Raw genomic sequence first — 224,345 nt, forward strand, 5'->3', positions numbered from 1 at the left:
GTTGGTTGTTTGCTTCGTGGTGGTGGGGGGGGGGGGGGGCCCCCCCGCCCCCCCCCCCCCGGGGGGGGGCCCCCGGGGGGGGGGGGCCCCCCCCCCCCCCCCCCCCCCCCCCCCCGCTGAGGTTTCCTCCGCCGCTGCGCTATGCGAGGGGCAGGGACGGGGAGGTCTTCACGCTGCGGCGACAGCGCTGGAGGGCTGTGGACGCGCAGTGAGGCGGGCAGCCACAGCCCCGTGCGTGTCCACGTGGTTCCGCAGAAGGTGGCTATAGGTGCGTCGCAGCTCCTCGACGGAGTCGCCCACCCACGCGGCCACTGTGTGTTCAGGGATGTTGTTCTGGAGGCACGTGGAGATGAAGGTGTGCCGAAGGTCATGGAAGGTCGGAAGGCCCCCGTTTTCATCCTTGATGCCCAGCTTCCGCATTGTGGGGCGCCACAAGTAGTCGTTGAAGTAGTTCCCGGACATGAGGTTCTTGTATGGCGTCCAAAAGAGGGCACGAGCCGTGGTGCGCCTGCAGTCATCGACCTTCTTCCTGTGCTCCCACACGATGTTCTCCGTGAGGAGCGGCGGGAAGCGCTCCATGTGTTCCTCCAGGGCATCCTGGAGGAACGAGGGCATAGGTGCCTCTTTCGAGCTGAGACGGGGGCTCGTCTTGAGGCGTTCGACGAGGTGGGGCCTGTACTTGGTCTCCTTGACCTTCAGCACCTGCCGACGCACGGTCAGTAGCTTCCTGTCGGTGTCGATCACGTCGTCACACACGCCGAACGCCTCTGCCTGCCGGGTGCCGCAAGCAAAGCCGAGCATAGGGATGAGGCGGTAGCGGTGAGGGAACTCGTCATAGATCGCCCAGCACTCGTCGGGGGTGAAGACGTACCACTCCGACGCGCCTACGTAGGGCCCCTCGACCTCGTAGGTGGGGTTGGAGGTGATCTGCCCGTTCTGCAGGGCATCTTTGATCACCGATTTGAAGACCTTCCAGTGGTTCAAAGCAGTGGAGTTGGCGAGGTTCTCGTTGGCCTCCAACTCCTGGACCCAGGCTTCGACCTGGCGCTTCTCGATGGTCCGGAGGCGCTGTTTTCCCCAGCGTGGATGGAGGTGTAGGCGGATGGATATCTCGTACTTCTCGACAGTGGTCTCCGTCGCCCGGCGCCTGCCGAGCCAGTCAGCCGCCCACTGGCCGAAAGTGAGGTTTGCCTTGACGGGTTCCGGAGTTGCGCCGGGACCTATGCCGTCCAGGGCTGCTTGAGCCTGGGCTTCGGTCAGGCCAACTGAGTCAGGAAGCGTGGCGCGCGTGCGGTTACCGTCACTCTTTGTGCGGTTGTAGGACCAGCTGTGGCGGCATCCGCCTTTCTTGGGTCTGTTCTGGTCAGGGCAGTCGCACCGCTTGTAGACGGTGGGCATGCGTGACACGGGGAAGCCTTTCATGATCTTGATTGATTCTCAGATGACTCCCTGGCCAGGGGAGTTGGACTCTATGCAGGCCCAGCCGTGGCTGGTCAAGCTGGCGAGCGGGGGCGCGTCGGTGGGTGGTGCATCCCTGCATTTACGGCATTAACGCCCGTGCCGATGTGTGGAATTCACTCCGTACGCGCGTCGATCCATGCCTCGAAATCGCGCTCCCGGACGCGAAGGATGCGATCGCTGACGCGCACGACGGGGATATCCCAGGCCCTGTAGTTGTCGAGCACGGTGCGCTTTGGGACTTCCATCCGCTCGGCAATCGTTTCGAAACTCAGCAAGGTATTGGAGCCGCCGCGAGGCATGGTCGTCCTTGTTCACTCGTTGGTGTCCCCCGGCGGACCGTTCCAGCCGGACGGAGCCGGTTGCGTACAGTCCGGCACCCATAAGTACGTACGGCGGCCGAATCTGTTACACCGAGGGGGAGCTCCGCTCTGTTGCAGCGTCAGGAGGGTGTGCGGAGTCGGTGGAGCGATCAGGTGCACGTGGGTCTGACGGCGAATGGTGACGGTTGGGGTGGGCGCGGCTACTCGTGCTGTGCGTTCGTCGGGCGACGGCTCGGGCGGCGCGGGTCGGGGTAGACGCGCATGACTTGCTGGGCAGCCCCGTTGCCTCGCGTGCGCAGCACTCCGCGTCGCCGACCCACACGTACGACGCTTTTGGCGGCGTCGTTGTCGACCTTGGCGCGCTGGGCGACCGCGCCGATGGGGATCCACTTCTCGTACGGCAGTCGCATCAGGGCGGTGTCGGTGGCGTTCTCGTGAGAGGGCACGGGGTGGGCCTTTCGCTTTGGGTCCTGAGGCGCCGGGTTGCTCTCCCGGCGCGTGCCCGCACCATATAGCACAGTGGGCGTCGCTATGTACCGTTAGCCCCTCGGGTGATGTCGGTAAAAAGATGGTTATGCTGCCTCAGCGTCGCACCGGAACGTGATCATCCCGTTGTGGGGGAGCTGTGGGAGCAGCCTCGGGGCGGCGCTGTAGGGGATCAGCGAAGTATCGGCTCTAGGGGGACATCACGCCGTGACGGACATCGTGGAAGCCCTGGTCACGCGTGCTGCGGCAGGCGGAGAGGGCGGGGCCGACGCCATCGCGGCCTTGTACGACGAACTCAATGACACCGTGTACCACTGGGTGCGTTTCTACATCCGGGACGGGCACGTCGCGGAGGATCTGAGCCAGGAGGTGTGGCTGAAGGTCGCCCAGAACATCAGCAAGTACCGACCAGGTGCGAACTTCCTCGGCTGGCTGCGCACGATCACAAAGAACACAACGCTCGACTACTTGCGTTTGGCGCAGCGGCGCCCCTCGGAAGTGCTGTGCGCCGATCACCTCGAACTCGACCGGCCACGCGTCGGCCAGGGCCCAGAGGAGTACGCCGAGAGGCGTGCACTGGCGCAAGCTGTCGCAGATCACTTGCATAAACTGCGTCCCGAGCAACGGCAGGTCCTGATTCTGCGGTTCTTCGACGACGAGAGTCCGGGGCGCACCGCGCAGATCATGGGGAAGACGCACGGGGCTGTCCGCGCATTGACGGTACGGTCATTGCGCAAGCTCGCCGAGGTCATGCCGGCCGGGGAATCGTCTTCCCAGCTGGTCGAGGAGCTGCTGACGGCGGCAGTGGGCAGAGGCAGAGTTGTTGGCACACGGGTTGAGGCACGAGAGGCGAGGGCACATGTCGCGACGCGCTGACCAGAGCGAGCGCCTGGAACGGGCGCTGGACGGCGGGCCCATCCCTCATGACGAGGAGACCCGCGAGATGCTGGCCGCAGCTGGTGCGCTGCGGTCCGGCTACCGGCGCAGCCCGTCGAGGGTCCGTGCCACCAGGGACGCGATGCTCAGGGAGTACGCGCGCGCCCAGAATCCGCAGGAGACCCGCGAGGACGCCGGGACAGGCGATGGCCTGGACGAGCCGGAGATCCACCGTGAGGAGCTTGAGCTGCCTGGTGGAGGCCACCTGGTTCTCACGGATATCGAGGCCATCACGCCCGAGCGTGCCGAGAAGACGGCCGCCCGCATTGCGCGCATCCTGCGGAGCGCTGAGGAAAGAGATCGGCAGAGTTGAGTGCAATACCCGACGGTCTGCCGCGGCTGAAGATTCATGTCCTGGGGCCGGAGGAGGGCGAGGACGGTGTGCCGCTGACGGACGTGGGCGTAGTCAACGTCAACGGCGAGCGTCACCTGTTCCTGAGCCCGCAGTCCTTCGATTCGGCTGTGCGGCAGGTGAGCTTGGTCATGCCGGAGCTGCCGCTGGAACAAGTCGAGCGCTTGGTGCGCGAGCACTGCACCGAGTTCAAAGACTTCGACGAGTTGCTCGGCTCAGGCGAGTCGGCCCTGCCTGTTGACGCCCCACCGTCCCTCGCCGAGCCTCGCCAGCCCAGCTCAACTCCCCATGGCCGTGCCAGGAAGTGGGCCATCGCGGCCGCGCTGATCCCGGCCCTCGCCGGAAGCTGGGCTGTGGGTCACTTCACCGACATCGGCAAGGCCGGGATGGCGGCGAGCGCGCCGGACGGCAGTACAGGCGCCACGGATGTGTCCGACAAGCGGCGCAACGGCAAGAACGAGGTGGAGCCCTTTGTCGACCCGACGTTTCGATATTTCTCCGACGCCGGGAAGATCAACTGCAGCGCCATCGACAACCTGGAAGCGGAGTGCACCGACTCCGACGGGATGGTGATGGCGACCAAGGCCGCTACGGGCCCGGACTCGACGATCTTCATGTTCTCGTACGGCAAGGAACGCATCGGTCTGCGCATCTTCGGGGACGCCGACTATGCGGCAACGTGGTCGAAGCAGGAGGCGTCGCGACAGCTGTACCCGAACATGACCCGCTCGGGTCGGTATGTGCTGTGGGGCACGGACACGGGGCGGCTGAACGAGTACCTGAAGCTGCTGCATGCAGCACCAGCGACGTCGGTATCAACCGCGCACGCGATGGGCGGTGCTGATCCACTGCCACCACGGCTCGCCGCCCTCACGCTGGGCACACTCGGGCTCGATGTGGACGACGTGCGCACCATTTTGTCTGCTCAGCAGGACCCTCTGATCGACACCCCTGTGTTGATGGCGGCTCAGGCGGTGCTTGGTGTGAACGACAACACTCCCGCGCGCGAGGGTGGGGACGGGAGCGACATCGTGGCGCTCGCCGCCGGTATCGATGTGCCGCCTGTGGTGGTGGTCGACCCTGACCAGAACACTCAGGTGAAGCCGGGAGGGGTCGTCCAGGTAACCGATCCCACGCCCGTGGGTTCCACCCCGACGAGCGGTTCCGGAGCGCAGGACACTGAGACCGTGGTGCCCCGCCTCGATCCGGCTCCGGTCCCGAAGACAGACGAGGGCGAGCAGCCCAAGCCTGACGAGAAGAAGCCTGAGCCCACACCAACAGCGACTCCAGATCCGGTGATTGCGAAGCCGATTGAGCAGGTACAACCCAGGGTGCCCGCGCAGCCGACGGCACCGGAGCAGCCGACGGCCCCGGTGGACCCGGGTTCGCCGACCGTCGAGCAGCCGACCACGTCAGAGCAGCCGGACCCCAGCGTGCCGCAGCCGCCCGCGGAGGGTGAAGGCGCCGCAGTCGAGCTGCCAGTGACGGCCGGCAACCCAGACACCCTCGAAACAGGTGAACAGGACACTGACGGGGAGCTGCTGACGCTTCCCCAGGCGTGGATCGCTTCAGCCGCTTAGAAGCACGACGCGTTGCGCGGGGGAACGCCTTCCCCCGCGCAACGCGTGTCGATGCCGCCCTGGATCAGAAGGGTGGCTGAGGACCTGCCCACTGGTCGTCGGCCACCGGTCGGCCCGCAGGTGCGACCGTGCGATGTGTGCCGGTCTTGGTCACGTTCGCTGTTGCGTGCTTCAGGCTGACGCCGACGTCCTCGACGTCGAGTTCGTACACGGTGCGCTTGACGCCCTCGCGATCCTCGTACGAGCGCTGCTTGAGGCGGCCCTGCACGATGACGCGGGTACCGCGGGTCAGTGACTCTGCAACGTTCTCCGCCGCCTGGCGCCATACGGCACAGGTCAGGAACAGGCTCTCGCCGTCCTTCCACTCGTTGGTCTGCCGGTCGAAGGCGCGGGGAGTCGACGCGATCCGGAACTTAGCCACGGCTGCGCCGGACGGGGTGAAGCGAAGTTCGGGATCGTCGACCAGATTGCCGATCAGCGTGATGACGGTCTCGCCAGCCACAGGAGCGGGCCTTTCAAGGACAGGGATCGGCCCGCTCGCACGAACGGACCGATCCGAAGGGTCAGGTCAGGAGAACAGCAGGCGCCAGGTCGTCGGGCCGGGGATGCCATCGGGGTCGCCGCGCAGCTCCGAGCGGGAGCGCTGGAAGGCGGCGACGTTCTGGCGGTCTGCGTCAGACCACTTCGGGCCCGGTCCGGACGAGTAGTGCGTGCCGAAGCCCTTCTTCACGAGCTGTGTGCCGAGCAGTGTGATGTGCGCGTTGTTCTTGCCCGGCCCGAAGTAGGAGCTGCCGGGGAACGGCGGGATGCCCCCGCCGGGCAGGGAGCCGAGCAGCTTCTTGAGGGAATCCTCGCCCGGGACGCCGTCCGCGGCCTTGCCGCTATAGCCCAGGGACTTCTGGAAATCGGCGTAGTTCTCGGTGTCGGCATCGGTCCACGTCGGCCCGGGGCCGCTGGTGTAGTGCGTGCCGAAGCCGCGCTTGACCAGGGCCTCACCGACCTTGGTGACGTGGGAGCCCGTGGCGCCGTACCCGTACAGCAGACCATTGACGGTGACCTGGTAGCGGGCGACGGTGGTGCCCGAGCCGGTGGAGCCGCCCGGGTCGGGGGCAGGCTTGTAGTCCCCGGCGGGCATGCCGGCCTGCACCCACGCGTAGAGCTTGGTGCCGGGGCAGGCGGTCGCGAAGCCGTCCTTGTGTCCCTTCTTGGCGAGGATGCGGCCGGTCTTCCTGCACGCCTCCTCGTACAGGGCGCGGCATGCGGCCAGGGCCTTGGCGCTGGGTTCCTGGTCGCCGCCGACGGCGATCTGTACTCCGATGCCGGTCACGTTGTGGTTCGGGCAGTGCGCGCCTTGCAGCGTCCAGCCGCGGCCTTCGTAGATGTTTCCGGCCTGATCGACGACGAAGTTGTATCCGACGCCGGCCCAGCCCTGGCCGAGATGCTCGGCCTCGATCGCCCGCATGATGGCGTACCCGGTGTGGGTGATGGGGGTACCGCCGTCGTAGTGGACGAAGAACTCGGTGCGCTGCGACAGCGAGATGGTGGCGGGAGTGCCGTTCCAGGGCTTCGCGCCCCACGTGGCACGAGAGATGATCTGCATGGGTGGTGTGCCCTCCGGTGACTGTGATCAGGGAGGGAGCACTGTGGGGGGCGGGCGGAGTTAGTGTCGCGTGCTGCGTTGGCCAGCCTTAGCCGTCGATGACCTCGGCTTCTACGACGTTGCCGTCTTCCAGCGCAGGCGGGTCCGGGTATTGCACGGCGAACAGGCTCTGGTTCAGGCGCTCGGCGAGCGCGGTCAGGTCGACGCTTTCCTCTCGGGCCGGTTCGTCGCTCTCCAGGCCGGTGATCTCGATGGCGAGTGCGGCGTCCTTTCCGTAGTGGCTGCGGTGCTGCCGCTCCAGGTACCAGGCGTCCGCGCGCCAGTCCGGGGCTGTGCGGTCTTCGGTGATCTCCTCGACGATCTGGCCGGTCTCCGGGTCACGGAATTTGCGTGTGGTGATCTTGGTGGTGATCCCGCCGTCTGCGACGCGGCGGATATTGGCCATCGCGCGGGCGGCGGCCATCGCCCGTGCGGTGCGGACCTTCTCGAACAGCTCGACGTAGACGTCCTCGTCCCGGTTGGGGGTCTGACTGTCCTCGCGGGCGGTGACTTCGGCGCGGCCCCGGGCCATCCAACGGCGGTAGGTCGCACTGGAGATACCGGCAGCCTCGGCGGCGAGTTCTACGGCGATGCCCGAGCGTGACGCGGCGAGGATGCGAGCCTCCACCTCTTCGGACAGGAGGGTGGGGCGGCCCGCGTTGGAGCGGCGGGACTTGCGGCGTAGGGACATGGGAGGCGTACTCAGCGGCCGGGCGTGAACGCGTGGCCGCAGGCCGGGCAGGTGGCCAGATGGGCGCGACCCTCGTCGTCCGGGCTGAGACCGCCACTTTCCATGCCGTCCCCGCCAGCATCCGGCAGGTGCAGCACAGAGGCCTGGTCCTCGTTGATGGCCCCGGGTAGCGTCTCGGGGTCGACCTGGCGCAGCAGGCGCTCCAACTCCTCGTCGGGGATGGCGAGTGAGTCGAACAGCTCGGCGTCGGCAGTGACGATGTCTTCGAGGTACGCGGCGAGGGGCCGTGGCTGCCAACCACCGTCAGCCCCGATCTTGTTGAGCTTGATGTTCAGGGCTTTGGCCTCGGCGTCGGAGCGGGAGGCCCACCCGCGCTGGACGGGTACGAGCCAACCGCCGTCGTCGTCCAGGAGGAGCCCGGCGGGGAGTCGATCGCCGCGGGCCTGCATCTCGATCAGGGCTTCGCGGCGGCCGTGTCCGCCCAGGATGGTCTCGGTGCGCTCATCCGCGATGGGCTGGTCGACGAACCCGTGCGTGCGGATGCTCTCGATGATCCGCTCGACCTCGTGCTTCTTCGGGTTGCCGGGTGCGGGGGCGAGGTCGGTAAGCGGAACGTACGTGGTGTAGCGGGGGGCGTGCACGGGCGCGGTCACGGTGATCCTTCCGACAGTTCGGTGTGCCGGCGGTGGGCGTGGTCTGCGAGCCCGCGGACTTCAACCGCGGCGCCCCGCCTCGCAAGCGGGGCATGCCGTCATGGCCGGACCGCGCCCGCCGCCGGACCGGTGCCGTCCGCGTTCCGGATGGGGCGGCGCCGGAGCCCGCCCCGCCACTGGTGACGTCACCGAGCGGGGAGAGCTGTGCGGAAGGTACGAGATAGGGCTGGATTGTGTCGCGACGTCGGTCGGCGCTCAGGCGGTTAGAAGCCGAGATGGCTCAGGATGGGCTGTGCTCCGCAGAGTCATTTGACGCTGCGGGCGGTGCGGCAAGCCTGCGGTACCCGATGATCGCGAGCACGAGAATGGACACGCCGGCTACGCCAGCGAGGGCGGTCAGGCATCGAGCCCACCATGGAGCGTCATTGTTCGGGCCAAGGGCCCAGAGCACGGCCACGGGGCTACAGACGAGCAGCAGCAAGCCCCGGGGATTCCACCACTTCCATTCCCTGGTGCCGTCAAGGTTGATGGGGAAGATCCAGGGCGCCAAGAACTCTGTCCACACAAGCTGCGACAGCCAGCGGTGGCGCTTTGGCATAACAACCACGTTTCATTAGGAAGATCGATCAGTACAACCGTAACTGAACGCAGCAAATAGACATGTTCTACCCAAGCGCCGCTGCTGAGGGGATGGGCAGGACATGCTCTTGCAAGCCCTCGCGCTGCCTCGGGGGGACGGCAACTTCCAGTTGGGATGGGAGCATCGACACCGCCGTGGAGCAGGCACTCGCCCACCAATAGACCTGCGCCGAGGATCGGCAGTGTCAATGGGGATGGGGCAACCCCCGCTGCCGGGTCTGCGAGGTCGGGACACCCTCAGCACTCGGCAACGTGTGCTGTACTATTTGTTGTGGCTGGGAGAGCAACTCAGCTACCTGGGCCTAGGTGTCACAGATTTCGCCGGACGACGTACTTACTGGCGACGCCCTCTGCACCGCGCCCGGGACAGACCCGAAAAGCCCTGGGCCACGCCTGGGGTGAGAAAGGACACCATGTCGCACGACGATGCCGACCAGACGCCGGAGAGCCCCCTGCCCCTGGGGGACGCCGCACTGCTCTCGGTCTTCGCCACGCTGTTCAAGAAGCGCGTCGTTCCTGCGATCGACGAGAAGATCGCCGCAGTTAAGAGCCCGCTCCTCACTGCGTACGACGGACCGGCGGGGCAGGGCCGCGTGGATGCGAAGGTCAACGGCATCACGGTCGCCACCCACACAGTGGCCCTCTCCAAGGACAAGTACATCGTCGGCGACGAGGACGCGTTCAACGCCTTCGCCGAAGAGCACGACGAGATCGAGGTCATCATCCAGGCCCGGCCTGCCTTCCGGGACGGGATGCTCAAGCGCGCCAGGTACGACAAGGACAGCGGCGTCATCGTCGACAAGCTCACTGGCGAAGTGATCCCCGGCATCACGCGCATCCCCGGCGGCAAGCCCACCGGCACCGTGACCCTCTCCTGGAAGGACGGCGGAGAGGAGGCCGTGCTGGACGCGTACCACAAGGGACAGCTCGACGACTTGTTGCGTGGCGTGCCGATGCTCCCCGCCGTGCCCACCCGCGACGGCGAGCAGTAGGCCGCACCGCCGTACAACGGCCCGGCCGCTCACCTGCTTTCAGCGGCCGGGCCCCTGCTCGAAGGATCAACGTGTTGTCCACCCAGACCGACATTGCTCCGGTGCTTGCCGGAGGTATATCCGACCGCGCGTTCCGCCTGTACTGCTACCTCGTGCTGGAGAGCGACGGCGACTGGGTCACCGTCCAGGACGCGGCCGACGCCTGCAACCTGACCAACCACCAAGCACGCGAACCGCTGTCCGAACTCCGCGAAGCACGCATGGCCGAGTCGCGGCGCGTGTACGAGATGGGCACCCGCGGCCGCAAGACGTGGCACACCCACTTCCGGCTTCAGGAGACGGCGTGCGAGGCGGCAGCGTGAGCAATCGCAGCGCGGTGCGCACCAACCGGCGCACCTACTTCGTCCAGGTCGAGTCCGGGACCGCCCGAGACAACCGGCTCAGCTACCGTGCCCTCGGCCTGCTGACCTACTGCCTGGACCAGTCCGACAGCTGGAACGTGCGCTCCGAACAACTCGCCCGCGGTGAAGGCCGCGAAGGGCGCGACGCCGTCCGTAAAGCCCTCCATGAGCTGGCCGCGCACGGCTACTACCGTCTGGAGAAGCGCCGCTTCCTCGATGGCAAGACAGCCATGGGCGCGGCGATCAGTGAGTATCCCGTCGAGCAGTGGGCCGCCGACTACGTGGCCTTCGGCGGGAAGCTGGACATCCCCGTCGTGGAGCAGAAAGACGGCTCGTTCCGCGTTCGCTACCCCGATGCCTCCCTTGGCCCGGACGGCTTCACGGCAGGCCAAGAGCAGCCCACGCAAGGCGTCGAGCCCGCACAGCCCGCCCCGCAGCCGGATCCGGAACAGCAACCTCGTCCGACCTCTCCGCCTGCCCGCCCGGCTGTGAAGAAGAAGCCCCCGAACCGCACCGCCCCCGCACCCGATGCCGATGCGAAGCAGGCGAAGGGGGCGAAGGAGAAGACACCCGCCGACGAAGTCGCCACCTGGTACTACGAGCACGCGACAACACACCTCGGACCGTACGCGGGCAAGCAGAAGTCCGGTTGGTACTTCGGACTGCTCAAGCTGAGCCAGCAGGCGTTGCAAGCCCAATACACCAAGCGTCAGGTCGCCAAGGCCTTCCAGCGCTCCGGTGTGCACTTTCCTTCCGCCCACCAATTCCAGAGGGCGTTGAGCGACGAGTTGAACAACAAGCCCATGCCCACCCAGTTCGGCGGCCGACCCGCCCCCTACAGCGACGCCGCGACCTGGGGGCCGACTGCCGCCCCGGAAGAGCCCACCACGAGCACCACAGACCACCCTGACGATGACGGCGCCATGTTCGGCATCGTCCCCGCCTGACGAGGAAGGACCCGGCCAATGAGCACCCTGGCGGCCGAACGCATCGTTCCCGAGCGCGAGCCGCGGCGCCTGTTCGAGATCACCGACCACCTCGTGGAGGTACTGCGACGCGGCGGCGCCGACCTCTCCCAGCTCGGTGTTCCCGCACCTGCGGGCGAGGACGACGAGACGTTGTGGGAGGACGTCGCGGTGCCGCAAGCCCGCGCACGCAAGAACATCTGGAGGAACAGCATGCGCGAGGCCGCGCACGACGACTACTTGAAGTGGCGGTTCGCCGACCTTGATCCGGCGCAGCATCCCGCTGTGCTGCGCGACTGGCTCCGATCGCTCGTCGAGGCCAAGCGGCACAAGGCGCGGCCCAGCACCATGCACTTCATCGCACCGGGCAATATCGGCTCGGGCAAGACGACGGCGCTCGCCGCGCTGGGCAACGAGGCGAGTGACCAAGGCCTTGTCGTGCGGTTCATCAAGCACTCCACGTACCTGACGTGGCGCCGCCCGGACGGCGGTCCGGGCGACATGACGTCGTACATGGTGCGCAAGCGCCACGTCGAGGCGGATCTGCTGATCCTCGACGAGCTGTGCGGTGAAATGGACGGCGTGGCAACGGAGTTCGCGCGCCGGGAGACGATCGACCTGATCGACTCCCGACTCTCGGCGGGCAGGCCCACCGCGTTCTCCACGAACCTGCGACGTGACGGAATCGTGGCAGTCCTCGGCGAGCGACTGCTCTCCCGGATCGAGGCCCGTGCGTACCTGAAGAAGATCACGGGTCCTGACCGGCGCGCCCCGAAGAAGCCGCTCGACTGGTGAAAACTGCTGCCTGCACAGCCGGTTGACGGAGGATGGGTGAGGCGGACGCAGCGCGTTCGGCGGAGGGTCCTATATCGTTTGGGCGTCCTGGGGGCCGATGAGCATAGGTCCCTGGGAAGACCCGAACGAAAGGGACGTGTCTTGTCGAAGTTGCCTACTACCCGTGCCATAACACAGGGCGAGCGCGAGTTGCGGGACTGGCACCGCAACCTTCGCATCGGAGCAGCGGCCGCGGGCTTCGGCATGATGCTTGCTTCCCTCTACCAACTCCACTGGGCAGGGCGGCTCATTGGGTTCCCCACGTTCGCTGCCGCAGCGATGGCCGGGTCACTGGAACTGCTCCTGGCCTTCAACGCCGGCGCGGTGACCTCGATCCGGCGGCGCTCCGCCGAGGGCGCTGAGGGCGGCTACTACTGGTCGCTGTGGTTGATCTTCGCGTTTCTGCTGTGCATCTCGATCGCTGCGAACGTCGGCCACGCGATGGTCGCGTTGTCTGAATGGTTCAGTGCCGACGGTGCGCCGCCGGTGATGGTCGAGAACCGCGTGTACGTGTACGCGGTCGGCAGTGCCGTCGCCGCGATGGTGCCGCTTGGCGGCAGCTTCGGGCTGCACATCTCCGGGTTCGTCCGCGCTCGTGGCGCGGGCTCGGACTGGGTTGAGGAGAGCGGGACCGGCGCGTTGCGCGATGCTTCCGCGCCCACTTCCGTGCCGCCCCAGCAGCACGTTCCAGCGCCGCGCCCGATGGTGCAGGCCACGACCCCGCTGATCCAGACGACCGTACCCAAGCCGGTCGACCTCACCAAGAAGGTGCTGGACCCGAACGATGCCCAAGGCGACATAGCGAAGGAGCGGGCGCCGGAGATCAAGCCCGCAAATGTCGTCTCCGAAGAGGAGTTGTACGCGATCTACAAGGCCGCCAGGGACGCTGATGAGCGGCACCGGTTCATGCCACGAGGTGACCTGAACCCCTCGCAGCTCGGCCGCCGACTGGGACAGAGCCCGCAGAACGGCCGGAAGAACGTCGGACCGCGCTTCGACTCCCGATACCGGTCGGAGACGCAGGAGGAGCGGCGGCAGGGCGAGCACGGACGAACTCGCGGCCGGTGACAAGGCGGCTCAAGCCTCCTGACGTTACGAACCTGCACGCCACAGCGGCGGGCGCACCCATCCCGGGGCGCCCGCCGCTGGCACGTTCGTGCCCACCATGTCCCTGCCTGCCTTGATACCGGCCGTCGAAATCCGCATGTCCGTTCCGCTGCCAGCGGATTGATTCACCGCCCGAACACGCTAAAATGGTACAGCGGACGTCAGGGTGAGAAGTTAAGGCCCTGCGCACCGCACCATCCGGGAGAGCAACCCGGAGGACCCGAAGCGAAAGGCCCCGTCCCGTGGCTGGTATTACTGCGCCGCAGCGCACCCGCAAGAGCCGGAAGCCCACTGGCCGACCGAACCCGCCGATCGTGCTGATCACCGGTCAGGAGAAGACCGGCAAGAGCTGGGAGGCGGCGCGCGGCTCCGGCTCCGACCTCATCGGCAACACCTACTGGATCGAGATCGGCGGCACCGAGGGGACGGCGGACTACTACGGCCGCGTCCCCGGCGCCCGATACGAGATCGTCGAACACGACGGCTCCTATCAGGACATCCTCGACGCGATCCGCTGGAGCATCCAGCAACCCCGCGTCGACGGGAAGCTCAACATGCTCGTCATCGACTCCGTGACGTCGCTGTGGGACATGCTCAGCGACGAAATCGCGCTGTTCGCCCGGCGCCGCGCCGTCCGCAAGGCCCAGGAAAACCGCCGCCGCGCGCCCAGTACCGATGACCCCGTCGTTGTCGATGCCGACCTGTGGAACCGGGCCAAGGACCGGTGGGGGGAGGTCTTGTGGCTGCTGCGCCGCCACCCCGGCCCCGTTCTGCTCATCGCCCGCCAGGAAGTCGTCACCGCCTTCGAGAACGACAAGCCGACCCGGAATACCACCCGGAAGGTGAAGGCCGAGAAGAACTTGCCCGCAGCGGTCGACGCCATCGTGGAGCTCCACGCGGTCGGCGAGGCCTGGCTCACCGGAGTGCGCACCCTGCACATGTCGATCCAGCCCGGCGAGTCCCAGCGGTTCCCGGACTTCAGCGTGGACACGCTGCTGCGCCGCCTCGGCATCCAGGACGCTGTCGAGTCCCGGTCCGTATCCGAACTGCGCCCCGACGGCGATTTGCAGGAGCACGGTCAGCAGCCTGAGCCGACCACCGTGCGGGCGGACCCGCCCCGGCCGGCTCCGGCCCTGAGCAACGAGCAGGCCGCCCAGCTCATCCGCGACGCCCTCATGCACCCCATCGATCCGGAGGGCGCGCTGCGCGAGTTGCGGGAGGACTATGGCCGCCGTGTTCTCAAGGCCGTACAGACCAATACCGCGTGGGGTCAGATGAATGCCGACGAGCTGATCACCAAGTCACTCGACCACCTCAAGGCCAAGGCGGAGCAGGCCACGGCGGGCGAGCACAGCGATGACTCCAAGGAGCGCCAGGCCCCGCAGGAGCAGACGCATGACAGCGCCCCGACGGATACCCAAGCGCCCGAGCCGGACGGGCAGGGGTTCCCGCCGCCGGACCCCGAGGAGCAGCCGCCCGTGGATGAGCACCCCGAGGACGTCAGCGAAGCCGAGGAGCCCCAGGACCTTCCGCGTCCCCGGCCCGCTCAGATGAACAAGGCGAACAAGGCGATGGCGGTGCTGCTCACCGAAGCCGAAATCCAGGCCCGCCTCTTGGGGGTGCCCATGGAGGAACACCTCGCGCCCATCGCCAGGCCGGACGACGGGACGCCGCCGCCCATGACGAAGCTGCGGACCTACGTGATCGAGCACCGCGACACGGTGATCGCGCTCTTGGAGGAGCAGGGGCAGCGGGACATCGCCAACGCCTACCGTCTGGCGGGCAAGCCGGAGCTGAAGATCGCCGCGATGTTCTCGACGCTCTACGACGACCTGGTCACGGTCGGGTGAGGCGACATGACGTGATTGCTCCCCGAGCACGCCCCGCGTGCACGGGGAGCAGTGGATCGACCTGACACCTGACGTCCTTGGAGCCATCCCCACGTGCATGGGGAGCAATGTTTGGCACTCTTCACTACGGGGCCATCCCCGCACAGCGGGGATCCAACAAGCCAATTATGCCTCGTCCGCTTCCCCTTGCCAGGGGTTTCGAGCCAGCCGCTGACGACGTCTGGAACGCGACGCTCCTCGCTAAGCAAATCCCGCACGCGTAGCCGGGCGCGCCCCGCGCCACTTCACGTCATCGCGAAGGCGCGCCTCCAGGGCTACCACCTGGGGGCGCGCCTGACCCCCGACCCGGCGCTCCAGCGCAACAGTGGCGCTCCCCGCTCTTGCCACCGAGCGCGCCACCGTGATCATCGGTGAGGAGCGCGCCCTTACACGAGCGCCACCTCTGGGGCGCGCCCTCCCGGCCGGCGCACCGCACGAAGCGCGCCATCAACATCGCGGCGCGCCCCGTCGAGGGCGCCGTCCTCCTGCCCGTAGGCGCGCCCCTCCTGGTGGCGCGCCATGGCCTGACCTGCAAGTTTTCCGCGCGCGCCGCTGAGATGGCGCGCCCGGCACCCTGCACTGGCCGCCCCCTCGGCGCGGTCGCGCCACTCCAGCGGCGGGCGGACCCACACCCGGCGCGCCTCTGGGCTCACGGCGCGCCCAGGACACGAAGAAGGGCGCGCCCGAGCGGGCGCGCCCTGAGGGCGGTTGCGGCGTCAGTTCGCTGGGCGCGCCCGCCTGCGAAGTTCGAACCGTCGCTGCCGACGTACCTCCTCGCGCGCCTTCTTCGCGTCGGCGCGCACCGCGTTGAGCAACTGGGAGAAGTCCTCGGGGTGCTTTTCGGCAAGCAGCCGCATGGCTTGCAGGCGGTGATTCGGGGCAGACGGCATCCGCCCCCACCGTGCCTCCGAGTAGTTCAGCGTGTATTGCAGGAACCGCAGCTCGGCTTCCAGTCGCGACCGCAGTTGGGCGACACGCGCGTCGTGCGCCTTGCGTGTCTCGCCCGCCTCGGCGGGCAGGTACCCCTCCGGGGTGCGCATCATCTGCTCGGTCAGTGTCTTCGTGCGCAGCGCAACCTCCGGAGAGCGGAACGCCAGGCCCTGGACGTAGTTGTGCCCGGCCCGCGTACTCCCGGCTGCCTCCTGCACGAACGTTGACCATTCACTCGCGAAGTCCTCGTCGGCGAGCTGAGCCAGGTATTCCGCCTCGTCGTCGGCGAGGTCTTCGATCGTCTCGACGACGGGTTGCCGGGCCGCCTGGAGCTGTGCACGGAAGGCGTTCATGCGGGCCTGGTACTCACGCTTCGACTCCGCGTCGCCCCGGGGCAGCACGGTCTTGATCTCGCGTGCGGTGCGGTCGGCGGTGACGAGGGTGCGGGTAGCCAGGTCCGGCGAACGGAACGCGGCCCCCTGCACGTCCCGCGGGGCCCGGGGGTCGATTCCGCCCAATACGTACGTCGCCCATGCCTCGAAGAACGTCTGGTGCGACATTTCCTTGAGGCGTTTCACCTCTGCCGAGACCTGCTCGGCAGGTGGCTGCACGTCGGCCATCCCCGCGGCTCCTCCTGGTCGTAGCGGCTCCGGTACTGGCAAGCCGTTGTGCCGCCGCGCGTGGCGGCCGTAACGATGGCTGCCTCGCAACCGAACCCACTCCGTGTGCCGGGTCGTCGCAGGAGCAACCGCTCTCCGGCCCTGGGCGCTCTGCACGCGCGCAGTGTCTCGGCCCGTTGGTCTGCCAGTCGACCCAGGAGGAAAGGGATACCCAAACTCCCAGAACCGGCAGCGGTCCTCAACGTAGTGAGTTCGGCGGCGAAGCGGCCACCTAGGTGCGGATGATACCCGCCGGCAGTCGGCGGCCGATCCGCAGCGGACGTTATCCAGCCTCTCCCTGGCCCGTCGGGCTGGTCACAGACTCAATTGCGGGTGCGATCTTGCTCGGCTTCCACAGGAGGTCGTACGTGGTCTGCGAGGCGGCAAGCACCGCGGCGAGCGTGCCGAGCGTGGGCAGGCCGTGCTCGAACAGGTCCAGGCCGTCGACGCTGACGACCGTGATCACACCTCCGACAAGCGCCACCAGTGTGGCCACGACCTTCTTCGTGGCGGCCGACCATGCCGGACGCTGCACGATCGCGGTGAGCAGGGGGAGGAGGGAGCCGACCGCCGAGCCGGTGGCGATGGATTCAAGGGTGCTGGACATAGGGGTAGCCCTGTCTGTCGGGAACGAGTCGCCGAGACAGTGACCGGCTGCGGGTGCTTGTGTCGCGCGCTCGCCACTACGGGGCTGCGATGTCCTCGGCGATCTCGACAGGCGGCTCGGGTGGGGTACGGCCGAGCTTCCTGATGGCGTCGATCAGGGTGTGGATGTATTCGAGTGCCACGGCCTTCCAACGGCGGTCGCGGCGCTGTTCCTCCTGGAGGAGGCGGACTTCACGCTGTAGTTCGAGCTGCCCGGCTTCGAGATGGGTGACCCGCTCGACGGTCTGTGCGTGCATCGTGCGCTCCGCGTCGAGGAGCGTCTGCTGCTGGTCGAGCATGCCGCGCTGCTGGTCGAGGAGACTCGCGAACCCCGAGGTCACCGTCTTCATCGCCTCGACATAGGTCTGCCCTTCGCTGACCTGCGCCGAGGTCGCGGCCTGTACGGATGCGACGTGTTCGTCAGCATCCCCACGGCGCCGCACCTGGCGGTAGCTGAACCAGGCACCCCCGATGACACCGGCCATGCCGGTGAGGGAGGCGATGATCGGCGCCAGGGAGCTGAGCCAGTCCACGGCGTCTCCTTGAAATGGTGCGTGAGTGGGGCGCGCGGAAGCCGGAGCCGAGGGGCCCGCGGCTCCCTGCAGTCCGTACCGTGCGGGATCAGGCTGCTTGTGTCGCCTCCTGGAACGAGTCAGGGAGTTCGGCCGTTCGCCGGGGCCGGGCTGACGCCGGCGGTGATGTTCCAAGCGGCACGTACGGCGGTGAGGATCTGCTCGTCGGTAACCGCAGCCTGGGCGGTATCGGGCTGCCCTTCGGCATAGGCAGCGAGCGCCGCGGCGGAGACGGTGGCGTCGGTGGCAATGACCGCCGCCTGGCCGGGCCCGGTCAGGTCTGCGGGGCTAAGGACGGTACGGGCGAAAGCCACACGGAGCGGGTTGCCGTGAGTGTCCGGGCCCTCGGCCATCACCTCCCGGGCGATGCGTGCGAACGCCATCCGCACGCGGGAGCAGAACTGGGGGCTGCGCACAAGCAGGTCGTGCTCGGCCAGCAGCGGGGACAAGGACATGGTGGTCTCCTCGGGGATGGGTTACTTGGTGTAAGTGACGCGGAGTTGGGGGGCGTTGTCCTGGCCGTAGCCCCGCGCCCGGCCGTAGTACGACAAGGAGGAGTTGTTGGGGTCCAAGGCGATGCCGCGCCAGGAAGTGCTGTCGAAGATGCTGGTGATATCGACCCACTTCCCGACGTTCTTGCCCCAACCGACCGCCATGGACTGGGAGTCGCACGAGAAGCTGGAGGGCCGGGAGGCGTGGCCGTGCGCCTTGATGACCGCGGTGCCGCCGTCGTTGTAGTACCAGTGCTCGAAGTAGAGGTACAGCTCGGCCTTCTGGATCTTCGCTCCGGACAGGTCGCTGGTCAGCGAGCCGGGGAACCCCACGAGTGACGCCTGCGTGCCGTTGGAGGAGCTGTAGTAGCCCTGCAGCATCGCGTTTCCGAAGTAGGAGTTGTAGCCGCTGCGGTTGGCGTACGAGCCGGACCAGGCCGCCGGATAGGTCCGGGTGTACTGCTGGCGGGGCGGCGTGGTGGTTCCCCCGCCGTTGTTATAGACACCGGTCTCCGGGATGTGGGGCCCCAGGTCTTCGATGTACATCAGGCCGAGGCCTGTGTCGTGACCGCGCAAGGTGACGGTCTGCCCGCCGGGCCCGTTGACGTTACGGAACGTCGACAGGAGTCGGTGCAGGCCTGGGGTCAGGTCATCGCCGCGGAAGATGTGCTCGATGCGCACGCGCATCCAGTCGTCGCTGCGCATCGGCCACACCCCCCACTGCATCTGGGGTGAGGTGATGCGCGGGGTCGATGCGCCGCCGTCACGAAAGCGGATCTGTAGCTCCCCGCCGGCCACCGAGGGATCGCAGAAACAGTCAAGGACGATCCGGTAGGTGCGCCCGGGTTCGGAGTTGAAGGCCAATTCGACGTACCCCATCTCGGTGCCCGTCGAGGTGATGACGGATGCCTGATAGTCCAGCGCCAGCAAGCCGCGGGGCATCCGGTCCAGGAGCCGCTGCAGTGGATCGCCGCCGATAGTGAGGGCTCCGGCGACCGAGAGATCCTGGAAGCCTGCGCTGCCGCGTTGGTCGATGGTCGCCACGGGGGTGCCGTTGGTAGCGAGGGTCAGGTAGTTGGGCCTGCCGGAAACGAGTGCGACGGCCTCCTGGCCCTCGCCGTCGAACAACCGCAACCCCTGTGGCGAGAGTTCTGCGTGAGCCCCGGTCTGGCGGCCACCGATGACGGCACGAGCCTCCGCGTTGTCGAATCGCACCGTTCCGGCCGTTGACGCGAAGGTCTCCACGGCCACCAAGGCACGGGTGGCTTGCTCCGGGGCCTTGACTTGCCCAGATATGCGCTGCCAAGTGCCGTCGCGCACCGGGGGCTTCGCCTCGACAACGCCCCACGAGTCCATGGGTTTTCCGGAGCCATCCGCCCACTGGGCGTAGATCTTCACCGCCTCGCCGACCCAGTCCGCCGAGCACTGATAGTCCACGCTGAGATACAGGGCCTCGCCCGGCAGGACGGGCGCGCTGGCGAGCTGGAGCCCGCGGGTGGCCGGAGCGGGTGCGCTGGCCGCGACCTGGAGCGCCTTCGTCGAGTTGTTGCCTCCCGGCACTACCGCCCAAGAGCTACCCGCCCCAGCGACCCGTTGTGCCGTGACCTCGCCCTCGAACGACGGATCGGGGATGAAGTTGCCGGTGATGCCGAGGGCTAGCTTGTCGGCGGTGATCGCACCCGCCTTCAGGTGGGTGGCTTCGATCTGACCGGCCTGGATGTGAGTGGCCTGCACCGACTGCGCGGCCAACTCCCGAGCACGAACCGCCCCCGAATCGATCTTCCCGGCGACCACCGCGTTCGCGGCAAGCAGGTCGGCGCCGATCGTCTGCGCAATCAGCTTCGAGCCCGGTATCGAGCCGTCCTTGAGCCAGACCGCCAGATCGAGCAGCGCGGACAGGTCAGGGCCATCGACCTGCCTAGGTGTTCCTGCGACCGTGGCTGATGGCGGGCCTGGCTGTCCGGCGGTGTTGGCGGCGACCAGGCGGACGTGCACCGCGGCGTACGAGGCCGTGGCCACGGTGACAGTGCCGCCCCGCCCGCCGGTGATGGTCGCTGCGAGGGTGCCCGTATCCGGGGTGAAATTGGTGGCTGTGCCGAGATGGACCTGAACGTGGGAGAAGTCGGCCGGCGTGCTGTAGGAGTCGGTGAACGTGCCGTTCCAGCCGACGACGAGCCCGGCCAGGACAGGTTCGACGGTGGGGGTCGTCGGAGTCGGCGGCGGCGTTGAGTTGTGCGGGACCACGGCGACCGTTCCGTCGGGCTGGATGCCGACTGACCCGCGCAGCGTGCCGTCCTTGGCGTAGATGGGGAGGGCTCCGCCCTCGATGCTGGTGCGGGAGGCCTGCGTGGTGCGTTCGAGTGCCTGGAGGCGACGGTCGTAGTCGGCCAGCACCGTGGCCATACGTTTCGCGTCCGACTGGGCATCCAGGAAGTTCGCCATGACCGCGGATGCTGCGCTGGCGACACCCCTTGCGTCGCGCGCTGTGAGGGGCGGGGGGACCCGCTACTCGGCGGAAGGTAAAGCCCAGGTAAGGTTCAATTCGCGACGACCTGGGTGGATTTCTGATTCCGGGTTGTCCCATGTTCGAGGCAGGCAAGACGCATCAGGCGACGCGGGCCCGACCAAGCAACGACCACGACCCTGGAGAGTTCCGATGCGCCGTCCCCTCGCGCTGGCCGCCATAGCCGTCGTGCTGTGCGCTGCCTGCACCCGCGTTAACGACCCGGATGCGCAGGAAGCCGTACAGAAGGCAGTTGACGCCACTCGGCAGACAAGTGCTCACATCAGCACCATGCTCGACCTCGCGGACGGTCTCGGCAAGAAGGCGCAGATCGCCACGGACGGCAGTTTCGACATGGCTGCCGACAAGGGCCGTATTGATGTCCAGCTCGTCCAGGGCCAGAACCGCGGCGACCTGATCTTCGCCGACGGCAAGATCTACATGCGCAACGTCGAGCCCGAGGAAGTGGACCACAGCTGGCTGTGGTCCAACCGCGACACCGCACAGGCCCACTACCTGTTCCGCGCGCCGAACAACGACCCGGAGCACACACTGCTCCAAGTGTCCAAGATGCAGAGCGTGCACTCCAAGGGCAAGGAGACCGTCAACGGCATCGAGGCCACTCGCTATGCCGGTGACCTCGACTACGACACGATGGTCCTGCGCATGGCCGCGGACACGCGAAAGAAGCTCGACAACGCTGTCAGCGAGTACCACGGCAGCGGCCGCAAGATGCCCTTCACTGCGGAGGCGTGGATCGACGGCCAGGGGCACTTGGTACAAGCGCGCCTCGCGATGAAGGACGCGGCGACGACCTACGCCCAGCTGACGATGACTCTCTCCGACCTCGGCAAGCCGGTCGCCGTGACGCCGCCGCCGGCCGACCAGACGAAGGTCGCTGCCGACAACCCCAACATCCTGACCGGTTGATCCGCAGGCACCGACGTGTCCGCCACTTCAGTAGTGGAAGCTGTCGGAGCGCTTGAGGTTGAGGACGCAGGTGCCGTCCGCACTGATCTCGTCTCCGACGATGCGGTGCCACACGTCGACGTCCCCCACCCAGGGAACGTGGACCTGGATCCGGATGTCGTCGCCCAACACCCACGCCCCGAACTGGGCGTTGGGGTGGTCGATGACCTGGATTGCGGGAATCTGGAGCGCCTGAGTGCGCCCGGCGATTTCCTGCTCGCCGCGGATCCGCAATGCCGAGTCCGACGAGAGGGTCTTGTCGGCGACGGTGGCCACTCGACGCAGTCGGCCGTCGTAGCGGTACACCTGGGCGCGGGCCATCGCGCGCCCCTCGCCCTTGCCGAGCACCATCACTTCGTTGGCGAACTCATCGCCCAGCCCCTCGGGTTTGGCGATGGCGGAGATGTTCTCGCCGTCAGCGAATCGCAGGTCGTAGCGTCGGCGGCCGAGGCGGGGGGTGCCCAAGCGTATTCGGTGCTCGATCTGGTTGCCGCCGTACGGGGACCAGTCGTGCGTCTCGACCCAGTCGAACGGGACGGTCTTTGCCAGGGAGTCGAGGGCAACGCCGCAGTCGGGGTGGTCCCACCAGGACAGTTGCCACGGGTCGGAGCCGTCTGCGGCCCCCAGGAGTTCGCCGAGGTTGTGTGTGTCGACGGTGACGCCAACGTCGCCGTAGGGCCGGGACTGGACGTGTGCCCAGATGCGGCGGAACCCTTCGAACGCGTCGATGCGGGGGCCGGTGTACGGCGGCGGCGGGGGCGGCACCTGCCGTTTCGGTTTTGAACCGTCGATGTAGCCGTCGTGGTTCTTGTCCTTTCCCGCATTCGGATCGGGCGGGGTGATCAGCTCGCCGGAGATCACGTGGTCCTCGAACGGGATGCCGTGCGCGTAGGTGCTCAGCCCCTCGCACTCCAGGCTCAGCTTGGGCCCGTCGAACCCCATCTTCGTGACGATGCCGCCCCACCGCAGATGCCCATCGACCTCCAGGAACAGCTTGGTGCCCCACTCTTGGATGATCGGCTTGCCGTCCGGGCCGAGCATGCGGGCGTATTCGGGCTCGATGGTGCCGCTCAGTGAACCCGGCCCGGACAGGGTCCGCTTGGGATTGCCACTCGGCGCCAGCGGCACGTCCCAGTCGATCACGAACGTGTCCAGCGCTCGCGCGGCGATGTAGCGCCAGGCGGCCGTCACCGCGGTGTCACCTCGGGTGCTTGCGACCATTCGACGTCCGCGATTGCCGTGGTGGCGATATCGGCCTGGAGCCAGCCGCGGTTCCGTTCGTCGAGCTGGATCATGGCTTCCAGCCAGAAGGAGTTGCCGCGGAAGATCCACGGAACCTGGATTGTGTCTGCGGAGATCATGTTGATGCGTGCTGTGGATGACTCGAACACCACGGACTGCCCCGACATGGGGCCGATACGGAATCCGCAACTGCCCCACACCGAGCCGTCGATCACCTGGGCCCCGGCCAAGTTCATGATGACGCGGGCCTTGGTGGCCCACTGAGGGACGGTGACCTGCCAGCGGGCGACGGGCGGCCACTGTATCCACTCGTTTCGGTTGCCGCCCCAGTTCTGATCACTGGTCGGCGACGCGGTGTAGATGTCCCGCTGCTTGCGGGGCTGGACCAGGGAGCGGCAGTCCGTGATCACCGCCTGGGTGATCGTGGTGGTGTTCGCCGGTATGTCGATTCTGGCCAGAGTGATCGCCGAATCGCCGGGACGGATCTGCCGCACGTCGGTGGTCGTGTTCGGGACACCGGAGATCACACGCGTGAAGATGAACGGGCCCGCCTTCGGGTCGGCAGGGAGCGGCCAGGTCTCCCCGTAGGAGTAGGGGTTTTCGACCCTGGCGACGATCAGATCCGAGCGGGCCGCCTGGCCCGTCGCCGCGATCGGAACCTCGTGTGTGGCAGGCAATCGAGCGGCATAGGCCTGATACGAGGCACCCACGGCCCGATTCAAGAGTGCGCACGCCCCCGGGGCGATCTGCACCGCGGCCGCCGGGGCGATCAGGGAACGCACCTGCAAGTCCGCGGTCCCCACGATTCCTTGAGAGCCGCCGAACGCCGCGTACGACATGAGGCGTGTGACCTCCGAGCTGTGCTCGGCCCCGCCCTCGACGAACCACGGAACGCTGTCCCACATGTGCTTTCCCTCCTGCTGACGACAGGCGGGCACTGTCCACGGCGAAGGCGGCTTGCGTCGCGGCCTGCCAAGGGCCGTATCGGCGCGCGGTGTCACAGGTACGTGTAGGCGTCTCGCCAGGCGACCGTCATGAACGACGACCCGGTGGCGTCGACGCCGCGAAGGACCAGGTCGTGGCGGCCAAGCGGGAGCTGCATGTTCTGCATCCGAGGAGTGTCGCGGCTGAGCGCTCCGGCGACTGAGCCGCCATTGTTGAGCAGCACCGTGCGGGCCCACGGCCGCGGGTCGATCGTGATCCACTCCCCGTCACGCAGTTTCCTGTCGAGACTGACGCGCCACCCGCGCTGACCGCCATTCCACAACTGCTCGTCGTCACGGAGCACCACTTCGCACGAAGGCTGGCTGATCGGGCCGTAGATCGTGATGACTGGCCACGCCGGCTTCGTGCCCTCGACCACCGCGGCCACCGACGTCTTCGCCGTGCTCTCACCGGTCATCGTCAGCGGCGTCCGCAGCGGCCCCGCCAGCCCCCGGTGCGGCGGCGGGTTCAGGTCGACCCGGACACTCTTCTCGACATCGTCATAGGCCACCCCGTCCACACAAGCGAAAGTGGTGACGACCGGCGTGTAGCCCTGGCGGGTGAGCCGCGACCCGGCAGGTGCCCACTTGCGGGGGCGGCCGTAGAAGCGGCGGCACCGTCCGCCCTGCACCGTGCGGAGCACGGCTGGAACTCCGAAGCGACCCCGTACTGCCTCGGCGTCCCAGACCCGGCCCATATCCGACAGTGCAGCCAGGTTGTGCCCGTGCCGGCCGGGCTGATCGGAGGCACTGTCGACGCTGTCCACACCGATCTCGAACGTGAGCGTTGCGGCTGCGCGGTAGTCCCTGCCGAGCCGCACGCCATCGGCCTGCGGCAGCGGCGTGTCGCCGGTGTCCGTATCGCCGTAGGCAATTTCGTAGGGCTCCAGCAGGTAGTACCCGCTCGCCGTCGTGCCGAAGACGAAGTCCGCCCCCGGGTGGAGCCCACTGGGCCCGTAGACCAGATTCCACTCACCCTCAGACAGCATGTGCGCCTCCTCGGCGGATACGGCGCAGCTCGAATAGCGCGTCGTTCAGGGCCTCGCCCGGGGAGATGGGAGCGCCGGTCATCGTCAGGTTCAGATCTCCGCCGACCAGGGCGCCGCCGCCCTGCGAAGCCAGGGGGCGGGAGACGCTGCTGCGGACGCCGCTCTGGCCCAGGGACATCGCGCCGTTGGCGTACTGCCGCAGGGCGCGATCGGGATAGACGACCGTCCCGCCGAAGTACCGTGCGACCCACGCGAGGATCTCCTCGGACCGTCTCCTCTTCGAGCTGGCCAGCGGGATATACGCCTCGCCGTCGGTCTCGGGCTCGGCCCACAGCCGCATCTCGCCCGCCCGGGCAACCTGGGCGATGTGCTGTTCGGCGCCATTCGCGAAGGCCCGAACGCGGCCAGTCATACGGCGGATGCCTCCGTCGGCAAACTTCACGATCCCGCCGTCCGCGTGCTCGGACACGTACGGGGTGCCCAGCGTCGAGTACCGGATGACGACGTTCACTTCCTTGCCGGTCAGGCTGTTGATCTTGCTCTGGATGTCCTGGACCTGCTGCAGAGGGGTGCCGGTAGGGGCGGTGATCCGGACGGTCTTGCCGCCGCTGTCGACGTTCTGGATCTTGTATCCGAGGTCCTTCAGGGCGTCCTGCGCCGTCGCGGTGGGCGCGGTCACCGCGATTTCCTTGCCCTTCATCGCCGCGACCTGGTTCTGGATGGAAGACAGATCCCCGACGGCCTGGTTGATGATCGCGGTGACCGTGACGTCCTTCTTGTTCGGGGCGTTCGCAATATCCGCGGCGAGCGCCCCGATGTCAGCGCGGGCACCCCCAGTCGGCGCGGTGATCGAGACGTTCTTCCCGCCCGGCAGGGCCGTGACGGTGAATCCGAGCGCCTCGATCTGGGCGCGCGCGTCGGCGGTCGGAGCCGTGACAGTGATGCTCTGTCCTTTGCCGAGGCCTTCGAGCTGGCCCCGCAGACTCAGGAACCCCGCGGTCGCCTCTGGAATGCCCTGAGTCGTCATGAGCGTGGTGATCGTGGCCGGGATGAACCCCATCTGATCAGCCAACGCCTTGGCCTCGGTGGCGTTCAGCCCCATGCCCTGAGCGAGCGCGATCGCCTTGGCGCGGGCGTTCTCCATCGCGCCCTGACTCTTCTGCATCGCCTCCGACATCGGCATGAGGCCCTGCTCGGCAGCTTCCTGGGCGCGGGTCGCCACCCCCAGCATCGAGTTCCGCAGGTCGGTGAGCTGGGAGTTCAGGTTCTGACCGTTGCGGGTGGCGGTATTGACGAAGCCGTCGCTGTCCACGAGGGCCTTGCCCCAGCCCTGCGCCTTGTCGATGGAGCCGGCCAGGGTGTCGTCGATGGTCAGCATCTGCTGGTTGAGCCGGGCGGTGGCGTCGTGGAACGACTCGGTGTTGCCGGTCAGCGCGTCCATCGCCCGCTTCAGGGACTCGACGCGCTCGTCTGCGCTCTTGGTCTTGTCGCTGAAGCCCTGGACGGCGGCCTGGAGCCGGTCGTACGCGCCCGTGCCAGTGGACCCCGACTTGTTGACGGCGTCGGCCAACTCCTTCTGCTTAGCCTGACCTTTCTCCAGCTCGCCGCGCACAGTGGACAAGGCCTCCTTGGCGCGGATCGCGGCCAGGCCTTCGTCATCCCATACCTGTACTCCGTATGCGGTTTCTTTGGCTGAACGCCTGTGGCTGTCGGCGGTGGCCTGGAGCTGCTTCTCCAGGTCCTTCAACGTGACGCCCTGCCCGAGGTAGGCATTCGTCAGGGTGCCCAGCGTCACGCCCGCCGTGCGCATCCTGTCGACCAACTTGCCCTTGCCGTTGGCGAGTTCCGTCTCCTGAAGGATCTGCGCCGCCTGGGCGCGGACGTTGGCGTCGATCACGCCGCCGGACGCGGACAAGGCCTGGGAGAGGGAGTTGACCCGCTCCTTGTGTGCCTGCGTGGCGCGGGCGGCGGCTTCTTGGCGGGTGGCCAGGAAGCCAAGAGCGAGCGTGACCCCGGTGATGGCGATACCGAGGGGGCCGCCAAGCGCGGCGACCATGCCACCCGCCGCATTGGAGACGACCCTGTTCGCTGCGCCGATACCGCGCAGGGTGCCGGTCAGGCGGCCCCCGTCTGCTGCCGCTCCCCGGTACGCGGCCCCCATGCGCTGCCATGTCGTGATGTGCGGGCCCATCACTCCGGGTCCCAGCTCGCCCCGCATGGTGGTACCGAGGGAGTTGAAAGACGTTCTCGCCGTGGAGACGGAGGAGACCGCCGATGCGCCGAAGGTGCGCAGCATCCCGGTGACCATGGTGATCACCTTGAGCGCGAGCATCGTGCCGAGGAGCGTGGACAGAGCGGTGTTGGCGCCCGGCACCACTCTCATGAGCTGGTTGAAGCCGGAGAGCAGGCCATTGAAGACAGTGAGCAGGAAGCCAAGGCCCGTCCCGGCTCCGGCGAGGTTGGCGAAGGCGGTCGCCAGGTTCGAGACGACGGCGACGACCGCAGGGCCGATCGACTGGCCGATGGCGGTGAAGACCGAGCCGAGGGCCGGCATCAGCTGGGTGCGGATCTGCCGGATCAGATCGGTGATCCCACCGTCCTTGGCGGCGCGCCCGAGCCCGCGTACGAAGTCCCCGACGAGCGCGTTCAGTTCATGGAAGCTGCCGGACGCGTCGCTGAAGAACTGCTTCATCGCGTTCTGGCCAACCTTGCTGTTGGCCCAGCGATTGAAGCGGGTCATCGTGCCCTCGAACCCGTCGAGGAGCGCGTTGCCGGAGTCCTGGGCTGCGCGGCCGACGCCGCCCAGCCCCTTGACCAGGTCGCGGGTCGAGCGGCCTAGCTGCTTCGCCTTCGTGCCCGCGTGGTCGAGGAAGCGCGCGAGCGACCCAGTCTCCCGCCCGGCCGCCACGGAGGCCCGCGTCCACTGCGCGAACCGCTCGACTCCCTTGCCGACCCGTTCGGTGAACGGGCCGGAGGCCACCATGAAGTCGAGGGTGGCCCGGCCCAGACTCCCCATTGAGCGGGTGACACTGCCGAGGACCTTGGAGCTGGTACCGGCAACCGTCTGGAAGTCCCGGCGGAAGGGGCCGGTCTGCATGAACTCGGCGCCCCGCTTGACGAGGTTGCCCATCTGCCCGGCGGCATCGCCGAGGCTCGACGACAGGAGCGGGAACACCACCTTCGCGGCGGGCTTGACCTCCCCGACCAACTTGGAGAAGAAACGTTCCTGCACACCCTTGCGAACGCCCCGCCAGGCATCGCCGAGACCGACCACGTCCCGCGCGACCTTGCGGGCCGACGGGGACAACTCGTCGAGAGACTGCTTGAGCTGCGCCTGCTGGGACTTGGTGAGCTTGCCGCCGGCCGCAAGCGTCTGCTCCGCCTTGGCAGAGTTCTTCACCGCGTCCGTGAAGCCGCGGAACGCGAGGATCGTGCCGAACGCCGCGGTACCCGTGGCCGCGATCAGGCCGGGTATTGCGCCGAGCACGCCAACCGCTGGGGCCGCCGCGGACACCAGGGCGGTCAGCCCGGCGCCGTACTGGACGAGGGCGCCGACGGCAGGCTGGAGGACCGAGACGAGGGACCCGATGCCCAGCATGCGGATCACGCCGCGGCCCCGCCGGGGCATGCGCATCTGCACCGGCACGCTGACCGGGTTGCGGTCGGCTTCGTCCTGGGCCCCTCCGATCAGGCCACGCAGGCGGGACCGCAACCCGCCGCCACGGGCATTGTCGCCGTCCGGGCGTACCGGGATCCGGACGTCCGTGCTGGCGAGGCGGCGCGCCATCGCGTCAACCTCGGCGCGGAACCGGTCCTTGCCGTCGACCTTGACCTTGATCTTGGCACTGACGCCCTTGGACGCCTCCTTGACGGCCGCCTCAAGCTTGTTGCGGAGGTCCTTGGCGGAGACCTTGACCTTGACCTTGACGGCCAGCCCCGCGGCGGCATCCTCGACCTTGGTGCGGAGCTCGCGCACGAACCCGGCGAGGTCGGCGACGACCGGCACGTCAAGCCGGCCAGCCTGCAGGCCCTCAGCCACTGCGGACCATTCCTCTCTGCATCGCGGCCGCGAGCATCTGCCGGTGCCCCGTGGATGGTGGGGCGGGCTGCGGCTGCGAGCCGGGCCGCCGGGGTGCGGCAGTCGCGGCCGAGTTGTACGGGCGAGGGATGGACTTGGGGGCATCACGTCGCCGGTCGGCGGCCAGAATGCTGATCTCCTCGATCAGCTGCGCCAGGAGTTCCGTTTGTACGGTCCACCCGTCGACGGGGGCGGACTTGACTCGGGATTCCTCGGGGAGGCCGTCGATCAGGACGATCAGACGCCTCAGTCCGATGAAGCCGGGCTCTCCTGGCTCGCGCCAGATTCCTCGGGCGTCGAGCCCGTGGTGGAAGCGGCTGAGGTCGGACTCGACGTCTCCCCACTGTTCGCGGAGGAGCCGCCCAGTCCGAAGAGCTTTCCCAGGTCGACTCCGTAGACCTTGGCCAGGCCGATCGTGAGGCGGACGTAGTCCGGGAAGGAGGGGGCCAGGTCCGCGAACCGCTGGTACTCCTCGTCGCCGAGGAGGGAGCGGTGGATGTCGTAGATCGCGTCGACGAACTGGCGCGGCAGCTTGGGCCGCTTGAAGGCGAGTTCGATGACGGTGGCGGCCGTCGGGTTCTCGGTGGCGGCGAAGATGTCGCCGAGCAGGCCGATGAGGTCCAGGTCGTCGGAGAGCAGCGGGTCCAAGGATGCGGCCGGCAGCTCGGCGGGGAAGAGGAACTGTTCGCCGCGCAGCAGGACGGGAATCCCGTTGGGGTACTGGACTTCGCGGCGCTCGGCATCCAGGTCGATGACGAAGGACATGGCAGGCGGACCTCTCGTGTATGCGGGCTGAGTCGCGGGGTGCGGCAGCGCGCGGACACTGGCAGGCGCAGGCGCCTTGTGTCGCACGCTGCCGCGCGAGGGGTCAGCCGCCGGCCGGGGGTGCGGGCGGCGCGAACGCGTTGTCGTCGGTGATCACGTACCAGGCGTCGGTGTCGTCACCGCCCTGCACCGCGAGCCGCAACGGCAGCACGGCCTCCTTGGTCTTGGCGAGTTCGGTGTTCACGCCTTCCATCTGCATGCAGCGCGGCACCATGTACCGGTAGTGCTTGCCGCCGTCGACGACCTCAATGCACGCGGCGATCTCGGTGCGGCTACCGATCCTGGGCGGCACGAATTTGAAGTGCTTCTTGGTGTCGGCGGCGGTGACCGTGGTGATCTCTCCGCCGCCGTACACCGCCTGGAAGTTGGGCCCGGACCACTGCTGAAGATCGACCTCGATCGTCGACGCGTCCTGGGTTTGGAAGGTGCGGGTCGGGAACGAGGACTGGGCCGAGCGAACCTGCTCGAAGTTCGGCTCGTTGTTGAACTTGAGCGAGTCCTCGGTGGTCAGGCCCACGGATCGCCAGCCCGATGGCATGACGACGGTGGCGTCGGCCGGCGCGGTCGTGCCGACGGCGGCCAGCCACACGCGAGTGAGTGACGGAATGACAATTTCGTTGCTGTTGGCGCTCTCGCCTGCCATGGCGGCTTCTCCCTGGGGTCCAGTGATCGACTAGCTGAACCATGGGGAGAGCACGTCGTTAGCGTCGCGTCCTCACGGGTGAAGGGTCACCAGCAGGCCGAGGAGCCAGCGCGGTTGCCCGTCGACGAGCGGTGACCACACGAGCGTTCCGGATGGGCGGATGCCGCTGATGATGGGCTTCCCGGGAGCCGAGGGCGCCTCGACGATCTCCGTGGCCGCGGCCGCACACACCAGGAGGATGCGCCGCAGCTCGGCTTGGCCCGGCCAGCCGCCAGGATCGCCGTACACCTCCAGCGTCACCTCCGGCGTGGTGGCCCACGTGAGGTCACGGAGATCACCGCCGGGGCCGTGGGCGACGCGTAGGTGGGGCCACGGTGCTTCGGCGATGCCGGAGACCCGGCCGGGCCCGCCGAGGGCGTCGGCGGTCCTCGGATGTGTCCGGAGCCAAGCGAGGACCGCCGAGACCGGATCAGCGTCGGCGAGTTGATAAGGACCGGTCATCAGGAGCGGGCCACATAGCCCTGACGACGCAGTCGCCGCGCATAGTCGCTGGGGACGCGGACCTTCGAACCTGGCACAAAGTCGGCGCCCTCGATGCGCAGATGATGCGAGAGGACGATGGACTCCATCGGTTCGAGGATGTTGGCAGAGGGGACGTTCAAGATCTTCTCCTCGGCCGCTTCCTGGGCATCGGACGTCTTGGCGGTGGTGTTCTTCGTGGTCATGGCGCGCACTGTGCGGGCCTGCCCGGCTTATGTCGCGTCGTGCGCGAAGCCTTGAGCAGTTGACCCTCGCGTTGACCGGAAAGTTTGGCCACCTGGAGCTGCTCGCGCCGAATAGACGGCTAGGGCGCGGCTAGGGCCTGGCCGAGGGGTCTGGGTAGATCTGTTGCACGGGCCTTGGTTCGCATGTGCGAGGGCATGGCGACTCAGCCATGGGGGCGTGTTCGACGCGGGCTGTACGTCGCGGGGCGTTGAGTGGATCATGAGGCGTCATGTGCAGTCAGTTAGGGAGGTCAGGTATGGGTTCGGTCGGTAGTCTCGGGGCGCCATCAGACACTTTGGCGAAGATCAGGGACACGGGGTACATACAGATCGGGCATCGGGAAGGACTGTTCCCTCTCGGGTACTACGACCAGATGGGCCAGCCGGTCGGCTACGCGATCGACTTGGCGCTACGGGTGGTGGAGGCGGCGAAGGCCGAGCTGGGCATCCCTGAGCTGAAGGTCCGCTATGTCCCAGCGACCCCGCAGAATCGAGTACAGCTGGTACAAAAGGGCATGGTGGACCTTGAGGCGGGATTGACCGCTCACACCATCGAGCGGGCGCAGCACGTTGACTTCTCCACCACGGCCCTGCTCTCTGATGTGCGTCTTCTGACCCGAGTCGACTCCCCGGTCAGCGACTGGTCAGAACTCAAAGGCACGGCTGTCGTGACCACGGCCGGGACAATGGGCGAGAGTGAAGCCAGGAGCCTGAACGACAAGCAGGGCCTGGGCATGACGATCATCGCTGCAAAGGACGCCCCTGGTGCGTTCCAGATGCTGGAGGGCGGTCGCGTCGTTGCGTGCATTGGCCGCGACGCCGTTCTGGCCGGCATGGCCCTCCGCGCCCGGCAGCCCCAGTCCTGGCGCGTCGTCGGCACGCCTCGGGCACGCGGGGCCATGGCCCTGAGCATGCGCAAGCGTGACGACCAGTTCGGCATGCTGGTCAACCGCACTATCGCGGACCTCCAGCTCTCCGGCGAGGCCGAGAAGCTCTACAACAAGTGGTTCGCTTCGCCGTTGCCACCCAAGGGCCGCAGCCTCGACCTGCCCCTCAGTGACGAGATGCGGAAGCTGTACGCCGAACCCAACAGCACTCCACTCACCTGACCCCGACGTCCAAGCAGTTCCACCGCCTCAAGAACCGTCCGGCGGATATGAAACGATCCGCCGATGGGCCAACCGTTGCGACTCGTCCGGCACAGGCCCTAAGGCAGGCCCGGGCTCATCGGCGGGCGGCGACGATCGCAGTGGCCCTAGCCATGAAGTGGGCGCCGTCCACAGCGAGGTTGCCGGGATAGACGGTGCCGACTTCGGCTTCGACGACCATCGGCCCGCGGACGGTGACGGTCACGGTGACCTTCTTACCGGCGATGATCGGCTGTCCGGTGGTGATGTTTCGAGCGATGCCCTGGGGGTCGACCGTCGTCGTGCACCGGCAGTTTTTCAAGTTGGCGACGGCGCGGGATGACTGGTCGCGGGGCTGGAGCATGTACGTGCTCTGGCCCGCACCACGGTGCCGGCGGTCCCAGTCCATGGAGTTGACGGTGAACCGCAGGTTGCCCGGCACGATCTGCCCTTGTGCTGCGGCGTGGGTCGGGCGGACCTGCTCGTCGGCTACGGTGATCCACCGCTTGGTGGGCGGCGCGAGCCGCTTCGCCTCGACTTCCACCTGGTGGGCGATGCGCTGCACGTGCGGCGCGATCATTTGCAGGAGCAGCGACTCCAGGGCGGGGTTGGGGGTGAACTTCGCCAACTCAGGGGACTTCCACCGGGTTTCGGGTTGCGGTGACCTGTATGTAGTCGACTGCCGGGCAGTCGGGCACGCGGTGGATGCGGGCGGTAGTGACGGTCCAAGACGTGCCCGTTTCGTCGCTGACGGTGTCGCCGGGCTTCATCGGCCAGGCGGCCGGGTCGAGGCGTAGGGACCATGTGCCGTCGGGCTGCTCTTGAGCCGCGCCGGGCCAGGTACCGCGAGGCTCGGGGCGGCGGGTGGGATCCGGTGGGACAGGAACGCCGTTGTCGTCCCTGTCCCAAGGGTGTTCGAGGACGCAGAGCGTCAGGCGACGGTTCGGCAGAACGACGGCCATCGTTCAGCGCCAGCCTGCTCGGTTGGACGAGTACGGCCACGGGGCGCGGTGAGGGGCCACAACCCGCTGGAACGTCAGCCGACGCAGCCGCTTGAGGGAGTCGATTGTGGGCAGGGCCCCGGCCTGGCCGGTCTGTGGGGCCGTCTCGTAGGACACGGACTGGCCTTCGGCGCTCACCGAGGACACTCGTCGGCCTCCACCGTCGTGGTCCGGACGCTGCCGGATCGACTCGGCGGCGTGCGCGACGACGTAGCGGACGAGTGGTTCCTCCTGGGCGCCGTTCAGTCCGACGAGGAGGTCCACGTCGTACGTGCCATCGGCGTTGGCGCGGTAGGTGATGACCTCGGCGAGATCGTCGGGGCCGGCAGGCCAGGCGTCGATCTCGTCGAGTGGCTGCGCCCAGCGCGGGGTGACGGCCCGCAGGGTGGTCACGCGCGGGATCACGGGGCGGTTGAGGTAGGCGGCGACGTCGGCCTGGGCGTCGCGCAGAGCCTGTTCGTACGCGGCGCGCTGGGCAGAGGTGAGGGGGAGGGGGACGCCGAGTGCATCGGCAACGGATTCCGGCGACCCGATCAGGCCCTGCCCGAGTGGCAGGTCGAGGCGCACGGAGGTGTCCGTGACCGACTGCTCGCCCGCGCTGGGGGTGAAGGTGACCGTGCCCCAGTAGCGCCCCGGCGCGAGTGTGGGAAGGGTGAACCGGTATACGCCGGGGCGGAGCCGGACGGCGGGGGTGGCCGAGGTGACGACCGTTCCGTTGCGCTCGGGGGTTGCGTACAGGTCGAGTCGTGTCACCTCGCCTCCGGCCAGGGCGGGGTCGTAGTGCGCCCCGGCCCACGTGGGTTGGTGGTCGTAGACGGACACCCGTATGCCTCCTCTTACTGGTTGCTGTCGGCAGTGCGTGCGGCCTGGGCGGCGAGCCGTTCCGTGATGCGGGTGGCGATGTGCTCGGAGACCGAGGCGCCCTTGGGCTGAAGCAGGCGAACGACGGGGGTGCGGTGCGGGCCAAGGAAGGTTCGCTCCACCAGGCGGACGGTGCACTGGAGGGTGGAACCGTAGGGGGTGAGCGGCACGAATACGGCGTCGAGGTCGGCCGGCGGTTGCCCGGTGGAGTCGTCGAGGATGACGTCGGACAAGTGGTCCCCGTCCGGGATGACCTCGGTCGGCGTCACATACAGGCTGGGGGCGGGTGGTTCAGGTGCCTCGTCGACGCGCGGCGGCTCCAGTGGAGCGGCGTCGGGTGCGGCTGGGGTCTTGTCGGCATCGAGGGCGGGGACGGCCGCCTCTGTCTCGGGGGTGTCCTGAGCCTTGGTGGCTGTGGCCTTACGGGTGCGGGTGGCGGCCATGTGGTGGCTCCTTGAGCAGTGTGGGTCTGGTCGCGCGCACCCTGTACACGGGGCCGGGTTTGTGTCGTGCGATGCGCTCGGGTGGTGGGATGGGCGGGCTTGGGGGCGCCGTATTGCAGCTGAGGCGCCCCCGGCGCGGCGTACTAGACGTAGGTGAATCCGTTGGGCTTGGCGACTGAACCGCTGTCGTCGACGATGGTCACCGTCACGGGTCCGGCTGTGCCGGACGGGGTCTTCACGGTCAGTTCACCCGCCGACCGGATCTGCAACTCAGTGCCTGCAGTGCTGCCAAAGGTGATGGCGGAGATGCCGTCGAGGTTGTCGCCCTTGATGGTGATGGTCGTGTCACCGGCCGCAGGGCCATTGGCCGGGCTGATGCTGGTGACGGTGGCCGGGGCGAAGAGGCGGTCGATGACGGAACGCAGTGCGATGGTCCCGGCCGGGTACAGGAGGAACCGCTTGGATCCCTCTGGCTGTCCGTCGCCGCGGCCGTACGGCTCGGAGATGTAGATGTCCTGGGTGATGCGTACGGGTGGGTCGTCGAGTGCGGCGGCGGGCACCTCGGCCTTCGTGATGCGCGTGCCGTCCTGCCAGTAGAGGCCCATGAGTAGTCCTTCCTCGGGTGCGTTGATCGGGGAAGGGTGGGCGCTGCTGCGGGTTACGGTCGCGTCCTGGGTTTGCACGACAGGCCGTCCCGGCGTGCACCGGCAGCCGTTGGCTTCGCTGCGGCGGCGGTGGCGGGCCACTGTGTACGCAGTGATCGCATGGCCGTGCTGGCTGAGTACGGTGGCGATGGCCGTGGCCGGGACAGTCGGGGTGTCCAGGATGCGGCGGAGCGTCGCCGCGGTCTCCTGATCGGTCTCCGCCAAGAAGGCGCCGACACTGCAGGGCGGACCCTTGCGGGGGGCAGGCGCGTCGGTGAGCGCCTCCAACTTCGCGGTCATCCCAACGAATTGCTTCTCAATCACCGGCGTTCCTCCATGTCTCGACGTGCAGTAGTGGACGAGGGGAGGACAATTCCGTGATTCCGGGAACCTCCTCCCCTCGGGGGAAATCAGCCGGTGGGCTGAGTCCACGACCCGATAACGAAGGACTCCGGTCGGGGAATCTCCAGGGCAACCCGCTCATCGGCGCGGAACGTGATCAACCCCTTTTCGAAATTGTCCGCATTCTCGCTGGAGACGGTTACCGAAACATTCTCTCGGTCGTGAAGCTGGGCACCCAGTCCGAAGGCGCCGACGAGGAAGTCAGTGTCGGCCATCGCCGTGGTTTCGACCACGTTCAGGCGCCACACCTTCTTCTCTGCTCCAACTGCGATCTGCAGCGCCACGCGGAACGCTCCAGTCTTGTCTTCTTCGACCTCGACGTGCTCCCACATGCTCGGGCTCAGCACGATTCCGGTCGGCTCGTACTCGGCCAGAAGCGCCTTGGTGATGCTGCGCCTGATCTGCACGCTGTACTGGTCGCTGGGGAGCCCCTTGTACTGCTGAACTCCCGGAGTATTATAAATTCCGGTCAGAGACTGGCCGTCGCCAACCGAATGCAGAAGGTCCCAGTCTTCCTGATACTTGACGCCCTCAACCATGCGGGTGTTGATAAAGGTCTTGAGTCGCGGCTCGTCGCTCAGAATGTTTTTATGTGCGTCCAAAAGGTGCGCAATTTCGCTGACCGGATACATCACCGGGACGAGCGAGAGCTTCGAGCGCGGCGCCCGCCCCCACGTATCGGTCTCGGCTCCTGTAGCAGGACTGGTGCCGTCGGCGGCGTAACGTTCCTTCACCTGCCGGGCGTTATTGGTCCAGCCGGTCTCACGCGCGCCATAGAGCACGGCCTGCTTCGTGGAGGACTTGGGGAACAGGTCCCGGATGTGGAACTTGCGATAGGCCCGCTCGGCGATTCCCAGGTTCTGAGCCGAACCGAGAGTCTGGTGCGTCACCGTGCCGGCCGAGAGCGAGAAGATGCTCTTGCCTTCCATCTCGGCTCGCAGGTAAGGCCGGTCACGGAAGCCTGCCTGGGACGCGTTCTGGAAAGCGTCGGACTCGACGAACAGGTCGCCCAGCGACTTCTCCTCCATGGCGGCCTGCGGGGAGCGCCCGTAGTGCAGCCCCGCCGTAGGCGGGCTGTCGGGGGCATCGAGGTACTGCTTGATCTCGTGCCAGCCCTCGGCGTCGGCGATGAGCTGCTTGATTTCCATCGCGTCGGCGGACACCTTCTTGAAGGCGGTGGCCTGTTCGGTGGTGACGACGAAGCCGCCGTTGTCCTCGACCTTGAACGCCTGGCTGATCCGCTCGGCTTCGGCGGACTTCTCGGCGAGCTGGGTCTTGAGACTCTTGAGGAGGCTCTTGTTCTCAGCCATTGCGGGGCTGCTCTCCCTGGTGCTGGGTGCGGTTGACGTGCGTCGCTCGCCCGGCCAGCACCGGGACGACCCGACAACGCGGGTTATTTGAGAGAGCGGGAGTGCCTAATGTCGCGTGCTGCCGTTCCCCGGGAGGCGGGGAGCGGCAGCACATGGGCTCTGACCTGCTGTTTTGTTGTGTTCTGCGGGCGTGGTCGCCGATTAGGTGGGTGCGGCCGGCGCCAGGAGTGAGGCTGAGTCGCGGGCGTGAACTACCCCTGGATCGCGGCGAGCTGGGCTTTTACCTCGTCGGCATCCAGACACACCGTGTCCTCACCTCCGCCCTCGTCCACGTCCTCACCGCCCTCGTCGTCGTCCGGCTCGGGGAGTTCGGGCAACGCGTCATGCGGTTCGTCCCACAGGTCGATGCCGCCGCCCGGGGGCGGAACCGGGGAGGGCTGCCCGCTCTCGTCCTGGTCGTCGTCGAGCGGCATGTCGAGGCCCTTGGACGCGAGTGCGGAGAGGAGTTCCCCGACGGTGGTCCGTACGGGCTCCAACTGTTCGACGTCATCGGCGGCGTGGATGCGGACGGTGGCGTCGGCGAGAGCGCGGAGGGTCGGCTGTACAAGGCGGGTGTCCGTCGCCTCGTCGGTGGTGGCCTCGCGTGCCGGCCCCTGGTCGGGGATGACGACGGTGGTCAGCGCGACGGGCTGCGGGGTGCCGAGGGAAACTTCGGGCCCGGTCGTCTCGTACGGGACCGCATAGGTGACTGGCTCGGCACCGTGCTGGTGGACCGAGACGATTGTGCGGTCGGGATAGGTCGCCTCTACGCAGGCCCAGGTGTTGTCGTCGGCGGCGAGGAGGCGGCGTACGGCCTGCGTGACGCGCTCGCTGATCTGCTCGTAGGAGTCGGGGAGCGGCTGGATCTGCGGCACGGGGGCTCCGGTCGGGTCGGCGACGATGCGGGCTTTGGCTTCAAGGACGGCGGTGCGGGCACTCTTACTCTCGGCCGCGTGGGTGGCGGGATAGATCCCGAGAGCGTCGCGGTGCCTCAAGTTGCAGTAGCCCTTGGCGTTGTCGGGACTCATGTGGCGCCCTGCGACCGAGACGCACCGGTCGAAGTCCTCGGGGGTGCCCCAGGCGATATGCGTGGCGCCTTCGCCGCGGACGTACCAGTGGCGGAGCTGCTCGGCATCGCCGCGATTCTTGTCGAGGCCGCCTGCGGCCTTGGCTTCCAGAACGGCGGCTCGGGCCGACTTGGCTTCCGGGCTCGCTCGCATTCCAAGATCATTTTTGTCCCATTGCGTGAGCCTGGTGCTGGGCGCGGCGGGTGGGCCGGTGAGACGGATAGGGGTGGCGTCTGGGCCGCGTACCACGTGCACCGTGTCGAAGGCGACTGGGGTCGCGGGCACGGGCGGCACGTCGTCGGGCAGGTCGTAGCCGAGGGTGACGTGCGGGCTGAAGCCGTGGCTGGTGCTCACCGCGCCGGACAGGGGCGAGGTGGCCAGTGACTGTGTGATGCGGTCGCGCAGTTCGTTCAGGCCCGGTATGTCGACGGGCACGAACACGGGCTCGCCGGCGCCCGAGTCGGGGAAGCGGCCGATGCCGCCGATCGTCCCGGAGAGCGGCTGAGCGTCCTGGAGCACGTTGGCGACGATGCTGCTCAGGTCGTCGGGATGGCCAGGGAGTTGGTCTGCGTCGCCGAGGTAGGCGAGGGTGATGTGCAGGTCCCGGGCAGCCGTGCCATCAGGGTGGACGATCCGCTGGGCGGCGTCCGGTGGCAGATAGAGGGCGACCATGACGCCTCGGCCCACCTGGACTTCGGCCGACTTGACGTCGAGGTACCCGCCGGACGCCGTCGTCTTGTGTTCCAGCTCGATGGCGCCGGGGTCGGACTTGACCTCCAGGCTCCGGGTCATTGGGTGGGCGCCGTGCAGCACCGGGGAGATCTCGTACAGGTCGAGCTTGTGGATCACACGGACGCCGTCGGAGCGCTTCGTCGCCCCGGAGGGCGGGACACGGTAGCCGATGGAGAACTGGGCCTCACCGTGCTCGTGCCACTGGCGGACCTGCTCGTACACGTCCCGGCCACGCTGCGTACGCAAGTTGAACTGGATGGTCGCGACGAGCGCTCCGGCGGCGGCGGGCCAGTTCGGAATCTCGGCGAACCGGGCGTCGCCGGGCTGCCATTCCTCGATGTCCAGGACGACACCGATCGGCTTCTGCCACTCGTGGTGCCAGACCGTTTTCACGGGCCGGGTCGCCAGAGTATGGGCGAACGCACCGGGGACGATCAGGTCCGCGACCTCATCGACGACGCCAGTGACGGCGAAGATGGCCCGGCAGATGCCCTTGCGGGACACCGGGGATCGGGACGTGGGGGCAGTCGGCACGGCGGGGAACCTCCGGCGGATGGACAGTAGGCCGCCGGGACCGTGCCGTGCCCGCCGGGCTACTGTCCTGTGCTCGCCTGCCCCGGCCCGGGAGCCGCCGCCTCGGCCGCGGTGCGGGCCTCCACCCATCCCCTGGTCCAGTAGCGCGCGCCGAACTGCTGCTCGGGGTCGGGGCTGTATTGGTCGTAGGGGCACGCGTCGGAGGGGTCCCCGGCGGCATGCGCGACCTTGCCCTCGTTGAGGAGCGCCAGATAGGTCTGGCGGTTCAGGTCCACCGGTACGGCTCCTAACTCTGCCTCTGCTGGGGCGGGAACAACGGGTCCTGCCCGCCACGTTCGGCCGCCTGTTCTCCGCTGTCGCCCTGGGCGCGGCTGTGGGTGCGGGTCATCTGAGCATCGTCGACGTCGATGGCCCACACGTCCGGGTCGCTGTAGCGCCAGACCTGGCCGGTGGCATCCCGGACCCACCCGGTCAGTGTGCCGTCCGGCGCCTGATCGAGCCACGCCTCCTCCCCGTCGGCCCCCGTGTAGGCAGCGAACGCGTTTGCCGGGTCGGTCTCGTCGCCCTCGTCGTACATGTCGCCGGACCACGGGCGGGCATCGTCCTCTTCAGGGGGCGGCGCCTGCCCGCTGTCGTCGGCCGCTGGGTCGCTGCCGCTCTCTGGAGAGGCTGGCTCGGCATCCTGCGGGGCGCTCGGATCACCGGAGTTGGTCTCGGTGCCGTCGCTGTTGTCCTGAGCAGCGGGGCCCTGCTCTGCTTCGCCGCCGGTGCCGGGTGCTCCCGGCGGGGCGTCGGCCTCGATGTCCTCTGCCGAGCCCGCGTCCACTGTGTCCTCGGGCTTGGTGTCCTCGTCTTCATCGTCCACGAACGGCTTGCCGCCCTTGGGGAGTGCCTTGATGGCGAATCCGTATCTGGTCACGTGCCGCAGGGTGGGGTGGCCGTGGGCTTAATGTCCTGTGCCAACTGCGGTCACAAGATCATCAATCCAATGGTGCAAGCCGGGCTGGGCCCTCCGTCCTCTCGCCCGACTCGACGACGTTGCTGTAACGACGAAGGACGGCGAGAACCGACTTCTCGTCATCGCCAATCACGGTGCGCAGGGGGCCTGCCGGCGTCAGCAGGATCGACTCGCCCGCGTGCAGCTCGACGAGGGCCGCCGCGCGGGCAGAGCCGATGACCGGCCGGTCCGGTTCCCCGGTGACCTGCACCTGGTAGGCGGACCCGTCGTCGAACCGGCCGGTGACGGTGAGCGTCATCGTCGTCTCCTTCATCGCGTGGCGAGCAGGCCGAGGAGGAACGCTCTCAAGTCGTCGTCCTCGTACCAGTCGCCGGTGAACATGGCCTGCAGAGATCGAGCGAGGCTGTCACCCGTGTCCGTCTGCGTCAGCTGCCGGTGCTGATGCAGGAGGCGCCCCAGGGCACTGTCGTCGAGCGTGCGGGCGCCGGGCCGCCCGGTGTGCGTACGGGTGAACCAGAACACTCGCTGTGCGGCGTCCAGGTCCGGGAGGTGACCGGCGAGGTGCTGCCCGAGGACGTATCCGGCCGTGCCCAGCCCCTCGTCATCGAGGTCGGCGATCGTGGCGCGGCGGGCGTCGGGCTCGTAGCGGGCTTCGTCGCCGTCCACGGCGGTGAGCCTGCGCCCGTCAGGCGTGGCGAGCCAGTCCCGGGGGATGAGGCGCTGCGCACCGGGTACGGCGCGCTCGGCGTCGGGGGTGGTGTCCGGGCTGAACACGATGCCCGCGTTGCCCTGGGGGCCGAGATCGCGGATGCCGGCCAGGGCCGCTGCGACGGCGTCGGGCACCGCGGCGGCATAGCGGGAGCGCAGCTCCTCCCACTCACGGCGGGCGGCCGAGGCCTCCATGCGGGCAGCCGCTATCTCCACCTCGACGTCCGGGTCCTGGATGGTGCTCGTCGTGCGCGCGGCCTGGAGGTTGAGCAGACGCCGCTCCGTTGCGGCCATGTAGTCGTCCGCGTGCTGGAGCGTGCCGTGCGGGTCGTGGCCGAAGTCGTCGCCGAGCGTGTCGGCCAGACGCCGGGTCACCTCCCGGTCGACATCTGCGCCGACCGACCGCAACGCGGCCATGTGCCGCAGCGCGGTGAGGCCAGGCCCGCCGTCGGCGGCGCGGTCAGGTATCCACCGGGTCTCGCTGGAGCGGCCGGGGAGCCTGCCCGCGGCGAGCTGCGTCCATGTCGTGGGCCTCCACCAGGAGACGCGACGAGACGCCTGCCCGAAACGGCCGCGTTCGGGCAGCAGGCCCGCCCACTGCGACACCCTCGCGGCCAGCGACTCGCCTTCGACGTCCGGAAGGTCGAGCGCGGCGTTCAGGCGCGCCAGACGGCGGGACTCCGGCCAGTCGCGGACCCGGCGCACCAAGCGGCGCAAGAACGCCTTCAGGCGGGAGATCCGGTCACGGCTGTTGTGCCACAGCTCGGCGATCTTCCGACCGACCGCCTTCACCAGCTCGATGAGGCGACGCCCGATGCTCCCCAACAGGGCGATTGCCTGGGCGAGGAAGCCGGGCTGCGGCCCGTTCCCCGGGGCTGTGGCGGCGGCGCGGCGGACGATGCGCTGAGCGGTGGCCTGGCGGGTGCCGTTGAGCTGCGCCGCCAGGAGCCGGGTCAGCGCGGCGGTGTCGGCCGGGTCCGTCCCGGTCTCGCCGAGCTGCCGCAGGAGCGAGGTCACCGCGTTGTTGACGTGGGTGGTGGCGTCGTCGGACCCATGGATGTCCGGCGCGCTACGACGACGCGACGACGAGGAGGGATCGGCCTGGTCCGGGATGAGCCGCAGCAGGTCTGCCGCGCGCTGGGCCAGGTCCTCGTTGGACTCGCCGGGGAGGGGTTCGAGGTCGTTGACGGTGCGCAGTGCGGCTCGGACGGTTCGCTCGTGCGCCTTCTCTCGGGCCCGGCGGAGGGCCTGTTGCACAGAGGCGCGGTCGCGGCCGGTGATGCCCGCGGCGGTCAGCGCGGCGTTCCCTTCCTGGCGGGCCGCGTTGCGGGCGTCGTGCAGGGCCTCGGGGGTCAGGCGCTGGGCGATCTGGTCGCGCAGCGCATGAATCTCGCCGGGCGGTTCGGTCCCGGCCACGGCCTCGTCGATGATGCGCACGGCCACCGTACGGCTGTGATTCGAGACGATCTGGCGCCGCACTGACGCAATCGGCGAGTTGGGGTCACGCGGGGCCGGAGCGGGCGCCGAGTCCGGGACGGTGCTGTCGGTGCTGACGGGAGCGGGCTCGGGGAGCTGCCACACGGGCATGGCCGCGTGGACGAGGCGACGCTTCCACTGCCGGTTCTCGTCCTCCAGGAGGAGCCTGCGCACCCCGCCGGGGCCCTCCTCCACATCGAGGACTCGGTAGACGTGGACCTCGTCGCCACGGCGTTCGTCGGGCATGGCGATGACGTCGCCTTCGCTGATCTGCGCGGCGTTGGAGGGGCGTGGGCGGTCGAGGCCCTCTGGCGCGGTGCGGCCGGCGGCGAGGTCGAGGTGGTCGGCGGCGCGTAGGGCAGCCCGCCCCTGGGGGGTGGACGGGTCCGCGTTCGCCCGGAGCTGCGCGGCGAGGGCAGCGGCCTGGTCCGGGGTGACAGGGAGGTCGGCGCCGAGCCGGGCGGCGGCCTGCTGCGCCTCGGGGGTGTCTTCGGGGGTGGTGCCGTTGTCGGCGATGGCGTCGCGGTCGGCCGGAGTGAGGTCCGGGTCGACCGTGGGGCCGGTGACGGGGTCGAGGGCAGGCAGCGGCTGGTGGACCGTGAGGTCGTCGGCGGCGCTGGGGGCGTCGTCCGGGCCAAGGTCGGGGGCTTCGCCGTTCGGCCCTTCGGCCTTGTGGACGACGGCCGTTGCGTCCATGTCGATGGTGCCGAGCTCGCCCGTCGTGGTGTCGGCGTAGTCGAAAGTGATGCGGTCGCTGTCGCGGTTGGTGTCCCGGATCTCCACTGTGGCCGGGGTGCCGTCGAGGTCGAGCACGATGATGTCGCCCGTGGTGACCTCGTCGGCGGTCGGCTGGCTGATACCGGTGATGGGCGCGGTCGCGGGGGTGTCGTCGCGGACTTCGCCGACGACGCGGAGGTCCGCAGCGCTGCGGGTCACGGTCCCGTCAGCGGTGGTCACCGTGATGCGGTCGCCGTCGGTCTCGTCGACTGGGCCAAGGAGTGCACCACGGTCGTCGGCGACGACGTGGCCGGGCCGGATCCGCTGGCCCGTCGTGGTCCAGCCCTCGGGCCGGGCGCCCGTCGATTCGCTGATGTTCAGGGAGGACGGGGCGACGTTGTTGTCCGTGTCGCCGTCGGCCCACCGTACGGACACGGTGGCGTCGGTGACCCCGGTGACGGTGCCTGCACGGTCGCCGTTCCCGGTCACCGCGGTGCCGGGGAAGAGACCGCGGCCGCGGGCGTCGGTGGCGATGGTGTCGGGCAGGGCACCGCTGGCCACAGCGCCTTGGGCACCGCTTGCCGGGGCGCCCGGGGCGGGGGCCTTCGGTGCTTCGGCGCGGGCTGCGCTGGCGTGGAGCGGGGTATAGACGACGCCCCGAGCGCCACTCTGGCCGTCGGGGTTCTCACCGATCGTCGTACGCCACATGTCCCCGGTGCGGCCCCGGCGGGTCACCGTGACCCGCTGTGGGGAGTCGAGGACGTATCCGGCGCGGGTCACGGCGCGGCCGCGCTGGTTGGTTCCGTCGATGCGTGCCATGTCGCCGGGCTGGAGCTGGTCGACGCTGGCCCAGTGAGCAGGCTGTCCGCCGATCGGCTCCGGCTCGGCGGCCGGCCGTTGGCGCCTTAGCGCGTCCTGGTCCGGCGCGGCTTCCCCTGCCGGCCGGACCGTCGTGGCATCCGAAGGAGCCGGTGCCTGCGGGGCGTTGGAGTCGGGGCGGCCCCCGGAGCGGGCGTTCTGGTCATTGTCCCGGCTGTTGCCGCTGTGCTCGCCGGGACGCGGCTTGCGTCGTACGACGCCCAGCTCCAGGCGCGCGTCATGCGGGCTGTCGGTCTGCCCGTCCGGACCGGTCCAGGTGATGTCGGCCGGGTAGCGGTAGTAGTCACGTGAGGCGAGCGCCTGCATGCCGGTGGGGCTCCAGACCCGTGACTGGTCGTCAGTGATGGTGCCCCGTGCGGTGCCGAGCGGGTGCGCGCCGCCGCGCAGGGAGTGGGCGGGGTCGACGGCCAGCGGGAAGCTGACTTCGTCCCCTGCCTGCAGCTCGGCGGGATTGGCGAGCACGGTGTAGCCGTCGGCCTCCTGCTGCTGGTGCCAGGCGTCTGCCTCCTGCCGCCATGTCCGATGCTCGTCGGCGCGGGCCGCGTCGAACCGCCACTGGCCCTCGCGGCTCGGGTTCTGGGCCAGGACGCGGGCCATGGTCTCGGCGAGGCTTTCGCCGTCCGGGCCGCGGAACGTCCGGGCGCGCTCCATAGCGTCGGGAGCGTCCCACGGGAACGGGTTGCCGTCGGCGTCCCGAACCTCGGCTTCGAGGGTGTTCGCTGCGTGGAGCGCGTCCTTGAGCGTGCCGAGCCCGTCCCCGTGCGCCTGGAGCAGCGGCAGCAGACCGCCGGGGGTGGCCACGGTGAAGCGGCGGTTGTTCTCCTCGCCGTGCCGGGCCGAGCGGTTGCCGTGCACCAGGAGCCGACCACCACGCGAGAGCCGGGTGTGCTTGTCGTCGGCGATCTCACGCTGCTCGGCGGGGCTCGGCGGGCGGGTTCGGCTGCCTTCGTCGAGCGAGGAGGGGTCGAGCTGGCCGTTGCGCAGGTGCTCACGTACGGCGTTGAGGTTGGCGAACCGGGGGGTGGCCGGGTCGTACGCGGCAGGGGCAGGGGCAGGGGCAGGGGCAGGGGCAAGCTCCGGCGCAGGTCCAGGGCTAACGCTGTTGCCCGGCTCGGGATCGGCGACGGTGTCCGGCGCGGGCGCGCCCTCACCCGCGACCATGTCCGAGGCACCCGCGTTCTGCCGCTGTGCCTCCTCATGCCGGTCGCGCTCGACACGCTCATCAGCGCGGCGCTGCTGCTTGAACTGGTTATAGGTGAGGCGCCCCCCGTTGTCGTCGAACCATTCGAGCAACTCCTCGCTGGCGTAGTCGCGCCACCGGCCGAACCGGGACAGGCTGCCGCCGGAGAACAGGTCACGCTCGCCGACGGGAGGGAGCCGCCTGCTGTTGCGGCTGAAGAAGTAGCCGTTGGTCGCATCAAGGGCAGCCGCGTACCGGGCCTCGTCGGCCTCCTGGAACTCGCGCTGCAGACGCTCCTCGCGCGACAGCGGTCGCCGGGTGACGTCCGTGTCGCCGAAGCCGAGAGCGGCATCCATTGCCTCGCCGCGCTGGCGGACTTCCTCGGCGCTGGTCGGAGCCGTGGCCGGGATGGCGTCGCGGACACGCTGATCAGCGTTGTCCCGGCGGTCCATCTCCGCCATGACCCTCATCTGGTCGCCTTCCGACAGGCCCTGCCCCCACGCTGCGGCAAGGTCGTGGTCGGACATGGCAGTCAGGTCGTCCGGCAGCGCGGTGAGCTTGGGCGCGGCCTCGGGGGTATCGGTGGATTCGGGGGCGGGTGCAGGGCTTTCGTGGTCTTGCTGGAAGGCGTCGCGGGCCGCGTGCAGGGCCTGTGGCAGGGGCCGCCCGTTGCGGTCGCGCCATCGGGCGATGGTGTCGGGGCTGAGCGGTTGGTGCCAGTCGAGTGGCTGCCCGTCGGCGTCAGTGATCTGCTCGAACCGGTCGGCGAGTTCGCGTGCCTCGTCGGCATCGCGGGCCGCGAAGGTGATCTTGCCGAGGCGGCCGCCGTTGCGGGACTGCGCGAAGCGCCACTGGTCGGGGGCGTCGGGATCGCTCCAGGTGACCAGCCCGCCGCCGGAGGACAGGGTCACGGTCGGGTTGTCCGCGAGCTGGGCAAGGAACTCCCGCCGCTCAGCGGTGTTCTCCTCCGTGGTCAGTCCGGCACCACGGCGCCAGACGTCACGCAGCTCCTCGACGGTACGGGGATGCTCAGGCCGCGCTGCACCATCTGGTGCTCCGCGGTCTGCCGCGTCATCGTTTCCGGTGCGGTTGGACAGGTCCGGCAGATTCGGCAGGCCGCCCGTGGGCAGACCGGAGCCGCCCAGGCCGCCCGGCCCCGCGCCGTTGCCGCGGCCTCCACGCCGACGGCGACGGCGGCGGTCATTCTCGTCATCCCGGCTGTCGGTGCCGGCGTCTCCGGGGCGGGGCTCAGCCGGACCCTCGGGGGTGCCCGGGGACTGCGCGCCGTCCGGCCCCGTGCCCGGTGTGCCGTCCGGGCCCGCGCCGTTGGTGTCCTGGTCGCGGCGGCGCCGTTCGTCGCGGGGCTGCTCCTCGTCCGGTTCGCTGCGGGCGGGCCGCTCTGACTCCGGGGCGTCTTCGGGGGCAGCTGTCTCGCCATCCGGAGACGTGGTGCGGTCGCCGTCCTGCCTGCTCGGCTCACCCTCGTCGACGGGCGCGGAAGCGTCCGGCACCGGGGCCGTGGCATCGTCCACCGGGTCGGTGCGGTCGCGTGCCTGCTCGCCGTCACCAGACTGCTCGTTGTCGACGATCTCCTCGTCCGGATAGCGCAGGCGCAGCTCGGCGTCTCGGTTGTAGTAGCGCTCCTGGCCATCGTCGGTGACGATGCGGACCCGCCCGCGGCCGGTGAGCCGGGGCGGTTCGGCGATCGTGCGCGTACGGCCGTCCGCGTCGGTGTACCGGTCTCCCGCTTCCAGGTCGGCAGGGTTACGCATCTGGACGGGGCGCAGGTCGCTGGTGTCGCGTCCCTCGTGGTCCGCGAACATGTCCGGGGTGCCGAACACGTCGTCGGGCCGGTCGAGCGGGTTGTCCGGATCGGCAATCTGGGGCGTGGGGGCCTGCGGCTCGTCGACGTCGAAGAGACCACCCTCGGGCGCGGCAGGCTCCGGCTTGGGCGCAGGCTTCGGGGTACGCCCGGCCCGGCGGTCCTTCTCGGCCTCCAGAACCGTCATGCGGGTGCGGTCGAGGCCGGTCAGCTCGCCGTCGGCCATCTCTCGTTCGACCAGGGCGACAATCTCGTCGGCGATCTCCTGGTCCGTCATAGCCGACGGCGCGCGGGTGCCTTCGGGGCGTATGGCATCGAGCTGTTGGGCGACCTCGTCGCGGTCGAGGGTGACCGTGCCGTCGTCCGCCGCCGTGCTGTCCGTGTCGGGCGAGTTCGGCTCCTGGCTCGGGGTGCGCCGCTGCTCGGCAGGCGTGTCCTCGCCGTCGTCACCGGGCGGGGTAGAAATGGGCGGCAGATCCTGGCCGCCGTCATTGCCGCCGTCACCCGCCGCTGTGTTCCGAGCGAACGGCGTCTCATCAGCGGGGGCGTCGTCCGTGCGAAGCCCATCGAGCGTCCGGGAGACCTCACCGGCCGGCAGACGGTCCCGGTCTGCTTCCGACTGCTCGGGGTGCTCCGGGCGCTCGGGCTCGGGATGCTCGCGGTCGAAGTCCTCAAGCGTGAGCACTGAGTTGTCGACGGCTCCCTGGAGCGGTACCCGAGCGGCGCGGCGCTTCTCGACGATCTCCTTGCGCTGCGCCTTGGTCAGCTTCTTGTCGAGGTCGTCCTCATCGATCTCGGGCAGCTTGTCGAGCTCGGCGACCCTGCCGACCACATCGTCCAGCAGGTTCGCGCGGGCCCGCGCGTGCTCGATCTGCGGGGTGAGGTCAGCTGCGGCCTGCGAGGACTGCAACAGGGCTATTTGCTCGTCGAGTTCGGGCAGGCGTGCCCGGTCAGCCTGCTGGAGTGCATCGGCCTTCTCCAGGGCGTTGGCCAGGCGGGTGATCAGGCTCGAACCGGCGCCCTTCTTCCGCAGGTCGTCCGGGCCTCGCTCGAAGTCGGAGCGCGCGAGGTCAGGGAAGCCGACGTGCGCGACGAGCGCGCCGTCCGGGCGGCGTTCGGTGCGCACCCCGATGTCGAGGCCGCCGAACTGCCCCAGGATCTTCCACGGGCCGATGCCGTCGCGGTCGTGCTCCAGAAGCTGGGTGGTGACCTGCCGGTGCAGCGCCGCGGCGGCATCCGAGCGCTCGTTGTACGACAGGCTCCCAAGGCTCATGGCGAAGGTGTCGCGGACGTTGCGGATGCGGGGCAGGGCCTGGTCGCGGCGTGTGATGCCGTCGTGGGTGTCGGTGAGTTCCTGTTGCAGGTCGGCCAGGGCCTCGGTGCGGCGGACGCGTTCGGCGGCCTCGTTGTGCTGGTCGATCTCCAGGTCGCGCAGGGTCCGGCGGGCCTTCATGAGCTGGCTCATGTAGGGGTTGCCGCCGATCTCGGCTTCCATCGTCTCGTAGTCGGGGTAGTCGACGTCGAGTTCGGTGACGGTGTCGCGGGTGTCGCTGTCGGCCATCTCCGGGCGCTGGATGTCGATCAGGCCCTCCGCCTTGGAGGCGACGAATCCGGCTTTCCAGCCGTCGAGGCTGCCCTTGGTGGCGAAGATGTCGATCTCGACCTCGGGGTTCTGGTTGCCGTACCGCAGGATGCGGCCGTTGCGCTGTTCCATCTGCGCGGCGCCCCAGTCGAGATCCACGTGCGTCAGCGACACCATGCGGTTCTGGGCGTTCATGCCGGTGCCGGCGATGCTGCTGGAGCCGATGAGGACGGCTATGTCACCGTCGCGGGCACGGCGGAACAACTCGGCCAGTTCCTCGGGCTTGCCCGACTTCTTGTGGTCCTGGACGAAGGCGATCTTCTCGGCGGGAATGCCGCCCTGGACCATGAGGTCGCGCAGCTCCGCGTAGGCGTCGAAGCTGCCCCTGTTGTCACCGCCCGGCACACCCTCGTTCAGGAAGATCATCTGGAGGGCGCCGGTGACGGGATGGTCCTCGTCGCTGCCGTAGTACGTCTTGTAGACGCGGTCCTTGTGGCGGTGGTATCGCTCGACGTGCTTGGCCGCGACCGCGCCCAGCTTGTTGCCCGCCGAGGCCTTCGGGTCGACGAGCCGGGGGTCCAGGGCGACGGAGGTGCCCTCGTTGGACACCGTGAGCATGTTGTCGTCGACCAGGTTGCCCTTGCGGTTCCGGATCTGCTGGGGCTCGCCGATGTGAATGGCGCGGCCGCGGCCGACGAGGGTCTTCAGCCGCTTGGCCTGGTCCTTGGTCGAGTCGACCAGGATCAGGTTGGGGCCGCCGTCCTTGACCCTGGGCCGGGGGATGCCGACGTCGTCGGCCCGCTTGGTATCGGCGACCAGGCCCCACATGGTCTTCATCGCGCGGCGGTTGTGGAACTCGGCGAACCGCTCCACGACCCGCAGACCGGACCCGTCAGGTGCGTTCTCGATGCGCAGCGTCTTGCGGCCGAATGTCGCCGCCCACAGGTCCGGCGCCCCCGCCTTGTAGGAGTCGAGGACCCACGGCGCTGCCAGGGCGAGCATCGTGTACTGCTCGGTGATCGAGTTGGACAGCGGCGTACCGGTGGCCAGAGTGACGGTCGCGCGGCCGGCACGGCGACGGTGCAGGTCCGTCAGCTTCTGGTGCAGGTCGATGCCGCGGAGGGTCGCCGGGTCGCCGCCGCCTTCCTTCGAGCGGAAGCCGACTCTCTTGTACCGGTGAGCCTCGTCGACGACGGCGTAGTCGAACCCGAGGTCGTCCCAGTACGACTGTCCGGGCGTGCGCATCGGCGCCGCGTTCTTGCTGAGCCGGTTCTGCAGCGTCGCGATGCGCTGCTCGATCTTGGCGACGATGAACGGGTGATTGGGGTTGTCCGCGTCCTCGTACTGCCGGTCGAGCTGCTCGCGCAGGTCCTCCAGAACGCGGAACTCGTAATCGTCCTGCGCCTCCGGGCTCATCTTGATCGACCCGAAGGCGGGCTCGGTGAAGATCACCAAGTCCGACTTGTTGGCCCGCAGCCACTCCAGCGTGCTGTCGCGACGCCCGTCGGCGAGGTCCGCCGACGTGATCAAGTGGATGTCGGCGTTCGGGTACAGGAACCGGGCCTCGTCGTACCACTGCTGCGCGAGGTGATCGGGGACGACGGCGAACGGCTTCTCGATCTGCCCCGACGCCTTGAGCGCCTGGGTGCCCATGACCAGCGTGGACGTCTTGCCCAGGCCCACCTCGTGGGCGAGGACCACCGACCGCTCGAACTGCATGCGCGCGGCGCCAGAGAGCTGCCAGGCGTGCGGGGTGCGTTCGGGGGTGATGCCGTCCAGGGACGGGCTCATGCCGTCGTACGAGCGGACGACATGCCCGTTCATGACCTGGTTGTAGGAGTCGGTCAGCCGCGTGAGGCGTTCGGCATTGGCCGTCGCGTACTTCGCGAACTCCGACCGCATCTGGTCGGCCTTCTGCCGGACCAGGCGGGACGTTTCCTCATCGACGTGCTTGCGCTTGTCGTCGTGGTGGATCGTCAGCGAACCGTGGCCGAGGATCGCGCGAGCGATCTCAACGGCCGACTTGCCCCGGGTGCCCTTGGCCTCGTCGGCCGCGACGCCGTACAGGACGTTGTTGGCCTGCGGGACCTTGCCCGTGTAGAGCATCCAGCCGTAGCGGTCGTCATGAGCGACGCGCAGGGTGCGGTCGCCCAGGTACTCGCGCAGGAAGTTTTGGAGCAGCTCGGGCGGCGTCCAGTGCGCGCCCATTTCTGGGGTGAACTCGCCGATGGTGCGCTCGGTCGGCTGGACCGCTTCGAGCGCGGCAACGTTGACGGCGAACGCCGGGTCCTGCTCGGCGGCGCGGCGCGCGGCGGCGAGCTTGTCGCGGACGGGCCCGGACAGATAGGCGCCGGCCAGCTCCAGGCGTCCGGTAGACGGATCGGTGAAGACCTCTGTCCCCAGCGCCCGGACAGCGTCCTGCGGGTCCATGTCGAGCAGGCGGGAGATCTCGCCGAGGTCGACCTCCCCGGTTGCGGCGACGACCGCGGCCAGAGCCGTCTTCGGGTCTTCGGTCCGGGAGAGTGGCTGGCGGCGGGCTGCGGCACGTTCGGTGAAGACGCGGGACAGGACTGGCTCGCCCTTGTCCGCGTCCCACCGCTCCAGTGCGAGGACGGAGCCGGCGTCCGGGTCGGAGCGGAAAGCGCCGTAGGCGGTCGGGGTGCGTTCCTCCGTTCCGTCCGGCCGGGTGCCGGTCTTCATGGAGCGGAACTGGCCCGGCTTGGACAGAGGCCCGTAGGTGTTGACGTACGCGGTGTGGAGATCGCGGAGTTGGGCGCGCAGCTTCTCGGCGCGCTCGTCCTCGTCGTTCTTGCGGTCCAGCGCGCGCAGCTCGGCCGCGACGTCACGGAGCTGCATCAGGGAGCGGAGCTGTTCGGTGCGGCCGTCGGAAGGCTCGACCAGTACCGGGTTGCCGCCGTTGACGTGCTGGTAGAGCTTGCCGTCGTCGCCTTCGTAGAGGCGGCCGGTCCAGTCGGTGGCGTGCTTCTCCCGCGCGGTCTGCAGGAGCACCGGCGCCCGGTTGTCGCCGTCGGGATGCGGCTCGTAGCCGTTGCCGTCGGCCACCGACTGGGCGGCGATCTCGTGTAGTGCGTCGCGGAGTTGGTCCGCTGCGTTGGCCGGATTGCCCCTGACGGTCAGGCGCGGGCCGTACGGGGACGACTCAGTGGTCAGATCCCCGAGGATGTGCTCAGGGTGCTCCGTGAAGTAGGCGTTGACGTGCTCGCGGACGTCGCCGATCTTCCGCTCGGGGGCGTTGAGCCATTTCGTGTCGCCGGGCTCTTCGCCGTCGGCACGGCGCCGCAGCACCAGCACGTCGGTGACGACGCTGGTGCCGGCGTCGTTGAAGACCCCGCTCGGCAGGCGCACGGCGCCGATCAGGTCGCCGTACTTTGCGATCTGCTTGCGGGCCTTGTCGCCCTTGGAGTCCAGGGTGTGCCGGGAGGTGATCAGCAGGGTGATGCCGCCCGGCCGGGTCAGCGCCAGTTCCTTGGTGATGAATCCGTTGTGCAGGGACTCGGCCGGATACCGCTTGTCGCCGAACGGCACTGAAGCGAAAGGGACGTTGCCGATGCTCGCGTCGAACGTGCCCGGGTGCGCGTCGGTCTCGGCGAAGTTCTCGTTGAGGACGTTGGCGTCCGGGTAGATCGCGCGGGCGATCCGTGCGCTGGTCGGATCGAGTTCCACGCCGGTCAGGCGGGCGCCGTCGGGGGCGGCGCCGAAGAACGTGCCGCTACCGGACCCGGCCTCCAGGACGTCACCGTGCTCGAAGCCCAGCTCGCGAAGGCCGTCCCACATCGCTTCGGCGATGGGCTGCGGCGTGTAGTGCATGGACAGGGTGCCGCGGGACGCCTGCCGCCACTCCAGCGGTGTGAGCTCGTCGGAGAGCATGGTGCGCAGGTCGCGGTACTCCGCCCAACGGGCATGGTCCTGCGTGAACTTGCCGTACCGGGCGCCGCCCTGCTGGTAGCGCGGCTCTTTCTCATTCGGCTCGGCCGCGAACATGATCGGGACCGAGCCCCAGCCCGTCCAGCGGGCCAGGGTGCGCTTCTCCTGGTCAGTAGCCGGGCGGTTGTCCCGCTCCAGCCGCTTGAGGACCCGGATCGCCTCAACGTTTGCGGAAGCCCGCAGGATCGGGCCCTTGGTCGCGGCATCCGCCAGGTCGGGCCTGAAGCGCGCTACATGTCGTACACCGCGTCCTTCATCGCCTGCAGATCCCGCATCTCCGGACTGAGCGTCTGCGTCTGCTCGGTCTGCGGCTCCGGTTCGGGCAGCAGATCCCGCAGCACCATCGCGGTCGCGTCCGCCCTGATCTGCTTGATCTGGCCCGCCCTCGACTCGTACTCCGCCGCGGTCGGCACCGTCTGCTCCAGCGCTTCCTCGGCCACCAGGATCGCCGTCTCGATCTCCCTGCCCTTGTTCAGGAAGAACGCCTCCGGGTCGGTCATCTCCGCCAGCTCCAGCGGCCGGTACTTCGTCCAGTGGTCCCTGGCCACCTGGCTGTAGATGCTCACCATCAGCCCCTTCGTCTGTTCCGAGAGCCGCACGCAGGGCTGCCTGCTGCGCCTCTATCTCCTGGCGGGAGATGACCTTGCGGTCGTCGTCCCCGCCATCCTTTCGTACTGCCGTGCGCTGCGCGTCGATCGTGTGCAGCGCAGCGTTGATGGAGGCCAGGCGCGCCTTGGCCCACGACCGGTCCGACGAGTCCAGGTCGCGGTCGCTGGACCGGAGCATCATCTCGCGGGACAGATCCTCGGTGACCCGCTGGAACTCGGCGAGCAGCCCCTCGGGTACCTCCAGGTTGGCGCCCTTGCCGATCTTCCCGGTAATAGGGTTCGTGCCGTCCGACCAGCCGTAAGAGTGGCCCTTGAACAGGTCGTAGAGGGCACGGCGTTCCGGCGTCGCCGAGTTGAAGCTGTCCGCACGGCGCGAGGACTTGTACAGCTCGACGAACATCTTCGGCACCCACACCCGGCGCACGGAGCCGTAGTGGCGCACCGACTCCGTTGCGGGATCGGAGTCGTAGCTGTCGACGATCGCGGCCAAGGCCTCGGTCATGCTCGGGAAGGCACCCAGGATCCCGCCGAATCTCTGACGCTGCGCGTTCCAACCCGCTTTTTCGCCGCCCCCGTACGGAGAGTCGTGGGTGCGGTAGCTGACCTTTCCGTAGTCGTTGCCATCGACCTTGATGGAAGAGCCGTAGCCGCTGCGGAGCGGGTCTTCAGGAGCGTCCGCCCGGCCGACCTTCTGCTCCCTGCCCTCGGCGCCGCGCCGGTTCTGCTCGTCGAACAAGGCCTTCAGCCGCTCATCCAACGCCTCACGTTCGCGGCCGCGAGCCTGGTGCTGGTTCTTGAACAGATCGCGGAACTCGTCCGTCAGCGCCTCGTCGCTCAGCCCGTCTGTCTCGGGCCGGTTGCGGTAGACGCTCGCCTTGCGGTCCTCACGCTCCTCGTAGACCGCACTGCGGCGAGCGGACAGGATCTCGTTCTGTTCCTTACCCAGTTGACGCAGCTTGACGGGCAAACGGAGAAACTCCGACTCCAGAGCCTCGTCGTCCAGCTCCTGGACCGCCGGCCGCTGCTCGATGTCACGGAGCTGCCGGATCTCCTGCTCGGCCTTCACGTCCTCCAGCCGCTCGGCCAGCTGGCCGGCCAGAGCCCGCTCAGGGTTGTCGTCCCCGCTCTCCGGCAGATGATTGGCCGACACCTGGTGCCCTTGGCGTCGGTCCTCCAACTCCTTTGCCAGCGCAGTGAGTTCGGCGTCGCCCAGATCTGATGGCGTGCGGGATCGGTCGATGCGTTCGTTCGTGCGGCGCCGCCGGTCTTCGTACAGGGCCTGCTCATCGTCGGTGAGGAGATCACCCTGCCGAGACCCGTAAGTGCCCCGCTCCCGCTGGGACTCAACGATCGCGCCGTGCAACTCAGCGTCACTCAACGCGGCGGCACGCTCGGCCGGACTCGACTCGGAGTCCTGCCCCCCGTCCCCGGCATCGTCGCTCCGGCTTGCGATACGGCGCCGGTCGAGTTCAGCCTCGACCTTTTGGAGCGAGGCGCGCGCCTTCTGCCTTCGTGCAGGGGTCGTGGCCACCTGAGCATGGATCTTGAGGTTGTCGCGGTGCTCACGCAGGTCCGCGTCCGACATGGCCCGGAGTGTCTTGGCGTCCTCGTCGAGCTGCTCCCGCCGGGGGGTGCTGGTGCTGGAGTCCTCGTCGGTGAAGCGGACGTTGCGGCCCTGCCGGACGAATGCGGCGACGATGTCAGCGGCCTTGCGGTCGCGGGTCTCCGGCTTCCACTGGGTGCCGGTGACCCGGGCCTTCAGGATGGGAGACCAGGCCAGTCTTCCAGCGGCACTCACGGCCCGGTCGTCTCGTGCGTCGTTCTTGATCGTGCCGCGTACCGCGATGATGCGCTTGCCCTTGTGGGTGGTCCAGGCAAGGTGCACATGGTCGGCCTGTGCCGGGTCGGCAGTGGCCAGGTGATGCCGGGCAATGATCTGGTCGGCGATGTTCAGGTTGTTGCCGATGGTGATGTGGACGCCGTCGACCGTGGCGTGCCGGTCGTTGTAGCCGCCGACGACGCTGGCGATGCGGGTGCTGTCCGGGCCGTACACGGTGACGGGCCCGGGATTCCAGGAGGTCGCCCAGTAGCCGTCTACGCCGTCAACCGGCTCGGCGTCTTCGGGCACGCCTGCCGGCCGCCCGTCAGGAGCGGGCGCGGGTGCCTCGTCCGGCTGGCCACCATCGTCTTCGGGCGCACCGTCCGGGACTGCACTGTCGCTGGGTGTGCTGCTGTCGGTCGAGGGAGCCGGATGCTCTGCCGTGTCCGTCTGCGGAGAGGTGGCCTCGTCATCCCCGAAGGGGCGGCGGCGCAGCGTCTCGGCAAGCCGGGCGGTGGCAATGCTGTGCTTCGGCGGGTGCTCCTGGTCCCACAAGGCACGCGCGGCGGTCCACTCCTGGTGGTAGTCGCGCCCCTCCGCGGACCGCCAACTGGCCCGCCCCTCAGCGAACTTGGGGTCGGAGAAGTCGAGGGCGTTGCCGTCCTTGTCCTTGAGGGTGCCGACAATGTGCTCCGCGAAGGCCTTGGCGTCTGCCTGCCGGTCGAACCACCACGGCATCCGCTGGCCGCTGCCCGTGGCGTACAAGTACCAGTCGCCCTCGACCTTGCGAGCGACGAACTGGCCCTCGCCGACGAGCTTGAGGCGCGAGTCTTTGACCAGGGAGTCAAGGTCGCGGGCGGTGCGCCGGTCCGGCTCGTTGGAGGAGCCACGAAGGCCGTCGGCCCGCTGCGTCCAGTTGTCGCGAGCCTGCTGGAGAGTGGTGAACCGGCCGCGCGGCTGGGGACGCTGGGGCGTGGGAGCCGCCGGAGCGCTCGTGTCAGCATCGGCACGGAAGTCCCGGACGGCCCGCCGGATCGCCTGCTCGGGGCCCTCGCCCTTGATGGAGCGCCACGTCGGCGCCCACTTCGCCATGTCCGGGTCGGAGAAGTCGAAGGGCTCGTTGAATTCGCCCGGCATGATGTGCCCGTTGCGGACGTTGTCCTGAACGTACTCGCCCACGGCCGCGGCCTCGGCACGGGTGGCGAAGTCGCCGACGCCGAGATAGCCGCCCGTTCCCGTCGAGGTGAGGTACCAGCGGCCGTTGGAGTCGTCCCGTGTGGTGACCAGGCCGCCCGTTGGCGTGATCTGCAGATCCTCATCTCCGGCCAGGCGCCGCAGCGCCGGAGCGTTTACGCCGGGCTGCTGGGCCAGGCTGAGGAAGTGGCGGCGTACCGCTGCGGTGTCCTCGAACCGGGCCCCGCTCTTGGCCTTGTGGTTCGGGAGCGCCCCGGTGGCGACCTCGTGGTGCCCGTCTTCGGGCTCGTCCTGGTCGTCGCTGTTGTCCGGGCCGTTCCCGTCGTCGGCGCCGATGTCGGTGCCTTCGTCGTCGACGGTGTGCGGCTTGTCGGGGGTGGCGGGGTCACCGTGGTCGTCGCGGGACAGGCCGAGGCCACGCCGATCGTCCGTGCCACGGCGGGCGTCCTCGGCCTCCACCTTGCTCTGGTTCTTTGTGGGGGCGCTGCCGTCAGGGCGCGCCACCATGGTGATCCACCGGGCATTGGTGCTGTGGCGGCGTCCCGTGAACGTGCCGTCGGACGCCTGGTCCTGAACGAGTACGCGGTCTCGCGGGAGCGCGCGCACGACCCGGGCGAGCTTGCCCGACCACAACCTCGCAACTCCACCGGTCTCAATGAACCGGCCCTTGCTGTCCCTCGGGTGCAGGGCAGGATTCCACGGCTGTCGTACGGACTTGGTCTCAAGCGCGCGACTCAGGCTCAGGCCGACCGGGGAGGCGGTGCGATTCAGCATGGCGCGGACCATGCAGGCCGCACGTGGTTAAGGTCGCGCGCTGAAGTCCTGGACCATCCCGGCCGAGATCATTCTTGCTGAACCGTGCAGGCCGTTCGGTTCGTCAGCTACATCGTCTCGGCCGTCTCCTTGGCGACGGGGCCGGTGCGGTAGTGCAGGCGGCAGCGGCAGTTGATGGTGAGAGCGAGGGGGGCGAACGGGTCGCCGGGGTAACGCAGAGTGGCACCGTCAGCGGTGAAGGGGCTACCGACAGGCAGGGTGGTGCCATTCATGGCGCGGTGGGCGGCCCGTACGCGGTCGTCGCCGCGGGTGATCCAGGTGCGCAGCACCCCATGGCCTGAGTGTTCGGCAGCGGCGTCGGTTGCCCCGTTGACGGTGGCCACGGCGCAGGACTCGGCGAGGCCTGCCACCAGACCGGGTGTGGTGGCACGGTAGAACTCGGCGACTGCGGTGGCGAGTTCGTCGATGGTGGCTTCCTCGTGCTGGGCGTCGTCGAGGGCCTGAGCAAGGTCAGTGAGCAGCGCGCTGATCGATTGCCCGGCCATGGCTGCGGCTGCCGCCGCGGCGCCGGCCGCAACTGGGGGGACAGTGCGCTGTCCAGTCAGCGCCGCACTGGCGGTGGAGGCGGTGGTGGCCGAGGTGTGCTGAAGGATCGGGATCAGAGTGCTGGTGGCTTCCTCGGCCCAACGCGAGGCCCCAACCACGCGTTGAACGTCAATCAGGGCGTCCCCGCGGCGCAGGTCCTGCTCCCCGTCCGGTTCCCAGTAGCGGGTGTGCTTACGGGTCTTGGGGGCATGAAGACGGGCGATGACGACTCCTTCCTGCCGGGCCAGGAGCGCGGTGAGCGCGGCAGTGACCGCGACGGTCGCTGTATCAAAGTCGCTGTCGGTGACCTCGTAGCCGCCGGAATCCTCGGGGCCGGGAAGAGCCTTGTGTTCAGGGGAGCGCGCCGACTCCACGTCGGCGGCGGCATCACCCGGCCTTGTCTGCGCCGCCGTGGTGCTCGCGCGGGCGGCGGTCACGTCATCAGCGGCATCGCCGGGCAGGGCCAGCGGAATGCCGTCCCGTGCCTGCGCAACGACAGCGGCGGCCGAGCCGCCCTCGGTACCCAAGTCGTCTCGGGCTTCGGCGACATCGGCGACCGCACTGCCGGTGGCGGGGCTCTCGTGGGCCGCTGCGACTGTCTCGGCCGCCGTACCCTCGTTCGTTGTGGTTGCAGCAGCGAGGGCAGCTGGCTGTCCGCCAGGCATTCCGGGCAGCGCGCCCGCAGCCGGGTCCTGGGCAACACCGAGCGCGGCCGCGTCCTGCTCGTTCGCGGGGACGGGAGCCTTCTGGGGGCTGATCCACAGGGCGCGGGTGTGGGGGACGTTGAAAGGCCGCCGCCCGGCAATCTCGCGGTACTCGTCCACGGTGATCAGCCCGGCGTTCCACTCGGCGCGGGCTTCCTCGCGCCGCTGACGGCGCGGATACTCCAGAGCCTCAACGGGGGAGGTGTTGAAGCGCACCGTCCAGCCGTCGTCCAAGTCCAGGTCGAACCCGGAGGCGATCAACGCCAAGTGCGGCAGTTCGGTGTGCTGCCAGAAATTCCATTCCTCGCGGTCGGCATTCGCGTACGTCCGCTCGCTGGCGTTCCCGATGATGGATTCCGCAACGCCGAAAGCAGCGAGGATCTCGTCCTTGGCGGTCTTCGACGTCGTCTCGTAGGCCATGTCGCGCGGCCGCGTACTGGTGTCGACATAGTTGAGGCCGCCCGGACCGCTGCCGATCACAACGGTTTCACCGGCATGCTGCGCGCCGGGTGCAAACCGCTGCTGAATACGGTCTATCTCGCGCTGGTCGAGACCGTCGACGTCGATGCCAACGAGGCCGGACGGGCGCGCATCGTTGTCGATGAACGAAATGTTGTACAGGCGCGACTTCACATCCAGATCGACGGACAGGCCCGCGGCCTCAAGCGGGGTGACCCCACTGAACGGATCGGTCGGGTGCGGGTCGCGCAGCCACACGACGCGGCTCGGCTCCAGTTCACGAACCCGGCCGTCGTAGGTGGTGAACTCGAAGTGGCTGAGATAGTCGCCGTGCGGATCAGGAACCGGATTGACCCGATTGGGCGGCAGCAGGTCGAGGCGGGTGATCGTGCCCGCGCGGCTGCGAGTGATCTCGACGAACACGCCCTTTTTGGAGAGCAGGAGTTGAGCACTGAGCCGCTTCTTGAACACCGCCGCGGTCTCCAGCGGGTTCGCCCTCACATTCAGCACCCGCAGTAGCGGATGGTCGGTGAGGGTCTCCGCGAACTGCCGCTCATCACCGCCCCGTCCGATCTCGACCCGGAGCGCCCCCGGGTGCTTGGAGATCGCCTCCACGCTCTTGAACGTCCAGATGCTGCGCTCGTAGCCCTCGCTGATGACCCGGTCGAGGTCCCAGTTCTCGGCGCGACCCTCAGTGCCCCATGCCGTGGTGGTCTCCGCGAACGTCATGGAAACGTAGGAGTTGCCGGGCAGCCCGGCGGATTTGGTCTCGGGGGGAGGCGCGGTCGTCCGGGACTGGAGGAGGGTGCGGAGGCTGGGCAGGAACTGGCGCGGCATCAGGCCCTGCCCTCACTGGTCAGCCATGCCCCGGCCGCGATCAGCGCGGAGGCGCAGGCGAGGTTCCCCAGCGGGTGCCAGAAGAGGAAGGCGCAGACGGTTAGAGATACGTATCCGCCGATAGCGACAGTGGCTCCGACCCTGCGTTGAAGCTGTGTCGTCGAGGTGCCGGCGATGAGCCCTCCGGTGACGGCCACCCCCGCCACGGCCGCCATCAGCGCGAGGACGAGGTGGACGACGCTCAGCTCAGCCAGCGTGAACAGCACGGCGAACGCGCCGACGGGGAGGAGCAGCAGGCCGACGAGTTCACGGGCTATCGCCCACTTGGAGGGCGGAGGCTGAGTAGTCACCGAAGCACCGTGAACGGCACCTGGGGTTTGTGTCCCGTCCTCAGCGGGGTCGCGAAACCCCGGACACGTAAGCCGCGATGCCGCGGCGCTGGATCGTGCCGCCCCGGATGATCTTCGCCCCGGGCCCCGGTGCAGGAACCCGCCGCTTCGCCCTGACGGACTGGTCTCCGCCGATGAGATGCCTGTTGTCGACCTTCTCAGCGCAGTCCCGGCCCTTGACCTCGTCATACGGGCGCCGGCAGCCCTTGCAGTACACCTCCAGAGCATCAACGCGCTGTCCGGCCGTGGCCTTGAAGCTGCCGCGGAAGTCAGCGATGCCAGCGACCCGTTGCGCTACCTGGATCTCCGCGGCGACGACCCAGGTGTGTGAGAGGTCCTTGGGCGGCACGCCGGACTGAGCGGGCGGCAACGGCGGCGCTGTCTTCGTCTCCACCTTCCCCACCGGGGCTTGTGACGCCGGAGCGGGCGTCGACGGGAACAACGATTCCTGCCAGAAAGCTCGTCCCGCTCCCGGTGAAAGGGGAGCAGTAGCAGTTGTCACCCATGCCTCCGCGCCATGTCCCTGGTGGGGTTGACACAAAGGCCAACCCCTTTCACAGAGCATTACGTCGAGCAGCCGGGATCTGTTACACCCAGCCGACGGCCGACGGGGGATTTCCGGAGGCGAGTTCTACAGCGCACCCAGCTCGGTTTGAATCAAGGTGCGTGCCTCGTCTCCGTACACAGCACCACGAGCCAGCAGCTCGAAGGCCCGTTGGTAGGCGGTGACCTGCTGACGGTCGGTGTGGGTGGGGTTGTCGCCTAAGTTCTCAAGTTCGACTCGTTTGCCGTCGAAGATGCTGAACGAGTTGCCGGGATAGATGTCGAGTTGGGTGCGGTCGGGGATCACGCCCATCTTGAGTCCTGGCAAGTCGAACGAGTCGCGCAGCCGCTCCAGTTGGGGCCGGTCACCCACTGTGAGGGTCGCGGGTTCCGGGAGGGGAACGCCCGCCTACTGCTGGGGGCTGCCCGGAGCGATCACTTCAACCTGCCCACCCCGCTCACCGATCCACGCCTCGAGTTCCGTGCCGGCCAGCTCTCGGGAGGATTCGCCACTGAAGAACGTGATCGGCCCGAAAACGGTGCCTGTCAGGCCACGCACCACCGTAGCGTCGTCGACTTTGACCCTGAAGCTGTTGTGGAACAAGACCGCGTCGGTCAGGTCCGCTCCCCTCAGATCGACGCGGAAGAGCGAAGCCCCCATGACCCTTGTTCCTCTGAAGCTCGCTCCCGACGCATCGACGCCGTGCAGCGAGGCCTTGACCATGTCGGCGCCGTCGAGCCGCGCCGAACGGAGCACGGCCTCGTCAAGATTCGCCCTGACGAGGTCGGCGCCGGTGAGATCCGCACCGGTGAGATCCGCTGACTGAAGGTCGGCGCGGTAGAAACTCGCTCCCGCTAGCCGCACACCCGCCAAGACCGCCTGGGTGAACCACGAGCTCGTGAAGTCTCCGCCCGACAGGTCCGCACCTCGGAAGTCGTGCTCGATGCCGAAAAGGCTGGAACCCTCCTCGGCCATCCATTCCTGCAACTGGCGCGTCGCCTCAGGGTCAGTAGGGAGCGTCTTCGGCTCCCATTTCTTACGGGTACCAGATGACATGATCTCCCCAACCGTGGATTTCAATAATGCCCTTGATGCTGTCGATCGCCGCTTGATCCGCGTTCCGGACGTCAACAATGACTACGCGATGCAAATCGTCAATCTGCTCGGTAAAAGTTTCCACCCAGGTCTGGGCATGCCTTGCCGGGTTGTACGCGCCCGGGAACGGGCGGGCGAGAAGCGCCGGATTGCGCACATTGTTGAATGGAGGCCAGAAGGAATGGATACCCTTGATGTCATAGTACTTACCAGTGGTCTCGGAATAGAACTCACCCTTATCGGCTACCTCTGGGCGGCGGATGTCCGCCGGGAGGCGCCCCTGCTCCCGCAGGTCGAGGCCGACCCGGGCCTCGTCCATCGAATCCTCAGTGATCTTGCTTCTGTGATCCGGGTCGTGCTTGAGGTGGTCGAATAGTTCTGGAGCCCGCTTCTCTACCTCTTCCAGGTGACCCCAGTGCCCGGCCCGCTCCTCAACCGTCAACTCCGGAATCGGCTCGTTCGCACGCTCGCCGGACGTGTGCTTCTCCGCCTGGCCGTGGCCACCGTTACCGGATCCGTGATCGGCGGAATCGGAGGCATGATGGTCGCCGCCCGCGTTACTGCCGTGGGCCCCGTCGCCGCCATGGGCGCTCTCCGAGTGGCTACCGGCACCCGTACCCGGGGTGTCGCCATGACCACCGCCACCGGAAGGCGTGTGTGAACCGCCTCCACCAGACGGCGTGTGCGAACCCGCACCGCTGCCCAAGCCGCCACCGGTCGGGTGGCCCGCGTCGGTGCCGTGGCCGATCGCGCTAGTGCCGGAGTTATGGCCACTGGGCGGCTCATGACCAGCAGACGGCCCATGTCCCAGGTCATGGGCCGTCCCCCCAATTGCACGCGAACTCCCGTGTCCGAGGCCGTCGGCTATGTGCCCCGCCCCTGCCAGGGCAGGATTCTTGGGCTCGGTGAGGACCGGGTCCGAAGTGGTGGAGTGGCGCAGTCGTGCCAGGTCGTCTGCGGACATTTCCGCGTGGGCCGTGACCTTGGTGCCGTTGGGGCGTGTGACGGTGTACTCGCCGTCCTTGAAGGAGAGCTTGGTGCCGTCGGACCATTCGGCGTAGGTGTCGGTGACGTGGGGGACGTTGGGGTCGTGGGTGAGGTGGGCGGCGTCCGCGAGCGGGCCGATGGACAGGCCCTTGAGGCCCTTGAACACATCGGCGACCTTGACGACGCCGAACTTGCCTGCCGTGAAGACGTACGTCATGGGGTCGACGACGCGTCCTACCTTGCCCAGGACGGAGACGGTCTTGGCGACCGCGCCGCCCTTGGCCGCCGCGCCGGCACCGTCGGTGAAGACAGTTGTCAGCACGTTGAAGGCGACCCCGCCCGCCGCGCGGGCCGGGTTCTTGCCCCACTCGTCGTAGGCGATCAGGGCCTTGCCGGTCTCCTTGAGCGCGGTGCGGGAATCGCGGAACCACTTGGGCATCATGCTGTCAGGGGTGCTCAAGAAGAGTTCGCGGGCGCCTGGAGTCATGACGATGGCCAGGCCCGTGGCGACCTTGGCCAGGCCCTTCCAGGCCTCGCCGGCCGCGTCCCACCCATCGCAGCCGAGCAGGATGTCGATGCCCTTGACGGTGCCCCAGACCCCGTCGACGATGAAGCCGTCCCATACGAAGCTCTTGCCCTGGTGCCAAAGCCAGCTGAGGCCGGTGTATTCGGGCTCCGCGTAGTTGCCCCAGGGGGCGTTGTCCAGGTGGTTGAGGTCGTCGGCACTGGCCCCGTACGCGCTGGTGCCCTTGGGCAACATCTGCCCGCCGCTGAGTTTGCCCAGGACCAGGGTGCTGCCGCCCACCAAAGCGGTGATCTTGTTGTGGCAGGCGATCTCGGCTTCGTAGAACGCCTGCAAGGTGGCCTGGACCTCGTCTTTGAGGCCGTCGTTGCGGTCCCGCTTCGTCTCGTTGCGCCGCCAGTGGTCGTCGCCCTCGATGCTCGCGGTGAACGCGAACGCCTGTCGTTGCAGGTCTTCGAGCTTCTTCGCCAGCGGCCGTACTTCCTGGCTGTAGGCGCTCAGCGCACCGGACACCTTCTCCAAGTTGTCCGCGAAGGCGGCGGTCTTCGCGGCCACCGGCGCGGTCGTGGCGAACAACTGGTCCGCCTCCGGCGCCTTGTAGAACGCCGCCACACCCTGGAAGTTGGAGTGGATGCCCGCTCCGGCATCGCGAAATGCCCCGGCCTCCGTACTCAGGAGCAGCGTGTCGATGTCCAGGCTGTCCAGGTCGCCGGTGAACTGGGGGATACCCGAGGGCACGATCGCTTCGGGGTCACTCACTGCCGGCCCGCTTCCCCGAGAACCCCGGCGGAGCAGGTGTCGGCTCCTCCGCAGCAGTGTGCTGTGCCTGCGCAGCCATCTCCAGATCGCCCTTGACGTACTCGTTGGTCGCCTCGGCCGCCCCGGTCAAGGACTTGCCCGTGCGCTCCACGACGTACCGAAGGTCCTTCTGCCAGTGCTGCATGAACTCACCCAGTGCCGCCGCGACCGGACCGGTCGCCAGCGCCGGACCGGTATACCCGGCCGCAACCGTGCCCGCAGCGGTCGCCGTACGCGGCAACGTGTCACTCAGATTCGTCCCCGCCGTCGACAAACCCTCCGCCGACACCGCCGTCTTCTTCAGCGCACCCTGAACACCAGACGGACTCACATCCCACCCCGTCACCGCAAACTCCCCGCTCCCCCATCCCCGCCCACCGGGCGTCAGCCGGTGGGGTCCCGCAGCCCAAGTCTCCGTGGGCAAGATTCAAGTTCTACCCAATGGGAGTTGCACACGCAACGCGGTTCCGGGCTGATGAGGCACAGATTCGGCCACCCCGGCGGCCATACAAGCTTGTTCACCGTTTAGCTGCAGCGTTCTGCTCTCCAGCGCCGCGCGCAGGACTCGACGGGTGTAGTCCTCCGGCGCGACGTTGGAGGCAGCCGCACCACGGAGGAGAGCTGCGTGGTCATCCTTATCCAGCGTGATGCGCATGGGGTGCCCGCGTACGAGGCCAAGGCTGGTCGGCGTAAACACGGTGTGTAAGTGCTCGTTGAGGAGGTTCGCCAGGACCCGCGGAACAGGGTGACGCGGACACTCTCCGCGGCGAATCCAACGCCCGACACGGGTGCGGTCGACGGCGACGCCATGGTGTCCGTGATCCCGGCGTCGGGCACGGCGACCACGTCGGTGAGCAGCCGCCTGTTGATTTCGAACGGTATGCGGGCGGGCTCGCTGTGACCGAGGCCGTCCGCGATTTTCAAAGGAGTGGTGAGGGTGATGATCCGCGGCGGGTGTCATCGGCACCAGCGGGTTCTACCCCGATGACCCGAAGGCGCGGGTTGTGGGCGGTGGCGGCAAGCGCCGACCCGGCTGCGAGTCCTCCGCCGCCCACCGGAACGATGATCGCGGCGAGGCGGGGGGCTTCCTGGAGCATCTCCCGGGCTGCGGTGCCGGCCCGGCAGTGGGTGTCCAGGGCGTCGATGCGCTGCTCGGAAGGAGCCGCGGAAGTCGGCGATTCGGGCCACGGAGTCGTTGACGACGATCTCGGTAGCGACCACCCAGGTGTGGGGGTGCTGGACGCGGTTGAGGGAACGGACGGTGGGCTCTACGGTCACGTGCTGACCTCTCCCATGAAGAACCGAAGCCCGCTCCAAGGGCCTGTTTACTGTGGGAGACGCGCCAGCCCTCGTCTTCGTTACGTCAAACGGGGCGGGTGAGGCGGGTGCCTTGCTCACCCGTTGATCAACTACACGAGGGGCTGCGCTGGCCTTGCTCCTATCCTGGCCTCTGCGACAGCACCAGCGCTGTCGTAGAGGCCAGGATAGGAACGATGACAGCGGGCGATGCCCAGCGCAGGAGCGATGCCCTGGCACAGGACATCATCGACCGCTACCTCGAAGGTGAGACCGCCTCGAAGATCGGTCTGGAGCTGGGCGTCGGTGAACGGGCAGTCTTCCGGGTGCTGAAGCGCCACGAGGTGCCCGTACGCGGGCCGCGCAAGAAGCTGCCTCTGAGCAATGCAGAGATCTGCCAGCTCTATCTGGACGAGCGGCAGGAGATCCAGATGATCGCCAAGAGTCTGGGGGTCAGCCGCCACACGATCGCCCTGCGGCTCACGGAGTCGGGAGTGCGGCGGCCGGTGGGGCATCGTCGGATGGACTTGCCTGACGCGGAAATCGTGGCTCGGTACGACGCCGGCGAGTCGATCCAGTCGCTGGCGAACGCGTTCGGGGTGTCCCGCGCCACGGTCAAGAAGAGGATCAAGGAGCGCTGATCAGCGGTGTGAGGCCTGGCAGCGCCAGGCTTGGGGCGGCGTGAATCATGCCCCCGGTGGCTACCTAGGGAGTGCCACTGACAACTTTGGGTGATAGTGCGAGGCCATCGGGAAGCCGGGCCGATGATCATGTTCCGGGGGTCGGAACGAGGCCCGTCACGGGTGGGGCGGGAGATAGGGTGGAGGCTTCCCACGACCCGCCTCGGAGGTGCCTGCCCGGTGTCCGACAGCTTTGTTCACCTGCACAATCACACCGAATATTCGATGCTTGACGGCGCCCAGCGGCTCAAGCCGATGTTCACCGAAGTCGCGCGTCAGGGCATGCCCGCCATCGCCATGAGTGATCACGGCAACATGTTCGGTGCCTATGAGTTCCAGCAGGTGGCCAAGGGATTCGACGGCGTCAAGCCGATCATCGGGATTGAGGCGTACGTCGCACCGTCCGGGCGACGCAACCGCAAGCAGGAGTTCTGGGGCCCCGGCGGTCAGCGGGCCATGTCCGACGACGGCGAAGGCTCCAAAGACGTGTCCGGCGGCGGCCGCTTCACCCACATGACGATGTGGGCCCGCAACGTCGAGGGCCTGCGGAACCTGATGCTGCTCTCCACCGAGGCGTCGTACACGGGCCAGTTCCCAGCAGGCAAGCCGCGCATGGACATGGAGCTGATCTCCGAGCACGCCGGAGGGATCATCGGGACGACCGGCTGCCCCTCAGGTGCGATCCAGACCCGGCTGCGGCTGAACCAGTACGACGAGGCGCGCGAGGTCGCGGCCGCCTACCAGGACATTCTCGGCAAGGAGAACTACTTCCTGGAGCTGATGGACCACGGCCTGGACCTGGAACGCAATGTCCGCGGCGACCTGCTGCGCTTGGCCAAAGACTTGAATATCCCGCTGCTGGCCACGAACGACGCGCACTACGTCCTCGAAGAGCACGCGGACGCGCACGACAACCTGCTGTGCATCGGCGTGGGCAAGAACAAGGCCGACCCGAACCGGTTCCGGTTCAGCGGCACCGGCTACTACCTGAAGACCGCAGCGCAGATGCGGGAGCTGTTCTCCGAGATTCCCGAGGCCTGCGACAACACCCTGCTGATCGCCGAGCGCATCGAGTCCTACGACGAGGTCTTCGACCACAAGGACGAGATGCCGGACTTCCCGGATGTCCCCGAGGGCGAGACCCAGGAGTCGTGGCTGCGCAAGGAGACCCTCAAGGGCCTGGAGATGCGCTACGGCTCGCCCATCCCGGACCAGGTCCTGGAGCGGTTCGAGACGGAGATGACCGTCATCGGCCCCATGGGCTTCTCCTCGTACTTCCTCGTCGTCGCGGACATCTGCAAGTACGCCCGTGACAACAAGGTGCCGGTCGGACCGGGCCGTGGCTCGGCGACCGGATCCATCGTCGCCTACGCGACCCGCATCACCGAGCTGTGCCCTCTGGAACACGGGCTGCTGTTCGAGCGGTTCCTGAACCCCGAGCGCATCAACCCCCCGGATGTCGACCTCGACTTCGACGACCGCCAGCGCGACCGCATGGTGCGCTACGTCGTGGAGAAGTACGGCGACGAGTACACCGCCATGGTGAACACCTTCGGCAAGCTCAAGGCCAAGAACGCGATCAAGGACACGAGCCGTATCCTCGCCTACCCCTTCGCCCACGGCGAGCGGATCACCAAGGCGCTGCCGCCGGACGTGATGGGCAAGTCGATCTCGATCGACGGGATCTTCGACCCGAGCGACAAGCGGTACGGGGAGGCCGGCGAGATCCGCGCCCTGTACGAGAATGAGCCGGACGTCAAGAAGGTCGTGGATGGAGCCAAGGGCGTCGAGGGCCTGATCCGCGGCACCGGCGTCCACGCGGCCGCAGTCATTCTGTCCAAGACCAAGCTCACCGACCGTATCCCGCTCCACATGCGGGCCAAGGACGGCGTCAAGATCACCGGCTTCGACTACCCCAGTTGCGAGAACATGGGGCTGGTCAAGATGGACTTCCTCGGGCTGCGGAACCTGGGCGTGATCGACCAGGCCATCGAGAACGTGCGAGAGAACCGCGGGATCAACCTGTCCACCGAGACGATCCCGCTGGACGACAAGAGAACGTACGAGCTGCTGGCCAGCGGCGAGACGTACGGCATCTTCCAGCTCGACGGCGCGGGAATGCGCACACTGCTCAAGCTGATGGAGCCCACCCGCTTCGAAGACATCGCCGCAGCCCTCGCGCTCTACCGGCCGGGCCCGATGGCGGCGAACGCGCACACCAACTACGCGCACCGCAAGAACGGCCGCCAGGAGATCGCACCGATCCACCCCGAGCTCCGCGACCCGCTGGAGCCCATCCTCGGTACCACCTTCCACCTGCTCGTTTACCAAGAGCAGATCATGGCCGTGGCCCGGCAGCTCGCCGGTTACACGCTCGGTGGCGCCGACCTGCTGCGCCGCGCCATGGGTAAGAAGAAGCCCGAGGTGCTGGCTGCTGAGTGGGACAAGTTCTCGTCCGGCATGATCGGCAAGAACGGCTACTCGGAGGAAGCCACCAAGGCGCTCTGGGACGTCATGCTGCCGTTCTCCGGCTACGCGTTCAACAAGTCACACACCGCCGGATACGGCCTGGTGTCGTTCTGGACGGCCTACCTCAAGGCGAACTTCCCCGCCGAGTACATGGCCGCGCTGCTCACGTCGGTGGGCGACGACAAGGACAAGGCCGGGCTGTATCTCGCCGATGCCCGCAAGGCCGGCGTGAACGTGCTCCAGCCCGACGTGAACGAGTCCGTGGCCGAGTTCACCGCCGTCGGCGACGACGTCCGGTTCGGCCTGAAATCGGTCCGCAACGTCGGCGAGGGCGTCATCGAGTCCCTGGTCACCACACGCAAGTCGAAGGGGAAATACACCTCCTTCCCCGACTTCCTCGACAAGGCCGAAATCGCCGCCCTGAACAAACGAGCCGTCGAATCTTTGATCAAGGCCGGCGCGTTCGACTCCCTCGGGCACACCCGCAAGGGCCTGTCTGCCGCCCACGAGCCCGCGATCGACGCGGTCATCCCGGTGAAGAAGGCCGAGGCCTACGGGCAGGATGACCTCTTCGCCGGACTCGGCGGCAGCGACAGCGACACCCCCGCGTTCGGGCTGGACTTCCCGATCGACGAGACCGAGTGGCCCCGCAAAATCCTGCTCGCCACCGAGCGGGAGATGCTCGGCCTGTACGTCTCCGCCCACCCGCTGGACGGCACCGAACACGTTCTGTCCCGCAACCGAGACACCACCATCAACGACATCATCGAGTCCGGCCAGGAACGCCAGGTCAAACTCGCCGGCCTGATCACCAACGTCGAGCGGAAAGTGACCAAGCAGGGCAATAACTGGGCCCTGATCCAGCTCGCCGACCGTGACGGACAGATCGAGGTCTGCTTCTTCCCGGCCACCTACCAGCTCGTGGGACACGCCCTGATCGCGGACACCGTGGTGTCCGTCACCGGCCGCTCCCAGGACCGGGACGGCACGATGAACATCATCGGCCAGGAACTCCAGGAACTCGACGTGTCCTCCGCCGAGAACGGCGGCCGCCCCCCGGTCCAGTTGTTCTTGCGCGCCCACCAGGTCAACCCGCCCACCGTCCAAAAGCTCAAGGGAATCCTCTCCGCGCACCGGGGAGAGAGCCCCGTCCGTCTCCAGGTCCGCACCCCCGACAAGACCGTCGTCTACGAACTCGGCTACCTGGTCGACCCGACGTCGGTGGCCTCCGACGTGAAGGGCACGTTCGGGCCCGACGCCTGGATCGGCGTGGCGTGACCGAGCCAGACGAGGAGACAGAGCTCCGTCTGGCCGACCTACCGCCGTGCCCGCGCTGCGGCGGTACCACGCTGCTCGCCGTCCGCTACCCGCACAGCTGGCGCAACGCCCGGGGAAAGGATGTGACCGGCTTGCGGGAAGCGGTGCTCTGTCCGGACTGCGACCACGGGCAGGAGACGGCCGATGCGCTGCTCGCCCTGTTCACGGTGGACGGGCAGCTGGACTTCGCCAACATGGAGGTGTTCGGCGAACTCGCTGGGGCCTGGGTGAAGTCGGTGCGGGCCCGGACGGTTGATCCGGCGATGCTTGATGATGAGTACGAACGGTGGCAGCGCGGCGAGCTGTGAACCGCCACGAGCAAGGGCCATGTCCGTGGAGTCAGGCGCCCTGTCTGCTCCACGGGCACGGGGAGAAAGCGGCGCGACGGCGCCTGCGCTAGATGAGCGCCTGGTGCAGCCGCAGAACGTGCACGACCTTGGCGTCCGTGTCCCGCATACGCTGTGCCTCGATCCGTTCTGCGGCAGCAGCGAGTTCGTCAGCGTTCAGGTAGCCCACCTCCAGCAGCGGTGACCCTTCGGACAGAAGCCGATGCAGTCCTTGCGGAGCGAAGCGGTGCAGCGCCTCGTGCAGTACGTCCTGGAAGTTCTCCCGAAGCAGCGGGTGCGCGACCTCCGGCGGGAAGCCGAGCCGCTGAAGGCGGGCTCGTGCCAGGCGCTTGTTCCGGCGCCAGGAGAAGGGCAGCCACTGCCCGAATCTCCACAGCGTCACATCGGCCAGCGGGTACAGCGGCCACAGTCCCGCCCGCAGGTACATGGGTGCGCCGCAGGCCATGGCGCGGAGCGTGGAGTCGGAGATCGGCGGTGCGGGCGGCACCCCGGCCTCCTGGTCCTGCAATGCCTCGAACGCGGCGTCGGTGAGCCATGGCGGGAGGCTGGACTTGGCCAGTGGTGATCGCGGCTCCGGCGGCAGACTCAACATCTCGTCACCGCCGACTCCGGTGGCCGACCACAGCATGCCGTCCGCATGCCACTTGGCGAGCAGCGTGCTGTGCCCGGCGATGTAGATCTCCTCGTGCGGGCCGAGCGGGGACGAGGAAGCGTGGCGGGGGTCCATCGGCAGGTAGTCCGCGGCCCGCAGAAGCGTGTCGCGGAACCCGGCATAGCGGATCATTGCCTCCCGTCGCCGTTGCTGTTGTGCCCCGGCGGCGCCTTCCTGCAGGAGCGCGCCGCTGACCAGGGCCGCCCCATGGCGGCGGGCCAGGGACATGGCGACGTTGCTGCTGTCCATGCCGCCGGAGAGTTCGATGGCGGTCCGCTCGGGCAGATAATGCAGGTCGGCCAGCACGGCGTCGAGGAGTGTCTCGTATCCGTCAAGGACCCGTGAGGTGGGGGCGAGTTCACGAGCCTGGTCGTGGCGGGAGGCCTCGGGCAGATCGACAGTCAGCTCACCGTCGTGGAAGCAGGCGGTGGACTGTTCGGTGAGCAGCCGGATGCCGGCCCAGGCGGTCCGGGTGCTGTAATGGCCGGTCAATGCCAAAAGCCGGGCAGTCCCGATGGGATCGAGGTTCTGATCGGTCGTTGAGTCGCGTAACTGCGTGATGTCCCAGTGTGCGTGGAGGGCCGCCTGCCGCACGGCCAGATAGACGGGGGCGGGGCAACGGGCGCCGGTGCGGAGGGTGATGCCCTGCGGGGATATTTCGATGAGATGGTGGGCCCCGGCCCAGGCGGTGGCTTCGGCGAGCGCCTGATCGTAGGCCCGCTTGCTCACCGGCCGCGGACCTCCCGGGGCGTGGGCCTGCTGACCGGGCAGCCTTTCGCGGACCTGGAAGATGGTGCGCTGGCTGTCATGGACGGACCAGGTATCCAGAGCAGGGTGGTCATAGGGGGCGATCCAGGACCGGCCGCTGCACCAGCGCCCGTTGTGCCACTCCCAGGACGTGTGGGGCAATGTGTCGATCCGCATGCTCAGCATCGGTGGCTCCTTGTGGTGGACGGGGACGGGCCCCTCCCGGTGCAGGAGGGGCCCGAATGGACGGCGATCAGTCCTCGGTAGTGCGCTGGTCACCCTCACCCGACGGCTTGCGGTTCCGGGCCTCGGCGGTCGGCTCAACAGTCTGGGCCGAGGTGGTGAACATGTCCTCCAGCTCGCGGAGTGCGGCTTCGGCGTTCATTGGTTCCCTCTCTTCGCGTATCTCGTAGGAGCAGGGCGTCGGTTGACGTCCTGGGCGCGGTTCTGGGCCAGTCAGGCGCCCGGGGGCCGCGGCCAGGCGGGGTGCCAGACGGCGCCTATCGGAAGGTGGTCCTTGCCCATGTGTTGAGTCCTCTTCTTCGATGCAAGCGGCCGGCCGTAGCGCTCCCCGTGGTCGGCAGGTCTTCAGGCTGCATGTGGTGGGGCCGGGGTGTCGGGTGCGTCAAGTTCGCCGGTCTCGGTGTACCGGTGGCAAGGCGGGTTCAGGCCGTCTCAGGTGGAGTTGGAGGTTTTGCATATCGGTCATCCGGTCCTCCCTGTACGGGGGTGTCGATAGCGGACGGTGCTGGCGTGGGGCGTAATCGAGATGAGGTGCCCGGCGGCCAGTTCGATGAGAGCGTCGTGAGCGTCGTACTCCTCCGCCCGGTATGTAGCCGCGAGCTCGTCACTCCTCGGCAGCGCCGCCCCATGGGGTGGGACACCGTCTTCCGTCCGGGCCTCATCACGGGCATCGGGCCCCGGCAACCGGTCCGGAAGACGGAAGTCTCTATTCGAAGTGCTGAAGCAGGATGGCCGTGATCGACCCGTCGAAGGCAACGTTGTAGCGGCTCACGTGCTTCCAGCCCGCGCCCAGCATCTCGATCTGCCGCTCGGTCAGGCCGCGGTGCTTCTCGGTGGGCTTAAGCCGCTCGTGCACAGGCGTGACGATGTGTACGACACCGTCAGGCTTGACCCAGCGGGCAGTATCGACCAGGAACCGTTGCCGGTCGAGGAAGGCCAACACCAGGCGGCATGTGACGATGTCGACGCTTCGCGGGGCCAGGTGCTGAGGGATCGAGTCGCCGTTCATGTCCCACTCGGCGAACCGCAGGTTCTCGTGAAGGCCGCTGCTCCGGCTGCTCGCCTCGGCCTCGGCCACGCCCGAGATGTCGTATCCAGTGACGGACAGTCCCATGGAGGCCAGCGCCCGTGACCAACTGCCTGTTCCGCAGCCGATATCGGCTGCGACCATGCCCGGCTCGGCCTTCACATAGGCCTGGAACAGCTCGACCTCCAGATGCGTCACGGCCCGGTACGTCCGGCCCTTCTTGTAGGCGCGGTTCCAGTACTCGGCCGTCGAGTGCTCGTTGATGATCATGCTGCTCTCTCGGTTTGTCGGATACGGGTGTGCTTGGTCGCAGGGGTGGGGCCGGCCGCTGCTCTCCCACCGGAGGGCGGCCGGGGCGCCCGCACGCACGGCCGGTGGGGTGGCCTCGGCGCGGGCGCCGCGCCCCTCCGCGGCAGATCCCGCCGCCGCGGCCGCAGCGATGGATCGCGCAGGACGGTCGTGGCTCCTGGCGGAGGGGTCCTGCTGGAAGGTCATCTCCCCGGCGTGCCATCGGGGGTGGTCCAGCAACGCCGGGGAGATGACCGGTCTATGGAAGAGGTGGGATCAAGGGACGCAGCCGAGCCAGATCAGCGTCAAAGCGATCAGCTCCAGCCAGACCAAGGGGAAGAACGCGCAGTTCTTGAGGTAGTGGTGCCAGAATGCGACCGGGCTTCGCGGAGTGGGCGGTGTTGCGGCGGTGCGCGCACCGCACCGCGTACACGAGCTGGACCCCGTGGCCCGGCGGTACGCCGTAGGCTCAGAGCGAATAGAGCATGGTGGTTCCGAAGGGCTTGGTGGAGCGAGACGGGGAGCGTCATGGCGCGTCGCCTTCCGCCGGTTCGGCGTCGGCGAGGCAGACCAGGCGTATGCCCCAGCTTGCCAGCCATTCGGTGATCCCGTCGCTGCCCCACTGCGGATGACCGGTGCAGCACCGCGGTACCAGCTCGTCGACGGATGCCACCGCCAAGAGCGCGACCCATCGCTGTTGAATCAGTCGCTGGATGTGCCGCCACTCGGGACGCTCCGCCAACGGCCAGTCAAAAAGCCCCCGATCGCAGCGGCGCCAGTGCACCGAGCCGATGTGCGACCCGACAGCGGCGTAGAGCTTCCCGTCCACAGCGCGCCGGTCGTCAGCTTCGCCCGCGCAGTAGTAGATCGCAGCTGGTAGACGTACGGCTTCCAGACCGTCCAGCACATCCAACAAGATCTTCACGTACCGCATGCTTGGCTGATGCACTCGGGCAGGCCTGATCTTCAGGAACTGCTGTGCCATCGCGAGCTTTTTCGCGTCCACGGCCGAGTGGGAGGGGAAGAAGCTCAGATACCGAACCAGGTCCCGAATCCGGGCACTGGCCACAGCGACAAGGCTGGCCCGCAGATAGTCGCCGAGCCCAGCATGGAGACTGCCACGAAACCTGGCCAGGACTTCCACATCGGCCGCGGCCGCCCCGGACGACTGATCGAGCAGCTTCCGGGCCGCGTCTAAAGCAAGATCGACCTTCACCTTGGCCTCCCCGGGCAAGCAGGAGTAGCCGAGGAATCCACGCGCGCTTCGTCGTTGGCCTTGATGTCGAATTCGCACCACACGGTCTTGCCGCGACCGTGCAGCTCGGTACCCCACCGATCGGCCAGAGCGGCGAGGAGGAGCATCCCGCGGCCGTGCTCATCCGCTGGATCGGCCTGTTGTGGATGGGGGAGCACAGACGATCCATCGGTCACCTCGATCCGGACCCGCCGATGCGGCGTGAACACGATCGTGAACTCCACGCTGTCGCTGGCGTCGCTGTCGGTGTCGCCGTGCGCGAGGGCATTAGTCAGCAGCTCGTCCACGACGACGGAGATCGCGTCGTTCAGTTCGCGAAGCCCCCAGTACGTGACCTTCGCAGACACACCGTGGCGCAGTTCCCTCACTCGGCAGGCGGCTTGCACGTCAAGTCCCCGCTGCCCACCGGAATTTCGGCGTGCGATGGAGGCCAGGATCCGGTCCGGCATTCGACGCGGGCCGGACGCGGCGGGGTCCTCTATGGCCAAACCGCACCATGCCGTGGGGCTCTGTGTGCTGTGCGCGGTGAGGGACATGAGTTGGGTCCTCCGGAGGGATGCGGGCATGGCCCATAGGGCCCCTTTGGGGCCTCAGAGTCGGATTGCCGTCCGCGTTCAGGTGGCTTAACTACCTTCAGGCATGCGAAAGTTGGACCGCAACCGAACGTGCAATTTTCACGTGAAACGGCATATGCAGTCGTCCGGACTCGTGGCTGTGCAAGGGAGACTCGGGGTGGCAGACTCATAACTCGGGGTCCGTCCACGGGAACTCAGGGCGCGCTGGACTGGACTCTGGGGCGGTGGCATCCGACTCAGGGATGGACGGAGAGGACTCTCAGTGGCGGCACCCAAGGGACCCACAAGCCGGCGTGTACATCTCGGCAAGGTGCTGGAAAAGATGCGCCTGGACCGCGGCATGCCAGCTGGTGAGGTGGCGACCGCGCTCGGTTTCTCTCCGGAGAAACTGTGGCGGTTGGAGAAGGGCCGGACGAGCCTGCCGAACCACGGTGATCTCCGGGCTCTCCTGGAGCACTACGGCGAGACCGACGAGGAGACCATCGAGAAGCTCCTCCAGATCCACCGGGAGTCCTTGAGCCAGGGATGGTGGGTGCCGTACAACCCGCACTTGCAGAAAGGCATGCGCGACTACGTCGGCCTGGAGGCCGATGCTCTCTCCGTCAGCGCATGGCAGCCGAACCTCGTCTTCGGACTGCTCCAGACAGAGAGTTACGCGCGCGCCCTGCTGGAAAGCGCCAAGACCGTGGACGAGATCACGACCGAGTTCATCGACGCGAACGTCGAGCTGCGGATGACGCGGAAGCAGCTCATCACCCAGGACGAGCCGCGGCCCCTGTGGGTCATCATGGCCGAAGACGCGCTCCGCAGCGCCATAGGGGACACGGAGATCATGCGCGAGCAATATGACGAGATCGCGCGGCTCGCGGCCCTCGACCACATCACCGTGCAGATCATTCCGGCATCGTCCACCGGCTACCGAGCCAGTCAGAACTTCGCCTTGCTCGACCTGGAGGAGCCGCTGACGAAGATGGTCCAGGCGGACCACGTCAACGGACAGGCCTGGGTCACGGACAAGAAGCCCGAGGTCGGCAAATTCTCCCGCAGGTTTGAAGCCCTGCGGGCTGCGGCGCTCGCACCCCACGAGACGCCGAGGACCCTGAAGGAACTCGAACGAAATCTAGAACGGAAGTCCTAGCCATTAACACCAACTTGAAGTCCACCGACGTGGCACCAGAAGGTGCCTGGTTCAAGTCCTCCTACAGCGGTGCCGAAGGCAACTCGTGCATCGAAATCGCCCCCCTGACCTCCGGTATCGGCATCCGCGACTCCAAGGACAAGGAAGGCCCCGCCCTCGTCGTCAGCGCCGAGACTTGGGCAGCCTTCGTCAGCCCGATGCGGTCCGGTCAGTTCGAGAACTGAGCTCGCCAGATTCACTGTGCTCCGCCCCCAGTCCTAGTGGGGGCGGAGCACTGCTGTGTCTCACAATGGCGCATACGTCTGACAGCCGCCAGAACGCCCACGCTTCCGACTAACCTCCGGGACCCCAGGGTGCGTTACACACCCCTTGCGGATGTTGCAGGCGGTCTGTACGCGCGTCGCCCACACTTCTTACCTTGGGCAGGCGCTCTGGCCCACCGGCCCGCGGGAAGCCCCGATGAGAACCGATGTGTGACGGACCGCGAGGCGTTTGAAGCGGTGGAGCAGGGCGAGGGTCTGCTCCACGACGTAGCGGAGCTTGCCCATGCCCTTGATGTCCGGGGTTCCCTTGCGGGAGATGACCGGGAGGATCCGGCGTTTACGCAGTTCATCCCGGTTGAGGTTGGAGTCGTAGCCCTTGTCGTCGAGCAGCGTCCGCACGGCAGGAGCGGTCCGTGGGAACGCCCCACCGAACTCCACTACGTCTTCGTCTCCCTCGCCTGCAGCCTCATCTGCTTGAGGGACTCAAGAAACACCGATCATGATTGTGTTACGAGCTCGTAGCAATCGGATAGTGTCGGCCGGATGGTTCCCCAGGGGTCTTTCTCCGTGCTACGGCACAGGCCATTTCGGGTCTTTGTCACAGCCCGCCTCATATCGATGAGCGGGTCGGCCATGGCGCCCGTTGCGCTGGCCTTCACAGTGCTCGGCTTTGACAGCCATCCGGCGTCGCTGGCGATCGTCCTGGCCAGCAACACGGTCCCTCAGCTTGTGCTGCTGCTCGTCGGCGGCGTGGTCGCCGACGGGTTCTCGCGACAGCGCCTGATCGTGATCGGCAACCTCATACCAGCTCTCACCCAGGTCTGTGTCGCAGTCCTCGTGGCCTGCGGTACCGCTACGACCGCGCGGGTCGCGGTATTTGCCGCCGTCGCTGGCGGTGCCTCGGCGCTGATGCAGCCCGCGATGAACAGCTTGCTTCCGCAGATCGTCGACGCCTCACAGCTGCAGGAAGCGAATGCGCTGCTGAGGCTTCCGAGCAACGTCATCAGAATCGTGGCGCCGGCGGTCGGCGGCGCCCTCGTTGCGTTCGTCGGAGCGCAGTGGATACTCGGCTGGGATGCGGCCAGTTTCGCCATCGCGGCAATCCTGTGCAGTCGACTTTCCGTCTCTGGGGCCATGAAATCAGGCGTCTCCGTACTCCGCGATTTCCGCGATGGGTGGAGCGAATTCGTCTCCAGATTCTGGCTCTGGTCTTACGTGCTCTCCGGGACGGTTGTTGTAGCCCTCTGGCTTGGCGGATACCAGCTCCTCGGCCCCGTCGTCGTCCATGACCTCAAGCTCGGTCCGGCCGTGTGGGGAACCATCCAGGGCTCCTTTGCCTTCGGGCTGGTCCTCGGTGGAGTGATTTCACTGAAATGGAAACCGTCAAGGATCATGGTCGCCTGCGTATGCGCCAACCTCCCCATGGCGCTTCCCCTGCTTGCCCTGTCCGCCGGCGCCCCCCTGGTGTGGCTGTCAGCGTCCGCTGTCCTGGCCGGTATCGGCCTCGACATAGCGATCGTGTGCTGGAACACCTCGATCCAGGAGCAGCTGCCGGCAGCTCTACTCGGGCGGGTCAGTTCTTTCAGCTCAGTCGGCGAACTGATGGGGGTCCCGCTGGGCTATCTCGTCATCGGCGTGACCGCGACCGATGTGGGCGCCTCGTCTGTCCTGGTCGTCAGTGCCGTCGTGATGACGCTCGCCACGCTCGTGCTGCTGGCCGCACCCAGCGTGTGGGCCGTGCGGCGGGCACTGGTCGAGCAACCTGATGAGCAGTCCTCCCTCACCGGCAGCGGGACCTGACCCCGGCGGCGACCGAGTCCCGCCGTTGCCGCGGCCCCTGGTGGAGTGAGGCCACAGGGCCATATGCGATCCTCCAGCCTCACGTGACGAGTGCAGGAAAGGGGCACCGGATGCTGGTGACGCTGACTGGAGGGGCCGGCGCGGGCAAAACGACGCTCGCTGCCACGCTGGCCGCCACCGCGTTCCAGGCCCCCGTGCGGGTGCTTCACGGCGACGACTACTACTTCGACACTCCCATCCGCGGGGTGTGGGCGCCGGATGAGGCCGGGATCCCGCGGCTGGACGTGGGTGATCCCCGGTCGATTGACCTCGGGCGTCTCAACCACGACACCAAGACCGCGCTGGCCACAGCCTCTGTCGTCATCGTCGATGGTCTGTTTGCCCGCCGGGTCGCACCGCAGATCTCGTGCCGGCGCTTCGATGTCTTCGTAGATCTGCCAGCCGACCTCCGGCTCGCCCGGAAGATCCAGCGCAAGTGCCTGCGGGACGGCTTCCCTCTCGACGTCCTTCTGCGGAACTACCTCCAATCCCGGCGCGCCGCCCACGAGGAGCACGTCGAACCCGTGCGGAATGAATGCGACCTGGTGGTCGATGGAAGCGTCGCCACCGAGTCACTGGCTCAGCAGGTCTGGTCAGCTATCGCTGATACCGAACTGATCCACAACTCTTGACGATTACTCGGCCCCCCTCGTGCTACGCGCGTGCTGTCTTGCCGCTGTTCATCGGGATGTCTCTGTGCTCCGCGGGTGGTGGCTTGCCCAGGTCCCAGGTCCCAGGTTCTGCCAGCCGGGCCGGCAACAGGAGCGAGGGAAGTTGGGTATCCGAGCCCCAGCGGGCCAGCTCGTACGCGGTACCGGCCATCCCGCTCCAAAGGCCTGGTCTCCCGATCGTGTTGTAGCCAGCGCTGGAGCCGCGATCCAGGGTGTTGAGAACAGCTCGGGCCATCCGGGCGGCGGCTGCCGCGGTCGTGTCGTCGCTGATCAGTGCCAGCACGCTGATACGCCCGGCCTCGCCTTCCGCGAGCCCATGCCCGTGGACAGGGCTGGTCAGGATCTCCTCGGTGAGCAGTGTCAGGTCGGGTTCTACCCAGGTCTCTCCGGATGTGTTGGCGGTGGCGGCAAGAGCCCGAGCGGCCAGGGACTGGTACGTACTGTCCGTCCAGGGGGAGAAGAACGCTGAGCTTGTCTTGGTGTGAGGCGGTCGGGCAGGAGCAGGCTCTTGACGGGGTGGTTGATGGGAGAACCGCTGTTGTGCAAGGAGATGGGCAAGCTGTGCGTCGTGGGAGTAGGGCTGAGGTGCTGGCCGGGACAACAGTTCGTGGGCTGCGTCAGTAGCTCGTTGCCGGAAGGGCGAGGGCAGCAGGAGAGCACTGCTCAGCAACCCGAGCTGGGTTACGGAGGCATCCTCGCCCTGCTGGCGGTCGAGATACGGGATGCTCCGTTGGATCGAGGAGAGCATCGCCGCCACCACGGTGTGGGTCTGATCGTCGGGACGGCACCTCAGCAGCTCGGCGGCTACGGGCAGCCGATCACAGAGCTCCCCCAGCACGTAGAGCCCCTCAGATCGCGATAGGTGTTCCACTTCGCGAAGCCACGGCGCGGCAAGGCGATCGGCAAGCTCTGCGGCCGTGGTGGCGAGGGTGACGTTGGTGGCGGAGCTCTGCAGCAGCGTTGCCGTGAGCAGGATGCCGGAGGTGCCGGAGCGGATGCTGGTGCCGCAGTGGCCCACGTGGTGCAGTCTGCGAGGATCGTGACGGATGTCAGCCCAGGCAAGACCGCCATCGATAGTCTCCACCGCCAGGTCTCTAAGCTGGAGCAGGAGTTGATGGGCCCCCTCGAGACATAGCGATGAGTCATCGAGATGCTGGTCGGGCGTGCTCCGTGGTCGTGGCGGAACACGGCGCGGGTTGCGATTGCGTGCGGCGCACTCGATTGCTGCGCTGGCCTGCCAGCGTGCTGAGGCCTGCTCGAAGGGAAGCTGCTTCAAGCGGTGGAGCAGGACTTCACGGCCAGTGTGGTCGAGGATTTCATGATGCTCCCCCGAGCCCCCCTGGACGAAGCAACCGTCGATGGGTCCGCAGAAGAGAGGGACGTCGCCATTGAACAGATCGTCTACTTCGTCCGCAATGAGGGTGTCCCGCCAAGGGTGGAAGGCCGAGTTCGCGAGGAGTTCGGCCTCGAAGAAATCTTGTCGGGCCTTCCCGGATGTCAGATGGTCCGGGTGCAGGCTCTGAGACAGGAGTTCGCTGTAGCGGGCAGTGGACAGAGGGACGAGTCGGCAGGAGTCGGATGACAGATCGATGATCTGCTGGCGCAGCACCTGGTCTGTCTGGACTCTGTCTGCGAACGTCGCGAGCATCTCGTCATAGCCGTCCAGGAAGGCAACACCGTGACTGTCCCGTGTGCCGTTTTCTGCCAGAGAGGGGGACAGCGTTGGCGCTGCGGCGCCCAGCGCACTGTAGGGGGAGAAATCCACTCCTTCAGCACGGCCGGGCAACGGCGTCCGGTAGGGAAAGATCCCGGTATGCACGGGTGAGGCTTGCAGGAAGCGCAGCTCCTCCCGAAGCGTCGACGGCAGCGAGGGATTGTCGTGGACGATGCCGAGACCGAAGACTTCCTCGTCGATGATGTGCAGAGCGTCATCCGCCAGCACGATGTTGCCGAGATGGATGTCTGATGCGGCCAGTACCCAGCTCAGAGCTGCGGCCTGACCGAGGCGCCGGTAGTGCACTAGCGCGCTGGCGCGGTCGACCGCTTCGGCCGAGTGGATGTAGTCCGCCCAACCATAGGTCCCCCGGTCGAGAGCGGGGGGGAAACAGACCTCCAATGCTGGCCTGTTCGTGTTCAGCTGGGCTGCAATGCGTCCCAGCCGGTGCAGGAGGGACTGGGACCGCGGCTTATAGGCCACCGCCCCGCCTGAGGTGAACCGGAGCAGCGCGGCCGCACGGCCCTTGCGGTGTTCATCACCGGCCGGGAACTCAAGGCGGTCAATCTCCCCGTGCACGCCGAAGTGCGCCTGTAGTACCTCTCGGTCTTGTTCGAGACGCCGGTCCAGTTCCCTCAGCGTGTCTGCCCAGTAGCGCAGACGCGTAGCCAGCAGCCGGATGAGGCACGGGAGAGCGGCCGTGACGCGTGCGAACACGGCGGGTGTACAGGCCCGGCCACACGCAGGGTCACACGGCAGTATCTGGCACCATTCGGCAAGTACGCGTGCCATGTCGTCGATCTGCGGCGGCATGGTGTTGGGCCCCAGATACGGAGCTGCGGGTGTGAAGGAGGCGGCGACGGCGACTAAAGCTTGGCGCACCAGGCTGACGTCCACCGTATGGTGTCCGCTGCTGGATCTGGTCACACTGCCCGAGGCGATCAAAGAATCCAGTACAGCGGCCCCATCTTCAACCCACAGGCGTTGTGTCCCTGTCGCGTCGGACTCTGTGGGACGCAGCGCCATTTTCCAATGGGTCTGCCATATCAATGTCGTGTTTTCAACTTCGCGCACCGCAGGTGTCTTTCGCTCGGTGCCTAAGCCCGCTGTGTCGCGGTGCTGTCCGACTGCAGGCGGAGTGCCACCTCATGGCCCACGTCAGTCAAGTGAGGAGCGACCTGCTCCAGGAGTTCGCAGCAGCCCGCCATGTAGTCGTGAAGGTCGCCGAGACGCTGCCCGGTCGGCTCTGAGGGGGGAAGGGCCCGGTAGAGCGCTATGAGGTTTCTGGTCACGTGTGCGGCACCGAGTACTTCGCCGGGGTTGCGGTTGCTGGTACCGGAGGGAAGGTCGAACAGCACATCACCGGTGGTGCGGTGCAACGGCCACATTTCCTCCACCAGGTAGAGCCAGTTGTGGCTGGTCTCGTGGAGGACCTGTTCCAGCAGCTCGGTCCGGGTCTGGAATGCCTCCGCCCCGAGGAAAATGTGCTGCGGGAAATTGAAGTTGGAGGACCCGATGGTGCCGGGGCGCTGAAGCCCGTGGAAAGTGATGCGCAGCTGGCGCAACAACCTCCAGTGGGGCACAAGATGCGCGAGCTGTGCCAGCGCGTCCTGCGCTTCTAGTTCCTTCTCTGCCGGCAGCGGCATCACATCGGAGCGGAAGGGATGAGAGCCCCGAAGTTCCAGTGCCCGAGCGGGGTCGAGTACCTGGCCCAGAAGATGCTCCCGTTCCTGTCCCGATGCAGCAAGCAGCGTGTCGGCGTCGCCGGCCCGGAACAGCCGGGTCGTAGCTACCGCGGTCAGGAACTTCGCGCTGTCGAAGGCACTGTCCACCAGTGGAATGCCGCCGAAGGTGGCCTCCAGGGAGGGTATGGCTGTCACTGTGCTGCTCCTTCGGGATGGCGCATGTCGCTGTTTCGATGCTTCACCAGGAAGTCTGTACGGCAGGCCCGTTCGGCGTCCTCTCCGAACGCAACGACGCCGATACCTGAGCGGCGGCCGACCTGCAGGACCGGGAAGGGCCCCTCGGCGTCGGGGTTGAAGGTGTAGTAATATGGGATGGTTTCGGAAAGATCACGCAGCATGTCCGGGCCGCACTTCTTTCCTTTGTATGTGTCGTACTTGAACCTGGGGTGGCCGATGTCGAAGTCGTCGATGATCGCAATGCCGTGTGTGATGGACGACAGTTCGCGGAGCAGGGGCCAGATGTCTTCCCAGTGTGCATCCAGGTAGTAAATCGGCCGTGCGAAGTGTCCGTTGGCCTCATTCACCAGCTTTGGTGAGTCCGTCGTCTCGCACCGGGCGTTGGGCAGGCGTCGCAGCCGATGCTGTGCGACCTCCGTGAAGACGGGATCGACATCGCAGGTCCACACGGGCAGTTCGCTGTAGGTGCGGGCGAGGTAGACGGAGGTGTCACCAAGAAAGCAGCCAGTTTCGACGATGCCGTCACACTTGTAGGCCGCGATGAGGTCATCGACCATCGTGGCGATGTTGATATCGAAACCGAATGGCCCGCCGCCGTCTCCGAGGCGGACCGCTCCTACGCGCTCCACTTGGTAGAAGTTGCTGTACACATGATCGTAGCTGCGGCTCTGAGTGCTCGTCATGAGAGGTTCTCCTCCACTGTCGTTATGAACTCGGCGATCTGGTCCTGAAATGTCGCTAGACCAGCTGCCCAGAAATCTGATTTTCGAAGGTCGACACCGGCCTCCCGCATGATCGTGTCGAGTCTGGATTCTCCGGAGCGTCGCAGGATTTCGTCGAGAATGCGTCGTCGGTCCGTTGCGGAATGCTCGGCGTCGGCTGCGAGGGCGGCACCGAGGAGATTGCCGAAGCAGTACTGCCAGCTGGCGTACGGCGAGCCGAAGGTGTCAGCGCGTGCTGCCCACCAGTAGCGGTGCAGCGTATGGGGCACCACGCTGTCCTGGTAGGCAGAGAGTTGGCTGTCCGTCATCAGATCGCAGATACGGTCCTCGGTCAGCGGGCCGGCCATCCGTTCTCGAAACAGGTTGTCCTCGAAGGAGAAGGTCACCAGGGAGTCGACGGTGTTCTGGCACTTGCGGACCAGGACGGCGTTCAGCCGCGCAAGCCGTTCGTCGTCTGGCGAGCTGCGCAGTATCTCCGGTCCGACCAGGGCCTCACAGAAACCGCTCGCTGTCTCCGAAATGGTCAGTGGGATGTCGCGCTGGAGCCAGGTCGTTCCGGTCAACTGGAGGTAGTGGTAGGCATGGCCGAGTTCGTGGGCCCACGAGAGGATCGACTCATATGTGCCGTCGTAGGTGATAAGAATCCGCGGCTCGCCATCAGCGACCATCACACACAGATCGCGGGAACGCTTGGTGTCTCGTGGCTGGCTGTCGACCCACTGACGCTTGAGTGCCTGGCGCGGAAGACCAGCCAGCTCACGGGAATGGCCTGCAAAGGCCCTTTCGACCAGTGGAACTGCTTCTGGCCAGGGAACCCGGCGATCTCCCAGTACGGGTACTGGAATGTCCCACCACGGCAGGGCCTTTCCTCGGCCCAGGAGTCGCGCCTTGGCTGAGAGGAAGGACCGCACCTGCGGCAGTACGTCACGTACCGCACCGATCATTGCCTGCAGGATGTCCTGGTCGATTCCTTCGGTATCAACTCGCTCACTGAGCGGCGAGTCCCACCCACGTGCTTGAGCAATCAGAAGTTCCTCGCCCTTGATCGCGTTCAGGCTGGCGGTGAGCGGGCCAGCAACGGAGCGCCAGCGAGTGACGTTTCCCTCGTGGCGCTCCACGGCGCCCTCCGGCTGCCCCCCGGGCTCGTACTTGAGGGGGTATGGGCCCACACCGCCAGCGAGTTCTTGATAGAGCCTGAACCAGGCAGCCCCGGAGAACTCCTGTAGTCGGTGGTAGAGAGCCTCCGCAGCAACAGGCATCCGGTGGCGCGTCGTGGCCGCTGCCCGTTCTACGAAATACGCATGCTTCCGTGCCACCTGGCTGCCAGCCAGCAGCTCCTCGCCGTCGAACCGGGCAGCCCACGACTTCAGGTCCTCTACCAGAGCCAGCAGCTCACGTGTGTGGGTACGGAACTCCAGTTGCTGCTGCCGGGCTGCTTCGTCGGTCTCGTCGGACCAGACCAGCGCCGACAGGTAGAACGAGATCGTCCGGTAGCGGTCGAACAGGTCGTTGGACTGCTCCATCACGGAGTCGAACGTGGCGAGCGACTTCTCATCCACCTTCAGGCGGGCGCCGGGGCCCACGCCATGCCCGCGGTAAGCGGACTTGAGCAATGGCAGATCTGCGATGGCTGACGCGCGGGCGCGGGCGAACTCCTTGGAATCCAGGCCCGGAAAGATGCTCGTCAGGCTCCAGCGGGGAAGCGCGTCTGCCGCGGCGCCCTGTCCTCCCCCGCTGTCCTGCCGTGCAGCCCGCTCGTCTAGCATGCCTCGTCGCTCCGGACAGCCAGTCCGCTCGCCAGCAACTGCCGGACCAGGAGCTCGCCTTGGGCGCTTCCCAGACGCTTCTGCGCGGTTTCGAGCAAGCTCTCGTGCTCTTCAGTCAGGAGCTCCGCCACCAGGGAGGCCGCTGGCTCGTCGAAGACGCGCTCGGAGGTCCCGAGATGCACACGGAGGGAACCATCTTCCCAATGCTGCCCCACGGCGCCTTCGGGCCGGATCCGCACGTCGCCGATCTCTGCGTCCTTGCCACGCAGGACGTCATCGAACGGCTTGATCCGCGGCCCCATGAAGCGCCGAAAGTGCGCCGCACGCACGTACTTGGCCAGGTCCGTGAGGTCGTCATCGGTGAGGCTGTCCGTCATCTTCGCGAAGACGTCGCGAAGCGTGTCCGCGCAGTCCTCGGGGGAACTGGCAAACCCAATGGGAAGGTCCAGCCTGAGCCCGCGACGGTCAGCAAGCCAGTCGACCGCGCTCTGGGCCATCCAGCTCTCCGTGCTGGTCTCAACCCGGAGCGAGACATGCAAGGACCGGTCGGATTCAGTGACCCCGGCATGGATCCACCCCCGAGGCATCCAAAGGACGTCTCCCTCCTCAAGGAGTACCTCGATGTCAGGCGGCCCATCGTTCAGTCGGGACCGGTCTTCCTCTGTCAGATTGGCCCAGCTCCATGCATGCCGTTCGAGTGGGTTGGTCATCACCGGTCGGTAGAGCCGCCAGAGCTTCTTTCCCTCGCACTGACAGAGGAAGTTGGAAGCCTGGTCGTAGTGCTGTCCGAGCGCCTGGTTTCCGGGGGGAGTGAAGAAGGCGAACGCCTTGATCGGGCTTCCCAGCTCGTAGCCGAGGCGCTCTGTGAAGCGGCCGAGACGTTCATCGAAATGCTGTAGGTTACCCAGCTTCAGGGAGTAGCCGGACTGGAGGTATTCGGCTACACCGAGTGGGTCCGCCAGTTCCCTGATATCCGCTTCTTGGGTGTAGCGGACCAGGGTGTATTCGGTGTTGGGCGCCGGCTTGCTGCGCTTGGCCACAGTGAACCCCGGGGTCCGGGCTCCGCCCCTGGCGATGATGGCATCGAGGTCTGCGGTGGTCAGCAGGGATCCGGCTTTCGGCATGCCCTTATAAACCGTCGGCTCCTGCGGAGGGCTCGCGATGAACTTCTCTGGATCCGCCACGATTGATCCAAGAGCTCGGTACTTCATTGGTCCCTCCACGGTGTGAACTCCTACGAAGCATCGCTCCGCGAGACTGCCCCCCAATCGGTGCGCACACAGACGGCAGCTCAGCTCTCAAAGCGAACAAACAAGTGGGGCTGGCATGATCCGACGCCAACAGCGATGGGCGACTGCGTGAACTCGTGCGTGGCAAGCACGCTTTCGGTCCATGCAGCCGCCCATCATTCAAGGTGCTAGACCTGACGCGTACGGATCATGCCGCCGAGCAGGTCGCTGCCGACCATCTCGACCACCTCGCCGGACTCGTTGCGCACCGGACGCTCAAGCCGCTCCGAGGTCTGCGCACGCAGGGCGAAGTTGTCCTGGTCGGACGTCTCGTGGTCAGACGGCGCCTCGATCAGGCCCTTGCGGAGCATTCCCACGAACTCATCGACGTCACCGGAGTTAAGTGCATTCGACAAAGCTAAACCCCTCCTTTAGATCGTTTCGCAAGGCATTCACCTCACCATCTCGACACTTCCATGCAACTCGGCGACGAGTCAAGGCATTTGATCGAGCTTGACCAAACGCCATATTGATCCATTGCATGACACATACATCATTCTGGACATCCCGCCGACTCGCCCTCTACCCTCTTGAATCAAGGCCTGTCAAGACACTATTGAGAGATTTGGATGCGGCTGCACGCCACCCAGAACGTGCTTACATCCTTCTCCGATGTCGCCTCGAGTTCTCTCCTCCCGCTCAGGAATGGACGGTTCGGAAATCTGATTCTGACTCGGCTCAATATCCATGAGCGGCTCGGCAGCGGCACCCGTAGAACCCATAACAGGATCTTGGTGGGTGTCCTGGTCGGGCGTGACCGGTGTGACGGTTTGGCCGTTCGGGAGGGTGCGAGCACTCGGGCGTGGATCGTGGACGACGAGTTGTGGGCACTTGATCAAGCCGCTGCTGCCGCCTTGGCCGATGAGGTCAGCAGGGCCGCGGCCGTTCGCGGACCGGTTGTGCCTGCAGCGACGTTGCTTGACAACTCCGCCCGCCTAAGCCGGGATTCGGGTCCGGACAGACCTGCTGGCGAAGCCTGGACCGCGGGCAGCAGGCAGGGGCCTTCGACCAGGCGCACCGAGTGCTGCTTGCCGAGCTGAACGTGGCTGGCCGACTTGGCTGGTCCAGAGCCTGTATGGATGGCTCCCGCACCCGTGTGAAAAAGAGCAGGGCTGACACGGGTCCGTCGCCGGTCGAACGGCGCAAGAAGGCAGCAAACACCTGATCTGTGACGGGCGCGGCACTCCGCTCAAAGTGATCACGACCGGGGTCAACGTCAACGACGTCACCCAGGCCCTCGCCCTGGTCACATACATTCCTCAGTTGAGGAGACCACGGCTGCGCGGCTTGTGCAGCGGATCGGGTTCGTACAGGGCGAGGAGCACCGCCTCCGCACGGTCCGGTGATTTCATCCCGCGGGTCTTCATCGCTTTCTTCGACTCGATTTGGGTGTAGCCGCTGGTCGTTGAGAGGAGCTTCGGCGTGGAGAGCTGGGCGGCGGCTTTCTTGTCGATGTGGAGGCGCAGCCGTCCGCGGCCGGAGGACGGGTCCGGTTGGAGGAGACTGCGGGTCGCGAGCCACATCTCGTCGCGCTTGCGCCATGGCCGCATGATCGCGCCGGGGTCGTCCTGGCTGGGGGACTCCGACACCATGACGCCGACGATCTGGGCCCGATGCCGGCCGGTCTCGGCCCAGCGCTGGAGCATGGACACCACGCCGTGGCCGATGCCGTTCTGGTCGAGCTTGACGCGTACGGAGTGCGGGGAGCCGAGGGCGTCGGCGAGGCGCTGCGCGGCGTGGATCTCCTCCAACACCTTCTCCGCGACGGAGACCTGGTTGTCGTTGGCCGCGCCAGCGGAGGCGTGCCGGAACTCGACGGCGTCACCGACCGAGCGGAAGATCGTGAACTCATCGCCGCCGTCTGCCGCGATGTCGACGCCCAGGCGGACCCAGGCGCCTTCCCGGACACTGTGCTCGGCGGTCTCCCCGTCGAGGCCGAGGTCGCACAGGCGATGCCAGCCTTCCCCGGCGGGGTCCTCGTACGCCATCGCCGCATCGACCCAACTCGGAGGTATGACGACGCCGCCGCCCCCCTTCGGGAAGCGTGCATAGACCTTCGCGATGACGTACGGATGGTCTTCGCCGTACGACCGGATAGTGCGGTCCACCCAGTCCTGGTCCGGCATATGGTCGGTCAGGGAGTGCCGGGCGACTCCCTCGGGGCAGTCCGTGCAGAAGGGGGCCAACTCTCCGGTGATGGCGGGGGAGTCGAGAGAGCTGATCGGGATGGTGACAGTCGTCGGCTCGCTCGGATCGTCGCCCTCGACGCACAGTTCCTCGAACCAGCTCGACGGGTCGTCCATCGCGGGGTTCCCGATGGCGAGCATCGCCGCGTGCCCGCCTGTGAGCAGGTTGTTCGTGCCGTGGCCGATCATCGGGGCGATACCGCCCGCCTCGTCGACGATGAGCAGCAGATGGGGCATGTGAATGCCCTGCATGGCGGCTTCGTCGTTGGCGGGGGCGCTGAAGCCGTAGGCGGCGACGAAGTCGTTGCCGTACGGGTCGGGCATCTTGTACTGGACGGTGTCGCAGTACCCGGGCAGGCCGGCACGGGGGACGATCTTGCGGATGTGCGGCCACAACTGCCGCTGTACCTGGCGGAAGCGGGTCGCGGTGGTGATGCACAGGGCAGTGCCGACGGGATAGACGTTGGTGAACCAGACGGCGGCGCGGGCGGCCAAGTGCGTTTTGCCGACGCCGAATCCGGCGGGGACGGCCACGCGTTTGTGGTCGGCGATCGCGTCGAGAACGGTGCGCTGTTTGGACCACAGGCTCTCGCCGAGGACATCTTCGATGAAGCCGCTCGGGCTGTCGCGCCACAGGCCGTAGAGGGAGCCGGTGGTGCGCTCGACCTCGGTCATGATGACGGCGCGCTCGCGGGCGGTGAAGTGCTCCTTGAACGCCTTGCGGCGCTCGGCGGGGCCGAGGCGCAGCAGGATGTCGGCCACGTTGGCGGCGTCGCGGGAGATGACGCCGGGGCGGGCGTGCTGCAGCTTGGACGCCGAGGGGGCCACGCGAGTGCGTCTCGGCTGGCCAGGCTGCGTGCGGGACATGGTCGGACGGTGCCGTCCGGGCAGGGTTTGTGTCGCGGTCTGACCAGGCGCCCATGCCCAGACGCCCAGCCAGACCGCGGCTTCCGGCACACGGTGTGATGACGAACCGCGCCCTGTGCGCTCGCGCGCCGGAATTCGGGGGATGAGGCCCGCGCGAGGGGGGAAAAGGGACGCGCGGGCCTCAGCACCTATAGATACGTCGGAGGGCCCGAACTTGTTACACCTGCACCACGCTGGGGGGCGTCGGCCGGGGTGAGGCGGGCTGCGATGGCGTCCAGGAGTGCGGTGTGTTCCTCGTTGGCGCGGCGTATCGCTTCCTGGATGATCGTGGACTCGGCGATGGCGACGGCCCGTTCATCGGCGTTGAGCCGGTACCAGGGCGTGGCCTGCGCCCCGGCTGCGGCGAGGACCTCGCGTCGCGCCTCGTAGTAGTGCCGGGCCAGGGACAGAGGGTTGGGCATGGTGGTCATACCCAGGGGAACGCCACCCGGCTGAATCTGTGACAGCCGGGCGTCGTCCTGGCAGTTCGTGGCTACTTGCCGAAGATGACGGTGTTGTCGCAGCCCTGGCCTGAGCCGACGTTGGTGTTCTGCGTGCCGGGCGAGCCCTTGCTGTTGGACCGGTTGCCCTCCAGGCCGTTCTGGTACCCGGACTGGCCCTGTACATCGGCGTTGTCTTCGACCGTGCTGCATGTGTTGCTCTGGTTGACGACGAGCGTCTTGGTCTCTTTGCCGGCGTGCTCGTGTTCGTCTCCGTGGGCGTAGGCGGTGCCGGTGCCGAGGAAGCCGATGGCGCTGATGAGGACGGCTACGACAGCGGTCTTTCGGGGCTTGAGCATATCTTCTCCGAGCGTTGAAGCGGACGCGGACGCGGACGCGGACGCCACGTCATAAGGTGACGAGAGGTTAATGCGAAAGTGTCTGAGATCCGTTTGTCGGCGCGCCGGATCGTCTGACCAATGAGCAGGGGTGCCGGCCCTGCGGCTGGCCCAAGTTCCCTGTACGGCCAAGGCATCAAGAAGCCGGACGCGGGCGTAGGCGTTCCGCACGGAACCACCCGTGTGGCCGCGTCACGAGCGCGCGGCACCCAGGCTCTTCGTCACTGCCCCAGGGCGCCGACGAAACTCCCGTGCGGCGTCGCCGAGTTCGTCTCATGACGGCGCATCTCGACGACGTCACGCGCCGCGTACCGCGGGCAACGATCTCCGACAGCGTGGGAAGCGACCACCGAACAGGGGCACGTCGCCTCTTGGAGTCGGCGGCGTTCACGGCGAGGGCCTACTCCGTTGTTTTTTCGGCCAGTCGGCGAACCCCGATCAACCCGTTGAGAATCGGATAATCCCGGGCTGGGCAGAAGTCCCCGCGTTTGGCGAAGCCTATCCAGCGGTGATCATGAACTGCCTGCCCGTCTGCCATCGAGCATGGTCTTGGGGAGTGTGCCGACGGTGCCTGAGCGGAGCGAAGGCACCGTAACTACCCTAATGGTCTGAGGTGATGTTTCTACTAAAGGGGCCTGGCCTGCCGGAACCCGGCCTGCCGGAAGCCGGGTTCACCGGCGCCGGATTCTCAGGCCCCGGTCAGAGCGCCTAGCCCCGTCACCGGGGCCTGAAAAACCGGCCCCGGTGAACCCGAGGCCGGCAGCAGGGCGGACGGCTTGCGTCAGTGGCCGCGGCGTCGCTTCGCCATGTTCTTTACGTCACGGGCGTACTTCACCGTGACGTTGCCGAGTTCGGCGATCCGGTCCGTGGTCCAGTCGTACGGCTCCTCGGTCAGTACGAGCGCGGCGTCCTGAAGGAACGGCATCGCGGTCTTCCGGCGCGCAGTCGCCACTGACACGGTGGCGGACAGGGACGGCAGTCGGTCGGCGGCCTCCTTGATGTGCGGCACGCCGGCCTTCTGCGCGACAGCGCGGCGCTCCTCGGCGGTCATACGCTCGTCGTCCTTGGTGGTGAGCGACGCCGCCTTCTTGTCTCGGTGCAGCGCCGCGCGCCGCATCTCGACGTACGCGTTGGGAGTGATCCCGAGGACGTTGGCCAGGCCACGGACGCCGTCATGGAACCACAGGGACATCGCGGCCTGGTTGCGTTCCTCGGAGTGCGCGGCGATCTCAAGGTCGGCCTGCTGCACGATCTCGCAGGCCCGCTTGAAGCGGTCGTCGGGGCGGGCGATGGCGCCCAGCTCGTCCTTGACCTGGCGCTCAGCGTCGGCGCGGAGGGTCTTGTGGTCGGGGATGGTGAGGTTGTGGTGCACAGCGGGCATGACTGGCCTCCGACGGATAGCGGCACCGCACTGGTGCCGGGCGAAGGCTGGGGCAACCCCATGCCGAACGAACCCGGAAATAGTACAGCGCAGGGCGCAGCGTTGTCATGGTGAACGCCGCGCACCCCTCCTGAGCAGCGCAAACCCGAACCTGCCCAGCAGGATCAGCCTCCCCTCGACGTCGCACCCTGTACCTGGATCGCAGGGGCGCGGGGTGTCGGTCACGGCGATCCAGCCCACCCCGGTACGAGGCAACCTGGTCCTGCGCAACAGGCCAAGCCCCGTCAGGCGTGTCACCAGGACCACCAGCGCCGACCCCGAGGAAGGGGCTGGAATTCCTCGCTCTCGGTCGCCCAGGGGTCTCGCTTGCGATCCTGGTACTCGGCGCGGGAGCACATGGGGAAAACAGCCCAGGTGCGGCGACCGAGGGTGATAGCAGGCCCACCGGTGCCATACGGCTTCGTGTTGCGGCCGTGGGCGCAGCCGATCGCGAACCAGATGCCCGGCGTCTCCGTGATCCAGATGCCGGCCGACCAGCGGCCCAACCCGATGAAACCAGCGGCCGTGTGCTTCAACGGACCGCTCCCGGTGCCAGGGCGCGCACACCGGCGGGGGAGAGCTGGTAGCTGCGGCCGTCGGGGTACTGGACCTCAACCTTGTCGGGGTGCTGCGGCCGTCGCACCTTCCATCCGGCCTCGTACGACGTCCTTGGGTTGTCCTCGAACCAGCTGTTGCACGTCGTGCACACCAGCAGCAGGTTGTGGGCCTGGTTGATCCACGGCTCACTCGCTCCGCCCATGCCGCGGTTGACGCGATGGTGAATGGTCAGCCGGTGCACAGAATTGCAGCGGACACAGTGCCCGCCGTCGCGCTCATAAACGAGCTGCCGGACTGCTTGCGTAGGACCGGTGGTGCGCCGTTGGGCCACGAGCGGGCCTCCGTCCTGCCCGGCCGCCGGACCGCAGGGAGCGATCCGCGAGAAGCAGCGGGGCGAGCGACGGGAGCGTGTACGCCAGCTGCGCCTTACGTCGCGTTCTCCGCTGCCCGCTACCCGTCGGGGTGCCGCTCGCTGAATGCGCGCATCAGGGCGTCGAGGACCCCCGTGGCGTCGGGGACTCGCGCAAACGAGACGTTCACCTGGCCGTGCCCGCCCGTCCCGAGGACGAACTCGAACTCGGCGTTGGTCGACTCGCAGTTGTACACGTACGTGCCTGGCGGGGCGCCGTGCAGCGTCCCCGCGGCGTGGTCGAGGTAGGGCAACTGGAGCTCGTCGACAGCTCGTGTGATCACGGTGTTGGGCACTGCCTGGAACTCGATGCTGACCCGGCCCTCGTCGTCGAGGCACACGCGTCCTTCGCCCCGGCCGGATTGCTCGTATTGCATCCGGATGTCGTCGCAGCCGACGTACCTCGGCTGGTCAGCGAGAAAGGGGAAGGCGGACTTGACCGCGGCGACGGCTGAAGCCTGCATCTGATTCCAGCTCAGCTCCCAGGTGTCGATGGCCTGAAGGACGGCGGGCTGCATGTGGTGCTCCATTCGAATACCGGCACCGGCAGCATGGGAGCAGCCGAGATGCGACGAGGGCAGTGCAGTCCGGCAGCATCCCCACCGAGGGGCTTAGCGTCCCGAGTGCAGCGGGCCCAACGCCGGTTGGTTGCGCGGACTGGTCGGCCGCCCGCGTACCCGCCCCCGCGCGGTCGCCGCCGACAGGGCGTACTCCTCCCGCCCGAACCGCGCCTACCTGCGGCGACGCCGTATCCGCAGCGTGATTCCGGAGCAGACCGACCAGAGCGCCAACCGTATGAAGAAGGGGACGTGTGGCGGCCGTCCGGTTGGTCACGATCCGGACCTGTAGAAGGACCGCAACACCGTCGAACGCTGCGTCAACAAGATCAAGGAGTGGCGGGGCCTGGCCACGCGATACGACAAGACCCCTACCAGCTGCCTCGCCGGACTCCACTTACGAGGCGCCGTGATCTGGCTCCGCAGCCTCCAACCCACAACGTGATCCGAGCCTGGAACAGGCCCTAACGGTTCCTGGTGTAGTTCTGCGGCCCGGCGGCGTAGGAGGCCGCCAGCGCCGCCGAGTCCACCCACGGCTTGACCGAGTCATTGCGTTCCAGGTTGATATACAGCGCGAGTGTATGGGTCACGTATCGATGCGAAGTTCCGATGTAGCCAGCCTGTGTGGCCTGGTTGACCGTCGCGGTGGGATTCTGGCAGGTCTGCGAGCCCGGGCCGTTCAGCGGACACCACAAGCCCCATTCGCTGGAGGGCGCGTCCGTCAGGTCTGCGCGGGCGGCGGCCGCGGCGGTCGCGTCTCGCATCGCCGCCACCTGGATCACCACCAGGACGTGGTTCGCTGTATCGGTGTACGTACCAACCACAGAGCCGCGGCACCGGTTGCTGCTCAGCCCGTTCTGGACCCTGCTGGTCTCGCGCCCGTTGACGCAGTCCTCCACACCGCCACCCGTGATGTTGTACACGATGCCCCTGGAGTCGGTGAACGTCCGCGGGAGCAGCGCATCCGGTCTCAGCGGGGTCTGGTCGGTGTCGACGGAGTCGAGCGATCCGGGGTCGAACGTGGTCGGGGTGCTCGGAGTACTCGGGGTGGTGGGCTTGGTGGTGGTTGGGTCGTCCGTGGGCGAGTGCGACGGCTGGTCATGGGACGGGGTGAACGTGTCCCCGCCGTGCGGGTGGGACGCGTCGGGATTCACGGTCGTCGAGGTGCTCGCCCCGCTGTTGTCCTTGCCGGACGCGGTGTTGCTGCTGTGCAGCAGCTTCGGCAGCAGGACCGCGGCGAGCACGCACAGCACCACGGCGATGGCAGCGGTGGCGGCCCTCGTCGACTGGCTGACGGATTGGGCCTGTTTGGGCCGTGAGACGGCTTCCGTGTCCGCCTCCGGCGAGGTTCGTGGCGCCCGTGGCGGTGCCACCACCGCCTCCGGCGAGGTCCGTGGCGGTGGTGGCGGCGGTGCCAGCGTCCGCAGTGCGGCGGCCCGTGCGTTGATCGCGGGCCCGGCGTTGGTGATGTACGGGAACGCGGAGGTGGCGACCGGCCCGGTGACGTCCGTGCACATCTGGACGACCTCAGTCGGCGTGGGCCGGGCTGCTGGGTCTTTGGCCAGGCAGCGGCTGACGACACCGCGCACCTCGTCGTCCAGGACGTCCAGGTCCGGTTCCTCGTGCGCGATGAGGTTGATCAGGCCGAGTGGGTCCTCGGCTTCGAACGCATCGCGCCCGGTGGCGAGGTAGTAGACCGTGGCGCCGAGCGTGAACACGTCCGAGGCGGTGGTGACCTCGCGGCGCCCGAGTGCCTGTTCCGGCGACTTGTAGGCCGGGGTGCCTAACTGCACGTTGGTGCGCGTCATCAAGGTGGCCGCGACGGACTTGGCGATGCCGAAGTCGATGAGCTTCGGACCGGTCTCGTCCAGCATCACGTTGGCGGGCTTGAGGTCGCGGTGCACGGCGCCCGCCGCCTGCACGGCCTCTAGTGCTCGGGCGATCCCGGCGGTGACCAGCAGCACGTCGCGGGTCGGTAGCGGGCCGTTCTCTCGTACGAGTTCGTGCAGCGAGGGGCCGCACACGTATGAACTGGCGAGCCACGGCTCGGACGCGCCCGCATCTGCGTCGAGCACCCGGGCGACGTGGCTGCTGCGCACTCGCCGGGCCAGCTCGATCTCCCGGCCGAACCGCTGCGCGAACTCCGGGTCCTGGCTCAGGTCCGGCCGCAGCAGTTTGACCGCGACCGCCTGCCGGGCCGGTGTGAAGGCAAGGTACACGCGGCCGGCGCCGCCCGCGCCGAGCTTCGCCATAACGTCGTACGGGCCGATCCGGCGCGGGTCGCCGTTCTCCAGCGGGGCGAACGCGAACGGTGGGCCCGGCGGCACCGGGGCCCGGCCGCGGACGAAGAGGAACTGGTCGGGGCGGCCGCTGTAGTGCAGGTCGGGCAGCGGCGCCACGGTCACGTCGGGAATGCTGCGCAGCCGCTGCCGGAGATCGTCGTGCAGATGCGCGACCGTCGCACCCGGCGTGTACTCGTCGTGCGCCTCGCGCACCGCCTCGGACAGCGACTTGGTGAAGTACGTCAGGCCGCCCTTGCCGTCCTCGTAGTACGTCTCCTGCGAGTGACCGCACGCCGCCCACACGTAGGTGCCGGCGCCGCGTGCCGGGGTGGCGCTATCGGCGAATGCAGTGAGATTACTGCTCGGGCCACCGTACTTGGTGGCGATGCCCGAGCTGCAGCAGTCCAGAACCAGGACCTTGATCCGGGCGCTGCTGCTCTGGGCGAGCACTTCCCGCAGGTCCCGCAGCCGCAGCGAGGTCAGTGCACGGTGCGCCGGGGCGTCATCGGTATCGGTGAGGGCCAGGCCCAGGTCGTAGCGGCCGTTCTCGGGCAGCGGCAGGCCGTGGCCGACGTAGTAGAACAACAGCACGTCCTCGACGTCGCCGATCAGCCCGGTGATCTTCCGCAGCAGCTTTCCGCTGTCATGCTGGTTGGGCAGTTCGGTGATGCGCGACTTCGGCCATTCGCAGGGGCCGGTCAGTACCTTCCGCATCTCGGTGAGGCTGTGCAGCGCGGCGCGCATGGGGCGGCGGCCGTCGAAGCCAGCGGTGTATTCGGATGTGCCGAGCAGGATCGCCCGGGAGCGGGAGAAGTCGATGTCGTCACGCGGGCTCATCGGAACCTGCCGCCGGGGTGTGGCGCTCCGGCTCCGCCGGGCTGGACGCTGGGTCACGCGGGGCCGTACCGCCCGCCTCCAGCGCCCGTGCCGCCTCCGCGACCTGCGGCAGGAGAGTGCGGGCGTTCGTGCCGGTCAGCGTGAACCGGCGGTCGCCGACCTCGACCGTGACCACCGTCACTCGGGCCTCGATCCACATCTGGAGCGCCCGCACCCCGGCGACCAGCGGACCGCCGGTCGCGCACGCCAGGGACAGGAAGTCCCACACCGTGCTCCCCTGGCTGTTGGGCTCCGGCGGGCGGGGCACAGCACGTACCTCGACACCCTGGAGCCCGCCCATCCACTCGCGCAGGTCCTCCAGCTGACCGCCCCCGTCAACGCTGACCCGTAGTTCGACCGTCATCGCGCAACAGCACCACTGCTTCCCCCGGCGCCTCGTCGGCCGCCCCTCCGTCCAGCCGACGCACGGCCCCAGACCGTCGTGATGACGGAGGCTAGCAGTGACTACCCCGCCACCGGCAGTCCCTCCCGTGCCGGTGCCGGGCAGCAACGGCCCGGCCAATCAAAGGAGTTGGGGTCTGAGTGGGCGTTCGATGTTTATTTACGGTGGGCATTTTGATCTGCTTTGCCTCTTGCCGCCAACGTGTACAGCCTGAAAAGTCTGGAAGCTTGGCGCGATGGGAATCGGAACGCCCTTAAGCCTCCCTGCTCCACCGCCCTCTCCACCGTCAGGCACTCTGCTGCGCCTTGTACTGCGTGATGCGGCGAGCGGTGACGCCGGTCGTGAACCCTTCGACTTCCTCCAGGGCCGCCCTCGGCAGGGGAACATCTGGGGCGTACCCGAGCGCCGGCCGCCCGGCGACGTGGTCACGCAGGGACTCAATACGGTCGAGGAGCGCCGCGCGGCGAGCCTGCTCGGCATCGAGCGTGCGCAGCCACACGTAGCGGTCGTGGGCGGTCGCGGGCCGGGGCGGCAGGGAGCGGCGCAGCGCGTCGGCCCGCTCGGCAAGGGCGTTCCACACCGGCACGCGCAGATGCGCGGCGATGGCCTCAGCCCCGTCGGACCGCTGTACGTCCGTGGTGGTCGCAGTCATGTGGCCAAGGGTTACACCGCCCACTGACAGCGGCCCGTGAGAGCGATGCGGCGGCCGCTGGGTGGCTCAGTCTCCGAGGGTGCCGGACTGCTTGAGCCAGTGCGGCACGCGCGAAGTGTTCGCCCGTGCGCTGGTGAGCATTTCCTCAGCCTCGGCGAGAACCTGCTTGAGATGGCCGGCATGCTCCGGCTTCAGGTTGAGCCGGGCTTCCAGCAGGATCATCAGAGCACGAGCCGTGTCCGCGCTGGCCTTGATCAGCGGGTCAGTCTGGGGTGCCTTGGTCCGCAGGTCGCGCAGCATCCAGGCGATGGTGGAGACCTGCCAGTACCAGAGCAGCGGCACTGCCTCTGGCCGGTCATCCCCCTCCTCCATCGCCACGGTCAGCAGATGGTTCAGCGCGGCTCCAGCCTGGTGATCACCGGTGGCGGCAAGGTCCTCTTGCGCCTTGTGGGCAGTCTTCGCCGCGCGGCCGAACGCGGCAGTAGCCATGGCTGCCTTGGTCAGGGTCTCCGTGGCAGTCGGCCCCGGGACGTAGGTCCTCGGTGTACCGCCGAGATCCTTCACGATCTTGGCGAGGTCCATGACGTGGGGCACATTGGTGGGATTGGCTGGGTTGCTCATGTTTGGCACCCTATGAGCGTTGTGCGGCTACAGCACAATCGGCGGCAGTCACGGGGCCTCGATACGTCACTCTGCGATGGGAACGGGGCGGGTCTCTGGCCACCCGTCCCCAACTGCTCCGTTCCCTTCCTCTCCCGGAGTCGGACAGTCGTCCCCCGGAGAGGCGGGGGCTGGGCCCGGAGGCCACGGCGTCATGCCTCCGATGCCGTCCTGGCTCCTCGGGCCAGTGGATCCTCCGAGGGCAGTCCGCCGGGGTCCGCCGGAGTGAATTGCTCCATGTACGCATCACGAACGGGTGACCAGGGGCGCGCGGCTCATCCGAAACCCCGAACTGATGCGCTACCCATGAATATGTGAACAGCTGCTACGCGTTGAACGCAACGACCGAGCGTGGTTCGAAGCAAGACAAGTACCTGAGGTTCTCCCACCCGGACGAGAAACTCGATGAAAGCTTCACCAGGCCGTTCAAGGGCGCCTGGAAGGGGTCCCCCGAGGCAGTCGACTGGATCGCGAAGACTTCGTCATCGGGCCTGAGTATTCCGTCGCTCTATCTCCCCAAGAACGGCAAGCTCTACCTCATGAATGGCAGCACCTATGTGCGCTGCACCTTGGCGACGCACACGGTCGACGAGGGATTCCCGAAGTCGATCGGCTCCTACTGGACGGGAATGAAGGCCGCGGGGTTCGATAGCGGCATCGACTCGGCCCTCTGGTGGGACGAGAAGACAGCCTATTTCTTCAAGGGTGACAAGTACGTCAAGTATGACTTGGAAGCCGACAAGGTCGCAGACGGCTACCCAAGAACGATCGGCTCCTACTGGACAGGGTTCAAGGACGCCGGATTCGGCAGCGGTATCGACGCGTTTATCCGCTGGGACAACGAGAAGGCGTACGCCTTCAAGGGCGACCGGTACATCCGCTTCAACGTCACCACCGACAAGCTCGATCAGCTCCCAAGGAAGATCACCGACCACTGGTCGGCACTCGCCCAGGCGGACGTGCCCCGCGTCCTGACCATGTGGCAGGCACCCGCCGTCGAGTCCAAGCCCTCCGGGGACGCCACAACCAAGGAGCAGAACATGACCAGCCCGGCCACGACCAACCCGGTCGTCGAGAGCGACGAGTTCCCCAGTCCCTTCGAAACCCTCGTGCAGTCCATGGCGAACCACCACACGAATGCACTCAACGTCTTCACAGCAACGGCCTTCGAGGAAAAGGCCAAAAGGGAAGAGGCTTCGCGCCCGCGGCTGTCAATCGTGATGTCCGAGGAACCGGCGGCCTACGTCATTCCCCTGCAGTTCCACCCGGCCTCCGGAACTGAGAAGCTTCCGCAGGAATCCAAGAAGATGATCGAGATCTACAAAGAGTCCCTGCTCTCGACACTTCAAGAGAACGAAGCGGAGGTGACCAAGTACGCGGAGCAGCGGAAGGACGGTGAAGAGGGGTCCGGAGGGATCTCCCTCGAAGAGTTCACGAAGAAGATGAGGCAGCGGGCGAAGAAGAACGTGGAGGAGTACGCGAGACGAGAGTACGCACTGGCAGCCGATCTCATCCCGGTGGGCAAGCAGAAGCCGCCCGCGCAGAACTCTATCGCCGCGGCATTCGAGGCGGCATCCCGCTTCTTCACGCACGTGTGGAATTCTGTCGCACAGTTCTTCACGCAGCTTGTCGAAACGATCACTAATTGGCTGAAAGCTGCCTTCGAGAAGATCAAAGAATTCTTCGCGGGCGTCGTCGCGAACTGCAATAGCTATTTCAAGCAGGTGTTCGGGTAACTCGTCGAGAAGGCCGGCCCTGGGCCCGGGCGCCTGGCCCATCTCTCGAAGGGGGTGGACCCCGGCGCGAGGGCACCTTCCCGTGATCGGGGCGCAGCGGGGAACCATGCGGCGACTCGAACAATCCGCTGGGTCAAGCCCCACTGCCTGGACAGTAAAGGGAATTCCTCATGCGTCGTATCGCCGCAGTCATCCTCGGAACTGCCTGCATCTTTGGGCTCACAACCAGCACGGCAACGGCAGTCCCTTCCGACGGGTCCATCGGCCTCGTCGACACGGTCGGCGGCATCGTCAACTACCTCGGCATCCTGAAATGACGCTGGCGACGGCGTACCTCGGCCGCTGACAGCCAGGCCCACCGTCGCCAACGACCTTGGGGGAAGTCGGGCGGCGGGTCAGACTGCCAGGTCGAACTCGGCCCACAGATCGTCGTAGTGGTACAGACCCGTGAGGTAGTCGCGGACCAGTGGCTCCCAGTCAATGCCGTGGATCGCGGCAAGTACGTACGCGGCAACGACTGGGCAGACGACGTCTCCCGCCTGCTGGAACTGCGAGGAGCGGGAACCTTGCCATGGGTAGGTCGCGCGGAACGAGACGAGGGTTCCGGCTTCGGCGGGAGTGAGGCGTAGCCCGTCGCGTTCGCGGACCCAGGTGCGGGTCTTGCCGGTGAGGCACCAGGACGGCTTGTCGGCGGAGAAGCAGTTGCCGCCCTTGGCACGCCCGGTGGCCGGATCGACCGGGCGGTTGCCTCGGGTGTTGATCCGCTCGCCGTCGTCCCAGCCGAGCGCCTCGGCCATTGTCGTGACCGGTAGTGCGGTGGTGGGCGGGGCGATCAGGGCGTTCTTGTGCCGTGTGGCGATCATGAACGTGCGCTTGCGGCGGGAAGCGACGCCGAGGTCTGCGGCCTCCAGGACGGCCCAGGATGTACGGAACCAGTCGGCGCACTCGAACTCGATCGAGAGTTCCTCCAGGATGCGTTCAGGCAGGTTGCTGGACTGCTCCATGGCCATCCACTCGATGGGGGCGCCTGCGGCCTGGAGGCCGAGCGGCCATATCGCGACCTCGGCCATCAGTCCGATGCGAGGGTCGGTGAGTTCGTCGAGCTGGGCGCGCACCTCCGCCCAACTGGCCCCGGAGCGCTGGGCATAGCCCTCGTGGTAGCCGAACTCCGCACACATCGGGCAGTCGCCTTCGAGGTCAGGGAACAGCTCGTCGCAGCACGCATCGTCGAGGCGGACGAACCCAGCGGCCTCGCTGACGCAGGCGATCGTCTCGCACAGGATGTCGAGGTTGGCCTCCAGCAATCCGGCGAGCTTGCCCGCAGGAGAGAAGGTCGGGCATGGGGGACTGATGATGACGCCCCGGGTGTCGCGCAGCGCCGGGTGCTCGGGGTCCAGCTTGGTGATATCGGCGCAGATGCGCATGTGGCCGGCCGCGCGGGCGGTGGCGCATGCGTCCTTGTCGATGTCGACGCCGATGATGTCGAAGTGGGTGAGGCCAAGGACGGTCTTGAGTCCTTCACCAAAGCCGCCCGGCCCGGCGCACAGCTCCACGACGCGTACCGGCTCGCCCTCGACCCAGGGGAGGAGCCAGCGGCCGGGCCATGGCGCGGCGATCTCGTCGAGCTGGGCCATGACCGGCGCGGGTATAGGGCGGTTGGCTTCGCGGTGGGCTAGGGCTTCGGCGACAACGCCTAGTTCGGCTGCGGTCGGCTCGGACACGTGTGGTGCCTTTCGGTTCGGGTCGTGGTGGTTGCTCTCCACCAACACCAGAAATAGTACAGCACGCGTCGTTATGGTTCTGTTGGTGCAGCTCAGAATGGTGTCGGCGACTCTGACTAGCCTGTTATGAGGCAGGGTCCAGGCGCTCCGAAGAACACCCGGACCCTCCGGCGGACGCTGAGACTGTCAGGCGGTCCGTTCCTCCTAGGCCAAGTCGACGGACAGCTCCGCACCTTCGTGCGGGCGAAGCAGCTCCGACAGCGCACCCAACGCCCGTGTGAGCTCCGCATCGTCCAGGTCGACGCACTCGTTGGGGTCGCCCTGCCCGTCGGCGAACAGTGACACGTTCCGTCCGCTGAAGTCGTCGTGCGCGTACCCGTACTTGGTCTCCACAGCGGTGAACTCGGCGACGGTGTACGGGCCGGGCGCCACGGCACGCACTCGGCGGGCGACCACGCGTCGCCACGCGGCTTCCTCGGCGTCGGCGACGGTCTCACGGATCGCGGTGAGCAACACCGGGTCGAGCGTGGCCAGTCCGGGGATGAGTGCCGACGCGATCTCACGGGCACGGGCACGGGCCGAGTCGGACGCGAACATGGGCATGGGCATGGGAGTCTCCACTTCTTGGTACGGGAAGGAGCCGGGCTGCGCCCGGGTGCGTGCCGGGCGCAGCAGCGGTCAGCGGGCCAGGCGCGGTGCGAGGTGGACCAGGTGATCGATACCGACGCCGTACAGCTCGGCAGCGACGGGCGTGCTGTCCCGGACACGGGCCGCCGGATCGGCTGGGGGAGCGATGTACCCGAAAGGGCCGTTGCAGCCGCCGAAGGTGAGGCCGTCGTCATCGAGCTGCTCGACGGTGGTGAACTGCCCCAAGTGTGCGGCCAGTCGGCGCCCCAGCCGGGTGCTTATGCCGCGCAGCGGGAACCTCGGCGCCCGGCCGGTGGGCTCGGGCAGGAAGTGCGCCAGGGTGCGTTCCACGGCTTCGGCAGGGCCGGTGACGGACATGTCGCACGCGGGGTTGGCGCCGATCAGCGTCACGGCGTACCGCACCCCCTGGGTACTCCAGGACAGGACGTTGCTGTTCGGATGGACACCGACGTGGTTGTACGTCGCTGCGCCCTGGGCGCGGAGCGCGCTGCCGATCAGGTCGAGGTGGCACAGCCGACGACGACTGGCCTCGTCGCGCCGATCGGTGTAGGTGACTGCCATCGCGTCGTCGAGGCGGGGCAGGACCAGGCGCAGCGTCTCGCGGGCGATGAGTACCGGACTGATGGACTCGACAGTGAGGTCCGGGGCGTACGGTTCGCGGTCGTCGAGCTGCCACGCGACATCGGTGCGCCACGGATGCTCGGCCACGATGAGCGCGCCCGTCCGTCCGGCCTGGGTGAGGCGCGCGGCCGGGCGGGTCGTCCACCATGCCGAGTACGGCTCGGCCGCCCACGGGGTTCCGGAGCGGTGCGGAAGCCGCTCGGCGACGCGGTGGGCGAAGGCCGGCACGGTGGCTATGGGGGTGGCGACGGTGGTCATGGGGAGGTTCCTCTTCAGGCGGGTCGTCCGGCGGTTGCTCTGCGCCGGGAGTGGACCGGCAGGGGACGGCTTGCGTCGCCCCCTGCCGAACTGGCGCCCGCTGACATGCGGGCGGAGTGCGGGGCGCACCGGACGGGCGGCCCCCACGGTGAGGTCAGCGGAGCCAGGAGCGGATCACGCTCGGGCTGTCGCAGTAGTTCTCGACGACCACCTTGTAGAAGTCGGCGTCAGGGTTATCGAGGAGTGTCATCGCGGCGTTCACGATGAAGTTGTCCACATCGTCGGCGACGGTGCGCCGCTCGCGTACAGCGGCCAGGTCGATGCCGTTGTTCACGGCCATGGACACCTGATCACGCGTGAACTGCGGCACGTCGTCGTCCCCGGGTACGCCGTCGTCGGTTGCGCGGTAGTGGAGGTTCTTCACTTCGGCCCATGGCGCGTTGGGGGTGTCGAGCAGCGTCATGATGGCGGTCTCGGCCCACGCGAAGCGGGCGGCGTACCTGCTCATGTACGCCTCGTCGGCGGTCAGGGTGAGGCCGTTCTCGACGGCCGCACGAACGGCGGCGCGACTGTAGAGGCCGACGCCAGCGAGCAGCGGCGCAAGATCCTCGTCCGTGAGGGTGATGTGCTGCTCAACCATGGTGAAGCCGGGTGTAGTCATGGGGAGTTGATTCCTTTCGGTTCGGGCCGGGCCCGGTTGCTCTCCGGGCCTGAGGGGCGCCCCAGCCGAGCGGCTGGGGCGCAGATGGGTCAGAGATAGCGGCGCATGACAGCGGCGACGCGGGAAGCGACCGTGGCGAGTCCGTCGCCAGAGCTGGCGCACCGGGCGATGCGCCCCCCGGGGTGGTCAGTTGGAGGCGGGGCCCTGGATGGCGGGGCAGTCGTAGCCCGGGCAGTCGCAGACCATGGCGGCGGCCCAGGACTGGCCCTTGCCGCACTCGCAGACGGCCCACTCGCGGACGGTGAAGCGGATGGCGGAGCTGCCGCACGCGATACACCGGACATGCGGCTCGGCGGGCTCCTCCGGCTCGGGAGCGGGGCGTTGGTTGTCGGGCCGAGCGTTGTCGACGCCGACGATCCCGGCGAGGCGCATCAGATCGCGTTGGTAGGCGAGCGCGCTGGGGAGCCACGCATCGGTGGCGCTCTCGCTGGTGGCCTGCGCGAGCTGCTCGTGAACGAGGGCGAGGCGTTTGCGGAGCTCGGCCTCCTCGTGGGCGAGCATGGCGCTGACCGGGTTGAACGGGGCGAGCGTCGGCAGGGCGACGCCGGTGAGCGGAGCGTCGATGTAGTCCGTGAAGTTCGCGGGGAACCGGGATTCCGGGTGGAGCTGGGCGAGTTCGCGAGCGTCGCTCAGGGCGTGCGCAGCGTCCTTGGGAGTGTTCCGTTCGAATGCTTCGGCCGCCCGGTCCAGATGGGATGCGATGAACCGCAGCACGGTGATGGTGGCGGGTGGCGCGAACCGGTCACGGGCGACGTCGGCGGTGATGCGTGCGCGCAGCGCGGCGGCCTCGACGGGGGTGAGTGTGGCGCGGGGAGTGATGGCGTCCATGGGGTACGTCTCCGGTATCGGGGGCCGGGGCGCGGACAGGGTGCGCCCCGGCAGAGGTTTGTGTCCGTCAGGCGGAGGTGCTGGGGGCTCGGCCGTAGCAGGCGGTCTGAACGGTGACAAGCTGCGCGCGGCGCAGCGCGAGGAGGCCGTCACCACCCTCGTGGTAGGTCTCCTCCACGAGATAGCGGACGACTACGTACAGCTCGTCCTGCTCCACGTGGCTCAGCACCGCATTGCAGCGCTCGGGGCTCCAGCCGTCAGAGTTGAAGTCATCTGGTGTCTTGTAGACGTCCAGTACCTCGCGCCACTCGCTGTTGATGAGGGCGAAGTCACTGGGAGCCAGGTCAACAGGTCGGATCTGTTCGGTGGTCCACGTGGGACGCGGCTTCATGTTTGGTCTCCGTGGTAGCCAGGGGGCGCGCCCTGGGCAGGGCGCGCCGGGGGTAGATCAGGCAGCGGCCAGGGCGGTACGGATGTCCTGGTACTCGGCCTTGCGCGGCTTGTAGTTCGCGACGATCTGGGCGACCTGCTCGGCGGTGTAGCGGTAGACGGTCACGGCGCGGCGGGCACGGCCGTTGAGGGTGCGTCGGATGCGTGCGGCGGTGCCCCGGATGCCTGCCTTCTTGGCCTGAGTGCGCAGGGCGGCGACAGCGCCGGACACGATGGCGCGGGCGGCGCCGGTGGCGATGACGTGGGTGGCCAGTGAGCGCGGGCCAGTGCGGATGCGGCGGGCGGCGATGACAGCGGCGCGGCGTTCGCGGGCGGCGGCCCGGTTGGCGCGGGCGCGGTTGCGGATGACGGCGGCGGCGCGGCGGGAAGTAGCGGACATGGTGGTCCTCTTTCAGTTCGGGTCTGTCGGCGGTTGCTCTCCACCAACAAGAGAAATAGTACAGCACGCGTCACATTGGGTCCACTCAGGGCAGGTGGGTATCTGCATACTCCTGCCGTATGCGAGCCCGGCGGCTCATGGTCGCGCCTCAATGCCTCGGCGTTGAATGACGCGGACTGTTCTTCTTTCGTGAGGCTAGAACAAGGTGTCGCCCTGAGGCTCCGCATGCTGCGCCTTCGGGCGGCGCCGGGCTCGGCCAAAGGGTACGTCGTCCCCGAACAGGGCGGCCGTGCCGTACGCGTCCGGAACGGCCGGCACCGGGGCGACCGTGCGCAAGGCAGTCTCATCTACGAGAGCGAGCGGTGCTGACGTGTCGAAGTCGGCGCGCCCCATCTGCCTCCAGTCGCGGCCCGTCACCGACCCTCCTCCTCGTCGCCCGTGTACGGATACGAGCTGTGCGGGTCATCCAGGAGCGAGAGCAGCGCCCCGACGCCAAGGGACTGCAACTCGTCCCCGAGATCGACGAATTCGTGCAGGCGAGCCAAGGCCGCGCTTGCGGCCTGCCGGACCTGGTCGCGGGTGTATGTCGGGCTGGGCTCGATGGTGGTCTGTTCTCCGTTGCTCAAGTCGATCACGGTAGTTCGGCCGCCCTGCCCGCGTACTTCCAGGACCGGCGGCAAGGAGTCGGTGGCGTAGCTCTTGAGCTGTTCGTGGGCGAGGCGCGCAGCCTCCTCCGGGCTGGACGCATCGAAGTCGACGGACCAGGTGACGCCGTACATTCGCTCAGGCGGCTCAGCGGCTTCGGCGGCCGCCACGACGGCGGCCGGGATGACGGCCATGGGCCGGTTGCGCAGGACGATGACGCACGGCTCGTCATCCTCGGCCGGGGCGAGACACGCGAACCTCCATCCGGTGTCCGCGACACGGCCGTGCCCGGCGGACGTCCAGGAGTCCAGGTCGTCACACTCCTCGCACCCGTTGCACGGGCAGTCGGAAACGGTGTGTGGATCGGCCGGGTACGGCCCGGGAACATGCTCGGTCGGGTGAAGGCCGGTTCCGTCGCTGAACATCGCGACCACGAGGTCACCGGGCTGCACCTGGAACGCGCGAACGGCAACCGCATCACCCAGGGTGAGCCCGTGCGGCAGGGGTGAGAAGTCCTCGCCGGACGGCCGGTCGGTGAGGGTGAGGGGTTCAGGGGTGTCAGGGAGCGTGAAGCAGCTCATCGCGGAGCCTCTCAGTGAAGGGTGGGCCGGGGCGCGGCGGCGCCCCGGCCAGGAAGCAGGGTGGAATGTCGTCAGCGGGAGGCGGGAGTGCCCGACTGCGCGGGCTGCGCCCCGTCCTCGGCGGACCAGGAGCCGTCCTCGAAGAACGTGACAGGCGTGTTGTCCGAGCCCCAGGTCATGGGGAAGTCGTCGTTCGCCTCGGCGAGGACCTTGTGGCAGGCCTCCGGGCCTCTGTCGCACTGTGTCGCGACGTGCGCGGCGATTGTGTCAGCAGCGCGGCCGAGGGCGGCGTTCACGACGTCCTCAGTGCGTACGGCAGTGGCCTGTGTGCCCTTGGCGCTAGGGGAGTTGATTGCTGCGACATGGGAAGCGTTGGCCGTCGGGGACTTCGTGTCAGTGCAAGAGGTGAGCAGCAGAATCGCGGCGGCGGTCGTACCGGCGAGCAGGGCACGACGGGTGCGGCGCAGAGTGGACATGACGGTCCCTTTCATTCGGATCGCGGCCCGGTTGCTCTCCGGGCCGGTGGTGCAGTCAGCACGCTACACACGTCCTCTCGAAAAGTACAGCCGACGTCACGCAAGGGTGACGGACCCAAGTAGTGGCCCTAAAGCGGAAAGATGTGCGTCGGGATTTGTCGCTGAGCGACGTGTGCTGTACTGTTTTCCATGTCGACGGGGCGCCCGCCGACTGCCCGGAGAGCAACCGGGCCACGACCCACACGAAAGGGACACCCATGTCCGTCACCCTCGCCAAGACCCCCCGCGCCTTCACCGTCCTCATGCAGGACGGCGCCATCAAAGGCACCCTCCTCACCCCGGCCACAGAAGAGGGGTACGACGAACTGGCGATGACCATCGGCTACGGCTCCTGCCTCGACATCTTCGAAGTCACCGCCATCGACCGCTACGAGGCGCACACCCGAGCCATGCGTCTCCACGACCGCGCGACCGCCATCGAGGTCTACATGGACCGCGTCGGCGTCAGCTACGGCACAGCCCGCCGCGTCTACCTCAACAACCGCACCTGGGTCCGCACCCTGACCCCCGAGGACCGCGCCTCCTGGCTCGCCCACGACCTCAAGCAGTACGCCCCCCTCCTGCACATCGCACTCATCGAGGCCGTGCGCGACTTCGGCGAACCCACTACCGCCTGACCGGCGCGCACCGCCCGCCCCACGCGGCGGGCGGTGCGGCCCGCCCTCTGCATCGGAACCCCAATACCGGCGCGGGCACCTCAACGATCCGTGCGCACCGCACTCCGCCCGGAGAGCAACCGGGCGACCCAAACGAAAGGCACATCCATGTCCGTCACCCTCGCCAAGACCCCCCGCGCCTTCACCGTCCTCATCCAGCTCGGCACGATCACAGACACCCTCCTCACTCCGACCACCGACGAGGGATACATCGAACTGGTCCTGGCAACCGGCTTCGGCGACTGCGTCGAGCTCTTCGACGTAACCGCCACCGACCGCTACGAAGCGAACGAGCGAGCCATGCGTCTCCACGCCCGCGCCACCGCCATCGAGAGCTACATGGTCCGCGCTGGCGCCAGTTACCGCGAGGCTCACGCCGCCTACCGGGACTCCCGCACCTGGGCCCGCGCCCTGACCACCGAGGCCCGCGCCTCCTGGTTCGCCTCCGAGGGCCTCAAGCACTTCGCACCCCTCAAGCGCTTCGCACTCATCGAGGCCATGCACGAGTTCGGCGAACCCACCGCTTGACCGATACGCACCGCCCGCCACTGCGGCGGGCGGTGCCCGCCCTGCCCGCCCATGTGCCCGACGCCGGCACTGGGCACACCGCCCCGCCCCCTCCGTCATCAGGAGCACGCCCATGCCCACACAGCCATTCACCATCAGCGCACGCACCCACCCACAGCACTACCCCGACCACCAAGGCGGCGGACAAGCCAGCCACCTCCGCTACATCAACAGCCGCCCCTACTACTTCGAGTGGTGCTGGAACACAGACGGCGCCGTACACCTCCGCGTCCGCACCCTCGTCCCGAACCCCACGCCCTACCTCGCCGAGGGCTGGCAGACCATCCACCAACTCACCAACTACTAGACACACGCAAAGGGAACGCCATGCCGAAGCCGCCGTTCACCATCAGCCCCCGATTCGACTACCACGCCCACCCTGACGGCGAGGGTGACGGCTGGACCGAGCACATGCGCCTCATCGGCGGCCGCCTCTACTACTTCGAGCGCGGCTACACCATCCAGGGCTACTCCACCTGCCGCGCCTACGTCCGAGTGCCCGGAACCGTGGTGCCCGTCGCCCCCGGCCCCACCGTGAACTGGCGACTCATCCACGAACTGCACACCGAGTAAGCCACCCATGTGACGGGCGGCAGACCACGCCCGTCACACCCACCCCATCACCGCTCAACACCGCGAAATAGCGCGCTCTTACGCGTGCGCGTGCGTAGAGACCGCTCAAAACGCTCAAAATTCGCCCGCCACGCCTTGGAAGGACCGTTCTCATGACCGCCACGACATCCGCTGCCGAACTGACCACTGGGCAGATCCACATCACCCTCGACGCCTTGGACCGGGTCGTCATCCTGCTGCCCGACCCCGTCGCTGAACGTCTGGCCGCCTCCTCGCGCGACGGCGTCAAGGACTACGGCTACTGCCACTTCGAGTCGCGCCGCTACTCCGCTGCCACGTGGGAAACCCGAGCGGTACACGCGATGTTCGAGGCCGTGCTTGCCGCGCACCCCGACGAACAGGGGCTCGCCCCGTACCGGACGTACGGCTGCGGCTACTTCTACGGCTGGATCGTAGGCCAGAGCAGTTGGGACGCCGCCGCGCGCACCTGGAGCAACAACGAGACACCGGACCGCTCGCTCACGCTCTACGGCATCCACATCAACCACGACGGCACCAGTCACTTCGGCGACTGACCAGCCCCCGCCTGGCGCATCAGCTTCACCCCTGGAGGCCGACCCCGCGTGAGGGGCGGCCTCCAGTCCGTCCGCGCCTGACAGCGGCTGCTCCTGGCCCTGTGCCGCGTGAACCTTCGCCACCCGGCCCGGCTACCGTGCCAGGCCCTGTCTCAACGAGGCTTCCGTGACTACCCCTGCCACCACACTCACCCATCGCACCGTGTTCGCGGTGCCCAACGCCAACACGCTCCTCGACACCACCCGCCGGGCGTGCGGGGCGTGGCTGAAAGAGAAGTTCCGCATTGAGGTGCCGCTCGGGACGGGACAGCAGTATCTAGACGACGTCTCACTCCTGTCGCTGAAGACTGCCTGCGACGCGAGCGGCTCCGAGTACGCGGTACGCCTCCTGCTCCGCCAGAACCTGAGGGAGGCGACATGGCGCACCACCGTGACCGCCGTCCGTATCGTCGGGCAGGAAGGGGGAGTGGTCTGTGTCGACCTGGAGTGCTTCCCCAACGCTGGTCACACGGTGCACCCGGGAAAACCAAGGCTGGTCCGCGACTTGGTACGCGAGCTGGAGCCGTACGACGGCCTGTCGCGGCTCAGCGGCAACGCACTGCGAGTCACCCGCGATCAGGTGGGGCGCCTGATGGACGTGCTGTGCGACCCGGCCCGGCAGCTCCCCGTGGTCGTAGCAGCCCGGCCGCTGCATCCCGATCCGCTGTGGTCGCAGCGCGCGGCCGAGACCATGCGACGGATAGCCGGTGACGCGTCCTCATACCTGCTGTGGGACGTTCCAGCGGTCGAGGCGTTCCGGGCCGCCGCGGGGGAGAGCCACCGAGTGGGGCCGGGGACCGTGCGGACGTTTCTGCCCGAAGTCGATCCAGCGTGGGCGCCAGACGGGCCGCGTCACCGGTACGTGGCCAACGCGCGATGGGCCGACCCAGCCGATCCGGCGTGGCGCGGTGTGGCACGCACAGTGCACGCGCTGTCGTTGGAACGGCCGTTGCCCGCCGCCGTGACCGCGGTGTCGTTCCCGGACGATGTGGCTGAGCAGTACCGGCAGGAGCGGCGCGAGTCCCTGAGCCGGGCAAGGATGCTGGCCCCCGTGCCGGCCCCACGCGCCGGTGAGCAGGAAGCGGAGCTGCGCGCCGAGGTGGCGTTGTTGAACGGGCTCCTGGAGCAGGCGGACAAGGAGCTGGTGGAGGCGGAGCGGACCGCCGAGCTGGCCGACCGTACGAACACGTCGCTGCGCGGGCAGGTCCAGGTGCTCCTGGCCGAGCGGGACAGCGAGATCGAGGACCACCTCATATCTCTCGACCGGCTGCAGAAGGCGCAGGTCGAGGCGGACCGGTTGCGGCTCTTGCTGCTACGCCAGGGCCGCGCGGAGGAAGTCGCGGAGGCGACAGAGGCATTGCTGGGCATCCCCGCGTCGTTTGAGGAGCTGTGGGAGCGTCTGGCTGAGCTGGAGCACCTTGCAGTGACGGCGGATCGGAGGATCGTGCTGGGGCTGGACGAGCACCCCATGGCGCGTACGTGGGCGGGGAAGGCGTGGACGGCGTTGGGCTCGCTGGACTCCTATGCGCAGGTGGCGAAGGGCGGGTTCAACGGCGGCTTCTACCAGTTCTGCTTGCAGCCGCCCGTGGGGGCAAGGCCGTACCCGATCAAGCAGGTCGCGATGACGGAGAGCAGGGCGACGATGGAGCAGTTCGGTCACGAGCGACTGTTCCCCGGCCTGGGTGGGTGCGTGGAGATGCAGGCGCACTTGAAGCTCGGCAGCCGGAGCCGGATCGCTCCCAGGATCTACTTCCTGGACAACGCGAAGACCACGGTGGGCGAGACGGCCGGCCGTCTGGTCGTGGGCTACGTCGGGCCGCACCTGACAAACATGCAGACGTAAGCCCAGTCCGACTGCACAGGGCCCAGCGCGCGGCGCAGGGTAAGGCAAGGTGGCTTGATTTCAGAGGTAACTACCATCTGTGCGACGCATGCTGTACTATTTGTGGTGTTGGTGGAGAGCAACCGCCGACAGACCCGAAGCGAAAGGGACCACCGTGTCCGTGCACTTCACCACGCCGTCCGTGGACCAACTCACCGCCGCATACGGGCCGCTGCGAACCATCCAGCACTTCGCGACCACCCCCCGGGGCCTTATCACCCGATGGAAGCGCGTCGACATTGATGAGCAGCACCGTCAGGTGTACGGACTGGCCCTGTGGGGCGGCCGGTTGCTGCGCCAGTCCATCGTCAAGGGCCGCCCCTTGACGGCGCTGACCATCAGTGTCATCGAGTACACCGACCCGGTTGGTGGCCACGCCCGCTACGCAGTTGAGCACTGGTCGCTGAAGGGCAAGCGCGTCGTAGACCACGCCGTTCGCGCGATCGCGGACGCCGAGTACGAACGACAGGTACGCGCCGAGCTCGTCGACCCGACACTCCCCACCTTCCCCGTGCGGATCGCGGGTGGCCTAGCCACCTTCTACGACGCCACCGACGTCATCTGATCCCCACCCCCGACGCAGGGCGGCGCCCGCCCTGCGCCCCTCTTTCGCCTTCCCGCAGAAAGACCACTATGCCCAGCACACCCATGCCCGCTTCTGCTGTCCTGATCGCCGCTCTGGCCGAATACGGCATCGCCGCCATCGTCGAGCAGCACGAGGGCGGCAACACCGCCGTCGTCTACCGCTCACCCGACACCGAGGCGTACTTCGCCGAGATGGACACGCCCGGCACGTGGAGCGCCACGCACCCCGCGACCGAACACCGTCAGTGGTACGGCGCGTTCCGCTACCGCGCCCGGACCGCCGAGCTGCTGCACCACGCCCACCAGAAGAGCTGCGCCGTCGACAGCCGGTTCGCCGCGAGCGTCCTCGCCGACTACCTGACCAACCCGACCCGCTGAACCACCCCAGGAGTAGCCCCACCATGCCCGCCGCACACAAACCCAAGATCCCAACCGCCGCCCAACGCCGCGCACTGCTCGACGCACTCGCCGATCCCAAGGGTCGAGTTCCCGCGCACACCAACATCCGCGTCCTGGATGCCATCCACCTCGCCCGCTGGGTGACCGAGGTGACCAACAACGGGCGTGCCGCCGCAAGCGCCCGGCTGGTCGGGTACGACGGCCCCACCTTCCTGGTCATCAACAGCAAAGGCCGCCGCGTGCTGCTCACGGACGCCGGGCACTGCGTACTGCGGGGTGCTGAGAGCGACCAGCGACTCCCCAAGGGCTCCCCGTGGCCGACCGTCAACGCCCTGCACCGCGACGGGCTGGTCGAGTTCCGTGACACCGACGGCACCGTAAAGCCCAACGACGGCGACGACGGCGTACACGGACCGCGCTACGCCCCGTTCGCCACCGAACTCGGGCACCGCGCCGTCACGGGATTCCCTCAAGCACACCGCAGCTCCTGACAGCCGCTCACGGGCCGCGCCGACCGACACGTCGGCGCGGCCCCCATCCCCCGGCGGAGAGCAACCGCCGACAGACCCGCACCGAAAGGCCATCGCTCGTGGTTGCCACGGCTCAAGCCGCCCTGTTCGCCCTACCCGAATCACCTACCCCGGAGCCTGCCCCAGCGGCCGGTAAGCGGCCCACCGTGTTGTCCTATGGGCTAGGCGCAGACAGTACGGCGATCTTGCTGAAGTTCCTCGCCGACCCAGTCGCGTACGGCCTGGAGCCGGACCTGTCGGACTTGACCGTCGTGCACGCGGTGACCGGCGAAGAGTGGCCGGCATCCCTGTCGTACGTCGACCGACTGGTCTTGCCTCTCCTCGCCACCAGGAAGGTGCGCACGGTGCAGATCGCGCGTGGCGGCCGCCGGGACGCCGACGGCGTGCTGATCCTGGGCGACACCCGTAGGCCGCTGCGCATCTGGGCGGCGGGCCCGTGGCGGCTGTCGGACGAGCTGCGGGCAGCCGGGACCGTTCCCCAGATGGCTTCCGGGCGTAGAACCTCAATTCGGTTCAAGGGATGGGCGCTTGATGCCTGGGCCGCCTTCGAGTTCGGCACGGCCCCGTTCCGGCGAGTGATCGGCTACAACGGGGGAGAGCGCGATCGCGCGGAGAAGGACAGCACGATCCAGGCGCGACTCAACGCCGAGGCGGGCCGCGTCGTGTGCGAGCCGTACTACCCGCTGATCGAGACCGACTCGATGGACCGGGCCGCCGCGGTCGAGGCGTACGTGCATGCCCGGCTCGGCGAGCCCATTCGCAAGAGCGCGTGCTCGTTTTGCCCGTTCAGTGGCGTGTGCGCGTCCCGAGGGCAGCATGAGGAGTGGCTGCGAGAGAGCCCAGAGCTCGCCTCGGCGGCGCTGATGATGGAGTACACCTCCCAGGCCCTCAACGAGAAGGTGGCGCTGTACGGGGAGCGGTCGCTGTACCAGCGGCTCGCCGAGGACGAGCGCAACGGCGAGGTCCTGACGCGGTTCGAACAGGCCCTGGATCAAGCGCCGTTCGCGCTGTACGAGGTCCGGCGCCTGTATCTGCCGGGCCGGACGAAGGACTGCCGCACCTGGCACGGCAAGCGGTGCACCGAGCCCCGATGGTGGTGCCGCACGAAGCGGTCGGCATCGTGCCGGCGCAAGCACCGGGCTGGCCTCGACCTGACGTCGGGGTGGCTGGAGACCGCCCCGTGGTGCGAAGGATACGGCGAGGAGTGCCGCGGGGACCAGGCCAAGGGCCAGGCGTGGCGGTCGGTGCGGACTGTATGGGAGGGCTCCCGGCGCGAGGCCGACCTCACGTTGATGCGGTGGGGCCGTGAGGCGGAAGCGCGACTGCGGTCCGGGCCCAACTCGATGATCAAGCGGGCGCACTACGTGGATGCGGGGGATGGGTACCCGTCGGCCTCCGCGTACCTGGTCGCTGGTCCGGCGGGGGTCGAGGACAAACAGCGCACGGCGAAGAAGCCGGACGCAGGCTTCGAGGCGAAGTGGACGGGGATCACGGGCTTGGCGGGCACTCGGTGGGAACCGCTGCGCCCGCTCATCAGCCCGATACGGCGGACCGCACCCGTCGTGCCGGTGCGCCACATCCTGAGTGGAAGTAAGGGGCAGCCTGCGTCAGGTATGGGTCTGATTGCCTGAAATCTAGCCGACAACTGGACGCATGGCGACGCATGCTGTACTATTTGCCTTGTTGGTGGAGAGCAACCGCCGACACAGACCCAAAGTGAAAGGCCACGTGCCATGACTGCGCCATTCCTCTCCCCGTTCCTCCCCAACAGCCCCCGCAACAGAGACGGCCTCGCGGCCAAGTGGGCACGGATGGTCGAACTCGGCTACACCCCGCGCACCACACCCGTCGACGAGCCCGAGGGCTGCACCCGCAAGCGGTGCGCCGGTGCCCACAACGGCTTCCCCGGCAGTGAACACCGCTGGGCGCTGCACGACTTGTTGTGCGGCGAGGACATCGAGGTCTACTTCAGCCACATGCGGGAACGGAAGGGCGCGAAGCCCGCCCCGCCGCGACGCCACAAGGGCTGCGCATACTCCGGCCCCGGCAAAGCCGCGAAACGAGCCGCCCGCTACGCCGAACTCGGCCTTGCCCTCCCCGCCTGGGACATCGACGCCCACGCCGCGCTCACGGCCTAGCTCCCCACGCGGGGCAGGACGCAGAACACCGTGCCCCGCTACACCCTCCCCATCAGCCACCACATGACGAGGAATCCATGAACACCACTTCGGCCACCATCAAGGACAGCAGCGAGCTCGCCAAGGGTGACATCGTCCGCACCCACGGAATGCGCGTCCGCCTCGACGAGGTCACCTCCCGCACGCAGTCGGACCGCATCTTCTACACCTGGTCCGGCACCGTCCTGAACCTCGACGAGGTCCGCAAGGCGGGCCACGTCCCCATGTCCTTCCTGCGCACCACCAAGTGGGTGCCCGGCAAAGCCTGGGTGACCGACCGCCAGGACGCGTGGACGATCCAGGGCAGCGAGTTCAGGAACTGGCTCGTCGAGAACCCCTCCTAGCCATCGCTGACCGGGGCGCGGCAGCAACCGCCGCGCCCTGCAACCGTCCTCCTCCGAGACGTCCGAGAGAACCACGTGCGCAGCCCACGCTCCGCGTCGCGTACTCCCGCAAGGTCCGTTCCCCCCATTACCCCCGGGGCGGGGGAGCCGCCCGGCCGTGGCTCCCTGCCGTTTTCCGCGCCCGGCGCGCCGTGGCGACGGCCGGGACCGCAGTCGATCGGGACCGGCTCCGGGCTCAGCGTCGGGGGGCCGGGCGGGGTACCGGCTCGCCCGGGCCGCGCCCGTAGTCGTGCGGCGGGGAGTCTCGCCACTCCAGGAACGCCGACGAAGCGTCGGCCACCACCTGATCCGGATCGGGCACGCCGAGGAGCCGCAGCACCTCGATGAGGTCCGCATCGCTGTAGACCGCCCCCTGGATCCGGCCCCGGACGGTGACCCGGCGGCCGCCGACCCCCTGGATCCGGTGCACGACGATCGGCGCACTGCTCATGACTCCAGGGTGATCCGGCCTGGCTGGCCCGGCACGTCGAGCGACACGGCCCCGCAGGCACCGGCCTCGCTACTCACCCGCCTCGACCCGGGCCAGGCACTCGCGGCAGAGCGAGGAGGCGCCGCGGCCACCGTAGCGATGGCAGGGGCGGCGGCAGATGGCGCACGGCCCGATATGGGCGGGCGGGCAGGTGAGCGGGGGCGCGGGGCGGTCGGCTGGATTGGTCACGGACTGATTCAAGCCAGATGGCGCCGGGATCATTCCCGCCACCGCCGATCGGAGCGCGCCGGGAGAACAATGCCCCCACGCCCCTACTGGGCCGACCGTCAGCGCCGCCCCCCCGTCCTCGGCTGACGCGGCCCACCTTGAGGGCGGGCTGCTCCCACCTTGCCCGGTCCTTCCGTCGCGGCGAACGTTGCGCCTGCCAGATAACTTCGACGTTCCTGCTGACTGAGCGCAGTGCTATGGATACTCTCTGTTGGGTGCGTTCCTTCGGGGGATGGCGTGGCGGTGAACGTTCCCGAGAACACGGCTTTGACCAGCCCTACGAAAGGCAACGTCACATGCTCTCCACCGACTTCGTCACCGGTGCACCGAATTGGCTGGACCTGGGCAGCCCCGACACTGTGGCATCCGCCGCGTTCTACGGTCCTGTTTTCGGATGGGACTTCGAATCCGCAGGCCCTGACGCAGGCGGATACGGCTTCTTCCAGAAGGACGGCCGCACGGTCGCCGGACTGGGGCCACTCACCGAGGAAGGCGCGAGCCCGGCCTGGACGGTCTATTTCAAGACCCCGGACGCGGACGCCACAGCCAAGGCGGTCGAGCAGGGCGGCGGGACCGTGCGGGTCGCGCCGTCCGACGTCATGGACGCCGGGCGTATGTCCTGCCTCACCGACCCGGGCGGAGCGGACTTCGCCGTCTGGCAGCCCGCCGCAGTCAAGGGCCTGGAAGCGACGTCAGAGGACAACACACTCTGCTGGGCCGAGCTTCACGCCCCGGACACCGCCACCGCACTGTCCTTCTACCGCTCCCTGTTCGGTTGGCGGTCGCAGGAGATGGAGATGCCCGGTATGACCTACACCGTGCTGTCCACCTCCGAGGGCGACCAGCAGGATGCCTCATTCGGCGGCCTCACCGCGGTGACAGAAGACACGGAGCCCCGGTGGCTGCCGTACTTCGAATCGGCAGACGCCGACGCCATCGTCGCCAGGGCTCAGGAGAACGGTGGTTCCGTCCTCATGCCGGCCGCCGACGTGCCGCAAGTCGGCCGGATCGCCTGGCTCGCAGACCCCTTCGGCGCGCCCTTCGCCGTCATCAAGTCGGCACCCCAATCCTCCTGATGCCGAGCGGGTGGTGGAGCTGCGTCGGCTCCACCACCCATCAAACTTCCCTACGCACGCACTCAGGGTTCGCTGGCACAGGGCGCACGGCCGTGATGCCTGGCTGGCGCCGCCCCGAGACCCGCGATGGGCCGGTCCCCGCCATCGAGTGGTACGCCGCGCTCCGCGGGCCTGGTGGGGTGTGCCGAATGACCCGGAGCGGCACGAGGAGCGGGGCCGTGGCCAAGCCAGGGTAAGGCGCGCGCCGGGCTCGGCGACGCCGCCGTGTGACGGTGCCATAAGCTGGGGGAGCCGATGTTGCTGGACTCAGCAACAAAGCAGTGGGCCCCGGGCGATTGGACGCGCCTGTGGCCCACTGCTGTAGGTGCTCAACCGCCCGCAAGAGCGGCGGATGGCTACTGCGCTGCCGCCCCGGACTCGGTGGCGCGAATGAGGGACTCCGCCGTGACTCGTCCTCCCTGGACGGCCGATGCGGATACCGTCGGGACACACCGGTTCAGCTCCGGGCTGTACTCAGTCATGATGACGCCAGCGTGGTCGGTGGCGACTTCATCCAGGTGAACGGGCCAGCCGCGACCCTTGAGTGCCTCGGCGAAGTCACGGGAGTTCTGCACGTCCAGGATGACGTCGCCCGTGCCGTGGATCAGCCGGACCGGTACCGGGCCGGCGCTCGTGGCCGCGAGGTCGTCCAGCGGCGTTTCGCCCGTCGTGCGGGCAGGGAGCCCGTAGTGGCCCGCAATGCCGACCACGGCAACAGGCCGCCACCCATCGAGCAGCTCAGGCCGCAACGCAACACTCACGGCCGCCCCGGCTCCGGCAGACCAGCCGGCAAGCACGAAGCGCTCGGGGTCGCCGCCGAACGAGGCCGCATGTGCGAGCACGAAGCGAATCGAGTCCAGGAGATCGGCGCGGCCGCCATCCGGCGCATCGGAGCGCCAGTCGGAGGCGAATACGACGGCCCCCCGCCCGACGACCTCCTCCGCGAGCGGCTGCAGGATGTCCCGTTCATCAGGGCCGAGGCCGTGCCAGATGAGGATCACGGGAAGTGGGCGCTCGGAACCGTCGCCCGGCTGGTAGACGTCGATGAGCTTTCCGCTCGCGCTCGCGACGAGCGTCTTGATCACAGGAACATGGGGGGTCATATCAGGATCTCCTGGAGCATCTGTTCAAAGCGCACACCGTAGCGGCCGGGCTGACTTCGGTGCCGGGGCTGTCCGAGCCCACCAGCCTGCCCGGGGTGGGCCAGCGGCCAAGGCGCATGTCACCTTGGCCGCAGCGTCCGTCAACTATGTGCTGGGGTTGTGACTTGTGCCAGCGGAGGCGTGAAGTGCCGGGCAATGCGCAAGAGAAGGTGCTTGTCCTCGTCGGTGGTCTCGGGGCTGACCCTCGCGTCGGCGTACTCCGTCACCTCGTCGGCCGCCTGCTTCTGGCGGTGACTGGCGAGAGCCTCACGGATCTGTTCAGCGACGACTGCCGCCGCCAGGTCCGGATCCTTGAGGCCTTGCGTGCCGTGCCGATGCTCAGCCTCATCCCGCACATCAGCGTTGAGGTACGGACGAAGCTCGATCATGCCGTCCCTGATCTCGGTAATGCGGCGGTACAGCGAGAAGCTGATGGGCCGGAGCTGCACGAGCGACCGGAGCTGGGACTCGGCCGGAACGGCTGCGATCGAAGGAGTCGCAGCGTAGAGGGCCTCCCACAGAGGGCCGAGCCGCTTGTACACGTAGTGCTCGTTCGCCCAGCCGTATACCCCGCGCGCCCGGTCAACCAGGGTCGGAAGGAAGTAACCGAGGAGGGTCAGCAGGGCCCCGGCGTCCCCGCAGAGCCACGCGAAGGCCAGCCAGCTGTCGGCGCTGGACCCGAAGGCATCTGCCACCAGGTCGGCAGTGCGGATGACGCTCTGCCCCACAGTTATGACCGCCCCAACAGTGATGATGCGCAGGCTGGCACTGACCCAGGCATTGGCGGACCGGCGCGCCTGCTGCCAGCACTTCACGGCCAAGTACGTCTGCGCGAGCGTGTATGCGGCGATGTAGATGCCGAGGTACGCCTTGTAGAAGGGGCCGCGTACCAGGAAGTGCGAGAAGTCGTCCGGATCGATCTGGGAGAACGTCGCGAACAGCCCGGCGATGGCAGCGGCACCGGCGATCCAGAAGATCTTGGACATGCGGCGGGCCTTGGCCGGCGGGAATGCCCAGTAGGCGACCACGCTCGTCTGGAAGACCAGAATCAGCATGACGAAGCTCTGTGCGAGGGGGACCGCGATGTTGGTTACGCCGAGCGCGGCGTCAATCCGCCCCCAAATGGGAGGCAACTCGGTGATGAAACTGAGAGCTGAGGAGAGGTAGACCAGACTCAGCAAGACGAGAGCCCGATCTTTCCTGTTGTTCTTCAAGTCCCGTAGCAGAAAGAGGAATCCCATACTCGCGATGACGAGACATATGGGGTGCAGTTCACTCAAGGACTTGACTTTCTGGGGCGTAGAAACGTTCGTGCAACTCGATCGGCCTCCGTTTCGTCGGAGAACGCGACCTGGTACTTCTGGTGATGGTGGACGTGTGCCTGAAGGTAGGTGCCTACCAACTCGGCTTCGAGTTCTTCCGCATCGTCGTACTGCGCACGTCCGAGCACAGACTGGATCAGCTCTGGGTCCAGAAGGGTCAGAAGCCCCTCGGTTGCCTCGGCCGGCAGCTTCCGCTGCCCCGTGTGGCGCTTGAGGATGTGAGCTACCTCGTGGGCGATGATGTGATCCTGATGCGCGATGCTCGTCCGCGGGTCGTAAAAGATGTAATGCGTCTCAGCAGTCGCGACCCACATTCCGCAGGGAGCCGACCACCCGACTTCAGCGGGTTCGAGTCTGACGGCCCGCTGCGTTCTGCGCTCAACTTCTGGCAGGAGGTCGCGAATCCCAGTGACCGAGGGAAGGGCGAGGCTGCGTACGAAACGCTCGCTGGTCCGCTGCATAGCTACAGGCACGAAAGCGCCCCTCCCTGACTGGTCAAAAGATCTGGAGACCTTAGCCCGCGTGGCGGCCTGCGCCATTGACAGTCCTGGCGGTTGAAGATGTGTAAAAGGATAGTAAATGCCGATGTGGGAGTGGCGCCCCAGTGTCCGGTCCCACATCGGTGGTTCGATATCTCCCGGGCAGGGCTCAGGCGAGGTCTAAGACTCGGGAGGAAGTCCTTCGAGTCGGCGGACCTGGTCGATCATGGCCGCGGCTGCGGTAAGGCCTTCGTCTGACAGGCCGACGGCTCTCATCGCGATATCGGTGACCCGCGCATCTTGCAGACGCTTGAGTGTGGCTGCGTTCACGCCCGCCTCTTGCAGCCTGATTAGGGTCTCCAGCTGCCCGTTCAGTACCTCCGGAGTGACACCTCGGCTCATCAGCTTCGTGAAAGCCTTGAGCTGCCGGTGGAGCTGCTCGGGGTCGGCGCCGGACTCCTTGAGGTCATTAAGGCGGGCAATCATGCTGTTCACGGTCGTGGCGGTACCGCGGTTGGACCAGTAGTCCTGAGGCACGGCGAAGAGATCCGCGAGGGAGTCCATGTGCTTCTTGGTCGGGTTGTCAGCCCGGCCAGTACGCAACTGCCACATGTAGGTCGACGAGAAGCTGGGCAACCCCTGCTCCTCAAGCATTCGAACAACCTGCGGATTGCTCAGCGGCCCCCGCGGATCGTTGGCGCACAGATAGTCCAAGTGCTCCGCGAAGCTGCCCTCGATGGGCTCGTCTTGCGGTCTCGGCGTCCCATGGAACTGGGCCTCGCTCACGGCTCCCCCTCGTTAATCTGAGTTGACCTTCGTTGCCAAAGTGGGTCAACGTTCCCCATAAGATATCAACTCAGGTTGCTCGCCTCGCCCGCGACCCAGCTAGGCGCTCGCGAGGAGTGACCGAGTGATCCAGTTTTGTGACGATAGAGTTGTCGAACTGGCATTCGGGTCGACGCACTATGCGATGGGATGGGTAGACGTGATGCTTTCCTCCACCGAACGAGGCCTGCAGGCAACGTCGTTGACTCCGTGGCAGCACCTGGCCATGAACAGCGACATCACGTTCGCCATAGGCCCCAGCGTCGCGCCGGCCGACGTCGTGGCACGCGCCACCGCATTCACTCGCCGGATGCTGCCCATGCTCCTCGACGGGGAGCCCACCACTGAGACAGCCACCCGTGAGGTGCTGGCAGTAGTCACCGAACTCGTCGACATCACCGCTCGGCGTCGATGCAGCACCGACGTCCTCGGCCGCATCGCGTTCGACGGCGCCCACGCCACCGTGACGGTGGGGCAGATGCGTGGACCGCTGCCCACTCCCGACGAGGAGCCCGGCCTCTACCTCGTGCATCGCCTCGTTGATGACCTTGGCCAGTACCGTGGCGACGACGGCGGCTACACGACATGGGCGTCTATTCCCGTTCGGCCGAGTGCTCTATGACTTCGCGCAGTTCGGGATTCCCACCCGCTTGCCGTTCCGATAGAGGCGACTTCTGTTCTCCAAGTCTGGGCGCAGGGTGAGAGCTGGGGCCAAGCGCGGGCTATCGAACACGCTCAAGGGTGGATCCGTTGACGCCCAACTCGGCTCGGATGGAACATAATTCGCCGGATCCTGCACAGCTGCACCCCCGGATATGGCTGTAGCCCACGAGCGGCAAACTTCGACGTGTCGCAGCTCCGGTATGGGCATTTGGGAAATCCCTCGCCCGAGAACGTCTGCTGATGCAGTCAATTTCTTGGGCATGTGACGCACGTCATGCTAGATGTCCACATGCTGGACGCCTGTCGTGCGGGGATGAGTGCGCCCGTAACGGCCCGACGTGCCTTCCTCCGGGGATACGGTGGAGTCCCCGGCGCGGGGCTGGGTGGTGGGCTAGGCAAAGCCGGGAACGGGGGCCGGATGTGTAAGTAGCCACCAAGGTAGCCACGCAGGGAGTCGTTCCACGTGTTTCCGCAGGTGACAGCGATGCGGCAGTTCTTCCTCAAGGAGCAACCGCTGGTGTCCCAGAACGCCCCCGCCGCCGAGACCGCACCCCTGCCGCACGCCCGCACCGCCAACTCCGGCTACCAGAGCGGCGTTCCGGTCTGCGGTACGGTCCAGCACCACGACGGGACCACCGTGCCGCACGCCGCCCTCACCCTCGTCGACGTACGCGGCCAGCAGGTCGGGCGCGGCGCCAGCGGCGCGGACGGACGGTACGCGCTGAGCGTGCCCGGTTCCGGCAGTTACGTCCTGATCGCGGCGGCCGGAGGGCACCAGCCGCAGGCCGTCGCCGTGACCGTCGGTGAACGGGCGGTCGACCTGGACGTGGTGCTCGGCGGCGCGGGGCGCCTTGCTGGCAGCGTCGTCACCGCCGACGGCAGCCCCGTGCGGGACGCCGCCGTCACCCTCACCGACGTACGCGGCGAAGTCGTCGCCTCCACCCGCAGCGGCCGCGAAGGAGGCTATGTGATCGGCGAGTTGGTGGCGGGGGAGTACACCCTGGCCGCCAGCGCACCCGCCTTTCGGCCCGCCGCGCTGCCGGTGAGCGTGCAGGCGTCGCGCGAGACCCGGCAGGACATCGAGCTGGCCGGCGGGGCCGTGCTGCGCGGCACCGTGCGGGCCGGCGGCGGGCGTCCGGTGGAGGACGCGCGGGTGACGCTGCTCGACGCGGCGGGCAATGTCGTGGACACCCTCACCACGGGACCCGACGGCATCTTCCGCTTCGTCGACCTGTCCTCCGGCGAGTACACGGTGATCGCGGCGGGCTATCCGCCGGTGGCCACCGTCCTCCAGGTCGCGGGCGGCGGACGCACCGAAAGAGACCTCCAACTGGGCCACGAGGACTGACTCTTCTTCAGTCCCGGCGGTCGGTCCGCGCGGGCGTGCGCCTCTTGCCCGGTTGCCCCGCGCGCGGACGCCCGATGGCCGTACGGTGGTCGTACTGCCGCGGATTCCGGCGGCGGGGAAGGAGCCTTCCACCCATGGACAGTGGCACTCCGCCGACACCGCTGCGGCAGTTCGCCGTGGCCGGCCGGATTCCGCTTGCCGTGATCGTCGTGGACGGCGACGGCCTGGTGTCGCACTGGTCGTCCGGCGCGCGCAGGCTGTTCGGACCCGCCAAGTGAGGAGGCCGTCGGCAGGCCCGCCGCCGATCTGCTCCCGGTCTCCGGGGCGCTGGAGCAGGGATACGACGAGTACGAGGCGTTCGAGGAGTTCGGCCCCGGGCTCGACGCCCCGCTGAACGGCCGCACCGCCTACCCCAGCGCGGGCCGGGCCGCCCTGTCCGAGCCCGGCCGCGACCGCGCCGACGTGCTGTGGTGGGCGTACCCGCTGATCGGCGCCGGCCCCGAGCGCCTCCTGGTGCTCGCCGCGGACGCCGCCCAGCTCCACCACGAGACCGGCGCCGACGGCGGCCCCGTCGAGCGGATAGCCCCCGGATTCGCCCTGCACACCGACTTCCCCGGAGCCGACGAACTGGCCCGGCGGCTGCCCGAGATCCTCCCCAGCATGAGCGTCGGCGAGAGCTCCCGCATCGTCGCCCAGGTCCTCGAACTGGGCTACCCCGTCCTGGAGTTCAGCCAGCACGACCGGGTACCCGTGACGCCCGACTGGGGCGTGCCGCGGCGCGCCGAACCGCGCTCCGCCCGGCGCCTGCACCCCCTGCAGCCGGTGTCGCGGGCGGTCCCGCCCTCGCCCGAATTCGCCGAGGACCTCGAATACGCGGCGGTGCGCGAGCGCCTCGAATTCCTCAACGAGGTCAGCGGACGCATCGGTTCCTCGCTCGATCTGTCCCGCACGATCCAGGAAGTCAGCGCGGCCGTCGTGCCGCGCTTCACCGATGTCGCCGGCACCTACCTGCGCGAACAGGTCATCGCGGGTGAGGGGTTCCCCGACGGGCCGCCGGACGAGCGGACCCTGTGGCACCGCGTCGCCGTCGAGCACGTGGACGAACCGGGCCGCTGGGACGACGTGGTGCCGGTCGGCGAGTCCATGCCGTTCCCCGCCCACACCCCGTTCTTCCAGTGCATGACCTCGGGCCAGCCCGTCCTTGTGCCCCGGATCAGCGAGCAGCTGGGCACCGCCATCGCCTCGCAGTTCGAGAAGCGCGACATCCGGCCGCTGATCAACGGCCGTTCGATGCTGGTGGTCCCCCTCAAGGCACGGAACGTGGTCCTCGGCTTCATGATCCTGCTGCGGCACGCCGAACGGGCCGAGTTCAACGACATGGACCGGGTGACCGGCGCCGAACTCGCCGCGCGCGCCGGGCTCGTACTCGACAACGCCCGCATGTACACCTACCAGGAGAGCGTCGCGGAGACGCTGCAGGACTCGATGCTGCCGCAGGTCACCCCGCGCATGGCGGGCTGCGACACCGCCACCCGCTATCTGCCCGGCACGCTGCTCGGCCGGGTCGGCGGCGACTGGTTCGACTCGATCAAACTGCCCGGCTCACGGACCGCCCTGGTGGTCGGCGACGTCATGGGTCACGGCCTCAACTCGGCAGCGATGATGGGCCAGTTGCGTACGGCCGTGCAGACCATGGCCGCCCTCGACCTGCCGCCCGGCCAACTCCTGCGCAACCTGGACGACCTGGCACAGCGCCTGGGCGAGCACTACCTCGCGACCTGCCTGTACACCGTGTACGACCCCATCAGGGGCGAGCTGCTCATGGCCAACGCGGGCCATGTGCCGCCGGTGATCGTACGGTCCGCGGACGGCCGCAGCGAACTTCTCGAACTGCCCACCGGCGCCCCGATCGGCGTCGGCGGGGTGCCCTTCGAGACGGCCCGCATCAAGGTCGAGCCCGGTGACCGCTTGGTCATGTGCACGGACGGTCTGGTCGAAGTCCGCGGCGAGGACATAGGCGTGGGCCTCGCCACGCTCTGCGAGTACGCGGCCCACCCCGCGGCCTCCATGGACGAGGCCTGCGACGCGATCATCCGCGCCCTCAACACCCGCGGCGGCCGCAAGGACGACGTGGCACTGCTCATGGCCCGGCTCAACGGCATCGCCCGCGACGACGTCGCCGAGTGGCGGCTCGACATCGACCCGCGGGAGGTGGGCCGGGCCCGCCGCCTGGTCCGCGGGCAACTCGCGCTGTGGGGCCTGCCGGAGCTCGCCGAGACGGTCGAGCTGCTGGTCAGCGAGGTCGTCACCAATGGCATCCGGCATGCGCACGGCCGCCGGGTCGAGCTCCGTCTGGTACGCGCCGAGGCGCTGCTTTGCGAAGTGGTGGACGACGATCACACCCTGCCGGCGCTGTTGAGCGCCGGCCCGCGCGACGAGGCGGGCCGCGGGCTCCGGGTGGTCAGCGCGCTGGCCAGGGAGTGGGGCACCAGCCGCACCGGCGACGGCAAGACCGTCTGGTTCGACGTGGCGCTTCCCCGCACACCGCGCAGGCCCCGCTGACCTGGGCTGCCCCTTCCGGTACCCCCTCAACCAGCCGTCTTCGAACGGCAGGTGAAGGTATGCGCCGGGCGCTTGTCCGCGTGCTCCCCGGCGCGGTAGACCGATCTTGACACTGTGCCTGCTGTCTGGGGAGTCGGTCGTGAGCGTGACGAGTAGATACCGGGATGCCTGGGAGGGCTTCTGGCGTGAGGCGCCCAACGAGCCGGGCGCGGTGTTCTGGGATGCGGAACCGGCCCTCACGGCCGCCCGCCACCTGGCCCATTTCGCCCCCCGCATCGACCTGCCCGACCTGCCCATGGTGGACCTCGGCTGCGGCAACGGCACCCAGACCCGGTACCTCGCGGAGCGCTACCCACAGGTGACCGGGGTCGACCTCTCGCTCGCCGCCGTCGAGCACGCCCGCCACCAAGACCCACGGGGTCTTGCCGAGTTCGGTCGGCTCGACGCCGCCGACGCCGAGGCCGTCGCCGAGCTGCACACCCGGCTCGGCGACGCCAACGTGTATGTACGGGGCGTCCTGCACCAGTGTGAACCCGCCGACCGCCAGCCCGTGGCCGACGCCATAGCGACGCTGGTCGGCACGGCCGGCCGGGCGTTCGTGGTGGAGCTCGCCGAAGCCGCGAAGCCGGTCCTGACGGGACTCGCCGCGAGCCCGGCGGGACTGCCGCCCAAGCTCCGTCCGGTTTTCGCCCACGGCATCGCACCGGGCGAGGTCACCGACGACGCGCTGGCCGGCCTGCTCACGACCGCCGGTCTCACCGTCCTCGCCGAGGGCGAACTGCCGCTCACCACCACGGAGTTCACCGCCGAGGGCCGGCGCATCGAGCTGCCGTCCCGCTGGCTGGTGGTGGGCGCGACGCGATCCGGCCGCGACCGGGTGCCCGCAACCTGACCCGAATTCACCCGCGTGCGGGGCAACGCGGCGCGCTCGGCCGCCCTCTTCCTGGACGAGCGACAAGCAACCCCCAGAGAACATCTGGGCCCCCACCCGTTCCCGGGAGAAGGAGAGCCGTGATCCGCAGAGCGGCCCGCGCCGTGACCGTCGCCGGTCTCGCGTTGCTTCCCCTCCTCGGGAGCGGAGTCGGCGGGGCCGTGGCGAGCGGCGGCGCCCCCGCGCCGGAGGCGAGTCCCGCCGGGCCGCGTCTGGTGCTCGACTGGGCGCAGGTCGAAGTGGGCGGCTGGGTCGGGGTCGGCATCACGGGCATGCCCGCGGGCTGGGACGCCGTGACCGTCAGCTCGCCCGCGCTGGCGGCGCCGGTCCGCCTCACCCCCAAGCGGAAGGGCGCCTCCGACTCGCGCCGGTTCCCCGAATCGGAGGGCGAGGACGTCCGCGCGGGCATCGCGCCGGGCAGCTATCCGGTGACCGCCACCCGCGCCGGGCACACCGTCGCGACCACCCGGCTCACCGTGACGGCGCCGGCCCCCGCGCTCATCACCCGGTTCGTGGCCGGCCCCAAGAGCGGCAATCTGGGCAGCGCGGACTCCACGCCCCGGGTGACCGTGCGGCCCGGCAGCGAGGTGGTCGTCCTGCTCGCCGACCACAACCCGGCCCGCGAGGAGGACACCCTCACCGTCCGGTCCACCGCGTTCCGGGAGCCGTTGAGCATCAGCACCGACAACTCCGACGACCCCGGCTGCAAGTGCGACGACGGCGCCACCGTGTACGCGGGGCACACCACGCTGCGCGGCGACCTCCCCGCAGGGACGTACCCGCTCACCGTCGTCAGCCACCAGGGAAAGCAGACCAGCACCGCACAGCTGTCGGTGGGCGGCAGGCCCGTCACGCACTACGGGCGCTGGGTGATCTCTGGCGGTGTGGCGGTGGCGCTGGCCGGAGTGCTCGCCCTGGTCCTGCGCCGTCTGCGGCTCAAGCGCCGTTAGGCGGCGGCCCGTTGGGGTCAGGTCGCGCTGTCGCTCAGGGTGAAGGTCGCGCCGTCGGGGTCGCTCAGACGGGCCCAGGAACCGGTGGTCGATGCGCCGGAAGCCAGGATCGTCGCGCCGTACGCGCGGGACTTCTCGGCCTGGCCGAGCGGGTCCTGGACGGCGAAGTGGGTGTGCCAGTGCGGTCGCAGGGACGGGTCGGGGGCGGCCTCGACGGCGCCGGAGGTCAGCCGCGCGACGACGTGCCCGGCATGGCGCAGGACCACCTCTTCGTTCTCGTACTGGACGTCGCAGCAGCCCTTGCGTTCGCAGGCCCAGTCGAGGACCTCGCCGTAGAAGATCGCTGCTTCGAAGGCGTCGCGGGTGTGCAGCCGGGTCCAGGCGGGGGACGTGTCCCGCCAGGACTCCCAGTTGGTGATGAGCGGGCCCTGCCAGATGCCGAAGACGGCGCCGTCGCGGTCGGCGGCGAGCGCGCCGCGCCCGGTGTGCAGCGCGACGGGGCCGACCGCCACCGTGGCGCCGCGTTCTCGGATGCGGGCGGCGGTGTCGTCCGCGTCCGCGACGGCGAAGTACGGCGTCCACGCGATCGCCACCTGCAGGGCCGGAGCGAGCGCCCCGATCCCGGCGACGGGAACCCCGTCCGCGAGCGCGATACGGAACTCCTCGCCCAGGGATCCGGGCCGGAACGTCCAGCCCATCACCGCGCCGTAGAAGTCCAGGGCCGAACCGAGGTCCCGGGCCATCAGGCTCACCCAGCAGGGCGCGCCGAAAGCATCCGCGCTCGAAGCGCGCGCGGCGTGGGCGGTGCCCCTGGTCTCTGCGTCTCTCGGTGACGGTGTCACGAAAACCCTCGCTCTCAGGAATTCGGCAAACCGGCACATAGCCACTTCAAGTATCGCGCGCCGGGTCCAGCGCCGCACGCTGAAACTCACCTCGCGCCTGCCGCCGCACGAGGCATTCCGGAGGTGTCCGCGCTGTGCTCGTTCGGCTACTTCCGGTAGCCCTTGCGTGGTGGCGGAGGCGGGAGCCGCCGACGAGCCACATCCGCCGACATGGGAGGGTCAGCGGTCCGGATCGCAGCTCGCTCTGCGTCGGCCGATCGTCCGCAGAGCGAGCATGAGGGCGTCGTCGTCGCTCCGGGCCGCCTCGTGGACGGCCCCTTCCTCCAGGACCGTCCGCAGTTCGGGGAGCGGGGCGGTCGCCGGGGTCGTCCGCAGGATGACGCCACTGGGGGGATCGAGGGCGCGCAGCCCCGTGAACAGGGTGACGGGATCGCTGTCCCCGTTCATGCTCGGGTCGAGCACGGTGACGTCGGGCAGCAGGACATGAGCCTGCGCGAGCGCGAGCCGCGGGCTCGGGGTGTGGGAGATGACGCGGAAGTGCGGGTCGCGGTGGATCCGCGCGCGCAGCACCGCGGCTTCCTCGTCGGCGGCTACCAGCAGCACGGTGATCACGCCTCCAGCATGGCCGCACCGACCGCCGCCAGCCAGGCGAACCCGGGCCCCGCACCCGCTGCGGGACCACGCCTCGTCAGCCGAGGGCGGCGCCCGCGATGAGGCGGGCCGTCTCCCGGCCGGCCCGCAGGGCGCCGGCGCCGGTGGCGGGTACGCAGTGGCCGACCGCCGGGTCCCACTCGGCCATGATGACGCCCGCGTGGTCGCTCGCCGCCTCGTGCAGGCTCGACGGCCAGTGCCGCTCGGCGAGAGCGGCCAGGAAGTCACGGGAGTTCTGGCAGTCCACCGCCGTGTCGGCGGTGCCGTGCAGCAGCACGACGGGCACCCCGGTCGCGGGTGCCGCGGCCAGGTCCTCCAGTGGGACGGTGGCCGTGCTGCGGGCCGGGCGACCATAGAGCCCGGCGATGCCGACGACCGCCCGGGGCGGCGGGCCGCCCACCAGGTCCGGCCGCAGCGCCGTCCCGATCGCCGCGCCCGCACCGGCCGACCACCCCGCCACGACGAGCCGCCCCGGATCGCCGCCAAACCCGCCCGCGTTCTCCCGTACGTAACGCAGCGACGCGGTGAGGTGCGCGCGGCCGCCGTCGGGGGCGTCGGGGCGCCAGTCGGGGACGAACACGGTCACGCCGTGCGAGGCGACCTCGCGCGCGAGCGGCGCGAGGACGTACCGCTCGTCGGGTCCGCTGCCGTGCCAGAGCAGCACCACCGGGGTCGGGCCGGGCGCGTCCGAGGGGCGGTGGACGTCAAGGAGCCGGGGTGTGTTCTCCGTCGTGTACGGGACGGACTGGACAGCGCTGTGGGGCATGGGGATTCGGTCCTCGGGTGGGGTGCGTACGGTGAGCCGGTTGGTGGGCTCAACTGGCTTACTGCTGCGGTGAGTTCAGGTCGGCGGGTGCTCAGGCGTCCCCGCGCCCCCATCGCGCGTACGGCACGCGGCCGAGCTCGCGGACGTCGCCGAGCGTGCCCCACTCGTCCCTGCCGAGGCGGGACAGCGGCAGCAGCCTCGTGATGTCGGGGTGGCCGTCGACCATGGCCTCCTCCGCCACCGCCGCGTGCACCACGCGCCCGAAGACGACGGTCGAGTCGCCGATGCCGAGGGTGCTGTGCAGCTCGCACTCCAGCGCCACCGGAGACTGGGCCACCCGCGGCGGCTTGACCCGCAGGCTCGGCTCGGCGGCCACGCCCACCGCCTCGAACTCGCTGACGCCGGGCGGGAAGTCGGTCGCCGTGTCGTTGATCTGGCCGAACAGCGGCTCCGGCGCGAAGCTGACCACGAACTGCCCGGTGGCCTCGACGTTGCGCAGCGAGTCCTTGCGGCCCACGGAGGTGAACTGCACGACGGGCGGCGCGACCGAGGAGATGGTGAAGAAGGAGTGCGGCGCGAGATTGGGGGTCCCGTCGGGGGCCACCGTCGACACCCAGGCGATGGGCCGCGGCACCACGGTCGCGGTGAGCAGCCGGTAGAACTCGGTGCGGGACATGGCGGCGGGATCGAAGTCGATACGCATGGTGATCAGTATCCAACGGCACGACATCGCCGCCCGCGGCCGTCCGGAGTGCGCCGGTCCGTGATCGCGGAGACCGCCGGTTACGGGATGTGGGCCGCGGGCTCGGCCCGACCGGTTCGGGCCGGGGCCCCGCGTGGGAGGATGCCGCCACCATGAGTGCGTCCTGGGCGGTGCGGAGCCTGCGCGCGGCGGTGTTCGCCGCCGTGTGCGTGCTGCTGGCCTCCGGGGGGCACGGACTCGCGATGGGGGAGCTGCCGCCGTTGCGGGTGCAGGGCGCGGGATTCCTCGGGATCTTCGTCCTCGGGTTCCTGCTGGGCGGCCGGGAGCGGTCGCTGGCGGGGATCGGCACCACGATGCTCGCCACCCAGGCGGGTCTGCACGTCGCGTACGAGGCGGCCCGGCCCCGCACCGCCGTGGTCATGCACGGGATGCGGATGACGCACGCGCACGCGGTGACGCCGCACGCTGTCGCGGCGCACGGTGCGGCCGCGCTGGTGGCGTCCTGGTGGCTGCGGCGCGGGGAGGCCGCCGTCTGGTCCCTGCTGCGCAGGGCGGTGGCGTTCGTGCCCGGCCTCGCGGCGTGGTGGCGGGCCGGGGTGACCACGCTTCCCGGGCCCGCGCAACTCGGGCCCGTACAACGGGAGTTGGCGGCACCTCAGCCCCTGCGGCAGGTGCTGCTCCGGCATGCCGTGTCCCGCCGGGGGCCGCCGTCGGCGCTGTCGTACCCGCGCTGACCCCACACCACCTCTCCCGTACGGAGTTCCGCTCATGTTCCCCATCCGCAACACCTCCCTTCGGCGTGCCCTGCGCCGGACCGGACTCGTCACGGCCCTCGCGTCGGCCGGGGTACTGGTCGCCGCGGGCGCGGCCTTCGCCCATGTGACCGTCCACCCCGGCAGTTACGCGAAGGGCGCCACGGACGGCACCCTCACCTTCCGCGTCCCCAACGAGGAGGACAACGCCGGCACCACGAAGATCCAGGTCGTCGTGCCCACCGACCACCCGGTCCTGGGCGTGCTCGTCACTCCGCAGGCCGGCTGGACCGCGCAGGTGACGACCGCCAAGCTCAAGACCCCGGTCAAGACCGACGACGGGACCATCACCGAGGCGGTCTCGGAGATCACCTGGACCGGCGGGAAGATCCAGCCCGGCCAGTACCAGGACTTCGACGTGGCCTTCGGTCAACTTCCCGCCGATGTCGACCAGTTGACGTTCAAGACCGTGCAGACGTACTCCGACGGCAAGGTCGTCCGCTGGATCGACGAGGCCAAGGAGGGACAGCCCGAGCCGGCGAACCCGGCACCGGTCCTGCACCTCACCAAGGCGGCGAGCGGGCCGGCGGATTCCGCCTCCCCGAGCGTCTCGCCCGCCGCGCCCCAGGCCGCCACGGCGTCGTCCACCGACTCCGCGGCCCGCGGTCTGGGCATCGCGGGTCTTGTCGTCGGCGTGTTGGGACTGGCCGCCGCGGTGATCGCGATCCGTCGCGGCCGGGCGCCGCGGTCCTGACCCGGAGCGGTCCGTCCCGTCCGGCAGAGCCGCCACGGGACGGACCGCAGCACCGCGCACACGGGAGTCGGCGCCCGCGCCGCTCACCGCGACGGGCATCGCCTTGGGCCTGTCCGGCGGATCTGGTCGCCCGCGAGGCATCTCGGCCTTTCGGCGCGGATGGGCGTGCCAGGGCCCCGCGTCCCAGACAAGATCCGCCGGGCAGGTCCTGTAGTGCGAAGGCGCCGTCGTGCAGCATCGACCGGCCCTCCCAACGGAGTTGACGCCGGTGCCGGGTCAGCGGCAGTAAAGGGCCGCGCGCAGGTCGAGCTTGTGGTCGAGGCGGGTGAGGTCCCGGCCGGTGAGGCGTTCGATGCGCTCGATGCGGTAGTGCACGGTGTTGACGTGCAGGTGCAGGGCTTCGGCCGTGCGGGCCCAGGAGCCGTTGTGCGTGAGGAAGACTTCGAGCGTCTCCAGGAGCATCCGGTGGGAGGCGTTGTCGCTGCGGCCGAGGGGTCCCAGGACGCGGGAGCTGTAGACGGCGCGTACGTCGGCGGGTATCCCCGCGAGGAGGGTGTCCAGCGTCGTGAGGTCGTCCACCGAGGTCATGAGGGCGGAGCGCGGCGCGGTCGCGGCGGCGACGGCACGGGCGTAGCGGGCTTGCGCCAGGCTGCCGGACAGGCCCTGTGCCGTGGGTGCCGCGGCGCCGATCCCGCCGTGCAGCGGCACGGCAGGCCGGCAGGCGTGGACCAGCGGCCAGATCTCGCGCAACTCCTGCGCCGTTGACGCTGTTTCGTCGCTCTGCACGACGGCCACGGCCTCGCCGCCCACGAGTTCGGCGACGGCGAACGCCCGGGAGGGGTCGTGGCGCAGCGCCTCGGTCAGCGCGGCTGCCGCGGCGCCGGTGTCCTCGTCTCCACCCTGCCGGGCCGTGATCACCTCGTACGGGCCGGCGCCGGCCAGACCGCAGGCCCGCACTGCGGTGTGCAGTGACGCTTCGTCGGTGCTCCCCGCATCGATGAGGGACACGAGGGCGAACGCCCTGCTCGCGGCCGTGGCCTCGGCGCGGGCCAGGCCGTCCCGGTACCGGACCAGGACATCGGCCATCTCGGCCAGGGCGCGCGGCGGGGCCTCGGCGCCGGGCAGGTGGAGGTACCAGCAGTCGAAGGGGGAACCGCCCGCGTCGATGCGCACCGTGACGCCCGTGTGCCGCTTGAGGTCCTTCGCGGCGCGCTGAGCGGGCAGTCGCGGCGCCGTCGGGGTCCGGGCGACGGTGCGGCCGGACGCGCTGAGCAGGTAGCAGGCCGGCATTCCCAGGTGGGCGAACGCCCGGTCAAGCAGCACGTCGGGTCCGGCCCCCTCGGCCAGCAGACCGCCGAGTTCGTTGCGTACGTTCTCCGGCAGCGCGTAGTGCGGCGTGGGGCGCCGGCTCAAGTCCCCCCACTGGCGCAGATACACCGCGTCGGTGATCGCCCGGAAGCTGGTGCGCGCGGGCACGGCGAGCAGCACGATGCCGTGCTCACGGCAGGAGTCCACGAGGGTGCGCGGGACGGTGCCGTGCGTCTCCTCGCCCGCCAGGAGCGCGGCGGCCCCCGCCCCGCGCAGGGCCGAGACGAAGCGGTCGGTCTTGGCGGGGTCGTCCTTCGGGCTCCACCAGACCAGTCCGCTGAGCACGATCTCGCCCTGCTGCAGAAACCTGGCCGGATCCTCCAGGTCGGTGGCGGTGACCCCGCTGATTTCGCGCGTGAGGAGTGGGCCCTCTCCCCACAAGAGGCTGAGGCCGAGCGGCTCAAGCTGGAGAAGGTCTTCGATGTGCATGCTCTCGCTCCCTTGCGCGCAGCCGGGCGCGAAACCCAGCACCTCGCATTCACGAGGCAAATGCGGGCTTGGACATCATAAATGCCAAGCAATCTGGCGCATATGCCTCTTGGCTGATCATCCAGAACCGGGTGCCGGAGCTGGTGCTTTTCCACGTCGCGCACAAGTCGTCAGTCGTTCGAGGCCGCCAGTCGAGATCGCGGCGACGTGCACCATCACCCAGCTCCCCCGCTTCGGCAGGAAGTGCCGCAGGGTGGCGGAGAGCGGGCCGCCACTCGGAGGATGACCTGGAAGGTGCGGCCCCAATCTTCGTATCAAGCTCACAATTGCGGCGGGAGAGGTTGGAATCGGGTCGCAGTCGAGATTCCGGGAGGCCGCCTCCGGGTACCCTCGCGGCAGTCGCAGCAGGGACTGTCCGATTGGGGACCCGATGAGCCACCGCAGCACACCGCCCCACATCTCTCCCGGCGTCCCCCGTGCGCACGACGGCTCCTTCGTCGTGTGCGGGGAGGTGGCCAAGCCCGCCACGTTCACCGTCCCGCAGCTGCGGGACGGCTGGCAGCAGCACCGGGCCGAGGTGGTCTTCGACTGCGCCACCAACGGACCGCAGCACCACACCTTCGAAGGCCCGTTGCTCCGTGAGGTCGTCGCCTGCGCTGGACCGGCCTTCGACCCCCGGCGCCGCAAGGACCGCTCACGCTTCCTGCTGGCGGTCAGCGGCGGCGACAGCCATCACACGGTGCTGTCCTGGGCGGAGATCGACGCCGACTTCTGCGACACGCCCATCCTGTTGGCCACCCGCATGGACGGCCAGGACCTCGACAGCGCGGGAAGTCAGCTGGTGGTGCCCTCGGACCGCTGCGGGGCGCGCTACGTCAGCGGGATCACCAGCATCTGGATCGGCACCCCGGACGGGGAAGCGTCCCTGCGGACTTCGTAGCGCACCACGGCCGGTCGGGCCGTCACGCCGCCCGCCTCACCGCGCGAGCCGACGACCGTACCACCGTCGTGGCGGCCCGAACAATGTCTACAGGCATGTAGACGCTGCGCCGAATTCTCACTAAGGTATGCCTCAGCTAACCACAGCGGGGGGCCGATTCTGCATGGTCTTCCCGCCCCCTTTCCGGCGGCATGACTCCACGCTGCCCGGCCATTCCTGCTCGCCCCTTATGTAAGGACGTTCATCGTGCCCAGACCTGGACGGCCTATCGTGGCCCTTCCGATCATGGCTGCTTCGCTTCTCGTGCTGGCGGGCTGCGGCGGCTCGGGGAACGGCAAGAGCGCCGCCGGCACACCGGCAGCGAGCGGCTCATCCTCGCTGGCCGGTCAGTCGATCACCGTCTACAGCGGGCAGCACGAGCAGACCGTCAAGGCGCTCACCGCGGACTTCGAGAAGCACACGGGCATCAAGGTCCAGCTCCGCTCAGGGGACGAGGCCGAACTGGCCAACCAGATCCTGCAGGAGGGCGCAGCGTCTCCCGCCGACGTGTTCTACGCCGAGAACCCGCCGGCGCTGACCGTCCTGGAGGAGAAGAAGCTGCTGGCGCCCGTCGCTCCCGACACCCTCAAGGCCGTCCCGGCGGCAGACAGTTCGCCGACCGGCGGCTGGGTCGGCGTCTCCGCCCGTACCGCCGCCTTCATCGCCGCCTCGGGCACCCCGGCCGACAGCGCCCCGCCCGCCTCGGTACGGGACCTCGCCTCGCCGTCGTGGAAGGGCCGGCTCGGCATCGCCCCCGGCGAGACCGACTTCGCCCCGATCGTCACCCGCATGATCAAGACCGACGGGACCGACGGCGCGAAGAAGTGGCTGCAGGGACTGAAGGCCAACGCCAAGGTCTACAACAGCAACGAGGACCTGTCGGCCGCCGTCAACAGCGGTGAGGTGCAGGGCGGCGTCGTGGACCACTACTACTGGTACCGCCTGCGCGACGAGAAGACCGCCGCCGCCACCCACAGCAAGCTGCACTACTTCGCCAAGGGCGACCCCGGTGCGCTCGTCGACGTCTCCGGCGCAGGCATCCTCAAGAGCAGCAAGCACCAGGCCGCCGCCCAGGCCTTCCTCGCCTACCTCGACAGCAAGGACGCCCAGCAGCTGATCGCCACCTCCCAGAGCTACGAGTACCCGCTCCTCGCGGGCGTGCCGGGCAAGGCCGGGCTGGCGCCGCTCGACTCCGTCGGAACCGTCGCGCCCGTCGCCGACCTCGGCGACGGCAAGGCCGCACTGCAGCTTCTCCAGGACACCGGCCTCCTGCAGTGACCACCCATCCCGGCGACGGCCCGGCACCGCTTCGGCGGTGGCGGGCCGCCGGTCTGCTCTCACCGCTCGCCCTGCTCGCCCTCGGCGTCGTGGCGCTGGTGGTCTCACCGCTGGCGTTCGTGGCAATGCAGGCGGCCCAGGCCGGCTGGGACCAGGCGAACCGGCTGCTCGGCCGGCCGGTCCTCGCCACCCTGATCGGCAACACCGTCACGCTGGCCGCGGCCGTGACCCTGGCGACCGCGGTCATCGGCTTCGCCGCCGCCTACCTCATCGAGCGCACCGACCTCCCGGGACGACGCTGGTGGACGGTATCGCTCGCGCTGCCGCTGGCCGTACCCGAGTTCGTGCGGGGCTACTCCTGGGTCTCGCTCCACCCGTGGATGCACGGATACTGGGCCGCGGTCCTCGTGATGACCTGCTCGCTCTACCCGCTCGTCATGCTCCCGGTCGCGGCCACCCTGCGGCGCACGGACGGCGCCGCCGAAGAGGTCTCGCGCAGCCTGGGCCGCGGGCCGTGGGCCACCTTGTGGCGGGTCACCGTGCCGCTCAGCCGCCCCGCACTCGCCGGTGGCGCGCTGCTGGTCTCGCTCTATCTGCTCGGCGAGTACGGCGCGTTCGCGATGCTGCGCTACACCACCTTCGCCACCGCCATCTTCACCGAGTACAAACTCGGCTTCGACGCCGCGTCCGCCTCCCTGCTCACCCTGGTGCTCGTCGCACTCGCGCTGCTGCTTGTCGGTCTGGACGCCTGGGCGGGCCGTCGCGGCCGCGTCACCCGCCCCGGCAACGGGGGACGCCGCGCCGCTCCCGCGCAGCTCGGCCGCTGGAAGCCGGCGGCGCTGAGCGCACTGGCCGCGGTCGTGGCCCTCTCCCTCGGCGTGCCGCTCTACGCCCTTGGCTACTGGCTGGTGAAGGGCGATTCGACCTCGCTGCCGTCGGCCTCGCTGTGGTCCTCGGCGCTGACCACCCTCGGCTACGCCTCGATCGCGGCCCTGGTCGCCACGGCCGCCGCCGTACCCGTGGCGCTGTACGGCTGGCGGCGCGGCACCAAGCTCGCCCGGACCGCCGAACGCGCCGCGTACCTCACGCGCGCACTGCCCGGCATCGCCGTCGCCCTCTCCGTGGTCTTCTTCGCCATCCGCTACGCCCAGCCGCTCTACCAGCAGCCCCCGATGCTCGTCACCGGGTACGTCATCCTCTTCTTCCCGCTCGCCCTCACCGCCGTCCGGGCCGCGCTGGCCCAAGTGCCGCCGGGTGTCGAAGAGGTCGCCCGCTCACTCGGTACGCGCCCGCTCGCCGTGTTCACCCGGGTCACGCTCCCCCTGGTCCTTCCCGGACTCGGCGCCGCCGCCGCGATGGTGGCCCTCACCGCCAGCACCGAACTCACCGCCACCCTGCTCCTGCGCCCCACCGGCACCCAGACCCTGGCCACCCAGTTCTGGATCTACACCAGCGGCCTCGCGTACGGAGCCGCCGCCCCCTACGCGGCGCTGATGGTCGTCCTGTCCGTACCACCGGTGCTCCTGCTGACCCGCCGTGCCCTCGGCTCCCATCCCACCCCGGAGACCTCCCCATGAGCGGCCTCGCGATCAACGCCCTGCACGCGGCCCACGGCCGCGCCCCGATCCTCCAGGGCGTCGAACTCACCGTCCCCGACGGCGAACTCGCCTGCGTCCTGGGACCGTCGGGCTGCGGCAAGAGCACCCTGCTGCGCGTCATCGCGGGCTTCCACCCCGCCCAGCGCGGACAGGTCACGCTCGGCCGCACCGTGCTCGACGACGGGCGGCGCCGGCTCCCCGCCGAACGCCGCCGCATCGGCTACGTACCGCAGGACGGCGCCCTCTTCCCCCACCTCACCGTCGCGGCCAACATCGGCTTCGGCCTGCCGCGCCCGCAGCGCCGCGACCGCGTCGCCGAACTCCTCGGCCTGATCGGCCTGCCCGGCCTCGGCGAGCGCCACCCCCACCAGCTCTCCGGCGGCCAGCAGCAACGCGTGGCCCTCGCCCGCGCACTCGCCCCCCGCCCCGAACTCCTGCTCCTGGACGAGCCGTTCGCCGCCCTCGACGCCACGCTCCGCACCGATCTGCGCGCCGAAGTCGCCGCGACCCTGCGCGCGGCCGGCGCGACCGCGGTCCTCGTCACGCACGACCAGGACGAGGCGCTGTCCTTCGCCGACACCATCGCGGTGATGCGGGCCGGCCGGATCGTGCAGCAGGCAACGCCACAAGATCTCTACCGCGAACCGGCCGATACCGCGGTCGCCCGCTTCCTCGGCGAAGCCAACATCGTTTCGGCCGGTATCGAGGGCATGCGGGCCGACACCGCCTTCGGCATCCTGAAACTGACCGTCAACGCCGGTGCGGCGCGCCGCGGCCCCGTGCTCCTGAGGCCGCGCCAACTGCGGCTGAGCGTGACCCCGGGCCCGGGCAAGGTGCGCACCCGGGTCCACCGGTGCCACTTCCGGGGCAGTGACCACCGGGTGGAACTCGTCGCGCCGGAAACGGCGGGACTGCCCGGCCTCCTCGTCGCCTACACGGACGAGGCATGGCCCGAGGGCGAGGCATACGTCGAGGCCGACGGCCCCGCCCACCCCGTCGACGACGAGCCGGGCGGGGCAGTGAACTCCCCATCCTGATACGGGAGTTGGCCGAGCAGGCGCATCCTTTCTCGCGGCTCCGGCGGATCGATGTGCGTGCCGCGCTGGAGAACCTGGTGACCGCGGCCCGTGAAGTCCGAGACGGACTGCCCGGCACGGCCTCCTGAGACGACCGTGGCCGGGGCGGGCCCCGTCCCGGCCACGCCTGCCCTGTGCACCCGGGCCGATTCCCCGGCCCGCAGGGCGGGTCTGTCCGGTCTTCGTAGCCGGTTCGCCGCTCGGCGCGTAACGTGGCGCGCCATGAAGATCCTCATCAGCGCCGACATGGAAGGCGCCACCGGAGTCACCTGGCCGGCCGATGTGCTGCCGGGGACCCCGCAGTGGGAGCGCTGCCGCGCGATGTTCACCTCCGACGTGAACGCGGCCGCGCTCGGTTTCTTCGCAGGGGGCGCCGACGAGGTGCTCATCAATGAGGCGCACTGGTCCATGCGCAACCTGCTGCTCGAACGGCTCGACGAACGGGCCCAGATGCTCACCGGCAAGCACAAGTCGCTCTCCATGGTGGAGGGGATCCAGCACGGCGACGTCGACGGCATCGCCTTCGTCGGCTACCACACGGGCGCCGGTACGCAGGGCGTCCTCGCGCACACCTATCTCGCCAACTCCATCACCGGCGTGTGGCTGAACGGGGTGCGCGCCAGCGAGGGACTGCTCAACGCCCATGTCTGTGCCGAGTACGGGGTGCCCGTGATCCTGGTGACCGGCGACGACCTCACCTGCGCCGACGCCGAGGGCTATGCGCCGCACGCCCGCAAGGTCGCCGTCAAGGACTACGTCTCGCGGTACGCGGCGGTGTGCCGCACCCCGGCGCGTACCGCCCGGGACATCACGGCCGCGGCGCGGGAGGCCGTCCCGCTCGCCCGGAGGGTCGCACCCGTGGACGGCGGGCCCTTCACCGTGGAGCTCGAATTCGACGCCGAGCACCTGGCGGCCGCGGCCACCGTGGTGCCCGGCGTGGCGCATACGGGTGAACGGCGCGTCTCCTACACCAGTCCGACGATGTATGAGGGCATTCGCACCTTCAAGGCGGTCACCACGATCGTCTCGTCCGCGGTGGAGGAGCAGTATGGCTGAGGTGGAGACGGCGGATCGGGTTGCCCTCGACGAGGTGGTCGACTTCACCTCCGAGCTGATCCGGATCGACACGAGCAACCGGGGCGGCGGCGACTGCCGGGAGCGCCCGGCCGCCGAGTACGTCGCCGAGCGGCTCGCCGCGGCGGGCCTTGAGCCCCTGATGCTGGAGCGCACCAGGGGCCGTACCAACGTGGTCGCCAGGATCGAGGGCAGCGACCCGTCCGCCGACGCCCTCCTGGTGCACGGCCACCTCGACGTGGTGCCCGCCGAGGCCGCCGACTGGAGCGTGCATCCCTTCTCGGGAGAGGTCCAGGGCGGCGTGGTCTGGGGCCGGGGCGCCATCGACATGAAGAACATGGACGCGATGGTCCTCGCGGTCGTACGGTCCTGGGCCCGGCAGGGTGTGCGGCCCCGGCGGGACATCGTCATCGCGTACACCGCCGACGAGGAGGCGAGCGCGGTCGACGGGGCGGGCTTCCTCGCCGACCACCACCCCGAACTCTTCGAGGGCTGCACCGAGGGCATCAGCGAGTCGGGCGCCGTCACCTTCCACGCCGGGCAGGGCATGGAGCTCTACCCCATCGGGGCGGGGGAGCGCGGCACCGCCTGGCTCAGGCTCACCGCCCGCGGCCGGGCCGGCCACGGCTCCAAGGTCAACCGCACCAACGCGGTCAGCCGGCTCGCCGCCGCGATCGTCCGCATCAGCGAGTACGAATGGCCGGTGCGGATCACCCCGACCGTCCGCGCCAGTCTGGTCGAACTCGCCGCCCTGCACGGCATCGCGGCCGACCCGGACGCCGAAGGTTTCGACGCCGACGAACTCCTCGGCAAGCTCGGGCCCGCGGCCGACCTGGTCGAGCCGGTGATCCGCAACAGCGCCAACCCGACGATCCTTGAGGCCGGTTACAAGGTCAACGTCATCCCGGGAACCGCGACCGCGTACGTCGACGGGCGGATCGTGCCCGGCGGCGAGACCGAGTTCCGTACCACCATGGACCTGCTGACCGGGCCCGACGTCGACTGGGACTTCCACCACGGCGGGGTCGCGCTCCAGGCGCCGGTGGACTCGCCGACGTACCGGAAGATGCGGGCCGCCGTGGAGCGGTTCGCGCCCGAGGGGCAGGTGGTGCCGTACTGCATGTCGGGCGGCACGGACGCCAAGCAGTTCTCGCGCCTCGGCATCACCGGCTACGGCTTCGCACCGCTGCGGATGCCCGCCGGACTCGACTACCAGGCGCTGTTCCACGGCGTCGATGAACGGGTGCCCGTGGCCGCCCTGCACTTCGGCGTCCGGGTCCTCGACCACTATCTGCGGTCCGCATAGGGGAGTTGGAGACATGGTGCCCACCGGGCCTTACGGAAGCTGGCCGTCGCCCATCGACGCGGCCCTCGCGGCCGCGAACGACGGACACACCGAGTACGTCGGTGTGGTCGGCGACGACCTGTGGTGGACCGAGCCGCGCCCCGGCGAGGGCGGCAGGCGGGTCCTGGTGCGCCGCCGCCCCGACGGCACCACCGAGCCGGTGCTGCCCGCACCGTGGAACGTGCGCAGCCGCGTGATGGAGTACGGCGGCCGGCCCTGGGACGGCGCCGACCGCGCCACCGCGGGCCCGCTCCTCGTCTTCGTGAACTTCGCCGACCAGCGGCTGTACGCGTACGAGCCGGACGGCACCGGGGACCCGAGGCCGCTCACCCCGCTCGGCGCGGTCGGCGGCGGGCTGCGCTGGATCGATCCCCGTATCGACCTCGGCCGGGGCGAAGTGTGGTGTGTCCTTGAGGAGTTCACCGGCGAGGCGCCCACCGATGTGCGCCGGGTGATCGTGGCGGTGCCGCTGGACGGATCGGCCGCCGAAGACCGCACCGCCGTACGGGAGTTGAGCGACGGGCGGCACCGCTTTGTCACCGGGCCCCGGCTCTCGCCCGACGGAAGCAGAGCCGCCTGGATCGCCTGGGACCACCCCCATATGCCATGGGACCGCACCGAGTTGATGCTCGCGGACGTGGGGCAGGACGGGGACCTCCGAGCGGCCCGGCGGTTCGCCGGAGGTCCGGGCGAATCCATCGCCCAGGCAGACTGGGCCGCCGACGGGCGGCTGCTCTTCGCCTCAGACCGCGGCGGCTGGTGGAACCTGTACCGCGCCGACCCCGCCGAAGGGACGGCCGTCGCGCTGTGCCCTCGCGAGGAGGAGTTCGCGGGGCCGCTCTGGCAGGTCGGACGGCGCTGGTTCCAGCCCCTGGAGAGCGGTCTGATCGCCGTCGTCCACGGCCGGGGCGCGACCGCGCTCGGCATACTGGACCCGGAGAGCGGTGAACTCGTGGACGCCGCCGGGCCCTGGACCGAGTGGACCCCGACGCTCGCCGCCCACGGCAGCCGCGTCGTCGGCGTCGCCGCGAGCCCGCGCACCGCGTACGAGGTCGTGGAACTGGACACCGCCACCGGCCGTGCCCGCGTGATCGGCTGCCGGCACCGGGACGCGGTGGACCCCGCCTACTACCCCGAGCCGCTCGTCCGCACCTTCACCGGACCCGGCGGCCGGGACATCCACGCCCACATCCATCCGCCGCACCACCCCGGCCGGGCCGCCCCCGCCGGCGAACTGCCGCCCTATGTGATCTGGGCCCACGGCGGCCCCACCGGCCAGTTCTCCCTCGTACTCGACCTGTCAATCGCCTACTTCACCTCGCGCGGCATCGGCGTCGCCGAGGTCAACTACGGCGGCTCCACGGGCTACGGGCGCGCCTACCGCGACCGGCTGCGCGAGCAGTGGGGCGTGGTCGACGTGGAGGACTGCGCCGCCGTGGCGCGCGCCCTCGGCGAGGAAGGCACCGCCGACCCGCGCCGCCTCGCGATCCGCGGCGGCAGCGCGGGCGGCTGGACCGCGGCCGCCTCCCTCGCCATCACCGACGTGTACGCCTGCGGCACCATCACCTACCCCGTACTCGACCTCACCGACTGGGCGGGCAGCGGCACCCACGACTTCGAATCGCAGTACCTGGAGAGCCTCATCGGGCCCTTCGCCGAACTGCCGGGACGCTACCGCGAACGCTCACCCGCCCAGCACGCGGACCGGATCACCGCGCCCTTCCTGCTGCTCCAGGGCCTGGACGACGTGATCTGCCCGCCCGCGCAGTGCGAACGCCTGCTGGAGAAGATGGCGGGCCGCGGCATCCCGCACGCCTACGTCACCTTCGAGGGCGAAGGCCACGGCTTCCGCCGCGCCGACACCATGACCCGCGCCCTGGAGGCCGAACTCTCGCTGTACTCCCAGGTGTTCGCGATCGACCGGACCGACATCCCCCTTCTGGAACTCACCAAGTGACAGCCGTACCACTCACCCGCCCGGCCCGCCTCGGCCCCGGCGCCAGGATCGCCGTGGTCGCCACCAGCGGCCCCGTCGTGGCGGACCGGCTCAGGGCTGGTCTCGGCATCCTGCGCGGCTGGGGCCTCGAACCGGCCGTCACTCCCCAAGTCGCCGAGAAACACCCGGAGTTCGGCTACCTGGCGGGCGAGGACGAGAAGCGGGCGCGCGACTTCCAGGAGGCCTGGTGCGATCCCGCCGTCGACGCCGTGATGTGCGCCCGGGGCGGGTACGGTGCCCAGCGGATGGTCGACCTGCTCGACTGGACCGCGCTGCGGGCGGCCGGGCCCAAGGTGCTCATCGGCTACAGCGACGTGACCGCCCTGCACGAGGCGTTCGCCGTGCGCCTGGGCCTGGCCACCCTGTACGGCCCGATGGCCTCCGCCGCCACCTTCCTCCAGGACGCCGCCACCCGGGAGTTCCTGCGCACCACCCTGTTCGAGCCGGAGGCCGCGATGACCCTCGGCCTGCCCGGCGCCCGGCCCCTGGTGCCCGGCCGCACCCGCGGCATAACCCTCGGCGGCTACCTGACCGTGCTGGCCGCGGACCGCGCCACCCCGCACGCCCGGCCGTCCGCGGCGGGCGGGCTGCTCCTCCTCGAAGACGTCGGCCAGGAGGACTACCAGCTGGACCGCGGCTTGACCCAACTTCTGCGCGCGGGCTGGCTGGAGGGCGTCAGCGGCATCGCGCTCGGCTCCTGGCAGGACTGCGGCCCGTACGAGGAGAGGGTGCGTCCGGTGCTGTACGAACGCCTGAGCCGGCTCGGCGTGCCGGTCGTGGAGAACCTCGGGTTCGGGCACTGCGGCACCGCGCTGACCATGCCGCTCGGCGTGCCCGCGGTGTTGGACGCGGACGGGGGCACACTCACATTGGAGATGCCTGCGCTGGCGTGAAATCAAGCCTGGCTGAGCGGATTTGTCGATTTCCGCCGGGGTCGGCGCCCTGAAGGGGCGCGGGGAACTGCGCGCTCAGCCACCGCTGACCCGCAGTCGACCGACCACACGTCAAAACGCTTGTGTCGCAGGCGTTGACGCGGAAGTTTCACGTGTCACAGCATGAGATCGCCCGGGCCTACCGATCGGTAGGCCCGCCTCGCTGTGGAGGACGCCGTGACCCGTCGCCATACCGTGCCCAGAACCCGCAAACCGCTGGCGGCCGCCCTCGGCGCGGCGCTCGCCGTGCCCCTGCTCGCGGCCGCACCGGCCGCCGCATCGCAGGGCGCCGCCGAGGGCCAAGTCACCGTCACGGCACTGAAGTTCACCGTTCAGGTCGGCGGCCGGACCTGCGCCATCGACGCCGACCTCTACCACCCGGTCGGCGTCGACAGGGCGCACCCCGCGCCCGCCGTGCTCACCACCAACGGCTTCGGCGGCAGCAAGTCGGACGGCTCGACCGACGCCACCGCCAAGGCGTTCGCCGCCCGCGGCTATGTCGCCCTCGCCTACTCGGGGCTCGGCTTCGGCAAGTCGGGATGCCTGATCTCCCTGGACGACCCGGGCATCGACGGGCGCGCGGCCTCCCGCCTGATCGACTTCCTCGCCGGGTCCCGCGCCGCCGACGACGGCACGCGCATCGACTTCGTTACCAAGGACGGCCCGGGCGACCCGCGCGTCGGAATGATCGGCGGTTCCTACGGCGGCGCCATCCAGATGGCCACGGCCGCCGTCGACCACCGCGTCGACGCCCTCGTCCCGCTGATCACCTGGAACGACCTGTCGTACGCGCTCGACCCCAACAACGCGGGGGACCGCAAGGCGCCCGGCGCCTTCAAGTGGCAGTGGACCAACGGGTTCTACCTCATCGGCGAGAGCCAGCCCATCACGCTGCCCAACCTCGACCCGTCCCGCTGGGGCTCGCTCGGCTGTGTGCACTTCGTGCCCGACGCCTGCAAGACCATCGGGCTGCTCAACTCGGGCCGCTACCCCGCCGCCCCCACCGCCGCGATGCAGCGCTACGCCCGCAGCGTCTCGCCGGTCAGCTACCTCGACCGGGTCCAGGCGCCCACCCTGCTCATCCAGGGGCAGAGCGACAGCCTGTTCAACCTCAACGAGGCCACGGCGACGTACAACACGCTGAAGGAGCAGGGCACCACCACCAAGATGATCTGGCAGTCCTGGGGCCACAGCGGCGGCCAGGCGCCCGGCGAACTCGACCTGGCCCAGGGCAACTTGGAGACCAGCTACACCGGCAAGCGCATCCTCGCCTGGTTCGACCGCTACCTCCGCAAGCAGAGGCACACCGACACCGGGCCCGCCTTCGCGTACTACCGCGACTGGCGGAGCGGCTACGGCGAGGCCGCCAAGGTCCCCCCGCTCTCGCAGAAGGTCTACCTCTCCGGCGACGGCAGGCTGGTCGACAACCGCTCGAAGGTGGTGCGTGGCAGCCGCGAGTACACCAACTGGCTGGTCCCGACGAGTCATTCGGAGAGTTCACTGGCGGGAATGATCGGGCTGCCCGACCCCCAGCCGTACGACACCCCGGGCACCTGCCTCGGCTGGGACACCGACCCGCTGAAGGCGCCCGTCGACGTGGTCGGCTCGGCGAAGGCCACCCTCAAGGTGCTCTCGCCCGCGGCGCAGAAGGCACAGAACTCCGGCGACGCCGCCGACAAGCTCGTGCTCTTCGCCAAGCTGTACGACGTCGCCCCCGACGGCACCAAGACGCTGGTCCGCCGGCTGGTCGCGCCGGTGCGGGTGCCGGACGTGACCCGGCCGTTCACCGTAGCCCTGCCCGGCATCGCGCACCGCTACGAGGCCGGGCACCGCATCGAGTTCGTGATCGCCGCCAGCGACGACGCCTACCTCGGCAACAAGGGCGTCAAGCCGGTGACGGTCGTCAGCGCCCCCGGCGACGCGGGGACGCTCCAACTGCCCGTGGTCAACGGGAGGTTGAACTGATCTCCGCGTAGCCGGGACGCACGATCTGGTCGATGATGCGACGGCGTTCCGGCAGCGGCAGGAACGCCGCCTCGACCGCGGCGACGGTGAACTCCTCGAAGACCTCCGGGCCGTAGCCGAAGGCGTCCGCCATGTGCTGGAACTCCTCGCTCATGGTCGTGCCGGACACCAGCCGGTTGTCGGTGTTGAGGGTGACCGTGAAGCCGAGCCTGCGCAGCTCGTCGATCGGGTGCTTCTCGTACGAAAGGGCCGCGCCGGTCTGGAGGTTGGAGGTGGGGCAGACCTCAAGCGCGATCCGGTTGTCACGGATGTACGCGGCCAGGTGGCCCAGGGTGCCGTCCGCGTCGATGTCGTCGGTGATCCGCACCCCGTGCCCGACGCGCTCGGCGCCGCACACCTGGACCGCCTCGTGCACCGACTCGGCGCCGACGGCCTCACCGGCGTGGATGGTGAAGTGGCAGTTGGCCCGCTTCAGGTGCTGGAAGGCGGGCAGGTGCTCGGCCGGCGGATTGCCGATCTCGCCGCCCGCGATGTCGAAGCCCGCCACCCCGCGGTCGCGGTGGGCGACCGTCAGCTCGGCTATCTCAAGGGAACGCCGGGTGTGGCGCATGCCGGTGAGCAGCGCGCGCACGGTGATGCGACCACCGGTGCGCCGCTCGCCCTCGCGGAAGCCCTCGTTGACGGCGTCCACGACCTCGTCCAGGGTCAGGCCGCGCTCCAGGTGCTGCTCGGGCGCGTACCGCACCTCCGCGTAGACCACCCCGTCGGCGGCCAGGTCCTCGGCGCACTCGGCCGCGATGCGGTGCAGCGCCTCGCGGGTCTGCATCACCGCGCAGGTGTGGGCGAAGGTCTCCAGGTACCGCTCCAGGGAGCCGGAGTCCGCGGCGTCGCGGAACCAGAGCGCCAGCTCGGCCGGGTCCTCGGTGGGCAGGCCCGCATATCCGCAGGCGCGGGCCAGCTCGACGATGGTGGCCGGGCGCAGCCCGCCGTCGAGGTGGTCGTGCAGGACGGCCTTCGGGGCGCGGCGTATCCAGTCCGCGGGGGAGACCGAAGCGGCGGCGGCAGAGTTGTCTGACAAGTGCATGAGGCGGGAGTGTACAGCGTGCCACGCGCGTGCCGCCCGGTCCTCCAGGGGCGGGCTAGTTCGACTGGACCACCGGGAGGGCCGGCGCGCCCGTCGGCAGCATGTGCTTGGCGGCCATGACCGGGGTGCCGTCGACCCGTACCACCTGCGTGATCAGCACCGCAGGGGTGTCCGCCGGGCGGTCCAGCTGCTCGCCCCTGCGGCGGCCGAGCAGCGTGGCGCTCACCCCGCTGTGCGCGCTCAGCGGCACCCCCCGCGAAGACTCCGCGAGGACGGTGAGCATCGAGGTCGCGGGCTCGGCGGACAAGGCTTCGCCGAACCTCGGGTGCAGCCGCTCCAGTACGTCCTCGGGCGCCGCCCACTCATGACTCAGGGCGACCGCGAGGCTCTCCCCGACCAGCACGGACTCCCAGAACCGCAGCTCCGACCCGGCGGGCGCGAGCAGGTGCTGGGTGGTGAAGTCGGTGGGCTCCTCGCGGCTGCGCAGCAGGGCCCGCACCCGGACCGGGCCCAGCAGTCCGTCGAGGGGCTGGAGCTGTTCGAAGCCGCGCCTGGGCGGCCGGTCGTTGACGGTCCGGCCCACCCCGCGCCGTACCGAGAGCAGCCCGTCCTCCTGGAGCAGGAGCAGCGCCTCGCGCAGGGCGGGGCGGCTCACGCCGAGCTCGCCCGCGAGCTTCGGCTCCGAGGGCAGGGTCGAGCCCGGGGGATAGGTGCCGTCGTGGATCGCGTCCGCGATCCGCTCGTACAGCGCGACGACCGGCCTGCGCTGCTGCCCGCTCACTGCCATGAACCCGCCCTCCGTGTACCGGAGGGCCCAGCATGCCCCGCCCCTACTTGTCTGACAAGGTGGCCCGCCCGTTGTGCGCTCACCCGCACGAACCGCTCCACCCTCCAGCCGGGCCGCGATGGCAGGTCAGTAACCTGACCCGATGCGAAATGAGGCCGGCTTCCTCGCCGAGGGCCCCCGCGTGGGCATACGGAACTTCACCCGCCAGGACTCCGAGGAGTTCACCGCCCTCGCCGCGGCGAGCCGCCCGCTGCACGCACCCTGGCTCTTCCCGCCCACCGACGCGGAGGCGTACGCGACGTACGCGGCCCGGCTCATCAACGACCCGGCCCGGCACGGCTTCCTGGTGTGCGAGCGGGACGGCGGCCGCATCGCCGGATTCATCAACATCAACAACGTGGTCGAGGGCGCCTTCCTGAGCGGAGCCATCGGCTACGGCGCCTTCGCCCCGGCCGTCGGGCGCGGCCTGATGAGCGAAGGCCTCACGCTCGTCACGCGGTACGCGTTCGGACCGCTCGCCCTGCACCGCCTCGAAGCGAACGTCCAGCCCGCCAACGAGGCCTCGATCAAGCTGGTCCGCCGGGCCGGATTCCGCCTGGAGGGCTACTCGCCGGACTTCCTCTTCATCGACGGGGCCTGGCGCGACCACGAGCGGTGGGCGATCACCAAGGAGATGACCGAGCGGAGCGAGGGAGCCGTCGGCCGACGCCGGGCGGGGACTAACGCCGCCGCTTGTAGTTGATCTTCATCGTGTCGAGGTCGGTCACGGTCGACCGCAGATCGCGGAACCCGTGACCGAGCGCCCCCAGCGCGGACTCCGCCCGGTCCTCGGCGATCGCACCGGCCATCTCCTCGCCGTCGGCGGCGTCCGAGACGACGGTGAACCGCCATGAGAAGTGCGTCAGCGCCCGGTCGTAGGCGAGCGAGCCTTCCTCGGTGAAGGTCATCGCGGTGAGCCCGTGGTCAGCCACCTCGGCGAGCAGCCGCGCCCGCGACGTCTCACTCAGCCCGTCCCATACGCCGCGCACGATGACCCGGTAGGTGTGCTGCTCGCTCATGTCCCGCTGTCCTTCCGTACCGCACGTCCGTTGCGGGTAGATCGTCGCTGACGGGCGGAAGGGTGTCGACCGATATTCCACGGGCCGCACATCATCCCGGCCTTTGCGCAATCCTGACCAGGGGGTCCCCTGGCCGTTGTCAGTGCCGCGGTGTTCCATGGTCATCGGGGGGTCGGCCGAAAGGGCTGCCGGGGCCCCGCACGAGGGAGTGAGGTTGCCTTGGCCACCACTGTGCGACGTGCCGTACTGACCCTGCCCGGCGCCCAGTTGGGCGAGCCGAACCCCCTGCCCGCGCTGCGGCCGCGCGACGAGACGCACCAACTCGACGAGCGGGCGCGCGAGGGGATGCCCCGGGACATGGCCCGCCAGATCGGGTACGAGCCGCTGGAGACGCTGCTGCCCGTGCGCGTGCTCGACGGCTACGGGCGGGAGCGGTCCACGGTCGAGCTGGACTCGATCGTGATCGAGAACGACCGGCTGCGCGCCACCGTGCTGCCGGGCCTCGGGGGCCGTGTCCACTCCCTCCTCCACAAGCCGACCGGCCGTGAACTCCTCTACACCAACCCGGTGTTCCAGCCCGCCGACTTCGCGCTCAACGGCGCCTGGTTCTCCGGCGGCATCGAGTGGAACATCGGCGCCACCGGCCACACCGCCCTGTCCTGCGCCCCCGTCCACGCGGCCCTCGTCCCGGCACCGGACGGCGGCGAGATGGTCCGCCTCTGGGAGTGGGAGCGGCTGCGCGACCTCCCCTTCCAGGTGGACCTCTGGCTCCCCGACGACTCCGACTTCCTGTACGTCGGCGTACGCATCCGCAATCCCCACGAGAAGACCGCACCCGTCTACTGGTGGTCCAACATCGCGGTCGAGGAGGGCGAGGGCACCCGGGTCGTCGCCCCGGCCGACGAGGCCTGGCACTTCGGGTACGACCACGCCCTGCGGCGCGTTCCCGTCCCGGCGTGGGACGGCGCGGACCGCACGTACCCGCTGCGCGGTGAGTACCCCGCCGACTACTTCTACGAAGTCCCCGACGGCGCCCGCCGCTGGATCGCCTCGCTGGACGAGAGCGGCCGGGGGCTCGTCCAGACCTCCACGGACACCCTGCGCGGCCGCAAACTCTTCCTGTGGGGCGCGGGGCGCGGCGGCCGCCGCTGGCAGCAGTGGCTGACCGAGCCGGGCACCTCCGGATACGCCGAGATCCAGGCGGGCCTCGCCCGCACCCAACTGGAGCACGTCCCGCTCGATTCGGGCGCGGAGTTCGCCTGGCTGGAGGCGTACGGACCGCTGTCCGCAGCGGGGCCGGTCGTGCACGGCGCCGACTGGCAGGCCGCCCGTGCCGAGGTGGCCAGCAGACTGGAGCAGGCTCTGCCACGCGCCGCGGTGGACGAGGCGTACGCCGCCTGGCGTCCGTACGCCGACGCCGAACCCGGCGAGCGCCTCGCCACCGGATCGGGCTGGGGCGCCCTCGAAGTCCTGCGTACGGGAATGAAGCTGCCGGGCACCCCCTTCCCCGAGGTGACGCTCACTCAGGAGCAGCGGCCCTGGCTGGAGTTGCTGCGCACCGGCCTCCTTCCGGAGCCGCGCAAGGTGACCCCGCCGGGACCCACCCTGGTCGCCCCGCACTGGCGCGACATGCTGGAGACGGCCTCCGCCGACCCGCTCACCGAATACCACCTGGGCGTCGCCCAGTGGCATGCGGGCGACCGCGCGCAGGCCGTCCGCAGCTGGGAGCGGGGCCTTCAACTCGCCCCGTCCCGCTGGCCGTTGCTGCGCTGCCTGGCCGTCGCGGACCGGCTGTCCGGCAACCCCGGCCGGGCCGCCGACCGCTACGCCGAGGCCTTCGACGACTTCTGCGAGGAGCGCAGGGAGGGCGCCCAGTGGACGGCCGCCTCCGCCGCGCTCGGCCGCGAAGTCATCGAGACGCTGCTGGCCGAGCATCGGCCCGAGGAGGCCCGAGCGGTCTGGGACCGGCTGCGGCCCCCGGTCCGCGACCGTGGCCGGTTCCGCCTCGTAGAGGCCCAACTCCTCCTCGCGGAGGGCAACCCGGCAGCCGCCCGCGCCCTCTTCGACACGGGCTTCGAGGTCGCCGACCTGCGCGAGGGCGAGGAGACCCTGAACGACGTGTGGACCCGTCTCACCGACGACCCGCTCCCCGACCGATACGACTACCGGATGCGGCCTGGCCCGGGCTAGGGGGTGCCCCCTGGCGGGCTGAGCGCGGGCTCGTTGTTCAGTGCGCCGGTTTGCGGTCCGCGTACTCGAAGACCGAGCCGTCGGGGTGGAGGGCGATCAGATTGCGGCCCACCGGGGTCGGGACCGGGCCCGCGATGATGCGGGCCCCGGCCTCGGTGAGGGTGGAGTGTGCCTCGTCCACGTCCGCCACCGCCACCGTCGCCGCCACCTTCCGCAGCACTTCGATCTCCTCTTCGGGCCCGCTCATCAGCAGGAAGCAGCCGACCGCGGCGACGGACACGCCGCTGCGGTCGAAGCGGAGCGCCCGAGTGCCGGTGACGCGCTCGTAGAAGACGATCGCGCTCTCCAGGTCGGCGACGCAGATGCGCAGCGTGGTTCCCAGGATGTCCATGCCCCGAAGCCTAGTTGGGCGAGATCGTCCGCGGCAGGCGATCGGGGTGCCCGGGGCGATGGCCCGTCCCTTGCGCGCCGCACCGGTGCGCTTCTCCCGGTCGTCCGGTCACACCCGGCACAGGATCTCGCCGTGCGGGACCATGAACCAGGCGTCGTCCCGCACGCCCCAGGCCCGCCAGGCCTCGGAGACCGCGGTCAGTTCGGCCGCCGTGGCATGTCCGCCGTCCACCGCCAGGCCCGCGTACCCGGAGGCGACCGTACGGTCCGCCCACAGCCCGCTCCACCAGGCGCGCTCCTCCTCGGTGGCGAAGCACCACGTACTAGCGGAGGACCTGATGTCGGTGTAACCGGCTTCCAGTGCCCAGGACTTGAGCCGCCGCCCGGCATCCGGCTCGCCGCCGTTGGCGCGGGCGACCCGGTGGTACAGCTCCAGCCAGCCGTCCAGCGCCGGCACCTCGGGGAACCAGGTGAACGCGCCGTAGTCGCTGTCGCGGACCGCGACGATCCCGCCCGGCCGGGTGACCCGGCGCATCTCGCGCAGCGCCAGCACCGGGTCACCGACGTGCTGCAGCACCTGATGCGCGTGCACGACGCAGAACGTGTCGTCCGGGAAGTCCAGCGCATGGACGTCGGCGACGGCGAACGACATGTTCTCCAGGCCGCGTTCGGCCGCGTGCGCGCGGGCCTGCTCGACGATGCCGGGCGCGTGGTCGACCGCCGTCACATGGCCGTCCGGCACCAGCGCGGCCAGATCGGCCGAGATGGTGCCCGGTCCGCAGCCGATGTCCAGGACCCGCATGTGCGGCTTCAGTTCACCGATGAGGTAGGCCGCCGAGTTGGCGGCGGTGCGCCAGGTGTGCGACCGCAGCACGGACTCGTGGTGGCCGTGGGTGTAGACGGCGGTCTCGCGCGCCGTTGCCCGAGGCGTCTCCTGCGACATGACCGGACTCCCTTTCGGTGAACTGCCCTGGTGGTACCGCCACTTTAGAGCGGCTGGCCGAATGTTGAGATACGTGTCTTGCTATCTGGACGCGCGTGCTGAGGCCCGGCGTGACATTCGAGCGGCCGGGCCCGGCCTGCCGCCGCCTCTCCTCAACCACCGCACGCGCCGCCGACCGCAGAGCCCCCCATGGGAATAGGTGGGGCACCGGACCGGGTTGTCCTCCCGCCAGGCAGTGATCAATTCGGGAGGGAATCATGAGCGATCTCGCCATCCAGTACGTGGGCGGCCCCACCGCCGTCATCGAGATCGGCGGGGTGCGGCTGGTCACCGACCCCACCTTCGACGCCCCCGGCGACTACCCGATCGGGCAGCGCAAACTGGTCAAGAGCGCCGGGCCCGGCATCGGAGCCGAGGAGATCGGCGTCCCCGACCTGGTGCTGCTCTCGCACGACCAGCACCCCGACAACCTGGACCGGTCCGGCCGCGACTACCTCGACCGGGCACCCGTCGTGCTCTCCACGGCCGCCGCGCACGGCAGACTCGGCGACCGCGTCACGGTGCTGCCCAACTGGGAGACGTACCGGACCGGGCGGTTGAGCATCACCGGCGTGCCCGCGCTGCACGGCCCCGACGGCAGCGAACCCGTGGTCGGCGAGGTCACCGGATTCGTCCTGCACGGGGACGGTCTGCCCACGGTGTACGTCAGCGGCGACAACGCCTCCCTCGACCACGTGCGCACCATCGCGGACCGCTTCGGCCCCGTGGACGTGGCCGTGCTCTTCGCGGGCGGCGCCCGCACCGCGCTGCTCGACGGCGACCTCACGCTGTCCAGCGCGGCCGCCGCCGAGGCCGCCGCGATCCTGGGCGCGCGGCACGTCGTACCGCTGCACTTCGAGCACTGGGCCCACTTCACCCAGGGCCCGGACACCCTGGTCGAGGCGTTCGCCGCGGCCGGGCTCAGCGACAAGCTGCACCTGCTCAAGCCGGCCGAACGCGTCACGCTGTAGCCGCCCGGCCCGGCGCAGCCCCGGCCGGCCGGGCACGTCGCCGGGTGCCACCCGGCGCTGCCCGCTTGAGGCCCGGCCGATGTGCGGGGATGGTGGGAGGCATGGATGAGCGCCGATCTGCCCTTCGCCACCACGCCGACGCCCTCGACCTCTTCGGCTCCCGGGTCCACCAGGTGCGCCAGGACCAATGGGGCGCCCCGACTCCGTGCACCGAGTGGACCGTACGGGATCTGGTCAATCACCTCGTGGCGGAGCAGCTCTGGGTGCCACCGCTGGTCAGCGAGCAGCGCACCATCGCGGACGTCGGCGACGCCTTCGACGGCGACGTGCTGGGTGAGGATCCCGTCGGGGCCTGGGACGGCGCCGCCGAAGGGGCCCGCGCGGCGTTCAAGGTGCGGGGGGCGATGGACCGTACGGTGCAGCTCTCCTACGGGCGCACGCTCGGCGCCGCGTACTGCGCCCAGATGATCACCGACGCCGTCGTGCACGCCTGGGACCTCTCGCGCGCGATCGGCGCCGACGAGCAACTCCCTGACGCGCTGGTCGACTTCGCGGCCCGCGAGGTCGCCCCGTACGCCGCCGGACTGTCCAAGACCGGCCTCTTCGCCGAGCCCGTGACCCCGCCGCCCGGAGCCGACGTACAGACGAAGCTGCTGGCTCTCCTGGGGCGGCGCGCCTGAGACGCCCGCTGGAACGGCGCACGTGCCCCGACCGGCCCCGGGCAGGCGAACCTCGTGCTTCGGACCGGAGGCGCGCCCGTGGGAGCGGCTGTCCGCTCCGGGCGTGCCACGCCGCCCGGCCGGTGCTCCCACGGCGAAAACCATCGGCCGCACCGTTTCAGGGAGCGCCGGCTGACCGCGCCCGGAGCGTACGCGAACCGATCGCCCAGGGCTCTCGCAGGCGGGCGCACAAGCGGCGGCCCGGGCCAAACCTCCGTATAAAGGCTTGAAAGGCATGGCTGGTGGTGCCGACAGGGCCGAGGAGGGAACGGCATGCAGGGGACGGTCGCCGAAGGCCGCGGCCCGGTGCGCTACGGGCCGCCCGCGCCCGGGCCCGGACTGCCCGTGCTCCCGGAACTCACCGCGCGGCTCACGGCCGGCGCGGGGCGCACCGAACCCGAGCCGCCCGGCGGCGGACCCGGACTGCGCGAGGCCGCGTGCGGCTACTGGCTGCGGCGCGCGCTGCCCACCGCACCGCACCGGGTCGTCGCCGCCCCGGGCGCCCAGCCCCTCCTGATCGCCCTGCTCGGCGCGTACGGCGGCGACGTGCTGATGCCGCGCCCGTGCCCGGCCTGGTGGACCCCGCAGGCCCGGCTGCTCGGCCGGCCCGCCTACCACGTGCCGACCCCGGCCGAATGCGGTGGCGTACCCGACCCGTACGCCCTGCTCGAAACCGTCCGCCGGGTACGCGCCGAGGGCGGCAGGCCCCGGCTCCTGCTGCTCTCCGTCGCCGACGACCCGACCGCGACCGTCGCGCCGCCCGAGACCATGCGCGAGGCCTGCGAGGCCGCCATCGGCGAAGGACTGCACATCATCAGCGACGAAACCTGGCGGGACACCGTCCACCGCCCCCACGAGACGATGCTGCTCAGCCCCGCCGAGATGTGCCCCGACGACGTGACCGTCCTGGCCGACCTCGGCGGCGCGTTCACCCCGCCCGGCTGGCCCGCCGCCGTCGCCCGCTTCCCCGACACCGCGCCCAGCGACCAGCGCCGGGCCCGCACCCTGGACATCCTCACCGCGCTTGGCGCCGTCGTCGCCGCGCCGGTCGCCGCGGCCGCCGCGCTCGCCCTCACCGAACCCCCGCCGGTCGCCGACCGGACCCGGCGGGCGGCGGCACTCCACGCGCGCGTTGCGGCCGCCGCCCACCACGCCGTACTCGATGCCGGCGCCATCGCCCGGCCCCCGCAGGCCGGCCGCCACCTCTACGCCGACCTCGGCCCCTTCCGCACCCGCCTCGCCGCACACGGCGTCACCGACTCCATGGAACTGGAGGACTACCTCACGGCCCGCCTGGCCGCCCCCGTGCCCGGCGGCCACCGCTTCGGCGACGAACTCGGCGCGCTCCGCGTCCGTCTCGCCACCGGCCCGCTGCTCGGCGCGACCCAGGAGCAGCGCCTGGCGTCCCTCGACGCGCCGGACCCGCTGCAACTGCCGCACGTACACGAGGCGTTGGGCACGCTCGCGGCCGCCCTGGCGGAACTGCGCGACCCCTGAGCCGTACCGGAACGCATGGCCCGCACCACCGCCGGCCCGCACCTCGGTGATCCGCAGCCCGAGCCGTTTGAGCCCCGGCACCGCACGCGTCGCGCCCACCGGCACGATCAGCTGGGTGCTGGGTGCTGGGTGCTGGGTGCTGGGTGCTGGGTGCTGGGTGCCGGGTGCCGGGTGCCGGGCGCCAGCCGCGCCAGGGAGGGCAGGTGCAGATGGTCGGCGTGCAGATGCGAGACGAGCACGGCGTCGGCCACCGCGGCCTCGCGCGGCGGCACCGCGCCCCGGTGCCGCCGCGGATGCGGGAGGCGGCGCGCGAAGAGCGGATCGGTCAGCAGTGGTACGCCGCCGTCCTCGATCGTGCAGGTGGCCTGATCCCACCAGGTGACCTCCACCGGCGCGCAGTCCCCTCCTCGGCTCGACGCTCGTTGACGTCGAGCCCAGGTCGACGGGCGGGAGTAGGGTCGCCCCACGACGGCTCATACAGGGGGACGGCCATGGACGACGTACGGGTGGCGGCGATCGCCAGCCTGACCCCGCTCGAAGAACTCGATCTCGATCCCTTCCTGGTGGACACCCGCAGCCAGCACGAGATGTGCGCGCGCTGGGCGGCCGGCCGGGGATACGTGGTCACCGCGCAACTGCTCTTCTACGGTCTGCGTCCGGACCACGCCGGCCTCTGGACGGATGTCGACGCGGGCCGTGTCGATGTGTTCGTGGCGCCCAACGAGCGTGTCCTGGCACGGGCGTTGACGTCCGTGCCGGAGTTCTCCGCCGAGTGCGAGCGGCGCGGCGTGCGCCTGGAGACGGCCGGCCTTGACGAGCCCGCCTACGACGCGACGCACAAGGCGCACATCCACCGGCGCCTGTCGATGCCCACCGCCGGTTACGACGGCTGCTGACCTCCCCCGCGCCGCACCACCTGTGACCGTTTGCGCCCTTATGGCAGGGTGGCTGGGGCGGCGCGGGCGCGTTCGGCCCGCTCAGCGCGCTGGTCTGGTCGTTCGTCGTGCGGGACCGGGTGGCCCTCGTCCTGACGGCGGCCGCCCGGCGCGGCCCCCGCAACCGTTCCCGCGCCGGATACTTCGCCTACTTCTCGGACCCGGCCAACGCCGTCCGCGCCGCAGGCTCCTTCATCGCCGAGGTCGGCCGCTCAGACAGTCTGGCTGAACGCCACGAAGGCGCTCCACGAGCTAGCCGAGACGTTCACGGTGCCCGCGCCGTGATCCTTGGTGTCACGGACCAGGACAACCCCAGGCTGGTTGTCGGCAACCTCGATGCAGTCGTTGCTTCCGCCACCGCTGTAGGTGGACTTGTGCCAGTTGGGGGTCATCTCGCTCACTTCGACCTCTTCAGTGCTTCGTTGATCCGGTCCGTGGTCACCTCAGTCGTCAACGCGCTTGCGGCGAGCCGATCATAGACTTTCTGGAACCTCAGCACCGTGTCTACATCTTCGCTGTAGTTCCCGATGTCGAAGCCCTCTGTGTAGGCACCCCGGGCGCCGTCTGGATGCGTCAGGATGTAAAGCGTACCCATGATGTGACCCGCTCCGGACGGCAAAACTTGGATGCTGACGTTCGGCGTCTCCTGGGCCTGTAGGAGGCGTTCGAGCTGCTTGAGGGTCGCCTTGTGCAAGACGCCCTCGTCCAACACCGCTGACATCCAAGGCGGGTTGCTTCGCTCCCAGACCCTCTGTCGAGCCATGCGCTGGTCAACGTACGAGTCGATGTCAGTTGGGTCGCCCGCTTGCCCAGACAGCATCAGCTCTCGTGCGTAGTCCGGCGTCTGTAGGAGACCAGGCACGACGAGCCCAACAGCATGGATCATGCTGGCCTCTTCCTGGCGACGCAGGAACGGCTTCGCGTAGTCCCGAACCGTCGCCTGCTCCAGGATCCGGATCAGGTTCACCAGGGAGTCACGCGGCAGGCCGAGTGTCACTTCGAGCTTCTGGGCGAGGCCCCTGTCAGGCGGCACCTTGCCCGTCTCTACTTCGGAGATCCGCGACTGACTGACGAAGGCCCGCGCAGCTAGGAACGTCTGCGACCAGTCATGACCCTCGAACTTGACCTTGGCCCTTGCCAGTCGGGCCTCCTGCACCTGGTTCCCGATGTACTGCTCCAGACCCTGGCTGGGGTCTGGCTCACTAACTCGTGGCATATGCCGTTTACCTCGATCGGACTCCGATACCCACCTGCTGGTGATCGTACCCGCGACGCGGAACTCTATTACCAGGTAAGGGAGTTCAGGCCAGAGGAGAGCGAACATGTGGGCGAGTCAGGTGCCACAGCCGAAGCAGATCGAGCTGGGGCCTCCCCCGGTGTGCACTGCACTCGGCCAGGCCGTCAATGAGTGGCCCGCCTGCAAGTGCCCTCGCTGCAAGCCCAAGAGGGCGTTCCTCTCCGCTCTGCGGAAGATCAACGACAGGCGTGGTCAGTGAGCACTAGGGGAACAGCGGACGACTGGTCTGACATCGCCGCGCAGCTCCGGACCATGCGGCGCGAGTTCACTGGCGTCCTGGAGGCCGACGACGAGCAGGTCCAGGAGCTTCGCTCGGCCTTCCACGCAGCACACTCCATCGCCTTGAAGAAGGTGGAGGAGATCCGGCACGACAGGACCGTGGAGTGATGAACAAGATCGCCATGTTCCTGACTGTGGTCACCATCAGCGCGTTCTTCGCAGCCGTATGGATCAAGCACAACCCGTAGATTCCCGGCCCTGGTAGTCCACCGAAGAGAATGAAGTGGTTCCCAGCCACCAGGGTTCGGGGCAAGCCCCTCCTCCTGCTCTACGCCAACGGACTTCACACTCTGGCTCTGGTGGAAGGAGGTTCCCAGCCAGTTCCGGCAAGGAGGAGCAGATGGCCAAGCAACCCAGGAGAGCCGACCCATGTACTCATCGAACCAACCGCTAGGCCTACGCCGAGCCGCTATCGAGACGATCCAGGTAGTGGAAGGGTGCGGGCTGTGCAGCGTCGCTATCGCTCAGCTTCGCCAGGCCAAGCGAGATCGCAACGCTTCGCAGGAAGTAGACGCACGGGTGACGCTGCGACGCCACTTGCGCGAGGCCCACGACAAGGTGATGCCGCTGTTCACTGAGTGAACGTGCGCATACGGCTGACCTAGGTACGCCCAGAGGAGCCATGGCAGCAACTGGTGGTGGCGCATGGACGTGCATGGTGTGCTTCTACCGCTGGTACCCCTGATGAGCGGAGGAGCCTCAATGGACGACGATGCGAGCCTTGATCGGATTCTTCAGGCGGCGGTCAAGGACAGCGGTGACGAGGCCCTGCGTTGCCGGAACTGTAATGCCGCGCTGGTGATCACGGTCAAGGAGGCCATCGCCGAACAGGGCAAGGGCCTGCCAGCGGTCCAGGTGAAGGCCCACTGCCCAACAGGCTGCAAGGAGCCGCTGTATCGAACCAGCTAGCTCTCACCGGACAGAATGGCCCCTGCCTCGATCTTCAGCGGCAGGGGCTCTTCCATGCCGACAGGGCCCAAGTCCCTTTGCCGGCTGGGATCTCAGCCTCTAACTTGATCTTTCACCTGTGCGGCGGGGTCTTGGGTTGGTTGTCTCCTTCGCTGGTTGCTTGGGTGGCCGTGTTGTGTGGGGCGTGTAGCCATGACTGGTCTGTCGTGTTCATGTCCGTTGGGTCGTGCGCTACCCTCTGGCCGTGATCCGCGCTGACAAGAGATTCATAGTGGGCGGTATCGGGCTGCTCGTGGTCGCCGTGTTCGCCAACAGCGGCGGCGCCATTCTCGCCATCATGGGGGCCGGGTTGCTCGCCATTGGCGTCGTGCTGAACTGCCTGAGGCACAAGTAGACGCGAGCTTCCCGCTGACCGTGCGAGGCCCCGGTTCGGCCGAAGGGGGAACGGAAATGACGGCACGTGACGATCAGGGTGAGACGGGTCGCGACGTTGAGGCAAAGCGCTGCCAAGTATGTGGCAGACCGGTGGTCTGGCGCCTGGAGAGCAACGACCTCTGCCCGGAGCGGGGCGGCCCGTGCGTTCCGCCCCCCTGGCCAGTCCCCGACGACCCGGATGAGTGGAACGCGGAACGATTCAGGCTGGACCGCCCCTGAGAGGGCATCAATGGCCCCAGCGGAGTCGGCCCGCCTCGGCTGCGCGTACCACGTACACGGGAACCGCCGATCAGGAGTCCACTCGGGTCCCTCCCTGTCAGGGGGTTCCGCACGATCCCCTGCTAGCGGTCGCCGGGGGAGGAGCATCTTCGGTCTCAGGCGCGACACGCCGGACGAACGAGGGCGATTTGGAGCCATGTTTTGAGTGCCTGAACATGTCTCCATGCACCACCGCACCCCCTCTGACCTGCAAGTACAGCCAGAGTACAAGTTTCGGCTCAATCTCCCTACAGCGACCGCTCTGGTCATGGGCAACATCATTGGCGGCGGAATCTTCCTGCTCCCCGCCTCCGTCGCGCCCTTCGGGACGATCAGCCTGGTCGCGTTCGCCGTCCTCACCGCAGGTGCGATCGCGCTCGCGCTGGTCTTCGGCCGGCTCGCCGAGCGCCACCCGCAGACCGGCGGCCCCTACGTCTACGCCCGCGAGGCCTTCGGCGACTTCGCCGGGTTCCTCGCCGCCTGGTCGTACTGGATCACCACCTGGGTCTCGAACGCGGCCCTCGCCGTCGCGGCCGTCGGCTACCTCGACGTGCTCATACCCGTGCAGCACTCCAAGGCCGCCACCATCACCGCGGCCCTGCTGCTCCAGTGGCTCCCGGCCCTCGCCAACCTCGCGGGCACCCGGTACGTGGGCGTGGTCCAACTCGTCTCCACCGTCCTGAAGTTCGCCCCGCTGCTGCTGGTCGCCGTGGGCGGACTGTTCTTCTTCGACCCGGCGAACCTCGGGCCCTTCCAGGCCGACGGGCAGTCCGGGCTCGGCGCCATATCCGCCTCCGCCGCGATCCTGCTCTTCAGCTACCTCGGCGTCGAGTCCGCCGCCGTCAGCGCGGGCGAGGTCCGCGACCCGCGCCGCAACGTCGGCCGCGCCACGATCCTCGGCACCGTGGGCGCCGCCGTGATCTACCTCCTGGGCACGCTTTCCGTCTTCGGTACGGTCCCGCACGACAAGCTCACCGCCTCCACCGCCCCCTTCACCGACGCCGTGAACTCCATGTTCGGCGGCTCCTGGGGCGGCACCGCGGTCGCCCTGGCCGCCCTCGTCTCCATGGTCGGCGCACTCAACGGCTGGACCCTGCTGAGCGCCCAGACCCCGTACGCCGCCGCCAAGGACGGCCTCTTCCCGAAGGTGTTCGCGCAGAAGAAGCGCGGCGTTCCGACGGTGGGCGTGCTGGTCACCGCGGTCCTCGCCTCGCTGCTTACGGTCTACAACTACACCGCCGGATCCAAGGGCGTCTTCGAGACCCTGGTCCTGGTGACGACCTTCACGGCGACCGTCCCCTACCTCCTGTCGACCGCCGCCCAGATCTACTTCCTCGTCTCCGGCCAGTCCGAGCGCGTGCACCGCTCCCGCCTCATCCGCGACGGCGTCCTCGCGGCCGGGGCCTTCGGCTTCTCGATGTGGCTCGTCGCGGGCTCCGGCTACGAGGCCGTCTACCAGGGCGTGCTGTTCCTCTTCGCGGGCGTCCTGGTCTACGCGTGGATGGCGGGCCGAAAGCAGCACGCGTAAGCGCGCGGCGAGCCTGGAGCGCTCTCACGCCTTCGCCGCGCGGGCCAGTTCCAGCGCGTACTCCGGCCACCATGTGCCCGCCGCCGGGCCGCCGCGGCAGGTGCCGTCCGATGTGCCGGGGCGCTTGATCCACAGATAGGCGTCGATCAGCGCGTCCCCGGTGCTCGCGGTGGGCGGGACGCCCAGGGCCCGCCCGGGGGGATTGCACCAGGACTCGCTGCCGGAGTAGGGGCCGTTGCCGTTGCGGCTGGTGTCGACGACGAAGTGCTTGCCGCCGAGCGCGGCCGACAGGCGGTGGCCGTACTCGGCGCTGGACGCGTTCGTCTGGAACGCGGACACATTGAGCGAGAACCCGTCGGCCCGTCCGATGCCCGCCTCCCGCAGTGTTCGCGACAACTTCCCCGTGTCGGTGATCCACCCGGAGTGCCCAGCGTCCAGGTACACCTTCGTCGCGGGCCCGCGCTTCAACTGCCGGACGGCGTAGGCGAGTAGGGACAGGCGCTCCTCGGAGGGGGCCTTTGAGCAGCCGTCCAGGAGGTGCGCGATCGCGTCCGGCTCGACGATCACGACGGCCGGGCGCTCCCCGATGCCGCGCGCGAAGGCATCGACCCACGACTCGTAGGCGGCCGCGTCCTCGGTGCCGCCCTGCGAATGGCCGCCGCAGTCGCGATGGGGAATGTTGTACGCCACGAGCACCGGCACGCGTCCGGCGAGGGCGGCGGCGCCGGTGAGTCCCCGTACTGACTGCTCGACCCCTTCGGGGGGCGGCCACTCCGCCTGGGGCCGCAGCGAGATCCGCTCCATCAGCGCCGCGTCCGCGCTCCGGCCGGCCAAGCGCCACTGTGCGGCCTGCGCGGCGGCGGAGGTCGTGGGGTTCACCCAGTACGGGCCGGGGTACGCGTCGCCGGGCAGTGACCGGGGCATGGCGCACCCGAGCGAGAGCGCGAAGGCGAGCGCCGCGACACACCGGCGCACACGGGAACATGACCTGCCGGACATGGGACTCCAGGGATGCCGAACCCATCGATCGGGCAGATCTTGCCACCCGAGGCCTGCCATGTGCCCGGATCCGGGGCCGTCCGGGCGAACGGGCGTGTACGGAAAGCCTGCATTCCGTCGGCTCTCCAGGCGAGCCGGGCATCCCGTCAGCTCTCCAGGAGGCGTGCGACGGCCCGCTCGGACCAGCGCCCCGCCGCCCCCGGGCACGCCGCCAGATAGGCGGCCACCGTGTCGCCGTCCCAAGTACCCATGTCCAGCAGGCCAGTTGCCAGGTTTTTGAGGTAGGCCTCCGAGGGAGCCGTCCAGACGACCTCGTCCATGCGCCAGGGGGCGGTGAGCGTGAGCACGGGCACCCCGTCGATCCGGCCGGTACGGACGAGGGTCTCGTACCGCCCGGTGCCCAGTACGGATCTCCCCGTGCTCAGCACCTCGCCGAGGTCGAGATCGGCTCCGGGCTCCCGGTACATCTCCTGCGCCGCGATGTCGGCGAACTGGCCCGCCGAGACGAGGTGGGCGCGAGCCAGCACGCGGCCCTCCGCCAGTGGGTCGTAGAAGGCCCGGCCGCCGCCCCACACCGGGGACCGGGTCGCGAAGTAGAGCGCCCCACGCAGCTCCACCGGTACGGACTCGGCGGGCAGGCGACGGTCCCGGCAGCCCGGGTACGTCCTGGCCGCCCCCGATGGCCGCCCGCCCTCGATGTAGCGGGCGAGCCGGTCGAGCCGCATGTTGGAGCCGTAAGAGGCGTACCAGATCGGCTCGTTCGAGCTCCCCGGGCACGCGGTCGGCATGCTGTCGTCCATCGCATTACCTCGCTGGTAATCGACCCGTCGGGCGCCGCCCGGCAGAGTTGCGGACATCGGGACCCGGGCGGCGCACTCCGGTCGGGTCCCGAGCTTCTGACCAGTCACCACGTACCCCACGGAGGAAGATCGCCATGTCCCAGAACCGCTACGAGACCGCCGTCGCCCGCTACTTCGAGGCCTGGAACGCCGGTTCCGCCGAGGAGATCGCCAAGGCCGTCGCCGCCGCGTGGACCGAGGACGGGTCCTACACCGACCCGCTCGCACAGGTCGCCGGGCACGACGGGGTCGCCGCCGTGATCGCCGGGGCGCACGCCCAGTTCCCCGGGTTCGAGTTCCGGGCGATCGGCGCCGTCGACGGCAACCACGACATCGCCCGGTTCGGCTGGGAGCTGGTGTCGGTCGCCGACGGGTCGGCGCCGGTCGCCGGGTTCGATGTGATCATCCTCGCCGAGGACGGCCGGATCCGCTCCGTCGCCGGGTTCCTGGACCGCGTACCGCCCATGGCATAGCGCCTTGTCCAAGCCTCGTCCGGATCAGGCGCTCTGCGACTGAAGGTACTTCGCCGTCTCCGGGTCGGCCGGCAGGAACGTCTCGATGGCCAGCTCGGAGACGGTGACGTCCATCGGCGTGTTGAACGTGGCGATGGTCGATATGAAGGACAGCACCGTGCCGCCGTGTTCGATGCGCAGCGGCAGTGCGAAGGGGAACACCGGATGGCTTCCGGCCTCGCCCGGCTCCTCCCGGGCGGCCGGCACCGGGTGGGCGGCGACCTCCTCGTACAGCTCGCGCAGCGAGTCGCTGCGCAGCAGCGCGATCTGCCGTTGCATCTGTTCGAGGAGATGGCCGCGCCACTGCGGCAGATTGCGGATGCGCGGGGCGAGGCCCTCCGGGTGGAGCGTCAGCCGCATCGCGTTCACCGGCGGCGCGAGCAAATGCCCCGCCACGCCTTCCAGCAGCATCTCGATGCCGCGGTTCGCGGCGAGCACCGTGTACGTCGCGTCGACCATCAGCGCCGGGTACGGATCGTAGGCCCGCAGCAGCCGCTCCATGCCCTCCCGCAGCGAGCTCATCGACGGGTCGTCGAGCGGGGTCTGCGCATAGTGCGGGGCGTAACCGGCCGCCAGGAGCAGCGCGTTGCGCTCGCGGACCGGCACGTCCAGGTGCTCGGCGAGGCGCAGGACCATGTCCTCGCTCGGGCGGGACCTGCCCGTCTCGATGAAGCTGATGTGCCGGGCCGAGGAGTCGGCGCGCAGCGCGAGTTCCAGCTGGCTGATCCGGCGCTGCTCGCGCCAGCCGCGCAGCATCGGCCCTACTCCGGTTTCGAGTGCGGCAGTTGTCATAGCTCAGACACTAACCCGCTCCACTGACAACGCCCCCGGACGCCCCGAACCCTGCCCCGCGCGGCGCCGCACCGCCCAGCCCGCGAGGACCGCGCAGGCGGCGGCCGCGTACGCCGTCGTCGCCACGGGGAAGCCCGGCGCGACCGGTGCCGTCACATAGGCGGTCGCGGTCGCCGCCGCGACGGTGAGCCACTCCCACCGCCCGTCGAGCGCCACCAGCGCGACCAGGAGCAGCGCGTACCAGGAATAGCCGGGGGTGAGCAGCAGAAAGGACCAGCCGAGCAGCAACAGCCCACCGGACCAAGGGCGTTCGGCGTCCCCGCGTCGCACGACGTACCACGTCACCAGGAGCAGCGCGGCCGCCGTGACCGGCAGGGACCAGCTGTCCGGGAGCAGCAGGCGCAGCAGCGCGAACCGGCCCCGCGTCGACGGGTCGTCGTACCCCTCCTCCTGGGTGTAGCCGCCGAGGTAGCCGAACACCGAGGAGTGCGAGGCGAGCGCGTACGGAAGGTAGGAGAGCGCGATCACGCCGACCACCGACAGGAGCACGGCCACCGGGCGCCGCCGCAGCACCGCGGGCAGTACGACGGCGGGCAGCAGCTTCACCGCGACGCCCGCACCGAGCAGAGCCCCGCCAGCCGCGGCACGCAGCCGCCCGACCGAGGAGCCGGACCCGCCCGTCAGCACGCCGAGCCCGGCGACCGTCACCAGCACCGCCAGGACGTCGACATGGGCGTTGTTGACGGCCTCCACGGGAACCGCCGGACACCACGCCCAGTACGCGGCGCCCGCCACGGAGCCCGGCATCCCGTCCGGAGCGCGGCGCCGCAGCACCCGCAGCAACCCGAGCGTGGTGCCCACCGCGCACAGCGCACCGCCGATCTGGAGCGGTTCGAGACGGGCGGAAGGCGGTGAGACCTCGTCCACCAGCAGGAAGTACACCTCCGCCACCGGCGGGTAAATGGTGTGTACGGAAGGCCTGTTGAGGCGGGTGCAGCCGCCGTCCACCGAGGCCCGGTCCGGCAGCGAGCACTGGGCCCGGCCGGTCGGGAACAGCCAGCTGTCGCGCAGCCCGCTCAGCGCGCGGTCGCCCGGCGCATGGTCGTACGGGGAGATCCCGGCCGCCTGCACCCGGCCGTCCCAGGCGTACCGGTAGGCGTCGGTGCTGGTGCGCGGGGGAGCGAGGAGGCCGGTCGCGGCGACGGCGATGCCACCCGCGACGATCAGCGCGGCACGGTGACGGACCGGCACCCTCCGCACCGACCGGGTGGCCGCGGCGAACAGCAGCCAGGCGGCCGCGTACCACCACGAAAGCCCGCCCGGATCGGAGGCATGGCGGTCGTAGCGGATGGTGAACACGAGCACGGCGACGAGTGCGGCGAGCAGGGCGGCGGTGCGTACGGTACGTCCATGGGTCACCCCGCGAGCCTCGCAGCTCGGAGCCGCTCCGTACGGCAGGCCGCCCCCGCCGTCCGCGAACCGTAAGGTTCGGTGGACGACGGGGGCGGATCAGGAAGGGTTGGTTACTGCCAGCCGCCGTACGGAACGGTCAGGATTTCCAGCCCGTGTCCGGACGGATCCGGGAAATACACCCCGCGGCCGCCGTCGTTGTGATTGATCTCGTTGGGCCGCTGCTGGAACGGATCCGCCCAGTAGGGAAGATTCATCGCCTTGATCCGGCCGAATGTCGCATCGAATTCCTCCTCGGACACGAGGAATGCGTAATGCTGCGCCGTAATCGGGGTGTCCTCGGGGGCCGTCGCGAAGTCGAGGGTGACTCCGTTGCTGGTCTCGACGGGGATGAACGGTCCCCATTCCTTGCCGACCGCAAGGCCCAGAACCTCCGCCAGGAATTCGGCGGAGACCCGCTTGTCTCGGGAGTGGACGATCGTGTGATTCAACTGTACTGACACGGTGGAATGCCTCCAACAGGCATCTCACAGACACCTCCATGTCTCACCCGGCCGGTGACCGACACGCGATGCTGCCCGAAGATCGTAACCACATATCCGTGCCTCTGTCACGGTACGGATTGCGTCACGGCATTCCCGTGCCGGGCGGCGGCGTTCGCGAACCGTAAGGTGTCGAGCCCTCCTGAACCGCGGTCGGCCGGGGTGGGATGGAGCCATGAAGCCACGACTTCCCGCGCTGCGGCCGCCCGTCTTCAAGGGCAGGCTGCACGATGCGCGTACGGCGACCTCGACCGGCCGCTGGCTGGGTGTCGCGATCGCGGTGTGCTTCGGCACCGGACTGATCAGCCACTACCTCCAGCATCCGCCCGGATGGCTCGCGGACACCCTGCCCAGCAGACCCGTCTGGGGGTACCGGTTCACCCAGGGCCTGCACATCGCGGCCGGTATCGCCGCGATTCCGCTGCTGCTCGCCAAGTTGTGGACGGTGTACCCGAAGCTGTTCGCGTGGCCGCCGCTGCGTTCGGTGCGCCACGCGCTGGAGCGGCTCTCGGTGGCGGTCCTCGTCGCGGGCGCGGTCTTCGAACTGCTCACCGGGCTTCTGAACACGGTGCAGTGGTACCCCTGGCCGTTCTCCTTCGTGCCGGTGCACTTCGCGGTGGCGTGGCTGCTCGCCGGGGCGCTGCTGCTGCACGTGGCCGTCAAGTACCCGGAGATCAGAGCGCATTGGGGCAGCACATCGCCCGGCACGCTGTCGCTTCCCGCAGCCGACGGCCCCGACCGGCGCTCCTTCCTGACCGGAGTGGCGGCCGCCGCCGGCGCGGTCACCCTGACCACCGTGGGCCAGTCCTTCACCCCCCTGAAGTCCTTCGACGTGCTCGCGCCGCGCCACCCCGACCACGGCCCGCTGGGACTCCCGGTCAACCGGACCGCGACGGCGGCCGGCGTCGGCCACGTCGACGTCGGCGCCTACCGGTTGACGGTGCTGGGGCCACACCCGTACACCCTCACCCTCGCCGAACTCGCCGCACTCACCCAGCACGAATCCGTCCTGCCCATCGCGTGCGTCGAGGGGTGGAGCAAGTCCGCCCACTGGACGGGTGTGCGCGTGACCGACCTGCTGCACAGGGCCGGCGCGCCACCCCATGCGCGGATCCGCGTGGTGTCGCTGGAGCAGTACGGCGCGTACCGGGTGACGGAGATGGGCCGCGAGTACGCCCACGACCCGCTCACCCTGCTCGCCCTGAAGCTCAATGGGCAGACCCTCACCCCGGACCACGGCTACCCGGCCCGCATCATCGCGCCGAACCGTCCCGGCGTGCTCCAGACCAAGTGGGTCACCCGGCTGGAGGTGCTGTGATGCGAACGGTCCTTGGAGCGGCGGGAGTTGCCCTGATGGCGCTCGGTGGCCTGCTGGTCTGGGAGCAGACCACGCACTGGGACGTCCTGGTCTGGCTGGCCGGGGCCGTCGTCCTGCACGACGGGGTGATCGCGCCGCTCGTCCTCGTCGCGGGCCTGTTGATCAGCGGCCTGAAGATCCGCGGCCTGCTGCGCGGCACCCTGCTGACCGCGGGCTGTCTGACCCTGGTCGCCCTGCCGGTGCTGCTCCGCCCGCTGCCGACGGCCAACTCGACCGTCCTGCCGCTGGATTACGTACGCGGCCTGCTGGTCTCCCTCGCGGTGGTGGCGGCCCTCGCGCTGCTGCTCGGGGCGGCGCGCCGGGCCAGGGGGTGGTGGACGACGCGCAGGCCGCGCGCTTCTGGCGACTGATGCGGGGGAGCGCGGGACGGGCTCCGGGATCAGCCCGGGGCGGGCGAAGCCACTCGCATCGGCGCCGCCGCGTCCCACACGCTCTGGAACGCGAGGCGCAGACAGGCCGCGAGTGCCGGATGCTCGATGTACAGGGCGGTCGTGGAGCCGGTCCCCGCCACCGGGTCCGGCATGTCGCACAGCACCAACGAGGCGTCCGCGATGACCAGTTTCAGCGGAAGGCGTTCCGTGAAGCGGGCCTCCTCCCCGGCCTCGGCGAAGCGCCGCACGTTCTCCAGCACCTCCTCGTCGGCCAGCGCGTCCTGCGTGTACACCGCCCGCACCGTGCCCTTGGCGCGCCTCAGCCGCCGAGTCGCCTTGATCCCACTGGTGTTGGCGGCCGGCGCCACGAACGGGGGCATACAGAAGGTGAGGAGTTCGGATCCGGCCTGCTCCTGGATGTCCGCGAAGCGCTCGGCGATCTGCCGCTGATCGCGCAGCACCTCGATGTAGTCGAGCGGATCGGTGAGCGCCCGGCCGTCCGCCCACAGCGGAAGCAGCACTGAGGTGAGCCCCGCCGACAGCCTCTCCAGCCGTTCCAGGGACTCCCTTTGGCGGTGCATCAGCCGGGTGAGCGCGAGCTCCGGGGCGACCGCGGTGAACGTGGCGACCCGGCCCCGGTGGGCCACCGCGAGCCGGGCGCGGACCAGCCCGTCGAGCACGTCGTAGATGCGCTGCCGGGGCACCTCGGCCTCCCGTGCCACCTGCGCCGCCGTGTACGAGTCGCGCCTGACCAGGGCGAGGTAGACCCGCGCCTCGTAGCGCGAAAGTCCCAGCTCGACAAGGTCGTTGACCGACTCCTCATCATGCTCCATGCACGTCCTCCTCGGCTTGCTGCCCGCCACCGTATACACGTACACCCGGCTCGGAGCGGCTCCGAGATCCTTTGGACTTCCCGGTCGGTTCACCCGGTGATCCATCCCCTTTCGAGGGAAAGGCTTTGCCTGCGGCTTACCAACGGGCTGTTGTCGCCCCCGACAGCCGTCGCTACCTTCAATCGTGCCACCACTGAAGCGGGTGGCAGTTTCGCGAGGTGTCGTTGTCATGCACCGATCATGCAAGCCGCCGTGCGCCGACCAGGTAAGGCCGTCGTGTGCTGATCACGAGCAGCGGCAAGGTTCCGATCACGCAACGCCGCACGAGCTGACCGCGCCAACCCGCACGAGCTGATCGCGCAACGCCGCACGCGCTGATCACGCACAGCCGCACCAGTCGATCACGCGCACTGCCGATCGCACCGCACCCGCACCGCCGATCGCATCGCACAGGCACCCGCGATCGGACCGCACGTACCGCCGATCGCATCACACACGTACTGCCGAATGCGCCGGATCCACCCCGTCGAACACCCAGACACCGGCACCTCCGCTCGCCCTGATCCGGCGAACCAATCCCCCATGGAGGGCAGTTCCTTGTACTCGAAGAGACCCTTCGGCCTCGCCAGACTGACCGGCAGCGTCTCCACGGCCGTTCTGTCAGCCGTGGCCCTGGTCACCGGCGGACTCATCGCCGCGGCCCCGTCCGTCGCCGCGGCCGCCCACTCCGGCAGCCAGCCCGCCAACACCCAGCGGCTGTGCGCCCAGCCCGCCAAGGCCGGGATGATGGCCTGCCTGGCACTTGCCCGCACCGATGTGCAGCACCACCTCGGCATATCCCCGGCCGCCGCACCCTCCGGCTACGGACCCACCGATCTGCAGAGCGCCTACGCTCTGCCGGCCACTGCCGGATCCGGTGCGACCGTGGCGATCGTGGATGCCCAGGACGACCCCAACGCCGAGTCGGACCTGGCCACTTACCGCTCGCAGTACGGACTGCCCGCCTGCACCACCGCCAACGGCTGCTTCAAGAAGGTCGACCAGAACGGCGGCACCAGCTACCCGACCGCCGACTCGGGCTGGGCCGGCGAGATCTCCCTCGACGTCGACATGGTCAGCGCCGTCTGCCCGCAGTGCCACATCCTGCTCGTCGAGGCGACCAGCGCCTCCATGGCCGACCTCGGCACCGCCGTGAACCGCGCGGTCACCATGGGCGCCAAGTACGTCTCCAACAGCTACGGCGGCAGCGAGGACGCCACCGACCCCACCTCGGACTCCAGCTACTTCAACCACCCGGGTGTCGCCATCACCGTCTCCTCCGGTGACAGCGGCTACGGCGTCGAGTACCCGGCCGCCTCCCAGTACGTCACCTCCGTCGGCGGCACCTCGCTCAGCCGCGCCAGCAACTCCCGTGGCTGGTCCGAGTCGGTCTGGGGCACCAGCTCCGGCGGCCAGGGTGCCGGTTCCGGCTGCTCCGCGTACGACCCGAAGCCGTCCTGGCAGACCGACACCGGCTGCTCGAAGCGCACCGTCGCCGACGTCTCCGCGGTCGCCGACCCCGCCACCGGCCTTGCGGTGTACGACAGTTACCAGGCGACCGGCTGGAACGTGTACGGCGGCACCAGCGCCTCCTCGCCCATCATCGCGGGCGTGTACGCCCTCGCCGGCACCCCGGCCGCGAACACCAACCCGGCGTCCTACCCGTACGCCCACGCGTCCTCGCTGAACGACGTCACCTCGGGCGCCAACGGCAGCTGCAGCCCGAGCTACCTGTGCACGGCGGGCCCGGGCTACGACGGCCCGACCGGCCTCGGCACCCCCAACGGCACCGCGGCCTTCACCGGCGGCACCAGCACCGGCAACACCGTCTCGGTGGCCAACCCCGGCAGCCAGTCGACCCAGGTCAACACCGCGGCCTCGCTCCAGATCAAGGCCACCGACTCGAACAGCAGCCAGTCGCTGACCTACAGTGCCACCGGGCTCCCGGCCGGGCTGTCCATCAACGCCTCCACCGGCCTGATCTCCGGCACCCCGACCGCCGCCGGTTCCTCCAGCGTCACGGTCACCGCCAAGGACTCCACCAACGCCAGCGGCTCCACGTCGTTCACCTGGAACGTCACCACCCCGGGCGGCGGCTGCACCCCGGCCCAGCTGCTCGGCAACCCCGGCTTCGAGACCGGCAGCGCCGCTCCCTGGACGGCGACCGCGGGCGTCATCGACAACTCCAGTGGTGAGGCGGCGCACTCCGGCTCGTGGAAGGCCTGGCTCGACGGCTACGGCTCCAGCCACACCGACACGCTCTCCCAGTCGGTGACCGTCCCGGCCGGCTGCCACGCCACCCTCACCTTCTACCTCCACATCGATACCCAGGAGACGACCACCACCACCGCCTACGACAAGCTGACGGTGACGGCCGGTTCGACCACCCTGGCGAGCTACTCCAACCTCAACGCGAACACCGGCTTCGCGCAGAAGTCCTTCGACCTCTCCTCGTTCGCGGGGCAGACGGTGACCATCAAGTTCAACGGTGTGGAGGACAGCAGCCTGGCCACGTCGTTCGTGGTGGACGACACCGCGGTCAACGTGAGCTGACCTGAGCACAAGCCTGTAGCACGGCCTGAACAGGTGGAGGGCGGGGCGGGGTCGACTCCCCGCCCCGCCCTTCCACTCGCCGGCTACCCGCGCCGCAACGCCACGAACGGTCGGCCCGCCGCGGTCCACCGCCCGGCCGGGCGCCAGCCCAGGGGAGAGGCGCAGGCAAGCAGCGCGTTGGTGCCGAGCCGAGCCCAGGGGAAGTCGCTTCCCGTCGCACCCCGCGCGTCGGCGATCCGCACCAGGATCCGCTCGTCGATCTCGTACGGGGCCGCCTCGACCAGCAACAGGCCGCCGTGCGCGACGAGTTGGGCAGCCCGGGCGAACAGCGCGGCCGGGTCGCCGCCGATACCCACATTCCCGTCCAACAGCAGCGCGGTGTCCCACCGGCCCTCGCCGGGCAGCCGGTCGAAGACCGAACGGCACAGCGCACTCCCGCCCAGGGCCCGGGTACGCCGGACCGCCTCGGGGCTCACATCGACCCCGAGCGCGGCGACCCCCTCGGCGGCCAGCGCCGCCACCAGCCGGCCCGGACCGCAGCCGATGTCGAGGACCGCACCCCGGCAGCGGCGCAGCACCGTCCGGTCCGCCAAGTCCGGTTCCGCACACCAGCGTTCGACCTCCAGCGGAAGCAGCCAGCCGTCGGACCTGCGCAGAAACAGCGGACCGCGCCCCGAGCGCAGCGCATCGGTATAGGGGTCGGCGTGCCAGGCCGGGGGTGCGGCGGCGGAGAGCGCTCGCATCATGGGCGGGGTCCGGTTTGCGAGGGGTTGGTGGTGGTCGAGAGCGCTCTCGCCATGGCCGGTGCTCCGGCCTCGGCCGAGCGTGCTCTCGCCGTCGGCGGTGTCCCGCCCTTGAGCGACCGGGCGAAGCGGCCGTGCGGGGCCTCGGCTGCCACAAGCCGGGCGTCCCGCGCGGTGTCCACGTCCCGCAGCAGCGCCAGCTCTCGTACCACGAGCCCCGCGTCGTGCAGCCGCTGCCGCTGTACACGCCCGGTCTCGGGCACCGACATCGGAACCCCGCGCAGCAGCGAGGAGTCGGGCTCGGTGAGACCCAGGGCCCAGAACCCGCCGTCCTCGGCCGGCCCGAACCACGCATCGCCCGGACCGTGCGCCGCCAGCGCGGGCGCGAGCAGCGCCGGGCTCACCTGCGGGGTGTCCATGCCGATGAGGAGCGCGGGCCCGGTACACGTCGCGAACGCGGCCGCGATCCGCTCGTCCAGCCCTCCCGCGCACTGCGGCAGCACCTCGATGCCCTCCGGCAGCCACGGCCCCGGCTCGCCGTCGAGCACCAGGACCCTTCTGCGTACCGGGGTGGCGAGCACGGCGTCGAGCGTGTCGGCGAGCGAGGCCTCGGCGATCCGGGCCGCCTCCGCGGGGGTGTACGGCGGGGTCAGCCGCGTCTTGACCCGGCCGGGCACCGGGGCCTTCGCGAGGACGAGCAGCGTCGTGCCCGATGCCGTGCCCCGGCCCGTTCCGGCCGTCGGCCCGCTCATCGGGCACCCGCCGTCGCGGACGCCTGCGCGGGCGGCTCGGCGAGGACCTGACGCATGTCGTGCACCGCCTGCCAGGTGCCCCGCCACGTCCCGGTGACCTTCGACCTCCCCGTGCGCGGCCGGTACGGCACCTCGCGCTCGGCCACCCGCCACCCCGCGTCCGCCGCGCGCACCACCATCTGGAGCGGGTAGCCGCTGCGCCGGTCGGTGAGCCCGAGCCCGAGCAGCGCCTCGCGGCGCGCCGCCCGCAGCGGTCCGAGGTCGTGCAGCCGCAGCCCGGTGCGGCGCCGCAGCATCCGCGCGAGCGCCAGGTTCCCGGCCCGAGCGTGCAGCGGCCAGGCGCCCAGCCCCTGCGGCCGCCGTCGGCCGAGCACCAGATCGGCGGCGCCGGACGCCACCTCCTGTACATAGGGGACGAGCTCGGCGGGATCGAGGGAGGCGTCGCAGTCGCAGAAGCAGACGTACTCGGCCTCGGCGGCGAGCAGCCCGGCGTGGCAGGCCGCGCCGAACCCCCGGCGGGGCTCGTGCACGACGGTCGCGCCGAGGGCGCGCGCCACTTCGGGTGAGCCGTCCGACGAGCCGTTGTCGACCACGACGGCCCGCCAGCCGTCCGGGATCCGGGCCAGCACCCAGGGCAGCGCCTCGGCCTCGTCCAGACAGGGCAGCACGACGTCCACGGTCACCGCACACGGTGCGGAAGGGGATTCAGTCACGCCCTCACCGTACGAATCCAAACCGGGCAAAACGGATTTCGGGTTCTTACGAAACGCGGACATCGCCCACCCGGGGCCCACCCGGCGCAGACGGACGCCCCCGAGCGGTGCGACGCTGGATGCCATGCACAGCACCGAGAGCCGCATCCTGGTCGTCGACGACGACCCCACCGTCGCCGAGGTCGTCACCGGGTACCTGGAACGCGCCGGCCACGCCGTCGACCTCGCAGCCGACGGCCCCGCCGCCCTGCGCGCGGCCGCGCGGCGCCGCCCCGACCTGGTGGTGCTCGACCTGATGCTGCCCGGCATGGACGGCCTGGAGGTCTGCCGCAGGCTGCGCGCCACGGTCCCGGTGCCGGTGATCATGCTGACCGCGCGGGGTGACGAGGACGACCGCATCCTCGGCCTGGAGATAGGCGCCGACGACTACGTCACGAAGCCCTTCAGCCCGCGCGAACTGGTGCTCCGCGTCGAATCCGTACTCCGCCGCGCCCGCACCGCCACGGTCCGCCCGGGCCCGCGCATGTCGCGCTCCGGCATCGCGCTCGACCCGGCCGCCCGCACCGCGTCCAAGGACGGCCGCGAACTGGCCCTGACCTTGCGGGAGTTCGACCTCCTGGCCTACCTCCTCGCCCGCCCCGGTGAGGCGATCTCGCGAGAGCGGCTGATGCATGAGGTGTGGGGCTGGGAGTTCGGCGACCTGTCCACGGTGACCGTCCACGTCCGCCGCCTGCGCGGCAAGATCGAGACCGATCCGGCGAAACCCGCCCTGATCCGCACGGTGTGGGGCGTCGGCTACCGCTTCGAGTCCGAACCGGAGGGTGATGGCGAGGGAGAGGCTGAGGCTGTCGATGCCGGCGTCGTCGGGTTGAACGGGGTCGACCATGGGTGACGTCCTGCTCATCGCGCTGTACGCGTTCCTCGGCGCGGCGGCCGCCGGGCTCGGCGGCGCGCTCGCCCTGCGGCTCCTGCGGCACCGCTCGCTCACCGCGTCCGTGGCCGTCGTCGCGGCCGTCGCCGTCCTCGCGATGCTCGCCGGCACGCTGGCCGTCGCCTGGGCGATGCTGCTGAACTCCCACGACCTGACGGTGGTGACCGTGGTCGTCGCCATGGCCGCGGTCGCCTCACTCGCCACCGCCCTGCTGCTCGGCCGCCGGGTCGTCGCGAGCAGCCGCCGCCTCGCGCTCGCCACCCGTTCGTTCGGCGACGGCGGCAGCTTCGACGCCCCTACCGGCCCCGCTACCGCCGAACTGGCCGCGCTCAGCCGGGAGTTGGCGGCTACCAGTGCGAAGCTGACCGAGTCGCGGGAGCGGGAGCGGGCCCTGGAAACCTCGCGGCGCGAACTCGTCGCCTGGATCTCGCACGACCTGCGCACCCCGCTCGCCGGGCTCCGCGCGATGGCCGAGGCCCTCGAAGACGGCATGGCCAAGGACCCGGACCGCTACTTCCGGCAGATCAGAACCGAGGTCGAACGCCTCAACTCCATGGTCGGCGACCTCTTCGAACTCTCCCGCATCCACGCCGGCGCCCTCTCGCTCAACCCGGCCCGGATGTCCGTCCACGACCTGATCGGAGACGCACTGGCGGGCGCGGACCCGCTGGCCCGGGAACACGGAGTACGCCTCGTGGGGGAGCGCGTCGACGCGGTGCCGGTGGAGGTCGACGGCAAGGAAATGACCCGGGTCCTCGCCAACCTCCTGGTCAACGCCATCCGCCACACCCCGGCCGACGGCACCGTCGCGGTCGCCGCGGAGGACCGGGGCGGCGCGGTCACGCTCTCCGTCACCGACGGCTGCGGCGGCATCTCCGAGGACGACCTGCCCCGCGTCTTCGACACCGGCTGGCGCGGCACCGCGGCCCGCACCCCGCCCGGCGGTGCGGGCCTCGGCCTCGCGATCGTCCGCGGCATCGTGGAGGCCCACGCCGGACGCGCCGAAGTACGCAACGTGGCAGGCGGCTGCCGCTTCGAGCTGACCCTCCCGGCGGCGCCGGCGTAGGGGGGGGGGGGGGGGGGGGGGGGGGGGGGGGGGGGGGGCCGCGCCCCCCCCCCCGGCCCCCCCGCCCCCCCGGGGGGGGGGGGGCCGGGCGCGCCCGCGCCCCCCCCCCCCCCCCCCCCCCCCCCCCCCCCCCCGAGGGAAAGGGCCCGCCGGGAGGTGGCGCCGCGCCCCCTGGGCGCGCTTTATCCGCCTGCCCTCCCCGCCCTCCCTACTCTCCCGCGGCGAACTCCGCCATCCCGTCCCCGAAACCGACCACCGGCTTCCACCCCAGCTCGCTCCGCAGCCGCGTCGAATCCGCGGTGATGTGCCGTACGTCGCCGAGCCGGTACTCGCCCGTCACCACAGGATTGGGTCCCCCGTGCGCCCAGGCCAGCGCCGAGGCCATCTCGCCGACCGTGTGCGGAGTCCCGCTGCCCGTGTTGTACGCGGTGAGCACGTCGGGCGGGCGGCTTGAGAGCGCTTCCAGCGCCACCACGTTCGCCTCCGCCACATCGCGTACGTGTACGAAGTCCCGGCGCTGGCCGCCGTCCTCGAAGACCCGCGGCGCCTCGCCCCGGGCCAGTGCCGAGCGGAAGAACGAGGCCACCCCCGCGTAGGGCGTGTCGCGGGGCATCCCCGGCCCGTACACGTTGTGGTAGCGCAGCGACACCGCCCGCCCGCCGGTCGCCCGCGCCCAGGCCGCCGCCAGATGCTCCTGCGCCAGCTTGGTCGCCGCATACACATTGCGCGGGTCGAGGGGAGCGTCCTCGTCGACCAGACCGGGGGTCAACTCTGCTTCGCAGTCGGGGCATTGTGGCTCGAAGCGCCCGGAGTCGAGCCACTCCACCGGCCGCGGTCCCGGGCAAACGACACCATGTGCGGCGCACTCATAGCGGCCCTCCCCGTAGACCACCATCGACCCCGCGAGGACCAGCTCCCGCACCCCGGCGTCCGCCATCGCCGTGAGGAGCACCGCGGTGCCGAGGTCGTTGCAGCTCACATACGCGGGCGCATCGGCGAAACCGGTGCCTAGACCCACCATCGCCGCCTGATGGCACACCGCGTCCACGCCGCGCAGCGCCTCGGCGACGGCCTCCGGATCGCAGACGTCGTCCTCCGGCCGGACCGCCCGGTCCAGGACGAGCGGCTCATGGCCGTGTGCGGCCAGCGCTGTGACAATGTGCGAGCCGATGAAGCCCGCGCCTCCCGTGACAAGTACACGCATAGAGGAGACGCTACGGATGTGGAGCCTTCCGGTCACTGCTCCACTCCGTCGTGTCACCACCTCGTAAGGAGATTCCGGACATGTCCCTTGAGCCGCTGTCGCAGAAGGACATCGAGGACCGGCTGCGCGAGCTTCCCGGCTGGTCGCTGTCGGAGGGCCACGACCGGATCTCCCGCCGCTACCACCTCGCGAGCCATTTCGCCGCGACCGCCATGGTCGTCCACGTCGCCCAGGTCCAGGAGGAGCTCGGCCACCACTCGGACCTCACCCTCGGCTACAACACGATCGCCCTGTCCGTGAACACCCACGCCGTGGGCGGCGCACTCACCGAGCGGGACTTCCAACTCGCCCACCGCATCGAGGAGATCGCCCCCGGTCACGGCGCCGGATGACCCCACTCGTACAGTGAGCCGCATGCTGGACTACGACGTGGAAGCGGCCCGATACGATGCCACGCGCGGCGGCGTGCCCCGGGCCGAAGCCGCCGCCGCGGCCGTCCTCGGGCTCGTCCCCGGCACCGCCCGCACCCTGCTCGACATCGGTTGCGGCACCGGACTGGTCACCCAGCGCCTGAACCGTCCCGGCCTGCGTGTCTACGGAGCCGACGCCTCGGCCGGCATGGCGCGCGTCGCCGCCGCCCGGGTCGGCCCCCGGATCGTACTGGCCGATGTCGGCCAACTCCCTTTCCCCGTCGAGTCGTTGGACGCCGTGAGCGCGGTGTGGCTGCTCCACCTGGCCCGGAACACGGCACACCTCATCGTGGCCGAGGCGGCACGCGTACTGAAGCCCGGCGGAGTGTTCATCGCCACCGTCGACAAGGACGTCGCCCACGATGTCGGCTCCGACATCGACACGCTCCTCACCCCGCACCGCACCGGCACCGCCTCCGACCAGGCCGGCCTCATCGAGTCGTACGCCGCCCGGCACGGACTGACCCCGGTGGCCGAGGCCCACTTCCGCGGCCACGGCCAGGGCCGCACCCCGCTCGCCGCCGCCGACACCGTCCGGCGCGGCCGCTTCACATCCTGGCTGACCCTGACCGGCCCGCCCGCAGAGCAGCTGGCCGCATCCCTGGCCGCACTACCGGATCCGGAACGGCCCCGGGCGGACCCGGAGTACCGGTTGCTGGCGCTGAGGAAGGGGGCTTGAAGCAGCGCGGGCGCTGAGAGCCCTCCCACGCGCGCCCCGCCCGGCCAATCCGCAAAGTGGCCCTCGCCGCCCAGCGTGCCGACGGCATCACCCCTGCCAGTCGCCCGCCGCGGCCGAGTCCCGGGCGAAGTCCGCGAAGTCGCGGGGCTCGCGGCCCAGGATCCGTTGCACGCCGTCCGTCGTGGACGCGTTGTGGCCGTCGAGGAGCGCGGTGAACAGCCCGGCCAGCCACGCTGCATCCGGCTCGGGCATCCCGTACCGCGTGAGCAACTCCGCGTACTGCGCACCCGATACCGGCACATAGCGGATCTCGCGGCCCGTCGCGCGGGACAGTTCCGCCACGACGTCCGCGAAGGTGAGCAGGCGCGGCCCCGTCAGCTCGTACGTCTGCCCGGCGTGGCCCTCCTCGGTGAGGGCGGCGACCAGGACATCCGCCAAGTCGTCGGCGTCGACCCACGGTTCGGCGGTGTCACCGGCCGGGAAGGCCACCGTTCCGGCCAGCACGCCCTCGGCCATCGCGCCCTCGCTGAAGTTCTGCGCGAAGAACGCGGCGCGGACCACCGTCAGGTCCGGGTACGCCTCGCGGAGAGCGCTCTCGGCCAGCACCGCCTCCGGCTCGCCCCGCCCGGAGAGCAGGACGACCCGGCGCACCCCACGCGCCGCCGCGATCCGGCCGAACCGGCGCATCGCGTCCTGCGCCCCCGGCGCCGCGAGGTCGGGGTAGTACGCGACGTACGCGGCATACGCGCCGTGCAGCGCGGCGTCCCACGTCGAGTCGTCCGCCCAGTCGAAGCGGACCTCGCCGGAGCGCGACCCCGACCGGACCGGCACCCCCCGAGCGGCAAGCCGCCCGACCACCCGGCGGCCGGTCTTGCCCGTGCCGCTCGTCACCACCACCGTCCGCCGCGCCAAGCCCTCCGCCACTGCCGACCCGCCCGCCTGCTCAAGGTCTTCCGTCGTGTTCGTCATGGGTCCAGAGTCGTCGGGCGGCGCTGGACTCTCCATGCGTCAGAGGCCAATCCCCATACGCGTTCGTCCACGCCGCACGCCGCCCCGGCCCGCTCTACGCTGACGCCATGGACGCACTCGCCGGACTGCTCGACGGACCGCGAGCCAGAGGAGCCTTCCTGCTGCGCATGGTGATGGAACCCCCGTGGTCCGTGCGGATCGAGGACCGCGCGCCGATCTGCCTCATGTCGATGGCGGCGGGCGAGGCCTGGATCGTGCCCGACAACGGCGACGCCGTGCGCATCACCCCCGGTGACATCGTCATCGTGCGCGGGCCCGACCCGTACACCGTCACCCACTCCCCGGAGCTCGCGCCGTTCGCCCGGATCGGCCCCGGCGGCACCTGCACCACGCTGCGTGGGGAAGCGCTCTCCGACTCGATGGACCTGGGCGTACGCACCTGGGGCAACGCCCCGGACGGCTCGGCCACCATGCTCGTGGGCACATATCTGATGGAGGGTGAGATCAGCGGACGGCTCCTCGACGCACTGCCGCCGCTGGTGCTGCTGACGGCCGAGGAGTGGAACTGCTCGCTGATGCCGCTGCTCGGCGATGAGATCTCCCGCGACGAGCCCGGCCAGAGCGTCGTGCTCGACCGGCTGCTCGATCTGCTGCTCATCGCGGTGCTGCGTTCCTGGTTCGCGCGGCCCGGCGCGGACGCACCCGCCTGGTACCGGGCGCTGGGCGACCCGGTGGTCGGGCCGGCGCTGCGGCTGCTGCAGAACAGCCCCGAGCACCCGTGGACGGTGGCCTCGCTCGCCGCGAAGTGCGGGGTCTCGCGGGCGGGCTTCGCGCGGCGGTTCACGGAGCTGGTGGGGGAACCGCCGATGGCGTACCTGACGGGCTGGCGCCTGGCGCTCGCCGCCGACCGGCTGCGGGAAACAGACGCGACGGTCGAGGCGATCGCCCGGCAGGTCGGATACAGCGGGGCGTTCGCACTGAGCGCCGCCTTCAAGCGGGTCCGCGGCGTCAGCCCCCAGGAACACCGGACCCTTTGCAGAAACGGCAAATGAGCTTCCGGTTTCGGCGACGGCTGAGTAAATGTGGGCGGATGAAGCGCTCTCAGGAACAGCATGACGAGGCCGCCGCCCCTGCGGGGCGCCGGCACGACGACCCCGCATCGCCAGGAGGCACCGGACCGCACGTCGGTCACACCTCACACGTTGGCCACACCCCGCCTGACGGCCACACCCCGTCCGACGGCCATGCCCCGTCCGACGGCCATGCCCCGCGCGGTGGCCGGGCCGGGCGCGGTGAGCATGCTTCCCCCCGCGCCCACGGGCCGAACCATGAGCATGGTCACGGCACCCCGGACCTCGACTGGGACCGCATCGCGCCCTTCCTGGAGAGCGAGGCCGAGGCACTCGCGTCCGTGTACCGGCAGGCAGCGGCGCGCGTCGCCGAGCTGCGGCCGGCTGCCGGGATCCGGCGCATCCTCGACATCGGCAGCGGGCCAGGAGTCGTGAGTTGCCTGCTGGCCGAGGCCTTCCCGGAGGCGGAGGTCGTGGCCGTCGATCCGACGCCCGCGCTCCTGGAGCGCACCCGGGAGCGCGCCCAACGCCTCGGCCTGGCCGCCCGCGTCCGCACTCTGGAGGCCGAAGTGCCGGGCCAACTGGACGAGTTGGGGCAGGCTGACCTGATCTGGCTGGGCAACTCGCTGCACCACATGGGCGACCAGCGCGCGGCCCTGGCCGCACTCGCGGGGCTGCTGCGTCCCGGCGGCGCGCTGCTGCTGGTCGAGGGCGGCCTCCAGGCCCGTCATCTTCCGCGCGATTTCGGTATCGGTCGGCCCGGACTTGAGGCCCGGATGGAGGTCACGACCGAGGAGTGGTTCGCGGACATGCGTGCCGGGCTGCCGGGCGCGAAGGAAGAGACCGAGGACTGGGCCGCGCTGTTCACCGACGCGGGCCTTGAGCCCGCCGGAGCCCGTTCCTACCTGGCCGACCACCCCGCGCCGATCGGCGCGTCCGTACGGGAGCTGGTGATCGCGGGGTTCGCACGGCGCCGGGAGTCGATGGCCGACCGGTTGTCGCAGGAGGACCTGGACACCCTCGACCGGCTGCTCGACCCGGCCGACCCGCAGGGGCTCGCGAACCGCCCCGACGTGTTCATGCTGGCGGCCAAGTCGGTGCATATCGGCCTCGCGAAGCCGTAGCGCCCGGCCCTCGGTCCGGCCAGGCGGTCTCGGCCGTCGGCGCCTCGCTTTGCGGCTTGACGGTCTCGGCCATCGGTCGCTGCCTCGCTTCGCGGCTGTGAGAGCGCTCCCGTGTGTGCAGTTCGCGGACCGCCTCCGCATGCCGTGCCGCGCCCGGGAGCGCTCTCAGGGGGCTTCATTCTGGTCGGCCACCGGGGGTATGGCGGGCCCGACCGGCCCACCGGTCGAGGCTCTCGATGGCTCGCCTCAACTCCCTTACGGGCCACCCAAGTTCTCTCACGAACGGCCGGAACTCCTCCGTGTGCCGCCCCACCCTTCCCGCAAGTTCCGCCAACCCCCTTACATATCAGGCGAGTTCATTACTTGCGCCAAACTGCAAGGGTGGGGATACTCGACGCGGCGAGTTGGCATGAACGCGATAAGCGTCGGGGATCCCGGCCGATGCGTACGGGCCATCGCGCCGATCGGGCCCGGCGAACACCCGCGTCCGGGCTCAACCCCCCACAGGAGGTTTCGAGTTGAAGCAGCGATGGATGTCCGGCCGGCGCGCGGCCACCGCCGCGGCGGGAGCCCTGGCGCTCGGCGCGACCCTGACGATGCAGAACGCCACCGCGGCCCCCGCGCCGACCGGCGACACGCAGTCCGCCGTCTCGGCGGGCCAGCTGGCACACCGGATCGACACCACCCTCACGGGTCGCACGGCAGGCTCGTACTACGACGCCAAGAGCAAGAAGCTCGTGGTGAACGTGGTCGACACCGCGACCGCCGACAGCGTTCGCAAGGCGGGCGCCGAACCTCGTACCGTCAAGCACTCGATGGCACAACTCAACGCCTCACGACAGGAGTTGAAGGCGAAGGCTTCCATTCCGGGGACCTCGTGGTCGATGGACCCGGTCAGCAACAAGCTGGTCGTCAAGGCCGACCGCACCGTCACCGGTGACCGGCTCGCGAAGCTCACCAAAGTGGTCCAGAGCCTCGGCGACACGGCCACCCTCAAGAGAACGGCCGGACGCTTCCAGCCGCTCATCGCGGGCGGCGACGCGATCTGGGGCAGCAGTGCCCGCTGCTCCCTCGGCTTCAACGTCACCGTGGGCGGCCAGCCGTACTTCCTGACCGCCGGGCACTGCGGCAACGCGGTCTCCAGCTGGTCGGACCAGCAGGGCGGTTCGGAGATCGCGGTCACCGAGGCCTCCACGTTCCCGGGCCACGACTACGCCCTGGTGCGCTACACCAGCGGCATCGACCACCCGAGCGCGGTGGACCTGTACAACGGTTCCTCGCAGCAGATCAGCGGCGCCGCAAACGCCACCGTCGGCGAGCAGGTCCAGCGCAGCGGCTCCACCACCGGTGTCAACGGCGGCCAGGTCACCGGTCTCAACGCCACCGTGACGTACCAGGAAGGCCAGGTGGACGGCCTGATCGACACCACCGTCTGCGCGGAACCCGGCGACAGCGGCGGCTCGCTCTTCGACGGCGGCACGGCCCTGGGCCTGACCTCCGGCGGCAGCGGCGACTGCACCTCGGGCGGCGAGACCTTCTTCCAGCCGGTGCCGGACGCGTTGCAGGCGTACGGAGCGCAGATCGGCTGACCCGGTACGTAATCCCGGTCCGACACCCCATGCCGCTCGGCGCCGAGCGGCATGGGGTGCGCTGCGTTCACCTCACCGTTCCCGGGCGGCACGCTCGCTCAGGAGGCGTCGCCGGGCAGCAGATGCTGTGGCATCGACCGGAACGTCCAGGTACCGGACCGGCGCGTCAACAGCCATACCAGGTCGAAGCGATCGGGCCAGACCTTCGGCACCCCGGTGGCCTGCGAGGCGCCCAGTGCTTCGACGATGGGCGGGATCCGGGAGTGCTCCCAGCAGATGAGTACGGGGGCGGTCGCCGCGAGAGCGGCGGCGGCCAGGCCCTTCTCGTTGCCCTCGGGGAAGTCGGTGTTCACCTGGAGGTGAAGGGCCTCGCCGAGCGGCGTCACCGTCTGCCGCATTCGGTGGGCACCCGCGTGCGGGCCCTGGTCCGCCGCGGCGTAGATGGTCGCGGGGCGGGGGAGCAGTGCCGATCCGGAACCGGTAGGCGCGCCGCCCCCGTTGGCCGAGGCGCTCGCGGAAGGCGTTCCGCTCGCGCCGCTTGGAGAGCCGCTCGCAGGGGCCCCCGAGTCGGGGAGGAAGAGCCGGGGCAGTGCGTGAGAGCGCTCCCAGCCCCGCCGCGTCAGCGACTTCTTGTCCTGTTTCCCGGCCTCGTCGAAGCCGGGATCACCGGAGCCCGGCTTCTCGCCATGCCGGATGATCATGATCGTGGTGTCGTGTCCCGAGTCGTGTGCCGCCGGGCTCTTCGACGCGGAACTCTTGTCGTGGCTCCCGCCGCAACCCGCCGCCACGACCGGTGCCGCAAGTGCCAGACCCACCAGCACCGCCCGCCGGTTCGGTCCGCTCCCCTGAGTCACTCTCGTACCTCTTCTCCCGGCGCGGCCCACGCAGCCGTGCCAACCGGCTTGATGCTCGTTTCGGCCCCGGGGTTCCACGGGGGAGAGCGCCTCAAGGGCCGGGGCGCCCAGACGCCGCCGCCCGGAGAGCCGGGCGGCGGCGTCGTGATGCGAGGGTGCGGTGGGTCAGTGGTGGCGGCTCTCGCGGGCCAGCGCGGTCACGAAGTGGGCCGCGTCGACGGTGCCGATGCCGGTCGCCATGTCGTAGCCGTTCACCGCGGTGTAGCCGGTGACGCCCTGGTAGCTGTTGTTCGTACCGTCGTTGACGTCCACGAGACCGCTGCTCGGCTTGTAGCCCTGGTGCTTGTAGAGCGAGTACAGCGCGTCGTGGATGTCGCCGAGGCGGTGCCCGGCGGCCTGGTCGGCCAGGGCGACGATGCCGGAGAACAGCGGGCTCGCCTCGCTGGTGCCGCCGGACACGTCCCAGCCCACGGCGGTCGGGTCGTAGCTGGAGTACACCCAGGCGCCACCGTTGACCGCGGCGGCCATCGAGATGTCCGGGGTGCCGCGGCGGTCGCCGACGACCGAACGGACGCCGTTCTGGAACGAGGGGCGCTCGAAGACGTGCGACTGCCCGCCGCCGCCCGACCCGTTGTCGTTGTAAACGCTCTCGGGGCTGAGGCGGTTGCCCTTGTCGTCCAGGTGCAGCTGGGTGCCGCCGACCGAGGTGACCAGCGGGTCGGAGGACGGCCAGGAGTTGACGCGCTCCTTGTAGTAGCCGCTGCCGTCCGCGGTGTTGTCGGTGGCGCCGCCGTCACCGGAGGAGGCGAGCACGGTGACGCCGTGGGCGGCCGCGTCCTTGAACGCGTACCGCAGGTTCTTGATGCTGGAGAAGTCGCCCTTGTCGAAGCCGGGGAACGTGTTCTCCGTGGCGCCGAAGCTCTGCGTGATGACATCGCCGACACCGTGGTCGATCATGAACTTCTCGGCGTCCATCATCTCGGGCAGGCCGGTGACGCCCTCGGTCTCCGCGACCGCGGTCTCGACCAGGACGATCTTCGCGTCCGGCGCCACCGCGTGCGCCATCTCGACGTCGAGCGTGGACTCGCCGGCCCAGCCGGTCATGTCCTTGTTCTTCGGGTCCCACGTGGGCACGTTGCCCCACTTGACCACGTCGACCTTGCTACTGGGAATGCCGTACTGCTTGCTGTACACGTCCAGGTCGTGCTGGATCGTCGGCGAGCCGAAGGAGTCCACGATCACGATCGTGCGGCCCTTGCCGGTGATGCCCGCCTTGTAGAGCGGGTTCAGGTTGTACGCCTGGCGGTACTGGAGCGGCCCGTAGCAAGCGATCTTCCACTTGGCCTGGCACTGCTCGGTGGTGAGCGGGCCACTGGTCGAGTGGGCCAGCTGGTGCCCGGCGATAGCCGGTACGGGCTTTACCTGCGGCACGGCAGGTGCGGCAGTGGCGGACCCGGTCAGCGGGGTGGCGATCACCGCGGCGGCGGCGAGGGCGGTGGCCCCAACTGTCGCGGCTGCGGTACGAGTCCGGGGGCGGGCTATGCGCATGAATGCTCCCTGAGTGGGGTGAAGCCGCGCGAGGCGGTCTTCGAGATCCCATCGGGAAGGTCATGTGCAGGACAAGTGAATTTATCGCTTGATGTCGAACGCTTTGCCTGGTCGTCGCACTTGAATGAACATTCTTGGTTGCTCCCTGACCAACCTGTGGTCGAAAGCGACAAAAGGGTGCCGCCCGATCAGGTCGGGCGGCACCCTTTTACGCGGTCGCGTTGTATGCGCCGATCACGGCGTATGTGGCGATCCGATATACGCAGCGATCGAGACGTACGCGGCGATCAGGCTCCGAGGTTGAACTCCGCCGGGTTCGGCCCCAGGCGCTTGCCCTCGTCCAGCGCGGCGAGCGCGGCCAGGTCGTCCGCGTCGAGCTCGAAGCCGAAGACGTCGATGTTCTCCTTGATCCGCGACGGCGTCACGGACTTCGGGATCACCACGTTGCCGAGCTGGAGGTGCCAGCGCAGCACCACCTGGGCCGGGGTGCGGCCGTGCTTCTGCGCGATCGCAACGACCGTCGGGACTTCGAGCAGGCCCCGGCCCTGACCGAGCGGCGACCAGGCCTCGGTCGCGATGGAGTGCTTGGCGTGCAGGGCGCGCGACTCCGCCTGGGCGAGCTGCGGGTGCAGCTCGATCTGGTTGACGGCCGGGACCACCGAGGTCTCGCCGAGCAGCCGCTCCAGGTGCACCGGCTGGAAGTTGGAGACACCGATCGCCTTGGCGCGGCCTTCGGCGTAGATCCGCTCGAACGCCTTGTACGTGTCGACGTACGCGTCCTTGGCCGGCACCGGCCAGTGGATCAGGTAAAGGTCGACATAGTCGAGGCCGAGCTTGCCGAGCGAGGCGTCGAAGGCGCGGAGGGTGGAGTCGTACCCCTGCTCCGCGTTCCAGAGCTTCGTCGTGACGAAGAGCTCCTCGCGGGCGACCCCCGAGGCGGCGACGGCCTTGCCGGTGCCCGTCTCGTTCTCGTAGATCGCGGCGGTGTCGATGCTCCGGTACCCGGACTCGATGGCCGTCGCGACCGCCTTCGCCGCCTCGTCGTCCGGCACCTGCCAGACACCGAAACCGAGCTGTGGCATCTCGACGCCGTTGTTGAGAGTGATGGAGGGGACCTTGCTCACGAGCGGTCGATCCTTACGTCGTCGGTTGGTACTCCCATGGTCAACGAACGAGCGGAGCGACGCATTCCCACCGGCCGTTCGTGACCTGCGGTTCAGGGCCACTCCTGACGGGCCGTTCAGTAACCCTCGGCCCTTCGTTCAGGAAAGTTGGCCAATACAGCTCCGACCTTCTCGGTCTGAACCATTGACCGTGCCACAACAAGACGCGACTCTATGGCGCATAGCTGAACCCCGGACACTCTTGTGAACGATGCGTTCGGTCCTGCTCGTGTATGTGCCACACAGCATTCACTCCTGAACCCCACCTCTCAGGAAGGCAGGTGCATCCCTTGAAGGACATGAAGGAAACATCGGAGGAAACGGCGAAGACGGCGACGACCGTGAAGGCGGCCAAGGTCGCGGTCCGGGAGGCCCCCGAGTACACGGTCGTCGAGACCGCGCTGGAGGTCACCGGCTACTTCCACGCCGACCGGTAGGAGTACCGCCATGCTGCTGCAGGTGCTCGGCACCGCGGCGGGTGGCGGAGTCCCGCAGTGGAACTGCGCGTGTCCCGCTTGTGCCGGGGCACGCGCGCCCACCCGGGGCTCCGCAGCTCGCACGCCTCCCTCGCCGTCAGGTCGGGCGGCCCCGGAACCCGCTGGCACATCGTCAACGCCGGTCCCGACATCACGGACCAGATCGAATCCGTCCCCGCCCCGCCCGGCACCACGACGCTCAAGCTGCGCGACAACGGCTATCGGGTCACCGGGGTGACCAACCTCCGTACCGGCAGGGCGATTTCGTGCGCCCAGTCAGGCGGCACGCTCACCTGACGGGCCTGTCCGGCTGGGATCCGTACGACACCGTCTTCAAGGTCACCACGAAGGGGCGCACCGGAATCATCGCCCCGTCCACCTACACGATGAGCGCGTCGGCATCGGCGAGCGGCCACGGTGCGCAGGCCGCCGCGGACTCGGACTGCCTCACCTACTGGGACAGCGGCAAGACCCTCCCGGTGCGGCTCGACTCCAGCCACCTCCCCAGCAGCCCCTCACGAAGGGAATCACCGTGCTCACTGCCGTACCCCCGCGCCGTCTCGTCGCGGCCCTCGCCGGTCTCAGCTGTCTGCTGCTGCCCCTGATCGCGTCGGTGCCGAAGGCCGGCGCGGCCACTGCCCCGGACGCCAACGCCCGGGCCGCTTCCGCCGCGTCCGGCGCGATGGCGGCCGCCCCGTACGAGTACCTCGGCTGGGGCAATCCGCAGCAGCCCACCGATGTGATGGCGGCGACCGGCGTCAAGTGGTTCACGCTGGCCTTCGTCCTCTCCGACGGCGGCTGCAACCCGAAGTGGGACGGCTCCCGCGCCCTGACCGGCGGCTCCGACGAGAGCGCGATCAAATCCATCCGGGGTGCCGGAGGTGACGTGGTCGTCTCGGTCGGCGGCTGGAGCGGCAACAAGCTCGGCGAGAAGTGCACCAGCGCCTCGGCGCTCGCGGGCGCCTACCAGAAGGTGATCAGCGCGTACCACCTGAAGGTGCTGGACATCGACATCGAGGCCAGTGAGTTCACGAACGCCACCGTCCGGCAGCGGGTGGTCGGCGCGCTGAAGACCGTCAAGACCAACAACCCCGGTCTTGTCACCTACGTGACCATGGGGACGGCCCCGAGCGGCCCCGACGCCAACGGCAAGGACCTCATCAAGAAGGGTGCGGCCGCCGGTCTCGCCAACGACGGCTGGACGATCATGCCGTTCGACTTCGGCAGCCACAGCGGCTCCATGGGCTCGGGCACGGTGAGCGCTCTCGAAGGCCTGAAGGCGGCGGTGAAGAGTGCCTACGGCTACAGCGACGACGCCGCCTACCGGCACATGGGCGTCTCCTCCATGAACGGCAAGACCGACGAGGCCGACGAGACCGTCTCCACCGGCGACTTCCAGACCATCCTCGGCTACGCCAGGCAGCACCATCTCGCGCGCTTCACCTTCTGGGCGGTCAACCGCGACCGGCAGTGCTCCTCCGGCGGTGCCGGGGACTCGTGCGGCGGGGTCAGCCAGTCGCCGTACGCCTTCACCAAAATCGTCGCCCAGTACGCGGGCTGAGGGGGGCAGGCATGGCAACCCGTGATCGTCACATTCGGCAGCTGCTGGGTGGACTGCTGCTCTGCGCGGGCCTGGTGCAGGCGGTGCCGCAGTCGGCGTCGGCTGCGCCCACCCGCACGGTGAACGGTTACGCCGACTTCAGCGGGGCATCGGGCGGTGACACCCAGGCGCCCACCCCACCCGGCGCTCCCAGCTGCTCGGGGATCACCGAGAGCGCTCTCACGCTGAGCTGGGGCACCCCCCACCGCGTACTACGTGGGTTCCTACGGCCAGCTGCGTACGGTCACCAAGGTGCCCGGCGAGGACGCGCTCTGGCTCTCGACCACCAACGGCGACAACAACGGAACCGGCGGACCCGGCTTGGGTGAAATTTTCAGGGTGCTCATCAAGTAGGCCTGGCTGCAACGCAGTTGGACCCAACCGACAGTCGGCGTCGCGGACGTGCAGGAAGTCGCTGCCGTCCGCGGCGCCCGGGTTCCGCTACGAGTGAAGGTCCTCCGCGTCGCGGAACCCGGCATCGTAGCCCCGCAGCCATGCCACGGCGCTCGCCGTGTCCGCGAACGCGTGCTCACTCTCATGCACCGGTGTGGTGACCAGGTACGGACGGGCGACGCCCTCGGTGTACCGGATGACACCCCAGTCCTCGTCGGTACCGTTCCACACGGTGGCCCGGTGGTCGGACTCCCAGCGGAGCCGGACCCCGTCGGTGATCTCTTCACGCGCCATCTGCATCCCCCTCGGTCATGGTGTGCCGAAGTGTGACCCATTCCGCTGGAATCCGCTGCTCCTGGCAGCCGACCCGGCGGAACCGGCTGGCCCGAGGCTGGTGCTGGCCATACCTGGAGACGGGGGACAGCAGGCTCACCCCACACAGCCGTCCCCGGAGATGCTGGTTCCGGCACACACCGCCAACCTCCCAGCGAACCCACAGGAGTTGTCACGTGTACGAGCATGCATCGGGCCGGTCCCGTCCCCCGCGGCGGCAGGGCGTCCGGCGCCGGGCGGCGGCGGCCGCGTTCGCCATGGCCAGCGGCGTCATGGCGGCCGGAGCCCTGGCACCGGCCCCGGCGGTCGCCGCCCCCAGGCCCGATGAAGTCCAGCAGAGCCTGGACGCGTTGGTGCGCGACGACGGCATGCCGGCCGCGCTGGGCGCCATCAGGGCCCGCGACGGCAAGACCCGTACCTACACCGCGGGCGTCGGCGATCTCGCCACCAGGGCCAAGGTGCCCATGGACGGTCAGGTGCGGATCGGCAGCAACACCAAGACGTTCACCGCGGTGGTCGCGCTCCAGCTCGTGGGTGAGCGGAAGATCGGCCTGGACGCCACGGTCGACACCTACCTGCCCGGCCTCCTGCGCGGGGACGGGATCGACGGACGCCGCATCACCGTGCGCCAACTCCTCCAGCACACCAGCGGACTTCCCGACTACATGGCCTCTCCGGAACTGGCGGACTTCACCGCCGTCCAGTACCGGTACTTCGAACCCCGCGACCTCATCGACATGGCCCTGGCACAGAAGGCCGACTTCTCCCCGGGCGCGAAGTGGGAGTACAGCAACACGAACTACCTGGTCGCCGGCCTGATCATCCAGAAGGTCACGGGCCGGCCCGTCGGCGAGGAGATCACCCGCCGGGTGATCGACCGCATCGGACTGCGCCACACCTACTTCCCCGCCCCGGGAGACACCACTGTCCACGAGGCCCATCCCGAGGGCTACTTCAGGAAACCGGCCGACGGGTCCCTGCACGACTTCACCGAGATGGACTCGTCCATGGCCTGGGCAACGGGTGCCATCGTCTCCACCAACACCGACCTCAACCGGTTCTACACCGCGCTCCTCGGCGGCCGCCTCCTCGCCCCGGCGCAGCTCGCCCAGATGCGCACCACCGTCCCCGCCGACGAGATAGGACCCGGTGTCCGCTACGGACTCGGCCTGCAGAGCAAGCCGCTGTCGTGCGGCGGCGTGTACTGGGGGCACGGCGGTACCACCCCGGGATACCGGACCCGTGGCGGCGTCACCGAGGACGGCCGCGCCGCCAGCATCACCGTGACCGTGTTCCCCCCGAGCGCCACCGGCGCGCAGCACCTGGAGGCCGCCGTGGACACGGCCCTGTGCCGATGAACCATGTGTTCCGCCACCATGTGACCCGGGACCACAATGTGCCGATGAGCAGTGGGCTCCGGCACCATGTGGCCGCAGACCGCAACGCCTGAGCGGCGGACGGCCCGAGAACACCCTCACCGGTACAGCGCGTCGACCTCGACCTCGTACGCGTCCTCGATCGCGCGGCGCTTCAGTTTCAGCGAGGGGGTCAGGAGGCCGTGCTCCTCGGTGAACTGGTGGGCCAGTATCCGGAAGGTGCGGATCGATTCGGCCTGGGAGACCAGGGTGTTGGCGGCGACCACGGCCCGTCGCACCTCGGTCTCCAGGTCCGGGTCGCGGACCAGCTCGGACGGGGTGAGCGAGGGCTTGCCGCGCATCGCGAGCCAGTGGTCGACGGCCTCCTGGTCGAGGGTGACGAGAGCCGCGATGTACGGGCGGTCGTTGCCGACCACGATGCACTGGGCGACCAGCGGGTGCGCCCGCACGCGTTCTTCGAGCGCCACCGGCGACACGCTCTTGCCGCCCGAGGTCACCAGGATCTCCTTCTTGCGCCCGGTGATGGTCAGATACCCGTCCTCGTCGAGCGCCCCGATGTCCCCGGTGGCCAGCCAGCCGTCCCTGAGGACCGCCTCGGTGGCCTTGGGCTCGTTGAGGTAGCCGGAGAACACCTGCCCGCCGTGGATCCACACCTCGCCGTCGTCGGCGATGTGCACGGTGGTGCCGGGGATGGGCTGCCCGACCGTGCCGTACCGGGTGCGTTCCGGCGGGTTGGCGGTCGCGGCGGCGGTCGACTCGGTCAGGCCGTACCCCTCGTAGACCGTGACGCCCGCGCCATCGAAGAACAGGCCGAGCTGCCGGCCCATGCTGGAGCCGCCCGACATGGCGTGCCGCACCCGGCCGCCCATCGCGTCGCGGACCTTCCCGTACACGGTCTTCTCGAAGAACTGGTGCTGCATCCGCAGCCCCGCCGAGGGGCCGGGGCCGAGGCTGAAGGCCTTCTGCTCGACGGCCTCCGCGTACTTGACAGCGATGTCCACGGCTTTGTCGAACGGCCCGGTCTTCCCCTGGGACTCGGCTTTGCGGCGGGCCGCGTTGAAGACCTTCTCGAAGATGTACGGCACCGCGAGGATGAAGGTCGGCCGGAACGACTGGAGGTCGGGCAGCAGCGCGGACGCCGAGAGGGCCGGCTGATGGCCGAGCTTCACCCGCCCCCGGATCGCGGCGACCTCCACCATCCGCCCGAACACGTGGGCCAGGGGCAGGAACAGCAGCGTGGACGCCTCGTCGCCGGGCCGGGAGTGGAACACCGGCTCCCAGCGGGAGATCAGCATGTCCGTCTCGAACATGAAGTTGGCGTGCGTGATCACACAGCCCTTGGGGCGTCCCGTGGTGCCCGAGGTGTAGATGATGGTCGCCACCGACTCCGGTGTCACCGCCCGCCGGTGCCGGTTCACGACGTCGTCGTCAATGGACTCACCGGCTCTGAGGAGTTCGTCCATTGCCCCGACGTCCAGCTGCCACAGGCGTTTGAGGTGCGGGAGGCGGTCGACCACCGAGCCGATCGTCATCGCGTGGTCCTCGTGCTCCACCACACACGCGGTGACCTCGGAGTCGTGCAGCATCCAGAAGACCTGCTCGGCGGAGGACGTCGGGTAGATCGGTACCGGCTGGGCGCCGATGCTCCACAGCGCGAAGTCGAACAGGGTCCACTCGTACCGGGTGCGCGCCATGATGGCGACCCGGTCCCCGAATCGCACCCCGTCCGCGATCAGCCCCTTGGCCAGCGCGAACACCTGGTCCCGGAATCCGGCGGCGGTCACATCCCGCCAGCGGCCCGCTTCGTCCTTGCGGCACAGGGCCACGCGCTGAGGGTCGTCGAGGGCATGGTCGAAGACAACGTCCGCCAGCCCGCCGACCTGAGGCGCCGCCGCCATGGGCGGGACCGTGAACTCGCGCAATGACCTGCCTCCCTCCGGGGTGGCCACCCCCGGTGGCGCTCCGCACAGCGCGGTGACCGTACCCCACGGCGACTTCTGGCGGCAGTGCTCTTCCCCAAGTCGAGACGTACGTCGTCTGCACAGGTCAGCGCCTTAAAGGGGCCCACATGGGGACCGCTCGGGCGCATTGCTGACTCAAAGGCAAGCCCTGGGGAAGGCAATCTCCACGGAATCTGTACGCTCCGGTCACCCTCGCCCCACGGCTGTGCGGGGTTTGGTTCCGGCCCTGCCCCACCGGACACCGCTAGCCGCTCCGGCGTCCCGGGTGGAGGCGGTCGCCGCCGGCCAGGATCGCTGACGCCAGCGCGCCGGCCGCCTCCTGGGCCGCCGAACCGCGCCGGTTGTGCAGCAGTACGAAGTCGACGCCGCCCAGTTCCGGCAGGCCCGCCCGGGCCGGGAGCGGGGCGAGGCCGGGCGGGATCAGGCCACGGGTGTGCGCCATCACGCCGAGCCCGGCGCGGGCCGCCGCGATCAGGCCGCTCAGGCTCCCGCTCGTACACGCGATGCGCCAGGAACGCCCGTGTTCCTCAAGGACTTCGAGCGCCCGCGCCCTGGTGATGCCGGGCGGCGGGAACAGGATCAGCGGAACCGGCCGCTCCGTGTCGAGCCGCAGGCCGGGTGCCCCGATCCAGCACAACTCGTCCGTCCACACCAGCTCGCCGTGGCTGTCGCCGGGCCGCCGCTTGGCGAGCACCAGGTCGAGCCGGCCCGCTTCGAGGCGCCGGTGCAGGGTCCCGGAGAGCTCGACCGTCAGCTCCAGGTCGACCTCGGGGTGGTCACGGCGGAACGACTGGAGGATCTCCGGCAGCCGGGTCAGGACGAAGTCCTCGGAGGCGCCGAACCGCAGCCGGCCGCGCAGCCGCGTCCCGGTGAAGTAGTTGGCGGCCCGCTCGTGCGCGGCCAGGATCGTCCGGGCGAAGCCGAGCATGGCCTCGCCGTCCTCGGTCAGCCGCACGCTGTGCGTGTCCCGGCTGAACAGCAGCCGTCCGGCCGCGTCCTCCAGTCGCCGCACGTGCTGGCTCACCGTCGACTGCCGCAACCCGAGACGCCGCGCGGCCTGCGTGAAGTTCAGGGTCTGGGCGACGGCGAGGAACGTCCGCAGCTGGTTCGCGTCGTACATGCCGTCCACGGTACGCCGGTCATCGCGGAACGTGATGACAGTGAGAGCGGTGTACGGGATTCCCGATCGCGGTCGGGTGGAGGACCATCGGGAGAGCACGATCCGGACCCCGCGCGGAGGAGTCGCCGAGCACAGCACCGGAAGCCGCACCTGGAACACCCGAGCATGTAAGTGGAGCACATGAGCCGCCGCAACCCGAAGCTGCCGTCCTGGCTGCCGGTCGACCCGTACATCCTGGCGCTGATCGGGACCGTGGCGCTCGCCGCGCTGCTCCCGGCGTCCGGGCCGGCCGCGAAGGTGGCGAGCGGCGCTTCGACCGGGGCCGTCGCGCTGCTCTTCTTCCTGTACGGGGCCCGGCTCTCGACCAGCGAGGCGATGGCCGGGCTGCGCCACTGGCGGCTCCATGTCACCGTCCTGGCCTGCACGTTCGTGGCCTTCCCGCTGCTCGGTCTGGCGGCGAAGGGCCTCGTCCCCCTCGTGCTGACACCCGACCTCTACAACGGTCTGCTCTTCCTCTGCCTGGTGCCGTCCACGATCCAGTCGTCGATCGCCTTCACCTCGATCGCCCGTGGCAATGTGCCCGCCGCGATCTGCGCGGGCTCCTTCTCCAGCATCGCCGGGATCGTGTTCACGCCGCTGCTCGCGGCCGGGCTGCTCGGCAACAGCGGGGGCGGCTTCTCCGTCGACTCGCTCCTGAAGATCGTGCTCCAGCTCCTCGTGCCGTTCCTGGCCGGGCAGTTCCTGCGGCGCTGGGTCGGCGGCTTCCTCACCCGGAACAAGAAGGTCCTGGGCTATGTCGACCGGGGTTCGATCCTGCTCGTCGTCTACAGCGCGTTCAGCGAGGGCATGGTCCGCGGCATCTGGCACCAGGTGAGCGCGGCCAGGCTCGGCGCCCTGCTCGCCGTCGAGGCCGTCCTGCTGGCCGCGATGCTCGCGGTGACCTGGTACGGGGCGAAGCGGCTCGGCTTCGGCCGGGGCGACCGGATCGCGATCCAGTTCGCCGGGTCGAAGAAGAGCCTGGCCTCCGGACTGCCCATGGCGAGCGTGCTGTTCGGCGCGCAGGCTTCACTGGCGGTGCTGCCGCTCATGCTCTTTCACCAGATGCAGCTCATGGTCTGCGCGGTGATCGCCAAGCGCCGGGCCCGCGACCCGCTGCCCGCAGCCGAGCCGAGCCCGGATCCAGCGGGCTCCGGGCACGATGGGACCGTACGGGCCGGCCGGTAAACGCGCGTCCGTTTCCGGGCCGGTCGGCCGGTGGGGCGCTCGTCCATGTCCGGGCCGGTCGGCCGGTAGGCGCTCGTCCGATCCCGCGCCGGACTGACCACGGCCGGGCAGTCGGCCCCTTCGGCCGCCCCCTCGCCGGCGCCCGGCCCGGCTCTGCCGAAGACTCGCCTTCGCGCTCGCCACCCGTTCAAACCCGTCAGGCGTCGTCCTTCCGGGCCGCCGCCCCGCCCTCCTGCTGCGCCGCGAACGCCATCAGGTCCTCCGCGGACCAGCGCAGCCGCCCCTCGCGCAGGTCGGCGATGACCGCGCGCAGCCACGTCGCTTCGGCGGCCGTGACGGCCCGCAGATACTCGCTCTCCAGTGAAGCGATCCGGGGCAGGCCGGATCCGGACTCCGCGGCGAGGCCCGCGTCGAGGGCCTCCAGCGTCGCGCCGACCGAGGTCAGCCGGCGCTCCAGTGCGTCGAGGAGTTCGCGCGGAGCCAGCAACAGTGCGTGCGACAGTGCCGCCGGGAACTGCGGGAACTCCGCCTTCGGCACGGCCAGCATCTCGTCGAGCCAGCTCCGGGCGGCCGCGCGCCCCGCCTCGGTCACCTCGTACACGGTCCGCTCGGGGTACTGCTGGTCGCGCTCCGTCTCGCGGACGGCGATCAGGCCCGCGTCCAGCAGCCGCTCGATGGTCCGGTAGAGGCTCGCGCGCTGGCCGACGTTCACCACCTGCTCCTTCCCCCAGTCCTTGATCAGCCGCTGGATGCCGTACGGGTGCAGCGGCTTGTAGTGGAGCAGGGCCAGGACGGTCAGGGCGAGCGGGGAGCTGCGGGGGAGGGACGTCATGATCCGGATAATACTCCCGGCGGAACTAGTTGACCTGACACTAGTTGCAGTGCAACTATCAGAGTGTCGGAACGAGGGCCCGCCCCTCGGGACGAGGACAGCACCCGCCCGAACCCACCGGAAGAAGGCCACGGCCATGACCACCACCTCAATCGCCGGGGAACGCACCAAGGCACCCGCGCCCACCGAGCGCATCCACGCCGACCACAGGCTCGTGAAGCGCATCGGCGACTGGACCACCGCCGGCCGCTTCGAGATCCGCGCCCGGTCCGGCCTCGCCGTCCTGGACCTGCGCTCCGAGGAGCTCCCCGAGGAGATCGAGATCCGCCTCGACCTGCGCCGGGCCACGGTCAAGCTGCTCGTGGACGACGACGCCGTCATCGAGCACTGGGACCTGAACTGGACCGGTCGCGGCAAGGTCAAGGACGCCCAGGGTCCCTCCCGTTCGCAGGATGCGACCGCCAAGGCCACCAACCGTCGTATCACGCTGGTCGGTTGTGTCGACACCGGCGAGATCCGGGTCAACCGCGGTGGCATCGCGATCCTGGCCGCGATGACCGACCGCACCCACCTCCAGGCGATGCGCCGCGCCCACGAGACCCTGAAGGGGCAGTGCTCATGACCACCACCACCCGCATCCGCAGCGCCCTGGTCGTCGGCGGCGGCATCGCGGGGCCGATCGCCGCGATGGCCCTGCGCCGGGCCGGCATCGACGCCGATGTGTACGAGGCGTACGACAGCAGGTCGGACGGTGTCGGCGCGGGCATGAGCATCGCCCCCAACGGCATCGCCGCTCTCGACGCGATCGGCGCCGGTGACGTGGTCAGGTCCGTCGGCGCCCCGGTCGACGCGATCGTCATCCACAGCTGGAACGGCAGGCGGCTCGCCGAGTTCGGTACCCCCGCCGGTGCCCGGCCCAGCCGGTTCGTGTGGCGCGCCGAGCTCTACGCCTCGCTGTACGACGAGGCTGCCCGGCGCGGCGTGCGCGTCCACCACGGCAAGCGGCTCGTCGGCGCCGAGGAGTCCGGCGACTCGGTCACCGCGCACTTCGCCGACGGCTCCAGCGCCACCGCCGACATCCTGATCGGCGCGGACGGCATCCGTTCCACCGTCCGCACCCTGATCGACCCGGCCGCCCCCGGGCCCGCCTATGCGGGCCTGATCGGCATCGGGGCGGGCGTGAAGGACACCGGACTCCCGTCCAGCGGCGGCAAGATGCACATGACGTACGGCCGCCGGGTGTTCTTCGGCTACCAGGTCTTCGACGACTCCTCGGGCGGCTGGTTCGTCAATCTGCCCAGCCCGGAACCGGTCTCCGCGGCCCGCGCGGCGGAGCTCGGCGCCGAGAAGTGGCTGAGCGAGCTCAGCGCCCTCGTGGCCGGTGACCGCACGCCCGCCAAGGAACTGCTGGCCCGTACCGACCCCTCGGACCTTGCGCTCACCGGCCCGGTCGAGGCCATGCTCAAGGTGGTGCACTGGAGCCGGGGCCGGATGGTGCTGATCGGGGACTCGGCGCACGCCGCCTCGCCCAGCTCCGGCCAGGGCGCCTCGCTCGCGGCCGAGAGCGCGGTCCAACTCGCCCGCTGTCTGCGGGACTTGCCGTACCAGCAGGCTTTCACGGCGTACAAGGAGCTGCGTCGGCCGCGCGTCGAGCGGATCATCGCCGAGACGGCCCGCATCAACAACGACAAGGCGGCCGGACCGGTCGGCCGGGTGGTGCGGGATCTGCTGATGCCGCCGATGATGAGGCTGCTCAAGCCCGAGAAGCGGATGGCCTGGCAGTACTCCTACCGGATCGACTGGGACGAGCCGGTTGTCAGGTCGCGTGTCTGACCTGAGCTCTCAGCCCTGTCCGGTGACCAGTACCACCTTGCCGAGGTTGCGGCGGGACTCGATCAGCTCGTGAGCCCTCGCCGCTTCGTTCAGCGGCAGCTCCGCGGCGACGGAGGTCCGCAGCTCTCCGGCGGCGTGCAGCTGCCACAGCTCGTCGCGCCAACGGGCGTACAGTGCGGGCTTGTTGCGGGCGATCAGGCCCATCTGGAAGCCGATGACGGACTTGCCGCCCACGAGCAGGTCGTACGCTTCGATGGTGCCACCGCCCGAACTGAACGCGACGAGGCGGCCGCCCGGTGCGAGTGCTCGCACGGCCGGAGCGAGGAGCTCGCCGCCGACCGCGTCGATGATCACGTCGACCGGCTCGCCCCACGACTCGTCCCCGTACAGGACGACCTCATCGGCCCCCAACTCCCTTACGAAGTCGGCCTTTTCGGCGGAGCTGACGGCGGCGACGACGCGCCGCGCGCCGCCCGCTTTCGCGAACTGCAGCGCCAGTGTGCCGATCGCACTGGCGGCGGCCGTCACCAGGACGGATTCACCGGGCTCGGGCCGGCCGGCCTCGTAGGCGCCGCGCGCCACCAGGCCGCTGCGGACCAGTGCGATGGCGTCCACGGCGGTGGCGTGGGCGGGGATGTGCGAGGCCATCGCCGAGTGGACCACGGCCAGTTCGGCATAGCCGTGGGTGAAGCAGAGCCCGGTCACCCGGTCGCCGACCGCGAATCCGGTGACGCCCTCGCCGAGCGCGGCCACCACGCCGGCGACCTCCCCGCCGAGCGGCACCGGCTCGCTGCCCTCGCGGACCTTGCGGACGGCGGGCAGGGTCACCCCGATCGCCTCGGTGCGGATCAGCAGCTCACCCGGACCGGGCTCGGGCGCGGCGACATCCTCGGTGAACAGGACTTCGGGGCCGCCGTTGACCGTATGGCGAACGCGACGCATGGCACCTCCAGTGCGAAAATTCATTGGTAGTTCCAACGACTTGGAAGGCCCACGGTAGAGAGGAATCGTTGGGAAGTCCAATGGTTTCGGGTTAGAGTTCCGGCATGACGGAGAACGCTCGCAACATGGCCGAGGCTCGCGATCGAAGCGAGGGGGATGCTGATGGAAGCGATGCGGGCGCCACGCTCCCCGCCCTCCAGCGCGTCCAGGCGCTGCCGAGCTGGCTGATCGGCCGGGTCGCCGCGCGCGGCCGGGGCCTGGTCGCCGAGGCGCTGGCGCGCGAGGGCGTCAAGATGTTGCACCACGCGGTGCTCGCGGCGGTCTGCGAACTCGGCCCGGTCGCCCAGGCCGATCTGGGCCGCAGGCTCTCCATCGACCCGAAGGACCTGGTCGGCATCCTCAACGACCTCCAGGCCGACGGCCTCACCGTCCGCGAACCGGACCCCAGGGACCGCCGGAAGAACGCGGTCACCGCGACCCCTGCCGGTCAGGACCTCCTGGAACGCTGCGCGACGGTGGCCGAAGCGGCCAACGCCCAGCTCGTCGCCCCCCTCGCCCCGGCCGAGGCGCGGCAGTTGATCGCGCTCCTCACGCGGCTGCACGAGGCGTAGCGGACCCGCCCCGGACCCGCCCCCGGCCATGCGCAAGGCCCGAACCGGTCCCCGGCGTACGGTCTAGATCATCGGGGCCGGTACGGTGCCAGCCATGACCGCATTCGAAGGCGCGCCCGCCACCCTCGACCCCGCGCGCAGCGCGCTCGTCCTCGTCGATCTGATGGACCGGATCGCGGCGCTGCCGCTCGCTCCCCGCTCGGGCGAGCAAGTCGTCGCCACATCAAGGGAGTTGGCGGCCGCCTTTCGTGCCGCGGGCGCGACCGTGGTGCTCGTACGGGTCGAACGCCCCGGCGTGGACACCCAGCCGCCCGGCAGCGGATTTGTCGAAGGGCTCGCGGCCGACGGCGACCTGATCGTGGTGAAGCGCACCATCGGCGGCTTCCACCGGACCGGCCTGCACGAACTCCTCACCGGACGTGGCATCGACACCCTCGTGTTCGGGGGCATCGCCACCAACCTCGGCGTCGAGTCGACGGCCCGCGCCGCCGCCGACCACGGCTATGAGCTGCTGTTCGCCGAGGACGCGATGGCCGCGCTCACCGAGGACGAACACCGGGCGGCGGTCGGCCTGAACTTCCCGCGCCTCGGCACGGTGGTCACCGCATCGGCCATCGGGTTCGGCTGAGCGCATGCCCAAGTTCACGATATCCGCGGCCGGTTCGCGTCCCTGCACCCTCGTCGTCTGCCGCGGCTGCTGCTGCGGGGACGTCGGCAAGAACCCCGGCACCGACCACGCCGGTCAGCTGGCCCGGCTGCGGGCGGCGGCCGCCGCGTCGGGCGGCCGCATCGCCGTGCGCACCACCGACTGCCTCGGGCCCTGCGGCCAGGCCAATGTGATGGTGGTCCAGCCCTCGGGCCGGGCCCGTGCCGGGGGTGCCCGCGCGGCCTGGGTCGGCTGGGTCCTGGACGACGACGCCACGGACGACATCGTGGCCTGGGCCGAACAGGGCGGCCCGGGCCTGGCCGACCCCCCGGCCACACTCGCCCTCCAACTGATCCCGGCCCCGTCCGAGGCGCGCAGGCGGGCGCGCTAGGGGGTGTCCGGCGGATCTGGTCGCCCGCTGCGGGCGGTGCCCTTTGGGTATTGGCGCTAGCTCTGCTCGCCGGCCAGTTCGGCGTTGGCGCGGGCCGTGACGACCGACAGGACGCGCCCGGCTGTGGCCAGTTCCTCGGGGGTGAAGCCGGCGTAGACCCGGGCGGCGATCGCCGCACCGTATCCGCTGGTCTCCTCCTGCAGGGCCCGGCCGTGCTCCGTCAGGCGGATGACCGACCCGTCGGCCGCTTCGAGCAGCCCGGCCCTGAGTAGTTCCGAGACCGGAGCAAGGGCCGCCGCCTCCTCGATCTTCAGGGCCTCCTGCAGCCGGCCGGTGATGCTCTCCCGGGTCGCGGAACCGCCTTGCGCCGCAGTGAAGTTCATCGACAGGGACTGCAGATAGGTGAGGCCCACCGAGGCGAGTGCCTGCTCCAGGACGGCCTTGGTGGCGTAGTGCGCCAGGGCGACGATCTGGCCGTTCACGCTGGGTGTGGTGGCAGTGGACATGGTCACGACTCCTTCGGGGAGAGATCGAGGGGTACGTCGAGCAGGGTCCGCAGTTCACGGGCGAAGGTCCCGGTGCGCGGGCCGTCGAGCCCGCCGAGCGGTGCGAGCAGTCGGCCCATGAGCTCCTGGACCACGCCGATCGCCTCGGCGGTGGTCGCGCTGCCCCGCGGGGTGAGCGCGAGCTGGACCGCACGGCTGTCCTCGGGGTCCTTGGTGCGCTTGAGCAGGCCCGAACTCTCCAGTGCGCGGACGAGTTTGGACACGTAGAGCGGTTCGAGTCCGGTGTGGTCCGCGAGCCGCCGCTGACTCGGTCTGCCGCCGCCGGCCGCCATGCCGTACAGGGAGGCGAGCAGTGAGTACTGGGCGTGGGTGAGGCCGAGTGGTGCGAGGGCCCGGTCCACGGCGACCCGCCACTTCATCGAGAGCCGCCATACGAGGAATCCGGGGGTCGGACCGGGTTGGCGGGCCGAGTCTTCGTAGGGGCTGTCCGGTGTCGGGGGCATGGAAAAGTACGGTACATGGCTACAGTAGCCATGGCTACTAAATAGCTGCGTCAACTCCGGGCACCACAAGAGGAGGTGACTTCGCGGGCGGCCGTCTACCGCTGTCCCGCCGTCACCCCGCCTCCGGCTCTCCCCCCGCCTCCGATGGTCCGACTGGCGACGTCGCCACCTGCGCGGGCAGGTGAACCCGAGCAGAAGACGGCCGTCTGCGCCGGGCCCAGAGCGCTGCTCGGCGGCACTGCGGGCTGGTTCTCCAGGTCCTTGCCCAGGTCGAAGACGTTGCCGACCATGATCAGTTGGCGGGTGGCGTCCTGGCTGGTCAGCGAGATGCTGGTGAAGCCGGGGCCGCCGCCGTCGGTCTCCCGGAGCGGGACCTGGCGGCTGCCGCAGTCGACGGTCAGGTGCCGGACGGCGAGGGCGTAGCCGTGGGCGCCCGGTGCGGCGGCCGGGGTTTCGAGCTCGCGCTGCTGGGCCAGGGGCAGGAGTTCGCCGCCGAACAGGGCTCGGTCGAAGCGGGCGAGATCGGCCAAGGTGGAGATCATCGCCCCTGCCGTCCAGTCGTAGGAGGGGCTGAACCGGGTCACGTCGTTGCCCGACAGGTCGTAGCCGTGCAGGTGCGGGCCGTGGATCTGAGGGTCCGTGATCGGGAACGAGGTGTGGGCCATCCCGAGCGGTGTCAGGATGCGCTGTTGGATCTCCCGCGACGGGCTGTGTCCGGTCACCGCTTCGATGACCAGCCCGGCCACCAGGTAGTTGGTGTTGGAGTAGGTCCACGCGGCGCCGGCCGCATGGGTCGGTGCATGCGCGACGGCGGTCGCGACGACCTGCCGGGGCCGGTAGACATATCCCCAGTCGTGGCGCTGCAGATAGGGCGCGAAGAAGGCCGGATCGGTGGTCGGGTCGTACAGCCCGCTGGTCTGGTTCAGTAGTTGACGCAGCGTGATCCGCGCCCCGTCGTTGCCATGGCCCTGGATCACTCCGGGCAGCCATGCCGCCACGCTGTCATCCAGGCTGAGCCGGCCCTCCGCCTCCAGCTGCAGCAGCACGGTGGCGACGAAGGACTTGGTGTTGCTGGCGATGCGGAACCGGTCGCCGATGCGCGCGGGCTCGCCGCTTGCGGTGTCGGCGACACCGGCCGCCGCGAGGGCCGCGTCCGCGCCGTTCCTGGCGTAGACGAGCGTGCCGGGGTAGCCGTCGCGCACCCCCTGCGCCGCCGCCGTCCTGGCGGCCTGGGCCGCCGGGCTGGGCGGGGGCGCCGCCGACGCGACACCCAGTGTCCCGGTTGTGGCGACACACAACGTCACCGCGACCAACGCCATCTTGCTGTTTGTCCACGCCACGGCCACTGTGCCTCACTCCGGTCGTCCTGGAATCTCCCTGCTTCCAGGCTCCCGCCGGTGGCACGGCTTCGGCCATGGGGTCACCTCCCGGCCCGAGCGGGGGCCAGCCCTACGGTGCACCCCCCGCGGCAGTGTGTTTCTGCTCGGCGTGACACGGCACTCGGACGGGCTCCAGGAAGATCACTTACGGTGACCGCCGGGTGCGGTGTGCGAGCCTATCGGCGCTGTTGCTGGTCGCAGACGTTGGCCCACTGGGGTACGTCAGTTCCCCAAAGGCCCGGTGGGCGCGACCAGTTCACCGGGCCTCCAGCGTAGGAGATGGGTGGCACGGCGTGCCGCAGGCGGCCCACCGCGCTGTCGGTCTCCGTCAGCCACGCCTCCTGGTCGTAGGGCCCTTCAGTCGGCGTGGGCTGCTGCTCGGTCGCGGGGATGCCGTGCGTGAGCCAGGCCGCGGTCTGGGCAAGTGCCAGTCGGATCAACCGTGCGCCACCCGTACGGTGCTGCTCGGTGAGGGCGCGCAACACCGCGGCGGCCAGGAGATATCCGGTGCCGTGGTCGAGGGCCTGCGCGGGCAGCGCCCCCGGTTCGTCGGGAGAGCCTTCCAGAGCGGCGATCCCGGTGGCCACCTGCACCAGGCTGTCGAAGCCGCGTCGCTCGTGCCACGGCCCGTACCGGCCCCATGCGGACAGCTGCGCGATCACGAGATCCGGCCGGCGGGCGGCGAGGGCCTCCGGCGTAAGACCCTGCCGCTCCAGGGCCCCCGGGCGGTATCCGGTGACGACCACATCGGCACTGTCGAGCAGCTCGTCGAAGACCCGGCGGTCCACCGCACTGCCCAGGTCGAGCACCGTCGAACGCTTCCCCAGGCCCGTGTCGTTGTGAGCCTCCTGGCTCTCCGGCAACTGGGGTGCGTCGATCCGCAGGACGTCCGCGCCGAGCAGTGCGAGCGTGCGGGTGGCGACGGGACCCGCGAGAACCCGGGTGAGGTCCAGGACCCGAAGCCCCGCGGCAGGCAGCAGGATTCCACCACTCAGCGCGGGGAGCCCGCGCGGCGCCCGGCCGCCGATCCGCTCCGTCGTCAACAAGGGCTGGGCGGCGGCCAGTTGGCACTGCTCGTGCGCGGCCCACTGTGCCGGGGTGCGCAAGGCCACGGCCAGACCGCCCGCCGCGTACACAGTCGCCTCGACGTCCGCCGCCGTGCGGCCGGCGATCGCGTCCGCCACGGCGGGCACCTCCGCGTTGGCGGGCAGGCCGAGTGCGGCGAGCAACTGTGCCCGGTGGTGCGGGTAGTTGGCGTGCGTACGGACCCAGCCGTCGGCGGCGCGCCAGAAGCGGGAGAGCGGCGCGAAGGTGGTCGGCGCCACCCCGTCGACGCGCACCAGCCGGTCACTGAGGAACGCCGTCGTCACCGCGCCGTCGTCAACCCGCACGGCGGGCACCGAGCGGCCGGTGCGTACGCCGGTGAGCTCGGCCGCGGCGAGAGCGCAGACCGCCACGGTGGAGCGGGCCAGCTCCATGACGGGCAGCCGCGAGGGCAGCGCCCCGACGCCCTCGAAGGCGATGTGCCGCAGGAGCTCGGGGTCGCCGTCAAGCGCCGCCCACGCCTGCGCCGTACCCGACTGGTGTGAGTGATCCATGCCCGCACTATGGCACTGAGTGACACCACCGTAGAAGGGCGGCCCTGTTCTTGGACACAGGCTCTCAGGAGCCGTTGCGGCGTACGACGAGGATGGCGGCGTCGTCGCTCTGCTGGTCGCCGGTGTGGCGCAGGAGGTCGAGCCCCAACTGCTCCACGAGTTCGGGTGAGGGCAACTCGGCCCAGGTGCTGAGGCGGTCGACCAGGGGGTAGAAGACCCCCTCGGCGTCGCGGGCCTCGGTCACCCCGTCCGTACACAGAACCATCCGGTCCCCGGCCGCGAAGGGGCACTGCTGCACCGTGCGTGCCTGCCCCGCCAAGTCGCCGAGTCCAAGGGGGAGTCCGGGGTCGTCGAGCCAGATCTCCGCCGCCCTGCCACCGCTGAGTCTGAACGGGGTGGTGTGTCCGCAACCGACGATCTGCGCCCGGCCGTCCGGTTCCAGTTGCAGCACCAGCGCGGTCACGAACCGCTCGCCGTCCCCCGTGTCCCGGGCGGCATAGTGGTTGTGCCGCAGCAGCGCCTCTTCCATCTGGGTGCACACGCCGAGCACCGAGGGCTGGTGGTAGGCGCCTTCCCGGAAGGAGGTCAGCACGGCGGCCCCGGCATGGATCGCGGGGAGCCCTTTGCCTCGTACGTCCCCGATGAGCACTCGGGTGCCGTACGGCGTGGGCAGGACCTCGTAGATGTCACCACCGATCAGGGCGTCCCGCGCGGAGGACACGTACAGTCCGTCGACCACAACGTCCTCGGTGTGCAGCGGCAGTTCGCGGAGCAAGGTCCGCTGGGCGGCCTCGGCCGTGAACCGGACCCGTGCCAGCAGTTGCTCGCGTTCCCATCGCGACTGGCAGAGCAGCACACAGGCGATGCCGGCCACGATCGAGCCCCCGATCGAGGCGATCATGGTGGGGGTGCCTGAGGCGGCCAGCTCATGGGTGTAAACGACAGCCACCGCGGCGGTGTAGACCGCCCCCACCAGAACGACCTGTCCGGTGGTGCAGAGCATCGCCGCCACCAGCGCCGCCAGTCCGGACACCTGAATGGTCTGGGACCCGGAGCCGGTCGCAAGATCGATGACGGCCACCACGACGACCAGCCCGCACAGAATCGCTGTGGTCGGCTGCCTTCTGCTGTTGGACAGACGCTCGTCCCAGCTCGGCCGGTCGCTGAGACCGCCCTGGATGCGGAGTGCCATGGGGACTCCCTGCTCCGGTTGTTCCGCCGACGGCGAGGAGCTCGGTGTGCTCGTACCTGATCACCACCACCCGGTGCGGTGCTGATTCCCACGATCTCCACGGTACGCCGGTTGGTGCGGCAGCCCGCCCCCGATCGAACATGCATTCGTCTGCGCCGGGTGCGAGAGTGGCGCCTATGAAGGCCCGGTCGGCGCAGGGGGCGCTCCCCGCCGACCGGGCCGGTTCCGGGCCGGGGTCAGACGCCCGAGCGCAGGGCGATGCGCTCGTCCCCTGCGTACACGTTCATGGAACTGCCGCGCAGGAAGCCGACCAGCGTGAGACCCGATTCGGCGGCCAGGTCGACGGCGAGCGAGGACGGCGCGGAGACCGCCGCGAGGACCGGGATGCCCGCCATGACCGCCTTCTGGGCGAGCTCGAAGGAGGCCCGCCCCGACACCAGCAGGATGCAGCGCGACAGCGGCAGCCGGTCGTCCTGGAGAGCGCGTCCGACCAGCTTGTCCACCGCGTTGTGGCGGCCCACGTCCTCGCGTATGTCGAGGAGTTCCCCCTCGGGCGAGAAGAGCGCCGCCGCGTGCAGACCCCCGGTCCGGTCGAACACCCGCTGCGCGGCGCGCAGCCGGTCGGGGAGGGACGCGAGCAGTTCGGGTTCCACCCGGACCGGGGGAGTGTCGGCGATCGGGAAGCGGGCCTGTGTCCGGACGGCGTCCAGACTGGCCTTGCCGCACAGGCCGCACGAGGACGTCGTGTACACGTTCCTTTCGAGGGTGATGTCGGGTACCACAACGCCCGGCGCCAGCTTCACGTCGACCACGTTGTACGTGTTGGAGCCGTCGGCCGTCGCACCCGCGCAGTACACGATCGACTGGAGATCGGACGCGGCACCGAGCACCCCTTCGCTGACCAGGAACCCGGCCGCGAGCGCGAAGTCGTCGCCCGGCGTCCGCATCGTGATCGCGAGTGGTTTCCCGTTGAGCCGGATCTCCAGGGGCTCCTCGGCGACCAGCGTGTCCGGGCGGGCCGACACCACCCCGTCCCGGATGCGGATGACGCGGCGGCGCTCGGTGACCCGTCCCATGTCCTCAGTCCCTCAGTCGCTCTGCTCGGTCTCGGTTCTGTACGTACTGGAAGCCGAAGCGCCCCTTGATGCACAGGTTGCCGTGGGTCACCGAGTTGTCGTGCGGCGAGGTGACCTCGGCGATCTCATTGTCCTGCACCTGGAGGGTGGGGTTGCAGCCGACGCCGGGTTCGAGGGCTGCCCGCACGCGCTGCACCCGGCGTCGGCTGTTGGTGGTCGTGCCGCTGCTTCATACGGTGCTCCCGGCGGTGGCCGCGGCGGCTGAGGAGGCTGAGGAGGTCCGGGCGAGGAGGTCGGCGAGGCGAAACGCTGACACAAGGCTCCAAAGGTGCGGCAGTGAATCCTGTGGGATCACGCGCCCCTGTACCCGTCAGTAGCCACGAAGACTGGATGGCTCCGGATGTCAGCAGTGAATGCTCGTACCGAGGGGATCCGTCATGACCGGCATGCGAGGCTCGCGCGTTGTCGCAGTCGGGCACTACCAGCCCGCCAAGGTGCTCACCAATGGCGACCTCGCCGAGCTGGTCGACACCAGCGACGAGTGGATCAGCAGCCGGGTCGGCATCCGCACCCGCCATGTCGCGGGCCCCGACGAGCCGGTGGACGAACTGGCCGCGCACGCGGGGGCGAAAGCGCTCGCCGGTGCCGGGCTGACCCCCGCCGACATCGATCTCGTCGTGGTCGCCACCTCCACCGCGGCCGACCGCTCGCCGAACACCGCCGCCCGGGTCGCGGCCCGCCTCGGCATGGGCTCGCCCGCCGTCCTCGACCTCAACGTCGTCTGCGCCGGGTTCACCCACGCCCTGGCGACCGTCGACAGCCTGGTGCGCACCGGCACGGCCACCCGCGCGCTGGTCATCGGTGCGGACAAGATGACCGCGGTGACCGACTGGACCGACCGCACCACCTGCGTCCTGGTCGGCGACGGTGCCGGCGCCGCCGTGGTCGAGGCGAGCGAACAGGCGCTGATCGGCCCGGTGCTGTGGGGCTCGGTGCCCGAGATGGGCCATGCGGTACGCATCGAAGGCACCCCTCCGGTGTTCGCGCAGGAGGGCCAGTCCGTCTACCGCTGGGCCACCACCCAACTGCCGCCCATCGCCCGCCAGGTCTGCGAGCGCGCCGGGCTCACCCCCGAGGACCTCGCGGCGGTCGTGCTGCACCAGGCCAATCTGCGGATCATCGAACCCGTCGCGCGCAAGATCGGGGCGGTCAACGCGGTGATCGCCCGCGATGTCGTCGAATCCGGGAACACCTCGGCGGCCAGCATCCCGCTGGCCCTGTCCAAGCTGGTCGAACGCGGCGAGATCACCACCGGCGACCCGGTTCTGCTCTTCGGCTTCGGCGGCAACCTGTCGTACGCGGGCCAGGTCATCCGCTGCCCTTGACGGGCCCTCTGCATGGCCACGAAGGCCATGCGCGCCCGCACCGAGCACACGCGCACGACCTACCACCAGCGGCCCGACCGGGGTTGACCCCGCCCCGGGCCCACGACGGGCGGTCCGACCGGGGCCTGGCGGAACGCGTCGGACGGGCCGCCCACCAGGGCCTGCCGCGGAACACGTCGGCGGGGCCGACCCCGCCCGGGGTCTACCGGAACGCGTCGGCGTGTGTCTCCGCCCATGCCCGGAACGTGCGCGGCTCGCGCCCCGTAACCTCCCGCACCGTGGTCACCACGCCCGACTCGTCGAGCGTGCCGTCCACGTAGAAGCTGAAGAACGCGTCGACGTACGGCACGGGCATCCGCGCCGACATCTCCTTGTACGCCTCGTCGTTGGGGATGCCCTCGCAGGTGAGTTCGCGGCCGAGAGCCTCGCCGAGGATGCGCACGCGGTCGGCCGGGAGGAGGGATTCGGGGCCGGAGAGCGTGTAGATGCGCCCCTCGTGGTCCTTGCCGGTCAGTGCCGCGGCCGCGCACGCGGCGATGTCGTACGGATCGATCACCGCGGCCCGAACGTCCGCGAAGGGCGCCCGCACCACGTCGCCCTGCGCCAACTGCTCAGCCCATTCAAGGGTGTTGGACATGAACATCCGCGGGCGCAGGAATGTCCAGGGCAGCCCCGACTCCCGTACCGCGGTCTCGGATTCGATCATGTAGCGGGAGACCGCGTTGCTGAGGTCGCCGCCGCCCGCCGAGCCGCCGGACAGCAGCACCACCCGTTCCGCCGCGCCCGCTCGGGCGGCGGCGAGCGTCGCGGCCATGTTGTCGTAGCCCGGCATCAGGAACACCGCGCGGGCCTCGGCGAGCGAGGCGGCGAAGCTCTCGGGCCGGTTGAGGTCACCGGCCACCGCTCGCGCGTTCGCGGGCAGGCCCGCCGGGTCGCCGGACCGGCTGAGCGCATGCACCTCCTCGCCGGTTCCGTCGAGCAACTCACCCAGAATTCGCACCAGTTCGGACCCGACGTTCCCCGTCGCCCCGGTCACCAGGATCATGCGCTTCCCCTCTCGTCCTGCGAACAAGGTGCCCATCGTGCTTCAGAGAGCAGCATCGCCACCAGTACGAGCACCAGGGCGAACAGTTCGGCGAGGGAGGAGACGCGCGTACCGAGCGGCACGGTGGCGAGCGCGGCCACCGTGCCGCCCGCGCGGAACCGCAGCGGTGGGATGCGCAGTACCGCGCGGAACGCGACGTTCCCCGCGAGGAAGAGCGCCACCCCGCCGGCCAGCGCGACGGCGGGCGCGGCCGCCAGGTGCTCGGGCAGCTGCCCGATGGACTTCTTCACCCCGGCCGCGAGCACTGCCACACCGAGCAGCATCGGCACGAAGCTGTAGTAGTACGCGAGCATCGTCAGCCGGAACCGGGACAGCCCGGTCGCCGCCCGCAGCGCCTCCTCGGCCGCCTCCTCGTCCCGGATGAAGTACGTCCACCACAGTGCCGTCGCCAGGGCGAGCGCGAGGACCACCCCGCCGAACAGCCCCCAGTCCAGCTTGAGTTCGCCGGTGTCGGAGCCGGAGCCGACACCGATCGCGATCACGGACTCGCCGAACGCGACGATCAGGAGCAGCCCGTGCCGCTCCACGAAGTGCGCCGGGTCGAGTGCGCCGACCCGGCCCGTGACCGGCACCCGCTCGCCGTCGACGTCGGAGGTGATGCGGCTGGAGAGGATGGGCGTGACGCTCTGCAGCAGCAGCGCGGCCAGCCACAGCCCTTCGGCGGCCCGGCCGCTCACTGTGCCGGCCGCCGTCACACACAGCGCCGCGAGCACATTGGTCAGCGCGAAGCTGAGGACGTACCGCCCGTGCAGCAGCGCGTACAGCGCGCTGTGCACGACGGTGACCAGGAGGAAGCCGAGCCCGAACGCGACACCGTTGGTGGTGAACACCCCGGGGATGGCCAGGGCACAGGTCAGGAAACCGCACATGCCGAGGATCAGCGGAATGCGGCGGGCGTTGGTCTCCGGCGGCACCTGGTTGGTGAGGTAGGCGTAGGCCCCGTACATCCAGAACAGCACGGCGAAGATCAGCAGCACCCGCCCGGCCTGCGCGAAGGAGAGGTCGTGGGTGAGCAGCACGGTCAGCTGTGTGATCGTGAAGACGAAGACGAGGTCGAAGAAGAGCTCCAAGGTGGAGACCCGGCGCCCGGCGGCGCTCTCCGCCCCCTCCGTCATGCCGTCGACGGCAGGCATACGTTCCCCCAGCAGGCATGTCGTTCGGATGTGCGGCCGACACCCTAGCCCAGCAAGGGGGAGCCGCCCCGGACCGTCTCGGCCCCAGGGGGCGGCGCTGCCGGCGCCACCCACCCGCACGCCACCACCCCCACGATCACGTGACGTCACTCATACTTCACGCCGCGTACGTGCCAACACCCGCCCGCCTCACTACCGTCCGGTAACAGCGCCATCGCACACCCCGCCCCGACCGTGCACCGAGAGCGGAGATCCAGACATGGCACCCACCCCCGCCCCCCTCACCCTCAAGCCCGGCACAGCGTGGTCCGACGCCTGGCGGCGCAGCCTCACCGCCGCCCCCGAGGCCTTCAGGGACGACCGGGTCCTGAACCTCTGGGCCAACGAGTGGCACGCCGACGGCCGCGCGCTGCCCGCCACCAGCCCCATCGACGCGAGCCCCATCGCGGGCCCGCCCCGCCTGGACGGCCCCGCCGCCCAGCGCGCCGTACGGGCCGCCCTCGACCAGCACCGCGCCTGGCGGCACGTACCGACCGCCGAGCGCCGCGCCCGCGTCGGCGCCACGCTCGACGCGCTGACCGAACACCGCGAGCTGCTCGCCCTCCTCCTCGTGTGGGAGATCGGCAAGCCCTGGCGGCTAGCCCGGGCGGACGTCGACCGCGCCATCGACGGAGTGCGCTGGTACGCCGGGAACATCGACGGGATGCTGGCGGGCCGGACCCCCCTGCCCGGACCGGTGTCCAACATCGCGAGCTGGAACTACCCGATGTCGGTACTCGTTCACGCCATGCTGGTACAGGCGCTGGCGGGCAACGCCGTGATCGCCAAGACCCCCACCGACGGCGGTGTCGCCTGCCTCACCCTGGCCGCCGCGCTGGCCGTGCGCGAGGGCATCCCGATCACCCTGGTGAGCGGCAGCGGGGGCGAACTCTCCGAGGCCCTCGTCCGCTCCCCGGAAATCGGCTGCGTCTCCTTCGTCGGCGGCCGCGACACCGGGGCCCGCATCGCCACCGCCGTGGCCGACCTCGGCAAGCCGCACATCCTGGAACAGGAAGGCCTGAACACCTGGGGCATCTGGAACTTCAGCGACTGGGAAGGACTCTCCCGCGTCATCCCCAAACTCTTCGACTACGGCAAGCAACGCTGCACCGCCTACCCGCGGTTCGTCGTCCAGCGCACCCTGTTCGACCAGTTCCTCGCCGCCTATCTGCCGGCCGTACGCTCCGTGCGCACCGGGCACCCGCTGGCCGTCGAACACCCCGAAGACGCCCTGCCGGAACTGGACTTCGGCCCGCTCATCAACGCGGCGAAGGCCAAGGAGCTGAGCGACCAGGTGGCCGAGGCCATCGACCGGGGCGCCGTCCCCCTCTACCGCGCCTCGCCGGCCGCCGGCCGTTTCCTGCCCGGCCAGGACACCAGCGCCTATCTGCCGCCGGTCACCCTGCTCAACCCGCCCCCGTCCTCACCGCTGTTCCACGCGGAACCGTTCGGCCCGGTCGACACGATCGTCCTGGTCGACACCGAGGCGGAACTGCTCGCCGCGATGAACGCCTCCAACGGAGCGCTGGTCGCCACCCTGTCGACCGACGACCCGGACACGTACGACCGACTGGCCCCGCAGACAAGGGCGTTCAAGGTGGGCCGCGGCACCCCCCGCTCCCGGGGCGACCGGGAGGAACTGTTCGGCGGCTACGGAGCGTCGTGGCGCGGCGCCTTCGTCGGCGGCGAACTCCTGGTACGGGCCGTGACCGAGGGCCCGGCGGGGGAGCGGGCCCCGGGCAACTTCCCGGACTACCGGCTGATTCCGTAACGGCGGAGTCCGGCCCGGCTCATTCCGTAACGATGGGAGGCGGCCGGGCCCTCCGGTGCGTAACAAGAACGGCCGGGGACGGCCGGGCCCTCCCTTTTGGTGACCTTTGGGGATGACCCCGGACCGGCAGGGCAACGTCACCCGATGCCCTGCCGGTCCGGCTCCAGCGCGAAAGTACGCTCCGCCGCTTCCGGCACCGCGAGCGCGACGGCCTGCGCGAGCAGTTCCCGGTGCCGGAGCAGCGGCTCGCGCCGGTCCTCGGGAGCGAGCTGGAGCAGATCGTTGAGCCCGGCCACGATCCGCCGGGTGACCTGCGGGCTTCCCACGGCGAAGAGCCGAATCTCGGCGAAGCTCAGATCCACGAGATCGGCCCAGTCCGGGACGTCCTGGACGAGCCGCACCTCGCCCCTGCCGTCCCGGTGTGCCACCGCCCCGAGCGGCCGGTCGGCCAGGGCCGTCAGGAGCTGGACGATCCGGTCCAGGCACTGCACGGCGGTGGTCGGGTCGTTGACGGCGGGCGACAGGGCCCGCAGCGCGATGTCGGAGAGCTGCCGCAGCCCGAACCCCAGATCCTGGTGGAACGTCCGCTCCACACCCACCGACACGGTGTACCGCAGCGAGCCGCTGGACGGCGCCTTCTCTCCGCCGTGCACCGCGAGCAGCGGAGTACCCGGCACCACGAAGTCCCCGATCCGGGGAATCAGCCGGAGCACCACCCCGTGGCGCCGGGCCGCCCGCACGAGCCGGGCGATGTTCACGTCCCGCAGCACCCCGCCCTGCCCGCTGTACCCGATCCTGGCAGTCTCCCGCCCGAGGGACAGCCCGCCGACGTCCCCGCGCGGCATCTTGTGCACCACGCCCAGGGCCTCGCCGGTGATCCGGTCCACCACGTGCCCGACGCGCATGAGCCGCAGGGTGGAGTTCACGTACGCGATGAAGAGGAACAGGCTCAGCGTGACCATGAGGAGCGTGAGAAAGCTCTGCAGAAACGGAACGGTGGTCACGAGGCGGGGGTCGGTCTCGCTGTCGAACGAGGTGAGCACGAGCAGCGACAGGGTGAAGGTGGCCAGGAAGACGGCGAAGGTCAGCTTGGTGATGCGCGACCGTACGAAGATCCGTACGACGCGGGGCGTGAACTGCCCACTGGCCATCTGGACCGCGACCAGCGAAATGCTGAACACCACACCGATGAAGGTCATCATCGCCGAGCTGACCGTGGTGATCACGGTCTTGGCATCGTCGACGAGCCGGATCAGCTCGGTGACCTCGGCGTAGTTCTCGGTGTCCTGGAGCAGTCGCATGATGGCGGCGTCGGCGTCGTACGCACCCACCCACAGCACGAAGGTCAGCACCATCGCCGCGGTGGGCGCGAACCAGAAGGTGTCGCGCAGATGCTCCCGCAGCGATGACAACGCACGCGGCCGCCGGTATCCCTGGGCTCTGCTCACCCGGCGAAGGCTAGGTCCGGGCCCGGCCCTGCGAGACTCCGCGCCGCCGTGTGGTCCCACAGTCGTACACACATTGGTCCTCACGGAGTACGAAACCGTGGGCCCGCGCCCGAAGAATGGAAAGCGCCCCGCCCCACGACGACCTGCTGAACCGAGGAGCGATCCCATGTCCGCCACCCCCGCCAAGGCCCGGCCCCGGGCCCGGACCCTTGTCATCGCCGTCGCCTCGGTCGCGGTGGCGCTTGGCTTCGCCGCCGTCGTCGCCGTACCGGCCGCGCAGGACCGGTACCAGAACCGCCACGACGAGGCGTCCTCCTACCGCTCCGGCAAGGAGGCGAAGGGCGACCGGGTCTCCGTACCGCGCTGGCTTCCCGACGAGGCGAGGCACATCGAGTACGCGATGAAGACGACCGGCGGCGACCGCCTCCTGAAGGCCACCCTCCCGTCGGCCGACTTCCCCGCCACCTGCACACCCCACAAGCCGGCCACGGCCCCGCAGCCCCCGGCGATCAAGTCCGCCTGGTTCCCGAAGAACGCCGAGGGCCGCACCGCCGCCCGGTGCGACCTGTACTACGCGTACATGGACGGAAACACTCTGTACGCCTGGCAGGCGAACGACGACTGGATCGCCGCGAACAAGGCCTGACGCTCGCCTGACCACGCAATATGCGGGTGAACGCCACCTCAAACCCCTGGTAGAGTTCTCTATGTCGCCGCGGGGAACACCCCGCGAAGACAACACCTTGTCCGGGTGGCGGAATGGCAGACGCGCTAGCTTGAGGTGCTAGTGCCCTTTATCGGGCGTGGGGGTTCAAGTCCCCCCTCGGACACAGATTATGTGCACATAGAAGAGCGGGTTGTGACTCAACGGTCACGATCCGCTCTTTTGCATAGTAGGTCAGCTGGAGACCGAGGGCTAGGTAGAGCTGCTGCTTGTCTGCGGGGGCGGCGGATGCGAGGGCGGCGGGGATCCTGCCGATTTCTTCGATCAGCTCGCGGATCTGGTCCTCGGTGAGCACGGTGCGCTGCGCCTGGTCGGTCTCGTTGAGCTGCCGCTGTGCGGCTGCTTTCTCTGCCTGGGTCTGGTTGATCCATCTGGTGACGAGTTCGGGGTCGGTGCCGCGGTCGAGGGCTGCGCGGTAGTGGGCGATGCGGCGGTCGCAGTCGGCGATGGTGATGCGGGCGACTTCGAGTTCGGGGGCGGTGGTGAGGGTGTTCTCCTGGCTGCGTTGGAGTTCGTGGAGGGTGCGGTCGAGGCGGTCCGGGGCGAAGGACTGGGCGATCCATGAGTCGAGCCGGGGGAGCACGGCGTCCTCGCGGACGTAGATGGTCGGCGGGTGATCGAGGGCTGTGGTGCGGGCGTATTCGCTGGTGTAGCGGCAGCGGTAGTGGGGGTGGCCGTTGTTGAAGCTGCCCTGCATCTTGCGGCGGCAGATTGAGCAGCGCATTCGCCCGCGCAGCACGTAGGGGTGAGTGGTGGTGCGCGGCGGCCGCGGGTGGTCGCGCCGCTCGTGCCGTGACGTGCGCTGGGTCTGGGTGGCCTTGAAATCCTCCAGGCTGACGAGGGGTTCATGGACGGGTTGTGCGGACCAGATCCACTGGTCGGGCTTGTTCCAGGACTGCTTGGCGCGGTGGCCGAGGGTGACGTCGTCGATGTCGAGCAGGATCTCGTCCTTGCGTTGCTTGTTCCACACCTGATGGCCGGTGTAGCGCGGGTTGGCGAGGATGGAGGCGACGGCGCTCTTGGACCAGGCGAGGCCGGTGCGGTGGGAGTTGCGGGCGCGGTCGTGGGCGGAGGGGCAGGGGATGCCGTCGTTGGTGAGCCCGATGGCGATGGCCAGGTACCCCATGCCGCGCAGGTACTCGGCGAAGATCCGTTGCACGACGGCCGCGGCCACGGGGTAGTCGGGCACGAGTCGGCGCAGCCGCTTGCCGTCGGCGGCTTTGGCGGGGTTGGGGTGCGGGCCCGCGTCTTCCAGTGTGTAGCCGTAGGGCGGGCGTCCGCCGAGGAAGCGGCCTTCGAGCTGGGCTTGGGCGGCCATGGCGGTGCGCACTCGGATCTTGATGCGGTTGCGCTCGCCTTTGCTCATCCCGCCGAAGACGGACATCACGAGGTCGTGGGCTTCGTTGTCGGGGTCGATCGGCCCGCCGACTTCGGGGACCCACAGGGGGACGTGGAAGTGGACGAAGAGGGGGAAGGTATTTCCGAACTGGTTGCCGTAGAAGGTGCGCTGGGGTTCTCCGATGACAACGGCGTCGAAGCCCCGCTCGGGGTTGCGCAGGTCTTGGAGGAGGGCGGCGGCTTGGGGCCGACGTTTCCACGGCAGGGCGCGTGAGTGGCCGGAGTCGAAGTACTCGGCCACGATCTGTCCGCCGGCTGGTTCGATCAGCCCTTTGGCCCGAAGGAGTTGCCAGTTCTTTGAGGCTTCCGGGTCTTGGAGGTCCTCGGTCGAGCAGCGTCCCGCAAAAGCGAATCGGGTCACGTCGTACTCCCGCAGCGATAGTGGTGCGACCGGCGGCCGGTGGTCGTCCGTGGTACCTCTGATCGGCGAGAAGGTCCAGTTGGGGTCCGCTGGAAACAAGGGCGCGACTCAGGGCAGCCGTGGGGTTCTTCCAGATCTGCGTTCGTACGCGGACAGGAGAATCCGCAGGAGTGCGGCCGCCGCCGCGGGCGTGAGAGCGGGAGGCTCGTGCGGGAGTACCACTTCCAGCGGGCCTGTCTGGTCGGTGGCCAGGCAGCGGAGCGGAGACCGGTCCGATGTGACGGCGGACGTGCCATCGGCGTGTTTCCCCGCAGCAGGCTGACGATCGCAGCAGTGTTCTGCAGGTCCTTCTTGCCGATCGGTCTGTTGCGGAGTGGAGGGGGACATCGGCTGGTCCACGTTGATCTCCAAGGGGCGGGCGTGGCTACCCTCTAAGGAGAATTTGGACCATGAAATGCGCCACGAGGCTGGGTGATGGCCCGTCAGCGGATGTCGGGTCGGTTCCAACTGCTGAGCCTGGAAGCCGGCGCGTGATAAAGGGACGGGGATGTGATGGAGTTCCGGTTCAACGTGTAGTTGCCGCGATAGCATTGGCGTCGCCATCTGGCAAACATGCAGGTGAAACGGGGTCGGCCCGATCGGGGACCGACTCCGTTCGCGTACCCGGCGCTGGATCCGTGCTGGATGACCTGATGTCTCGTCATCTGTCGTCGTCCTTGGCTATCTGTACCGTCGCTGGATCGGTGCTGGGTCATGCTGACTGTCCGTCAGTGAGATGGCGCCGCGTCTGGCGACGGATTCCGTTGTCGACAGGGCGGCTACCGGGTGTCGCGGGGGCCGGGGTGGGGCATTGCCCCCGTCGGCTCCGGTTTGCCGGTCAACGGGAATTGCGGGGCCCAGCGCGGCGCGTCGCCAAGGGGGGCGTGGCAAACGCGCCCCGGAACGGGCGCTTGGCCGCAGGTTCGAGTCCTGGGCGGGAGCCGCAGAACATGGGAAGTGGAATCGCCGCGGGCGCGGGGCGGGACGTTGGTAGTCACGGCGGCCGTCTCGCTCTAAACCCGGCGTACAGTCCGACTCGCCTGCCTTGCGGCCCTGACCAGGGGTTTTATCCCGGTCAGGGCCACAATGCGTTCCGTCAGGCTTCCCGCGTTGACCTGCGATTTCTCGGGAGTTCCGGCGCGGGTGTGCGCGCGGGGGCCGGATGGCTGGGGGAGTTCGACGTGGCTGAGCGTGCGGGCACGGCCCCCGTCCTGGAGGTCAGCCGCTGGGGGTGGCCCAGACTTCGACGTACGGGCCCCGGTCCACCCGGTCGACCTCGAAGCGCGCACCGGCCACAGCGGCGGCGAACTCGTCGGGGTCCCAGACGGTGTACCATCGTCGGCCGTCAGGCTCGTCGAGCCAGCCCGTGCGGCCGGTGGCCTTAAGATACGCGTACTTCCTGCCCCCGGGCCGCAGCAGTCTGGCGAACTGCCCCAGCACGTCCACCGCGCCCGCCGTGCCGAGGTGGACGAGCGAGGCTGAGGCCCAGATCCCTTCGAACGTTCCAGCCGGGAACCGCGTACCGACCTCGCGCAGGTCGCACTGGGAGGTGGGCGCGTGGGCGTTGGCCATCGCCACGAACACCGGGTTGAGGTCGACACCACGCACCACATGCCCGTACGTCCGGAATCGCGCAAGGTCGCGGCCCGGACCGCACCCGGCGTCCAGGATTAGTGAAGGCGCAGGCAAGGAGCTCGCGAACCGCTTGACTCGATCCGCCATCTTCGGAGCGTGCACAGCCGCGTAGTCGTCGGCGTGGTCACTGTAGATGGCAACTGACTCAGCGACAGGGTCCAGCTGTTCCCCGCCGAACGTGGTGCGTGACTTCATCCCATCCACCCTGACCTGCTCCCGCGTCGCTTGCCAGTGGCCAGAACGAAAGGGATCAAGCTCATACGCTCGCGCGACAGCCTCGCAGGCGACAGCGCGCTGGACGGAACGTCCATCGTCACCCCAAGGCGAAATGGTCCTTACGTTGTTGGTGGGCCGATTCCGCTCATTCGTTGGATCGGGAGGCCCAGGGCACCGGGTATGGCTGAAAAGGTCATGCCGTGGGAGTGGCTTCTACTGATTGGCCGCCCGGTGCTCGCGACGACTCGGCCACTCATTGGGATGCGCGACGTGGATCGGTTGGTAAGGACACGCTGGCGAGGTCGTCTGCTGGATACCTACAGGAACGACTTCGGAGGTGGCCGTGCCCGAACTGTGGGCCGGTACGGATGCGGGTAAGGCCGAGCACCACTGCACGGTGGTCGACGCCGACGGTCGGCGCAGGCTCTCTCGGCGCATCGCCAACAACGAACAGGATCTGCTTCAACTCCTGGGTGATGTCCTGGAGTTGAGTCAGGGCAAGCCTGTGACCTGCGCCATCGATCTCAACTCCGGCGGGCCGCGCTGATGGTCGCCTTGCTGGTCAGCCACGGCCAGAAGGTGCTCTACATCCCGGGACGCACCGTCCATCACGCCTCCGGCTCCTACCGGGGCGACGGGAAGACGGACGCGAAGGACGCCTTCGTCATCGCCGACCAGGCCCGCATGCGCCGTGATCTCCAACCGGTACGCAGCGGCAGCGAGATCGCCGTGGATCTGAGGATTCTCACCTCGCGCCGACTGGATCTGGCCGCAGACCGCACCAGGGCGATCAACCGGCTGCGGGCCCAGCTGCTGGAGTACTTCCCTGCTCTGGAGCGGGCCTTCGACTACAAGACCTCGAAGGCCGCGCTGGCACATTGGGAATCAGTAGTACCGCCTTTGAGGAACGCAGCAGTAGTGGATCCCGCTACGCTCCGACGAGTGCTCGCCAGGCTGGCAAGGGGAGCAAGCCGAGTGTGGAAGCGGGCAGTGGTCGAGCGAGATCGGTGTTGGGGAGCAGGAGCTTCCGATGCCGTTGACGTTGGGGGAGCTGGAGTCGTACCTGGCGAAGGCGGCTGATCTGCTGCGGGGCGGCATCGATCAAGCGGGCTTCAAGGGCTACATCTTCCCGTTGATGTTCTTCAAGCGGATCAGTGATGTGTACGACGACTGGCGGCTGCGCAGGAGCTCTTCGCCGAGCAGGGGCTCAACGTCCCGGTTGGCGAGATCGCCAAGCGCGCTGGGTGGGCGACGCCACGCTGTACCGGCGCATTCCGACCCGGGGCGACCTGGTGAAGGTCGTCTTCCACGAGGACCTGACGGCGGTTATGGCCTCCGGCGATGAGGCACGCCTCGCAGAGGACGCGTGGGGCGCGCTCACGGCGTACCTGGAGGGCGTGAGCGCGCTGCTGGCCCGGGACCGGGGCGTGGGCGACCTTGATGACCACCGGCATCGTGGGCGCGCCGATCCTGGACGCGATCCACGCCCACAACCACGCGTCCCTGAGCGAACACCGACGTTGTCACGGAGGACCCGCTCTTCGTCCTGAGCGCGCTCGGCACCTCACTCCCGGCGGTGGAGGCGGTCAGCCCCGGCTCCTGGCGCCGCCATCTGGCTAGCCTCCTGGACGGCTTCCTGGTCACGGCCCAACGTCCGCTGCCGGAGCGTCCCTGACCGCGGGGGAAGCGCTGCGGGTCCACCGGGAACTGGGCGGAGAGCCTCCGGCGGAGTGATCAGGCGGGTGGCCGGGTCGATTAAGCACACCTTTAGCAGTGATGTGGCCGTCCCTTAACTGCGCCGTGGTTGTGTGGTGCCCTTCCTGGCAGCCATGCGAATTAAGGGAGCATTGATGTCGCGAGTTCTAGTGATAGGTGGCGGGCCGGGAGGTTCGCTGACTGCGATGCTGTTGGCCCGCGCAGGTATCGACGTCACCTTGCTGGAGCGGGAAACATTCCCCAGGTATCACGTCGGTGAATCGCTCACGTCGTCGTGTCGCGTCATGATGGATATCGCCGGTGTCCTGGAGAAGGTGGACGCCGCTGGATTCACCAGTCGTCGAGGTGCTCTGCTGAGGTGGGGCGCCGAGGACTGGACCATCGACTGGGCTGAGCTCTTCGGGCCGGACGTGCGCGGCTGGCAGGTGGAGCGCGACGAGTTTGATGAGATCCTGCTGCGGCATGCACAGGAGCAAGGCGTTGATGTCGTCGAAGGCGCCCACGTCAAGAAGGTCCGCTTCGACGGAGACCGCCCCGTCGCCGCGGAATGGGTCGACACGAAGCACGACAACGCCCGGAAGGTGACCGAGTTCGACTACCTTGTCGACGCCTCCGGCCGCTCGGGAGTGCTCGCCGCCCAGCATTTCCGGAATCGCCGGGCCCACGAGATCTTCCGCAACGTCGCGATCTGGGGCTATTGGGATGGCGGCGAGTTGCTGAAGGGAACGCCCCCGGGCGGCCTCAACGTCGTCTCCACACCTGATGGCTGGTTCTGGGTCATTCCCCTGCGGAACGGAAAGTTCAGCATCGGATTCGTGACGCACAAGACGCGCTTCGTCGAGCGGCGTAAGGAATTCGCGTCGGACGACGAAATGCTGCTGACACTGGTCCAGGAATCCGAGACGGTACGCGACCAGTTGGCGGGCGCAAAGTTTACCGGACCCACCCGGGTCGAGCAGGACTACTCCTACGTTGCCGACAGTTTCTGCGGCCCCGGCCATTTCCTGGTTGGGGACGCCGCCTGTTTCCTCGATCCTCTGCTGTCCACCGGAGTGCATCTGGCGATGTACAGCGGGGTGCTCGCGGCCGCATCCTTGATCGGTGTCGACAGCGGACAGATCAACGAGCGTGAGGCGCAAGGGTTTTACGAGTCGCTGTTCCGCAATGCTTACGCCCGCCTCATCGTGCTGGTGTCCGGGGTCTACGAGCAGTACAAAGGCACCGAAAGCTATTTCTGGCTTGCTCAGCGCCTGGTGCGTGAGAAGGAGCGCTACGACCGCCCGAACGGGGCCTTTGCCGAGATCTCTGCGGGACTCAGCGACCTCAGGGACGCCGCGGACGTGCGGGGCACGAGTGCCATGCCGGAGCTGATCGAGGAGGCGGACCAGGCGCGCCGGCGCGCTGACGAGAACGTCCCCGAAGGGCAGACCGCCAATCTCAACGCGCTCCGCATAGAACCCAGCGATCTTTACGACGACGCCTCGGGCCTGTACCTGGTCACCCACCCGGCCCTTGGTGTCAAGCGCGCACGCCCGGCCTCCGCGCCCGCCGGCGACCGCGCGGACGCCACCCGCTGAACCCGGGCCTCCCGGCCAGTTTGTCCAGGGGCCGCTGCCCCGTCACCCCACCCAGAAGAAGGAGAACAAGCATGTCTGCGCTGCCACCCGAGGTCATGAACTGGATCTACGAGCAGAACCCGGACCTCGAGGACATCGACATCGACCTCGACCTGTTCGACACTCGGCTGATCAACTCCCTCTCGCTGATCGAGTTCGTCCTCGTCATCGAACAGGCCAGTGGGCAGGTCATCGACCGGCGGCAGCTCAAGATCGAGGACTTCCAGACCTTGCGCACGATTCAGGAGAACTTCTTCGACAAGTCGGCGGAATCGGCCGCGGCCGCCGTGGCAGAGGCCGGCTGAATCATGCCGACGGCCACAGTCAACGGAGTTCACCTCTCCTACCGCGTTCAGGGTCAAGGTACCCCCCTGCTCCTGATCGGCCCGGCCGCTTCACCGGCCGTCGTCTGGGATCGGCATCAGGTTCCGGATCTCGTACGAGCCGGATTCCAGGTCATCACCTTCGATCTGCGCGGGAGTGCCCCCTCGGAAGTTCCGCCCGGCCCCTACGCGCTCGACGACCTCGTCACCGACACGGCGGAGCTGATCCGCCACCTGGGACTCACCTCCTGTCTGGTGGCGGGAGTCTCGATCGGCGCGATGATCGCTCAGGAGCTGGCCAGGGAGCACCCCGAACTTGTCGGCGCGCTCGCTCTCATGGCGACTCGGGGGCGGTCGGACGTCTTTCACGATGCGCTGGCACAGGGCTGTGCTGATGCCATGCGTGCCGGTGACGTGGTGCCTACGGGGTACTCGGCTGTGGCCACGATGTGCCAGCTCTTCGCTCCCGAGAGCCTGGGTAACGACAAGTTCGCCCAGGACTGGCTGACGACCCTGTCCCTCTTCCCGCAACGAGGGGCGGGGTTCGCGGCCCAGTACGAGGCCACTGTCACCAGCGACCGATTGCCGGGATTGCGTGACATCCGGTGTCCGTCGCTCGTCGTCGCGTTCGCCCACGACATCGTTATGCCGCCCGCCATGGGACGTGCGGTGGCCGAAGCCATCCCAGGGTGCCGCTTCGAACTGCTGGAAGGATGCGGCCACTTCGGGTTCCTGGAGCGCCCCGAGGAAGTCAACCGCCTGCTTGTCGAGTTCTTCCACAGCGCAGCCTGACACCGTTTCTCAGGAGGAATCATGGAGGACTTGAATTCGATGGCAGCCGGGAGCCGCCTGGCCGACGGCGTAGAACTGCGGCAACGGCGCCCCGGAGAACTGGACTTCGAGATGGCCGCCGTCAGGGCGGAGCCGCCCCGTCCCGGCGAGGTGGCCGTCCAGGTGTTTGCTGCCGGGCTCAACTTCCCCGACGTGCTGACGGCGATGGGACTCGCCGCGGCGTACTTCGAGGAACCGCCGCGGCCGGGACTGGAGTGCGCTGGAGTTGTTACTGCGGTCGGCCCGGGGGTGACGGCGTTCAAGGTCGGCGACCGTGTCGCAGCTGTGGCCGAAGGGGCCTTCGCGTCCGAGGTCAACGTCCCAGTGACGTCGGTCATGCCGGTGCCCGACCACATGGACTTCGCGCAGGCCGCCACGGTGCCCGTCGCGTTCGTCACCGCCTGGTACGGCTTGGTCCGAATGGCTGGCCTGCAGTCCAGAGAGCGGCTTCTCATCCACTCTGCGGCCGGCGGGGTGGGCTTGGCGGCGCTGGCGGTCGCGAGGCTGAGGGGAGCCGAGGTGCTGGCGACCGCCGGAACGACGGACAAGCGAACGTACCTGCATGAACTGGGTATCAGTCACGTCATGGATTCCCGCAGCACGAAGTTTGGGGACGAGACGCTCGCGGCCACTGGCGGCGAGGGTGTCGATGTCGTCCTCAACTCTCTTACCGGGGAGCTGCTGCGCCGTGGCCTGGAGCTGCTCCGAGTCCGCGGCAGGTTCATCGAGATCGGCAAGCGGGACATCATGGCCGACGCCGCACTGGGTCTGGGCCCTTTCCGCAATAGCCTCAGCATGCACAGCGTGGACCTACGGCTGCTGGTTGACCGTTGCCCTGAGCTCATCAGTGAACTTCTGGGCGAGCTTTCGCCGTTGTTCGACTCGGGCGCGCTCGCGCCGTTGCCCTACACACCGTTCCCGGTGACACGGGCCGACAGCGCGTTCCGGAAGATGATGGGCGGACGGCACATCGGGAAGATCGTGCTGACGTTCGCGTAACGGAGCCGGAGAACGACGGAGCGGCCGCTCTGGCCAGCACGTGGTGGAGCGGCCGCTCTGGCTGGTACGTAGGGAGCCGGCCGCTACGGCCTGCGCCGCAGCATGTTCATGATGGTCATCGTCAGCACTGTCTCGCCGTGCTGATTGAGTACCTCCACGGCGGTGTGTACGAGGCCGCGGTCCGGCTTGGAACGGGAGGGGCGAGCCCCGGTGACGGTGGCTCGAATCGACAGGGTGTCGCCCGGCCGCACCGGTCGCTGCCAGCGCACTTCATCGACACCCGGGGACGCGAGCGACGCGACCTTGCTCAGGTAGTGGTCCGCGTAAAGGCGCATCATCACGGCTGTGGTGTGCCAGCCACTCGCGATCAGTCCCTGGAATGGTCCAGCCTGTGCTGCAACGGGATCCGTGTGAAAGCTCTGGGTGTCGAAGCGCTGGGCGAACTCGAGGATGTCCTGCTCGGTGAGGGTGCTGCTGCCGAAGGTGTGTACGGTGCCCTGCACATAGTCCTCGAAGTACCGGTCTTCGATGGGGGTGGCGAAGTTGTCGGTGGTGTCCGGGGTGGTCGTCGTCATGGGTGCCCTCTCACTCGGTTCCGGGGTCTGGTTCGGCGGGGCTATGTGCAGCACGGTTACGCGTACGATAGCGGACCGCCGCATCTTTGAACGCGCTGAGTGATCGAGGATTGGCCAAGGCGCCCTGGGCCACGACGAGTTCAGGATCGGCGCCAGCCAGGATGCGCTTGACCGGTACCTCCAGCTTCTTGCCCGACAGGGTGCGGGGGACGGCCGGGACCTGGACAATGTGGTCCGGGACGTGGTGCTCGGAGAGCGCGGTGCGCAGCGCGTGGCTGATCCGCTCGCGCAGGTGCTGGTCGAGCGTGGTTCCCCCGCGCAGTTCGACGAAGAGCATCAACTTGTCGGGGCCGGTCGCCGCCCCTTCCACGTGGATGACGAGGGAGTCGGCCACGTCGTCGACCTCTTCCACCACGGTGTAGAACTCCGCCGTGCCCAGTCGTACCCCGCCGCGCTTCAGCGTCGCGTCCGAGCGCCCGCTGATCACACAGGTGCCCCGGTCGGTGATGCTGATCCAGTCGCCGTGGTGCCATGCTCCCGGGAACCTCGCAAAATACGAGGCGTGGCGTCGCGAGC

Annotated in this window: 209 protein-coding genes, 1 tRNA gene and 8 pseudogenes (1 of these 218 running past the window's edge); 97 read left to right on the forward strand and 121 right to left on the reverse strand. The window is 69.3% G+C overall.

Annotated elements, in window-relative coordinates:
• Window positions 1-168: 168 nt before the first annotated feature.
• The 3 genes from ACIBK6_RS23575 to ACIBK6_RS23585 form a co-directional block, all read right to left on the reverse strand.
• The gene (locus ACIBK6_RS23575; protein ID WP_399053296.1) at window positions 169-1,398 is read right to left on the reverse strand and encodes a tyrosine-type recombinase/integrase; all 1,230 of its coding nucleotides are present in this window, start codon (window positions 1,396-1,398) and stop codon (window positions 169-171) included.
• A 176-nt stretch (window positions 1,399-1,574) separates the two neighbouring features.
• Window positions 1,575-1,760, reverse strand: a complete 186-nt coding sequence (locus ACIBK6_RS23580; RefSeq protein ID WP_399053297.1) for a DNA-binding protein — start codon at window positions 1,758-1,760, stop codon at window positions 1,575-1,577.
• A gap of 221 nt (window positions 1,761-1,981) precedes the next feature.
• Complete coding sequence (locus tag ACIBK6_RS23585) at window positions 1,982-2,227, reverse strand: hypothetical protein (protein ID WP_399053298.1); 246 nt, start codon at window positions 2,225-2,227, stop codon at window positions 1,982-1,984.
• A gap of 247 nt (window positions 2,228-2,474) precedes the next feature.
• Here ACIBK6_RS23585 and ACIBK6_RS23590 point away from each other — a divergent pair, with 247 nt between their 5' ends.
• The 3 genes from ACIBK6_RS23590 to ACIBK6_RS23600 are packed head-to-tail and all read left to right on the forward strand — an operon-like array spanning window position 2,475 to window position 5,135.
• Window positions 2,475-3,143, forward strand: a complete 669-nt coding sequence (locus ACIBK6_RS23590) for an RNA polymerase sigma factor (protein ID WP_399053299.1) — start codon at window positions 2,475-2,477, stop codon at window positions 3,141-3,143.
• A complete protein-coding gene (locus ACIBK6_RS23595; protein ID WP_399053300.1) occupies window positions 3,127-3,516 on the forward strand; it encodes a hypothetical protein in 390 nt (129 codons plus the stop codon). The genes ACIBK6_RS23590 and ACIBK6_RS23595 overlap by 17 nt, the downstream gene beginning before the upstream one ends.
• On the forward strand, window positions 3,513-5,135 hold the full coding sequence (locus ACIBK6_RS23600; RefSeq protein ID WP_399053301.1) for a hypothetical protein: 1,623 nt from the start codon (window positions 3,513-3,515) through the stop codon (window positions 5,133-5,135). Before ACIBK6_RS23595 ends, ACIBK6_RS23600 begins: the two co-directional genes overlap by 4 nt.
• A 142-nt stretch (window positions 5,136-5,277) precedes the next feature.
• On the opposite strand, the pseudogene ACIBK6_RS23605 reads toward ACIBK6_RS23600, so the two are convergent.
• The 4 genes and pseudogenes from ACIBK6_RS23605 to ACIBK6_RS23620 all read right to left on the reverse strand — a co-directional run.
• A pseudogene (locus ACIBK6_RS23605) lies at window positions 5,278-5,637 on the reverse strand (single-stranded DNA-binding protein); the annotation flags it as partial.
• A gap of 66 nt (window positions 5,638-5,703) precedes the next feature.
• On the reverse strand, window positions 5,704-6,735 hold the full coding sequence (locus ACIBK6_RS23610) for a peptidoglycan-binding protein (RefSeq protein ID WP_399053302.1): 1,032 nt from the start codon (window positions 6,733-6,735) through the stop codon (window positions 5,704-5,706).
• 88 nt (window positions 6,736-6,823) lie between these two features.
• Window positions 6,824-7,465, reverse strand: coding sequence for a hypothetical protein (locus ACIBK6_RS23615; RefSeq protein WP_399053303.1), 642 nt, complete (start codon window positions 7,463-7,465; stop codon window positions 6,824-6,826).
• 11 nt (window positions 7,466-7,476) lie between these two features.
• Entirely contained in the window at window positions 7,477-8,118 is a 642-nt protein-coding gene (locus tag ACIBK6_RS23620) for a ParB N-terminal domain-containing protein (protein WP_399053304.1), read from the reverse strand.
• 1,052 nt (window positions 8,119-9,170) lie between these two features.
• Here ACIBK6_RS23620 and ACIBK6_RS23625 point away from each other — a divergent pair.
• The 6 genes from ACIBK6_RS23625 (at window position 9,171) to ACIBK6_RS23650 (ending at window position 14,906) form a co-directional block, all read left to right on the forward strand.
• On the forward strand, window positions 9,171-9,749 hold the full coding sequence (locus ACIBK6_RS23625) for a hypothetical protein (RefSeq protein ID WP_399053305.1): 579 nt from the start codon (window positions 9,171-9,173) through the stop codon (window positions 9,747-9,749).
• A gap of 74 nt (window positions 9,750-9,823) precedes the next feature.
• Window positions 9,824-10,111 carry a hypothetical protein gene (locus ACIBK6_RS23630; protein ID WP_399053306.1) on the forward strand — a complete coding sequence of 96 codons (288 nt, stop codon included), beginning with the start codon at window positions 9,824-9,826 and terminating at the stop codon, window positions 10,109-10,111.
• On the forward strand, window positions 10,108-11,097 hold the full coding sequence (locus ACIBK6_RS23635) for a hypothetical protein (RefSeq protein WP_399053307.1): 990 nt from the start codon (window positions 10,108-10,110) through the stop codon (window positions 11,095-11,097). Before ACIBK6_RS23630 ends, ACIBK6_RS23635 begins: the two co-directional genes overlap by 4 nt.
• An 18-nt stretch (window positions 11,098-11,115) precedes the next feature.
• Window positions 11,116-11,910, forward strand: a complete 795-nt coding sequence (locus tag ACIBK6_RS23640) for a hypothetical protein (RefSeq protein ID WP_399053308.1) — start codon at window positions 11,116-11,118, stop codon at window positions 11,908-11,910.
• 150 nt (window positions 11,911-12,060) lie between these two features.
• Window positions 12,061-13,017, forward strand: coding sequence for a hypothetical protein (locus ACIBK6_RS23645; RefSeq protein ID WP_399053309.1), 957 nt, complete (start codon window positions 12,061-12,063; stop codon window positions 13,015-13,017).
• A 281-nt stretch (window positions 13,018-13,298) separates the two neighbouring features.
• Window positions 13,299-14,906 (forward strand): AAA family ATPase, encoded by a 1,608-nt coding sequence (locus tag ACIBK6_RS23650; protein WP_399053310.1) that lies wholly within the window; start codon window positions 13,299-13,301, stop codon window positions 14,904-14,906.
• 755 nt (window positions 14,907-15,661) lie between these two features.
• On the opposite strand, the gene ACIBK6_RS23655 is transcribed toward ACIBK6_RS23650, so the two are convergent.
• The 5 genes from ACIBK6_RS23655 to ACIBK6_RS23675 form a co-directional block, all read right to left on the reverse strand.
• Entirely contained in the window at window positions 15,662-16,495 is an 834-nt protein-coding gene (locus ACIBK6_RS23655) for a hypothetical protein (protein WP_399053311.1), read from the reverse strand.
• A gap of 322 nt (window positions 16,496-16,817) precedes the next feature.
• Window positions 16,818-17,141: a hypothetical protein gene (locus ACIBK6_RS23660; RefSeq protein WP_399053312.1), complete on the reverse strand. Its 324-nt coding sequence runs from the start codon at window positions 17,139-17,141 to the stop codon at window positions 16,818-16,820.
• 76 nt (window positions 17,142-17,217) lie between these two features.
• Entirely contained in the window at window positions 17,218-17,712 is a 495-nt protein-coding gene (locus ACIBK6_RS23665; RefSeq protein WP_399053313.1) for a hypothetical protein, read from the reverse strand.
• 119 nt (window positions 17,713-17,831) lie between these two features.
• Window positions 17,832-18,206 carry a hypothetical protein gene (locus ACIBK6_RS23670; RefSeq protein ID WP_399053314.1) on the reverse strand — a complete coding sequence of 125 codons (375 nt, stop codon included), beginning with the start codon at window positions 18,204-18,206 and terminating at the stop codon, window positions 17,832-17,834.
• A 21-nt stretch (window positions 18,207-18,227) separates the two neighbouring features.
• Window positions 18,228-20,684, reverse strand: a complete 2,457-nt coding sequence (locus ACIBK6_RS23675; protein WP_399053315.1) for a hypothetical protein — start codon at window positions 20,682-20,684, stop codon at window positions 18,228-18,230.
• Window positions 20,685-20,898: 214 nt separating this feature from the next.
• Here ACIBK6_RS23675 and ACIBK6_RS23680 point away from each other — a divergent pair, with 214 nt between their 5' ends.
• Window positions 20,899-21,675 carry an LppX_LprAFG lipoprotein gene (locus tag ACIBK6_RS23680; protein ID WP_399053316.1) on the forward strand — a complete coding sequence of 259 codons (777 nt, stop codon included), beginning with the start codon at window positions 20,899-20,901 and terminating at the stop codon, window positions 21,673-21,675.
• 27 nt (window positions 21,676-21,702) lie between these two features.
• Here ACIBK6_RS23680 and ACIBK6_RS23685 read toward each other — a convergent pair whose 3' ends face one another.
• The 8 genes from ACIBK6_RS23685 to ACIBK6_RS23720 form a co-directional block, all read right to left on the reverse strand.
• Entirely contained in the window at window positions 21,703-22,935 is a 1,233-nt protein-coding gene (locus ACIBK6_RS23685; protein ID WP_399053317.1) for a hypothetical protein, read from the reverse strand.
• A complete protein-coding gene (locus ACIBK6_RS23690) occupies window positions 22,902-23,861 on the reverse strand; it encodes a hypothetical protein (RefSeq protein WP_399053318.1) in 960 nt (319 codons plus the stop codon). Before ACIBK6_RS23690 ends, ACIBK6_RS23685 begins: the two co-directional genes overlap by 34 nt.
• 92 nt (window positions 23,862-23,953) lie before the next feature.
• Window positions 23,954-24,928 (reverse strand): hypothetical protein, encoded by a 975-nt coding sequence (locus ACIBK6_RS23695; protein WP_399053319.1) that lies wholly within the window; start codon window positions 24,926-24,928, stop codon window positions 23,954-23,956.
• Window positions 24,918-28,967, reverse strand: coding sequence for a hypothetical protein (locus ACIBK6_RS23700; protein WP_399053320.1), 4,050 nt, complete (start codon window positions 28,965-28,967; stop codon window positions 24,918-24,920). The genes ACIBK6_RS23695 and ACIBK6_RS23700 overlap by 11 nt, the downstream gene beginning before the upstream one ends.
• A gap of 285 nt (window positions 28,968-29,252) precedes the next feature.
• Window positions 29,253-29,771: a hypothetical protein gene (locus ACIBK6_RS23705; RefSeq protein WP_399053321.1), complete on the reverse strand. Its 519-nt coding sequence runs from the start codon at window positions 29,769-29,771 to the stop codon at window positions 29,253-29,255.
• A 103-nt stretch (window positions 29,772-29,874) separates the two neighbouring features.
• Window positions 29,875-30,474 (reverse strand): hypothetical protein, encoded by a 600-nt coding sequence (locus ACIBK6_RS23710; protein ID WP_399053322.1) that lies wholly within the window; start codon window positions 30,472-30,474, stop codon window positions 29,875-29,877.
• Between the two features lie 72 nt (window positions 30,475-30,546).
• Complete coding sequence (locus ACIBK6_RS23715; protein WP_399053323.1) at window positions 30,547-30,975, reverse strand: hypothetical protein; 429 nt, start codon at window positions 30,973-30,975, stop codon at window positions 30,547-30,549.
• Complete coding sequence (locus ACIBK6_RS23720; protein WP_399053324.1) at window positions 30,975-31,199, reverse strand: hypothetical protein; 225 nt, start codon at window positions 31,197-31,199, stop codon at window positions 30,975-30,977. Before ACIBK6_RS23720 ends, ACIBK6_RS23715 begins: the two co-directional genes overlap by 1 nt.
• 296 nt (window positions 31,200-31,495) lie before the next feature.
• Between ACIBK6_RS23720 and ACIBK6_RS23725 the strand changes: the two genes are divergently transcribed.
• Window positions 31,496-32,347 (forward strand): transporter substrate-binding domain-containing protein, encoded by an 852-nt coding sequence (locus tag ACIBK6_RS23725; RefSeq protein ID WP_399053325.1) that lies wholly within the window; start codon window positions 31,496-31,498, stop codon window positions 32,345-32,347.
• Window positions 32,348-32,462: 115 nt separating this feature from the next.
• Here ACIBK6_RS23725 and ACIBK6_RS23730 read toward each other — a convergent pair whose 3' ends face one another.
• From ACIBK6_RS23730 to ACIBK6_RS23810, 17 genes are all read right to left on the reverse strand, one after another.
• Window positions 32,463-32,993, reverse strand: coding sequence for a hypothetical protein (locus ACIBK6_RS23730; RefSeq protein ID WP_399053326.1), 531 nt, complete (start codon window positions 32,991-32,993; stop codon window positions 32,463-32,465).
• Between the two features lie 337 nt (window positions 32,994-33,330).
• Complete coding sequence (locus ACIBK6_RS23735; protein ID WP_399053327.1) at window positions 33,331-34,188, reverse strand: hypothetical protein; 858 nt, start codon at window positions 34,186-34,188, stop codon at window positions 33,331-33,333.
• A gap of 14 nt (window positions 34,189-34,202) precedes the next feature.
• Window positions 34,203-34,670 carry a hypothetical protein gene (locus ACIBK6_RS23740; RefSeq protein ID WP_399053328.1) on the reverse strand — a complete coding sequence of 156 codons (468 nt, stop codon included), beginning with the start codon at window positions 34,668-34,670 and terminating at the stop codon, window positions 34,203-34,205.
• 143 nt (window positions 34,671-34,813) lie between these two features.
• Window positions 34,814-35,638: an IPT/TIG domain-containing protein gene (locus ACIBK6_RS23745; protein ID WP_399053329.1), complete on the reverse strand. Its 825-nt coding sequence runs from the start codon at window positions 35,636-35,638 to the stop codon at window positions 34,814-34,816.
• An 86-nt stretch (window positions 35,639-35,724) separates the two neighbouring features.
• A complete protein-coding gene (locus ACIBK6_RS23750) occupies window positions 35,725-37,026 on the reverse strand; it encodes a phage major capsid protein (RefSeq protein ID WP_399053330.1) in 1,302 nt (433 codons plus the stop codon).
• Between the two features lie 251 nt (window positions 37,027-37,277).
• Window positions 37,278-39,398, reverse strand: a complete 2,121-nt coding sequence (locus ACIBK6_RS23755) for a 2'-5' RNA ligase family protein (RefSeq protein WP_399053331.1) — start codon at window positions 39,396-39,398, stop codon at window positions 37,278-37,280.
• A gap of 59 nt (window positions 39,399-39,457) precedes the next feature.
• Complete coding sequence (locus ACIBK6_RS23760; RefSeq protein ID WP_399053332.1) at window positions 39,458-39,673, reverse strand: hypothetical protein; 216 nt, start codon at window positions 39,671-39,673, stop codon at window positions 39,458-39,460.
• 11 nt (window positions 39,674-39,684) lie between these two features.
• On the reverse strand, window positions 39,685-40,317 hold the full coding sequence (locus ACIBK6_RS23765) for a hypothetical protein (protein WP_399053333.1): 633 nt from the start codon (window positions 40,315-40,317) through the stop codon (window positions 39,685-39,687).
• A 61-nt stretch (window positions 40,318-40,378) separates the two neighbouring features.
• Window positions 40,379-40,654 carry a hypothetical protein gene (locus ACIBK6_RS23770; RefSeq protein ID WP_399053334.1) on the reverse strand — a complete coding sequence of 92 codons (276 nt, stop codon included), beginning with the start codon at window positions 40,652-40,654 and terminating at the stop codon, window positions 40,379-40,381.
• A gap of 11 nt (window positions 40,655-40,665) precedes the next feature.
• Window positions 40,666-57,060, reverse strand: a complete 16,395-nt coding sequence (locus ACIBK6_RS23775) for a hypothetical protein (protein ID WP_399053335.1) — start codon at window positions 57,058-57,060, stop codon at window positions 40,666-40,668.
• Window positions 57,061-57,167: 107 nt separating this feature from the next.
• Window positions 57,168-59,645 carry a phage portal protein gene (locus ACIBK6_RS23780; protein WP_399053336.1) on the reverse strand — a complete coding sequence of 826 codons (2,478 nt, stop codon included), beginning with the start codon at window positions 59,643-59,645 and terminating at the stop codon, window positions 57,168-57,170.
• Complete coding sequence (locus tag ACIBK6_RS23785; protein WP_399053337.1) at window positions 59,645-59,995, reverse strand: hypothetical protein; 351 nt, start codon at window positions 59,993-59,995, stop codon at window positions 59,645-59,647. The genes ACIBK6_RS23780 and ACIBK6_RS23785 overlap by 1 nt, the downstream gene beginning before the upstream one ends.
• A gap of 40 nt (window positions 59,996-60,035) precedes the next feature.
• On the reverse strand, window positions 60,036-60,428 hold the full coding sequence (locus tag ACIBK6_RS23790) for a hypothetical protein (protein ID WP_399053338.1): 393 nt from the start codon (window positions 60,426-60,428) through the stop codon (window positions 60,036-60,038).
• Between the two features lie 237 nt (window positions 60,429-60,665).
• A complete protein-coding gene (locus ACIBK6_RS23795; RefSeq protein WP_399053339.1) occupies window positions 60,666-60,950 on the reverse strand; it encodes a Scr1 family TA system antitoxin-like transcriptional regulator in 285 nt (94 codons plus the stop codon).
• Between the two features lie 36 nt (window positions 60,951-60,986).
• Window positions 60,987-61,634, reverse strand: a complete 648-nt coding sequence (locus ACIBK6_RS23800) for a pentapeptide repeat-containing protein (RefSeq protein WP_399053340.1) — start codon at window positions 61,632-61,634, stop codon at window positions 60,987-60,989.
• Window positions 61,615-63,795, reverse strand: a complete 2,181-nt coding sequence (locus ACIBK6_RS23805; protein WP_399053341.1) for a hypothetical protein — start codon at window positions 63,793-63,795, stop codon at window positions 61,615-61,617. The genes ACIBK6_RS23800 and ACIBK6_RS23805 overlap by 20 nt, the downstream gene beginning before the upstream one ends.
• A 139-nt stretch (window positions 63,796-63,934) precedes the next feature.
• Window positions 63,935-64,327 (reverse strand): DUF6507 family protein, encoded by a 393-nt coding sequence (locus ACIBK6_RS23810; protein WP_399053342.1) that lies wholly within the window; start codon window positions 64,325-64,327, stop codon window positions 63,935-63,937.
• 360 nt (window positions 64,328-64,687) lie between these two features.
• Here ACIBK6_RS23810 and ACIBK6_RS23815 point away from each other — a divergent pair, with 360 nt between their 5' ends.
• On the forward strand, window positions 64,688-64,882 hold the full coding sequence (locus ACIBK6_RS23815) for a hypothetical protein (protein WP_399053343.1): 195 nt from the start codon (window positions 64,688-64,690) through the stop codon (window positions 64,880-64,882).
• Between the two features lie 19 nt (window positions 64,883-64,901).
• On the opposite strand, the gene ACIBK6_RS23820 is transcribed toward ACIBK6_RS23815, so the two are convergent.
• On the reverse strand, window positions 64,902-65,126 hold the full coding sequence (locus ACIBK6_RS23820; RefSeq protein ID WP_399053547.1) for a pyridoxal-phosphate dependent enzyme: 225 nt from the start codon (window positions 65,124-65,126) through the stop codon (window positions 64,902-64,904).
• A 348-nt stretch (window positions 65,127-65,474) separates the two neighbouring features.
• Here ACIBK6_RS23820 and ACIBK6_RS23825 point away from each other — a divergent pair, with 348 nt between their 5' ends.
• From ACIBK6_RS23825 to ACIBK6_RS23835, 3 genes are all read left to right on the forward strand, one after another.
• Entirely contained in the window at window positions 65,475-65,918 is a 444-nt protein-coding gene (locus ACIBK6_RS23825; RefSeq protein ID WP_399053344.1) for a helix-turn-helix domain-containing protein, read from the forward strand.
• A 219-nt stretch (window positions 65,919-66,137) separates the two neighbouring features.
• Window positions 66,138-69,704 carry a DNA polymerase III subunit alpha gene (gene dnaE / locus ACIBK6_RS23830; protein WP_399053345.1) on the forward strand — a complete coding sequence of 1,189 codons (3,567 nt, stop codon included), beginning with the start codon at window positions 66,138-66,140 and terminating at the stop codon, window positions 69,702-69,704.
• Window positions 69,701-70,051 (forward strand): DUF6300 family protein, encoded by a 351-nt coding sequence (locus tag ACIBK6_RS23835; protein WP_399053346.1) that lies wholly within the window; start codon window positions 69,701-69,703, stop codon window positions 70,049-70,051. Before dnaE ends, ACIBK6_RS23835 begins: the two co-directional genes overlap by 4 nt.
• A gap of 88 nt (window positions 70,052-70,139) precedes the next feature.
• Here ACIBK6_RS23835 and ACIBK6_RS23840 read toward each other — a convergent pair whose 3' ends face one another.
• The 5 genes from ACIBK6_RS23840 to ACIBK6_RS23860 form a co-directional block, all read right to left on the reverse strand.
• Window positions 70,140-71,675, reverse strand: a complete 1,536-nt coding sequence (locus ACIBK6_RS23840; RefSeq protein ID WP_399053347.1) for a hypothetical protein — start codon at window positions 71,673-71,675, stop codon at window positions 70,140-70,142.
• Window positions 71,676-71,742: 67 nt separating this feature from the next.
• Window positions 71,743-71,874: a hypothetical protein gene (locus ACIBK6_RS23845; RefSeq protein WP_399053348.1), complete on the reverse strand. Its 132-nt coding sequence runs from the start codon at window positions 71,872-71,874 to the stop codon at window positions 71,743-71,745.
• Window positions 71,875-72,438: 564 nt separating this feature from the next.
• On the reverse strand, window positions 72,439-73,029 hold the full coding sequence (locus ACIBK6_RS23850; RefSeq protein ID WP_399053349.1) for a class I SAM-dependent methyltransferase: 591 nt from the start codon (window positions 73,027-73,029) through the stop codon (window positions 72,439-72,441).
• A gap of 544 nt (window positions 73,030-73,573) precedes the next feature.
• Window positions 73,574-74,263 carry a hypothetical protein gene (locus tag ACIBK6_RS23855; RefSeq protein ID WP_399053350.1) on the reverse strand — a complete coding sequence of 230 codons (690 nt, stop codon included), beginning with the start codon at window positions 74,261-74,263 and terminating at the stop codon, window positions 73,574-73,576.
• Window positions 74,260-74,838 carry an ATP-binding protein gene (locus tag ACIBK6_RS23860; RefSeq protein WP_399053351.1) on the reverse strand — a complete coding sequence of 193 codons (579 nt, stop codon included), beginning with the start codon at window positions 74,836-74,838 and terminating at the stop codon, window positions 74,260-74,262. The genes ACIBK6_RS23855 and ACIBK6_RS23860 overlap by 4 nt, the downstream gene beginning before the upstream one ends.
• A gap of 349 nt (window positions 74,839-75,187) precedes the next feature.
• Between ACIBK6_RS23860 and ACIBK6_RS23865 the strand changes: the two genes are divergently transcribed.
• Together ACIBK6_RS23865 and ACIBK6_RS23870 are read left to right on the forward strand one after the other, a co-directional pair.
• Window positions 75,188-76,015 carry a helix-turn-helix domain-containing protein gene (locus tag ACIBK6_RS23865; protein WP_399053352.1) on the forward strand — a complete coding sequence of 276 codons (828 nt, stop codon included), beginning with the start codon at window positions 75,188-75,190 and terminating at the stop codon, window positions 76,013-76,015.
• 14 nt (window positions 76,016-76,029) lie between these two features.
• On the forward strand, window positions 76,030-76,239 hold the full coding sequence (locus ACIBK6_RS23870) for a DUF397 domain-containing protein (protein WP_399053353.1): 210 nt from the start codon (window positions 76,030-76,032) through the stop codon (window positions 76,237-76,239).
• Window positions 76,240-76,428: 189 nt separating this feature from the next.
• On the opposite strand, the gene ACIBK6_RS23875 is transcribed toward ACIBK6_RS23870, so the two are convergent.
• Window positions 76,429-76,677 (reverse strand): hypothetical protein, encoded by a 249-nt coding sequence (locus ACIBK6_RS23875; RefSeq protein ID WP_399053354.1) that lies wholly within the window; start codon window positions 76,675-76,677, stop codon window positions 76,429-76,431.
• Between the two features lie 144 nt (window positions 76,678-76,821).
• On the opposite strand from ACIBK6_RS23875, the gene ACIBK6_RS23880 reads away from it, so the two are divergent.
• Both ACIBK6_RS23880 and ACIBK6_RS23885 read left to right on the forward strand, forming a co-directional pair.
• Window positions 76,822-78,078: an MFS transporter gene (locus ACIBK6_RS23880; RefSeq protein WP_399053355.1), complete on the forward strand. Its 1,257-nt coding sequence runs from the start codon at window positions 76,822-76,824 to the stop codon at window positions 78,076-78,078.
• A gap of 110 nt (window positions 78,079-78,188) precedes the next feature.
• Complete coding sequence (locus ACIBK6_RS23885; RefSeq protein ID WP_399053356.1) at window positions 78,189-78,749, forward strand: uridine kinase; 561 nt, start codon at window positions 78,189-78,191, stop codon at window positions 78,747-78,749.
• A 22-nt stretch (window positions 78,750-78,771) separates the two neighbouring features.
• On the opposite strand, the gene ACIBK6_RS23890 is transcribed toward ACIBK6_RS23885, so the two are convergent.
• The 12 genes from ACIBK6_RS23890 to ACIBK6_RS23945 all read right to left on the reverse strand — a co-directional run bounded on the left by ACIBK6_RS23890 (window position 78,772) and on the right by ACIBK6_RS23945 (window position 93,036).
• A complete protein-coding gene (locus tag ACIBK6_RS23890; RefSeq protein WP_399053357.1) occupies window positions 78,772-81,576 on the reverse strand; it encodes a type 2 lanthipeptide synthetase LanM in 2,805 nt (934 codons plus the stop codon).
• Between the two features lie 23 nt (window positions 81,577-81,599).
• Complete coding sequence (locus tag ACIBK6_RS23895; RefSeq protein WP_399053358.1) at window positions 81,600-82,382, reverse strand: aKG-HExxH-type peptide beta-hydroxylase; 783 nt, start codon at window positions 82,380-82,382, stop codon at window positions 81,600-81,602.
• Window positions 82,379-83,107, reverse strand: a complete 729-nt coding sequence (locus ACIBK6_RS23900) for a hypothetical protein (RefSeq protein ID WP_399053359.1) — start codon at window positions 83,105-83,107, stop codon at window positions 82,379-82,381. Before ACIBK6_RS23900 ends, ACIBK6_RS23895 begins: the two co-directional genes overlap by 4 nt.
• On the reverse strand, window positions 83,104-84,912 hold the full coding sequence (locus ACIBK6_RS23905; RefSeq protein WP_399053360.1) for a M3 family metallopeptidase: 1,809 nt from the start codon (window positions 84,910-84,912) through the stop codon (window positions 83,104-83,106). The genes ACIBK6_RS23900 and ACIBK6_RS23905 overlap by 4 nt, the downstream gene beginning before the upstream one ends.
• Window positions 84,906-86,096 (reverse strand): JmjC domain-containing protein, encoded by a 1,191-nt coding sequence (locus tag ACIBK6_RS23910; RefSeq protein ID WP_399053361.1) that lies wholly within the window; start codon window positions 86,094-86,096, stop codon window positions 84,906-84,908. Before ACIBK6_RS23910 ends, ACIBK6_RS23905 begins: the two co-directional genes overlap by 7 nt.
• 233 nt (window positions 86,097-86,329) lie before the next feature.
• A complete protein-coding gene (locus ACIBK6_RS23915) occupies window positions 86,330-86,557 on the reverse strand; it encodes a hypothetical protein (protein ID WP_399053362.1) in 228 nt (75 codons plus the stop codon).
• Window positions 86,558-87,460: 903 nt separating this feature from the next.
• Window positions 87,461-89,254 carry a hypothetical protein gene (locus ACIBK6_RS23920; RefSeq protein WP_399053363.1) on the reverse strand — a complete coding sequence of 598 codons (1,794 nt, stop codon included), beginning with the start codon at window positions 89,252-89,254 and terminating at the stop codon, window positions 87,461-87,463.
• Between the two features lie 188 nt (window positions 89,255-89,442).
• Complete coding sequence (locus ACIBK6_RS23925) at window positions 89,443-89,724, reverse strand: hypothetical protein (RefSeq protein ID WP_399053364.1); 282 nt, start codon at window positions 89,722-89,724, stop codon at window positions 89,443-89,445.
• A 62-nt stretch (window positions 89,725-89,786) separates the two neighbouring features.
• Window positions 89,787-90,092: a hypothetical protein gene (locus ACIBK6_RS23930; protein ID WP_399053365.1), complete on the reverse strand. Its 306-nt coding sequence runs from the start codon at window positions 90,090-90,092 to the stop codon at window positions 89,787-89,789.
• 820 nt (window positions 90,093-90,912) lie between these two features.
• Window positions 90,913-91,512 (reverse strand): hypothetical protein, encoded by a 600-nt coding sequence (locus ACIBK6_RS23935; protein WP_399053366.1) that lies wholly within the window; start codon window positions 91,510-91,512, stop codon window positions 90,913-90,915.
• Window positions 91,513-92,083: 571 nt separating this feature from the next.
• Window positions 92,084-92,311 (reverse strand): hypothetical protein, encoded by a 228-nt coding sequence (locus ACIBK6_RS23940; RefSeq protein ID WP_399053367.1) that lies wholly within the window; start codon window positions 92,309-92,311, stop codon window positions 92,084-92,086.
• A gap of 248 nt (window positions 92,312-92,559) precedes the next feature.
• Complete coding sequence (locus ACIBK6_RS23945) at window positions 92,560-93,036, reverse strand: hypothetical protein (RefSeq protein WP_399053368.1); 477 nt, start codon at window positions 93,034-93,036, stop codon at window positions 92,560-92,562.
• 145 nt (window positions 93,037-93,181) lie between these two features.
• Between ACIBK6_RS23945 and ACIBK6_RS23950 the strand changes: the two are divergent.
• Window positions 93,182-93,520, forward strand: a pseudogene (locus ACIBK6_RS23950) (transposase); the annotation flags it as partial.
• A 19-nt stretch (window positions 93,521-93,539) separates the two neighbouring features.
• Here the strand turns inward: ACIBK6_RS23950 and ACIBK6_RS23955 are convergent.
• The 4 genes from ACIBK6_RS23955 to ACIBK6_RS23970 all read right to left on the reverse strand — a co-directional run bounded on the left by ACIBK6_RS23955 (window position 93,540) and on the right by ACIBK6_RS23970 (window position 97,870).
• Complete coding sequence (locus ACIBK6_RS23955; RefSeq protein WP_399053369.1) at window positions 93,540-96,194, reverse strand: protein kinase; 2,655 nt, start codon at window positions 96,192-96,194, stop codon at window positions 93,540-93,542.
• Entirely contained in the window at window positions 96,181-96,597 is a 417-nt protein-coding gene (locus ACIBK6_RS23960) for a hypothetical protein (protein WP_399053370.1), read from the reverse strand. Before ACIBK6_RS23960 ends, ACIBK6_RS23955 begins: the two co-directional genes overlap by 14 nt.
• Before the next feature lie 325 nt (window positions 96,598-96,922).
• Window positions 96,923-97,288, reverse strand: a complete 366-nt coding sequence (locus ACIBK6_RS23965) for a hypothetical protein (protein ID WP_399053371.1) — start codon at window positions 97,286-97,288, stop codon at window positions 96,923-96,925.
• A gap of 66 nt (window positions 97,289-97,354) precedes the next feature.
• Window positions 97,355-97,870, reverse strand: coding sequence for a hypothetical protein (locus ACIBK6_RS23970; protein WP_399053372.1), 516 nt, complete (start codon window positions 97,868-97,870; stop codon window positions 97,355-97,357).
• A 392-nt stretch (window positions 97,871-98,262) separates the two neighbouring features.
• On the opposite strand from ACIBK6_RS23970, the gene ACIBK6_RS23975 reads away from it, so the two are divergent.
• Together ACIBK6_RS23975 and ACIBK6_RS23980 are read left to right on the forward strand one after the other, a co-directional pair.
• A complete protein-coding gene (locus ACIBK6_RS23975; RefSeq protein ID WP_399053373.1) occupies window positions 98,263-99,684 on the forward strand; it encodes a hemopexin repeat-containing protein in 1,422 nt (473 codons plus the stop codon).
• A 170-nt stretch (window positions 99,685-99,854) separates the two neighbouring features.
• Window positions 99,855-100,001 (forward strand): hypothetical protein, encoded by a 147-nt coding sequence (locus tag ACIBK6_RS23980; RefSeq protein ID WP_399053374.1) that lies wholly within the window; start codon window positions 99,855-99,857, stop codon window positions 99,999-100,001.
• A 78-nt stretch (window positions 100,002-100,079) separates the two neighbouring features.
• Here the strand turns inward: ACIBK6_RS23980 and ACIBK6_RS23985 are convergent, their stop codons facing one another.
• The 9 genes from ACIBK6_RS23985 to ACIBK6_RS24025 form a co-directional block, all read right to left on the reverse strand.
• Window positions 100,080-101,405 carry a DNA cytosine methyltransferase gene (locus tag ACIBK6_RS23985; protein WP_399053375.1) on the reverse strand — a complete coding sequence of 442 codons (1,326 nt, stop codon included), beginning with the start codon at window positions 101,403-101,405 and terminating at the stop codon, window positions 100,080-100,082.
• Between the two features lie 204 nt (window positions 101,406-101,609).
• Entirely contained in the window at window positions 101,610-102,014 is a 405-nt protein-coding gene (locus tag ACIBK6_RS23990) for a hypothetical protein (RefSeq protein WP_399053376.1), read from the reverse strand.
• A 69-nt stretch (window positions 102,015-102,083) separates the two neighbouring features.
• On the reverse strand, window positions 102,084-102,932 hold the full coding sequence (locus tag ACIBK6_RS23995; protein WP_399053377.1) for a hypothetical protein: 849 nt from the start codon (window positions 102,930-102,932) through the stop codon (window positions 102,084-102,086).
• 154 nt (window positions 102,933-103,086) lie between these two features.
• Complete coding sequence (locus ACIBK6_RS24000; RefSeq protein ID WP_399053378.1) at window positions 103,087-103,593, reverse strand: hypothetical protein; 507 nt, start codon at window positions 103,591-103,593, stop codon at window positions 103,087-103,089.
• Between the two features lie 186 nt (window positions 103,594-103,779).
• Window positions 103,780-104,481 (reverse strand): hypothetical protein, encoded by a 702-nt coding sequence (locus ACIBK6_RS24005; protein WP_399053379.1) that lies wholly within the window; start codon window positions 104,479-104,481, stop codon window positions 103,780-103,782.
• 67 nt (window positions 104,482-104,548) lie between these two features.
• Window positions 104,549-104,872: a hypothetical protein gene (locus ACIBK6_RS24010; protein ID WP_399053380.1), complete on the reverse strand. Its 324-nt coding sequence runs from the start codon at window positions 104,870-104,872 to the stop codon at window positions 104,549-104,551.
• Window positions 104,873-104,929: 57 nt separating this feature from the next.
• Complete coding sequence (locus ACIBK6_RS24015) at window positions 104,930-105,310, reverse strand: hypothetical protein (protein WP_399053381.1); 381 nt, start codon at window positions 105,308-105,310, stop codon at window positions 104,930-104,932.
• A 413-nt stretch (window positions 105,311-105,723) separates the two neighbouring features.
• The gene (locus ACIBK6_RS24020) at window positions 105,724-106,536 is read right to left on the reverse strand and encodes a hypothetical protein (protein WP_399053382.1); all 813 of its coding nucleotides are present in this window, start codon (window positions 106,534-106,536) and stop codon (window positions 105,724-105,726) included.
• Window positions 106,537-106,607: 71 nt separating this feature from the next.
• Window positions 106,608-107,012: a hypothetical protein gene (locus tag ACIBK6_RS24025; RefSeq protein WP_399053383.1), complete on the reverse strand. Its 405-nt coding sequence runs from the start codon at window positions 107,010-107,012 to the stop codon at window positions 106,608-106,610.
• A gap of 257 nt (window positions 107,013-107,269) precedes the next feature.
• Here ACIBK6_RS24025 and ACIBK6_RS24030 point away from each other — a divergent pair, with 257 nt between their 5' ends.
• From ACIBK6_RS24030 to ACIBK6_RS24085, 12 genes are all read left to right on the forward strand, one after another.
• Window positions 107,270-107,689: a hypothetical protein gene (locus ACIBK6_RS24030; protein ID WP_399053384.1), complete on the forward strand. Its 420-nt coding sequence runs from the start codon at window positions 107,270-107,272 to the stop codon at window positions 107,687-107,689.
• Window positions 107,690-107,836: 147 nt separating this feature from the next.
• Entirely contained in the window at window positions 107,837-108,256 is a 420-nt protein-coding gene (locus ACIBK6_RS24035) for a hypothetical protein (RefSeq protein WP_399053385.1), read from the forward strand.
• 112 nt (window positions 108,257-108,368) lie between these two features.
• A complete protein-coding gene (locus ACIBK6_RS24040) occupies window positions 108,369-108,602 on the forward strand; it encodes a hypothetical protein (RefSeq protein ID WP_399053386.1) in 234 nt (77 codons plus the stop codon).
• Window positions 108,603-108,622: 20 nt separating this feature from the next.
• On the forward strand, window positions 108,623-108,868 hold the full coding sequence (locus tag ACIBK6_RS24045) for a hypothetical protein (protein ID WP_399053387.1): 246 nt from the start codon (window positions 108,623-108,625) through the stop codon (window positions 108,866-108,868).
• Window positions 108,869-109,020: 152 nt separating this feature from the next.
• Window positions 109,021-109,443, forward strand: coding sequence for a hypothetical protein (locus ACIBK6_RS24050; RefSeq protein WP_399053388.1), 423 nt, complete (start codon window positions 109,021-109,023; stop codon window positions 109,441-109,443).
• 166 nt (window positions 109,444-109,609) lie between these two features.
• The gene (locus ACIBK6_RS24055; RefSeq protein ID WP_399053389.1) at window positions 109,610-111,325 is read left to right on the forward strand and encodes a hypothetical protein; all 1,716 of its coding nucleotides are present in this window, start codon (window positions 109,610-109,612) and stop codon (window positions 111,323-111,325) included.
• A gap of 154 nt (window positions 111,326-111,479) precedes the next feature.
• Complete coding sequence (locus tag ACIBK6_RS24060; RefSeq protein WP_399053390.1) at window positions 111,480-111,929, forward strand: hypothetical protein; 450 nt, start codon at window positions 111,480-111,482, stop codon at window positions 111,927-111,929.
• A 68-nt stretch (window positions 111,930-111,997) separates the two neighbouring features.
• Entirely contained in the window at window positions 111,998-112,327 is a 330-nt protein-coding gene (locus ACIBK6_RS24065; RefSeq protein WP_399053391.1) for a hypothetical protein, read from the forward strand.
• Window positions 112,328-112,350: 23 nt separating this feature from the next.
• The gene (locus ACIBK6_RS24070; RefSeq protein ID WP_399053392.1) at window positions 112,351-112,839 is read left to right on the forward strand and encodes a hypothetical protein; all 489 of its coding nucleotides are present in this window, start codon (window positions 112,351-112,353) and stop codon (window positions 112,837-112,839) included.
• Window positions 112,840-113,063: 224 nt separating this feature from the next.
• On the forward strand, window positions 113,064-114,509 hold the full coding sequence (locus tag ACIBK6_RS24075) for a hypothetical protein (RefSeq protein WP_399053393.1): 1,446 nt from the start codon (window positions 113,064-113,066) through the stop codon (window positions 114,507-114,509).
• 102 nt (window positions 114,510-114,611) lie between these two features.
• Window positions 114,612-115,016 (forward strand): hypothetical protein, encoded by a 405-nt coding sequence (locus ACIBK6_RS24080; RefSeq protein WP_399053394.1) that lies wholly within the window; start codon window positions 114,612-114,614, stop codon window positions 115,014-115,016.
• 77 nt (window positions 115,017-115,093) lie between these two features.
• Window positions 115,094-115,399, forward strand: a complete 306-nt coding sequence (locus ACIBK6_RS24085; RefSeq protein WP_399053395.1) for a hypothetical protein — start codon at window positions 115,094-115,096, stop codon at window positions 115,397-115,399.
• 235 nt (window positions 115,400-115,634) lie between these two features.
• Here ACIBK6_RS24085 and ACIBK6_RS24090 read toward each other — a convergent pair whose 3' ends face one another.
• A complete protein-coding gene (locus ACIBK6_RS24090; RefSeq protein WP_399053396.1) occupies window positions 115,635-115,889 on the reverse strand; it encodes a hypothetical protein in 255 nt (84 codons plus the stop codon).
• Window positions 115,890-115,958: 69 nt separating this feature from the next.
• Window positions 115,959-116,117, reverse strand: coding sequence for a hypothetical protein (locus ACIBK6_RS24095; protein WP_399053397.1), 159 nt, complete (start codon window positions 116,115-116,117; stop codon window positions 115,959-115,961).
• A 335-nt stretch (window positions 116,118-116,452) separates the two neighbouring features.
• Here ACIBK6_RS24095 and ACIBK6_RS24100 point away from each other — a divergent pair, with 335 nt between their 5' ends.
• Window positions 116,453-117,232, forward strand: a complete 780-nt coding sequence (locus tag ACIBK6_RS24100; RefSeq protein ID WP_399053398.1) for a VOC family protein — start codon at window positions 116,453-116,455, stop codon at window positions 117,230-117,232.
• Between the two features lie 395 nt (window positions 117,233-117,627).
• Here ACIBK6_RS24100 and ACIBK6_RS24105 read toward each other — a convergent pair whose 3' ends face one another.
• The 4 genes from ACIBK6_RS24105 to ACIBK6_RS24120 form a co-directional block, all read right to left on the reverse strand.
• A complete protein-coding gene (locus tag ACIBK6_RS24105; RefSeq protein WP_399053399.1) occupies window positions 117,628-118,356 on the reverse strand; it encodes an alpha/beta hydrolase in 729 nt (242 codons plus the stop codon).
• 158 nt (window positions 118,357-118,514) lie between these two features.
• Window positions 118,515-119,693 (reverse strand): MAB_1171c family putative transporter, encoded by a 1,179-nt coding sequence (locus ACIBK6_RS24110; protein ID WP_399053400.1) that lies wholly within the window; start codon window positions 119,691-119,693, stop codon window positions 118,515-118,517.
• Complete coding sequence (locus ACIBK6_RS24115) at window positions 119,690-120,274, reverse strand: hypothetical protein (protein WP_399053401.1); 585 nt, start codon at window positions 120,272-120,274, stop codon at window positions 119,690-119,692. The genes ACIBK6_RS24110 and ACIBK6_RS24115 overlap by 4 nt, the downstream gene beginning before the upstream one ends.
• Before the next feature lie 120 nt (window positions 120,275-120,394).
• The gene (locus ACIBK6_RS24120) at window positions 120,395-121,000 is read right to left on the reverse strand and encodes a hypothetical protein (protein ID WP_399053402.1); all 606 of its coding nucleotides are present in this window, start codon (window positions 120,998-121,000) and stop codon (window positions 120,395-120,397) included.
• Window positions 121,001-121,265: 265 nt separating this feature from the next.
• Between ACIBK6_RS24120 and ACIBK6_RS24125 the strand changes: the two genes are divergently transcribed.
• From ACIBK6_RS24125 to ACIBK6_RS24150, 6 genes and pseudogenes are all read left to right on the forward strand, one after another.
• The gene (locus ACIBK6_RS24125; protein WP_399053403.1) at window positions 121,266-121,661 is read left to right on the forward strand and encodes a hypothetical protein; all 396 of its coding nucleotides are present in this window, start codon (window positions 121,266-121,268) and stop codon (window positions 121,659-121,661) included.
• Between the two features lie 534 nt (window positions 121,662-122,195).
• A pseudogene (locus ACIBK6_RS24130) lies at window positions 122,196-123,050 on the forward strand (collagen binding domain-containing protein); the annotation flags it as partial.
• A 134-nt stretch (window positions 123,051-123,184) separates the two neighbouring features.
• Window positions 123,185-123,328 carry a hypothetical protein gene (locus ACIBK6_RS24135; protein WP_399053404.1) on the forward strand — a complete coding sequence of 48 codons (144 nt, stop codon included), beginning with the start codon at window positions 123,185-123,187 and terminating at the stop codon, window positions 123,326-123,328.
• Window positions 123,329-123,512: 184 nt separating this feature from the next.
• Entirely contained in the window at window positions 123,513-125,612 is a 2,100-nt protein-coding gene (locus tag ACIBK6_RS24140; protein ID WP_399053405.1) for a SpoIIE family protein phosphatase, read from the forward strand.
• Between the two features lie 139 nt (window positions 125,613-125,751).
• The gene (locus tag ACIBK6_RS24145; RefSeq protein ID WP_399053406.1) at window positions 125,752-126,504 is read left to right on the forward strand and encodes a class I SAM-dependent methyltransferase; all 753 of its coding nucleotides are present in this window, start codon (window positions 125,752-125,754) and stop codon (window positions 126,502-126,504) included.
• A 119-nt stretch (window positions 126,505-126,623) separates the two neighbouring features.
• Entirely contained in the window at window positions 126,624-127,493 is an 870-nt protein-coding gene (locus ACIBK6_RS24150; protein ID WP_399053407.1) for a hypothetical protein, read from the forward strand.
• A 17-nt stretch (window positions 127,494-127,510) separates the two neighbouring features.
• Here the strand turns inward: ACIBK6_RS24150 and ACIBK6_RS24155 are convergent, their stop codons facing one another.
• The 4 genes from ACIBK6_RS24155 to ACIBK6_RS24170 all read right to left on the reverse strand — a co-directional run bounded on the left by ACIBK6_RS24155 (window position 127,511) and on the right by ACIBK6_RS24170 (window position 130,455).
• Window positions 127,511-128,236: a VOC family protein gene (locus ACIBK6_RS24155; protein WP_399053408.1), complete on the reverse strand. Its 726-nt coding sequence runs from the start codon at window positions 128,234-128,236 to the stop codon at window positions 127,511-127,513.
• A gap of 318 nt (window positions 128,237-128,554) precedes the next feature.
• Window positions 128,555-128,947 (reverse strand): hypothetical protein, encoded by a 393-nt coding sequence (locus ACIBK6_RS24160; RefSeq protein ID WP_399053409.1) that lies wholly within the window; start codon window positions 128,945-128,947, stop codon window positions 128,555-128,557.
• A gap of 76 nt (window positions 128,948-129,023) precedes the next feature.
• Complete coding sequence (locus ACIBK6_RS24165; RefSeq protein WP_399053410.1) at window positions 129,024-129,752, reverse strand: alpha/beta hydrolase; 729 nt, start codon at window positions 129,750-129,752, stop codon at window positions 129,024-129,026.
• A gap of 91 nt (window positions 129,753-129,843) precedes the next feature.
• Window positions 129,844-130,455 carry a flavin reductase family protein gene (locus tag ACIBK6_RS24170; RefSeq protein WP_399053411.1) on the reverse strand — a complete coding sequence of 204 codons (612 nt, stop codon included), beginning with the start codon at window positions 130,453-130,455 and terminating at the stop codon, window positions 129,844-129,846.
• 152 nt (window positions 130,456-130,607) lie between these two features.
• Between ACIBK6_RS24170 and ACIBK6_RS24175 the strand changes: the two genes are divergently transcribed.
• Complete coding sequence (locus tag ACIBK6_RS24175) at window positions 130,608-131,189, forward strand: hypothetical protein (protein ID WP_399053412.1); 582 nt, start codon at window positions 130,608-130,610, stop codon at window positions 131,187-131,189.
• A 34-nt stretch (window positions 131,190-131,223) separates the two neighbouring features.
• Window positions 131,224-131,961 carry a DUF1775 domain-containing protein gene (locus ACIBK6_RS24180; protein WP_399053413.1) on the forward strand — a complete coding sequence of 246 codons (738 nt, stop codon included), beginning with the start codon at window positions 131,224-131,226 and terminating at the stop codon, window positions 131,959-131,961.
• A gap of 276 nt (window positions 131,962-132,237) precedes the next feature.
• Here the strand turns inward: ACIBK6_RS24180 and ACIBK6_RS24185 are convergent, their stop codons facing one another.
• A complete protein-coding gene (locus tag ACIBK6_RS24185; RefSeq protein WP_399053414.1) occupies window positions 132,238-133,758 on the reverse strand; it encodes a helix-turn-helix domain-containing protein in 1,521 nt (506 codons plus the stop codon).
• Window positions 133,759-134,188: 430 nt separating this feature from the next.
• Between ACIBK6_RS24185 and ACIBK6_RS24190 the strand changes: the two genes are divergently transcribed.
• The 9 genes from ACIBK6_RS24190 (at window position 134,189) to ACIBK6_RS24230 (ending at window position 146,001) form a co-directional block, all read left to right on the forward strand.
• On the forward strand, window positions 134,189-134,698 hold the full coding sequence (locus ACIBK6_RS24190; RefSeq protein WP_399053415.1) for a molybdopterin-dependent oxidoreductase: 510 nt from the start codon (window positions 134,189-134,191) through the stop codon (window positions 134,696-134,698).
• A 285-nt stretch (window positions 134,699-134,983) separates the two neighbouring features.
• The gene (locus ACIBK6_RS24195; RefSeq protein WP_399053416.1) at window positions 134,984-136,015 is read left to right on the forward strand and encodes an iron ABC transporter substrate-binding protein; all 1,032 of its coding nucleotides are present in this window, start codon (window positions 134,984-134,986) and stop codon (window positions 136,013-136,015) included.
• Window positions 136,012-137,592, forward strand: a complete 1,581-nt coding sequence (locus ACIBK6_RS24200; RefSeq protein ID WP_399053417.1) for an ABC transporter permease — start codon at window positions 136,012-136,014, stop codon at window positions 137,590-137,592. Before ACIBK6_RS24195 ends, ACIBK6_RS24200 begins: the two co-directional genes overlap by 4 nt.
• A complete protein-coding gene (locus ACIBK6_RS24205) occupies window positions 137,589-138,650 on the forward strand; it encodes an ABC transporter ATP-binding protein (protein WP_399053418.1) in 1,062 nt (353 codons plus the stop codon). Before ACIBK6_RS24200 ends, ACIBK6_RS24205 begins: the two co-directional genes overlap by 4 nt.
• Window positions 138,651-138,911: 261 nt before the next feature.
• Window positions 138,912-139,745 (forward strand): M55 family metallopeptidase, encoded by an 834-nt coding sequence (locus tag ACIBK6_RS24210; RefSeq protein WP_399053419.1) that lies wholly within the window; start codon window positions 138,912-138,914, stop codon window positions 139,743-139,745.
• The gene (locus ACIBK6_RS24215) at window positions 139,738-141,069 is read left to right on the forward strand and encodes a M20/M25/M40 family metallo-hydrolase (protein WP_399053420.1); all 1,332 of its coding nucleotides are present in this window, start codon (window positions 139,738-139,740) and stop codon (window positions 141,067-141,069) included. The genes ACIBK6_RS24210 and ACIBK6_RS24215 overlap by 8 nt, the downstream gene beginning before the upstream one ends.
• Before the next feature lie 13 nt (window positions 141,070-141,082).
• A complete protein-coding gene (locus tag ACIBK6_RS24220; protein WP_399053421.1) occupies window positions 141,083-143,065 on the forward strand; it encodes an LpqB family beta-propeller domain-containing protein in 1,983 nt (660 codons plus the stop codon).
• Entirely contained in the window at window positions 143,062-143,997 is a 936-nt protein-coding gene (locus tag ACIBK6_RS24225) for an LD-carboxypeptidase (RefSeq protein WP_399053422.1), read from the forward strand. The genes ACIBK6_RS24220 and ACIBK6_RS24225 overlap by 4 nt, the downstream gene beginning before the upstream one ends.
• A 216-nt stretch (window positions 143,998-144,213) precedes the next feature.
• Window positions 144,214-146,001: a CocE/NonD family hydrolase gene (locus tag ACIBK6_RS24230; RefSeq protein WP_399053423.1), complete on the forward strand. Its 1,788-nt coding sequence runs from the start codon at window positions 144,214-144,216 to the stop codon at window positions 145,999-146,001.
• Here the strand turns inward: ACIBK6_RS24230 and ACIBK6_RS24235 are convergent.
• Complete coding sequence (locus ACIBK6_RS24235; protein ID WP_399053424.1) at window positions 145,982-147,085, reverse strand: adenosine deaminase; 1,104 nt, start codon at window positions 147,083-147,085, stop codon at window positions 145,982-145,984. The genes ACIBK6_RS24230 and ACIBK6_RS24235 overlap by 20 nt on opposite strands.
• A gap of 55 nt (window positions 147,086-147,140) precedes the next feature.
• On the reverse strand, window positions 147,141-147,872 hold the full coding sequence (locus ACIBK6_RS24240; protein WP_399053425.1) for a GntR family transcriptional regulator: 732 nt from the start codon (window positions 147,870-147,872) through the stop codon (window positions 147,141-147,143).
• Between the two features lie 142 nt (window positions 147,873-148,014).
• On the opposite strand from ACIBK6_RS24240, the gene ACIBK6_RS24245 reads away from it, so the two are divergent.
• Window positions 148,015-148,614, forward strand: a complete 600-nt coding sequence (locus ACIBK6_RS24245; RefSeq protein WP_399053426.1) for a GNAT family N-acetyltransferase — start codon at window positions 148,015-148,017, stop codon at window positions 148,612-148,614.
• Here the strand turns inward: ACIBK6_RS24245 and ACIBK6_RS24250 are convergent.
• On the reverse strand, window positions 148,592-148,930 hold the full coding sequence (locus tag ACIBK6_RS24250; RefSeq protein ID WP_399053427.1) for a DUF6204 family protein: 339 nt from the start codon (window positions 148,928-148,930) through the stop codon (window positions 148,592-148,594). The genes ACIBK6_RS24245 and ACIBK6_RS24250 overlap by 23 nt on opposite strands.
• A 219-nt stretch (window positions 148,931-149,149) precedes the next feature.
• Between ACIBK6_RS24250 and ACIBK6_RS24255 the strand changes: the two genes are divergently transcribed.
• Complete coding sequence (locus tag ACIBK6_RS24255; protein WP_399053428.1) at window positions 149,150-151,120, forward strand: DUF5107 domain-containing protein; 1,971 nt, start codon at window positions 149,150-149,152, stop codon at window positions 151,118-151,120.
• Window positions 151,121-151,157: 37 nt separating this feature from the next.
• Here the strand turns inward: ACIBK6_RS24255 and ACIBK6_RS24260 are convergent, their stop codons facing one another.
• Both ACIBK6_RS24260 and ACIBK6_RS24265 read right to left on the reverse strand, forming a co-directional pair.
• On the reverse strand, window positions 151,158-151,511 hold the full coding sequence (locus ACIBK6_RS24260; RefSeq protein ID WP_399053429.1) for a VOC family protein: 354 nt from the start codon (window positions 151,509-151,511) through the stop codon (window positions 151,158-151,160).
• A 108-nt stretch (window positions 151,512-151,619) separates the two neighbouring features.
• Window positions 151,620-152,453 carry a class I SAM-dependent methyltransferase gene (locus tag ACIBK6_RS24265; protein WP_399053430.1) on the reverse strand — a complete coding sequence of 278 codons (834 nt, stop codon included), beginning with the start codon at window positions 152,451-152,453 and terminating at the stop codon, window positions 151,620-151,622.
• 257 nt (window positions 152,454-152,710) lie between these two features.
• Here ACIBK6_RS24265 and ACIBK6_RS24270 point away from each other — a divergent pair, with 257 nt between their 5' ends.
• The 3 genes from ACIBK6_RS24270 to ACIBK6_RS24280 all read left to right on the forward strand — a co-directional run bounded on the left by ACIBK6_RS24270 (window position 152,711) and on the right by ACIBK6_RS24280 (window position 155,679).
• Window positions 152,711-153,463, forward strand: a complete 753-nt coding sequence (locus ACIBK6_RS24270) for an MBL fold metallo-hydrolase (RefSeq protein ID WP_399053431.1) — start codon at window positions 152,711-152,713, stop codon at window positions 153,461-153,463.
• A gap of 101 nt (window positions 153,464-153,564) precedes the next feature.
• On the forward strand, window positions 153,565-154,143 hold the full coding sequence (locus tag ACIBK6_RS24275) for a TIGR03086 family metal-binding protein (protein ID WP_399053432.1): 579 nt from the start codon (window positions 153,565-153,567) through the stop codon (window positions 154,141-154,143).
• A gap of 312 nt (window positions 154,144-154,455) precedes the next feature.
• Window positions 154,456-155,679 carry an aminotransferase class I/II-fold pyridoxal phosphate-dependent enzyme gene (locus ACIBK6_RS24280; protein ID WP_399053433.1) on the forward strand — a complete coding sequence of 408 codons (1,224 nt, stop codon included), beginning with the start codon at window positions 154,456-154,458 and terminating at the stop codon, window positions 155,677-155,679.
• A 30-nt stretch (window positions 155,680-155,709) separates the two neighbouring features.
• Here the strand turns inward: ACIBK6_RS24280 and ACIBK6_RS24285 are convergent.
• A pseudogene (locus ACIBK6_RS24285) lies at window positions 155,710-156,068 on the reverse strand (MBL fold metallo-hydrolase); the annotation flags it as partial.
• A 102-nt stretch (window positions 156,069-156,170) separates the two neighbouring features.
• Here ACIBK6_RS24285 and ACIBK6_RS24290 point away from each other — a divergent pair.
• Together ACIBK6_RS24290 and ACIBK6_RS24295 are read left to right on the forward strand one after the other, a co-directional pair.
• Window positions 156,171-156,575, forward strand: a complete 405-nt coding sequence (locus tag ACIBK6_RS24290; RefSeq protein WP_399053434.1) for a hypothetical protein — start codon at window positions 156,171-156,173, stop codon at window positions 156,573-156,575.
• Between the two features lie 113 nt (window positions 156,576-156,688).
• A pseudogene (locus ACIBK6_RS24295) lies at window positions 156,689-156,874 on the forward strand (phosphodiesterase); the annotation flags it as partial.
• Here ACIBK6_RS24295 and ACIBK6_RS24300 read toward each other — a convergent pair.
• On the reverse strand, window positions 156,827-157,006 hold the full coding sequence (locus tag ACIBK6_RS24300; protein ID WP_399053548.1) for a DUF397 domain-containing protein: 180 nt from the start codon (window positions 157,004-157,006) through the stop codon (window positions 156,827-156,829). The pseudogene ACIBK6_RS24295 and the gene ACIBK6_RS24300 sit on opposite strands and share 48 nt — an antisense overlap.
• A 5-nt stretch (window positions 157,007-157,011) precedes the next feature.
• On the reverse strand, window positions 157,012-157,938 hold the full coding sequence (locus ACIBK6_RS24305) for a Scr1 family TA system antitoxin-like transcriptional regulator (protein WP_399053435.1): 927 nt from the start codon (window positions 157,936-157,938) through the stop codon (window positions 157,012-157,014).
• 168 nt (window positions 157,939-158,106) lie between these two features.
• Between ACIBK6_RS24305 and ACIBK6_RS24310 the strand changes: the two genes are divergently transcribed.
• From ACIBK6_RS24310 to ACIBK6_RS24325, 4 genes are all read left to right on the forward strand, one after another.
• Window positions 158,107-158,298, forward strand: coding sequence for a hypothetical protein (locus ACIBK6_RS24310; RefSeq protein WP_399053436.1), 192 nt, complete (start codon window positions 158,107-158,109; stop codon window positions 158,296-158,298).
• A 594-nt stretch (window positions 158,299-158,892) separates the two neighbouring features.
• Complete coding sequence (locus ACIBK6_RS24315; RefSeq protein ID WP_399053437.1) at window positions 158,893-159,099, forward strand: hypothetical protein; 207 nt, start codon at window positions 158,893-158,895, stop codon at window positions 159,097-159,099.
• Between the two features lie 244 nt (window positions 159,100-159,343).
• Window positions 159,344-159,493 carry a hypothetical protein gene (locus ACIBK6_RS24320; RefSeq protein ID WP_399053438.1) on the forward strand — a complete coding sequence of 50 codons (150 nt, stop codon included), beginning with the start codon at window positions 159,344-159,346 and terminating at the stop codon, window positions 159,491-159,493.
• Between the two features lie 483 nt (window positions 159,494-159,976).
• The gene (locus ACIBK6_RS24325; protein WP_399053439.1) at window positions 159,977-161,320 is read left to right on the forward strand and encodes an amino acid permease; all 1,344 of its coding nucleotides are present in this window, start codon (window positions 159,977-159,979) and stop codon (window positions 161,318-161,320) included.
• A gap of 24 nt (window positions 161,321-161,344) precedes the next feature.
• Here the strand turns inward: ACIBK6_RS24325 and ACIBK6_RS24330 are convergent, their stop codons facing one another.
• Entirely contained in the window at window positions 161,345-162,244 is a 900-nt protein-coding gene (locus ACIBK6_RS24330) for a glycoside hydrolase family 6 protein (RefSeq protein ID WP_399053549.1), read from the reverse strand.
• A 221-nt stretch (window positions 162,245-162,465) separates the two neighbouring features.
• Window positions 162,466-163,119, reverse strand: coding sequence for a histone deacetylase (locus ACIBK6_RS24335; RefSeq protein WP_399053440.1), 654 nt, complete (start codon window positions 163,117-163,119; stop codon window positions 162,466-162,468).
• 134 nt (window positions 163,120-163,253) lie between these two features.
• Here ACIBK6_RS24335 and ACIBK6_RS24340 point away from each other — a divergent pair, with 134 nt between their 5' ends.
• Window positions 163,254-163,631, forward strand: coding sequence for a nuclear transport factor 2 family protein (locus ACIBK6_RS24340; protein ID WP_399053441.1), 378 nt, complete (start codon window positions 163,254-163,256; stop codon window positions 163,629-163,631).
• A gap of 24 nt (window positions 163,632-163,655) precedes the next feature.
• On the opposite strand, the gene ACIBK6_RS24345 is transcribed toward ACIBK6_RS24340, so the two are convergent.
• From ACIBK6_RS24345 to ACIBK6_RS24355, 3 genes are all read right to left on the reverse strand, one after another.
• Window positions 163,656-164,462, reverse strand: coding sequence for a helix-turn-helix domain-containing protein (locus ACIBK6_RS24345; RefSeq protein WP_399053442.1), 807 nt, complete (start codon window positions 164,460-164,462; stop codon window positions 163,656-163,658).
• A gap of 3 nt (window positions 164,463-164,465) precedes the next feature.
• On the reverse strand, window positions 164,466-165,881 hold the full coding sequence (locus tag ACIBK6_RS24350) for a glycosyltransferase 87 family protein (RefSeq protein WP_399053443.1): 1,416 nt from the start codon (window positions 165,879-165,881) through the stop codon (window positions 164,466-164,468).
• 104 nt (window positions 165,882-165,985) lie between these two features.
• Window positions 165,986-166,375 carry a VOC family protein gene (locus ACIBK6_RS24355; protein ID WP_399053444.1) on the reverse strand — a complete coding sequence of 130 codons (390 nt, stop codon included), beginning with the start codon at window positions 166,373-166,375 and terminating at the stop codon, window positions 165,986-165,988.
• A 214-nt stretch (window positions 166,376-166,589) separates the two neighbouring features.
• On the opposite strand from ACIBK6_RS24355, the gene ACIBK6_RS24360 reads away from it, so the two are divergent.
• Window positions 166,590-167,732: a molybdopterin-dependent oxidoreductase gene (locus ACIBK6_RS24360; protein WP_399053445.1), complete on the forward strand. Its 1,143-nt coding sequence runs from the start codon at window positions 166,590-166,592 to the stop codon at window positions 167,730-167,732.
• Complete coding sequence (locus ACIBK6_RS24365; protein WP_399053446.1) at window positions 167,732-168,142, forward strand: hypothetical protein; 411 nt, start codon at window positions 167,732-167,734, stop codon at window positions 168,140-168,142. Before ACIBK6_RS24360 ends, ACIBK6_RS24365 begins: the two co-directional genes overlap by 1 nt.
• A 29-nt stretch (window positions 168,143-168,171) precedes the next feature.
• Here the strand turns inward: ACIBK6_RS24365 and ACIBK6_RS24370 are convergent, their stop codons facing one another.
• The gene (locus ACIBK6_RS24370) at window positions 168,172-168,996 is read right to left on the reverse strand and encodes a TrmB family transcriptional regulator (protein ID WP_399053448.1); all 825 of its coding nucleotides are present in this window, start codon (window positions 168,994-168,996) and stop codon (window positions 168,172-168,174) included.
• A 597-nt stretch (window positions 168,997-169,593) separates the two neighbouring features.
• Between ACIBK6_RS24370 and ACIBK6_RS24375 the strand changes: the two genes are divergently transcribed.
• The gene (locus tag ACIBK6_RS24375) at window positions 169,594-171,588 is read left to right on the forward strand and encodes a putative Ig domain-containing protein (RefSeq protein WP_399053449.1); all 1,995 of its coding nucleotides are present in this window, start codon (window positions 169,594-169,596) and stop codon (window positions 171,586-171,588) included.
• Between the two features lie 83 nt (window positions 171,589-171,671).
• Here the strand turns inward: ACIBK6_RS24375 and ACIBK6_RS24380 are convergent, their stop codons facing one another.
• Genes ACIBK6_RS24380 through ACIBK6_RS24390 form a run of 3 tightly spaced genes read right to left on the reverse strand, consistent with a single transcriptional unit; the run spans window position 171,672 to window position 173,796 of the window.
• A complete protein-coding gene (locus ACIBK6_RS24380; protein ID WP_399053450.1) occupies window positions 171,672-172,334 on the reverse strand; it encodes a class I SAM-dependent methyltransferase in 663 nt (220 codons plus the stop codon).
• Complete coding sequence (locus tag ACIBK6_RS24385; RefSeq protein ID WP_399053451.1) at window positions 172,331-173,083, reverse strand: DUF2064 domain-containing protein; 753 nt, start codon at window positions 173,081-173,083, stop codon at window positions 172,331-172,333. Before ACIBK6_RS24385 ends, ACIBK6_RS24380 begins: the two co-directional genes overlap by 4 nt.
• Complete coding sequence (locus tag ACIBK6_RS24390; RefSeq protein ID WP_399053452.1) at window positions 173,080-173,796, reverse strand: glycosyltransferase family 2 protein; 717 nt, start codon at window positions 173,794-173,796, stop codon at window positions 173,080-173,082. Before ACIBK6_RS24390 ends, ACIBK6_RS24385 begins: the two co-directional genes overlap by 4 nt.
• A gap of 124 nt (window positions 173,797-173,920) precedes the next feature.
• Here ACIBK6_RS24390 and ACIBK6_RS24395 point away from each other — a divergent pair, with 124 nt between their 5' ends.
• On the forward strand, window positions 173,921-174,688 hold the full coding sequence (locus ACIBK6_RS24395) for a response regulator transcription factor (protein WP_399053453.1): 768 nt from the start codon (window positions 173,921-173,923) through the stop codon (window positions 174,686-174,688).
• Window positions 174,681-175,793 carry a sensor histidine kinase gene (locus ACIBK6_RS24400; protein WP_399053454.1) on the forward strand — a complete coding sequence of 371 codons (1,113 nt, stop codon included), beginning with the start codon at window positions 174,681-174,683 and terminating at the stop codon, window positions 175,791-175,793. Before ACIBK6_RS24395 ends, ACIBK6_RS24400 begins: the two co-directional genes overlap by 8 nt.
• A gap of 208 nt (window positions 175,794-176,001) precedes the next feature.
• Here the strand turns inward: ACIBK6_RS24400 and ACIBK6_RS24405 are convergent, their stop codons facing one another.
• A complete protein-coding gene (locus ACIBK6_RS24405; protein ID WP_399053455.1) occupies window positions 176,002-176,997 on the reverse strand; it encodes an NAD-dependent epimerase/dehydratase family protein in 996 nt (331 codons plus the stop codon).
• An 80-nt stretch (window positions 176,998-177,077) separates the two neighbouring features.
• On the opposite strand from ACIBK6_RS24405, the gene ACIBK6_RS24410 reads away from it, so the two are divergent.
• Window positions 177,078-177,389: a 4a-hydroxytetrahydrobiopterin dehydratase gene (locus ACIBK6_RS24410; protein WP_399053456.1), complete on the forward strand. Its 312-nt coding sequence runs from the start codon at window positions 177,078-177,080 to the stop codon at window positions 177,387-177,389.
• Between the two features lie 22 nt (window positions 177,390-177,411).
• Entirely contained in the window at window positions 177,412-178,146 is a 735-nt protein-coding gene (locus tag ACIBK6_RS24415; protein ID WP_399053457.1) for a class I SAM-dependent methyltransferase, read from the forward strand.
• Between the two features lie 87 nt (window positions 178,147-178,233).
• Here the strand turns inward: ACIBK6_RS24415 and ACIBK6_RS24420 are convergent, their stop codons facing one another.
• A complete protein-coding gene (locus tag ACIBK6_RS24420; RefSeq protein WP_399053458.1) occupies window positions 178,234-179,115 on the reverse strand; it encodes an NmrA family transcriptional regulator in 882 nt (293 codons plus the stop codon).
• Between the two features lie 107 nt (window positions 179,116-179,222).
• Between ACIBK6_RS24420 and ACIBK6_RS24425 the strand changes: the two genes are divergently transcribed.
• From ACIBK6_RS24425 to ACIBK6_RS24435, 3 genes are all read left to right on the forward strand, one after another.
• On the forward strand, window positions 179,223-180,167 hold the full coding sequence (locus tag ACIBK6_RS24425) for a cupin domain-containing protein (RefSeq protein ID WP_399053459.1): 945 nt from the start codon (window positions 179,223-179,225) through the stop codon (window positions 180,165-180,167).
• A 38-nt stretch (window positions 180,168-180,205) separates the two neighbouring features.
• The gene (locus ACIBK6_RS24430; RefSeq protein WP_399053460.1) at window positions 180,206-181,309 is read left to right on the forward strand and encodes a class I SAM-dependent methyltransferase; all 1,104 of its coding nucleotides are present in this window, start codon (window positions 180,206-180,208) and stop codon (window positions 181,307-181,309) included.
• Between the two features lie 533 nt (window positions 181,310-181,842).
• Entirely contained in the window at window positions 181,843-182,898 is a 1,056-nt protein-coding gene (locus ACIBK6_RS24435; RefSeq protein WP_399053461.1) for a S1 family peptidase, read from the forward strand.
• A gap of 98 nt (window positions 182,899-182,996) precedes the next feature.
• Here the strand turns inward: ACIBK6_RS24435 and ACIBK6_RS24440 are convergent, their stop codons facing one another.
• The 3 genes from ACIBK6_RS24440 to ACIBK6_RS24450 all read right to left on the reverse strand — a co-directional run bounded on the left by ACIBK6_RS24440 (window position 182,997) and on the right by ACIBK6_RS24450 (window position 186,424).
• A complete protein-coding gene (locus tag ACIBK6_RS24440) occupies window positions 182,997-183,752 on the reverse strand; it encodes a hypothetical protein (protein WP_399053462.1) in 756 nt (251 codons plus the stop codon).
• 165 nt (window positions 183,753-183,917) lie between these two features.
• Window positions 183,918-185,300 carry a S8 family serine peptidase gene (locus ACIBK6_RS24445; RefSeq protein WP_399053463.1) on the reverse strand — a complete coding sequence of 461 codons (1,383 nt, stop codon included), beginning with the start codon at window positions 185,298-185,300 and terminating at the stop codon, window positions 183,918-183,920.
• A gap of 287 nt (window positions 185,301-185,587) precedes the next feature.
• Window positions 185,588-186,424 (reverse strand): aldo/keto reductase, encoded by an 837-nt coding sequence (locus tag ACIBK6_RS24450; protein WP_399053464.1) that lies wholly within the window; start codon window positions 186,422-186,424, stop codon window positions 185,588-185,590.
• Window positions 186,425-186,762: 338 nt separating this feature from the next.
• On the opposite strand from ACIBK6_RS24450, the gene ACIBK6_RS24455 reads away from it, so the two are divergent.
• The 5 genes from ACIBK6_RS24455 (at window position 186,763) to ACIBK6_RS24475 (ending at window position 188,893) form a co-directional block, all read left to right on the forward strand.
• Entirely contained in the window at window positions 186,763-186,900 is a 138-nt protein-coding gene (locus ACIBK6_RS24455) for a pyrroloquinoline quinone precursor peptide PqqA (RefSeq protein ID WP_399053465.1), read from the forward strand.
• 69 nt (window positions 186,901-186,969) lie between these two features.
• Complete coding sequence (locus tag ACIBK6_RS24460) at window positions 186,970-187,236, forward strand: hypothetical protein (RefSeq protein ID WP_399053466.1); 267 nt, start codon at window positions 186,970-186,972, stop codon at window positions 187,234-187,236.
• Window positions 187,206-187,544 (forward strand): hypothetical protein, encoded by a 339-nt coding sequence (locus tag ACIBK6_RS24465; protein WP_399053467.1) that lies wholly within the window; start codon window positions 187,206-187,208, stop codon window positions 187,542-187,544. The genes ACIBK6_RS24460 and ACIBK6_RS24465 overlap by 31 nt, the downstream gene beginning before the upstream one ends.
• Window positions 187,472-188,500 (forward strand): chitinase, encoded by a 1,029-nt coding sequence (locus ACIBK6_RS24470; protein ID WP_399053468.1) that lies wholly within the window; start codon window positions 187,472-187,474, stop codon window positions 188,498-188,500. Before ACIBK6_RS24465 ends, ACIBK6_RS24470 begins: the two co-directional genes overlap by 73 nt.
• 255 nt (window positions 188,501-188,755) lie before the next feature.
• Window positions 188,756-188,893 (forward strand): hypothetical protein, encoded by a 138-nt coding sequence (locus tag ACIBK6_RS24475; protein WP_399053469.1) that lies wholly within the window; start codon window positions 188,756-188,758, stop codon window positions 188,891-188,893.
• A gap of 87 nt (window positions 188,894-188,980) precedes the next feature.
• Here the strand turns inward: ACIBK6_RS24475 and ACIBK6_RS24480 are convergent, their stop codons facing one another.
• Window positions 188,981-189,226: a hypothetical protein gene (locus tag ACIBK6_RS24480; RefSeq protein WP_399053470.1), complete on the reverse strand. Its 246-nt coding sequence runs from the start codon at window positions 189,224-189,226 to the stop codon at window positions 188,981-188,983.
• Between the two features lie 296 nt (window positions 189,227-189,522).
• Between ACIBK6_RS24480 and ACIBK6_RS24485 the strand changes: the two genes are divergently transcribed.
• Complete coding sequence (locus tag ACIBK6_RS24485) at window positions 189,523-190,623, forward strand: serine hydrolase domain-containing protein (RefSeq protein WP_399053551.1); 1,101 nt, start codon at window positions 189,523-189,525, stop codon at window positions 190,621-190,623.
• 116 nt (window positions 190,624-190,739) lie between these two features.
• On the opposite strand, the gene ACIBK6_RS24490 is transcribed toward ACIBK6_RS24485, so the two are convergent.
• Both ACIBK6_RS24490 and ACIBK6_RS24495 read right to left on the reverse strand, forming a co-directional pair.
• Window positions 190,740-192,539 (reverse strand): AMP-dependent synthetase/ligase, encoded by a 1,800-nt coding sequence (locus ACIBK6_RS24490; RefSeq protein WP_399053471.1) that lies wholly within the window; start codon window positions 192,537-192,539, stop codon window positions 190,740-190,742.
• Between the two features lie 307 nt (window positions 192,540-192,846).
• Window positions 192,847-193,722 (reverse strand): LysR substrate-binding domain-containing protein, encoded by an 876-nt coding sequence (locus tag ACIBK6_RS24495; RefSeq protein ID WP_399053472.1) that lies wholly within the window; start codon window positions 193,720-193,722, stop codon window positions 192,847-192,849.
• Window positions 193,723-193,902: 180 nt separating this feature from the next.
• Here ACIBK6_RS24495 and ACIBK6_RS24500 point away from each other — a divergent pair, with 180 nt between their 5' ends.
• A complete protein-coding gene (locus ACIBK6_RS24500; RefSeq protein ID WP_399053473.1) occupies window positions 193,903-194,946 on the forward strand; it encodes a bile acid:sodium symporter family protein in 1,044 nt (347 codons plus the stop codon).
• Window positions 194,947-195,142: 196 nt separating this feature from the next.
• Here the strand turns inward: ACIBK6_RS24500 and ACIBK6_RS24505 are convergent, their stop codons facing one another.
• Window positions 195,143-195,778 carry a PadR family transcriptional regulator gene (locus tag ACIBK6_RS24505; RefSeq protein WP_399053474.1) on the reverse strand — a complete coding sequence of 212 codons (636 nt, stop codon included), beginning with the start codon at window positions 195,776-195,778 and terminating at the stop codon, window positions 195,143-195,145.
• Between the two features lie 136 nt (window positions 195,779-195,914).
• Between ACIBK6_RS24505 and ACIBK6_RS24510 the strand changes: the two genes are divergently transcribed.
• Together ACIBK6_RS24510 and ACIBK6_RS24515 are read left to right on the forward strand one after the other, a co-directional pair.
• Window positions 195,915-196,400 (forward strand): hypothetical protein, encoded by a 486-nt coding sequence (locus ACIBK6_RS24510; protein WP_399053475.1) that lies wholly within the window; start codon window positions 195,915-195,917, stop codon window positions 196,398-196,400.
• Window positions 196,397-197,611 carry an FAD-dependent oxidoreductase gene (locus ACIBK6_RS24515; RefSeq protein WP_399053476.1) on the forward strand — a complete coding sequence of 405 codons (1,215 nt, stop codon included), beginning with the start codon at window positions 196,397-196,399 and terminating at the stop codon, window positions 197,609-197,611. The genes ACIBK6_RS24510 and ACIBK6_RS24515 overlap by 4 nt, the downstream gene beginning before the upstream one ends.
• Window positions 197,612-197,620: 9 nt before the next feature.
• Here the strand turns inward: ACIBK6_RS24515 and ACIBK6_RS24520 are convergent, their stop codons facing one another.
• Window positions 197,621-198,553: a zinc-binding alcohol dehydrogenase family protein gene (locus ACIBK6_RS24520; protein ID WP_399053477.1), complete on the reverse strand. Its 933-nt coding sequence runs from the start codon at window positions 198,551-198,553 to the stop codon at window positions 197,621-197,623.
• A 125-nt stretch (window positions 198,554-198,678) separates the two neighbouring features.
• Here ACIBK6_RS24520 and ACIBK6_RS24525 point away from each other — a divergent pair, with 125 nt between their 5' ends.
• From ACIBK6_RS24525 to ACIBK6_RS24535, 3 genes are all read left to right on the forward strand, one after another.
• A complete protein-coding gene (locus ACIBK6_RS24525) occupies window positions 198,679-199,164 on the forward strand; it encodes a MarR family winged helix-turn-helix transcriptional regulator (RefSeq protein WP_399053552.1) in 486 nt (161 codons plus the stop codon).
• A 94-nt stretch (window positions 199,165-199,258) separates the two neighbouring features.
• Window positions 199,259-199,792 carry an isochorismatase family protein gene (locus ACIBK6_RS24530; protein WP_399053478.1) on the forward strand — a complete coding sequence of 178 codons (534 nt, stop codon included), beginning with the start codon at window positions 199,259-199,261 and terminating at the stop codon, window positions 199,790-199,792.
• Window positions 199,793-199,796: 4 nt separating this feature from the next.
• Window positions 199,797-200,201, forward strand: coding sequence for a (2Fe-2S) ferredoxin domain-containing protein (locus ACIBK6_RS24535; protein ID WP_399053479.1), 405 nt, complete (start codon window positions 199,797-199,799; stop codon window positions 200,199-200,201).
• A gap of 56 nt (window positions 200,202-200,257) precedes the next feature.
• On the opposite strand, the gene ACIBK6_RS24540 is transcribed toward ACIBK6_RS24535, so the two are convergent.
• The 7 genes and pseudogenes from ACIBK6_RS24540 to ACIBK6_RS24570 form a co-directional block, all read right to left on the reverse strand.
• Window positions 200,258-200,707: a MarR family transcriptional regulator gene (locus ACIBK6_RS24540; RefSeq protein WP_399053480.1), complete on the reverse strand. Its 450-nt coding sequence runs from the start codon at window positions 200,705-200,707 to the stop codon at window positions 200,258-200,260.
• A gap of 2 nt (window positions 200,708-200,709) precedes the next feature.
• Window positions 200,710-201,210 carry a MarR family winged helix-turn-helix transcriptional regulator gene (locus ACIBK6_RS24545; protein ID WP_399053481.1) on the reverse strand — a complete coding sequence of 167 codons (501 nt, stop codon included), beginning with the start codon at window positions 201,208-201,210 and terminating at the stop codon, window positions 200,710-200,712.
• Window positions 201,211-201,305: 95 nt separating this feature from the next.
• Window positions 201,306-202,529, reverse strand: coding sequence for a serine hydrolase domain-containing protein (locus tag ACIBK6_RS24550; RefSeq protein ID WP_399053482.1), 1,224 nt, complete (start codon window positions 202,527-202,529; stop codon window positions 201,306-201,308).
• 236 nt (window positions 202,530-202,765) lie between these two features.
• On the reverse strand, window positions 202,766-204,187 hold the full coding sequence (locus tag ACIBK6_RS24555) for a CoA transferase (protein ID WP_399053483.1): 1,422 nt from the start codon (window positions 204,185-204,187) through the stop codon (window positions 202,766-202,768).
• Between the two features lie 64 nt (window positions 204,188-204,251).
• Entirely contained in the window at window positions 204,252-205,379 is a 1,128-nt protein-coding gene (locus ACIBK6_RS24560) for a PP2C family protein-serine/threonine phosphatase (protein ID WP_399053484.1), read from the reverse strand.
• Between the two features lie 236 nt (window positions 205,380-205,615).
• Window positions 205,616-206,455 (reverse strand): formate dehydrogenase accessory sulfurtransferase FdhD, encoded by an 840-nt coding sequence (gene fdhD, locus ACIBK6_RS24565; protein WP_399053485.1) that lies wholly within the window; start codon window positions 206,453-206,455, stop codon window positions 205,616-205,618.
• Between the two features lie 4 nt (window positions 206,456-206,459).
• Window positions 206,460-206,621, reverse strand: a pseudogene (locus ACIBK6_RS24570) (hypothetical protein); the annotation flags it as partial.
• 280 nt (window positions 206,622-206,901) lie between these two features.
• Between ACIBK6_RS24570 and ACIBK6_RS24575 the strand changes: the two are divergent.
• Entirely contained in the window at window positions 206,902-207,840 is a 939-nt protein-coding gene (locus ACIBK6_RS24575) for a beta-ketoacyl-ACP synthase III (RefSeq protein ID WP_399053553.1), read from the forward strand.
• A gap of 202 nt (window positions 207,841-208,042) precedes the next feature.
• Here ACIBK6_RS24575 and ACIBK6_RS24580 read toward each other — a convergent pair whose 3' ends face one another.
• Entirely contained in the window at window positions 208,043-208,885 is an 843-nt protein-coding gene (locus ACIBK6_RS24580; RefSeq protein WP_399053486.1) for an NAD(P)H-binding protein, read from the reverse strand.
• Window positions 208,882-210,078: a low temperature requirement protein A gene (locus ACIBK6_RS24585; protein ID WP_399053488.1), complete on the reverse strand. Its 1,197-nt coding sequence runs from the start codon at window positions 210,076-210,078 to the stop codon at window positions 208,882-208,884. Before ACIBK6_RS24585 ends, ACIBK6_RS24580 begins: the two co-directional genes overlap by 4 nt.
• Before the next feature lie 259 nt (window positions 210,079-210,337).
• Here ACIBK6_RS24585 and ACIBK6_RS24590 point away from each other — a divergent pair, with 259 nt between their 5' ends.
• Window positions 210,338-211,888, forward strand: coding sequence for an aldehyde dehydrogenase family protein (locus ACIBK6_RS24590; RefSeq protein WP_399053489.1), 1,551 nt, complete (start codon window positions 210,338-210,340; stop codon window positions 211,886-211,888).
• A 137-nt stretch (window positions 211,889-212,025) separates the two neighbouring features.
• On the opposite strand, the gene ACIBK6_RS24595 is transcribed toward ACIBK6_RS24590, so the two are convergent.
• A complete protein-coding gene (locus ACIBK6_RS24595) occupies window positions 212,026-213,336 on the reverse strand; it encodes a DUF2254 domain-containing protein (protein ID WP_399053490.1) in 1,311 nt (436 codons plus the stop codon).
• A gap of 166 nt (window positions 213,337-213,502) precedes the next feature.
• Here ACIBK6_RS24595 and ACIBK6_RS24600 point away from each other — a divergent pair, with 166 nt between their 5' ends.
• Together ACIBK6_RS24600 and ACIBK6_RS24605 are read left to right on the forward strand one after the other, a co-directional pair.
• A complete protein-coding gene (locus ACIBK6_RS24600; protein WP_399053491.1) occupies window positions 213,503-213,982 on the forward strand; it encodes a hypothetical protein in 480 nt (159 codons plus the stop codon).
• A 99-nt stretch (window positions 213,983-214,081) separates the two neighbouring features.
• A tRNA-Leu gene (locus ACIBK6_RS24605) sits at window positions 214,082-214,166 on the forward strand.
• Here ACIBK6_RS24605 and ACIBK6_RS24610 read toward each other — a convergent pair.
• Both ACIBK6_RS24610 and ACIBK6_RS24615 read right to left on the reverse strand, forming a co-directional pair.
• A complete protein-coding gene (locus tag ACIBK6_RS24610) occupies window positions 214,131-215,819 on the reverse strand; it encodes a recombinase family protein (protein ID WP_399053492.1) in 1,689 nt (562 codons plus the stop codon). The genes ACIBK6_RS24605 and ACIBK6_RS24610 overlap by 36 nt on opposite strands.
• Before the next feature lie 1,257 nt (window positions 215,820-217,076).
• Window positions 217,077-217,688: a class I SAM-dependent methyltransferase gene (locus ACIBK6_RS24615; protein ID WP_399053493.1), complete on the reverse strand. Its 612-nt coding sequence runs from the start codon at window positions 217,686-217,688 to the stop codon at window positions 217,077-217,079.
• 358 nt (window positions 217,689-218,046) lie between these two features.
• Between ACIBK6_RS24615 and ACIBK6_RS24620 the strand changes: the two are divergent.
• The 7 genes and pseudogenes from ACIBK6_RS24620 to ACIBK6_RS24650 form a co-directional block, all read left to right on the forward strand.
• Window positions 218,047-218,687, forward strand: a pseudogene (locus tag ACIBK6_RS24620) (IS110 family transposase); the annotation flags it as partial.
• 52 nt (window positions 218,688-218,739) lie between these two features.
• A pseudogene (locus tag ACIBK6_RS24625) lies at window positions 218,740-218,832 on the forward strand (hypothetical protein); the annotation flags it as partial.
• 47 nt (window positions 218,833-218,879) lie between these two features.
• Complete coding sequence (locus ACIBK6_RS24630) at window positions 218,880-219,005, forward strand: hypothetical protein (RefSeq protein ID WP_399053554.1); 126 nt, start codon at window positions 218,880-218,882, stop codon at window positions 219,003-219,005.
• A gap of 605 nt (window positions 219,006-219,610) precedes the next feature.
• On the forward strand, window positions 219,611-221,002 hold the full coding sequence (locus ACIBK6_RS24635) for an NAD(P)/FAD-dependent oxidoreductase (protein WP_399053494.1): 1,392 nt from the start codon (window positions 219,611-219,613) through the stop codon (window positions 221,000-221,002).
• 71 nt (window positions 221,003-221,073) lie between these two features.
• Window positions 221,074-221,346 carry an acyl carrier protein gene (locus ACIBK6_RS24640; protein WP_399053495.1) on the forward strand — a complete coding sequence of 91 codons (273 nt, stop codon included), beginning with the start codon at window positions 221,074-221,076 and terminating at the stop codon, window positions 221,344-221,346.
• Window positions 221,347-221,349: 3 nt separating this feature from the next.
• Entirely contained in the window at window positions 221,350-222,156 is an 807-nt protein-coding gene (locus ACIBK6_RS24645; protein ID WP_399053496.1) for an alpha/beta fold hydrolase, read from the forward strand.
• Between the two features lie 21 nt (window positions 222,157-222,177).
• A complete protein-coding gene (locus tag ACIBK6_RS24650) occupies window positions 222,178-223,194 on the forward strand; it encodes a zinc-binding dehydrogenase (RefSeq protein WP_399053497.1) in 1,017 nt (338 codons plus the stop codon).
• Between the two features lie 83 nt (window positions 223,195-223,277).
• Here the strand turns inward: ACIBK6_RS24650 and ACIBK6_RS24655 are convergent, their stop codons facing one another.
• Window positions 223,278-223,769 (reverse strand): MaoC family dehydratase, encoded by a 492-nt coding sequence (locus tag ACIBK6_RS24655; protein ID WP_399053498.1) that lies wholly within the window; start codon window positions 223,767-223,769, stop codon window positions 223,278-223,280.
• 10 nt (window positions 223,770-223,779) lie between these two features.
• Window positions 223,780-224,345 carry the final stretch of an acetoacetate--CoA ligase gene (locus ACIBK6_RS24660; protein ID WP_399053499.1) on the reverse strand. 1,456 nt of this gene lie beyond the right edge of the window, so only the last 566 of its 2,022 coding nucleotides appear in the window; its start codon lies off the right edge, out of view — the gene reads right to left on this strand; the stop codon is at window positions 223,780-223,782.

It is taken from the genome of Streptomyces sp. NPDC050485, assembly GCF_044458185.1.
Classification (GTDB): Bacteria; Actinomycetota; Actinomycetes; order Streptomycetales; family Streptomycetaceae; genus Streptomyces.

What these genes read in the sequence shown, in the direction of transcription:
- ACIBK6_RS24345 (WP_399053442.1), bottom strand. Translation starts at nt 164,462, where the DNA reads ATGACAACTGCCGCACTCGAAACCGGAGTAGGGCCGATGCTGCGCGGC.
- ACIBK6_RS24020 (WP_399053382.1), bottom strand. Translation starts at nt 106,536, where the DNA reads ATGAGCTGCTTCACGCTCCCTGACACCCCTGAACCCCTCACCCTCACC.
- ACIBK6_RS24080 (WP_399053394.1), top strand. Translation starts at nt 114,612, where the DNA reads ATGACTGCGCCATTCCTCTCCCCGTTCCTCCCCAACAGCCCCCGCAAC.
- ACIBK6_RS24650 (WP_399053497.1), top strand. Translation starts at nt 222,178, where the DNA reads ATGGAGGACTTGAATTCGATGGCAGCCGGGAGCCGCCTGGCCGACGGC.
- ACIBK6_RS24485 (WP_399053551.1), top strand. Translation starts at nt 189,523, where the DNA reads ATGGCCAGCGGCGTCATGGCGGCCGGAGCCCTGGCACCGGCCCCGGCG.
- ACIBK6_RS24090 (WP_399053396.1), bottom strand. Translation starts at nt 115,889, where the DNA reads ATGAGCAGTGCGCCGATCGTCGTGCACCGGATCCAGGGGGTCGGCGGC.
- ACIBK6_RS24360 (WP_399053445.1), top strand. Translation starts at nt 166,590, where the DNA reads ATGAAGCCACGACTTCCCGCGCTGCGGCCGCCCGTCTTCAAGGGCAGG.
- ACIBK6_RS24515 (WP_399053476.1), top strand. Translation starts at nt 196,397, where the DNA reads ATGACCACCACCACCCGCATCCGCAGCGCCCTGGTCGTCGGCGGCGGC.
- ACIBK6_RS24580 (WP_399053486.1), bottom strand. Translation starts at nt 208,885, where the DNA reads ATGATCCTGGTGACCGGGGCGACGGGGAACGTCGGGTCCGAACTGGTG.
- ACIBK6_RS24575 (WP_399053553.1), top strand. Translation starts at nt 206,902, where the DNA reads ATGCGAGGCTCGCGCGTTGTCGCAGTCGGGCACTACCAGCCCGCCAAG.
- ACIBK6_RS23900 (WP_399053359.1), bottom strand. Translation starts at nt 83,107, where the DNA reads ATGACGAGCACTCAGAGCCGCAGCTACGATCATGTGTACAGCAACTTC.
- ACIBK6_RS23610 (WP_399053302.1), bottom strand. Translation starts at nt 6,735, where the DNA reads ATGCAGATCATCTCTCGTGCCACGTGGGGCGCGAAGCCCTGGAACGGC.
- ACIBK6_RS23840 (WP_399053347.1), bottom strand. Translation starts at nt 71,675, where the DNA reads ATGCTGAGCATGCGGATCGACACATTGCCCCACACGTCCTGGGAGTGG.
- ACIBK6_RS24420 (WP_399053458.1), bottom strand. Translation starts at nt 179,115, where the DNA reads ATGACGAACACGACGGAAGACCTTGAGCAGGCGGGCGGGTCGGCAGTG.
- ACIBK6_RS24215 (WP_399053420.1), top strand. Translation starts at nt 139,738, where the DNA reads ATGGCTGAGGTGGAGACGGCGGATCGGGTTGCCCTCGACGAGGTGGTC.
- ACIBK6_RS24525 (WP_399053552.1), top strand. Translation starts at nt 198,679, where the DNA reads ATGGCCGAGGCTCGCGATCGAAGCGAGGGGGATGCTGATGGAAGCGAT.
- ACIBK6_RS24235 (WP_399053424.1), bottom strand. Translation starts at nt 147,085, where the DNA reads ATGCACTTGTCAGACAACTCTGCCGCCGCCGCTTCGGTCTCCCCCGCG.
- ACIBK6_RS23940 (WP_399053367.1), bottom strand. Translation starts at nt 92,311, where the DNA reads ATGGGCGGAGCGAGTGAGCCGTGGATCAACCAGGCCCACAACCTGCTG.
- ACIBK6_RS23580 (WP_399053297.1), bottom strand. Translation starts at nt 1,760, where the DNA reads ATGCCTCGCGGCGGCTCCAATACCTTGCTGAGTTTCGAAACGATTGCC.
- ACIBK6_RS24410 (WP_399053456.1), top strand. Translation starts at nt 177,078, where the DNA reads ATGTCCCTTGAGCCGCTGTCGCAGAAGGACATCGAGGACCGGCTGCGC.
- ACIBK6_RS24335 (WP_399053440.1), bottom strand. Translation starts at nt 163,119, where the DNA reads ATGGACGACAGCATGCCGACCGCGTGCCCGGGGAGCTCGAACGAGCCG.
- ACIBK6_RS24135 (WP_399053404.1), top strand. Translation starts at nt 123,185, where the DNA reads ATGGACAGTGGCACTCCGCCGACACCGCTGCGGCAGTTCGCCGTGGCC.
- ACIBK6_RS24250 (WP_399053427.1), bottom strand. Translation starts at nt 148,930, where the DNA reads ATGAGCGAGCAGCACACCTACCGGGTCATCGTGCGCGGCGTATGGGAC.
- ACIBK6_RS24050 (WP_399053388.1), top strand. Translation starts at nt 109,021, where the DNA reads ATGACCGCCACGACATCCGCTGCCGAACTGACCACTGGGCAGATCCAC.
- ACIBK6_RS24165 (WP_399053410.1), bottom strand. Translation starts at nt 129,752, where the DNA reads ATGCCCCACAGCGCTGTCCAGTCCGTCCCGTACACGACGGAGAACACA.
- ACIBK6_RS24240 (WP_399053425.1), bottom strand. Translation starts at nt 147,872, where the DNA reads ATGGCAGTGAGCGGGCAGCAGCGCAGGCCGGTCGTCGCGCTGTACGAG.
- ACIBK6_RS24005 (WP_399053379.1), bottom strand. Translation starts at nt 104,481, where the DNA reads ATGGACGCCATCACTCCCCGCGCCACACTCACCCCCGTCGAGGCCGCC.
- ACIBK6_RS23720 (WP_399053324.1), bottom strand. Translation starts at nt 31,199, where the DNA reads ATGACCACGAAGAACACCACCGCCAAGACGTCCGATGCCCAGGAAGCG.
- ACIBK6_RS24275 (WP_399053432.1), top strand. Translation starts at nt 153,565, where the DNA reads ATGGATGAGCGCCGATCTGCCCTTCGCCACCACGCCGACGCCCTCGAC.
- ACIBK6_RS24385 (WP_399053451.1), bottom strand. Translation starts at nt 173,083, where the DNA reads ATGAGCGGGCCGACGGCCGGAACGGGCCGGGGCACGGCATCGGGCACG.
- fdhD (WP_399053485.1), bottom strand. Translation starts at nt 206,455, where the DNA reads ATGGGACGGGTCACCGAGCGCCGCCGCGTCATCCGCATCCGGGACGGG.
- ACIBK6_RS24125 (WP_399053403.1), top strand. Translation starts at nt 121,266, where the DNA reads ATGAACAGCGACATCACGTTCGCCATAGGCCCCAGCGTCGCGCCGGCC.
- ACIBK6_RS24600 (WP_399053491.1), top strand. Translation starts at nt 213,503, where the DNA reads ATGTCCGCCACCCCCGCCAAGGCCCGGCCCCGGGCCCGGACCCTTGTC.
- ACIBK6_RS23615 (WP_399053303.1), bottom strand. Translation starts at nt 7,465, where the DNA reads ATGTCCCTACGCCGCAAGTCCCGCCGCTCCAACGCGGGCCGCCCCACC.
- ACIBK6_RS24155 (WP_399053408.1), bottom strand. Translation starts at nt 128,236, where the DNA reads ATGGCCCGGGACCTCGGTTCGGCCCTGGACTTCTACGGCGCGGTGATG.
- ACIBK6_RS24330 (WP_399053549.1), bottom strand. Translation starts at nt 162,244, where the DNA reads ATGCCCCGGTCACTGCCCGGCGACGCGTACCCCGGCCCGTACTGGGTG.
- ACIBK6_RS23980 (WP_399053374.1), top strand. Translation starts at nt 99,855, where the DNA reads ATGCGTCGTATCGCCGCAGTCATCCTCGGAACTGCCTGCATCTTTGGG.
- ACIBK6_RS24645 (WP_399053496.1), top strand. Translation starts at nt 221,350, where the DNA reads ATGCCGACGGCCACAGTCAACGGAGTTCACCTCTCCTACCGCGTTCAG.
- ACIBK6_RS24195 (WP_399053416.1), top strand. Translation starts at nt 134,984, where the DNA reads ATGGCTGCTTCGCTTCTCGTGCTGGCGGGCTGCGGCGGCTCGGGGAAC.
- ACIBK6_RS24175 (WP_399053412.1), top strand. Translation starts at nt 130,608, where the DNA reads ATGAGTGCGTCCTGGGCGGTGCGGAGCCTGCGCGCGGCGGTGTTCGCC.
- ACIBK6_RS23655 (WP_399053311.1), bottom strand. Translation starts at nt 16,495, where the DNA reads ATGGCCGACGTGCAGCCACCTGCCGAGCAGGTCTCGGCAGAGGTGAAA.
- ACIBK6_RS24395 (WP_399053453.1), top strand. Translation starts at nt 173,921, where the DNA reads ATGCACAGCACCGAGAGCCGCATCCTGGTCGTCGACGACGACCCCACC.
- ACIBK6_RS23750 (WP_399053330.1), bottom strand. Translation starts at nt 37,026, where the DNA reads ATGGCTGAGAACAAGAGCCTCCTCAAGAGTCTCAAGACCCAGCTCGCC.
- ACIBK6_RS23725 (WP_399053325.1), top strand. Translation starts at nt 31,496, where the DNA reads ATGGGTTCGGTCGGTAGTCTCGGGGCGCCATCAGACACTTTGGCGAAG.
- ACIBK6_RS23850 (WP_399053349.1), bottom strand. Translation starts at nt 73,029, where the DNA reads ATGATCATCAACGAGCACTCGACGGCCGAGTACTGGAACCGCGCCTAC.
- ACIBK6_RS24615 (WP_399053493.1), bottom strand. Translation starts at nt 217,688, where the DNA reads ATGAAGTCACGCACCACGTTCGGCGGGGAACAGCTGGACCCTGTCGCT.
- ACIBK6_RS24085 (WP_399053395.1), top strand. Translation starts at nt 115,094, where the DNA reads ATGAACACCACTTCGGCCACCATCAAGGACAGCAGCGAGCTCGCCAAG.
- ACIBK6_RS23670 (WP_399053314.1), bottom strand. Translation starts at nt 18,206, where the DNA reads ATGTCCTTGTCCCCGCTGCTGGCCGAGCACGACCTGCTTGTGCGCAGC.
- ACIBK6_RS24220 (WP_399053421.1), top strand. Translation starts at nt 141,083, where the DNA reads ATGGTGCCCACCGGGCCTTACGGAAGCTGGCCGTCGCCCATCGACGCG.
- ACIBK6_RS23960 (WP_399053370.1), bottom strand. Translation starts at nt 96,597, where the DNA reads ATGACGGTCGAACTACGGGTCAGCGTTGACGGGGGCGGTCAGCTGGAG.
- ACIBK6_RS24305 (WP_399053435.1), bottom strand. Translation starts at nt 157,938, where the DNA reads ATGTTCGCTCTCCTCTGGCCTGAACTCCCTTACCTGGTAATAGAGTTC.
- ACIBK6_RS24585 (WP_399053488.1), bottom strand. Translation starts at nt 210,078, where the DNA reads ATGCCTGCCGTCGACGGCATGACGGAGGGGGCGGAGAGCGCCGCCGGG.
- ACIBK6_RS23640 (WP_399053308.1), top strand. Translation starts at nt 11,116, where the DNA reads ATGAGCACCCTGGCGGCCGAACGCATCGTTCCCGAGCGCGAGCCGCGG.
- ACIBK6_RS24025 (WP_399053383.1), bottom strand. Translation starts at nt 107,012, where the DNA reads ATGTCCACTCTGCGCCGCACCCGTCGTGCCCTGCTCGCCGGTACGACC.
- ACIBK6_RS24190 (WP_399053415.1), top strand. Translation starts at nt 134,189, where the DNA reads ATGAGCCACCGCAGCACACCGCCCCACATCTCTCCCGGCGTCCCCCGT.
- ACIBK6_RS24260 (WP_399053429.1), bottom strand. Translation starts at nt 151,511, where the DNA reads ATGGACATCCTGGGAACCACGCTGCGCATCTGCGTCGCCGACCTGGAG.
- ACIBK6_RS24555 (WP_399053483.1), bottom strand. Translation starts at nt 204,187, where the DNA reads ATGGATCACTCACACCAGTCGGGTACGGCGCAGGCGTGGGCGGCGCTT.
- ACIBK6_RS23995 (WP_399053377.1), bottom strand. Translation starts at nt 102,932, where the DNA reads ATGACCACCGTCGCCACCCCCATAGCCACCGTGCCGGCCTTCGCCCAC.
- ACIBK6_RS23920 (WP_399053363.1), bottom strand. Translation starts at nt 89,254, where the DNA reads ATGTCCCGCACGCAGCCTGGCCAGCCGAGACGCACTCGCGTGGCCCCC.
- ACIBK6_RS24520 (WP_399053477.1), bottom strand. Translation starts at nt 198,553, where the DNA reads ATGCGTCGCGTTCGCCATACGGTCAACGGCGGCCCCGAAGTCCTGTTC.
- ACIBK6_RS24265 (WP_399053430.1), bottom strand. Translation starts at nt 152,453, where the DNA reads ATGTCGCAGGAGACGCCTCGGGCAACGGCGCGCGAGACCGCCGTCTAC.
- ACIBK6_RS24340 (WP_399053441.1), top strand. Translation starts at nt 163,254, where the DNA reads ATGTCCCAGAACCGCTACGAGACCGCCGTCGCCCGCTACTTCGAGGCC.
- ACIBK6_RS24365 (WP_399053446.1), top strand. Translation starts at nt 167,732, where the DNA reads ATGCGAACGGTCCTTGGAGCGGCGGGAGTTGCCCTGATGGCGCTCGGT.
- ACIBK6_RS24560 (WP_399053484.1), bottom strand. Translation starts at nt 205,379, where the DNA reads ATGGCACTCCGCATCCAGGGCGGTCTCAGCGACCGGCCGAGCTGGGAC.
- ACIBK6_RS23775 (WP_399053335.1), bottom strand. Translation starts at nt 57,060, where the DNA reads ATGCTGAATCGCACCGCCTCCCCGGTCGGCCTGAGCCTGAGTCGCGCG.
- ACIBK6_RS24170 (WP_399053411.1), bottom strand. Translation starts at nt 130,455, where the DNA reads ATGCGTATCGACTTCGATCCCGCCGCCATGTCCCGCACCGAGTTCTAC.
- ACIBK6_RS23740 (WP_399053328.1), bottom strand. Translation starts at nt 34,670, where the DNA reads ATGGCCGCCACCCGCACCCGTAAGGCCACAGCCACCAAGGCTCAGGAC.
- ACIBK6_RS24030 (WP_399053384.1), top strand. Translation starts at nt 107,270, where the DNA reads ATGTCCGTCACCCTCGCCAAGACCCCCCGCGCCTTCACCGTCCTCATG.
- ACIBK6_RS23990 (WP_399053376.1), bottom strand. Translation starts at nt 102,014, where the DNA reads ATGCCCATGCCCATGTTCGCGTCCGACTCGGCCCGTGCCCGTGCCCGT.
- ACIBK6_RS23660 (WP_399053312.1), bottom strand. Translation starts at nt 17,141, where the DNA reads ATGTCCAGCACCCTTGAATCCATCGCCACCGGCTCGGCGGTCGGCTCC.
- ACIBK6_RS24535 (WP_399053479.1), top strand. Translation starts at nt 199,797, where the DNA reads ATGCCCAAGTTCACGATATCCGCGGCCGGTTCGCGTCCCTGCACCCTC.
- ACIBK6_RS24270 (WP_399053431.1), top strand. Translation starts at nt 152,711, where the DNA reads ATGAGCGATCTCGCCATCCAGTACGTGGGCGGCCCCACCGCCGTCATC.
- ACIBK6_RS23715 (WP_399053323.1), bottom strand. Translation starts at nt 30,975, where the DNA reads ATGACCGGTCCTTATCAACTCGCCGACGCTGATCCGGTCTCGGCGGTC.
- ACIBK6_RS23905 (WP_399053360.1), bottom strand. Translation starts at nt 84,912, where the DNA reads ATGCTAGACGAGCGGGCTGCACGGCAGGACAGCGGGGGAGGACAGGGC.
- ACIBK6_RS23860 (WP_399053351.1), bottom strand. Translation starts at nt 74,838, where the DNA reads ATGTCCCTCACCGCGCACAGCACACAGAGCCCCACGGCATGGTGCGGT.
- ACIBK6_RS24180 (WP_399053413.1), top strand. Translation starts at nt 131,224, where the DNA reads ATGTTCCCCATCCGCAACACCTCCCTTCGGCGTGCCCTGCGCCGGACC.
- ACIBK6_RS23880 (WP_399053355.1), top strand. Translation starts at nt 76,822, where the DNA reads ATGGTTCCCCAGGGGTCTTTCTCCGTGCTACGGCACAGGCCATTTCGG.
- ACIBK6_RS24590 (WP_399053489.1), top strand. Translation starts at nt 210,338, where the DNA reads ATGGCACCCACCCCCGCCCCCCTCACCCTCAAGCCCGGCACAGCGTGG.
- ACIBK6_RS24000 (WP_399053378.1), bottom strand. Translation starts at nt 103,593, where the DNA reads ATGACTACACCCGGCTTCACCATGGTTGAGCAGCACATCACCCTCACG.
- ACIBK6_RS24010 (WP_399053380.1), bottom strand. Translation starts at nt 104,872, where the DNA reads ATGAAGCCGCGTCCCACGTGGACCACCGAACAGATCCGACCTGTTGAC.
- ACIBK6_RS23625 (WP_399053305.1), top strand. Translation starts at nt 9,171, where the DNA reads ATGTCGCACGACGATGCCGACCAGACGCCGGAGAGCCCCCTGCCCCTG.
- ACIBK6_RS24505 (WP_399053474.1), bottom strand. Translation starts at nt 195,778, where the DNA reads ATGACGTCCCTCCCCCGCAGCTCCCCGCTCGCCCTGACCGTCCTGGCC.
- ACIBK6_RS24640 (WP_399053495.1), top strand. Translation starts at nt 221,074, where the DNA reads ATGTCTGCGCTGCCACCCGAGGTCATGAACTGGATCTACGAGCAGAAC.
- ACIBK6_RS23685 (WP_399053317.1), bottom strand. Translation starts at nt 22,935, where the DNA reads ATGGTCGCAAGCACCCGAGGTGACACCGCGGTGACGGCCGCCTGGCGC.
- ACIBK6_RS24290 (WP_399053434.1), top strand. Translation starts at nt 156,171, where the DNA reads ATGGACGACGTACGGGTGGCGGCGATCGCCAGCCTGACCCCGCTCGAA.
- ACIBK6_RS23675 (WP_399053315.1), bottom strand. Translation starts at nt 20,684, where the DNA reads ATGGCGAACTTCCTGGATGCCCAGTCGGACGCGAAACGTATGGCCACG.
- ACIBK6_RS24445 (WP_399053463.1), bottom strand. Translation starts at nt 185,300, where the DNA reads ATGCGCATAGCCCGCCCCCGGACTCGTACCGCAGCCGCGACAGTTGGG.
- ACIBK6_RS24510 (WP_399053475.1), top strand. Translation starts at nt 195,915, where the DNA reads ATGACCACCACCTCAATCGCCGGGGAACGCACCAAGGCACCCGCGCCC.
- ACIBK6_RS24435 (WP_399053461.1), top strand. Translation starts at nt 181,843, where the DNA reads ATGTCCGGCCGGCGCGCGGCCACCGCCGCGGCGGGAGCCCTGGCGCTC.
- ACIBK6_RS24045 (WP_399053387.1), top strand. Translation starts at nt 108,623, where the DNA reads ATGCCGAAGCCGCCGTTCACCATCAGCCCCCGATTCGACTACCACGCC.
- ACIBK6_RS23800 (WP_399053340.1), bottom strand. Translation starts at nt 61,634, where the DNA reads ATGTCATCTGGTACCCGTAAGAAATGGGAGCCGAAGACGCTCCCTACT.
- ACIBK6_RS24065 (WP_399053391.1), top strand. Translation starts at nt 111,998, where the DNA reads ATGCCCAGCACACCCATGCCCGCTTCTGCTGTCCTGATCGCCGCTCTG.
- ACIBK6_RS24415 (WP_399053457.1), top strand. Translation starts at nt 177,412, where the DNA reads ATGCTGGACTACGACGTGGAAGCGGCCCGATACGATGCCACGCGCGGC.
- ACIBK6_RS24185 (WP_399053414.1), bottom strand. Translation starts at nt 133,758, where the DNA reads ATGCACATCGAAGACCTTCTCCAGCTTGAGCCGCTCGGCCTCAGCCTC.
- ACIBK6_RS24400 (WP_399053454.1), top strand. Translation starts at nt 174,681, where the DNA reads ATGGGTGACGTCCTGCTCATCGCGCTGTACGCGTTCCTCGGCGCGGCG.
- ACIBK6_RS23595 (WP_399053300.1), top strand. Translation starts at nt 3,127, where the DNA reads ATGTCGCGACGCGCTGACCAGAGCGAGCGCCTGGAACGGGCGCTGGAC.
- ACIBK6_RS24380 (WP_399053450.1), bottom strand. Translation starts at nt 172,334, where the DNA reads ATGATGCGAGCGCTCTCCGCCGCCGCACCCCCGGCCTGGCACGCCGAC.
- ACIBK6_RS24540 (WP_399053480.1), bottom strand. Translation starts at nt 200,707, where the DNA reads ATGTCCACTGCCACCACACCCAGCGTGAACGGCCAGATCGTCGCCCTG.
- ACIBK6_RS24495 (WP_399053472.1), bottom strand. Translation starts at nt 193,722, where the DNA reads ATGTACGACGCGAACCAGCTGCGGACGTTCCTCGCCGTCGCCCAGACC.
- ACIBK6_RS24425 (WP_399053459.1), top strand. Translation starts at nt 179,223, where the DNA reads ATGGACGCACTCGCCGGACTGCTCGACGGACCGCGAGCCAGAGGAGCC.
- ACIBK6_RS23930 (WP_399053365.1), bottom strand. Translation starts at nt 90,092, where the DNA reads ATGCTCAAGCCCCGAAAGACCGCTGTCGTAGCCGTCCTCATCAGCGCC.
- ACIBK6_RS23845 (WP_399053348.1), bottom strand. Translation starts at nt 71,874, where the DNA reads ATGAACGCCGAAGCCGCACTCCGCGAGCTGGAGGACATGTTCACCACC.
- ACIBK6_RS24315 (WP_399053437.1), top strand. Translation starts at nt 158,893, where the DNA reads ATGGACGACGATGCGAGCCTTGATCGGATTCTTCAGGCGGCGGTCAAG.
- ACIBK6_RS24115 (WP_399053401.1), bottom strand. Translation starts at nt 120,274, where the DNA reads ATGGCGCAGGCCGCCACGCGGGCTAAGGTCTCCAGATCTTTTGACCAG.
- ACIBK6_RS23925 (WP_399053364.1), bottom strand. Translation starts at nt 89,724, where the DNA reads ATGACCACCATGCCCAACCCTCTGTCCCTGGCCCGGCACTACTACGAG.
- ACIBK6_RS23965 (WP_399053371.1), bottom strand. Translation starts at nt 97,288, where the DNA reads ATGACTGCGACCACCACGGACGTACAGCGGTCCGACGGGGCTGAGGCC.
- ACIBK6_RS24490 (WP_399053471.1), bottom strand. Translation starts at nt 192,539, where the DNA reads ATGGCGGCGGCGCCTCAGGTCGGCGGGCTGGCGGACGTTGTCTTCGAC.
- ACIBK6_RS24480 (WP_399053470.1), bottom strand. Translation starts at nt 189,226, where the DNA reads ATGGCGCGTGAAGAGATCACCGACGGGGTCCGGCTCCGCTGGGAGTCC.
- ACIBK6_RS23705 (WP_399053321.1), bottom strand. Translation starts at nt 29,771, where the DNA reads ATGTCCTTCGTCATCGACCTGGATGCCGAGCGCCGCGAAGTCCAGTAC.
- ACIBK6_RS24205 (WP_399053418.1), top strand. Translation starts at nt 137,589, where the DNA reads ATGAGCGGCCTCGCGATCAACGCCCTGCACGCGGCCCACGGCCGCGCC.
- ACIBK6_RS23695 (WP_399053319.1), bottom strand. Translation starts at nt 24,928, where the DNA reads ATGCTGTCTGAGGGTGAGTGGAATCTGGTCTACGGGCCCAGTGGGCTC.
- ACIBK6_RS23825 (WP_399053344.1), top strand. Translation starts at nt 65,475, where the DNA reads ATGACAGCGGGCGATGCCCAGCGCAGGAGCGATGCCCTGGCACAGGAC.
- ACIBK6_RS23710 (WP_399053322.1), bottom strand. Translation starts at nt 30,474, where the DNA reads ATGGCAGGCGAGAGCGCCAACAGCAACGAAATTGTCATTCCGTCACTC.
- ACIBK6_RS23955 (WP_399053369.1), bottom strand. Translation starts at nt 96,194, where the DNA reads ATGAGCCCGCGTGACGACATCGACTTCTCCCGCTCCCGGGCGATCCTG.
- ACIBK6_RS24280 (WP_399053433.1), top strand. Translation starts at nt 154,456, where the DNA reads ATGCAGGGGACGGTCGCCGAAGGCCGCGGCCCGGTGCGCTACGGGCCG.
- ACIBK6_RS24455 (WP_399053465.1), top strand. Translation starts at nt 186,763, where the DNA reads ATGAAGGAAACATCGGAGGAAACGGCGAAGACGGCGACGACCGTGAAG.
- ACIBK6_RS24430 (WP_399053460.1), top strand. Translation starts at nt 180,206, where the DNA reads ATGAAGCGCTCTCAGGAACAGCATGACGAGGCCGCCGCCCCTGCGGGG.
- ACIBK6_RS23970 (WP_399053372.1), bottom strand. Translation starts at nt 97,870, where the DNA reads ATGGACCTCGCCAAGATCGTGAAGGATCTCGGCGGTACACCGAGGACC.
- ACIBK6_RS23945 (WP_399053368.1), bottom strand. Translation starts at nt 93,036, where the DNA reads ATGCAGCCCGCCGTCCTTCAGGCCATCGACACCTGGGAGCTGAGCTGG.
- ACIBK6_RS24370 (WP_399053448.1), bottom strand. Translation starts at nt 168,996, where the DNA reads ATGGAGCATGATGAGGAGTCGGTCAACGACCTTGTCGAGCTGGGACTT.
- ACIBK6_RS23770 (WP_399053334.1), bottom strand. Translation starts at nt 40,654, where the DNA reads ATGACGCTCACCGTCACCGGCCGGTTCGACGACGGGTCCGCCTACCAG.
- ACIBK6_RS24070 (WP_399053392.1), top strand. Translation starts at nt 112,351, where the DNA reads ATGCCCGCCGCACACAAACCCAAGATCCCAACCGCCGCCCAACGCCGC.
- ACIBK6_RS23680 (WP_399053316.1), top strand. Translation starts at nt 20,899, where the DNA reads ATGCGCCGTCCCCTCGCGCTGGCCGCCATAGCCGTCGTGCTGTGCGCT.
- ACIBK6_RS23935 (WP_399053366.1), bottom strand. Translation starts at nt 91,512, where the DNA reads ATGCCCGCTGTGCACCACAACCTCACCATCCCCGACCACAAGACCCTC.
- ACIBK6_RS24040 (WP_399053386.1), top strand. Translation starts at nt 108,369, where the DNA reads ATGCCCACACAGCCATTCACCATCAGCGCACGCACCCACCCACAGCAC.
- ACIBK6_RS24530 (WP_399053478.1), top strand. Translation starts at nt 199,259, where the DNA reads ATGACCGCATTCGAAGGCGCGCCCGCCACCCTCGACCCCGCGCGCAGC.
- ACIBK6_RS24325 (WP_399053439.1), top strand. Translation starts at nt 159,977, where the DNA reads ATGCACCACCGCACCCCCTCTGACCTGCAAGTACAGCCAGAGTACAAG.
- ACIBK6_RS24405 (WP_399053455.1), bottom strand. Translation starts at nt 176,997, where the DNA reads ATGCGTGTACTTGTCACGGGAGGCGCGGGCTTCATCGGCTCGCACATT.
- ACIBK6_RS24500 (WP_399053473.1), top strand. Translation starts at nt 193,903, where the DNA reads ATGAGCCGCCGCAACCCGAAGCTGCCGTCCTGGCTGCCGGTCGACCCG.
- ACIBK6_RS24210 (WP_399053419.1), top strand. Translation starts at nt 138,912, where the DNA reads ATGAAGATCCTCATCAGCGCCGACATGGAAGGCGCCACCGGAGTCACC.
- ACIBK6_RS24300 (WP_399053548.1), bottom strand. Translation starts at nt 157,006, where the DNA reads ATGACCCCCAACTGGCACAAGTCCACCTACAGCGGTGGCGGAAGCAAC.
- ACIBK6_RS24545 (WP_399053481.1), bottom strand. Translation starts at nt 201,210, where the DNA reads ATGCCCCCGACACCGGACAGCCCCTACGAAGACTCGGCCCGCCAACCC.
- ACIBK6_RS23575 (WP_399053296.1), bottom strand. Translation starts at nt 1,398, where the DNA reads ATGCCCACCGTCTACAAGCGGTGCGACTGCCCTGACCAGAACAGACCC.
- ACIBK6_RS23885 (WP_399053356.1), top strand. Translation starts at nt 78,189, where the DNA reads ATGCTGGTGACGCTGACTGGAGGGGCCGGCGCGGGCAAAACGACGCTC.
- ACIBK6_RS24245 (WP_399053426.1), top strand. Translation starts at nt 148,015, where the DNA reads ATGCGAAATGAGGCCGGCTTCCTCGCCGAGGGCCCCCGCGTGGGCATA.
- ACIBK6_RS24015 (WP_399053381.1), bottom strand. Translation starts at nt 105,310, where the DNA reads ATGTCCGCTACTTCCCGCCGCGCCGCCGCCGTCATCCGCAACCGCGCC.
- ACIBK6_RS24655 (WP_399053498.1), bottom strand. Translation starts at nt 223,769, where the DNA reads ATGACGACGACCACCCCGGACACCACCGACAACTTCGCCACCCCCATC.
- ACIBK6_RS23690 (WP_399053318.1), bottom strand. Translation starts at nt 23,861, where the DNA reads ATGTGGGACAGCGTTCCGTGGTTCGTCGAGGGCGGGGCCGAGCACAGC.
- ACIBK6_RS24635 (WP_399053494.1), top strand. Translation starts at nt 219,611, where the DNA reads ATGCTGTTGGCCCGCGCAGGTATCGACGTCACCTTGCTGGAGCGGGAA.
- ACIBK6_RS23780 (WP_399053336.1), bottom strand. Translation starts at nt 59,645, where the DNA reads ATGCCGCGCCAGTTCCTGCCCAGCCTCCGCACCCTCCTCCAGTCCCGG.
- ACIBK6_RS24100 (WP_399053398.1), top strand. Translation starts at nt 116,453, where the DNA reads ATGCTCTCCACCGACTTCGTCACCGGTGCACCGAATTGGCTGGACCTG.
- ACIBK6_RS24550 (WP_399053482.1), bottom strand. Translation starts at nt 202,529, where the DNA reads ATGGCGTTGGTCGCGGTGACGTTGTGTGTCGCCACAACCGGGACACTG.
- ACIBK6_RS24035 (WP_399053385.1), top strand. Translation starts at nt 107,837, where the DNA reads ATGTCCGTCACCCTCGCCAAGACCCCCCGCGCCTTCACCGTCCTCATC.